The organism is Mesorhizobium sp. USDA 4132 (genome assembly GCF_056279545.1).
On record NZ_JBWCCP010000001.1, the window covers coordinates 1987774 to 2212180 of the forward strand.

General features: G+C 61.7%; 206 protein-coding genes, 2 tRNA genes, 3 pseudogenes and 1 riboswitch (2 of these 212 running past the window's edge). Of the genes and pseudogenes, 117 read left to right on the forward strand and 94 right to left on the reverse strand.

Annotated elements, in window-relative coordinates; all coding sequences use genetic code 11:
- From cysG to ACZ9IU_RS10380, 5 genes are all read left to right on the forward strand, one after another.
- A protein-coding gene (cysG, locus tag ACZ9IU_RS10360; RefSeq protein ID WP_038542674.1) for a siroheme synthase CysG crosses the window boundary here: on the forward strand, positions 1-166 show its 3' portion. It extends 1289 nt beyond the left edge of the window; only the last 166 of its 1455 coding nucleotides appear in the window; its start codon lies off the left edge, out of view; it ends in the stop codon at positions 164-166.
- Positions 163-477 (forward strand): DUF2849 domain-containing protein, encoded by a 315-nt coding sequence (locus ACZ9IU_RS10365; RefSeq protein WP_038542676.1) that lies wholly within the window; start codon positions 163-165, stop codon positions 475-477. Before cysG ends, ACZ9IU_RS10365 begins: the two co-directional genes overlap by 4 nt.
- 7 nt (positions 478-484) lie before the next feature.
- Positions 485-2158, forward strand: coding sequence for a nitrite/sulfite reductase (locus tag ACZ9IU_RS10370; protein WP_038542678.1), 1674 nt, complete (start codon positions 485-487; stop codon positions 2156-2158).
- Positions 2159-2668, forward strand: a complete 510-nt coding sequence (locus ACZ9IU_RS10375; RefSeq protein WP_038542680.1) for a DUF934 domain-containing protein — start codon at positions 2159-2161, stop codon at positions 2666-2668.
- A 147-nt stretch (positions 2669-2815) separates the two neighbouring features.
- On the forward strand, positions 2816-3643 hold the full coding sequence (locus ACZ9IU_RS10380) for a ferredoxin--NADP reductase (protein ID WP_038549132.1): 828 nt from the start codon (positions 2816-2818) through the stop codon (positions 3641-3643).
- Between the two features lie 150 nt (positions 3644-3793).
- Here ACZ9IU_RS10380 and ACZ9IU_RS10385 read toward each other — a convergent pair whose 3' ends face one another.
- Together ACZ9IU_RS10385 and ACZ9IU_RS10390 are read right to left on the reverse strand one after the other, a co-directional pair.
- Complete coding sequence (locus ACZ9IU_RS10385; protein ID WP_498957133.1) at positions 3794-4285, reverse strand: hypothetical protein; 492 nt, start codon at positions 4283-4285, stop codon at positions 3794-3796.
- Positions 4286-5242: 957 nt separating this feature from the next.
- Positions 5243-5683: a DUF3828 domain-containing protein gene (locus tag ACZ9IU_RS10390; RefSeq protein ID WP_038542684.1), complete on the reverse strand. Its 441-nt coding sequence runs from the start codon at positions 5681-5683 to the stop codon at positions 5243-5245.
- Positions 5684-5909: 226 nt separating this feature from the next.
- Here ACZ9IU_RS10390 and ACZ9IU_RS10395 point away from each other — a divergent pair, with 226 nt between their 5' ends.
- Positions 5910-6680, forward strand: a complete 771-nt coding sequence (locus ACZ9IU_RS10395; RefSeq protein ID WP_157885120.1) for a hypothetical protein — start codon at positions 5910-5912, stop codon at positions 6678-6680.
- Positions 6673-8895 (forward strand): UvrD-helicase domain-containing protein, encoded by a 2223-nt coding sequence (locus ACZ9IU_RS10400; protein ID WP_157885121.1) that lies wholly within the window; start codon positions 6673-6675, stop codon positions 8893-8895. Before ACZ9IU_RS10395 ends, ACZ9IU_RS10400 begins: the two co-directional genes overlap by 8 nt.
- 31 nt (positions 8896-8926) lie before the next feature.
- On the opposite strand, the gene uvrB is transcribed toward ACZ9IU_RS10400, so the two are convergent.
- The gene (gene uvrB / locus ACZ9IU_RS10405; protein ID WP_038542690.1) at positions 8927-11938 is read right to left on the reverse strand and encodes an excinuclease ABC subunit UvrB; all 3012 of its coding nucleotides are present in this window, start codon (positions 11936-11938) and stop codon (positions 8927-8929) included.
- Positions 11939-12030: 92 nt separating this feature from the next.
- Entirely contained in the window at positions 12031-14025 is a 1995-nt protein-coding gene (locus ACZ9IU_RS10410) for a putative bifunctional diguanylate cyclase/phosphodiesterase (RefSeq protein ID WP_051899702.1), read from the reverse strand.
- A 329-nt stretch (positions 14026-14354) separates the two neighbouring features.
- Here ACZ9IU_RS10410 and ACZ9IU_RS10415 point away from each other — a divergent pair, with 329 nt between their 5' ends.
- Together ACZ9IU_RS10415 and ACZ9IU_RS10420 are read left to right on the forward strand one after the other, a co-directional pair.
- The gene (locus ACZ9IU_RS10415) at positions 14355-15827 is read left to right on the forward strand and encodes a DUF1800 domain-containing protein (RefSeq protein WP_038542692.1); all 1473 of its coding nucleotides are present in this window, start codon (positions 14355-14357) and stop codon (positions 15825-15827) included.
- Between the two features lie 3 nt (positions 15828-15830).
- On the forward strand, positions 15831-17009 hold the full coding sequence (locus ACZ9IU_RS10420; protein WP_038542694.1) for a DUF1501 domain-containing protein: 1179 nt from the start codon (positions 15831-15833) through the stop codon (positions 17007-17009).
- Between the two features lie 15 nt (positions 17010-17024).
- Here ACZ9IU_RS10420 and ACZ9IU_RS10425 read toward each other — a convergent pair whose 3' ends face one another.
- Entirely contained in the window at positions 17025-17612 is a 588-nt protein-coding gene (locus tag ACZ9IU_RS10425) for a hypothetical protein (RefSeq protein WP_038542696.1), read from the reverse strand.
- 14 nt (positions 17613-17626) lie between these two features.
- Entirely contained in the window at positions 17627-18016 is a 390-nt protein-coding gene (locus ACZ9IU_RS10430; protein ID WP_038542698.1) for an acyl-CoA thioesterase, read from the reverse strand.
- 209 nt (positions 18017-18225) lie between these two features.
- On the opposite strand from ACZ9IU_RS10430, the gene ACZ9IU_RS10435 reads away from it, so the two are divergent.
- From ACZ9IU_RS10435 to ACZ9IU_RS10460, 6 genes are all read left to right on the forward strand, one after another.
- Entirely contained in the window at positions 18226-20064 is a 1839-nt protein-coding gene (locus ACZ9IU_RS10435; RefSeq protein WP_038542700.1) for a methyl-accepting chemotaxis protein, read from the forward strand.
- Positions 20065-20205: 141 nt separating this feature from the next.
- Positions 20206-20784: an NAD(P)H-dependent oxidoreductase gene (locus ACZ9IU_RS10440; protein WP_197569345.1), complete on the forward strand. Its 579-nt coding sequence runs from the start codon at positions 20206-20208 to the stop codon at positions 20782-20784.
- 121 nt (positions 20785-20905) lie between these two features.
- Positions 20906-22375 (forward strand): extensin-like domain-containing protein, encoded by a 1470-nt coding sequence (locus ACZ9IU_RS10445; protein WP_038542703.1) that lies wholly within the window; start codon positions 20906-20908, stop codon positions 22373-22375.
- A gap of 9 nt (positions 22376-22384) precedes the next feature.
- Positions 22385-22708 carry an MmcQ/YjbR family DNA-binding protein gene (locus tag ACZ9IU_RS10450; protein ID WP_038542704.1) on the forward strand — a complete coding sequence of 108 codons (324 nt, stop codon included), beginning with the start codon at positions 22385-22387 and terminating at the stop codon, positions 22706-22708.
- 654 nt (positions 22709-23362) lie between these two features.
- Complete coding sequence (locus tag ACZ9IU_RS10455; protein ID WP_038542706.1) at positions 23363-24289, forward strand: ABC transporter ATP-binding protein; 927 nt, start codon at positions 23363-23365, stop codon at positions 24287-24289.
- A complete protein-coding gene (locus tag ACZ9IU_RS10460; protein ID WP_038542707.1) occupies positions 24286-25047 on the forward strand; it encodes an ABC transporter permease in 762 nt (253 codons plus the stop codon). Before ACZ9IU_RS10455 ends, ACZ9IU_RS10460 begins: the two co-directional genes overlap by 4 nt.
- 24 nt (positions 25048-25071) lie before the next feature.
- On the opposite strand, the gene ACZ9IU_RS10465 is transcribed toward ACZ9IU_RS10460, so the two are convergent.
- Complete coding sequence (locus tag ACZ9IU_RS10465) at positions 25072-26295, reverse strand: MFS transporter (protein WP_038542709.1); 1224 nt, start codon at positions 26293-26295, stop codon at positions 25072-25074.
- A 100-nt stretch (positions 26296-26395) separates the two neighbouring features.
- On the opposite strand from ACZ9IU_RS10465, the gene ACZ9IU_RS10470 reads away from it, so the two are divergent.
- A complete protein-coding gene (locus ACZ9IU_RS10470; protein ID WP_051899703.1) occupies positions 26396-27373 on the forward strand; it encodes an AraC family transcriptional regulator in 978 nt (325 codons plus the stop codon).
- Between the two features lie 2 nt (positions 27374-27375).
- Here ACZ9IU_RS10470 and ACZ9IU_RS10475 read toward each other — a convergent pair whose 3' ends face one another.
- Genes ACZ9IU_RS10475 through ACZ9IU_RS10485 form a run of 3 tightly spaced genes read right to left on the reverse strand, consistent with a single transcriptional unit; the run spans position 27376 to position 29094 of the window.
- The gene (locus ACZ9IU_RS10475) at positions 27376-28080 is read right to left on the reverse strand and encodes a TIGR02281 family clan AA aspartic protease (protein WP_038542711.1); all 705 of its coding nucleotides are present in this window, start codon (positions 28078-28080) and stop codon (positions 27376-27378) included.
- Complete coding sequence (locus tag ACZ9IU_RS10480) at positions 28077-28298, reverse strand: DUF1289 domain-containing protein (protein ID WP_038542713.1); 222 nt, start codon at positions 28296-28298, stop codon at positions 28077-28079. Before ACZ9IU_RS10480 ends, ACZ9IU_RS10475 begins: the two co-directional genes overlap by 4 nt.
- 19 nt (positions 28299-28317) lie before the next feature.
- Positions 28318-29094 carry an adenosylcobinamide-GDP ribazoletransferase gene (locus ACZ9IU_RS10485; RefSeq protein ID WP_038549139.1) on the reverse strand — a complete coding sequence of 259 codons (777 nt, stop codon included), beginning with the start codon at positions 29092-29094 and terminating at the stop codon, positions 28318-28320.
- A gap of 110 nt (positions 29095-29204) precedes the next feature.
- Here ACZ9IU_RS10485 and cobT point away from each other — a divergent pair, with 110 nt between their 5' ends.
- Together cobT and ACZ9IU_RS10495 are read left to right on the forward strand one after the other, a co-directional pair.
- The gene (gene cobT / locus ACZ9IU_RS10490; RefSeq protein ID WP_038542714.1) at positions 29205-30224 is read left to right on the forward strand and encodes a nicotinate-nucleotide--dimethylbenzimidazole phosphoribosyltransferase; all 1020 of its coding nucleotides are present in this window, start codon (positions 29205-29207) and stop codon (positions 30222-30224) included.
- 7 nt (positions 30225-30231) lie between these two features.
- Entirely contained in the window at positions 30232-30624 is a 393-nt protein-coding gene (locus ACZ9IU_RS10495) for a diacylglycerol kinase (protein WP_038542717.1), read from the forward strand.
- Here ACZ9IU_RS10495 and ACZ9IU_RS10500 read toward each other — a convergent pair.
- From ACZ9IU_RS10500 to ACZ9IU_RS10510, 3 genes are read right to left on the reverse strand one after another with little or no spacing between them, the layout of a single operon-like run.
- Positions 30621-30896, reverse strand: a complete 276-nt coding sequence (locus ACZ9IU_RS10500) for a type II toxin-antitoxin system RelE/ParE family toxin (protein ID WP_038542719.1) — start codon at positions 30894-30896, stop codon at positions 30621-30623. The two genes, ACZ9IU_RS10495 and ACZ9IU_RS10500, sit on opposite strands and share 4 nt — an antisense overlap.
- Positions 30893-31123 carry a hypothetical protein gene (locus ACZ9IU_RS10505; protein WP_038542721.1) on the reverse strand — a complete coding sequence of 77 codons (231 nt, stop codon included), beginning with the start codon at positions 31121-31123 and terminating at the stop codon, positions 30893-30895. Before ACZ9IU_RS10505 ends, ACZ9IU_RS10500 begins: the two co-directional genes overlap by 4 nt.
- Before the next feature lie 48 nt (positions 31124-31171).
- Complete coding sequence (locus ACZ9IU_RS10510; protein WP_038542723.1) at positions 31172-32707, reverse strand: sensor histidine kinase; 1536 nt, start codon at positions 32705-32707, stop codon at positions 31172-31174.
- Positions 32708-32869: 162 nt separating this feature from the next.
- On the opposite strand from ACZ9IU_RS10510, the gene ACZ9IU_RS10515 reads away from it, so the two are divergent.
- From ACZ9IU_RS10515 to ACZ9IU_RS10535, 5 genes are all read left to right on the forward strand, one after another.
- Positions 32870-33394 (forward strand): thermonuclease family protein, encoded by a 525-nt coding sequence (locus ACZ9IU_RS10515; RefSeq protein WP_244447496.1) that lies wholly within the window; start codon positions 32870-32872, stop codon positions 33392-33394.
- Positions 33391-34056 (forward strand): uracil-DNA glycosylase family protein, encoded by a 666-nt coding sequence (locus ACZ9IU_RS10520; protein ID WP_080719152.1) that lies wholly within the window; start codon positions 33391-33393, stop codon positions 34054-34056. The genes ACZ9IU_RS10515 and ACZ9IU_RS10520 overlap by 4 nt, the downstream gene beginning before the upstream one ends.
- Positions 34057-34104: 48 nt before the next feature.
- Complete coding sequence (locus tag ACZ9IU_RS10525) at positions 34105-34593, forward strand: Lrp/AsnC family transcriptional regulator (protein ID WP_007771498.1); 489 nt, start codon at positions 34105-34107, stop codon at positions 34591-34593.
- Positions 34594-34695: 102 nt separating this feature from the next.
- Complete coding sequence (locus ACZ9IU_RS10530) at positions 34696-35112, forward strand: ester cyclase (protein WP_157885122.1); 417 nt, start codon at positions 34696-34698, stop codon at positions 35110-35112.
- A gap of 16 nt (positions 35113-35128) precedes the next feature.
- A complete protein-coding gene (locus tag ACZ9IU_RS10535; RefSeq protein WP_051899704.1) occupies positions 35129-35881 on the forward strand; it encodes an AraC family transcriptional regulator in 753 nt (250 codons plus the stop codon).
- Here ACZ9IU_RS10535 and ACZ9IU_RS10540 read toward each other — a convergent pair.
- The 6 genes from ACZ9IU_RS10540 to ACZ9IU_RS10565 all read right to left on the reverse strand — a co-directional run bounded on the left by ACZ9IU_RS10540 (position 35878) and on the right by ACZ9IU_RS10565 (position 40055).
- Positions 35878-36567, reverse strand: a complete 690-nt coding sequence (locus ACZ9IU_RS10540) for a DNA alkylation repair protein (RefSeq protein ID WP_038542733.1) — start codon at positions 36565-36567, stop codon at positions 35878-35880. The two genes, ACZ9IU_RS10535 and ACZ9IU_RS10540, sit on opposite strands and share 4 nt — an antisense overlap.
- Positions 36568-36574: 7 nt before the next feature.
- Positions 36575-37480, reverse strand: coding sequence for an NAD(P)-dependent oxidoreductase (locus tag ACZ9IU_RS10545; protein ID WP_498957795.1), 906 nt, complete (start codon positions 37478-37480; stop codon positions 36575-36577).
- A 72-nt stretch (positions 37481-37552) separates the two neighbouring features.
- Positions 37553-38089, reverse strand: a complete 537-nt coding sequence (locus ACZ9IU_RS10550; RefSeq protein WP_038542737.1) for a GNAT family N-acetyltransferase — start codon at positions 38087-38089, stop codon at positions 37553-37555.
- 17 nt (positions 38090-38106) lie between these two features.
- A complete protein-coding gene (locus ACZ9IU_RS10555) occupies positions 38107-38517 on the reverse strand; it encodes a CopD family protein (protein WP_038542739.1) in 411 nt (136 codons plus the stop codon).
- Positions 38518-38519: 2 nt separating this feature from the next.
- A complete protein-coding gene (locus ACZ9IU_RS10560) occupies positions 38520-39074 on the reverse strand; it encodes a DinB family protein (RefSeq protein ID WP_038542741.1) in 555 nt (184 codons plus the stop codon).
- A 159-nt stretch (positions 39075-39233) separates the two neighbouring features.
- The gene (locus ACZ9IU_RS10565; RefSeq protein WP_038542744.1) at positions 39234-40055 is read right to left on the reverse strand and encodes a class I SAM-dependent methyltransferase; all 822 of its coding nucleotides are present in this window, start codon (positions 40053-40055) and stop codon (positions 39234-39236) included.
- Between the two features lie 136 nt (positions 40056-40191).
- Between ACZ9IU_RS10565 and ACZ9IU_RS10570 the strand changes: the two genes are divergently transcribed.
- Positions 40192-40914: a DUF2270 domain-containing protein gene (locus ACZ9IU_RS10570; protein ID WP_038542746.1), complete on the forward strand. Its 723-nt coding sequence runs from the start codon at positions 40192-40194 to the stop codon at positions 40912-40914.
- Between the two features lie 18 nt (positions 40915-40932).
- Here the strand turns inward: ACZ9IU_RS10570 and ACZ9IU_RS10575 are convergent, their stop codons facing one another.
- The 4 genes from ACZ9IU_RS10575 to ACZ9IU_RS10590 all read right to left on the reverse strand — a co-directional run bounded on the left by ACZ9IU_RS10575 (position 40933) and on the right by ACZ9IU_RS10590 (position 43857).
- Positions 40933-41196 (reverse strand): usg protein, encoded by a 264-nt coding sequence (locus tag ACZ9IU_RS10575; protein ID WP_007764766.1) that lies wholly within the window; start codon positions 41194-41196, stop codon positions 40933-40935.
- Between the two features lie 151 nt (positions 41197-41347).
- Positions 41348-42178, reverse strand: a complete 831-nt coding sequence (locus ACZ9IU_RS10580) for an ABC transporter permease (protein ID WP_038542748.1) — start codon at positions 42176-42178, stop codon at positions 41348-41350.
- Positions 42175-42957, reverse strand: a complete 783-nt coding sequence (locus ACZ9IU_RS10585; RefSeq protein ID WP_038542750.1) for an ABC transporter permease — start codon at positions 42955-42957, stop codon at positions 42175-42177. The genes ACZ9IU_RS10580 and ACZ9IU_RS10585 overlap by 4 nt, the downstream gene beginning before the upstream one ends.
- A gap of 120 nt (positions 42958-43077) precedes the next feature.
- Complete coding sequence (locus ACZ9IU_RS10590) at positions 43078-43857, reverse strand: ABC transporter substrate-binding protein (RefSeq protein ID WP_038542752.1); 780 nt, start codon at positions 43855-43857, stop codon at positions 43078-43080.
- Here ACZ9IU_RS10590 and ACZ9IU_RS10595 point away from each other — a divergent pair.
- The 4 genes from ACZ9IU_RS10595 to ACZ9IU_RS10610 all read left to right on the forward strand — a co-directional run bounded on the left by ACZ9IU_RS10595 (position 43856) and on the right by ACZ9IU_RS10610 (position 47390).
- A complete protein-coding gene (locus tag ACZ9IU_RS10595) occupies positions 43856-44089 on the forward strand; it encodes a hypothetical protein (protein WP_498957146.1) in 234 nt (77 codons plus the stop codon). The two genes, ACZ9IU_RS10590 and ACZ9IU_RS10595, sit on opposite strands and share 2 nt — an antisense overlap.
- A 78-nt stretch (positions 44090-44167) precedes the next feature.
- On the forward strand, positions 44168-46603 hold the full coding sequence (locus ACZ9IU_RS10600) for an OmpA family protein (RefSeq protein WP_498957148.1): 2436 nt from the start codon (positions 44168-44170) through the stop codon (positions 46601-46603).
- Between the two features lie 108 nt (positions 46604-46711).
- Positions 46712-46942: a DUF4160 domain-containing protein gene (locus ACZ9IU_RS10605; RefSeq protein WP_038542755.1), complete on the forward strand. Its 231-nt coding sequence runs from the start codon at positions 46712-46714 to the stop codon at positions 46940-46942.
- On the forward strand, positions 46932-47390 hold the full coding sequence (locus tag ACZ9IU_RS10610; RefSeq protein WP_038542757.1) for a DUF2442 domain-containing protein: 459 nt from the start codon (positions 46932-46934) through the stop codon (positions 47388-47390). The genes ACZ9IU_RS10605 and ACZ9IU_RS10610 overlap by 11 nt, the downstream gene beginning before the upstream one ends.
- On the opposite strand, the gene mobB is transcribed toward ACZ9IU_RS10610, so the two are convergent.
- The 4 genes from mobB to ACZ9IU_RS10630 are packed head-to-tail and all read right to left on the reverse strand — an operon-like array spanning position 47387 to position 50716.
- Entirely contained in the window at positions 47387-47899 is a 513-nt protein-coding gene (gene mobB / locus ACZ9IU_RS10615) for a molybdopterin-guanine dinucleotide biosynthesis protein B (protein ID WP_038542760.1), read from the reverse strand. The two genes, ACZ9IU_RS10610 and mobB, sit on opposite strands and share 4 nt — an antisense overlap.
- Positions 47896-48534 carry a molybdenum cofactor guanylyltransferase MobA gene (gene mobA, locus ACZ9IU_RS10620; RefSeq protein ID WP_038542762.1) on the reverse strand — a complete coding sequence of 213 codons (639 nt, stop codon included), beginning with the start codon at positions 48532-48534 and terminating at the stop codon, positions 47896-47898. Before mobA ends, mobB begins: the two co-directional genes overlap by 4 nt.
- On the reverse strand, positions 48534-49760 hold the full coding sequence (locus ACZ9IU_RS10625) for a multidrug effflux MFS transporter (protein ID WP_038549145.1): 1227 nt from the start codon (positions 49758-49760) through the stop codon (positions 48534-48536). Before ACZ9IU_RS10625 ends, mobA begins: the two co-directional genes overlap by 1 nt.
- 50 nt (positions 49761-49810) lie before the next feature.
- A complete protein-coding gene (locus ACZ9IU_RS10630; RefSeq protein ID WP_038542764.1) occupies positions 49811-50716 on the reverse strand; it encodes a DMT family transporter in 906 nt (301 codons plus the stop codon).
- Positions 50717-50993: 277 nt separating this feature from the next.
- Here ACZ9IU_RS10630 and ACZ9IU_RS10635 point away from each other — a divergent pair, with 277 nt between their 5' ends.
- The gene (locus ACZ9IU_RS10635) at positions 50994-53555 is read left to right on the forward strand and encodes a methyl-accepting chemotaxis protein (protein WP_038542766.1); all 2562 of its coding nucleotides are present in this window, start codon (positions 50994-50996) and stop codon (positions 53553-53555) included.
- 11 nt (positions 53556-53566) lie between these two features.
- Here ACZ9IU_RS10635 and ACZ9IU_RS10640 read toward each other — a convergent pair whose 3' ends face one another.
- Complete coding sequence (locus tag ACZ9IU_RS10640; protein ID WP_038549147.1) at positions 53567-54445, reverse strand: LysR family transcriptional regulator; 879 nt, start codon at positions 54443-54445, stop codon at positions 53567-53569.
- A 129-nt stretch (positions 54446-54574) separates the two neighbouring features.
- On the opposite strand from ACZ9IU_RS10640, the gene ACZ9IU_RS10645 reads away from it, so the two are divergent.
- Entirely contained in the window at positions 54575-55921 is a 1347-nt protein-coding gene (locus ACZ9IU_RS10645; RefSeq protein ID WP_038542768.1) for a lactonase family protein, read from the forward strand.
- Between the two features lie 45 nt (positions 55922-55966).
- Here ACZ9IU_RS10645 and moaA read toward each other — a convergent pair whose 3' ends face one another.
- Entirely contained in the window at positions 55967-56956 is a 990-nt protein-coding gene (gene moaA, locus ACZ9IU_RS10650; protein WP_258719313.1) for a GTP 3',8-cyclase MoaA, read from the reverse strand.
- 221 nt (positions 56957-57177) lie between these two features.
- Here moaA and ACZ9IU_RS10655 point away from each other — a divergent pair, with 221 nt between their 5' ends.
- Positions 57178-57552 (forward strand): gamma-butyrobetaine hydroxylase family protein, encoded by a 375-nt coding sequence (locus ACZ9IU_RS10655; protein ID WP_038549149.1) that lies wholly within the window; start codon positions 57178-57180, stop codon positions 57550-57552.
- Here ACZ9IU_RS10655 and ACZ9IU_RS10660 read toward each other — a convergent pair whose 3' ends face one another.
- On the reverse strand, positions 57553-58032 hold the full coding sequence (locus ACZ9IU_RS10660) for a MarR family winged helix-turn-helix transcriptional regulator (protein ID WP_038542772.1): 480 nt from the start codon (positions 58030-58032) through the stop codon (positions 57553-57555).
- Positions 58033-58079: 47 nt separating this feature from the next.
- On the opposite strand from ACZ9IU_RS10660, the gene ACZ9IU_RS10665 reads away from it, so the two are divergent.
- From ACZ9IU_RS10665 to ACZ9IU_RS10680, 4 genes are all read left to right on the forward strand, one after another.
- Positions 58080-59021: an alpha/beta hydrolase gene (locus tag ACZ9IU_RS10665; RefSeq protein ID WP_038542775.1), complete on the forward strand. Its 942-nt coding sequence runs from the start codon at positions 58080-58082 to the stop codon at positions 59019-59021.
- Between the two features lie 70 nt (positions 59022-59091).
- Positions 59092-59700: a pyridoxamine 5'-phosphate oxidase family protein gene (locus ACZ9IU_RS10670; RefSeq protein WP_038542777.1), complete on the forward strand. Its 609-nt coding sequence runs from the start codon at positions 59092-59094 to the stop codon at positions 59698-59700.
- 122 nt (positions 59701-59822) lie between these two features.
- Entirely contained in the window at positions 59823-60212 is a 390-nt protein-coding gene (locus ACZ9IU_RS10675; protein ID WP_038542779.1) for a hypothetical protein, read from the forward strand.
- The gene (locus ACZ9IU_RS10680) at positions 60196-61002 is read left to right on the forward strand and encodes a M15 family metallopeptidase (protein WP_038542781.1); all 807 of its coding nucleotides are present in this window, start codon (positions 60196-60198) and stop codon (positions 61000-61002) included. Before ACZ9IU_RS10675 ends, ACZ9IU_RS10680 begins: the two co-directional genes overlap by 17 nt.
- A 7-nt stretch (positions 61003-61009) precedes the next feature.
- Here ACZ9IU_RS10680 and ACZ9IU_RS10685 read toward each other — a convergent pair whose 3' ends face one another.
- Together ACZ9IU_RS10685 and fumC are read right to left on the reverse strand one after the other, a co-directional pair.
- The gene (locus ACZ9IU_RS10685) at positions 61010-62080 is read right to left on the reverse strand and encodes a GGDEF domain-containing protein (RefSeq protein ID WP_038542783.1); all 1071 of its coding nucleotides are present in this window, start codon (positions 62078-62080) and stop codon (positions 61010-61012) included.
- Positions 62081-62373: 293 nt separating this feature from the next.
- Complete coding sequence (fumC, locus tag ACZ9IU_RS10690) at positions 62374-63765, reverse strand: class II fumarate hydratase (protein WP_038549151.1); 1392 nt, start codon at positions 63763-63765, stop codon at positions 62374-62376.
- Positions 63766-64147: 382 nt separating this feature from the next.
- On the opposite strand from fumC, the gene ACZ9IU_RS10695 reads away from it, so the two are divergent.
- On the forward strand, positions 64148-66085 hold the full coding sequence (locus ACZ9IU_RS10695; RefSeq protein WP_051899707.1) for a L,D-transpeptidase family protein: 1938 nt from the start codon (positions 64148-64150) through the stop codon (positions 66083-66085).
- Positions 66086-66141: 56 nt separating this feature from the next.
- Here ACZ9IU_RS10695 and ACZ9IU_RS10700 read toward each other — a convergent pair whose 3' ends face one another.
- The gene (locus ACZ9IU_RS10700) at positions 66142-66843 is read right to left on the reverse strand and encodes an HAD family hydrolase (protein ID WP_038542787.1); all 702 of its coding nucleotides are present in this window, start codon (positions 66841-66843) and stop codon (positions 66142-66144) included.
- Between the two features lie 188 nt (positions 66844-67031).
- Here ACZ9IU_RS10700 and rpiA point away from each other — a divergent pair, with 188 nt between their 5' ends.
- From rpiA to gor, 3 genes are all read left to right on the forward strand, one after another.
- Positions 67032-67727: a ribose-5-phosphate isomerase RpiA gene (rpiA, locus tag ACZ9IU_RS10705; RefSeq protein WP_038542788.1), complete on the forward strand. Its 696-nt coding sequence runs from the start codon at positions 67032-67034 to the stop codon at positions 67725-67727.
- 18 nt (positions 67728-67745) lie between these two features.
- On the forward strand, positions 67746-68438 hold the full coding sequence (locus tag ACZ9IU_RS10710) for a DUF2059 domain-containing protein (protein WP_038542790.1): 693 nt from the start codon (positions 67746-67748) through the stop codon (positions 68436-68438).
- A 117-nt stretch (positions 68439-68555) separates the two neighbouring features.
- Positions 68556-69944: a glutathione-disulfide reductase gene (gene gor, locus ACZ9IU_RS10715; RefSeq protein ID WP_038542792.1), complete on the forward strand. Its 1389-nt coding sequence runs from the start codon at positions 68556-68558 to the stop codon at positions 69942-69944.
- 25 nt (positions 69945-69969) lie between these two features.
- Here the strand turns inward: gor and ACZ9IU_RS10720 are convergent, their stop codons facing one another.
- Complete coding sequence (locus ACZ9IU_RS10720) at positions 69970-71307, reverse strand: TadE/TadG family type IV pilus assembly protein (protein ID WP_051899708.1); 1338 nt, start codon at positions 71305-71307, stop codon at positions 69970-69972.
- A 260-nt stretch (positions 71308-71567) separates the two neighbouring features.
- Here ACZ9IU_RS10720 and ACZ9IU_RS10725 point away from each other — a divergent pair, with 260 nt between their 5' ends.
- From ACZ9IU_RS10725 to bluB, 5 genes are all read left to right on the forward strand, one after another.
- Positions 71568-72941, forward strand: coding sequence for a class II 3-deoxy-7-phosphoheptulonate synthase (locus tag ACZ9IU_RS10725; protein ID WP_038542794.1), 1374 nt, complete (start codon positions 71568-71570; stop codon positions 72939-72941).
- A gap of 160 nt (positions 72942-73101) precedes the next feature.
- The gene (locus tag ACZ9IU_RS10730) at positions 73102-73512 is read left to right on the forward strand and encodes a GFA family protein (protein WP_038542796.1); all 411 of its coding nucleotides are present in this window, start codon (positions 73102-73104) and stop codon (positions 73510-73512) included.
- Positions 73513-73572: 60 nt separating this feature from the next.
- Positions 73573-75246: an NAD+ synthase gene (locus tag ACZ9IU_RS10735; RefSeq protein ID WP_038542798.1), complete on the forward strand. Its 1674-nt coding sequence runs from the start codon at positions 73573-73575 to the stop codon at positions 75244-75246.
- A 9-nt stretch (positions 75247-75255) separates the two neighbouring features.
- A complete protein-coding gene (locus ACZ9IU_RS10740) occupies positions 75256-76092 on the forward strand; it encodes a TolB family protein (protein WP_038542800.1) in 837 nt (278 codons plus the stop codon).
- 27 nt (positions 76093-76119) lie between these two features.
- A riboswitch (cobalamin riboswitch) is annotated at positions 76120-76311 on the forward strand.
- Between the two features lie 94 nt (positions 76312-76405).
- Positions 76406-77092, forward strand: coding sequence for a 5,6-dimethylbenzimidazole synthase (gene bluB / locus ACZ9IU_RS10745; protein WP_038542802.1), 687 nt, complete (start codon positions 76406-76408; stop codon positions 77090-77092).
- Here bluB and ACZ9IU_RS10750 read toward each other — a convergent pair whose 3' ends face one another.
- The 3 genes from ACZ9IU_RS10750 to ACZ9IU_RS10760 form a co-directional block, all read right to left on the reverse strand.
- Entirely contained in the window at positions 77093-77785 is a 693-nt protein-coding gene (locus tag ACZ9IU_RS10750) for a hypothetical protein (protein ID WP_498957157.1), read from the reverse strand.
- 143 nt (positions 77786-77928) lie between these two features.
- Positions 77929-80244: an NADP-dependent malic enzyme gene (locus ACZ9IU_RS10755; RefSeq protein ID WP_437179045.1), complete on the reverse strand. Its 2316-nt coding sequence runs from the start codon at positions 80242-80244 to the stop codon at positions 77929-77931.
- 178 nt (positions 80245-80422) lie between these two features.
- Positions 80423-81682: an ABC transporter substrate-binding protein gene (locus ACZ9IU_RS10760; RefSeq protein ID WP_051899709.1), complete on the reverse strand. Its 1260-nt coding sequence runs from the start codon at positions 81680-81682 to the stop codon at positions 80423-80425.
- A gap of 181 nt (positions 81683-81863) precedes the next feature.
- Between ACZ9IU_RS10760 and ACZ9IU_RS10765 the strand changes: the two genes are divergently transcribed.
- From ACZ9IU_RS10765 to ACZ9IU_RS10785, 5 genes are all read left to right on the forward strand, one after another.
- Positions 81864-82733, forward strand: coding sequence for a carbohydrate ABC transporter permease (locus ACZ9IU_RS10765; RefSeq protein ID WP_038542808.1), 870 nt, complete (start codon positions 81864-81866; stop codon positions 82731-82733).
- Positions 82720-83547 (forward strand): carbohydrate ABC transporter permease, encoded by an 828-nt coding sequence (locus ACZ9IU_RS10770; RefSeq protein WP_051899710.1) that lies wholly within the window; start codon positions 82720-82722, stop codon positions 83545-83547. The genes ACZ9IU_RS10765 and ACZ9IU_RS10770 overlap by 14 nt, the downstream gene beginning before the upstream one ends.
- Before the next feature lie 8 nt (positions 83548-83555).
- Complete coding sequence (locus ACZ9IU_RS10775; protein ID WP_051899711.1) at positions 83556-84323, forward strand: glycerophosphodiester phosphodiesterase family protein; 768 nt, start codon at positions 83556-83558, stop codon at positions 84321-84323.
- A gap of 91 nt (positions 84324-84414) precedes the next feature.
- Positions 84415-85218 (forward strand): UDP-2,3-diacylglucosamine diphosphatase, encoded by an 804-nt coding sequence (locus ACZ9IU_RS10780; protein ID WP_080719155.1) that lies wholly within the window; start codon positions 84415-84417, stop codon positions 85216-85218.
- 108 nt (positions 85219-85326) lie between these two features.
- Entirely contained in the window at positions 85327-86514 is a 1188-nt protein-coding gene (locus ACZ9IU_RS10785) for an MFS transporter (RefSeq protein WP_038542812.1), read from the forward strand.
- Here the strand turns inward: ACZ9IU_RS10785 and dgcA are convergent.
- Positions 86484-87467, reverse strand: a complete 984-nt coding sequence (gene dgcA, locus ACZ9IU_RS10790) for an N-acetyl-D-Glu racemase DgcA (protein ID WP_038542814.1) — start codon at positions 87465-87467, stop codon at positions 86484-86486. The genes ACZ9IU_RS10785 and dgcA overlap by 31 nt on opposite strands.
- A gap of 154 nt (positions 87468-87621) precedes the next feature.
- Between dgcA and ACZ9IU_RS10795 the strand changes: the two genes are divergently transcribed.
- Genes ACZ9IU_RS10795 through ACZ9IU_RS10810 form a run of 4 tightly spaced genes read left to right on the forward strand, consistent with a single transcriptional unit; the run spans position 87622 to position 91607 of the window.
- On the forward strand, positions 87622-88731 hold the full coding sequence (locus tag ACZ9IU_RS10795; RefSeq protein ID WP_051900101.1) for an ABC transporter permease: 1110 nt from the start codon (positions 87622-87624) through the stop codon (positions 88729-88731).
- On the forward strand, positions 88731-89576 hold the full coding sequence (locus ACZ9IU_RS10800) for an ABC transporter ATP-binding protein (protein WP_038542818.1): 846 nt from the start codon (positions 88731-88733) through the stop codon (positions 89574-89576). The genes ACZ9IU_RS10795 and ACZ9IU_RS10800 overlap by 1 nt, the downstream gene beginning before the upstream one ends.
- Positions 89577-89584: 8 nt before the next feature.
- Positions 89585-90955, forward strand: coding sequence for an MlaD family protein (locus tag ACZ9IU_RS10805; protein WP_038542820.1), 1371 nt, complete (start codon positions 89585-89587; stop codon positions 90953-90955).
- A gap of 37 nt (positions 90956-90992) precedes the next feature.
- Positions 90993-91607, forward strand: a complete 615-nt coding sequence (locus tag ACZ9IU_RS10810; protein ID WP_038542822.1) for an ABC-type transport auxiliary lipoprotein family protein — start codon at positions 90993-90995, stop codon at positions 91605-91607.
- 447 nt (positions 91608-92054) lie between these two features.
- Here the strand turns inward: ACZ9IU_RS10810 and ACZ9IU_RS10815 are convergent, their stop codons facing one another.
- The gene (locus ACZ9IU_RS10815; RefSeq protein ID WP_367396521.1) at positions 92055-98228 is read right to left on the reverse strand and encodes an apolipoprotein A-IV repeat region-like domain-containing protein; all 6174 of its coding nucleotides are present in this window, start codon (positions 98226-98228) and stop codon (positions 92055-92057) included.
- 609 nt (positions 98229-98837) lie between these two features.
- Here ACZ9IU_RS10815 and ACZ9IU_RS10820 point away from each other — a divergent pair.
- Positions 98838-99206: an Hpt domain-containing protein gene (locus tag ACZ9IU_RS10820; protein ID WP_038549175.1), complete on the forward strand. Its 369-nt coding sequence runs from the start codon at positions 98838-98840 to the stop codon at positions 99204-99206.
- 133 nt (positions 99207-99339) lie between these two features.
- A complete protein-coding gene (locus tag ACZ9IU_RS10825; protein ID WP_038542828.1) occupies positions 99340-99660 on the forward strand; it encodes a 2Fe-2S iron-sulfur cluster-binding protein in 321 nt (106 codons plus the stop codon).
- Positions 99661-100069: 409 nt separating this feature from the next.
- Here ACZ9IU_RS10825 and ACZ9IU_RS10830 read toward each other — a convergent pair whose 3' ends face one another.
- Positions 100070-100618, reverse strand: a complete 549-nt coding sequence (locus ACZ9IU_RS10830; protein ID WP_437179055.1) for a DUF922 domain-containing Zn-dependent protease — start codon at positions 100616-100618, stop codon at positions 100070-100072.
- Positions 100619-100797: 179 nt separating this feature from the next.
- Here ACZ9IU_RS10830 and folP point away from each other — a divergent pair, with 179 nt between their 5' ends.
- Genes folP through folK form a run of 3 tightly spaced genes read left to right on the forward strand, consistent with a single transcriptional unit; the run spans position 100798 to position 102549 of the window.
- Complete coding sequence (gene folP / locus ACZ9IU_RS10835) at positions 100798-101673, forward strand: dihydropteroate synthase (RefSeq protein WP_038542829.1); 876 nt, start codon at positions 100798-100800, stop codon at positions 101671-101673.
- On the forward strand, positions 101673-102038 hold the full coding sequence (gene folB, locus ACZ9IU_RS10840; protein WP_038542831.1) for a dihydroneopterin aldolase: 366 nt from the start codon (positions 101673-101675) through the stop codon (positions 102036-102038). The genes folP and folB overlap by 1 nt, the downstream gene beginning before the upstream one ends.
- On the forward strand, positions 102007-102549 hold the full coding sequence (gene folK / locus ACZ9IU_RS10845) for a 2-amino-4-hydroxy-6-hydroxymethyldihydropteridine diphosphokinase (protein WP_038549179.1): 543 nt from the start codon (positions 102007-102009) through the stop codon (positions 102547-102549). The genes folB and folK overlap by 32 nt, the downstream gene beginning before the upstream one ends.
- 17 nt (positions 102550-102566) lie before the next feature.
- Here the strand turns inward: folK and ACZ9IU_RS10850 are convergent, their stop codons facing one another.
- The 4 genes from ACZ9IU_RS10850 to ACZ9IU_RS10865 form a co-directional block, all read right to left on the reverse strand.
- On the reverse strand, positions 102567-103121 hold the full coding sequence (locus tag ACZ9IU_RS10850; RefSeq protein ID WP_038542833.1) for a hypothetical protein: 555 nt from the start codon (positions 103119-103121) through the stop codon (positions 102567-102569).
- 102 nt (positions 103122-103223) lie between these two features.
- Positions 103224-104303: a YcjF family protein gene (locus ACZ9IU_RS10855; protein ID WP_038542835.1), complete on the reverse strand. Its 1080-nt coding sequence runs from the start codon at positions 104301-104303 to the stop codon at positions 103224-103226.
- Entirely contained in the window at positions 104300-105769 is a 1470-nt protein-coding gene (locus tag ACZ9IU_RS10860; RefSeq protein ID WP_038542837.1) for a YcjX family GTP-binding protein, read from the reverse strand. The genes ACZ9IU_RS10855 and ACZ9IU_RS10860 overlap by 4 nt, the downstream gene beginning before the upstream one ends.
- A gap of 77 nt (positions 105770-105846) precedes the next feature.
- Entirely contained in the window at positions 105847-106356 is a 510-nt protein-coding gene (locus ACZ9IU_RS10865; RefSeq protein WP_038542839.1) for a SixA phosphatase family protein, read from the reverse strand.
- A gap of 270 nt (positions 106357-106626) precedes the next feature.
- Between ACZ9IU_RS10865 and dksA the strand changes: the two genes are divergently transcribed.
- On the forward strand, positions 106627-107046 hold the full coding sequence (gene dksA / locus ACZ9IU_RS10870; protein WP_007771163.1) for an RNA polymerase-binding protein DksA: 420 nt from the start codon (positions 106627-106629) through the stop codon (positions 107044-107046).
- 80 nt (positions 107047-107126) lie between these two features.
- Here dksA and ACZ9IU_RS10875 read toward each other — a convergent pair whose 3' ends face one another.
- Entirely contained in the window at positions 107127-108230 is a 1104-nt protein-coding gene (locus ACZ9IU_RS10875; RefSeq protein ID WP_038542841.1) for a flagellar biosynthetic protein FliO, read from the reverse strand.
- 251 nt (positions 108231-108481) lie between these two features.
- Between ACZ9IU_RS10875 and cckA the strand changes: the two genes are divergently transcribed.
- The 6 genes and pseudogenes from cckA (at position 108482) to ACZ9IU_RS10905 (ending at position 117888) form a co-directional block, all read left to right on the forward strand.
- The gene (gene cckA, locus ACZ9IU_RS10880; RefSeq protein WP_038542843.1) at positions 108482-111094 is read left to right on the forward strand and encodes a cell cycle histidine kinase CckA; all 2613 of its coding nucleotides are present in this window, start codon (positions 108482-108484) and stop codon (positions 111092-111094) included.
- Between the two features lie 246 nt (positions 111095-111340).
- Entirely contained in the window at positions 111341-112429 is a 1089-nt protein-coding gene (gene recA, locus ACZ9IU_RS10885; RefSeq protein ID WP_038542844.1) for a recombinase RecA, read from the forward strand.
- Between the two features lie 185 nt (positions 112430-112614).
- A pseudogene (gene alaS, locus ACZ9IU_RS10890) lies at positions 112615-115276 on the forward strand (alanine--tRNA ligase).
- 53 nt (positions 115277-115329) lie between these two features.
- The gene (ttcA, locus tag ACZ9IU_RS10895) at positions 115330-116196 is read left to right on the forward strand and encodes a tRNA 2-thiocytidine(32) synthetase TtcA (protein WP_038542848.1); all 867 of its coding nucleotides are present in this window, start codon (positions 115330-115332) and stop codon (positions 116194-116196) included.
- 51 nt (positions 116197-116247) lie between these two features.
- On the forward strand, positions 116248-117069 hold the full coding sequence (locus tag ACZ9IU_RS10900; RefSeq protein ID WP_038542850.1) for an inositol monophosphatase family protein: 822 nt from the start codon (positions 116248-116250) through the stop codon (positions 117067-117069).
- Between the two features lie 36 nt (positions 117070-117105).
- The gene (locus ACZ9IU_RS10905) at positions 117106-117888 is read left to right on the forward strand and encodes an APH(3') family aminoglycoside O-phosphotransferase (RefSeq protein WP_038542852.1); all 783 of its coding nucleotides are present in this window, start codon (positions 117106-117108) and stop codon (positions 117886-117888) included.
- 65 nt (positions 117889-117953) lie between these two features.
- Here ACZ9IU_RS10905 and ACZ9IU_RS10910 read toward each other — a convergent pair whose 3' ends face one another.
- The 11 genes from ACZ9IU_RS10910 to purC all read right to left on the reverse strand — a co-directional run bounded on the left by ACZ9IU_RS10910 (position 117954) and on the right by purC (position 126538).
- Positions 117954-119201: a multidrug effflux MFS transporter gene (locus ACZ9IU_RS10910; protein WP_038542854.1), complete on the reverse strand. Its 1248-nt coding sequence runs from the start codon at positions 119199-119201 to the stop codon at positions 117954-117956.
- Positions 119202-119292: 91 nt separating this feature from the next.
- The gene (gene grxD / locus ACZ9IU_RS10915) at positions 119293-119628 is read right to left on the reverse strand and encodes a Grx4 family monothiol glutaredoxin (protein ID WP_038542857.1); all 336 of its coding nucleotides are present in this window, start codon (positions 119626-119628) and stop codon (positions 119293-119295) included.
- Positions 119629-119785: 157 nt separating this feature from the next.
- Complete coding sequence (locus ACZ9IU_RS10920; protein WP_007770085.1) at positions 119786-120022, reverse strand: BolA family protein; 237 nt, start codon at positions 120020-120022, stop codon at positions 119786-119788.
- Between the two features lie 107 nt (positions 120023-120129).
- On the reverse strand, positions 120130-120807 hold the full coding sequence (locus ACZ9IU_RS10925) for a hypothetical protein (RefSeq protein WP_038542859.1): 678 nt from the start codon (positions 120805-120807) through the stop codon (positions 120130-120132).
- 157 nt (positions 120808-120964) lie between these two features.
- Positions 120965-123172, reverse strand: coding sequence for a phosphoribosylformylglycinamidine synthase subunit PurL (gene purL / locus ACZ9IU_RS10930; protein ID WP_038542861.1), 2208 nt, complete (start codon positions 123170-123172; stop codon positions 120965-120967).
- Positions 123173-123332: 160 nt separating this feature from the next.
- Positions 123333-123887, reverse strand: coding sequence for an acyloxyacyl hydrolase (locus ACZ9IU_RS10935; protein WP_038542863.1), 555 nt, complete (start codon positions 123885-123887; stop codon positions 123333-123335).
- A gap of 221 nt (positions 123888-124108) precedes the next feature.
- Complete coding sequence (locus ACZ9IU_RS10940; protein ID WP_038542865.1) at positions 124109-124507, reverse strand: hypothetical protein; 399 nt, start codon at positions 124505-124507, stop codon at positions 124109-124111.
- Between the two features lie 57 nt (positions 124508-124564).
- A complete protein-coding gene (purQ, locus tag ACZ9IU_RS10945) occupies positions 124565-125245 on the reverse strand; it encodes a phosphoribosylformylglycinamidine synthase subunit PurQ (protein WP_038542867.1) in 681 nt (226 codons plus the stop codon).
- Entirely contained in the window at positions 125242-125499 is a 258-nt protein-coding gene (locus ACZ9IU_RS10950) for a hypothetical protein (RefSeq protein ID WP_038542869.1), read from the reverse strand. The genes purQ and ACZ9IU_RS10950 overlap by 4 nt, the downstream gene beginning before the upstream one ends.
- Positions 125500-125516: 17 nt before the next feature.
- Positions 125517-125759: a phosphoribosylformylglycinamidine synthase subunit PurS gene (gene purS / locus ACZ9IU_RS10955; RefSeq protein WP_038542871.1), complete on the reverse strand. Its 243-nt coding sequence runs from the start codon at positions 125757-125759 to the stop codon at positions 125517-125519.
- 14 nt (positions 125760-125773) lie between these two features.
- Complete coding sequence (gene purC / locus ACZ9IU_RS10960; RefSeq protein WP_038542873.1) at positions 125774-126538, reverse strand: phosphoribosylaminoimidazolesuccinocarboxamide synthase; 765 nt, start codon at positions 126536-126538, stop codon at positions 125774-125776.
- A 242-nt stretch (positions 126539-126780) separates the two neighbouring features.
- Here purC and ACZ9IU_RS10965 point away from each other — a divergent pair, with 242 nt between their 5' ends.
- On the forward strand, positions 126781-127077 hold the full coding sequence (locus ACZ9IU_RS10965; protein ID WP_038542876.1) for a hypothetical protein: 297 nt from the start codon (positions 126781-126783) through the stop codon (positions 127075-127077).
- A gap of 181 nt (positions 127078-127258) precedes the next feature.
- On the forward strand, positions 127259-127573 hold the full coding sequence (locus ACZ9IU_RS10970) for a DUF1476 domain-containing protein (RefSeq protein WP_038542878.1): 315 nt from the start codon (positions 127259-127261) through the stop codon (positions 127571-127573).
- Between the two features lie 75 nt (positions 127574-127648).
- Here the strand turns inward: ACZ9IU_RS10970 and ACZ9IU_RS10975 are convergent, their stop codons facing one another.
- From ACZ9IU_RS10975 to ACZ9IU_RS11000, 6 genes are all read right to left on the reverse strand, one after another.
- Positions 127649-130240, reverse strand: a complete 2592-nt coding sequence (locus ACZ9IU_RS10975) for a sensor domain-containing protein (RefSeq protein WP_038542880.1) — start codon at positions 130238-130240, stop codon at positions 127649-127651.
- A 124-nt stretch (positions 130241-130364) separates the two neighbouring features.
- A complete protein-coding gene (locus tag ACZ9IU_RS10980) occupies positions 130365-130919 on the reverse strand; it encodes an RBBP9/YdeN family alpha/beta hydrolase (RefSeq protein ID WP_038542882.1) in 555 nt (184 codons plus the stop codon).
- A 31-nt stretch (positions 130920-130950) separates the two neighbouring features.
- Positions 130951-132258, reverse strand: a complete 1308-nt coding sequence (gene purB, locus ACZ9IU_RS10985) for an adenylosuccinate lyase (protein WP_038542884.1) — start codon at positions 132256-132258, stop codon at positions 130951-130953.
- An 86-nt stretch (positions 132259-132344) separates the two neighbouring features.
- On the reverse strand, positions 132345-133082 hold the full coding sequence (locus tag ACZ9IU_RS10990) for a DUF2259 domain-containing protein (RefSeq protein ID WP_051899713.1): 738 nt from the start codon (positions 133080-133082) through the stop codon (positions 132345-132347).
- The gene (gene rpe, locus ACZ9IU_RS10995) at positions 133079-133768 is read right to left on the reverse strand and encodes a ribulose-phosphate 3-epimerase (protein ID WP_038542892.1); all 690 of its coding nucleotides are present in this window, start codon (positions 133766-133768) and stop codon (positions 133079-133081) included. The genes ACZ9IU_RS10990 and rpe overlap by 4 nt, the downstream gene beginning before the upstream one ends.
- Before the next feature lie 60 nt (positions 133769-133828).
- Positions 133829-134902, reverse strand: coding sequence for a branched-chain amino acid ABC transporter substrate-binding protein (locus ACZ9IU_RS11000; RefSeq protein ID WP_038542894.1), 1074 nt, complete (start codon positions 134900-134902; stop codon positions 133829-133831).
- 174 nt (positions 134903-135076) lie between these two features.
- Between ACZ9IU_RS11000 and ACZ9IU_RS11005 the strand changes: the two genes are divergently transcribed.
- The 7 genes from ACZ9IU_RS11005 to ACZ9IU_RS11035 are packed head-to-tail and all read left to right on the forward strand — an operon-like array spanning position 135077 to position 140814.
- Positions 135077-135577: a flavin reductase gene (locus ACZ9IU_RS11005; RefSeq protein WP_038542896.1), complete on the forward strand. Its 501-nt coding sequence runs from the start codon at positions 135077-135079 to the stop codon at positions 135575-135577.
- A 24-nt stretch (positions 135578-135601) separates the two neighbouring features.
- Complete coding sequence (locus ACZ9IU_RS11010) at positions 135602-136531, forward strand: AAA family ATPase (RefSeq protein ID WP_038542898.1); 930 nt, start codon at positions 135602-135604, stop codon at positions 136529-136531.
- 32 nt (positions 136532-136563) lie between these two features.
- Entirely contained in the window at positions 136564-137826 is a 1263-nt protein-coding gene (locus ACZ9IU_RS11015) for a vWA domain-containing protein (protein ID WP_051900102.1), read from the forward strand.
- Positions 137823-138149: an XdhC family protein gene (locus ACZ9IU_RS11020; protein ID WP_038542901.1), complete on the forward strand. Its 327-nt coding sequence runs from the start codon at positions 137823-137825 to the stop codon at positions 138147-138149. Before ACZ9IU_RS11015 ends, ACZ9IU_RS11020 begins: the two co-directional genes overlap by 4 nt.
- A complete protein-coding gene (locus ACZ9IU_RS11025) occupies positions 138149-138844 on the forward strand; it encodes an XdhC family protein (protein WP_038542903.1) in 696 nt (231 codons plus the stop codon). Before ACZ9IU_RS11020 ends, ACZ9IU_RS11025 begins: the two co-directional genes overlap by 1 nt.
- A gap of 4 nt (positions 138845-138848) precedes the next feature.
- Complete coding sequence (locus ACZ9IU_RS11030) at positions 138849-140483, forward strand: NTP transferase domain-containing protein (RefSeq protein ID WP_038542906.1); 1635 nt, start codon at positions 138849-138851, stop codon at positions 140481-140483.
- 4 nt (positions 140484-140487) lie between these two features.
- The gene (locus tag ACZ9IU_RS11035; RefSeq protein ID WP_038542908.1) at positions 140488-140814 is read left to right on the forward strand and encodes a TfoX/Sxy family protein; all 327 of its coding nucleotides are present in this window, start codon (positions 140488-140490) and stop codon (positions 140812-140814) included.
- Positions 140815-140995: 181 nt separating this feature from the next.
- On the opposite strand, the gene ACZ9IU_RS11040 is transcribed toward ACZ9IU_RS11035, so the two are convergent.
- The 5 genes from ACZ9IU_RS11040 to ACZ9IU_RS11060 all read right to left on the reverse strand — a co-directional run bounded on the left by ACZ9IU_RS11040 (position 140996) and on the right by ACZ9IU_RS11060 (position 145895).
- A complete protein-coding gene (locus ACZ9IU_RS11040; protein ID WP_038542909.1) occupies positions 140996-141409 on the reverse strand; it encodes an NUDIX domain-containing protein in 414 nt (137 codons plus the stop codon).
- Between the two features lie 7 nt (positions 141410-141416).
- Entirely contained in the window at positions 141417-142970 is a 1554-nt protein-coding gene (locus ACZ9IU_RS11045; RefSeq protein WP_038542912.1) for a DEAD/DEAH box helicase, read from the reverse strand.
- Positions 142971-143178: 208 nt separating this feature from the next.
- Positions 143179-144492 (reverse strand): M23 family metallopeptidase, encoded by a 1314-nt coding sequence (locus ACZ9IU_RS11050; protein WP_038542914.1) that lies wholly within the window; start codon positions 144490-144492, stop codon positions 143179-143181.
- A gap of 92 nt (positions 144493-144584) precedes the next feature.
- Positions 144585-145412 carry a ferritin-like domain-containing protein gene (locus ACZ9IU_RS11055; RefSeq protein ID WP_038542916.1) on the reverse strand — a complete coding sequence of 276 codons (828 nt, stop codon included), beginning with the start codon at positions 145410-145412 and terminating at the stop codon, positions 144585-144587.
- 15 nt (positions 145413-145427) lie between these two features.
- Complete coding sequence (locus tag ACZ9IU_RS11060; RefSeq protein ID WP_038542918.1) at positions 145428-145895, reverse strand: peroxiredoxin; 468 nt, start codon at positions 145893-145895, stop codon at positions 145428-145430.
- A 223-nt stretch (positions 145896-146118) separates the two neighbouring features.
- Here ACZ9IU_RS11060 and ACZ9IU_RS11065 point away from each other — a divergent pair, with 223 nt between their 5' ends.
- Positions 146119-149424 (forward strand): hypothetical protein, encoded by a 3306-nt coding sequence (locus ACZ9IU_RS11065; RefSeq protein ID WP_498957176.1) that lies wholly within the window; start codon positions 146119-146121, stop codon positions 149422-149424.
- 50 nt (positions 149425-149474) lie between these two features.
- On the opposite strand, the gene tyrS is transcribed toward ACZ9IU_RS11065, so the two are convergent.
- Entirely contained in the window at positions 149475-150728 is a 1254-nt protein-coding gene (gene tyrS, locus ACZ9IU_RS11070) for a tyrosine--tRNA ligase (protein ID WP_038542922.1), read from the reverse strand.
- A 270-nt stretch (positions 150729-150998) separates the two neighbouring features.
- On the opposite strand from tyrS, the gene ACZ9IU_RS11075 reads away from it, so the two are divergent.
- Positions 150999-152186, forward strand: a complete 1188-nt coding sequence (locus ACZ9IU_RS11075; protein WP_051899714.1) for a GGDEF domain-containing protein — start codon at positions 150999-151001, stop codon at positions 152184-152186.
- A 47-nt stretch (positions 152187-152233) separates the two neighbouring features.
- Here ACZ9IU_RS11075 and ACZ9IU_RS11080 read toward each other — a convergent pair whose 3' ends face one another.
- Positions 152234-152911, reverse strand: coding sequence for an alpha/beta hydrolase (locus ACZ9IU_RS11080; RefSeq protein WP_038542924.1), 678 nt, complete (start codon positions 152909-152911; stop codon positions 152234-152236).
- Positions 152912-153152: 241 nt separating this feature from the next.
- Here ACZ9IU_RS11080 and ACZ9IU_RS11085 point away from each other — a divergent pair, with 241 nt between their 5' ends.
- The 7 genes from ACZ9IU_RS11085 to sufA all read left to right on the forward strand — a co-directional run bounded on the left by ACZ9IU_RS11085 (position 153153) and on the right by sufA (position 160170).
- Positions 153153-154319, forward strand: coding sequence for a cysteine desulfurase family protein (locus tag ACZ9IU_RS11085; protein ID WP_038542926.1), 1167 nt, complete (start codon positions 153153-153155; stop codon positions 154317-154319).
- Between the two features lie 148 nt (positions 154320-154467).
- On the forward strand, positions 154468-155937 hold the full coding sequence (gene sufB, locus ACZ9IU_RS11090) for a Fe-S cluster assembly protein SufB (protein WP_038549186.1): 1470 nt from the start codon (positions 154468-154470) through the stop codon (positions 155935-155937).
- Positions 155938-156000: 63 nt separating this feature from the next.
- Positions 156001-156756 (forward strand): Fe-S cluster assembly ATPase SufC, encoded by a 756-nt coding sequence (gene sufC, locus ACZ9IU_RS11095; protein ID WP_038542928.1) that lies wholly within the window; start codon positions 156001-156003, stop codon positions 156754-156756.
- Between the two features lie 25 nt (positions 156757-156781).
- A complete protein-coding gene (gene sufD / locus ACZ9IU_RS11100) occupies positions 156782-158056 on the forward strand; it encodes a Fe-S cluster assembly protein SufD (protein ID WP_038542931.1) in 1275 nt (424 codons plus the stop codon).
- A 13-nt stretch (positions 158057-158069) separates the two neighbouring features.
- Positions 158070-159311 carry a cysteine desulfurase gene (locus ACZ9IU_RS11105; protein WP_038542933.1) on the forward strand — a complete coding sequence of 414 codons (1242 nt, stop codon included), beginning with the start codon at positions 158070-158072 and terminating at the stop codon, positions 159309-159311.
- Between the two features lie 11 nt (positions 159312-159322).
- Complete coding sequence (locus tag ACZ9IU_RS11110) at positions 159323-159703, forward strand: SUF system Fe-S cluster assembly protein (protein ID WP_038542934.1); 381 nt, start codon at positions 159323-159325, stop codon at positions 159701-159703.
- Positions 159704-159780: 77 nt separating this feature from the next.
- Positions 159781-160170, forward strand: a complete 390-nt coding sequence (gene sufA, locus ACZ9IU_RS11115) for a Fe-S cluster assembly scaffold SufA (protein WP_038542936.1) — start codon at positions 159781-159783, stop codon at positions 160168-160170.
- 5 nt (positions 160171-160175) lie between these two features.
- Here sufA and ACZ9IU_RS11120 read toward each other — a convergent pair whose 3' ends face one another.
- The 4 genes from ACZ9IU_RS11120 to ACZ9IU_RS11135 all read right to left on the reverse strand — a co-directional run bounded on the left by ACZ9IU_RS11120 (position 160176) and on the right by ACZ9IU_RS11135 (position 164129).
- Positions 160176-160799, reverse strand: coding sequence for a GntR family transcriptional regulator (locus ACZ9IU_RS11120; protein WP_038542938.1), 624 nt, complete (start codon positions 160797-160799; stop codon positions 160176-160178).
- 120 nt (positions 160800-160919) lie between these two features.
- Positions 160920-162125, reverse strand: coding sequence for an ABC transporter permease (locus ACZ9IU_RS11125; RefSeq protein WP_038542940.1), 1206 nt, complete (start codon positions 162123-162125; stop codon positions 160920-160922).
- Entirely contained in the window at positions 162115-162831 is a 717-nt protein-coding gene (locus ACZ9IU_RS11130; RefSeq protein ID WP_038542941.1) for an ABC transporter ATP-binding protein, read from the reverse strand. Before ACZ9IU_RS11130 ends, ACZ9IU_RS11125 begins: the two co-directional genes overlap by 11 nt.
- Positions 162832-162842: 11 nt before the next feature.
- Positions 162843-164129, reverse strand: coding sequence for an efflux RND transporter periplasmic adaptor subunit (locus tag ACZ9IU_RS11135; protein WP_038542944.1), 1287 nt, complete (start codon positions 164127-164129; stop codon positions 162843-162845).
- Positions 164130-164428: 299 nt separating this feature from the next.
- Here ACZ9IU_RS11135 and ACZ9IU_RS11140 point away from each other — a divergent pair, with 299 nt between their 5' ends.
- Together ACZ9IU_RS11140 and ACZ9IU_RS11145 are read left to right on the forward strand one after the other, a co-directional pair.
- The gene (locus ACZ9IU_RS11140) at positions 164429-164722 is read left to right on the forward strand and encodes a hypothetical protein (protein WP_051899715.1); all 294 of its coding nucleotides are present in this window, start codon (positions 164429-164431) and stop codon (positions 164720-164722) included.
- Between the two features lie 102 nt (positions 164723-164824).
- The gene (locus tag ACZ9IU_RS11145; protein WP_038542946.1) at positions 164825-165085 is read left to right on the forward strand and encodes a DUF2171 domain-containing protein; all 261 of its coding nucleotides are present in this window, start codon (positions 164825-164827) and stop codon (positions 165083-165085) included.
- Positions 165086-165165: 80 nt separating this feature from the next.
- On the opposite strand, the gene ACZ9IU_RS11150 is transcribed toward ACZ9IU_RS11145, so the two are convergent.
- The 5 genes from ACZ9IU_RS11150 to ACZ9IU_RS11170 all read right to left on the reverse strand — a co-directional run bounded on the left by ACZ9IU_RS11150 (position 165166) and on the right by ACZ9IU_RS11170 (position 168941).
- Complete coding sequence (locus ACZ9IU_RS11150; RefSeq protein ID WP_038542948.1) at positions 165166-165345, reverse strand: hypothetical protein; 180 nt, start codon at positions 165343-165345, stop codon at positions 165166-165168.
- Between the two features lie 93 nt (positions 165346-165438).
- Positions 165439-166017, reverse strand: a complete 579-nt coding sequence (locus ACZ9IU_RS11155) for an NADPH-dependent FMN reductase (protein WP_038542950.1) — start codon at positions 166015-166017, stop codon at positions 165439-165441.
- 120 nt (positions 166018-166137) lie between these two features.
- The gene (locus tag ACZ9IU_RS11160) at positions 166138-166263 is read right to left on the reverse strand and encodes a hypothetical protein (RefSeq protein ID WP_258719133.1); all 126 of its coding nucleotides are present in this window, start codon (positions 166261-166263) and stop codon (positions 166138-166140) included.
- Positions 166264-166398: 135 nt separating this feature from the next.
- Entirely contained in the window at positions 166399-167940 is a 1542-nt protein-coding gene (locus ACZ9IU_RS11165; RefSeq protein ID WP_038542952.1) for a DegQ family serine endoprotease, read from the reverse strand.
- Positions 167941-168865: 925 nt separating this feature from the next.
- Positions 168866-168941: transfer RNA gene (locus tag ACZ9IU_RS11170), tRNA-Lys, on the reverse strand.
- A gap of 205 nt (positions 168942-169146) precedes the next feature.
- On the opposite strand from ACZ9IU_RS11170, the gene ACZ9IU_RS11175 reads away from it, so the two are divergent.
- Together ACZ9IU_RS11175 and ACZ9IU_RS11180 are read left to right on the forward strand one after the other, a co-directional pair.
- Entirely contained in the window at positions 169147-169905 is a 759-nt protein-coding gene (locus ACZ9IU_RS11175) for a cytochrome c biogenesis CcdA family protein (RefSeq protein ID WP_038542954.1), read from the forward strand.
- Positions 169906-169952: 47 nt separating this feature from the next.
- The gene (locus ACZ9IU_RS11180) at positions 169953-170915 is read left to right on the forward strand and encodes an AEC family transporter (protein ID WP_038542956.1); all 963 of its coding nucleotides are present in this window, start codon (positions 169953-169955) and stop codon (positions 170913-170915) included.
- Here the strand turns inward: ACZ9IU_RS11180 and ACZ9IU_RS11185 are convergent.
- Entirely contained in the window at positions 170892-172094 is a 1203-nt protein-coding gene (locus tag ACZ9IU_RS11185; protein WP_038542958.1) for a UbiH/UbiF family hydroxylase, read from the reverse strand. The genes ACZ9IU_RS11180 and ACZ9IU_RS11185 overlap by 24 nt on opposite strands.
- A gap of 186 nt (positions 172095-172280) precedes the next feature.
- Here ACZ9IU_RS11185 and pcsA point away from each other — a divergent pair, with 186 nt between their 5' ends.
- From pcsA to ACZ9IU_RS11230, 9 genes and pseudogenes are all read left to right on the forward strand, one after another.
- On the forward strand, positions 172281-173009 hold the full coding sequence (gene pcsA / locus ACZ9IU_RS11190) for a phosphatidylcholine synthase (RefSeq protein ID WP_046601006.1): 729 nt from the start codon (positions 172281-172283) through the stop codon (positions 173007-173009).
- Positions 173010-173176: 167 nt separating this feature from the next.
- Positions 173177-174751: an ABC transporter ATP-binding protein gene (locus ACZ9IU_RS11195; RefSeq protein ID WP_038542960.1), complete on the forward strand. Its 1575-nt coding sequence runs from the start codon at positions 173177-173179 to the stop codon at positions 174749-174751.
- Complete coding sequence (locus tag ACZ9IU_RS11200; protein WP_038542962.1) at positions 174741-175832, forward strand: ABC transporter permease; 1092 nt, start codon at positions 174741-174743, stop codon at positions 175830-175832. The genes ACZ9IU_RS11195 and ACZ9IU_RS11200 overlap by 11 nt, the downstream gene beginning before the upstream one ends.
- Positions 175832-176758 carry an ABC transporter permease gene (locus tag ACZ9IU_RS11205; RefSeq protein WP_038542964.1) on the forward strand — a complete coding sequence of 309 codons (927 nt, stop codon included), beginning with the start codon at positions 175832-175834 and terminating at the stop codon, positions 176756-176758. The genes ACZ9IU_RS11200 and ACZ9IU_RS11205 overlap by 1 nt, the downstream gene beginning before the upstream one ends.
- 47 nt (positions 176759-176805) lie before the next feature.
- On the forward strand, positions 176806-177879 hold the full coding sequence (locus tag ACZ9IU_RS11210) for a BMP family ABC transporter substrate-binding protein (protein WP_038542966.1): 1074 nt from the start codon (positions 176806-176808) through the stop codon (positions 177877-177879).
- 210 nt (positions 177880-178089) lie between these two features.
- Positions 178090-179452: pseudogene (glmU, locus tag ACZ9IU_RS11215) on the forward strand (bifunctional UDP-N-acetylglucosamine diphosphorylase/glucosamine-1-phosphate N-acetyltransferase GlmU).
- Between the two features lie 120 nt (positions 179453-179572).
- Entirely contained in the window at positions 179573-181399 is a 1827-nt protein-coding gene (glmS, locus tag ACZ9IU_RS11220) for a glutamine--fructose-6-phosphate transaminase (isomerizing) (protein ID WP_038542971.1), read from the forward strand.
- Between the two features lie 92 nt (positions 181400-181491).
- Entirely contained in the window at positions 181492-182175 is a 684-nt protein-coding gene (locus tag ACZ9IU_RS11225; protein ID WP_038549191.1) for a DUF502 domain-containing protein, read from the forward strand.
- Between the two features lie 135 nt (positions 182176-182310).
- Positions 182311-183795: an esterase-like activity of phytase family protein gene (locus ACZ9IU_RS11230; RefSeq protein ID WP_038542973.1), complete on the forward strand. Its 1485-nt coding sequence runs from the start codon at positions 182311-182313 to the stop codon at positions 183793-183795.
- Between the two features lie 96 nt (positions 183796-183891).
- On the opposite strand, the gene recG is transcribed toward ACZ9IU_RS11230, so the two are convergent.
- Positions 183892-185997, reverse strand: coding sequence for an ATP-dependent DNA helicase RecG (gene recG / locus ACZ9IU_RS11235; RefSeq protein WP_038542976.1), 2106 nt, complete (start codon positions 185995-185997; stop codon positions 183892-183894).
- Between the two features lie 90 nt (positions 185998-186087).
- Between recG and ACZ9IU_RS11240 the strand changes: the two genes are divergently transcribed.
- Both ACZ9IU_RS11240 and mfd read left to right on the forward strand, forming a co-directional pair.
- Positions 186088-186417: an FAD assembly factor SdhE gene (locus ACZ9IU_RS11240; RefSeq protein ID WP_038542977.1), complete on the forward strand. Its 330-nt coding sequence runs from the start codon at positions 186088-186090 to the stop codon at positions 186415-186417.
- A gap of 11 nt (positions 186418-186428) precedes the next feature.
- Positions 186429-189935: a transcription-repair coupling factor gene (mfd, locus tag ACZ9IU_RS11245; protein WP_038542980.1), complete on the forward strand. Its 3507-nt coding sequence runs from the start codon at positions 186429-186431 to the stop codon at positions 189933-189935.
- Here the strand turns inward: mfd and ACZ9IU_RS11250 are convergent, their stop codons facing one another.
- Genes ACZ9IU_RS11250 through ACZ9IU_RS11260 form a run of 3 tightly spaced genes read right to left on the reverse strand, consistent with a single transcriptional unit; the run spans position 189936 to position 193403 of the window.
- On the reverse strand, positions 189936-190874 hold the full coding sequence (locus ACZ9IU_RS11250) for a DMT family transporter (protein WP_038542981.1): 939 nt from the start codon (positions 190872-190874) through the stop codon (positions 189936-189938).
- Positions 190875-190888: 14 nt separating this feature from the next.
- Positions 190889-191560: a DsbA family oxidoreductase gene (locus ACZ9IU_RS11255; RefSeq protein WP_038542983.1), complete on the reverse strand. Its 672-nt coding sequence runs from the start codon at positions 191558-191560 to the stop codon at positions 190889-190891.
- Between the two features lie 37 nt (positions 191561-191597).
- On the reverse strand, positions 191598-193403 hold the full coding sequence (locus ACZ9IU_RS11260; protein ID WP_038549193.1) for an extracellular solute-binding protein: 1806 nt from the start codon (positions 193401-193403) through the stop codon (positions 191598-191600).
- A 285-nt stretch (positions 193404-193688) separates the two neighbouring features.
- On the opposite strand from ACZ9IU_RS11260, the gene ACZ9IU_RS11265 reads away from it, so the two are divergent.
- Complete coding sequence (locus ACZ9IU_RS11265; RefSeq protein WP_038542985.1) at positions 193689-194336, forward strand: invasion associated locus B family protein; 648 nt, start codon at positions 193689-193691, stop codon at positions 194334-194336.
- A 117-nt stretch (positions 194337-194453) separates the two neighbouring features.
- Here the strand turns inward: ACZ9IU_RS11265 and hspQ are convergent, their stop codons facing one another.
- From hspQ to ACZ9IU_RS11280, 3 genes are all read right to left on the reverse strand, one after another.
- Positions 194454-194783, reverse strand: a complete 330-nt coding sequence (hspQ, locus tag ACZ9IU_RS11270) for a heat shock protein HspQ (RefSeq protein ID WP_007753924.1) — start codon at positions 194781-194783, stop codon at positions 194454-194456.
- A gap of 272 nt (positions 194784-195055) precedes the next feature.
- On the reverse strand, positions 195056-196465 hold the full coding sequence (glnA, locus tag ACZ9IU_RS11275; RefSeq protein ID WP_037087011.1) for a type I glutamate--ammonia ligase: 1410 nt from the start codon (positions 196463-196465) through the stop codon (positions 195056-195058).
- 69 nt (positions 196466-196534) lie between these two features.
- Complete coding sequence (locus ACZ9IU_RS11280; RefSeq protein WP_038542987.1) at positions 196535-196873, reverse strand: P-II family nitrogen regulator; 339 nt, start codon at positions 196871-196873, stop codon at positions 196535-196537.
- A 343-nt stretch (positions 196874-197216) separates the two neighbouring features.
- Between ACZ9IU_RS11280 and ACZ9IU_RS11285 the strand changes: the two genes are divergently transcribed.
- On the forward strand, positions 197217-198698 hold the full coding sequence (locus tag ACZ9IU_RS11285) for an NAD(P)H-hydrate dehydratase (RefSeq protein ID WP_038542989.1): 1482 nt from the start codon (positions 197217-197219) through the stop codon (positions 198696-198698).
- Here ACZ9IU_RS11285 and ACZ9IU_RS11290 read toward each other — a convergent pair.
- Complete coding sequence (locus tag ACZ9IU_RS11290) at positions 198695-199507, reverse strand: DUF72 domain-containing protein (RefSeq protein ID WP_038542991.1); 813 nt, start codon at positions 199505-199507, stop codon at positions 198695-198697. The two genes, ACZ9IU_RS11285 and ACZ9IU_RS11290, sit on opposite strands and share 4 nt — an antisense overlap.
- A 24-nt stretch (positions 199508-199531) precedes the next feature.
- Complete coding sequence (gene uvrA, locus ACZ9IU_RS11295) at positions 199532-202453, reverse strand: excinuclease ABC subunit UvrA (RefSeq protein ID WP_038549195.1); 2922 nt, start codon at positions 202451-202453, stop codon at positions 199532-199534.
- Between the two features lie 247 nt (positions 202454-202700).
- On the opposite strand from uvrA, the gene ACZ9IU_RS11300 reads away from it, so the two are divergent.
- Positions 202701-203249, forward strand: coding sequence for a single-stranded DNA-binding protein (locus ACZ9IU_RS11300; protein WP_007763736.1), 549 nt, complete (start codon positions 202701-202703; stop codon positions 203247-203249).
- A 49-nt stretch (positions 203250-203298) separates the two neighbouring features.
- Here ACZ9IU_RS11300 and ACZ9IU_RS11305 read toward each other — a convergent pair whose 3' ends face one another.
- A complete protein-coding gene (locus ACZ9IU_RS11305; protein ID WP_038549199.1) occupies positions 203299-204447 on the reverse strand; it encodes an HPP family protein in 1149 nt (382 codons plus the stop codon).
- Positions 204448-204553: 106 nt separating this feature from the next.
- Positions 204554-205183, reverse strand: coding sequence for a MarC family protein (locus ACZ9IU_RS11310; RefSeq protein ID WP_038542993.1), 630 nt, complete (start codon positions 205181-205183; stop codon positions 204554-204556).
- Positions 205184-205410: 227 nt separating this feature from the next.
- Between ACZ9IU_RS11310 and gyrA the strand changes: the two genes are divergently transcribed.
- Positions 205411-208227 carry a DNA gyrase subunit A gene (gene gyrA / locus ACZ9IU_RS11315; RefSeq protein WP_038542995.1) on the forward strand — a complete coding sequence of 939 codons (2817 nt, stop codon included), beginning with the start codon at positions 205411-205413 and terminating at the stop codon, positions 208225-208227.
- Positions 208228-208346: 119 nt separating this feature from the next.
- Here the strand turns inward: gyrA and ACZ9IU_RS11320 are convergent, their stop codons facing one another.
- Entirely contained in the window at positions 208347-208484 is a 138-nt protein-coding gene (locus tag ACZ9IU_RS11320) for a hypothetical protein (RefSeq protein WP_162182320.1), read from the reverse strand.
- A gap of 35 nt (positions 208485-208519) precedes the next feature.
- The gene (locus tag ACZ9IU_RS11325) at positions 208520-208675 is read right to left on the reverse strand and encodes a hypothetical protein (RefSeq protein WP_155414821.1); all 156 of its coding nucleotides are present in this window, start codon (positions 208673-208675) and stop codon (positions 208520-208522) included.
- Between the two features lie 435 nt (positions 208676-209110).
- On the opposite strand from ACZ9IU_RS11325, the gene coaD reads away from it, so the two are divergent.
- The 5 genes from coaD to tgt all read left to right on the forward strand — a co-directional run bounded on the left by coaD (position 209111) and on the right by tgt (position 213069).
- On the forward strand, positions 209111-209605 hold the full coding sequence (coaD, locus tag ACZ9IU_RS11330) for a pantetheine-phosphate adenylyltransferase (RefSeq protein WP_038542997.1): 495 nt from the start codon (positions 209111-209113) through the stop codon (positions 209603-209605).
- Positions 209606-209632: 27 nt separating this feature from the next.
- Complete coding sequence (locus ACZ9IU_RS11335) at positions 209633-210205, forward strand: peptidylprolyl isomerase (RefSeq protein ID WP_038542999.1); 573 nt, start codon at positions 209633-209635, stop codon at positions 210203-210205.
- A gap of 78 nt (positions 210206-210283) precedes the next feature.
- A complete protein-coding gene (locus ACZ9IU_RS11340; protein WP_038543001.1) occupies positions 210284-210793 on the forward strand; it encodes a peptidylprolyl isomerase in 510 nt (169 codons plus the stop codon).
- A 63-nt stretch (positions 210794-210856) separates the two neighbouring features.
- Complete coding sequence (gene queA, locus ACZ9IU_RS11345; protein ID WP_038543003.1) at positions 210857-211942, forward strand: tRNA preQ1(34) S-adenosylmethionine ribosyltransferase-isomerase QueA; 1086 nt, start codon at positions 210857-210859, stop codon at positions 211940-211942.
- Entirely contained in the window at positions 211939-213069 is a 1131-nt protein-coding gene (gene tgt / locus ACZ9IU_RS11350) for a tRNA guanosine(34) transglycosylase Tgt (RefSeq protein WP_038543005.1), read from the forward strand. Before queA ends, tgt begins: the two co-directional genes overlap by 4 nt.
- Before the next feature lie 9 nt (positions 213070-213078).
- Here tgt and ACZ9IU_RS11355 read toward each other — a convergent pair whose 3' ends face one another.
- On the reverse strand, positions 213079-213504 hold the full coding sequence (locus ACZ9IU_RS11355) for a DUF4864 domain-containing protein (RefSeq protein WP_038543007.1): 426 nt from the start codon (positions 213502-213504) through the stop codon (positions 213079-213081).
- A gap of 283 nt (positions 213505-213787) precedes the next feature.
- On the opposite strand from ACZ9IU_RS11355, the gene ACZ9IU_RS11360 reads away from it, so the two are divergent.
- The 4 genes and pseudogenes from ACZ9IU_RS11360 (at position 213788) to ACZ9IU_RS11375 (ending at position 216387) form a co-directional block, all read left to right on the forward strand.
- Positions 213788-214942 carry an MFS transporter gene (locus ACZ9IU_RS11360; RefSeq protein WP_038543009.1) on the forward strand — a complete coding sequence of 385 codons (1155 nt, stop codon included), beginning with the start codon at positions 213788-213790 and terminating at the stop codon, positions 214940-214942.
- Positions 214943-215071: 129 nt separating this feature from the next.
- Positions 215072-215690 (forward strand): annotated as a pseudogene (locus ACZ9IU_RS11365) (J domain-containing protein).
- A gap of 74 nt (positions 215691-215764) precedes the next feature.
- A complete protein-coding gene (locus ACZ9IU_RS11370; RefSeq protein WP_038543013.1) occupies positions 215765-216244 on the forward strand; it encodes a GNAT family N-acetyltransferase in 480 nt (159 codons plus the stop codon).
- A 53-nt stretch (positions 216245-216297) separates the two neighbouring features.
- A tRNA-Ser gene (locus ACZ9IU_RS11375) sits at positions 216298-216387 on the forward strand.
- Between the two features lie 948 nt (positions 216388-217335).
- Here the strand turns inward: ACZ9IU_RS11375 and ACZ9IU_RS11380 are convergent.
- A complete protein-coding gene (locus ACZ9IU_RS11380; RefSeq protein ID WP_038543014.1) occupies positions 217336-218055 on the reverse strand; it encodes a Crp/Fnr family transcriptional regulator in 720 nt (239 codons plus the stop codon).
- A gap of 145 nt (positions 218056-218200) precedes the next feature.
- Between ACZ9IU_RS11380 and ACZ9IU_RS11385 the strand changes: the two genes are divergently transcribed.
- From ACZ9IU_RS11385 to metG, 6 genes are all read left to right on the forward strand, one after another.
- Positions 218201-218449, forward strand: a complete 249-nt coding sequence (locus ACZ9IU_RS11385; RefSeq protein ID WP_038543016.1) for a DUF6894 family protein — start codon at positions 218201-218203, stop codon at positions 218447-218449.
- 256 nt (positions 218450-218705) lie between these two features.
- A complete protein-coding gene (locus tag ACZ9IU_RS11390; RefSeq protein ID WP_038549201.1) occupies positions 218706-219761 on the forward strand; it encodes a septal ring lytic transglycosylase RlpA family protein in 1056 nt (351 codons plus the stop codon).
- A 67-nt stretch (positions 219762-219828) separates the two neighbouring features.
- Positions 219829-220995 (forward strand): D-alanyl-D-alanine carboxypeptidase family protein, encoded by a 1167-nt coding sequence (locus ACZ9IU_RS11395; protein ID WP_038543018.1) that lies wholly within the window; start codon positions 219829-219831, stop codon positions 220993-220995.
- 49 nt (positions 220996-221044) lie between these two features.
- Positions 221045-221743, forward strand: a complete 699-nt coding sequence (gene tmk, locus ACZ9IU_RS11400; RefSeq protein ID WP_304655747.1) for a dTMP kinase — start codon at positions 221045-221047, stop codon at positions 221741-221743.
- The gene (locus ACZ9IU_RS11405) at positions 221740-222768 is read left to right on the forward strand and encodes a DNA polymerase III subunit delta' (protein ID WP_038543020.1); all 1029 of its coding nucleotides are present in this window, start codon (positions 221740-221742) and stop codon (positions 222766-222768) included. The genes tmk and ACZ9IU_RS11405 overlap by 4 nt, the downstream gene beginning before the upstream one ends.
- A 106-nt stretch (positions 222769-222874) precedes the next feature.
- A protein-coding gene (gene metG, locus ACZ9IU_RS11410; RefSeq protein ID WP_038543022.1) for a methionine--tRNA ligase crosses the window boundary here: on the forward strand, positions 222875-224407 show its 5' portion. 21 nt of this gene lie beyond the right edge of the window; the window shows 1533 of its 1554 coding nt (coding positions 1-1533); the start codon lies at positions 222875-222877; its stop codon lies off the right edge, out of view.

Consider the following 224407-nt stretch of genomic DNA (forward strand, 5'->3'; position numbering starts at 1 on the left):
CCACGGGGTCCTGCGCGAACTGCCGGATCTGGAAGCGCGCGACGATCTTTCCGGTCCGGTCATGGTGATCATCGGCGAAGCCGTCGCCGGTGCGAATTTCGAAAAGTCCGAACCGCTTTCTCATGGTAAGATTCCGGTTCGCGAGGAAATGGAACAGACAAGATGACTGACAAGGTTCTGACCGCCAACCGCCTTTCCGACGGCATCGCCGTCTGGCTCGATGCGAGCGGCCAATGGGTGGAAAACCTGCAGGACGCGATCGTCGCGCGCCATCCCGAGGCCGTGGCCTCGCTGGAAGCGATCGGCAAGCGCGATTTTGCGCAGAACCTGGTTGTTGACGTCGCTGTCATCGACGTGCAGGAGCAGGACGGCAAGCTCTGGCCGCTGCGTCTTCGCGAACGTATTCGTGCCCAGGGCCCGACCATGGAATATGCTGCCGGCTACCGCCCCGCCGATCCGGCCTTCATCGCAGTTTGAGGAAGTCATGTACCGTTACGACGAATTCGACCACGCTTTTGTTTCGAGCCGCGTGGAGCAGTTCCGCGATCAGGTCGGCCGCCGCCTCGCCGGTGAGCTGGCCGAGGACGCGTTCAAGCCGCTGCGCCTGATGAACGGGGTCTACCTCCAGCTTCACGCCTATATGCTGCGCGTCGCGATCCCTTATGGGACGCTCAATGCCAGGCAGATGCGCATGCTCGCCCATATCGCCCGTAAATACGACCGCGGTTATGGCCATTTCACCACCCGCCAGAACATCCAGTATAACTGGCCGAAACTCTCCGACACGCCGGATATCCTGGCCGAGCTCGCAAGCGTCGAGATGCACGCTCTGCAGACGTCGGGGAACTGCATCCGCAATGTCACCGCCGACCATTTCGCCGGTGCCGCCGCTGATGAAGTCGCCGATCCCAGGCCTTACGCCGAGATCCTGCGCCAGTGGTCGTCGGTCCACCCGGAATTCTCGTATCTGCCGCGCAAATTCAAGATCGCCGTCACCGGCGCCGAACGCGATCGCGCCGCGATCCAGGTGCATGACATCGGCCTGCACCTGAAGAAGAACGAGGCCGGGGAAATCGGTTTTGCTGTATATGTCGGCGGCGGGCAGGGCCGTACCCCGATGATCGCCAAGAAGATCAAGGATTTCCTCCCCGAGGAAGACCTGCTCTCCTATACGACCGCGATCATGCGCGTGTATAATCTGCATGGCCGCCGCGACAACAAATACAAGGCGCGCATCAAGATCCTCGTCCATGAGACCGGAGCCGAGGAACTGGCCCGCCAGGTGGAGGAGGAATTCTCCCATCTGCAGGGCACCGAGCTGAAGCTGCCGGAGAAAGACATCCAGGCAATCGCCGCCTATTTCGCGCCGCCGGCCCTGGTCGATCGCGCCGAAGGCTGGCCGCAGCTCGCCGGCTGGAAAAAGACCGACGAGAATTTCGCCCGCTGGGTCGACCAGAACGTCAAACCGCACAAACATCCCGACTACGGCATGGTGACCATTTCGCTGAAGCCGATCGGCGGCATTCCGGGCGACGCTTCCGACGTGCAGATGGACGCGATCGCCGATCTGGCGGAAGAATTCGCCTTCGACGAAATCCGCATCAGCCACGAGCAGAACGTCATCCTGCCGCATGTGGCGCTGGCCGATCTCGAGCCGCTCTACCGGGCGCTGGTGGCCCACAATCTCGCGACCGCTAATGCAGGCTTGATCACCGACATCATCGCCTGTCCGGGCTTGGACTATTGCGCGCTGGCGAACGCCCGTTCGATCCCGCTGTCGCAGGAGATCTCCACCCGCTTCGGATCGCCGGAGCGCCAGGCCGAGATCGGCGAGCTGAAGATAAAAATCTCCGGCTGCATCAATGCCTGCGGCCATCACCATGTCGGCCATATCGGCCTTCTGGGTGTCGAGAAGAAGGGCGCCGAGCTTTACCAGATCACGCTTGGCGGTTCCGGCGACGAGAACACCTCGATCGGCGAGATCATCGGCCGAGGTTTCGAGCCGAACAAGGTCACCGACGCGGTGGAAACCATCGTCGACACCTATCTCGGCCTCCGTACCTCGAAGGAGGAGACCTTCCTCGAAGCCTATCGCCGTGTCGGGCCGCAGCCTTTCAAGGAAGCGCTCTATGGCGATGCCAAGGCGGAGGCTGCGTAAATGACCAGACTCTGGAGAGAAACCGGCTTCGTCGAAAACGACCCCTGGGTGATCGAGACCGAGGAGGTCAAGGCGACCGAGGACCAGAAGGTGCTGCTGCCGCTCGACGAGATGATCGCGCGGGCCGAGGAGAGCAACGATGTCGGCCTCGGCGTGCTGATCCGCCCGGCGGACGACGTGCGCAAGCTCGAACCCTATCTCTACCGCATCGAGATCGTCGCGGTGGATTTCCCGGCCTTCAACGACGGCCGCGCCTTTTCGCATGCCTCGCTGCTGCGCGACCGGCTCGGCTACAGGAACGAGTTGCGCGCGGTCGGCGACGTGCTGATCGATCAGGTGCCGCTGATGCTGCGCTGTGGCATAGACAGCTTTTCGGTGAAGAACGCCACGGCGCTGAAACGGCTCGAGGAGGGCCGGCTGCCGGGCATCGCCGAACACTACCAGCCAACGGCCCGCCACGCCGAAAAGGGCGAGGGCTACAGCTGGCGCCGCCGCACGGTGACGGCCTGAGGCCAGGGGACAATCGGCCGAAAGGTGAATTTCCCGCACACATTTTCTGAAAGGCCCGCGACAAAGGCACGCGGATGCCTTCAAATGCGGGACCAGATGGTATATTTCGCTTCTGCGAAGAACGACGAGACGAAGAGACCGATAGGCATGAACGCTCCAGCAAAGACGGAAGAATTCGCAGTGGCCCAGGTTCAGGCAAAGATCCCGGACGGCGTTTATGCCGAGACGGTGCTTGCCGTCGAGCATTATACCGACCGCCTGTTCCGCTTCCGCATGACCCGGCCGGCCGGTTTCCGCTTCCGTTCGGGCGAGTTCGCGATGATCGGGCTGATGGTCGGCGACAAGCCGGTCTACCGCGCCTATTCGATCGCCAGCCCGGCCTGGGACGAGGAGCTGGAATTCTTCTCGATCAAGGTGCCGGACGGTCCGCTGACCTCGCATCTCCAGGCGATCAAGCCGGGCGACACGGTGCTGATGCGCAAGAAGCCGACCGGCACGCTGGTGCTCGACGCGCTGACACCCGGCAAGCGGCTCTACATGTTCTCGACCGGCACCGGCATCGCGCCCTTCGCGAGCCTCATCCGCGACCCCGAGACCTACGAAAAGTTCGAGGAGGTCATCCTAACCCATACCTGCCGCGACGTCGCCGAGCTGAAATACGGTTTCGACCTGGTGCACGAGATCAACAACCACGAGTTCCTGCACGAGATCGTCGGGACCAAGCTCAAGCATTACCCGACCGTGACCCGCGAGGATTTCAAATATCGCGGCCGCATCACCGACCTGATCGAGAACGGCAAGCTGTTCGCCGACCTCGGCGTCCCCGCGCTCGACCCGCAAGTCGACCGCGGCATGATCTGCGGCTCGACCGCGATGCTGAAGGACACCAAGGACCTGCTCGAAAAGGCCGGCCTCGTCGAAGGCTCCAACAACAAGCCCGGCGAGTTCGTCATCGAACGGGCGTTTGTGGGGTGAGACGCGACGGCCTGCGGCCGGCAAAACGCTTCAGTGGAGCGTTTTGAGCGTCGAACGCCCTGAGCCGAAGCGAAGGGCCGGGAGGCGGTGCCGCATATGCGCCTCCTTGGACTCATCTCCCCGAGTCAAATCCGCCGCGATCCACTCCCTCTACTGCCCCCCATCGTCCTCCTCCGGCAGGAACTCGCCGAACCTCTCGAAGGCTCCGGCGATGCTGCGGGGAGGCGGGGAGGGTGGAGGAAGGCGGATGCGGCGCAGCCATCCCCGAACCGCGGGGCGGACCGCTTGGCTGTCGCAAAGCGCGGAGACGGCTGCGCAGGCGCCCTGCCGCAGCATGAAAGACTGCCCAGTGTCGACCACTCCCGGCAGACCCCGCCGCGCGGAGAAGCGCTCGGCACAGAGGGCGGCGATCCGTTTCTGGACGATAAACAATTCGCGATGACAATCCTGCAGGACGCCGATGCAGGCGGGTTCGCCCGCGGTGGAGACTTCGGCGGCGCAACGCCCGGTCCGTCGGCACGCGCGGCGCCGGCAGATCTGCGGCATGCCGAGAATATCGGCGAGGCGGCGGCTGATGCGGTCTTCGAGCGGTGCAGGCCGCTCACTGGATAGTGGTTGTTCGGGCAATTGTTCTCTAGCCATGGGCTCCTCGGCCTGTCTCGGCATATGGACGGGAAGGGCGGGATCCATCGGACACACTCCTCCCTTGGCGAGCTTGAGTTTCTTTTCGTCATTCCCGGGTGAGCAAAGCGAGACCCGAGGATCGGACGGGGCGCTGAAAGCTGCCTCGTAAGATAAGTAATAAGTGACACCTCTCAGCGCCCCGTTCGGCGGTTAATATCCGCGACTTCGGTCCCTCTGCGATGACGGGGGGTGTGGGAACGGTTGCGTGCCCCTCCGAAGAGGGCGTCATGCACGCTCGCAGACCAGGATGCCGCAGGCCATGACTGCCGCCCGGCATCGTCTTCCACCTGCACCGCACAATCCGGGTTTTTTGAAAAACCCTCGGACGCCGCGCGGCGCGGCCCCGATCACCCTGTGTGCCTCACAGGCACGCCCGGCGCACCATGACGGAAAACGAACGAGAAGTCGGTCCGACAGCTTCTCATCCGTCCCGCGTCGCCGGAGGGAGACCATTTTCCGCGAACCCGAACGCCAAGGTTTTGCGTCTTGCCCTTGACGTCCGCGCCGGTCCCGCCTCGCCAGCACGCCTGCCGGTGTATCCGCGACGGAACGGGGGGATTTTAGGCACGGGCCGGGAGGGCGGGGATGAGAGAGGATGTGGATGGAGTTAAAGTGCTGAAAAGGTTGGAGGAGATGTTCGGCAGCATCCCCGTATCGGACAAGGCGAAATGCCAGCTCTCCTCCTCATCCCTGTGCTTGTCACAGGGATCCAGCCGCCGTGCGTCTGCACGGCGAGAGGATATTTTTCGGGTCCGGGCGAGGGAAGTAGAGTCTTACGCGCCGCCGACGCGGCGCTGCTGGATTCCTGTGACAGGCACAGGAATGAGGAAGGAAAGGTACCGCCGAAAGGCCGCGGGGGAGAAGTCCGGGCCGGAAAAAGGAGAAGTGGTGCCCCCGCCGCGTAAAACCCGCCCCCTACTGCCCCAAAAGGTCGCGAAGGCTCCAGGGGTCGTCGCCGGACTGGTCGGCGATGTCGTCCACCTTCCAGCCGCCGTTTTCGCGCACCAGCGTATAGAAGAGCGTCGCCGAGCGCTTGCCGTTGCGGAAGGACACTTCCAGCTCGGCCCTGTTACCGAGGACGATCGGCGGGGAAAGCTGGACATTGCTGGCGACGCCATCTTGCCCGGCAAGGATCGGATCGAAATCCACCGCCTCGCCATTCGCCGTCAGGCTCTCGTTGAGCGCATCGGAAAAATAGGCGGAATAGGGCGAGGGCGCATCGTCCTCGGCCGGGTCGATCGTGTCGGCATACAGCGATTTGATCAGCGCCTGCGGCGACTTGTAGACCCGCGCCTCGGCGCCGGCCGCAGCCAGCAGGGAAAACAGCAGTCCGAAGACGATGGCCGGCATGCGCATGGATGAGTCGTTCCCCGTTTGATGTGAGGAGATGTTTAGGCGAGGGAGGGGTGGAAGGATAGTGGGTGGGTGGGTTGGTGGTTAGCGAGCGAGCACTGACTGACCTCTCCGCATTTTTCCAGAAATGAATACTCATCGGCGAGGGGAGCGTTTGCTTACGACGAACATAGTTGACACCGTTCTTTAAGTGCTCAATATGCAGTCTATAGTTGTAGGAGGGGTGATTTTGAAAGGGGACTACATCAATCTTAGGCAGGGCGATATATTGTCTAGCTTAGACGATAACTTGACGGGTTGGAGATATGCCTTTGTTTTGACCGCAGATTGCGATTTATGGAATGACAAATTCGGTAAGTTTCTAACTGTGGTTCCCATACTGTCTGTTAAAGAATACATCGAGGAAGTATATTTTCAGGAACAATGTCAAAAAGAAATCGAGAAATTGTGCCAGAGGTTTTGCGATCTGCCTAGCTACGAGATAGATGAGGAGTTCTTCCATTCCTATATTTTCGATACCCCCACAGATGTATTAGAGGGGCGTTATGAAGGGTTAGGAAGAATACCTTCCTTGAAAATTCTTCAACAATATGCGTCTGGGAAAATGAATGCCGTCCAGTCCTTCAGGAAAATTTGCGAATTAAGGAACACGAAATTTGACAGTAAAATCCGCCAGTCGTTAACAACAATGAAGCTAGAGCATTTCTTTCTAAATGATTTACCAGGTGCTCCGGGTTTAGGATTCGTGGCTATGCTTAGATTGCCTCAATCTTTCCCAGTAGATGCTGTCGCTCTCAGCCGAAATAAACTACCTGAAGACGGCCAGCATTACGTGGCCTTCAAAACTGGATCCTTGAGCGATGCTGTTCGATATGCCGTGGCGCAAGCATTCTCAAATGTGTTTTCCCGCATAGGTTTGGCGACAAATTTCGAGATTGATAGGTCTGAGATCATTTCTATGATTTGCGAAGCTTATGAAGTGGATGAAAACGATGCCTGATCTAAACATTGCCATAGAAGAAAATGCTGCTCGAATAATAGCTAGGTCACCGGTGTCTGAGAGCTTTTTCAAAAGCTTCACGCTCTGCGAACCGAATTCAGGCCTTGCGTCTGTTACGCTAGGAAATACGATATTCGTTCTTTGCAGAAATTCTAAACTGGAAGGAAGATTTATTGTCATAAATGGTGCCAGATGTGCTCTTTCGAATGCCAAGCCAAATAGCTACGACCCATTTGAACGTATAATCACCCTAGCTATAAGCAAATTTGAGAACGATGTATCGTTGCCCGTGAAATGGGGGCTGTATACCGATGGGGGTAAGCGTGGGTCATTTTTCGCTTATACGGCTGCAAAAGGTAGCGGAGCACGAATTTTTTATGAAGACCGCTTCAACGGTGGCCAACATATATATGTATACGCAATAAATAGCAAAAATATAGAATTTTCGAACGTAGTTATAGAGAAGGTTCCATACGACGAATTTAATAATAATATAGTTGACGCTTTTATTAAATATGAGTCGCTTGATTTTAAAAAGAAGGATTTTGATGGCTTGGTTGAAATAGAACCACCCAGTAATGTTATCGGGCACGGGTGGTCTTTGGAGGAGTGGGTCGATAGGAGGCTCACCAATGCCCAAAGAATATTTTTGAATAAAGATTACTCCCAATCTGTGAGGCTTCGGGGTGCGGCCGGAACAGGTAAAACGATTTCACTTATAGTAAAATTCCTTCGTGATTTTATATCGTTTGAAGCTGATCACAAAAATATTAGGATGCTTTTTCTTACGCACTCAAAAGTTACCGCAGATCTAGTCAAAGACCTTATACATCAATTAGACAAAGAGGATGCCAGGGGACGTGCGATGTTCGCGTCTGCAAAAGTAGCAACTATATTTGAAATAGCTTCTGACTTCGTGCAGAGAGAGCAGAGAGGCGTTAGTCCCATCGACATCGACGCGTATTCTGGGCGCATTATGCAGAGAGAATTGGTAGAATCCATTATCACATCTGCTCGGCTGACACTAGCCACGCAGTTTGCAGATGAATCCTCACCTGATTTCATCAATCGAATGCTGACAGATGAGCCGGCGGCGAAGGATAGGTTTCTATATGAAGTTATGAATGAAATAATGGCTGTTCTCGATGCCGAAGGAATTAGGTCAGGAAATAGTAAGGCAACTGACTACATAAACGCACCTCGCCCGGAATGGATGGTCTCACTTGAGAAGTCAGGTGAGCGAAAGATATTACTGGATATTCATCGCCGATATCGAGAGCAGCTTCGCGAAATGCGGGTTATAAGCGTTGACCAACTCGTGGCTGATTTCGTGTCATTCTTGAGTTCCAATGTTTGGGACAATTTGATGGAGAGAGAGGGATATGACGCTCTCTTCGTTGATGAACTTCACCTCTTTACTCCTCTTGAGCGCATGGCTCTAAAGCCTCTTATGAGGCAAACGGGTGTCTTTGGTGGCCGCCAACCGATGTTTATGGCGTACGATCTTAAACAGACGACACGCGACTACTTCTCCAGCTTAGTAACTGATGGCAAATCGACTTCCAGCTGGATAGGAAGGACAGCCGATGGAAGTGATCTTGTGGAACTAAACGAGGTGTTCAGATTTACTCCTCAAATTGCCCACTGCATCGCGGATATGGCTGTTTCGTTTGCTGAGGTGGAATTTCTGGACCAAATGGATCGGCACATTGGTGAGAGCTTGGTTGATGACGGAGATGTGCCCGAACTAAGAGAATTCAATACCAATCAAAAAATGTATGAGTGGGCCTTTGCGTATGCTCATGGCCGTGCATCCTCCCTCGGGAGCGGCCGGCGAGTATGTATAATTTGTATGAATGAGATTCTCTATGCTGTGTATAGGGATGCGGGTCGACACAGTGGCGAGTTTATTTCAATTGAGAGCAGAGAAGATCTCAATGGTATAAGATACGCCGGAAAACGTTTTATCTATAGCTCCCCGGAGTTTGTATCTGGCTTGCAATTTGATGACGTCATTGTGATTCATGCCGATCGTCGAACAGTGGATGAAAATGATCTCGGCCCTTTGCGGCGGAGACGAAATCTATCTCGGCTATATTTGGCTGCAAGTAGGGCGTCGAAGCGACTAACTTTCTGTGCTTCGCTTGAGCTAGGCGGTATCTCGCCTATTTTTACTACAGCTATCGCAAAGCACACGATCCATCTGGCTGGATAGCGGCGTACTCTAGTGCGAAGAGGCGTTGCACCTACCTTCCAGGCCGCCCCGTCTTCCCCTTGGTCCGGCTCTTCCGCTTCTGCTCGCCCGCATCCTCATAACTTCCCGCGCCGACCTTGCCGCGCACGAGGGGGCGGGGGTCGTCGGTGGATCCTCGGGTCGGGCCCGAGGATGACGGAGGTGAGGTTGAGGATGACGGTTTTGGTGGAAGCTTGCCGGTGACCGGTTTTTCGGTGCGGCCGACGGTCATTTCGTCGAGGTCGTTCTTGCGGAACAGTGATGGCTTGGCGGGTTCGGCGATGTCGCGGCCCATGTCGTCGAGGTTGGGTTTGGCGAAGAGGGAGGTCGAGGGTGCGGCTTCCCCCTCATCCGCCCTTCGGGCACCTTCTCCCCGCTGGGTAGAAGGGGACTCGCGGCGGGGTTTTGCTCCGCCTTTGCCGTTTCCAACCTTGCCGTTTGCCTTGCCACCGCTGCCTTCGATGGCGCGGGCTTCGTCGCGGGCGATCGGGTCGTCCATGACGGCGAGTTCGGCGGCCTTGAGGCGTTTGATCTCGTCGCGCAGGCGGGCGGCCTTTTCGAAGTCGAGGTCGGCGGCGGCGTCGCGCATCGATTTTTCGAGCGCGTTGAGATGGGCCTGCAGATTGTTGCCGACCAGGTGGCCGCCATCCGCAAAACCCTTGCCGGAGGTGCCGGAAATGTCGGCGCGGACGTGGTCGCGCTCGTAGACCGAGTCGAGGATGTCGGAAATCCTGGCCTTCACCGATTCCGGCGTGATGCCGTTGGCGGTATTGTATTCCATCTGCTTTTCGCGGCGGCGGGCGGTTTCGTCCATGGCGCGCTGCATCGAGCCGGTGATCTTGTCGGCATAAAGGATGACCTTGCCGTCGACGTTTCTGGCGGCACGTCCAATGGTCTGGATAAGGGACGTTTCCGAGCGCAAAAAACCTTCCTTGTCGGCGTCGAGGATGGCGACGAAGCCGCATTCGGGAATGTCGAGGCCTTCGCGCAGCAGGTTGATGCCGACCAGCACGTCGAAAGCACCGAGGCGAAGATCGCGGATGATCTCGATACGCTCCAGCGTGTCGATGTCCGAATGCATGTAGCGCACGCGAACACCCTGTTCATGCAGGTATTCGGTCAAATCTTCGGCCATGCGCTTGGTGAGCACCGTACACAGCGTCCGATACCCCTTGGCGGCGGTCTCGCGGATTTCGCCGAGCACGTCGTCGACCTGGGAGCGGGCGGAACGGACTTCCACCGGCGGGTCGATCAGGCCCGTGGGGCGGATCACCTGTTCGGCGAACACGCCGCCGGACTGTTCCATCTCCCAGTTGCCGGGCGTGGCCGAGACGGCGACGGTTAGCGGGCGCATCGCATCCCATTCCTCGAAGCGCAGCGGCCGGTTGTCCATGCAGGACGGCAGGCGGAAACCGTATTCGGCGAGCGTCGCTTTTCGTCTGAAGTCGCCCCGGTACATGCCGCCGATCTGGCTAACCGAGACATGGCTTTCGTCGATGAACAGCAGGGCGTTGTCGGGGATGTATTCGAACAGGGTCGGCGGCGGCTCGCCGGGATTGCGGCCGGTCAGGTAACGCGAATAGTTCTCGATGCCGGCGCAGGAGCCGGTCGCCTCCAGCATCTCGATATCGTAACGGGTACGCTGTTCCAGCCGCTGCGCCTCGAGCAGGCGGCCGCCCTTTTCGAGCTCGGCGAGCCGGTGCTTGAGCTCCTCCTTGATCGCCTTGATCGCGCCATTGAGGGTGGGGCGCGGGGTGACGTAATGCGAATTGGCGTAGATCTTGACCGATTTCAGGTCGCCGACCTTGTGGCCGGTCAGCGGATCGAACTCGGTGATCGCATCGATCTCGTCGCCGAACATCGAGATGCGCCAGGCGGCATCTTCCAAGTGGGCCGGGAAGATTTCGATCGTGTCGCCGCGCACGCGAAACGAGCCGCGCACGAAATTGATGTCCTGGCGCTTATATTGCTGGGCCACCAAGTCTGCCAACAATTGACGTTGATCCAATCGGTCGCCGACCGACATCTGGAAGGTCATGGCCGTATAGGTCTCGACCGAGCCGATACCGTAGATGCAGGAGACCGAGGCGACGATGATGCAGTCGTCGCGCTCCAGCAGCGAGCGGGTGGCGGAATGGCGCATCCGGTCGATCTGTTCGTTGATCGACGATTCCTTCTCGATGAACGTGTCGGAGCGCGGCACATAGGCTTCCGGCTGGTAATAGTCGTAATAGGAGACGAAATATTCGACCGCGTTGTCGGGGAAGAAGTTCTTGAACTCGGAATAGAGCTGGGCGGCCAGCGTCTTGTTGGGGGCGAGGATCACGGCCGGGCGCTGGGTCGCCTCGATCACCTTGGCCATGGTGAAGGTTTTGCCCGAGCCGGTGACGCCGAGCAGGACCTGGGAACGCTCGTTATCGTTGATGCCCGCCACGAGGTCGCGGATGGCGGTCGGCTGGTCGCCCGCCGGCTCGTAGTCGGAGGACATGCGGATGGTGACGCCGCCCTCGGATTTTTCCGGCCGGGCGGGGCGGTGCGGCGTCCACAGCTTGCCGTCCTTGAACAGCGGATTGCCGCTCTCGATCAGCGCCGACAGCGCCTCGACGGTGGCGGTGACCGCGCCGGAGGCAAGGTTCTCGGCCTCCTCCAGCGACGTATCCATGCCGGCGACCGGGTTGAGGCCGGCGCGGGCGCGCGTCTTCGGATCGGACGAGGCGCCGATCGATACGCCGCGGGCGGTCTTCGAGGCGGTGGTGTTCTTGGCAGTGGTCGGGGCCGACTTGGCGGCCTTGATGGCTTCCTCGCGCGCCGCGATCTCTATTCTCTTGCGATGCTTGCCGGCCTTGGAGGCAATCTCGCGCTGCGTCTCGACACCGGACGCTTCCGCTTCGGCCTCAAGCTGCCTCACCCAGTCGGAAACCGAACCGGAAAGCGGTGCGCCCTCGAACGACGATTGCGGGGCCTCCTCGAAACCGTCGTGATTTTTCAGGTTCGAGGTGGGCGATTTTTTCGGTGATCTGGCCATGCCGCGAATATGGAGAGACTCGTCGCGAAAGTGAAGAGGGGCAGGTCATAAAACGAGTACAAAAGGGAAACAGATTTTGGGGAGGCGGCGGGCTACGCCACCTGGCGCTCGGTGACGGCGCGGCGGCATTCGATCCAGCCGGGGATGCGTTCGGCCGGCATCGGGCGGCCGAAGAAATAGCCCTGGGCGAACTGGCAGCCGAGCGCTTTCAGGGCGTTGGCCTCTTCCTCGCTCTCGACCCCTTCGACCACCACTTCCATCGACAGCGCCCGTCCGAGGCCGGCCATGGCGCCGACGATTTCCTGGTTCTGGCGGCTTTGATGCACGTTGGTGATGAACCGTCGGTCGAGCTTCAGGCGGTCGACCTTGAGCGCCACGAGATAGGCGAGCGAGGAATGGCCGGCGCCGAAATCGTCGACCGCGAGCTTGTAGCCGGACCGTTCGATGCGCTTCAGCTGCTCGCCGGCAACCAGCGTGTCGAGGATTGCCTCCTCGGTGATCTCGATCTCGAACAGCGCCGGATCGATGCGGTGGGCGGCGGTGATGCGGTCGAGCACGTCGGTGACCGAATAGAGGTCGAATTCGCGCGGCGAGACGTTGATGGCGACGGTCGCCCGCGGCAGGCCGAGCGCGGGCAGGCGGGTGAGCAGCCGGCAGGCGGCTTCCGCGACCGTCGCGGTCAGCCGGTCGGCAAGATTGGCGGCCTGCGCGGCGGCGACGATTTCCGGCGGCGCGATCGGCCCGAGATAGGGGTGGTGCCAGCGCACCAGCGCCTCGAAACCGGTAATCTGCTGGGAGGAGAGGTCGACCTGCGGCTGAAACCACGCTTCGAGGTCGCCGGCATCGAGCGCATCGGCGAGTTCGTGCTCGATCTGGTTCTGGCGGTCGGCCTGGGAGCGGAAGGCGGGCTCGAATTCGCGCCACTGGCGGCGCCCGCCGTCCTTGGCCCTGTAGAGCGCCATGTCGGCGCTGATGAACAGATCCTCGGCCGTATCCGCATGCAGCGGGAAGAGCGCCAGGCCGATCGAGGTGCCGACCACGGTCGGCTGGCCCTCGAGCATGACCGGCTGCCGGCTGTGCTCGAGGATGCGCTTCGCCAGGCCCCGGGCGGTTTCGGCGGCATCCGAGCCGCCGAGGATGATCGCGAACTCGTCGCCGCCGAGCCGGGCGATGACGCCGTTGCCGTCGACCGCCGAACGCAGCCGGTCGCTGACCTCGACGAGCAGCGCGTCGCCGGCGCTGTGGCCGAGCGTGTCGTTGACCGTCTTGAAGCGGTCGAGATCGAGGATGAGAAGGGCGAGTTGTTCCTCCTCCAGCCTTGCGGCGGAAATTCCCGTATCGAGGGCGGTATTGAAGGCGGTACGATTGGCAAGCCCGGTCAGCGGATCGCAATTGGCGAGCACTTCCAGCCGGTAGTTGGCGCGCAGGATGTTCGAATTGGCGCTGGAGAGGGAATCGGCAAGCGCCGTCGCCTTCAGTTTGCCGAGCACGTTGCCGACGAAGGTCGCCTCGCTGGTACGGCTGCTGCGGATCAGCACCATCGTCAGCGCTACGACGTCGATGGTGAGGAGCCAGCCGCTGGCGCTGCCGGTGACGGCAAGCGACACCATCACGGAAATGTTGGGCGGTATGGCGAAGGCGAGCGAAACCGGGTTGTGCCCGACACCCATCAGGACCGCGCCGGTCGCCATGCCACACATGATCAAATAGAGGCCGCTGTCTCCGTCGAGCGCGTTGAAATCGGGCACGGTCAGCGGAAGGGCCGCCCAGGCGAGCCCGCTCAAGAGTGCCCCGACGGTCAGCACGTCCAGCGCCTGTTGCGGGGCATGTTCCACGGTTTCCCAACGCTTCAGGATCGACGCCATGACGACGCGCAGGGCCAGGCTTGCGATCACCGCCGTGAACCAGAGGCCGGCCGAAAGGGTCAGGCCACGATCGATCGTGGTGACGAAAAGCGCCGAGGCGGATATCGCGGCATTGGTGGCGAGCGTCGAGGTCAGGCGCTCGAGCATGGTCGAAGCCTGTGCTCGCTTCACGTCCAGTGCAAGGGCCGGGTCGATCTGACCTGTTCTGAATTCGGCTTCCATCGATCTGCTTGGGCTGGAGTTCCTATGCCGACACTATCCAACGGCAGCGATAAGAAAGTCTTGCATTCGAGGGATCTTCTTCAACCCAGCCGGGTTATCCTGAATGAAAAGGTAACCGGCCGTTCGGGGCGCCTCAATATTGGGCGGATGCCGTTCGATTGTACCGATAGCTGGTAGATCCCGCAGTCGATCCGATTTCTCCCGCACTGCTGGAACTTCCCGCGCGGTCACGAATTACAAATTGTCCATGTCACGAAATGGCCGCAATTCCTGTTGGTTTCCACCACATTTGTTCGGGACTCTAAGCGAGTCAAACGAGGAGTAATCCAATGGCTCTTCTCAACCCGACCCTGGCCGCTATCCGATACGGTTATGGCCTTCGTCCCGGCGAAGAGCCGCCCCGCGATGTCGAAGCACTGCTGGCGCAGATCGAGGAAGGGGCTTCCGAAAAGCCTCGCTTTCCGCGCGAGGGTGTGAGTGGCCGGCTGGACACTGCAACCCGTGTCGTCTCGTTGCTCGCCGCCGAGGCGAAAGCCCGTCAGGCCGGCAATCCGAACGAAGATGTCCGCAAGGCGACCCGGACCGAGGCGCGGCGCATCTATCGGCAGGATGCCATGGCGCGGCTTGCCCAGGCGATCCATTCGCCGCTCGGATTTTATGAGCGCCTCGCGAGTTTCTGGGTCGACCATTTTTCGACCAGCGTGATGAAGTCGCTGCCGATGCGGATGATCGTGCCGCTCTATGAGGCGCAGGCGATTCGCCCCAATATCGGCGGTTCCTTTACGAGATTGCTGTCCGATGCGATTCTGCATCCGGCCATGTTGATCTATCTCGACCAGAACCAGAGTGTCGGGCCCGATTCCGCCGCCGCCCGCAAGAACGGCCGGGGGCTCAACGAAAACCTCGGACGCGAACTGCTGGAGCTGCACACATTGGGCGCGGGCAGCGGCTATACGCAGGACGACGTGCGGGCCGCGGCACTGATCCTCACCGGCCTGTCGGTGGACAACCGCGCCATGCAGGTCGTCTATCAGCCGCGGCTCGCCGAGGCGGGACCGGTCAACCTGCTCGGCCGGACCTATCAGGACGACGAAGGCGATGGCCAGGACCACGTCCTGATGCTCGAGGACCTCGCCGCCAACCCCACGACCGCGCGGCATGTCTGCGGCAAGCTCGTCCGGCATTTCGTCGCCGACGAGGCGCCCGAAGACATGGTAGGCGTGATGGTCGCGGCATGGACGCAGAGCGAGGGCAATCTGACCGAGGTCTACCGCGCCATGCTCGCTCATCCGCGGGCCTGGTCGGATCCCGGCCAGAAGATCAAGCAGCCGTTCGAGTTCGTGGCGTCGGGTTTCCGCGCCCTCGATCTGCCGGAGAGGAATTTGGCCAACCTGCTGCGCGACATGGACGATGGCGACGAGGACGAGAGCCCGATGCAGAAGGCCATGGACCTGACTGGTATGGCGAAGAGGGAAGATATCAGGAAGAAGGCGGGGCGTGCCAATGCCCTGACGCTCGGCGCGCTGCAGCGCATGGGCCAGCCGATCTGGCAGCCGCCGAGCCCCGCGGGTTTCGCGGACGAAACGGACGTGTGGCTGACCCCGAGCCAGTTGAGCGAACGGATTTCCTGGTCGCGCATGGTCGGGCGCATCTTTGCACAGAGGCTGGAGCCGTCCGAATTCCTGCAGGCCGCACTTGCCGATGCCGCCCATCCGGAGACCCGCAGGGTGATCGCGCAGGCGCCCAACAAAGTGCACGGCATCACGATGGTGCTGGCATCCCCTGAATTCAACAGGAGATAAGAGATGAGCGTCCAGGACAGTTTCCCGTTGTCTCGCCGCGGTTTTCTGGCCGGCGCCTGCTGCGCGGCTGCGGCTCCCCTCCTGACGCCGGTGAGCTTTGCAGCGATGCCCGGCGACAACCGCTTCGTGACGATCATCCTGCGCGGCGCCATGGACGGGCTCGACTTCGTCCAGCCTTACGGCGATCCGGCCTATGCGGCGCTGCGCCCGAAACTGGGCTTGAGGCCGGATACCGGGCTCATCGATCTCGACGGGTTCTTCGGGCTCAATCCGGCAGCTTCCGCGCTGGTGCCGCTGTGGCAGGCGCGCGAGCTCTCCTTCGTGCATGCCGTCTCGACGCCCTATCGCGACCAGCGCAGCCATTTCGACGGCCAGGACATGCTGGAGACCGGCGGCAACGCCAAGGGCCAGCGCACCGGCTGGCTGAACCGCACGCTCGCGGTCATCCCGCGCTCGAACGGCCGCAAGGCGATCGATATCAATACGTCGATGGAACTGATCCTCAGTGGTCCGAACGAGGCGGATAGCTGGTCGTCGCAAAGCAATTTCGCGCTTGCCGAAGACGAGATCGCCTTTCTCGACCGCCTCTACGCCGGCGATCCGGCCTTTGCGAAAGCCATGGAGGAGGCGAAGAAGACCGACATGTCGGCGGACTCCCTTTACGCCGACAACCGGCGGGGCGCTGGTATTGCCGACATGGCGCGGCTTGCCGGCGGCATGCTGCGCGAGGACTACCGGATCGCCAGCTTCTCGATCAACGGCTGGGACACTCATGTGGGCCAGCAGGGGCAGTTCAGGAAAGCCGTCGGTGATCTCTCGACCGCGATAATCACGCTGAAGGATGCGCTCGGCGACGAGGCCTGGAAAAAGACCGTGGTGCTGGCAATGACCGAATTCGGCCGCACCGCCCGCGAGAACGGCACCAACGGCACCGACCACGGAACCGGCGGGCTTGCGGTGCTCGCCGGCGGGGCGATCCCGGGCGGCAGGGTCTTGGGCAAATGGCCAGGGCTTTCCGAAGACAAGCTGCTCGACCGCCGCGACCTGATGCCGACCGGCGACGTCCGCGAGGTCGCGGCCGCCATGCTTTACCGGCAGTTCGGGATCGAGCCCGACAATCTCACCACCAAGGTTTTCCCCGGCCTGAGTTTCGACAGGTCCTCGGCCTATCTGAGGGGGTGATCCGGCCGGTCGTGCCTATGTCAGGAGGTCGTAGACCCGGAATACCCAGTAGAACTGGTAGGCCAGCGCGAAGACGACGAAGGCCGCGTGATAACGCCGGTCGGTGGTGATCGCGGCGATGATGCTGAGCACGATATAGAACGCGGTGCGGGCCGGATATTCGTAGCCGAGCGACATGAAATAATCCCAACCCTTGAGAGCCGTATCGACGAGATCGGTGACGAGCATTCCCGCCAGGAAACCAAAGAACCAGGTTCGCCGCGACAGGAAATAATGTTCGTAACCGTCATAATCCTGCATCGAAGTCGGAAAGAGCAGGGCGCAGAGGAAGAAGAACAGCGCGCAGAAGGCGATCAGGAAAAGATAAGCCGCAAAACCGATCACCGGCAGGGCGTGCAGCCGGTATTCCCACCACCAGAAATGCGCCAGGAACAGAAACATGAACACCACCCAGCCGAGGTGGACGGGGTAGATGCGCGCCGCGCCGGGATGCTGAACGATGCCAGCGAGGCCGTTCAGCAACCGCGCCAGGCTGAGGCTCACCACCATGCCCATGACCACGCGGATATGCGTATAGGTTTCGGCGGCGGTGGCGACGTCCATGGCTGTTCCTCGATCTATTGCTCGGCGGGCACCGGCACGGGGCGGCCATCCTCGTCGAGCGCGACCATGATGAAAGTCCCTGCCGTGACCTTCTCGATCATCCGGTGACGCGCCCTCTGCGCCCAGGCTTCGACGGTCAGCGTGATCGACGAACGGCCGACGCGGGTGATTTCCGTATAGATGTTCAGCGTATCGCCGATCTTGACCGGCAGTTCGAAGGCCATTTCCTTGACCGCCGCCGTCACCACGCGGCCGCGGGCGCGTTCGGCGGCGCGGATGCCGCTCGCCAGGTCCATCTGCGCCATCACCCAGCCGCCGAAGATATCGCCAGCCGCGTTGGCATCCGCCGGCATGGCGAGCGTCCGGAGCGTCAGTTCGCCGGTCGGCTTGGGATTTTCGGTCATGTCGTCTCTCTTTCGAAGCGGTTTTCGGGCGACTCCTCCCGCCGCGAGACTAACCGCACATGAAGGAGAAGGAAACTCCGCCAAAAAGCGTTTCAACATCAATTATTTAGGCTGAACTAATTCGCGTTCGCCGCGATTTGTCAGGGCTTCACTACCTGGTAACCATCGACCATTAGAATTTAAGGCGAATTGCACATAAGGGGGGTCCCATGCAACGTCTCGCCATTTCCTGGCGCCTTTATAGTCTTGTGCTCCTGTCGCTCGTCATCCTCGGCGGCGCCATGGTCTTCAGCCTGTTCCAGAGTTACGCTTCGTCGGAACGGGAGCGGAAGGCGGGCCTTGCCCAGATGAACGATGTGGCGCTGACCGTGCTCAAGAAATACCAGGCCCTCGAAGCCTCCGGCGCGATGACCCGCGAGCAGGCCCAGACCGAGGCCAAGGCGGTCATCTCGGTGATGCGCTACGGCGATGGCAGCGGCTATTTCTGGCTCAACGACATGCTGCCGCGGATGATCATGCATCCGATCAAGGCGGAGCTGAACGGCAAGGACCTGTCGAACGACAAGGACCCGAATGGCAAGTTCCTGTTCGTCGAGTTCGTCAACGCCGTCAAGGCAAGCCCGACGGGCAAGGGCTTCGTCGACTACTACTGGCCGAAGCCGGGCGCCGAGCAGCCAGTCGAGAAATATTCGCATGTCGCCGGTTTCGCCCCCTGGGGCTGGATCGTCGGCACCGGCGTCTATGTCGATGACCTGCACGCCATGTTCCGGCGCGATGCGATCAACTTCGCCTCGATGTTCGGCATCGGCGCGCTGGTGCTGATCGCCGGCGCCACCTTCGTGGTCAAGACGGTGACCGGCCCGATCGGCAAGATCAGGCAGGCGCTGCAGTCGATCGCATCGGGCGAGGCGCGCGTCACCGTGCCCTGCACCGAACAGAAGAACGAGATCGGCGAGATGGCCCGCGCGCTTTCCGTGCTGCGCGATTCGGTCGACGAACGGGTCCAGCTGCAGGCCCGCGAGGCCGAACAGGCCCGCATGATCGCCAGCGAGCGCTCCGACAACGAGCGGACGATGACGGCCGCTGCCGAACGCCAGGGGCGCGCGATCAGCGAGCTTGGCCGGGCGCTCGAGGCTCTGGCCGGGGGCGACCTTTCCGTGGCACTTGTCGATATCGGCGAGGACTATGCCAAACTCCGCCACGATTTCAACGCGGCGGTCGGTTCGCTCCACCAGGCGATCGCGGCGATCTCCGAGACCAGCCTTGTGGTGCGCGACAGCGCCTCGGACATTTCCGGGGCGACGGGCCATCTGTCCAAGCGCACCGAACAGCAGGCGGCGGCGCTCGAAGAGACCGCGGCAGCACTCGACGAGATCACCGCAACCGTCCGCACCGCGTCGGAACGGGCCGTCGAGGCCCGCACCATGGTCAGCGAGACCAAGGACAGCGCCGGCCGTTCAGGCGAGATCGTCCGCAATGCGATCGACGCCATGGGCCGGATCGAGGAGAGCTCCAACCGCATCAACCAGATCATCTCGGTGATCGACGAGATCGCCTTCCAGACCAACCTCCTGGCGCTGAATGCCGGCGTCGAGGCGGCTCGGGCCGGCGAGGCGGGCCGCGGTTTTGCGGTCGTGGCGCAGGAAGTCCGCGAACTGGCGCAGCGCTCCGCCAATGCCGCCAAGGAGATCAAGACGCTGATCAGCAACTCCGCCCGCGAAGTGGAAGGCGGCGTGGCGCTGGTGCGCTCCACCGGCGATGCGCTGGTCGAGATCGCCACCCTGGTCGAGCGGGTCAACGCCCATGTGGACACGATTGCGACGGCCGCCCGCGAACAGGCGACCGGGCTTCAGGAGATCAACTCCTCCGTCAACCACATGGACCAGATGACCCAGCAGAACGCGGCGATGGTCGAGGAGACCACCGCGGCAAGCCAGACGCTCGCCGAACAGAGCCTGCACCTGCAGGGCCTCCTTTCGGCCTTCAGGCTCGGCAACGGAGGCCGCGCGGCGACCTCGGGTCAGGCATCCCGCGCTCGCGCCGCCTGATCGACCGATCTACCGCTGAAAAACACAAGGCCGCCGGCGCAAAAAGCCCGGCGGCCTTTTGCTGTCGGCCGCATTGATAAGTATCAAATACACCAAACTCAGTTGTCCTTAACGCTTCGTCATCTTCAACGGAGAATGACGATGGCGAGGATCGCGATCATCCAGGGACATCCGGACGCCTCAGAGCCGCATCTCTGCCATGCGCTGGCCGACGCCTATGCCAGGGGAGCCGAGGTTGGCGGACATTCGGTCGAGCGTATCGAGCTTGCCCGCATGGGCGTGCCGTTCCTGACCTCGCAGAAGGAACAGGAGCACGGAACGGTGAGCCCGCCGATCGTCGATGCGCAGGTGAAGATAGGGCGGTCCGATCACCTGGTGCTTATCTATCCGCTCTGGCTCGGCTCGATGCCGGCGTTGGTCAAGGCGTTCCTGGAACAGGTGGCGCGGCCGGGCTTTGCTTACGACACCGCCCGCCGACGCTTCGACAGCGGGCTTCTGAGGGGCAAGTCGGCGCGGGTGGTGATCACCATGGGCATGCCCGCCTGGTATTATCGGATCGGCTATGGCAGCCACAGCCTGAAGGCGCTGAAAGCAGGCATCCTGCATTTCGTCGGCATCCGGCCGGTGCGCGCGGCCTTGGTGGGGAGTGTTGCGGCCAGGAAATTCGGTGGCGCGAAATGGATCGCCAGAATGGAGGCAATGGGACAGCGGGCGTCCTGAAACGACCTCGAAATGCACCGAAAGGTCACGAAAGAGCCTTGATTTCTCAAAGGTTCATTTACCGACTTTGCCTAAACTCTCAGCGTGTGTCATTTCGGCACCGGAAGAGTGGCAAACTTGTATGGCGTATGCTTCCCTTTCTCGGCGGGTGATCGGCTCGCTGATGATCCCGACAATGCTGGCTGCCTGCTCCGCCGGGGATCTCGTTCCGCCGGCGTCGATCGATAACGGCCGCGTCGGGGCGATCCAGCCGATGCGCGACATACCGCGCGAGCCCGCCTCGCAGCAGGCCTATCCGACGAACCCCGCGCCGGTCTCCGGGGCCCGCGCCGTCGATTACGCAAATACGCCGAACCTTGCGGGCACCGGTTATCCGAATTCGAACTACCAGAATTCGGCCTATCCCGGCTCCGGGGCCAATGACGGCGGCCACTATCTGCGGGCGCCGGAGCCGGTGCAGTCGGCGCCGCTTGGCGCGCCGATGTCGCAGCAGGCACCCGGCGCGCGCCAGAGCCGCCTGCCGATGATCGACAGCGACGAGGCGATGCAGCAGCAGGCCTCCGCCCGACAGCGCAACACGACCCGCAATGCCGCGCCGACGACCATTCCGGAAGACGGCGTCAACATCGATGCCGAGCTCGGTTTCGGCCCCGACGAGAGCGACGTCACGGGGCTTGCCGCGGAAGAGGATTCCGATATCGCCGAAGGTGTCGGCGACCAGCCCGTCGTCGACGGCATCGGCACCGACAATCCCCGCGCGTTGCAGTCGCGCCGCCCGCCGATCTCCCAACCCATGAACGACGACCGCGTGCGGGTGCCGCCGAAGCGCCAGGGCGCTGGCCTGCAAGGCGATCTTTCGAGCGGCAACGCGGCCAATCGCGACATGGCTTGGGGTAATGAGCAGAGCATAGCACCTCCCGGCAGCAGATCGGCGGCCGGCACCCAGCAGGTGGCAATGCTGCGGCCCAACAATCCGATGATCGACAGCGGCCCGATGAGCCAGCGCGACATGCCCTGGCAGCGCGATGTGATGCCGCAGTCGGAGGTCAGCTGCCGCGCCGAACTGCGCCGCCTCGGCGTCGAATTCGACGACCGCCCGCCCATCGACGCAGGCCCGAGCTGCAGGGTGCCTTATCCGGTGAAACTCTCCGGCCTGTCCGGCAATATCGACGTCAAGCCGGCCGTCACGCTGAACTGCCAGACGACGCTCGCCTTTGCCAAATGGGTGAAGAACGAGCTCGCGCCTTCCGCCCGTTACCGCTATCTGACCGGCATCCAGAAGATCGTGCCGATGGGCGGTTACTCCTGCCGGCGGATGAACAACAGCAACCAGCTCAACAATCCGATGTCCGAGCATGCCAAGGGCAACGCCATCGACATCGGCCAGATCGTGCTGAAGGATGGCCACGAGATCGACGTGCGCAAGAAGGGCCTGTTCTCGATGCGCGAGGGCGGTCTCCTGAAGGCGGTGCGCAGCGACAGCTGCAAGTATTTCAGCACCGTGCTCGGCCCCGGCAGCAATGCGGAACACTGGAACCATTTTCACTTCGACCTGCGCTCCCGCAGGGGCGGCAAGCGCTATTGCGACTGAGGTCTGACGATGGCCGATGCCGACATGCTCCGCAACTTGGCCCTCTCGCTCGAAGGAACGTCCGAGGCGCCGCATTTCGACCGGTCGGCGTTCAAGGTCAGGCGCATCTACGCGACGCTTGCGGCCGATGGCCTGACCGCGAATTTCAGGTTCACGCCCGACGAGCAGCAGTTCAAATGCGAGATGCTGCCGAATGCTTTTTCGCCCGTTCAGAACGCCTGGGGCCGTCAAGGCTGGACGACGGCGGTTCTTTCCGAACTCGAAGAGGCGGACCTCCGCGACGCCCTGGAAACCGCATGGCGGCATGCGCTGCCCGGCAGACGCAGGACCTGAGCTTCCGCTTCGGATATGGCGATTGCGGCGAGCCTGTGGACATTAACGCTCCTTAAACCATATGCGGAAACCAAACTGGAACCATAAGCAGCGGCGACGCAAGAGTGGTGGTGCCGCAGTCCGCCCCCCAGGCTTTACCCCTACTGCGGCACGAGACCCGACGCGCAGACCATGCCCATCGCGCGTCGGGTCTCACCCGGCCTCCCGAACGGAATTGGCTTGAACCCACAAAAAAGAAAGCCGGCTCAGGGAGCCGGCGAGAGTGGAGGTCGGGCTCGCGGGGAGGAGCCGTGCTTCCGGTTACTGAAGAACTCATACTTGAAAACAGTACGCATGCGGCAAGCGGAAAACGAGAAAGACTAAAACACTATGGTCATGACGGTCGCGCGAGGGGTTACGTGCGGCGTAAAGGGCGGGACCGTTGCTTGCCTGGTGGGACAATGCTGTAGGAACGTCACGGAAAAATGACAGCGGCGGTTTCTTCGGTCGAGATATCGCGGTCGAGACCGGATCGTCATTCCGGAGCGGCTCTGCCCGTCGATTATCCTCTGAAACCGTCAGCAATATTCTTCCACAAGGGATGGTTTCGAAGGTTGGGGTGCCTATATTCGCGGCGCATCCCGCAAATAGAATCCTTGGGAAGAACCGTTCCGCATGGCCTCAGTCGTTTCCATAGATAAACTTACCAAGACCTACGAGAACGGGTTCCAGGCGCTGAAAGGCATCGACCTGGAAATCGAGGAAGGCGAGATCCTCGCGCTGCTCGGCCCGAACGGCGCCGGCAAGACGACGCTGATCTCGATCATCTGCGGCCTCGTCAATCCATCGACCGGCAAGGTGATGGTCGGCGGCCACGATGTCATCCGGGATTTCCGCCAGACGCGGTCGCTGATCGGCCTGGTGCCGCAGGAATTGACGACCGACATGTTCGAGACGGTGTGGAATACGGTCAGCTTTTCCCGCGGCGTCTATGGCAAGAAGCCTGATCCGGCGCTGGTCGAGAGGGTGCTGAAGGAATTGTCGCTCTGGAGCAAGAAGGACAACATGCTGCGCGAACTTTCGGGCGGCATGAAGCGGCGGGTGATGATCGCCAAGGCGCTCGCCCATGAACCGAAAATCCTGTTCCTCGACGAACCGACCGCCGGCGTCGACGTCAACCTGCGCCGCGAGATGTGGCAGCTGGTCGAGAAGCTGCGTGAAAGCGGCGTCACCATCATCCTCACCACCCACTATATCGAGGAGGCGGAAGAGATCGCCGACCGGGTGGGCGTCATCAACGGTGGCAAGCTGCTGCTGATCGAGGAAAAGGCGGCGCTGATGAAGAAGCTCGGCCGCAAGCAGCTCCGGCTCGAACTGTCCGAGCCGCTGAAGGTACTGCCGGAAAGCCTCGCTGCCTACAACCTGACGCTTTCCGAAGACGGCACGGCACTGATCCACGAATACCAGGGAGAGGAAGGGCAGGGCACGATTGCATCGCTGCTGTCGACGCTCGCCGCCCAGGACATTCATTTCCGCGATCTTTCCACGCGACAGAGCTCGCTTGAGGATATTTTCGTGGCACTGGTGGGAGAAGACGCATGAATTTCGAAGCGATCAAGTCGATCTATGTCTTCGAGATGGCCCGGCTGCGGCGCACGCTGCTGCAGAGCGTCATTTCGCCGGTCATCACCACCTCGCTCTATTTCATCGTCTTCGGCACCGCGATCGGTTCGCGCATTCAGACGGTCGAGGGCGTTTCCTACGGGTCGTTCATCACGCCCGGCCTGATCATGCTGACGTTGCTGACGCAATGCATCAGCAACGGCTCGATCGGCATCTATTTCCCGAAATTCACCGGCACGATCTACGAAATCCTGTCGGCGCCGGTGGCGATGACCGAGATCATCGTCGGTTATGTCGGTGCGGCGGCGACCAAGGGGCTGATCATCGGCCTGATCATCCTCGCCACCGCCTCGTTCTTCGTCGACATTCACATCGCCCATCCGTTCATGATGGTGCTTTTCCTGGTGCTGACGGCGGTCACCTTCAGCATGTTCGGTTTCATCATCGGCATCTGGGCGAAGAATTTCGAGCAGCTCAACGTCATTCCGATGCTGGTCGTGCCGCCTTTGACATTCCTCGGCGGCAGCTTCTATTCGATCAACATGCTGCCGCCCTTCTGGCAGACGGTCAGCCATTTCAATCCGGTCCTTTATCTCGTCTCCGGCTTCCGCTGGAGTTTCTACGAGATCGCCGACGTCAACCCGATGGTGAGCCTCGGGATGATCACCCTCTTCCTGGTCATCTGCCTGTCGATCCTCGGCTGGATCTTCAAGACGGGTTATCGGCTGCGCAACTGACCGCAGCCGATAGTCGTGTTCGGTTCAGCCCTGGCTGAGTTGGACCTGGCGTCCGCCGCGTGCGACCATCACCGACGCACCGAGAATGGCTGCGATGCCAAGGAAGGTCATGACGCCGAGCGGTCCCTGAGCGTCGATCAGCAGGCCGCCGAGTACGGCGCCGCTGGATATGGCGATCTGGAAGGTCGTCAGCAGCAGCGCGCCGGCGCTTTCCGCCTCGTCAGGGGCGGCCCGGGTGATGTAGCTCTGGATGCTGACCGGCAGCGCGCCGAAGGCAAAACCCCAGAGCGTGATGGCGACCGCCGCGGCCGTCGTCGAAGCCCCGAGGGAGACGAGGAGCACGGCGGAAACGGCGATCAGGCCGGAGGCGAAGACGACGCCGAGCGTCGAGCTGCGTTCGGTGATCATGCCGCCGACGATATTGCCGAAGAAGCCGCCGGCGCCATAGGCGAGCAGGAGGAGCGAGACCATCTCGACGTTAAGCCGCGGAACGTCTTCCAGATAGGGGCGGATATAGGTGAAGCCCGCAAAATGGCCGGCGACGATGAGAAGGGTGGCGATCAGGCCGATGCGGATCTTCGGCCGCTTGAGGACTTCCGCCAGCGTGCCGAGACCGGCATGTCCGGCAGGCGGCAGCGAGGGTACGGTGACGAGCTGCGCGATGAGCGCCAGCACGCCGACAGCGCCGGCGAGCACGAAGGCCGCCCGCCAGCCGAGCGTGGAGCCGATATAGGCGCCGAGCGGTGCCGCCATAACGGTCGCCACCGAGACGCCGGTGAAGATCATCGCCATGGCGCGCGGCAGGTGGTTCATGGGCACGAGTCGCATGGCAAGCGCCCCGGCCATGGCCCAGAAGCCGCCAAGCCCGACGCCGAGCAGGACGCGCGACACGAGGAGCAGGGTCAGGCCGTTGGCAAGGGCCGCCAGCGCGCAGGAGAGGATGAGCAGGGCGGTCAGCCCGAACAGCGTCCAGCGCCGGTTGAAGCTGCGGGTGCCGATGACGACGCCGGGGCCGGCAAAAGCTGCGACGACCGCCGTCACCGTCACGGTCTGGCCCGCAACGCCGGAACTGATGCCGAGATCAGCGGAGATCGGGGTGAGCAGGCTCGCCGGCAGGAACTCTGCCGTCACGAGGCCGAAGACGCCGAGGGTGAGCGCGATGACCGCGTCCCACCGGGCCTTGGCCGATGTGTTCGGGGACGACGTGTCGCGCACGACATCGTCCTCTTCAAAAATGCTGTTAGTCATAGTCATGTCCTGTCTTGGGAGGTGGCACGGAAGGCCGTGCCGGGAGGATGGATTAGACTTAGGCGTGACAGTCTGTAGTTTCCATGCTAGAAAATCCGATATGCTTGACCATTCGTCCAAAGAACCATCGATAGACCCCTCCGATCCTCTGACCGAGATGCTGCGGGGCCTGCGGCTCGACGGTGTCGAATACGGCCGCTGCCGGCTTCCCGAGCCCTGGGCGACATCGTTTCCGGCGCAGGAGGCGGCGCGGTTCCATTTCATTTCGTCCGGCTCCGCATGGCTGCAGACGCCCTCCGGCGAATGGCTGGAATTGCGGCCCGGAGATGCGGCGCTACTGCCGCGTGGCGATGGACATGTGCTGGCAAGCGCCCCCGGAATTCCGCCGCTGCCTTTCGGCCGGTTCGGCCGCAAGGAGGTCTGCCAGGGCGTGTTCGACGTGCAATGCGCCGATGCCTGCGGCGGCACCGTGGCGCTGACGGCCTCGATGCGCTTCAACATCGACAAGCTGCATCCGCTGCTGCAACTGATGCCCGAGGCGATGCTGACCAGCGATCTCGCCAGAAACGAGCCGTCGATCCCGCATCTTCTCGATGCGATGGCGCGCGAGGTGGACATGGACCGGGTCGGCGCCGGCGGCATTCTCGCAAGACTCGCCGACGTGCTGACCGCGACGCTGATCCGCACCTGGGTCGAACACGGTTGCGGCGATACGACCGGCTGGATTGCGGCCGTGCGCAATCCGGAGGTCGGCCGCGTGCTCGCCGCCATCCATCTCCAGCCCGACCGTGACTGGACCGTGGCGGCGCTGGCGAGGCTGATGGGGGCGTCGCGATCGGGTTTTGCCGAACGGTTTCTGCGCGTCGTCGGCGAAACTCCGGCCCGCTACGTCGCACGGGTGCGCATGCACCAGGCCCGTCAATGGCTGCGCGACGGCGAACGGGTGGCGACCGTCGCCGAACGGCTAGGCTACGATGCCGAAGCCTCCTTCAGCCGCGCCTTCAAGCGCATCATCGGCACGCCGCCGAGTCATTTCCGCAGCAAGGGCGATGGCGTAGCCATCCAGGATTTCGGCTGACCTCAGTCCCGCAGCCTCAGCTCGTCAGTCTGCATCTGCAGGGAGCCTAGGGTGGAGAGGAAGCTCATGCCGAGCAGGCTTTCGCCGAGCCTTCCGTCTTCCGCGACCATCGCCCGGACGTTTTTCCGCACGATCGGGCCGATGGCGATTTCGTCCAGCCGCACCCCCGCGGCCATTGCTCGGCCGTTGGCGGTCATCACCGAGACCGAATAATTGAGGCTCTGCGGATTGAGGCCGATCGCGCGGGCATCGTCATAGGAGAGAACCACGGTGCTGGCGCCGGTATCGACTAGCATCGGCAGGACCTTGCCCTGGACCCTGACATTGGTCTGGAAATGGCTGCCCTGGGTCTTGTGGATGATCACCTCGTTGCCGCCTTCGCTGGTCGTCACCACCACGGCGGTACCGGGCAGCAGGCCAGCAGTCACCCTTGCGGCGACATTGCTGGCGTCGTCACGATAGAGATAGGCGGTGACCAGCCCGAGGATGATCAGCAGCCAGATGGCGATATTGCGCAGCACCTCACCGGCATTGCCGCGCCGGCCGGCGAGAATCCCGGCGGCGAGCAGGCCGGCGATCGGCAGGAGGTAGATGATCTGGCCGAAATCGTCGTTGTCGATGCCGAAGGTCTGCCCGGCATCGTGGTTGAAGATCAGCAGCGCCAGGCCAATGCCGAGGACGATGAGAATGCCGGTGAGCGCGTTCATGCGGTGTCGCGTTCCCGGATTATGCGCTGCCGGCGGGTTTCCCGACGCGGCCGGCGCTCGACGGTTTCAAGCCGTGCGGGGAGTGTTTCCATCAGCACACGGCGCTCCGCATCGGTATAATCCGTCCAGGCGGCTATCTCTTCGCGCGTGCGTCCGCAGCCGAAACAATAGCCGGTCTTGAGGTCGATCGAACAGACGAGGGTGCAAGGCGAAATCATGCGTCAGTATATCGGGGTTTCAGGCGGCAAGAGCAAGAGTGGCGAGCATGGCGATCTCGCTCAATTGTTGAGTAGCGCCGATCGTATCGCCCGTGTGTCCGCCGAGTTTCTGGCGCACGAAACGGGTGAAACCGAAACCGGCGAGTGCCGCCAAGATCAGCGACAGCAGCACTTTCGGCAGGCCGAGAACCGGAACGAGAAGGACAAGCGCGATGGCGGCGCCGGAAAACAGCGCGATATTGCGGGCGCCGTCCTCCGGAAATCCGGCGCCTGCCGCGACACCGTTTTCCCGGGCTGATGGCAACGCGCGCCAATGGGCGACCAGGATCGCGCGGCTGACGGCTGCAACGGCAAGCACGGCGAGCGCCGCCGTGACGGCATCGTCGCGGAAAAGTGCGGAAAGCGCCGAGGCCCGCAGGCCGAAAGACAGGACCAGCGCCACGGCGCCATAGGCGCCGATGCGGCTATCCTTCATGATCAGGAGCGCGTGGTCCTTGTCCCGTCCCCCGCCGAGACCGTCCGCCGTGTCCGCAAGGCCGTCCTCGTGGAGCGCGCCGGTCACAAGCGTCAGCAACGCAAGCGCAATCAGGCTGACGAGCAGCGGATCACCGGACTGCAGGAGCAGAAGAACGAGGGCCGGCACGATCGCGATGATCAGCCCCGCGACGGGAAACGCCCGCACCGCCCGCGAAATCGTGCCGTTATGGCCGCGGAAAAAACGGTCCGGCACCGGCAGACGGCTGAGGAACCCGACCGAGCGGGCGAGGTCCGCGATGAATTCCGTTGCGTTTGGCAGTTGTTCCTCCGATCCGACCCGACTATGAGTTTGCGCACACAAGCGCGATTTACGGGAAAAGACAAGTTTTCCCGCCGCGAGACGAGACCGAGACACAAGAGAGACTTTCCATGAGCGTGAGCGGCCTGCCTTTCGACGATTTCCGTGTCCTGCTGCAGAACCTTCCCGGACCGGACCCGCGGGCGCTGGTGGCGGCGCGCGAGCGCGATGCGCAGCTGACCAAGCCGCCGGGTGCCCTGGGGCGGCTTGAGGAAATCGCCTTCTGGCTGGCCGCCTGGACGGGCCGAGCGCCGGCCGTCAACCGGCCGCTTGTGGCGATCTTTGCCGGCAATCATGGCGTTACCCGCCACGGCGTGACACCGTTCCCGTCATCCGTCACTCAGCAGATGGTCGAAAATTTCGCAGCCGGCGGTGCGGCGATCAACCAGATCTGCGTCACCCATGACCTCGGCCTGAAAATCTTCGACCTGGCGCTCGATTACCCGACCGGCGACATCACCAGCGAGGCGGCACTTTCGGAACGCGACTGCGCGGCGACCATGGCCTTCGGCATGGAGGCGATCGCCGGCGGCACCGATCTTCTCTGCATCGGCGAAATGGGCATCGGTAATACGACGATCGCGGCTGCCATCAACCTTGCGCTTTATGGTGGCGAGGCGGAGGACTGGGTCGGTCCCGGCACCGGTTCTCATGGCGAATTCATGGAGCGCAAGATCGCCGCGGTGAAGGCTGCCGTCGAATTCCACAAGGATCACCTGAGCGATCCGCTGGAAATCCTGCGCCGCCTCGGCGGCCGCGAGATCGCTGCGATCGCCGGCGCGATCCTGGCTGCGCGCGTCGAAAAAATCCCGGTCCTGCTCGACGGTTATGTGGTGACGGCCGCGGCCGCGATCCTCAAGGCCGCCAATCCGGCAGCGCTCGACCACTGCCTGATCGGCCACGTCTCCGGCGAACCGGGACATCTGCGTGCGATCGAGAAGCTCGGCAAGACGCCGCTTCTGGCCCTCGGCATGCGGCTCGGCGAGGGGACCGGTGCGGCACTTGCGGCTGGCATCGTCAAGGCGGCCGCCGCCTGCCATTCCGGCATGGCGACGTTCGAGCAGGCCGGCGTCAGCAACAAGAGCCACTGAGCCCCGGATGGAAAAGACGCCGCTCGACAGCAATATCGAAAGGGCGACCGGCATCCGCCGGGTAATTGCTGCCTTCCGTTATTCGATGCAGGGGCTGGTGCGCCTGTGGCAGGAAGAAGCCTTTCGCCACGAGGTGATCGCCTGTGCGGCGGCCGTCGTGATGTTTGCGATCGTCGGCGCTGGTGCTTTCGACTATTTCGTCTTGGCCATCCTGATGCTGGTGCTGTTTGCGGTGGAATCGCTGAACACCGCGATCGAGGAGCTGGTCGACCGCATCTCGCCGGAAATCTCCACCGTCGGCCGCCACGCCAAGGACCTCGGCTCGTTCGCGGTCTTTTGCCTGCTCTGCGCCAACTGGTTTTTCGTGCTTTATGTGGTGGTGCGGAGCGTTTGGAATTAGGCGCTTTTGCGTGCCGAGTGGAGGAAGCGGGTCACGACGACATTGTCGCCGGTAACCCGATACAGCATGACGTAAGGGTAAGGCGCTAGGGTAAGCCTTCGCGTGGACGGTTTGGTCGTCTTGCGGCCTGCACGCGGCTGGTGACCAAGCAGGTCAATGGCCTCGGAAATTCTTTGCGAGACGCTTTCTGCGCCGGATGGAGACCGCTCGCGGATATAGGATAGGGCTTTATCGATCTGTCGGGACGAAAGTGCGGTAAAGCGCACGCTCATCGAAGATATTTCGCGAGAATGGTACGGACTACTTCCTCGCCGACTACTTCCCCGCGTTCAATCTCCCGATCGGCCTCTTCCAGATCGGCTTCTTCCTCCGGCGTAAGCTGATAGACGTCTCCATCATCTTTGCCCATGAAGCTTAGAAGAATCTCGGCGATCTCGTCCTGCATTTCAGCAGGCAGTTCTTTGGCTGCTTCGATGGCGCGGTCGAGAAGTTTGGTCATGGCCACATTATGCACCGAAACAGTCCGGTGCAAAAGAGGTCGATCGCCTCAGGCGAAGCTCTTGCGACGGCGGGCGACCGTCTGGGCGTCGGCAACCGCCGGCACGCTCTGCAGCACGCGCGTCGCGGGAAGGATGGCAATCGCTTCGGTGCCCTCGCGCAGCTTGGAGCGCAGGATGAACTGGCCGTCGTGCTTGGCAAGGATCGCCTGGACGATCGGCAGACCGAGGCCGGTGCCCTGTTCGGCGCTCTTGATGGCGATCGAGCCCTGGCCGAAGGCCGACAGCACAACCGGGATTTCCTCTTCCGGAATGCCGGGTCCGTTGTCCTTGATCGCTACATACTGGCCACCACCGGCTGTCCAGCCGACCTTGACGGTCACCTCGCCGCCCTGGGGCGTGAACTTGACCGCATTCGACAACAGGTTCAGCAGGACCTGCCGCATCGATTTTTCATCGACCCAGACCTGCGGCAATTGCGGTTCGAACTGCTGGCTGATCGAGATGTTCTTGGCGCTGGCGCGCAGCTGCACCATGCCGATGCAATCCTCGGCGATCTCCAGCAGCGACAGCGATTCCTCGGCGAGGTCGTAGCGGCCGGCCTCGATGCGCGACAGGTCGAGGATTTCGTTGATCAGATTGAGGAGATGCTGGCCGGAACGGTGGATGTCGCCGGCATATTCCTTGTAGGTCGGGTTGGCGAGCGGACCGAGGACCTCGGAACTCATGACTTCGGAGAAACCGAGGATGGCGTTGAGCGGCGTGCGCAGCTCGTGCGACATCGAGGCGAGGAACCGGGATTTGGCAAGGTTGGCCTCTTCGGCGCGGCGGCGGGCTTCGTCCGACATGGATTTCGCCACTTCCAACTCGGCGATCAGGTCGTCCTTTTCCGACTGATAGGACATCAGCGTCAGGTTGGAGCGATAGAGCCGGTCGGCGATATAGTGGAAGAAGACGACCGCGATGGCGCAGATCGCGATCATGCCGATATCAAGCACATTCCGTGTCAGGATGGCCGTCGCAAGCAGCGCCAGGATCATCGGCAGGAAGCCGAACAACACGCCGAGCCGCAGCATGAAACTGCTCATAGCGGTGATCGAGATCGCGAAAAGGAGAACGGCACCCTTGTAGAAATAATAATTGTCGCCCGAACAGGCATTGCAGTTCTGCAGCGCAAAGAGCGCCCAGCCGGTGCCGACGATCAATTGTGCCGCGAGCAGCCTGCGGCGCCATTTCTGGACGTCGCCCGAGCCGATGTCCTTGCGGCTGGCGCGACGGGCGATCAGCACGTTGATTGCATGGACGCTGAACATCAGCAGCGCCCAGGCAAAAAGATTGGCGTTCGGATTGAGGTAGACTCCGATCGCCGTCACCACGACGATGAAGATCGGCATGACCGATGCGCCCTGCAGCACGGAATTGACGTGCATGGCGATCATGTCGCGGTCGAAGATCTGATTGCCCTGGGAGCTGGACTGCAGGCGTTCACGCGTGGCGCGCACGGCTTTAGAGACGGCCTTGTTACGGTGGCCGCGCGAGCGATCAACGATGTTCTTGTCGGTCGATGTGCTGACGCCGCTACTCATGGCCACTGAACTGATACCCCGGGTGTTGAGAGAGTATGTCCAAATCCTTAAGAGAGTACTGCCGGGAAAGGTTTTGTTTGCCATTTTCCTGAAGCTTCCGTTTTCCAATAAGGCTGGATTGTGGCTCGAACGTTCAGGGTTTTTCGCGATGGCGCGTTTCTCGTGGCCTTCTTCATCCTTCTGGTGCTGATTGCCGCCAAGCTGGACGAGGCAGCCGACAGCGTCCTCCGCGGCTCGTTCTACGTGATCGACGGCGATACGCTGGCGGTGGGCGGCGAGCGCCTGCGGCTGCAGGGTATGGATGCGCCGGAACTCGACCAGACCTGCGAAGACGGCCGCGGCAAACCATGGGCTTGCGGAGAAGAGGCGAGACGGCTGCTGATGCGCCTCGTTGCCGACGGTAAGACGGAATGTCTCGGCCGCGAGCGCGACAAATATCGTCGGCTTCTCGTCCGCTGCCATTCGGGCACGACGAGCATCAACGGCACGCTGGTGCGGCAGGGTCTCGCCGTCGCCTCGGGACGTTATGCGCAGGAACAGGTGGCGGCGCGGCACGAACGGCAGGGACTGTGGGCCGGCCGGTTCGAAAGCCCGCGTGACTGGCGCGCCAGCCGCGGCAGGATGGACGATGTCAGCCTGGTGGAGGCATTTTGGGATTGGATGAAACGGGTGACGGCCTGGCAATGAGCATGGATGACATCGCCGATGGCGGGGAAGATATCGGCGGGCTGGCCGGCGCGATCGCGGCCTGCCGCATCTGTCGCGACGCGCCGGCGAAAGGCGGCGGCGACCGTCTGCCGCATGAGCCGCGGCCGGTCGCCGTGCTATCGAAGACGGCGAGGGTGCTGATCGCCGGACAGGCGCCGGGGCTTCGAGTGCATGAAAGCGGGCTACCGTTCAACGATGCTTCGGGAAATCGGCTGCGCGACTGGATGGCCGTCACCCGCGACGAATTCTATGATCCGGAAAAGTTCGCGATCGTGCCGATGGGCTTCTGTTTTCCAGGCTACGATGCCAAGGGCAGCGATCTGCCGCCGCGGCTCGAATGTGCGCCGTTCTGGCGATCCCGGGTGATCGCAGCGATGCCGCAGATCGAACTGGTGATCGCCGTCGGCGGTTATGCGCAGGCCTGGCATCTGGGGAGCCGGCGACGCAAGGGCATGACGGAAACGGTAGAGAACTGGCGAGACTATGTTTTCGCCAACCAGGGGCCGAGAATCCTGCCGCTGCCGCATCCGAGTTGGCGCAACACCGGCTGGCTCAAAAAGAATCCATGGTTCGAGGCGGATCTGCTGCCGGTGCTGCGACAGCATGTGGATAGCTTGATACGGGAAACAAATTTCGGTTAACTGCCACGAATTCGGTGTATAACGAAAAATCATTTCGAAAGGACTCTGATGGACCGCCTCGACCGTAAGATACTGCGCATTCTGCAGGAAGATTCCACTCTGGCCGTCGCGGACCTTGCGAAGAAGGTCGGCCTGTCGACCACGCCGTGCTGGCGCCGTATCCAGAAGATGGAAGAGGACGGCGTCATCCGTCGCCGTGTGGCGCTGCTGGATCCGGTCAAGGTCAATACCAAGGTCACGGTATTCGTCTCCATCCGCACCGCCAGCCACTCGATCGAATGGCTGAAGCGGTTCTCGGAAGTCGTCGTCGATTTCCCGGAAGTCGTCGAATTCTACCGCATGAGCGGCGACGTCGATTACCTGCTGCGCGTCGTCGTGCCGGACATCGGCGCCTATGACGCCTTCTACAAGCGCCTGATCGCCAAGATCGAGATCCGCGACGTTTCGTCGGTGTTTGCGATGGAGCAGATCAAGTACACGACCGAACTGCCGCTCGACTACATGATGCTGGACAACCAGAAATCGGGCGAAGAATAATTCGCCGTTTGGCGGATCGGGATCATTTTCTGGCAGGACGGGCCGAGTTGAAACGGCCCGTTTGGTTTTATCTGGGTTTCATCGAAACAGATGGAGCTCGACATGCAGGACCAGGCCAAGGCCAATAAAGCGATCATCCGCGGATATATCGAAGAGATCTGGAACCGTGGTCTGATCGAGCGCTTCGAAAACTTTTTCGCAGCCGACTATCAAGAGGCCACCTATTCGCCGGCCAATTCCGAAGGACACTGCGCCATGGTGGCGGTGCAGAAGCGGATCATGCCGGATGCCGTCTGGTCGATCGAGCGGATGACTGCCGAAGACGATAGCGTCATCTGCGAGCTGACATTGCGCGGCACGCACCAGGCGGCTTTCAAGGGCGTCGAACCCTCCGGCAATCCCATCCGCGTGCGCGCCTACCGGAGCTTCGTCCTGAAGGACGGAAAGATTGTCCATCATTCCGCATTGCTCGACACCGCCGAACTGCTAAAGCAGATGCGGGGACAGCAGGCCGCATAGGGCAAATCCGGCAGCGATGGCGACAATTTCTCATGCCTATCATCGGGTGTTTGACGAGCCGTTCGAGATCGAACGGGCCTTCGATGCCGATTACCTGCTTTACGCGTCGACCGGCACCTTCGTTCTCGATATCGGCGACCGCCGCTGGATGCTGCCGCCGCAAAGGGCTGCGCTGATCGCACGGGGAACGGTGATTGCGGTGCGCAGCAATGGGGCGGCCACAGCGTCCTCGGTTCTGTTCGGCGATCGCGAATTCGAAGCGCCGCTACCGGCCTGCCGGGTCTTCGGTCTTTCCGATCTGGCGCGGCAAATGATCCTGCATGTCATGCGTTGGGATACGGGGCGCCCCTCATGCGACGAAACCGCGAATGCCTTCTTCAAGGCGCTCGCATCCGTTGCAGCGGGTCTGGCGGCGGACGAGGACGAGACATGGTTGCCGAAACCGCAGTCGCCGGGCATGGCGGTCGCCGTCGCGCGGATGCTGGAAGATCTCGACCGGGATCTTGATTTTGGCTCCCTTGCGGAGGCGTCACGTCTTTCGGAGCGGACGCTGTCACGGCGATTCGACGCAGAACTCGGCATGAGTTTTCGCGATTTCCGGCATCGGGCGCGGATGGTGAGGGCCAAGGAGATGCTGCTTGCCGGCCGGGAGCCGATCACGGAAATCGGCCTCGCCTGCGGGTTCGAAAGCACGAGTTCCTTCATCAAGGCGTTTCGGACCTTTGCGGGCGCGACGCCGCGGCAATACCGGGTGGGTAAAGCCGGCTAAGCCTTCAGTCGCGCCAGAAGCTTCTCGCCCGACAATTCCTTCACTGCATCCTTGCCGATCCAGCGGGCAGTCTTGTCCCGCGAGGCGGTAAGTTTTTCGGCAAGTGCCAAGGCCGGCGCGTGGCAGGAGCGGTTGCGTTTGCCGATATTGCGGAGCGCCCAGTTGACCGCCTTTTTGACGAAATTGCGCGGGTCGGCGGAATGCGCCTCGATCAGCGGCAGATAGCTGATGAAGGTATCGTCCGGCTCCTGTTTGCGGTGCACGGCGGCGCCGGCGATCATGGCAAACGCGGTGCGGCGGACGAATTCGCGGTCGTCCGCGGCGAAATCCGCAACCAGTTCCTGCCAGTAGGGCGTTTCGGTCAAAAGGTCGGCGGCGGTGTCGACGATTTCCCATGAGGCAAAATCCTCGGCCCATCCGCGCGCCTCGGACGGCGTCAGCGCGGCGGGATCGGCGGTATAGATCGCCAGCATGCGGGCTTCGCGGATGCCGGTGCGCCAGAGGTCCAGCGCCCGGCCGTGATCGCGTTTGACGGCCCGCGCGATCTTCTGCAGGTCGGGATTGGAAATGCCGATCGCCCGGTCGGTGACAATGCCGAAACGGGCCATGCCGGAAATGTTCTCCTCCGAGCGCAGCGTTTCGAGATGCGCGATGAACCCGGCGACGTCGGAGGAGGGGCCGATCATGGCCGGCTTATTTCTTTTCGAGCCGGGCGAGCAGCGAGGACGTATCCCAGCGCTTGCCGCCCATAGCCTGCACGTCGCCGTAGAATTGGTCGACGAGGGCCGTGACCGGCAGCTTGGCGCCGTTGCGGCGGGCTTCGGTCAGCACGATATCGAGATCCTTGCGCATCCAGTCGACCGCAAAACCGAAATCGTATTTGCCGGCATTCATGGTCTTGTAGCGGTTTTCCATCTGCCAGGAGCCGGCCGCACCCTTGGAGATCACCTCGATCACCTTCTCAATGTCGAGGCCGGCCTGCTTGCCGAAATGGATCGATTCCGCGAGCCCCTGGACGAGGCCGGCGATGCAGATCTGGTTCATCATCTTGGTGAGCTGGCCAGCGCCTGCCGGACCCATGAGGCCCACCATGCGGGCATAGGCGTCGATCACCGGCCTGGCCTTCTCGAAGGTCGCTTCGTCGCCGCCGCACATGACGGTGAGCACACCATTTTCGGCACCCGCCTGGCCACCGGAAACCGGTGCGTCGACGAAGCCGACGCCTTTTTCCCGGGCCGCGGCATCGAGCTCGCGGGCGACTTCGGCGCTGGCGGTGGTGTTGTCGATCAGGATGGCGCCCGGTTTCATGCCGGCGAGAACGCCGGTCTCGGTGGTTGTCACCGAGCGGAGATCGTCGTCGTTGCCGACGCAGACGAACACGAAATCGGCATCCCTGGCCGCTTCGGCCGGCGTAGCGGCAGCCTTGCCGCCGAATTTTTTCGCCCAATCCTCGGCCTTGGCAGCCGTGCGGTTATAGACGGTGACGTCATGGCCGCCCTTGACCTTGAGATGCCCGGCCATGGGATAACCCATCACCCCGAGACCGATGAATGCCACTTTCGCCATGCTGAACCTCCAGAATTTTGTTGGGCAGAGGATTAGAGCAAAGAGGACCTTCGGAAAAGCGCAGTTCGGTGAAAAGCGCAGATTTTGGTATCCGGCGCGGGTCGCTTATCCGTCTGCGGCGGCCAATGCGTAGCGGCACTGCCGGATGTTTTCTCCGCGCGGCCGCGAAAAGCGGTCGACGGTATCGATATAGTGAAAACCAAGTTTGACGAGGATGCGTCCGGAAGCCGGGTTGTCCTCAGCGTGCCCCGACTTCAGGATCGAAAGCCCGATCTCCTCGAAGGCGAAGCGGATTGCCGCGCGGGCCGCTTCCGACGCATAACCGAAACCCCAGGCGGACCGCTCGAACCAGTAGCCGAGTTCTCCTTCGCCATCGGCAATCTCATCGATATCGACAAGGCCCACCATGCGGTTTTCGACTTCCACGGCAAAACGGTAGGCTTCGCCGGCGAACCATTCCCGCTCGTGATCGGAAAACCACGCCTCCGTCGTCGGGAGGTCCGGCGGAAAGGCGGCCATGCGCAGCATGCGCGTGACCTCCCAGTCGGACTGGATTTCGAATGCGCGACCGGCATCGGTGCCCGTCGTCGGCCGAAGCAGAAGCCGTTCGGTCTTCAGCGGGCGACGCGGGGGGACCGGCATCGGTTTGCCGCCGCAGCTCAGAACGGCTTGATGACCGCAAGCGCGACGATAACGACGACCGAGCCGAGGATGATCGGCAGGCCTGCGCGCACGAAGGCCGGCGGGTCGAGATGCGGATCTGCTTCCATGCGGCGCATCCAGGCGCCCTGCATGCCGTGCAGAGCCGACAGCATGATGACGATCAGGAACTTGAAGCCGAACCAGCCGGACGTATAAAAACCGTAGCCGAAGGCGAGCCACAGGCCGAAAAGCCAGGCACCGCCGAGTGCGGCCGTGGTGACGGTGCGGTCGTATCTTCTGAGCGCCGAGATGACGCCGGTGCGGATCGTCGGCGGCACCATGCCGATGACGAAGGCGTTGATCAGCATGCCGCCGATCAGCAGGAAGTCGGACAGAATGTGCAGGGCCTTGATGATGAAATACAGCATGGTCAACTCCAGATCATGGCTTCGGTGAAGCCCAGTTCGGCAAAATCTTGTTGTCTCAATTGGTCTTCGCCCGTGCAGAAGAACTCGTCGAGCTGCGGCGGTTGAACGGTGGTTCCCGACAGCATGGCGTGAACCTGGCCGCGATGATGGATCTGGTGCTGGAAGAGATGCATCAGCAGCCGGTCGGCAGGCTCGACCTGCACGAAAGTGTTCCGGGGAATCCGGATCTCCTCGGCGACCGTTTTCTCATCCAAGCGTCGACAGTGATCGATGAGGCGGCGGTCGGCGGCGCGCTGTTCGCGATCGAGATCGGCAAAGAGCGGACAGGGAATCTCCGGCTCGAAGGCGGCGGGACCGAGGCAATTGCCTTCGAGCGCGCTGATATAGAGCCAGTCGACGGTCAGGATATGGTTGAGGGTATGGATGATAGACGGGAAGAAGCTGACCCGCGTCGCATCCAGCTCTTCGCGCGAAAGCTCTCCGCAGGCTTTCAGCAGCCGGTGGTTGGCCCATGCGTTGTTATAGGCCTGGGCAAGAAGATAGCGCTGCGCCGTCATCCGAATCCCTCCGTTGCGGAGGGCAAACTACCGATGAAGAGGGACGATGAGAAGATGGTTCGCGAACACTAGGATGATTTGGACGCTTGGTCGTGCTCGGCGCCTATCATCACCTGTGACGGCGCCGAGAACTGTCATTGCGTTCTCAACCTGAGGTTGTCATGACTTTACAATCAGCCGCGCGATCACCAGATGGCCCGGCGTCGGGTTGCCGTCCTGCATCCGCACATTGATGTCGGAGATTTCGAGAAGTTCGAAGCCGGTGGCCGTGAGGCGTTCGCGGATATAGGTTTCCGAATGGGCGAAACGCTGGTGGGGGCCGACGATGTAGGGCCGGCCGGCAAAAGCTTCCGGGGAGAGGGTCTCGGAAGAAAAGACGAACAAGCCGCCGCGCGCCATGTTTTCTGCCGCGCCGAAGAATAGCGGTTCCAGCGCGCCAAGATAAGGCAGCACGTCGGTGGCGGTCACCAGGTCAAAGGGCTCGTCGTCGTTGTCTTCGAGGAAATCCTCGACTTCGGCCACGTAAAGCGTCTCGTAGAGATCCTTTTCGTGCGCGATTTCAACCATGTTCTCGGAAATGTCGATGCCTGTAATATCGTCGACCATGTCGCGCAGCGTGCCGCCGGTAAGCCCGGTGCCGCAGCCGAGATCGAGCATGCGCTTGAACGGCCCGAGCTTCAGCTCCTGCAGGCGCTGGCGCACGATGACGGGCACCGCATAGCCCAGCTGCTCGACGAGAATGTCCTCGAAGCTTTCGGCATGCTGGTCGAACAGGGTTTCGACATAGGCGTCCGGCGCCTTGGGGGGCGTCTCGCCGCGGCCCATGGCCGCGATGCGGACGGCGGCACCGCCGTGGTCCTCGGGATCGAGCTCGAGCACCTGCTCGTAGGCCTTGACGGCTGCGTCGATATCGCCCGCCTTTTCCAGCGCCAGCGCGTGGTTATAGGCCTCTGCCAGGGCTTCCTCGTCGATCTTCTTCATGGCCAGCGTCCTTCTTTTCGCAGGCGGCTTTAAGCCGATAGCCGGCATTTGTCCATCAGGGGGAACGCGGCGGGTGCTCATTCGTTGAGAGGTCAAAGCAGAACGGCTTTTTGAGAAACACCTCCGGGAGAAGGTCATGCCAGCCGATGAGGGCAAAAGCGTGCTGGAGCAGAATGTCGAGCGGCGCGCGCCGTCGCTGCCGATGACCTCCGCCGAAAAGGCCAATGTGATCATCCACTATTACCGCGGCGAACTCGGGCGGATGACCAGCTGGCGCGACCGCATCGACCGCACCTCGAACTGGTCGATCACGGTAGTGGCGGCGCTGCTGTCGGTTTCGCTGTCGACGCCGACATCGCATCACGGCGTGGTTCTGTTTGCGATGCTGCTGATCTCGCTGCTTCTCCTGATCGAAGCGCGGCGCTACCGTTTCTTCGACGTCTACCGCGCCAGGGTTCGCAAGCTGGAACGCCATTATTTCGCGCAGGCGCTTTATCCGCAGGCGGACCTCAAGCCCGACTGGGCGCAGGCGATCGCCACGAGTCTGCGCAATCCCTGTTTCCTGATCAGTTATCGCGAGGCGCTGTTTCGCCGGGTGAGGCGCAACTACGTCTGGATGTACGCCATCCTGCTGATGGCGTGGCTTCTGAAGATCTCGACGCCCAAACTCCTGCCCAACGATACTGAGGCGGATGTCGTCTTTTCATGGTCGGAGGCGGTCAATAACGCCGCGCTCGGTCCGCTGCCGGGGTGGAGCGTGATTGCGCTCGTCGCGCTGCTTTATGCCGCCGTGATTGTCTCAGCCCTGCATCGCGAGCCGGACGACGGCGAATTCGCCCATGGCGAAGTGCACGTCTGAAACGCGAGGCTGCCGTTTTTAGTGCAGGATGATCTCGCCCTTGACGGCCCGCCATTCGCTGGCCGAGATCAGCTTGCGGTGGACATAGCGGACGGAATGCAGCGGTCCGTCGAGCTTTTCCTGCCAGAATTTGAGAAAGCCGTTCATCTCGGGGAAGTCCGGGGCGAGATCGTAGTTCTGCCAGACATAGCTTTGCAGCAGGGCCGGATGGTCCGGCAGGCGGTAGAAAATCTGGGCGGTCGTCAGCCCGTAGCCTTTCAGCATCATTTCCATTTCAGACATGCAAGCAGTTCCCGTTTGTTGTTTCGAGGTGACGTCGTTGCGTCACCCGATAGGAGAACATGCCATGTTTAACCGAAGCTTTACAATTCCACCTTAAGAGCACATTCGTGATAATTTACAGTATGTTAGCAGCCATTTCGCCTGAGTGCTGCTAACGCTTCAGATGGCGCGTCAGGCGCGCCTCGATGAAGGCCCAGAGATGCCGCAGCGCTTCGACGATGGCGAGGTAGAAAATCGCCGCCCAGAGATAGGTCTGATAATCGAACGTGCGTGAGAAGGCGTAGCGTGTCTCGCCCATGAGATCGAAGACGGTGACGATCGCGACGACGGCCGATCCCTTGATCAGAAGCACGATCTCGTTGCCATAAGGGCGCAATGCGACGATCAGCGCCTGGGGCAGGATGACCTTGCGGAAGGCGTTGCGTTTGGAAAGGCCGAGCGCGGCCGCACCTTCGTGCTGGCCGCGCGGTACGCTTTCGATCGCGCCGCGCAGGATTTCCGCCTGATAGGCGGCGGTGTTGAGCGTCAGCGAGAAAAGGCCGCAATACCAGGCTTCGCGAAAGAACCACCAGAGGTCGACGGATTCGAGTTGCGGCTTAAAGCTGCCGAGCCCGTAATAGATCATGAACAGCTGGGCGAGCAGCGGCGTGCTGCGAAACACGTAGACATAGGCATAGGCGAGGCCGTTCAACGCCTTGTTTCTCGACATCCGGGCGAAGGCGATCGGTGCCGACAGCACGGCACCCAGGATGACGGCGAGGCCGACCAGCGAAATGGTGGTCCAGAGGCCGTGGAGGTAGCGCGGGCCGTAGCGTAGGAATTTATCCTCGTTCCAGCCGCTGATCATCATGAAGACGAGTGCGATCGCAAGGGCTGCCCAGACAAGCAGGACCAGGATGCCGGCAATACGCGCCGGCGCCAGCTGCCTGCCGATCAGGGCCGGAGGTGCGCGTGGCGGGATCAGTTCCTTGACGTAACTCATCGACGGCCCTCCGAACGTTTCGCCCAGCGCTCGATGAAGCCGAGCCCGACGGACGAGACCATCGCGAGGATCAGATAGAGCAGACAGGCGATTCCGTAGAAGAAGAAGGCTTCCTTGCTGACACGCGCGGCAATGCCGGTCTGGCGCAGGATATCGGCGAGCCCGATGACCGAGACATAGGACGTGTCCTTCAAGAGGATCAGCCAGAGATTGGTGAGGCCGGGCAGGGCGATGCGGATGAGCTGCGGCAGGATGACGAGAAGCATGGTGCGCGAGCGGTGAAGACCGAGCGCATCGCCCGCCTCGTACTGGCCACGCGGGATCGCCCTGAAGGCCGACAGCAGGACCTCGGAGGAATAGGAGGAGAAGACGACGGCGAGCGCCGCCATGCCGGCGAAAAAGGCGTTGATTTCGACGCGCCCAGCGTACCCGAAGGAGGCGAGCACGGCCTGGATGAGGATCTGCAGGCCGTAATAGACGATGAACAGGGTCAGCAGTTCGGGCAGGCCGCGGAAGATCGTCGTGTAGATGCCGGCGGCAAGCCTCAGCAGCTTTTCCTCCGACTGTGCGGCGAGCGCGATCAGGAAGCCGATGACCAGCCCGACAGGCAACGTGGCGAGCGCGAGCGTGATCGTGACCTTGACGCCGAAGGCGATCTCGTCGCCCCAGCCGGCCTCGCCGCAGGCAACGATGCTACCGGAACCGAACAATGAAAAAAGCCCGACGGGCCCGCAAAGCGGATCCAGCGCCGAAAGGAGGGCGGAAAAGAATCCGCTCATAAGGTCGTTTTCCCCTGCGGCCTTTTTGTGTGCCGCTTTTGTCTTGTATTGACGCCATTAAAAAGAAAAACGGCGGAAGGGCAAGCCTCCCGCCGGGCGTTAACCGGGTTCTCCGGTCGATTACTTGCCGTAGGCGTCGAAATCGAAATACTTGTCGTTGATGGCCTTGTATTTGCCGTTGGCGCGGATCGCGAGGATCGCGGCCGAGAACTTGTCGGCCAGCGCGGTTTCGCCCTTGCGGACCGCAATGCCCGCACCTTCGCCATTGATGTCGACGTCGATCGGCAGCGGGCTGAGGATCTTGCAGCACTTGCCGGCGTCCGACTTGATCCACTGCGACAGCACGACGATATCGTCGATGACGGCATCGATGCGGCCGTTGGTGATGTCGAGCTTGTATTCGTCGGCAGTCGGATAAAGCTTCAGCTCCGAGTCGGGCATATGCTTTTCGGCATAGTTCGAATGGGTGGTGGAGCCCTGTGCGCCGATCGTCTTGCCCTTGAGGCCGGCGGCGGTCGCTTCCTTGATCGGCGAATCCTTCGGGACGGCGATGGCCGGTGGCGTGTTGTAATATTTCTTCGAGAAGGTGACCTGCTCCTTCCGCTCCGGTGTAATCGACATGGAAGCGATGATGGCATCGAATTTCTTCGACTGCAGCGCCGGGATGATGCCGTCCCAGTCATTGGTGACGAAGGTGCAGGTGACCTTCATTTCGTCGCAGAGCGCCTTGGCGATATCGATGTCGAAACCGGTGAGCTGGCCGTTGGCTTCCAGGTTGTTGAAAGGCGGGTAGGCGCCTTCGGTGCCGATCACGAGTTTCTCCTGGGCCATCGCCGAACCGGCGAAAAGCGACAGGGCGGCGATCGAGGCGGCAGCAAGGAATCGGGTGGAAATGTTCATGTTGATCCTCTCTGTTGGCAACCCTGCGGTGTTGGTCTTTTTCGGCCGCAGGAAGACGGGGCACGCATGCAGGCGCGCCCCGAATGGATTTTTAGATACCCGCTCGCAGAAAATTGCAACGGCATTTTACGTGCACGTCTGCCTGGGTTTTGCCGATGAACAATACATTCATGCGAGGTTCAGGCCGTCGGCAACAGGCTGCAACGGAACCATTTTGGTGCAATACAGTTGAGCCGCCGCGTAAGTCCGCCGAAAAAGGCAATAAAGGACGCGCATGAAAGGGATGACACCCCTAGAAGAGGAAATGTCCATGTCGAAAAAATTCAGACTGTTCGCCAGCGCCGCAGCACCTCTCATATCGCTGCCGCTGATGCTTCAGCCGGCCGGTGCCGCCCCCTTGAGACCCGCTTTGGAGATGAGACCCGCCATCGAGGCCGGCCGGATGCCGGGCGTCATCGAGGTGCAGCAACAGGTCATCATTCCTCCGGATGCGCAGGAAGGCGAGGGACAGCAGCGCCCACGCCGCAAGCCCCAGGAGGGGCAGCAGCAGGCTCCGGCCGAACGGCCGCAAGCGCCGCCCCAGGCTCAGCAGCAGGAACAGCCGCAGCGCCAGCGCAAGGCTGAGCCGGAAGCCGCCCCCCGTGAGGCTGCGCCTCGCGAAGCCGCTCCTCGGGAAGCCGCGCCGCGCGAAGCTGCCCCCCGCGAAGCAGCACCACGCCAGGCGCCGCAGGCCGAGCGTCCGGCAGCCGAGGCGCCCGCGCAGGAACGTCCGCGCCGCCAGCAGCAGGAGACCGGCCAGGGGCAGGGCGGAAACGATGCTCAGCCGCGCCGCCCGCGCGAGCAGCCGACCCCCCCGGCCGAGCCGCCGGCCGCAAGGGAAGCCCAGCAGCCGAAGGCAGCTCCCGCTGAAAAGCAGGCCGAAACGCCGAAGCCGGAACGGCCGGCAAGCAATCGCGCCGCGACGCCGGAAGCCGCACCCGAGGCTCCCGCTCGCCGCGATGCCCAACAGCCGAAGGAAGCGCCGGCCGGGAAGCAGGCAGAAACCCCGAAGCCGCAGCCACCTGCCACCAATCGTGCGGCGACGCCGGAAGCAACACCCGAAAAGCCGGCCAGCGGCAATGCCCAGCAGCCCAAGGCAGCTCCCGCTGAAAAGCAGGCCGAAACACCAAAGCCGACACAGCCGCCGGCTACCGATCGCGCCACGGCTCCGGGAGCAGCACCCGAAAATCCGGCTCGCGGCAACGCAACGGGCCAGGCGCCGGGTCAGGTCCCAGGACAGGCTCCGGGCACCGGAACCGCGCAGGACAGGCGCAACCAGCAGCCGCCGGCAAATGGCCAGGCCGCTCCGGGCCAGCCGCCTGCCGGCGAGACGCCGCGCCGTCAGACGACCGAAGGACAGCCGGTGGTGCCTCAGGGTCAGCAGGTGCCGGGCCAGCCGCAGGGCCAGCAGGCGACTGGCGCTCAGCCGGGCGCCCAGCCGACCGCGCCCCAGACGGCAACCACGCCTCAGCAGGTCGAGCGCGCCAAGGAGCTTGCCAAGGATCCGGCTGCGGCCAAGAGCGGTGAACAGGTCGTATTGCCCGTTCAGAATGGTGCCGCCGTGCTCGACAGCGCCAAGGAGGCGCCTTCCGCACGTCCGTCACGGGATGGAGAGCGTCCGCGCCGTCAGGCTCCGCAACAGGCCGACCAGCAGCAGCTTGCACCGCCGAAAACCGATGCAGAGGCTCAAGGCAGCACGCGTGCCACCCGCGAGCAGCTGCAGGAATTTCGTCAGCTGTCGGAAGAGCGCGGCCAGCGCCTCGACCAGCGTCCGCAGTTCGAACGGCCCCGCGGTTGGGATTTCCGCGACGCAGCCGGCCTCGGCGGCAGCCGTGACCGCAACGGCGATCGCGACCGCGATGGCGGCCGCGTGATCATCTCGATCGACAACCAGACCGTCGTTCGCCATGACGACAGCCGTCGTTTCTACAACGATCGCGATCGGGCGCCGCAATACGAGCAGCTCCGCGATGGCCGCGTGCGCGAAGTCATCGTGCGCGACGACGGGACGCGGATCGTCACCGTCCGCAACAGCTATGGCGAGATCGTCCAGCGCTCGCGAATCGTCAGGGGCGGCGAGGAATACGTGCTCTATTATTCGCCGGAGCTGATGGATAACCGCCGCGGCCGCGACTACGTCTGGCGCGATCCGGGCGACGACCTGCCGCCGATGCGGCTGAGCGTGCCGCTCGACGACTACATCATCGATACCTCGACCGAGCCGGACCGGGATTATTACGAGTTCCTGGAACAGCCGCCGGTCGAGCGGGTCGAGCGGGTCTATTCGCTGGACGAGGTGCGCTACTCCGCCCGCATCCGCGACAAGGTGCCGCGTATCGACCTGGATACGATCACCTTTGCAACCGGCAGTGCCGAAATCCCGATGAACCAGGCGAGCTCGCTGCGCAAGGTTGCCGACGCGATCAGCAAGGTTCTGAAGCGGGATCCTTCCGAAACCTTCCTGATCGAAGGTCATACGGATGCGGTCGGTACAGAGGACAGCAACCTCGTCCTCTCCGACGAGCGCGCCGAAAGCGTTGCCCGGGTGCTGACGGACGCATTCGGCATCCCGCCGGAAAACCTGGCGACCCAAGGTTACGGCGAACGTTACCTGAAGGTGCGCACCGACGGTCCCGAACAGGAAAACCGCCGCGTGACCGTGCGCCGCATCACCCCGCTGGTCAAACCGGTCGCTTCGAATCGGTAGCGATCTCGGACACCTCAAACCAAGCCGCCGGAGCGATCCGGCGGCTTTTTTGCACCTTGAAATAGTGCGCATAATGCACTATTTTTGATGGCGCCGCGGGGATGGGTGATGCCGACTATCGTAAAACTCGGAAATCTGAAGATCCAGATTTTTGCCGGCGATCACCATCCACCTCATTTTCATATCGTTACGCCGGATCACGAAGTCCTGGTCCGTCTATCCGACTTGGAAATTCTTGCGGGCTCCATCGATCGGCGAAGCCTGGAACGCGCATTGGTTTGGGTACGGGAAAACAGGAAGGTGTTGAATGAAGCCTGGGAGCGCCTCAATGAAAGGTGAAGAGATCGTCACCGTTGGTGGACCTTTGCCGAGGATAGCGGACGCCGATGCGCTCGACGGGCGTAAGGTGAGAATTGTCTGGGAAGATGGAGAGACGAAGGTCGTCGATCTGGCGCCCGCACTGGAAAACCGCCGCATCTACATTCCGCTTCGACACGACGATGATCTCTTTCGGCAGATGCAGGTCAGCGAATATCGCAACGCATTGGAATGGCCGGGGGAGGACCTTGAATTCTCGGCGGTATGGCTCGCCGCGTTACCGCCGGTCACATTCGACAACGATGATTTTCGCACCGCTATGGATAAGCTCGGCATGACATTGGACGGCATGGCGTCGGCCTTGGAGATCTCGCGCCGGCTCGTTGCCGACTACCGCAAGAACAAGCCTATTCCTCGCCATGTCGCGCTTGCGACACGCTATCTTGTAGAACACCAGGGCAAGGCTTAGGGGCTAAGCCCCGTCACCTGTGCGATGAAATCGGCAATCGCGTTCGTGTCGTCGAGATCGAAGACGGGGAGGGTGGCGTCGGTGACCGGATGGTCGGCGGCGATGGCGACGATGTGGGGATCGCTGGGCGCTAGCGGTTCGCGGTTGTTCGCCTCGAGGCGGCGGGCTTCGATCTTCGGGACAGGTTCGCGTTTGTAGCCCTCGATCAGCACCAGATCGCAGGGGGCCAGGCGGGAGAGGATTTCCTCGAAGCTCGGTTCCGGCGCGCCGCGCAACTCGTGCATGATCGCAAAACGCGTACCGGAAACGATCGCCACTTCGTGGGCGCCGGCGGCGCGGTGGCGGAAGGAATCGGCACCCACCTTGTCGATGTCGAAATCGTGGTGGGCGTGCTTGATCGTCGAGATCGCATAGCCGCGGCGGGTAAATTCCGCCACCAGCCGCACCGCCAGGCCTGTCTTGCCGGAATTTTTCCAGCCGGAAATGCCAAAGACGCGGGGAGAGGTCATGAAAGCTCCTCGGCGAAACGACGCGCCTCTTGAAGATCCTCGGGCGTGTTGATGTTGAAGAAGGGATCGAGCAGCCCCTGGCGCGTCTCGACCATCGGGAATTCGACGGTCGCCACGCGGTGACGTTCGAGGAAAGCCTTGATCCGCCGATTGTCGGGATCGGAGAGCCGGGTTTCCAGATCACTGGTGATGGAAACCGGCCAGAGCCCGAAGACCGGATGATCGCGGCGGTCCGAAGCGGCGATAACGATCGTGTTCGGATCGCCCGCCTCAGCTTCGAGCCGGGGCACGAGGTCGGCGGGTATAAAGGGACTGTCGGAAGGGACGGTGAGGAGATGCGTTGCTTCAACGCCGCGGGCCTGGATGTCGCGCAGGCCGGCGAGCACGCCGGCGAGCGGGCCGATCTGGCCGGGAACCGGGTCCGGCAGCAGGCGCAAACCGAGCGGATTGGGGAAACCCATCGGTGCGTTGAGGGTGATTTCCGAGATCTGGGGTGACAGCCGCCGCACCACATGGGCGAGGATCGTGTCGTTTCCGATGGTGAGAAAAGCCTTGGCGGTGCCCATGCGGCTCGATTTTCCGCCGGCAAGGATCAGGCCGGGAGGTTTGTCGGGGGGAGCGGCGGGTGCTGTCATCAGTCGTCGTCCTTGGTCGGGATCGCGCCTTCGCGGCGGTCGATCTGCCGGACATAGACGGTGGCGACGAGCGCAAGGATGGTCGTCACGCCCATGACGACGAGAAGCGGCATGGCGCCGCCTTCGTCCTTCAGCACCGTTGCGGCAAGGGTCGAAAGTGCGGCACCGCCACCGACGGTGATCGCGCCGCCGAGCCCGGAAGCCGAGCCCGCAAGATGCGGCCGGACGCTGACGATGCCGGCATTCGAGCTTGGAAGGGTGAGGCCGTTGCCAACGCCGGTGAGCGCCAGCGGTGCGAAAAAGGCAAGGGGCCAAGGCGCTTCTGCGGCGAGGAATACGGCGGTGATAAGGACGCCGACCAGGCTGACCACGCTGCCGGAGATCATCATCGTCATCGTGCCGAAATGGCGGGTGTAGCGACCGGAAATAAAGTTGCCAATCATGTAACCGGCGGCGATCAGGAAGAACTGCGCGCCGAGCATGGTCGGAGAGAGGTGATAGATCGCCGTGCCGACGAAGGGTGCGCCGCCGAGGAACGAGAAGAACACGCCTGACGAGAAGGTCGAGGTGAACGTATAGCCCCAGAACCGGCGCGAGCGGAAAAGGTCCGGCCAGCTGCGGAACTGGGCGATGAAGCTGGTGGCCGGCAGGTGGTTCGTTTCGCCGAGATCGGTGAAGACGAGCGTCAGGGTCAACAGGCCGAGGCCGAGCATCAAGGCGAAATTCGCTTCCCAGCCGAACATGTCGTTGAGCGCCCCGCCGATCGTCGGGCTGATCATCGGCACCAGCGACATGCCCATGGTGACGTAGGCGATCATCGAGGCGGCGCTCTCCATCGGCACCGTGTCGCGGATGATCGCCCGCGGCAGGACGAAACCTGCAACGACCGCGGTCTGCAGCAGCCTTCCGATCATGAACACGGTGACGTTTGCGGCTACCAGGCAGATTACGGTGCCGACCAGCATGATCAGGATGCTGCCGATCATCACGCGGCGGCGGCCGAAGAGGTCGGAAAGCGGACCAAGCACCAGCTGCAGCACGGCGGTGCCGGCGATATAACCGGATACGGCCAGCTGCATGACGGCATATTCGGTACCGAAATGGGTCGCCATAGCGGAAAGCGACGGCAGGAAGACGTTGAGCGAGAGGGCGGCAAGTCCGGCGCAGACGACGAGCGTCAGGATATGGGGCGGGGTTCGTCTGTCCAGAAATCGGCTTTGCTGCACGTCGTCTTGTCCTTTCACGCTGCCTTTCGGCTCTTTCATCCGGCCGGTCGTCAGGCAGGCGGGGCGGCGGCTGCCTTGCCGGTGGCGATGCCCTGCCGCTTACGTTCGCGATAGAAGGTATAGAGGCCGGAACCGATAATGACGGCCGCGCCCACCAGCATATAGGCGTTCGGACGTTCGCCGAAGGCGAAAATGCCGATGGCCAATGCCCAGAGCAGACCGGTATAGCGGAACGGCGCAATGAAGGAGATCTCGCCTGTCCGCATCGATTGGATGACGGCCTGATAGCCTGCGAACACCATCACCGAAGCAATCGCCAGATGCCCGAGCGCATAGGTGCTGACCGGCTGCCAGCCGCCCATCGGCACGACAAGGATCGCCCCGAGAATAGTGTTGGCGAGCGACGTGAAGAGCGTCACCGTCAGCGAAGGAATGTCGGCCTGGATGCGCTTGGTGGTGAGATCGCGGCATGCCGTGCAGCAGCAGGCGATGACGGCGAGCACCGCGGCCGGCGTGAAGCCTTCCGGACCCGGGCGGATGATGATCAGAACGCCGAGGAAGCCGATGCCGATCGCCGTCCAGCGCCGCCAGCCGACAGGCTCGCCGAGGAAGAGGGCAGCGCCTAACGTCACGGCAAGCGGCAGCGCCTGCATGATCGACGAAATGGCGGCGAATTCGATATGGGCAAGTGCCGAGAGGAAGGACAGGGTGGCGCCAAGCTCGAACAGGGTGCGCAGCAGCACCAGTGGATGCATGACCGCCTTGGCCGAAAGGGTCACGCCCATGTAGCGCGCCACACAGTAGATCAGCACCGTCGCCATGACGCCGCGCACGGCCATGATCTGGGGGATGCTGAGCTCCGAGGTGACCGACTTGACCAGCGCATCGTTGCAGGTGAAAGCCGCCATGGCGAGCGACATGAATAATGCGCCCCGCGAATTTTCAGACCATGCCATCTGCGAGATTCCTCCGGTATCCGGTCTCTTAAAGCAACGACTTACGCATCGCCAGCCTGATTGCCTCCCGGGCGGTACTCTTTTGGGTAGCGACGGGAAATTTCAATATCCGACACAGTGTAATAATATGATTTGTAAGGGTCCCGAATTAACCGTTGTTCAACCGAATTTGACGATTGTGAAAGCCATTCATTCCCGCATGACGCTGGGATCGTGCCGTTGCTGTTTCGCGAATGCGCTGACGCGAAGCCGCTTCTGGTTTGCAGTTGGGGGAAAAATGTCTTTCATCGATCGTCTTCTTCAGAGCCGTAGGATCGTCACCAAGGTCCTTCTTTTTGTCATCCCGCTGGTCCTTTTGATCGCCGGGGTAGGCCTTGCGGGTTATTATACGGCCAGCATGCTGAACGGTCATATGACGGTGACGCGTGCGACGATCGAGAACATCGGCGACTTCGAAAATCTCCAGGCGGTTCTCCAGGAATTCAACGGCAAGCCCGACAATGCATCGCTTGCAGCCCTGAAGGCGGCCATCGACAAACAGGAGAGCGGCGTCCGCGTGCTCGGCGGGCTGCTCGTGACAGCCGGGGACCGCGAGCGCATCGCCGTCGTGACCGGGCTTGCGCCCAGGATGCGCGCCGATACGGACATGCTCTGGAAGATAAAACAGAGGCGCGACGAAAACGCCGCAGCGCTCGACGACAGCATCGACAATGTCCGTACCGTCGCGACAGGGGTTTCCGATCAGGTCGCCAACGTCCGAAAGCAGTTCGAAGGCAAGGAAAAGTTCGCCAAGGGCATGGTGCTGGAAGCCTATGCCTACAAGGCGATCGCCGAACAGATCGGCGAGCTTCGCAATTCCGTCAAGGAGACCGGTACCGACGACGGCGCGATCAGCACCGCCGACATGTATCTCGGCATTCTGGACAAGACCTTCCAGGAAGTTCAGGCCTTCCTCACCCCGAACGGTATCAAACAGCTGAAGCCGATCAACGATGCGATCGCTGCTCTTGCTGCCACCATCAAGGGCAATCAGGACGTTGCGGAAAAGGCAAAGGCGGTGCGTGACACCGTTTCCGGCATGGAGACGTTCCAGGCCAAGATGGAAGCGGAAGTCACCAGCAAGGCCGGCAACGCGGCCAGCCGTTTCGCCAGCATCGAGGGCGAAGTCGCCAGCCTGCGCACGCTTCTCGACCGTAGTGCCGAATCGCTGCGCCTGATCGACGCCATGCAGCTCTACGTCGAGCGGCTGCGCGCCAACCAGACGGAGGACGCGCGCAAGGTCGTCCTCGACGTCATGGCAAAGCTGAAGGCCGCCAGCGCGGAAGTCTCCGAACTCGCCAGAAATCCTGCCATGCGCGAATTCTCGACCACGCTTCAGCCCCGCCTGAAGTCGATCGAGGAGGATACCGCCAAGCTTCTGTCCATTGCCGCCGAATGGAAAAAGGCCCGCGCCGCCGCCGCCGAAACTCTGACGGGCGGCATGGCCGGCCTCAAGAATTTCGTGGCCCAGGCCCAGGAAGTCGGCAAGGAGGACAGCGAGCGTTCCGCCCAGCTGTCGCTGATCGCCATGGTGGTCGGCACGCTGCTCGCCATTGCCGGCGGCCTGATGCTGGTGGAAACGCTGCGCGGCCCGCTGCGTCGCGTTACCGAAGTGATGAAGCGGCTCGCGGACGGCGATCTCGAGGTCAAGATCGAAGGCCGCGAACGTGGCGACGAGATCGGCGACATGGTTCGCTCGGTCACCGTCTTCCGCGATGCAGCCGTCGAAAATGTCCGCCTCGAGCAGGATGCCGCTGCAGCCCGCGAACTCTCGACCGCAGAGTCCGAGCGCCGCGCCTCCGAGCGTGCCCGCATTGCCGGTGAGCAGCGCCAGGCGCTGACGGCGCTCAACGACATGCTCGGCAAACTCGCCGAGGGCGACCTCGAGCGCAGCATGGATGAAAACCTGCCGGAAGACTTCATCGAGATGGCGCGCACCTACAACCAGGCCGTCGAGGCGCTCCGTGCCACGCTCGCCGACGTGCGCTCGACCGCTGAAGAAATCGACGGCGGCACCGGCAATCTGGCCGCTTCGGCGGACGATCTTGCCCGCCGCACGGAACAGCAGGCGGCAGCGCTCGAACAGAGCTCGCGTGCATTGCGCCATCTGAGCGAAATCGTCCGCTCGACGGCCGAAAGCGCCAAGCAGACATCCGTGTCGGTCAACGAGACGGAAGATTTCGCGGTTCGCTCCGGCGAGGTCGTATCCCGCGCGGTCGATGCCATGGGCGAGATCAGCCGTTCCTCCGAAAAGATCGCGACCATCATCGGGGTTATCGACGAGATCGCCTTCCAGACCAACCTTTTGGCGCTGAATGCCGGCGTCGAGGCGGCCCGTGCCGGCGAAGCAGGCCGCGGTTTTGCGGTCGTCGCCCAGGAAGTCCGCGAACTGGCACAGCGCTGCGCCGGTGCTGCCCGCGAAATCAAGGGCCTCATTTCGGCAAGCTCCACACAGGTCAGCAACGGCGTGCATCTGGTCGAGGAGACGGGTACGGCACTCACCGAGATCATCACGCACATCACCGATGTCCGCAAACTGGTGTCCCAGATTTCTGCGGCGACCGGCGAGCAGTCGACCGGCATCAACGAAGTCACCAAGGCGGTTCAGGAGGTCGAGCTGATCACCCAGCGCAACGCGGCGATGGTCGAGGAAAACAACGCCGAGATCCACGGCCTGCGCCAACGTGTGGAGACGCTGTCAGAGAAGATCGAGCGCTTCAAGACGCGCGATCCGAACATCAGCTTCCATGCCGGCGCCAACGAACGCCGCTCGGGCTTCCGCCGCAGCGACGCTGCCTGAAGTCCGGACAGTCAGGCAAGCGCCGAGACCGTTTCGAGGAAGCGCTGCCCGATTGCGGAAAGCTGCGGTTTCAACCAAGACGCCGCCATCGGCAACGATGGCGGCGTCGGTGTGACCGGCCGGAAAACGACGCCGGGACGCGGCAGGCGAGACAGGCCGCCTGTGACGAACCCCATTCCGACCCCCGCCGCCACCAGGCCTGCAAGTGTGGTCATGGGTGTAACCTCCTGCACGACGCGCGGGCTGATGCCCTGGTCCCGGAAGAGAGCGATGACCCTGTCGTAGATGCTCGGTCCGATGGAGCGGGGTGCGAGAAGAAAAGGTTCGCCCGCTAGGTCGGAGAGCCGGATCTCGGTTCGCACTGCAAGCGGGTGGCTTTCCGGCAATGCCAGGACGAGATGCTCGGCCGGCAGTTCATGGATCGCGAGTTCCGGATTGGCGAGCGGCGGATGCAGGACCGCCAGATCGATCGTTCCCGTCATCAATGCGGTTTCGAGTGATGGGGAATTGAGTTCGACAAGCTCTATCTCGACCTGCGGATAGCGCTTCCGGAATGCCTGCACCGCTTCCGGCAGAATGCCGTAGAAGGCGATGACCGTGAAACCCAGCCGCAGCCGGCCGACTTCGCCCCGAAACGCCCGTAGAGCCTGCTGCCGGGCAACGTCGGCATTTTCGATCGCCCGGCGGGCGGGTTCGAGGAACGCCTGGCCGGCCGGCGTCAGCGCGACGCTGCGGCGATCGCGCGCAAAGAGGTCCGTGCCGATCTCCAGCTCGAGGGCGCGGATGCGCTGGCTGAGCGAGGGCTGGGTGAGGTGCATCCTCTCGGCAGCCCGGCGGAAATGCAATTCTTCGGCGACCGCCACGAAGCAAGCCATGGAGCGAATATCCATCGACATTCCTGATGTATTTTGCCTATCACAGATAATGGAATTCCGATTGGAACTCTATCAGACTGGACCCTATCCTCCCTTCAGGCAATAGGCGGCAGATGACGCCGCTTCTCGGAAGGAGAATGGATCATGAAGGCTTTGGCTTTTCTCGCGGGCACGGCCCTTTCGTTGGTTACCGTGGCGTCCGGTACCGCAGCTGCGCAATCGGCCGATATCCTCGGCGCGATATCGGCCGGTCGCGTCGCCGTCATCTCCGACGGCGACTATCTGGCGCGCACCTATGCCGATTCCGTACTGGCTCCGAAGGAGGCCGGGCACAGGGACGTGCTCACCATTCTTTCGATAGCCAATGGCCGCGTGACGAGAGGTTCGCTCCCCGTCTCGAACTCGGTGACGGCGGCGCCCGAAATCCTGGAACTGACGCCGGACGGCAGCACGGCATTCGTGACCGAACGATTGGGCGAGCAGCCGGATGGCGGCCGAGCGGTCAGGGATCTGCCGCCCGGCAGGCGGCTGTTTGCCGTCGATCTCTCCGACCCATCGATGCCGAAGCTTGCCGATACGGTGGAGATCGGCATCAATCCGGAGGCGTTGGCCGTCAGCCCGGACGGGCAGCGGGTGGCGGTCATCTCCAACACCGCCGATGCGGCCCTGCTTCAGATCGTCGAATTTGCCGATGGCCAATTCGGTGAGGTCGCCCGCTTCGATCTGGCCGAACTCGGCATAACCGGATCGCTGGACGCTCCGCGGGGCGGCGTGACGGCGACCAATGTGCAATGGCATCCTTCCGGGCGGTTTCTGGCGGCCAATATCAACACGCAGAACCGTGTCGCGTTCTTCGAATTTGCCGATAGCGATCAGAAGCCTGCCTTGCAGCCCTGGGGAAATAGCGTGGAGGTGGGCAGGGATCCCTTTGTCGGCCGCTTCACGCCGGATGGCCGCCATTATCTGACATCGAACTGGGGGCGCGATTTCACTGCGACCAGCCTCGACGGTCGCATCCCGAATGCGTCCTCCACCATGACCGTCGTCCGGCTGGCGGATCCCGAGGCGTCCGAAGCCCGGCACGAGCGGTTGATGACGGTCGACACCGGCGTTTCGGCCGAGGGAATGGCGGTGAGCCCGGATGGCCGGCTTGTCGCGACGATCAACATGCGCGGCACGTCCTTCCCGCCCGGTTCTCCGCGTCATGGCCGCGAGGCGGCCGTATCGCTTCTGACGTTCGATCCGGGCGCGGGCAGGCTGCACAAGGTTGGCGACTATACGTTCGAGGGCGTATTGCCTGAAGGCGGAACCTTCGACCTGACAGGCGATCACCTTCTCGCAACCGTTTTCGAGGGACATGAAGGTGCAGGCCCCGAGGCCGGGGCAGGGCTTGAAGTCTTCAGGGTGATGAGGGGCACTACACCGTCGCTGCAGCGGATCGGGCGAGTGCCCTTGCCGCACGGAGTGCATCATGTCGATATTTCGCAATGATCCCGGCTGCGGCAGCCGCCGCGACGCTTGCCGCCGGCGCGGACATCACCCGCCGGTGACGCTCATGTGGCGGGCGACCGCGGGGCGTTTGTGGGTGCGGTCGATGATGAAATCGTGGCCCTTGGGCTTGCGGGTGATCGCCTCATCGATCGCGGCTGACAGGTAGTCGTCGTTCTCGGAAGCGCGCAGCGCGGTGCGGAGGTCAGCCGCGTCGTTCTGGCCGAGGCACATGTAGAGCGTGCCGGTGCAGGTGAGACGCACGCGGTTGCAGCTCTCGCAGAAATTATGGGTCATCGGCGTGATGAACCCTAAACGTCCGCCGGTTTCCTGGACTTCGACATAACGGGCAGGGCCGCCTGTCTTGTAGGGGATTTCGGTCAGTGTGAACTGTTCTTCGAGATCGGCGCGCAGTTTCGACAACGGCAGGTACTGGTCGGTGCGGTCCTCGTCGATCTCGCCCATCGGCATCGTCTCGATGACCGTCATGTCCATGCCGCGGCCATGCGCGAAACGCAGCATGTCGGCGATCTCGAATTCGTTGAAATCCTTTAGCGCCACGGCATTCAGCTTGATCTTCAGCCCGGCCTTCTGGGCGGCGTCGATGCCTTCCATGACCTTGTGGTAATCGCCCCAGCGGGTGATCGCCTTGAATTTTTCCGGGTTCAGCGTGTCGAGCGAAACATTGATGCGGCGCACGCCGCTGTCGTAAAGTTCGTCGGCGTATTTTGCCAGCTGCGACCCGTTCGTCGTCAGCGTCAGTTCGTCGAGAGCGCCGGCCTTGACGTGCTGGCCGAGCTCACGCACCAGGAACATGATGTTCTTGCGCACCAGCGGCTCGCCGCCAGTCAGGCGAATCTTGCGGACTCCCTTGGAAATGAAGGCGGAACAGAGCCGGTTGAGCTCTTCCAGCGTCAGCAGGTCCTTTTTCGGCAGGAAGGTCATGTTTTCCGCCATGCAATAGGTGCAGCGGAAGTCGCAGCGGTCGGTGACCGAGACACGCAGATAGGTGACCGCACGGCCGAACGGATCGATCATCGGTGCCTGGTCGGCGATGATCGGCGCTGCTCCTCCGACCGGTCCTGCGAAACTGTTCACGTGATAATCTCCCTTACCCGGAAAGTGGGGGTTTCGAGCCGTCGCGTCAAGTGTATGACATCGATCCAGATAGTACAGCGACGGACGCAAAACCGCTTGCGGCGAAACGCCGTAGCTCATAATCCTCCGCCAGGCATATGACAATCGGGAGCCTGAAAAGCATGAGCGACATCTGGCCGACGGAACTTAGGGTCTCCAAGGACCGCCACACGCTGAACGTCACCTTCAGCGACGGCGCGGCCTATCCCTTGTCGGCGGAAACGATGCGCGTACTGTCGCCTTCGGCGGAAGTGCAGGGTCATGGTCCCGGCCAGCAGGTGACCGTGCCAGGTAAGCGCAACGTCGGCATTGCGGCGATCACTCCGGCCGGCAATTACGCCGTGCGGATCCGTTTCGACGACGGCCACGACAGCGGCATCTTCACCTGGCCTTACCTGCGCGAACTCGGCGAGCGAGGCGCCGAGCTGTTTGCCGACTATGAGCGCAATCTGGCCGAAAAGGGTCTGTCGCGCGATCCGCCGCAACGGACGCGGTGATCACACTGGTTCGCGGCTGTCCTCACGGACCTCCGACTGCAGGGTGGCAATCAGCCGCTCCATCGATTCGGCCATCGCCATGCATTGATCCAGCGGCTCGGAGGAGAGCGTACGCTCGATCAGCGCCGTCTGGATGCCCATCGCTGCTTCCGTCACCGCACGGCCTTCCTGGGTCAGGTAGAGGCGCAAGACGCGCTTGTCCTTGCTATCGCCGCGTCGCTCGATCAGCCCGCGCTTTTCCATCTGCGGCAACGCCATGCTCATGTTGGAACGTCCCACCAGCAGCTTGCGGGCAAGCTCCTGCTGCGAAATCCCTTCGAAACGGTAGAGATTGATCAGGATGTCGAGATGCGGCGGCTTGATGTCGAGTTCGGCGAGCTCGCGGGTCAGCACGGTTTGCATCAACTGGCAGGCGCGGGCGACAGCAATCCAACTGCGAAAACGCGGATGATCCCAGGGGAGGGATTGATTTTTGTTCATGGTTGTACTTTATTGTTCAATATTGAACATTATCGGGTTTTCTCACTATGTCATCCTTTGCACTCAAGGTCACCCGTTTCGCATTTGCCGTCCCCGGACGGCTTTTTCCCGATACCGCGGCCAAGCTCGCCTTTCGGCTCTTCTGCCTGACACCCTCGCGCCGTCCTAGAGGCGGCAAGGCTCTGGCGATGGAGAACGAGGGACGCGAACGGCTCGCGGCCACCCAGAAAATCCCGCTCACTGTCGGAAAATCGACGGTGATGGCCTATCGCTTCAACGGCGACGGCAAGCCCGGCCGGCCCCGTTACCTGGTCGTGCACGGCTGGGGTTCCAATGCCGCCTATATCGCCGCCCTGCCTGCGGGCCTGGCCGAAAACGGCGCCGAGGTCGTGGTGCTCGATTTTCCTGGTCACGGGCTTTCCAGCGGCCGCAGCCTCAACATGCGACAGGCCGTCGAGGCGATCGTTGCGGCGGAGAACCGGTTTGGCCATTTCGACGCAGCAGTCGGTCATTCGTTCGGCGGTGCGAGCATGATGCTCGCTGCTGGCGGGGTGATGAAAGACGTCGGCATGATCTCGCCCTCGAAACTGGTGGTTATCGGCGCGCCGAGCCATATCCATTGGCTGTTCGACGACTTTTCGCGGATGGTCGGCCTGCCGCCGCGCGTCAAGGCGCTGCTGATTAGGCGGGCGGAAAAGGTAGCCGGTGCCTCGCTCGACGACTTCGATACGGTTGCGAGCGCCGCTCGGTTGGGGACGCCCCTGCTGGTGGTGCATGCCGAGGAGGACAAGGAGGTCGCCGCCGGCCACGCCCGCCGCTTCGAAGGGCTTGCCACGGCGCGGCTCGAATGGGCGAACGGGCTCGGACATCGCCGTATCGTCAGCGATCGCGGGGTGGTCGAGACCATCGCCGCCTTCCTGACGGGCGATGGCCGGCCGTTGCGCGAAACCTCCATCGTCGACAAGCCCGGCAACGACGCCGCTGCTTGATCCACAGGGGACGTCATCATAGTGTCGCCCGCGCGGGCTAAGGCCCGCCGATACCGGAAGGGGGCGAGCCATGACCATCATCACATCCGTCGAGGAACTGAAGGCGATCTATGACGGCGTCTCGGAAGCTTCGCTCGCCAAGGTGACGAAGACGCTGACCACGGAATACCGGCAGATGATCGAGGCTTCGCCCTTTGTCGCCTTCTCGACCGTGGGGCCGGAAGGGCTCGACTGCTCTCCGCGCGGCGATCTTGGCGGGGCGGTGCGTATCCAGGACGATGCAACCCTGCTTCTGCCCGACTGGCGCGGCAACAACCGCATCGATTCGCTGATCAACATCGTGCGCGACCCGCGCGTGGCGTTGATGTTTCTCGTCCCCGGTTCGAACACTGCGATGCGCGTCAACGGCCGCGCCGTGATCTCGGTGGAGCCTGCGCTGCTCGAAAGCTTCGAGATGGACGGCCGGCATCCGCGCAGCGTCACGGTCATCACCATAAACGAGGTCTATTTCCAGTGCGCCCGCGCTCTGATGCGCGCCGAGATCTGGAACCCGGAGCATTTCGTCGACCCGAAGAGCCTGCCGACGCCCGGAACGCTCCTGAAGGCGGCCAAGGCCGATTTCGACAAGGATACCTACGACCGCGAATGGCCGGAGCGTGCCGCCAAGACGATGTGGTAGATAGCGCGCCGGCGTTTTCTTCGTGAAGAAGACGTCCATCGTCGGGGGCCTCATGGACATTTTCAGCGCTCGAGGCAACAATCGAATCGACCCGCCACAGGGGACGGGGCACGGGGGACTTTATGAAGTTTGGAACCGGCTTTGCAGCGGTGATCCTGGCTGCGACGATGTTCGGCGCCCAAGCGGCGCGGGCCGACCAGTTGATCGAGGAATATACGGCCTTCATCGGCGAGGCCGACCTGTACAATTCCAACAATGTGCGCCTGCAGGAGCCGTGGCAGATCATCCGCCAGGACCGCGCAAATTTTCATCGCTTCGGCGTCTCGCAACGCGGTGACCAGAGCGACAGCTTCTTCGCCGACGCTGGCAATCGGGAACTCGTCGAGCGCATGATCAGCCGCGGCACCATCGACCGGGCCGCCCGCAACGCCGTCGTTCGCGGGAATGTCATGATCAATGTGCAGATCTTTCGAGGGCCCCGCGGCGATTACGTCAATGTCCTGGTCTACTGACAGGCAGTTCCTCCGGTCGGCGGCCGTGATGCTGTCGATCCTCGTCTGCGGCCCAGGCGAGGCGCGCGAATTGCGCCTGGAGGAGAAGATCGCGGCCCTCGTGAAGGCCTATCCCGACATGATCGAGGCCAGCCGCGACGGCAGGTTGATCATGAAGGAGGGCGCGCCGATTCCGATCGACGACGGGATCAGGCGCAGCCATGCGCAAATGCTGGCCGAGGGCGATGTCGAGGACAGCCTGTCTCAGGCATATCGGCCCGGCTCGTGCGAATACCGCCCGCCGGTCGATTCCGATCCGGGCCGCATCCGCAGCGACGACTTGATGAAGCGCCTTTATGGCGCGAGTGCCAATGCCGTGCAGTCGAGCCTTGTCCCGGTCGCATGGTTCGGAGAGACGTTGCGGGTCACCAGCCGTAACGGGGTCGACAAGGCGCTCGCCGCCGTCCGCGAAGAGCTTGCCGCCGACCCGGGCCTGAAAACCTACCTGACGCCGTCGGCCGGCGTCTTCAACTGGCGCAAGGTTGCGGGACAGACCAATCTCTCGGTCCACAGTTTTGGCGCGGCGCTCGATCTCAACACGAAACACGCCGATTACTGGCTGTGGTCGGGAGGCAAGCCCGGCAATGTCCCGAACTACAAAAACCGCTTTCCGATGAAGATCGTCGCGGCATTCGAGCGCCATGGCTTTATCTGGGGCGGTCGCTGGTATCACTACGACACCATGCATTTCGAATACCGTCCGGAGCTGCTGGCCATCGCCGGCGCCGCCGGCGTCTCGGCCTGCGACTGAGGGAAATCTACTTCCTGTAGATCAGCCAGCTCTTGCCGACATAGTCCTTCTTCATGCTGTCATCGAAGAAGACTGAGCGGTTCCGGCCGGCGTTCTTGGCATTGTAGAGCGCCGTATCGGCATTGGCGTAGAGCTCGCCGGGATCACTCGCCTGCGAACCCATTGCAAAGCCGAGCGAGATGGTGACCGGGCCGTAGTCGATGCCGGAGCGTGAATTGCGGAAGATCCGGGTTTCCAGCGCGCGGCGGACCCGCTCGCAGATGATCATCACTTCTTCCGGCGTGTTGCCTTCGACGATGATCGCGAATTCCTCGCCGCCGGAGCGGGCGACGAAGACATCCTTGCGGACATTCGAGCGGATCACGGAAGCAACCGTCGCGAGGATCTTGTCGCCGACCGGATGGCCGTAGCTGTCGTTGATCTTCTTGAAGTTGTCGATATCGGCCAGCACCAGTGCGGTGACCGGCAGCAGGGCCATATTGTCGTAAGTCGCCGCAAGGCGCTCGTCGAAGGCTCGGCGGTTGGCGATCCGGGTCAAAGAATCGGTGTTGGCGATCCGCTTGTATTCGTCGAGTTCCCGCCGGACCTGGTCCATTTCCTGCGAGCGCTGGACGACGCCGCCGACGGTCTTTTCACCATGCGCCATGGTGCTGCCCGTCGCTTCGCTCAGCAGCGCCAGCGCGCTGGTCAGCAGGTCGTTGGAAAAACTGCTCTTGGAGTTGATCCGCTGAGCGGTTTCACCAAGCAGCTTGCCGTAGCTTTCGAGCGAGCTCTGCTCCTGGCGCAACAGTTTCAGGAGGGCGTCCAGTTCGCCAAGAATCCTGGTATGGGCGTCTTCGATGACCGCCACCTGGCCCGTTCCAAGGTAGCGATGCGAAAGTGCGTCCAGCTCCTCCTGCGTGGCACGGCTTCCGAGCGCCGCCAGATCGCGGGTCAGGTCAGGATTGGAGCCGATATAGGCCTCGTAGAAAAGCTGATAGTTACGAGGGATCGGCGCGACGCCCATCGATCGCACCGCATAGATGATCTGGCCGATCAGATCGCTAGATTGCGCTCTCGGCGCTGTTGCCGTCGTCATCGACGATCCCCACTAGATCTCACCTGTATGCTATGAAACGAAGTAGTATGTGAAAAATGTTGGAAAAGAATTAAGGGGTGCGAGCTGAAGAGCTTATTCTTAAATTTATTTCGCATTTCTGAAATACCCGCTTTTACCCTCAAAACTAATGGGTTTACAGACTTCGAGCCCGAAGAAATATTCACCTTTAGAATGTTGATATATTGTCGGAATTAATCATTGTAGGCTGACCGAAAGAGAAAACCCGCCATTCGGGGGGCGGGCCTGCTCGTTATATTGTAAATCAGGTCGCCTTATTTGGGACCGATCATGTTCTCCGGGCGGACATACTGGTCGAATTCCTCGTTCGTCAGGTATCCGCCGCCGACCGCTTCTTCGCGAAGAGTCGTTCCGTTCTTGTGGGCGGTCTTGGCGATCTTGGCGCAGATGTCGTAGCCGAGCCGGGAGTTGAGAGCGGTGACCAGCATCAGCGAATTTTCCACGCCGCGTCTGATATTGTCTTCCCGGGCCTCGATGCCGACGACGCAATTGTCGGTGAAGGAGACCGCGGCGTCGCCGAGCAGCTGCACCGACTGCAGGAAATTATAGGCCATCATCGGATTGTAGACGTTGAGCTCGAAATGGCCCTGGCTGCCGGCGAAGGTGAGCGCCGCGTGGTTGCCGAAGATGTGGGCGCAGACCTGGGTCAATGCTTCCGACTGAGTCGGATTGACCTTGCCCGGCATGATCGACGACCCCGGTTCGTTTTCCGGCAGCGATAGTTCGCCAAGGCCCGCACGCGGACCGGAACCGAGGAAGCGGATGTCGTTGGCGATCTTGAAGAGAGCGGCGGCAGCGGCGTTGATCGCGCCGTGGGCGAAGACCATGGAATCATGCGACGCGAGCGCTTCGAACTTGTTCGGGGCGGTGACGAAGGGCAGGCCGGTGATCTTCGAGATCTCCTCGGCTACCTTTTCGGCAAAGCCGACCGGGGCGTTGAGGCCGGTACCGACCGCCGTGCCGCCCTGAGCGAGCTTGGAGAGCGCCGGCAGCGTCAGTTCGATATTGGCGATCGCCGAGCCGACCTGTGCCGCATAGCCGGAAAATTCCTGGCCGAGCGTCAGCGGGGTGGCGTCCTGCGTATGGGTGCGGCCGATCTTGATGATGTGGGAGAAGGCCTTGACCTTCACGTCCAGCGCTTCGTGCAGATGCTTCAGCGACGGGATCAGGTGGCGCACGATGGTTTCGACGCAGGCGATGTGCATGGCCGTCGGGTAGGTGTCGTTCGACGACTGGCTCATGTTGACGTGGTCGTTGGGATGGACGGGCTTCTTGGAGCCCATCACGCCGCCGAGCATTTCGATCGCGCGGTTGGAGATCACCTCATTGGCGTTCATGTTCGACTGGGTGCCGGAACCGGTCTGCCAGACGACCAGCGGGAAGTGGTCGTCGAGCTTGCCGTCGATGACTTCCTGCGCCGCTTCGACGATGACCTTGCCGATCGCGGCGTCGAGGCCGCCCAGTTCCATGTTGGCGCGGGCGGCGGCCTGCTTGACGATGCCGAGCGCCCGAACGACCGCGAGCGGCTGCTTTTCCCAGCCGATCTTGAAGTTGCCGAGCGAGCGCTGCGCCTGGGCGCCCCAATAACGGTCGCTTGCCACTTCGATCGGGCCAAACGTGTCGGTTTCGGTGCGGGTCGATGCCATCTTCGCTGCCTCTTTTTGCTCGTGGTCGCTGCCGGTGTCTTGAAAGATCAACAACGCGTTACCGCGTCGGAGCCGGCCGGCGGCATTACTATACGATTGCTGAACGTCCGCAAGCCGCCGAAACAGGCTTTTTGGTACGCTTTCGTCGTGCCTTTTATGACACGGACCGCGTAATTATGCAGCAGAATCCGCCCCCTGATGGGGTCCTTGTCGATGGCCGTCAGTAAAAATTTAACGAATAGTTTCTTAACCTTCCGACTGCGCACCGATGCTGTTTTTCGACGGAACTGAAACCCGCCGGACACTCGGGCGTTTCTTTCCATCCCTCGCGCGATCGGTTAGATGGCGTGATACATATTCGAGCCCGCGGATCAGGACGCGGATGCAGGTGACGGGGACGACATTGCAGCACAAACACAAAAAAACTTCGATCGCATTGGCGCTCGTGTCCGGCATCTCGATTTTTACCGGAGCCGCCGTTCCCGCACATGCCGTGACCCTTCTCGATCTCTTGCGTGGTGGTCCTGGGGCAGACCGCCCAAGGCACGCCGATAACGGCCTGCCGGGTGTCGGCGGCAATGCCAGCATGCCGAGCGAGCGCAGTCTCGCCGATCCCGAACCGCTGCCGAAGGTCTCGGGGCCGCGTTATTACACGTATAAGCCGGATGCCGAGCGGGTTGTGAAGACGAGCGCCTTCGCTGCGGCGTCCGCGACGGACGGTACGCGCCTTATCACAGAGGCCAGGGTTTCGGCCCCGCCGGAAATTGCCACCGCTCTCGAAGCCTTCTACGGCAAGGCCGCGGAGCCTCTCTGGGTCACCGCCGGCGACGTCAATGACAAGGCGAGGGGCGTTCTGTCGCTCTTCGAGCGTGCCGGCGAATACGGGTTGGAACCGGCCGACTACATCTTGCCGGCCCCGGCGCTGACCACCGCAAGCGTTGCCGCGCCCGCCGATGCGGCAACGCCCATCAATGTTTCGGCAACGACGTCGGCACCGGTTTCCGCCGCCGACAGCCACGACCGCGCCCTCATGCAGTTCGAACTGGCGCTGTCGGAAAAGGTGCTGATGTTTGCGCAGGACATGGTGCGCGGCCGTATCGATCCGAACAAGGTATCCGGCTACCACGACTTCAAGCGCAAGGACGTCAAGCTTTCCCTCGTCCTGCCTTTCGCGCAGACCGGAACCGATGTCGCAGCCTATCTCCAAGGCCTTGCGCCGCAGGGTCCCCAATTCCAGGCGCTGAAGGCAGAGCTCGCGACGCTGCGCGCCGCCGCCGCCAACGACAGTCCGCGCATTTCGCTGCCGGACGACATTCTCCTGAAGCCGGGCAAGAGCAGCCCGGATATGGCGAGCATCATCGCCGCCATCCAGCATACCGGTTCCGAAGCGCTGAAGACCAAGCATGCGGCGACGCTGACGGCCTACCAGCAGACCCCGGACTACACGCCCGAGCTCGTCGAGGTCGTCAAATCCTTCCAGGCCGAAGTCGGCCTCAAGGCGGACGGCGTCATCGGCAACGCGACGGTGCGCAAGATGGTCGGCCACACGTCGAAGGACAAGATCGAGAAGGTCGAAGTCGCCATGGAACAGGCGCGCTGGCTGCCGGACGATCTCGGCCAGCGTTACGTCTTCATCAACCAGCCGGCCTTCATGGTCTATTATCATGACCGCGGTGCTGAACAGTTTTCGATGCGCGTCGTGGTCGGCGGCAAGGCCAATCAGACCTATTTCTTCCAGGACGAGATCGAAACGGTCGAGTTCAACCCCTATTGGGGCGTTCCGCAGTCGATCATCATCAACGAGATGCTGCCGCACCTGCGCCAGGATCCGAGCTATCTCGACCGGATGGGTTACGAGGTGTCGATCGGCGGAAAGGCGGTGCCGTCGAGCAGCGTCAACTGGTTCGGCTCGACCGACAAGATTTCCGTGCGCCAGCCGCCGTCGGGCGACAACGCACTCGGCGATCTGAAGATCCTCTTCCCGAACAGCCATGCGATCTACATGCATGACACGCCGTCGAAGAGCTTCTTCCAGCGCGACATGCGGGCACTGAGCCACGGGTGCGTACGTCTTGCCGAACCGCGCAAGATGGCCGCCGCCGTGCTCGGCACGACGATCGACGACGTGAACGGCCGGATTGCCGCCGGCCAGAACGTCGCCACCAAGGTACCGGTAAAGATCCCGGTCTATGTCTCCTACTTCACCGCCTGGCCGAACAAGGACGGCAAGGTCGAATATTTCGACGACGTCTATGGTCGTGACGATGCGACGGTGAGAGCCTTTGCCGCGACAACCAAGGTTCGTGCGGCCCAGAGCTGAGCTTTCTGCCGGGATCGAGTTTGGCTTGCAGAAGAAGGCGGCCTCGTGCCGCCTTTTTACGTGGCTGCCGCCACCCGCTTCACATCGGCCGAAATCAGCGTTTCCACCATTTCCACGGTCAGCTCGTGATAACCGCCGATCACCCGGTCCGGGTTGAGCGTATCGACGGCGACGTCGGAATAACCGAAGCTCACGGCGATCGAGGCAATTCCGGCATTTTGCGCGGCGAGAATATCGTTGACGCTGTCGCCGATCATCACGCTCGTCGCGGGGTCGCCGCCGGCCCGTTCGATGGTGCCGAAAATATGCCGGGCATCCGGCTTGCGGACGGCAAAGGTGTCGCCGCAGGTCATCGCGACAAAGCGATCCAGAAGGCCGAGCTTTTCAAGAAGCGGGAAGGCGAGCCGTTCGGACTTGTTGGTGCAGACGGCGAGCCGCATGCCGGCGGCCGACAGGCGGCCGAGACATGCAACGACATCGTCGTAGGGGCGGCTTCGGCCCGGCATCTCCGCCTCATAATGCTCCATATAGCGGTTGAACAGCCTGGCCGCGGTCGGCTCGTCGAGCGGAACTCTGCGCAGTTCGAAGGCGCGGCGGATCATGACGCGTACGCCCTGGCCGACGAGATGCGTGAGGTCCTCGAACGTCACCGGCTGCAGGCCGACGTCCTCGATCGTATAATTGAGGCTGTCGATCAGATCCGGTGCGGTGTCGATCAGCGTGCCGTCGAGGTCGAAAATGACGAGTGGAGCGGTCAATGGAACCTCGTGAACGTCGTTCGGGGGATGTCCCGGATTACGCAATGCTGCCGTGAAATGCAAATATGCGAGATTCGCCCACCTTCGTAAAACCCAAGGCTTCGTAAAACCCGCCGTGAGGGGACTTTCGTTTGCCGGGAGACGCGTGTAAACAGCGGGTCGGCGAAACAGCGGGGAGCTTTTGGCGGATGGACGCCCGGGAAATGAAAGTCAAGGCGGCGCAAGCGGCACTGGCCTATGTCGAGGACGGCATGAGGCTTGGTATCGGCACCGGTTCGACGGCGGACGAATTCGTCAGGCTACTCGCCGAAAAGGTTCACGAGGGCTTCAAGGTCGAAGGCGTGCCGACGTCCGAGCGTACCGCGCGGCTCTGCGTCGAGCTCGGTGTCCCGCTGAAATCGCTCGACGAGCTTCCGGAGCTCGATCTGACGATTGACGGTGCCGACGAAGTCGATGCCAACCTGACCCTGATCAAGGGCGGCGGCGGTGCGTTGCTGCGCGAAAAGATCGTCGCCGCGGCGTCTGCCCGCATGATCGTGATCGCCGACGAAAGCAAGCTCGTCGGCATGCTCGGGGCCTATCCGCTGCCGATCGAAATCAATCCCTTCGGTCAGACGGCGACCCAGATCGCGATCGAAAAGGCCGCCTCCAGATTGGGGTTGAGCGGCGAGTTGAAGCTGCGTAAATCGGGGGCAGATGTCTTCACGACGGATGGTGGCCACTACATTTTCGACGCATCTTTTGGCCGCATTCCTGATGCAGACGCTCTGTCAGCGGAGCTGAATTTCATTCCCGGTGTCGTGGAACACGGGCTGTTCATCCATATGGCGTCCTTAGCGATCATTGCCGGTGAGGCTGGAGCGCGGACGCTCGAGGCGAAGTAAACTAGGAGCAACAAACTCATGATCAGATTCGCGGTTCTCGGCCGTGCCGCCGCTGTGGCTATCCTCTTCTCCGGCGCCTTCACGGTATCGGCTCGCGCACAGGAAGTTTCGGAAGCCCAGCTTGCCGCTGCACGCGATGCGATCGCGTCGCTCAACGTTACGGATCGCTACGACAACATCCTGCCCAACCTGGCGGAGCGTCTGAAGGCTCAGTTCATCCAGGCCTCTCCCAACTTCCAGGGGCAGATCTCCAACGTCGTCGACGAGCAGGCACTCGTGCTTGCGCCGCGCCGTGCCGATCTGGAGAAGGAAGCCGCGACCATCTACGCCAAGAGCTTCTCGGTCGACGAACTGAAGTCGATCTCCACCTTCTTCAACACGGAAACCGGCAAAAAGCTGCTGACCAACCAGCCGCTCGTCAGCCGCGAACTGACCAAGGCCGCTGAAATCTGGGCAAACGGGGTTTCCCGCGACCTGACGAACCAAAGTTCCGAAAAGCTGCGCGGCATCATCGATGCAAACCCGATCAAGCCGCCGGTCGTCGATCCGGCTCCTGCGGAAGCACAGGCCGCACCCGCGCCGGCAAAGCCTGCACCGGCCAAGCCCGCCGCTGCGCCTGCGGCCAAGCCCGCTGCTCCGGCCGCGACCGCTCCGGCCAAGCCCGCTGCTCCGGCTGCCAAGCCGGCTCCGGCTCCTGCACCCAAACCCTGATCGATCCCTCGATCCGCTGAATTTTATGGAAGCCCGGAACAATCCGGGCTTTTCCTTTTGGGGTTCCCGTCCCTATATGTGAGCCACATCCCGCCGCCTGCTCTCAAGGAGAATACCATGACCGCCTATGACTATGATCTCTTCGTGATTGGCGGCGGATCGGGCGGCGTGAGGGCCGGGCGCGTGGCCGCATCGCTCGGCAAGCGGGTGGCGATCGCCGAGGAATATCGTTTCGGCGGCACCTGCGTCATCCGCGGCTGCGTACCGAAGAAGCTCTTCGTCTATGCCTCCCAGTACCACGAGCATTTCGAGGATGCGGTTGGTTACGGCTGGGACGTCGGGGCGAGCACGTTCGACTGGAAGAAGCTGATCGCCGCCAAGGACAGGGAGATCGCCCGCCTTGAAGGCCTCTATCGCAAGGGCCTGGAAAACAACGGCGCCGAAATCCTCGAAACCCGCGCCGAACTGGTCGGCCCCCACACGATCCGGCTCGTGAAGACCGGCAAGACGGTGAGCGCCGAAAAGATCGTCATCGCGACCGGCGGGGCGCCCAACCCGCATGCGGCGCTGCCCGGCCACGAACTCTGCATCTCGTCCAACGAAGCCTTTGATCTGCCGGAACTGCCGCGCTCCATCCTGATCACCGGCGGCGGCTATATCGCTGTCGAATTCGCAAATATCTTCCACGGCCTCGGCGTCGATGTAACCCTGATCTATCGTGGCAAGGAAATCCTCTCGCGCTTCGACCACGACATGCGCCAGGGCCTGCACAAGGCGATGGTCGAGAAGGGTATCCGCATCGTTCTGACCGATGTGATCGAGGAGGTGACCAAGGCGGCAGCCGGTGGACTTGTCGCCAGGACGATGAACGGCGAGACGATCGCCGTCGACACCATCATGCTGGCGCTCGGCCGCGATCCGAACACCACGGGGCTCGGCCTCGAAGCCGCGGGCGTCGAGGTGAACGAGCGTGGCGCCATTGTCGTCGACAGATATTCCCGTACCAGCGTGCCGCATATTTATGCGCTCGGCGATGTCACTGACCGGGTACAGCTGACGCCGGTGGCGATCCACGAGGCGATGTGCTTCATCGAAACGGAGTACAAGGGCAATCCGACCGCTCCGGACCACGACCTGATTGCCACCGCCGTCTTCTCGCAGCCGGAGATCGGCACGGTCGGTCTGTCGGAAGAGGAGGCCGCCAAGCGTTATCCGGAGCTGGAAGTCTACCGCGCCGAGTTCCGGCCGATGAAGGCGACGCTTTCGGGACGGGCTGAAAAAATGATCATGAAGCTGGTCGTCGATGCGCAAAGCCGCAAGGTGGTCGGCGCCCACATCCTCGGCCACGATGCCGGCGAGATGGCGCAGCTTCTCGGCATCTCGCTGAAGGCCGGCGTCACCAAGGACGATTTCGACCGCACCATGGCGGTGCATCCGACGGCTTCGGAAGAACTCGTCACCATGTACAACCCGAGCTACCGGGTGAAGAACGGCGAGCGCGTCTGACGCGCTCCCGGGCTCTGGCGCGGCACTAGCTGGTGATGCGCGGCGTGGCGACGATCTTCAGGAAAAGCGTCTGCATGGCCTGGGTAATGCCCTGCGTCGGGCTGACCTCGAAGAAAAGGCCCGGCGTGGCGCATTCCTCCATCTTGGCGGCGATCGTGCCTTGGAAGGGTGCGACCCAAGCCTTGTAGAAGTCGTTATCGGGCAGTTCCAGATATGTCGTGTAGAGAACTGCGATGCGGATGCCGCGCAGCTTGAGCGCGTCGCAGGCGGTGATGTCGATCGGCTCGATGCAGCGGGTGCCGTTCCTGGCGCCCTTTGGACTGGTGCAGCCCTTCGGCTTGTAGCTGTCTCCAACACCATCGGCCACGAAGAAGACGATCTGTTGCCGGTCGGTATTGCTGGTCCCGTTGCCGGGCACACCTTTGATTTCAGTGTTGATACCCTTCAGCGCGTCGTCGAAACTGGTCTGCTGATCATTATTATAATTCTGGCGTGGAATGCTCATCAGGGTGATCTGGTTGGTCGCCTTGCTGACGTCGCCCAGATTGTAGTCGAGGTTTGCGACCTTGAAGAGCTTCGCATCCATGGCGGTCTTTCCGAAGGTATAGGCGGCCATGCGGAACTGGTTTGCGACCGTCTGGGTATCGGTGGCTTTCGCCATCAGCGCCTTAGTCGCGGCTGCCACCACGTCGATGCGGGTCGTGACGTTGTTGTTCTTGGCGACGTTGTAATAGCTGTTCGGGTCTTCGTCGCCGTTCTCATAGACGATGTGGCAGGCAAAGGCGCAGTCGGCGTTCTCACCTTTGCTGTCACCGAACCGCGTGGCGTATTGCATCTTGGTCACGTCTGCCGGCGTCGCCCCCACGCCCATCGACGGCGTGTTGTCGAGCAGCATGTAGAAGTCGATGAACGAGGGCGTCTGGTATTGCGCGGTCGCCTGGCCGGCAACGGTGATGTCATCCTTGCCGAGGATTGTCATGAAGGTGGTCGGCAAGGTGGCGCTGAATGATACGCGCGAGGTCAGGATACCGTTGGTCTTCACCAGGGCGATATCGACGCTGACGGGCAGGGTGGAAAGCTCACCGGACATCTGGCCGAGGAAGATGCTTCGGGCCTCGGCCGGATCGAGCGCCACGCTTCCATCGCCCTGCAACTGCATAGCCTGGGCGACCGCCTTCGATTTCTCGGCGACCGCGCCGACAGCAGCCGCATCGGCTGCCCCGACGAGCTGTTGCTTGATGGTAAGTGCGTGGCCGAAATCGAGCGCCATACCGGCGGTGCCGATCAGCGGAACCAGCAGCAGCGCGGTCATCACGCCGAAATTGCCGCGGCTATCTTTCCATAGACGTGTCATCGGATGCATCGCCTGCTCCCCAGCAAGAAACTTTCGGCGGAGCGTCGCGCAAATTCGTGAAGTTGTGGCTAAGAACGATATTAAAAACCCGCGCATGTCCCGATTTCACACTGCATGCGATCCGACCGGCTGCTCCGAATATGGCGCGGACGAGTGGCGATGAAAGCGGGCAAAACGGCTATGCAACGGTGCTGTTAAGGTTTATAAGCCGCCTCGATTTTAAAGACTTGCCCGGCGGAGGATGGCCGAGGCTGAAACAGGTGAGCGAGATGGCACAGAATTGGACCCCGAGCAGTTGGCGGCAGAAACCGATCCAGCAGGTCCCGGAATTTCCGGACAAGGCCGCGCTGGCAGCGATTGAAGCCCAGCTCGCCACCTTTCCGCCGCTCGTATTTGCCGGTGAGGCCCGCCGCCTGAAGAAGCAACTCGCCAGTGTCGCGGAAGGCAACGCCTTCCTGCTGCAGGGCGGCGACTGCGCCGAAAGCTTCGTCGAACACGGTGCCGACAATATCCGCGACTTCTTCCGTTCGTTCCTGCAGATGGCGGTCGTGCTGACCTATGGCGCCCAGCTTCCGGTCGTCAAGGTCGGCCGCATCGCCGGCCAGTTCGCCAAGCCGCGTTCGTCCAATGTCGAAATGCAAGGCGGCGTCGAACTGCCGTCCTACCGCGGCGATATCATCAACGGCATCGAGTTCTCGCCGGAGTCGCGCATTCCCGATCCGGAACGCCAGATGATGGCCTATCGCCAGTCGGCCGCGACGCTCAACCTGCTGCGCGCCTTCGCGATGGGCGGTTATGCCAATCTCGAAAACGTTCACAAATGGATGCTCGGTTTCGTCAAGGACAGCCCCCAGGGCGAACGTTACCGCAAGCTCGCCGACCGCATCAGCGAAACCATGGATTTCATGAAGGCGATCGGCATCACTGCGGAAAACCAGCCGAGCCTGCGCGAGACGGATTTCTTCACCAGCCATGAAGCGTTGCTGCTCGGCTACGAAGAGGCTTTCACCCGCGTCGACTCCACCTCGGGCGACTGGTACGCGACGTCCGGCCACATGCTGTGGATCGGCGACCGTACCCGCCAGCTCGACCATGCGCATGTCGAATATTTCCGCGGCATCAAGAACCCGATCGGCCTCAAATGCGGCCCGTCGCTGCAGGCCGACAACCTGATCGAACTGATCGACGCGCTCAACCCGACGAACGAAGCCGGTCGGCTGACGCTGATCTGCCGTTTCGGTTACGACAAGGTCGCTGACTCGCTGCCGAAGCTGATCCGTGCCGTCGAACGGGAAGGCAAAAAAGTCGTCTGGTCCTGCGATCCGATGCACGGCAACACGATCACGCTCAACAGTTACAAGACCCGGCCGTTCGACCGGATCCTGTCGGAAGTCGAAAGCTTCTTCCAGATCCACCGCGCCGAAGGCACCCATCCGGGCGGCATCCATATCGAGATGACCGGCAAGGACGTCACCGAATGCACCGGCGGCGCCCGGGCAGTAACGGCGAGCGACCTGCAGGACCGTTACCACACCCATTGCGACCCGCGCCTCAACGCTGACCAGGCACTGGAACTGGCCTTCCTGCTCGCCGAGCGGATGAAGAGTGGCCGCGACGAAAAGCGGATGGTCGTCAACGGCTGAACCGCCGCGCATGATCGTTGAAAATCGAAGAAGGCCGGCGGCGACGCCGGCCTTTCCGTATCTTGATATAGCTTCCGTTGATGATCATCATCAGCGGAATAGATTTGACCTCGCGGCCCACGCCCGCGACACTGGGCCGTCGCTTCGTCGAGGATGGTGCATGCAGCAGAAGAACAGCGGTCGTTGCCTGTGCGGTGCGATCCGGTTTGAGACGGTAGGTCCGCTGCGGACAGTCACGGCCTGCCATTGTTCGCAATGCCGCCGCCAGACCGGGCTTTATTATGCGGCGACCAGCGTTCGTGCCGAAAACATGACGCTCAAAGGCGAGGAGGCACTCAGCTGGTATCGCGCCACCGATGAAGCGCGGCGCGGCTTCTGCTCGCAATGCGGCTCTGCGCTGTTCTGGCAGGCGGAGGGCGCGGCAAGCATTTCGATCCTGGCGGGCGCTTTCGATCAGCCGAGTGGACTTGTCATGGGCGAGCATATCTACTGTGCCGACAAGGGAGATTTCTACGAACTGCCGGAGGACGGCGTGCCGCATTATCCGGGCGATCGTCCCGCATCTGCCTGAACCATAAAAAACTCTCGGAACAACGTTGCCGCGGTCTGCTGCGGACATTAAATCGGTACCATGACCCAGGATATCAGCCAGACATTTCGTATCGCCGTTGCCCAGCTCAACCCGACCGTCGGCGATATCGCCGGCAATATGGCGCTGGCCCGAGAAGCCCGAAGGGATGCCGCTCGCGAAGAGGCCGATCTCATCCTCTTCACCGAGCTCTTCCTGTCCGGTTATCCGCCGGAAGACCTCGTCCTGAAACCGGCTTTCCTCAACGCCTGCCTGAAGGCGGTGGAGGAGCTTGCCGCCGATACGGCAGACGGCGGCCCCGGCGTCATCATCGGCTTCCCACGTCAGGGAAAGGAAGGCCGGCACAATTCGATCGCCGTGCTCGACGGCGGCAAGGTGATCGCCGTGCGCGACAAGATTGACCTGCCGAATTACGGCGAATTCGACGAGAAGCGCGTCTTCATCGCCGGCGAGATGCCGGGCCCCGTCAATTTCCGCGGCGTGCGGCTCGGCATTCCGATCTGCGAGGACATCTGGGGCGATCTCGGCGTCTGCGAGACGCTCTCGGAAAGCGGGGCGGAAATCCTGCTGGTGCCGAACGGTTCGCCCTATTTTCGCGGCAAGGTGGATATTCGCCATCAGGTCGTTCTGAAGCAGGTGATCGAGACCGGCCTGCCGATGATCTACGCGGCCCAGCTCGGCGGTCAGGACGAACTGGTCTTCGACGGCGCAAGCTTCGCCTTCAACACCGACAAGTCGCTCGCCTTCCAGATGAGCCAGTTCGAGGCGGCCGTCGCCGTCACCGAATGGAGACGGATTGGCGAGACCTGGCATTGCGCCCGCGGACCGATGGCCCGCATTCCGGAAAAGGAGGAGGCGGATTACCGTGCCTGCCTTCTGGGCTTCCGCGACTACGTCAACAAGAACGGCTTCAAGTCGGTCGTTCTCGGCCTGTCCGGCGGCATCGACAGTGCCATCTGCGCGGCGATCGCTGTCGATGCGCTGGGCGAGGAGAGGGTGCGCACGGTGATGCTGCCCTATCGCTACACCTCCGAGGATTCGCTGAAGGACGCAGCCGATTGCGCCAGGGCGCTCGGCTGCCGGTACGACATCGTGCAGATCGCCGAGCCGGTGGACGGTTTTTCGTCAGCGCTGGCCGAGCTGTTCGAAGGAACCGACGAGGGGATTACCGAAGAGAACCTCCAGAGCCGCGCCCGCGGCACGATCCTGATGGCGATCTCCAACAAGTTCGGCTCGATGGTGGTGACGACCGGCAACAAGTCGGAAATGTCGGTCGGCTACGCAACGCTCTACGGCGACATGAACGGCGGCTTCAATCCGATCAAGGACCTCTACAAGATGCAGGTCTACGCGCTGGCCGCCTGGCGCAACGAACACCTGCCGCCGACGGCTCTTGGCCCAAGCGGCGAGGTGATCCCGAAGAACATCATCTCCAAGGCCCCGTCCGCGGAACTCAGACCCAACCAGACCGACCAGGATTCGCTGCCGCCCTATCCGGTGCTCGACGACATTCTCGAATGCCTCGTCGAGCTGGAAATGGGCACCGAGGAGATCGTCGCCCGCGGCCACGACATCGCGACTGTTCACCGGATCGAACACCTGCTCTATCTCGCCGAATACAAGCGGCGCCAATCGGCGCCGGGCGTCAAGATCACCAAGAAGAATTTTGGCCGCGACCGGCGCTATCCGATCACCAACCGTTTCCGCGACCGGTAGGAGAGGATCATGGCCCCGCGCAGCTCGGTCGAGATCTTCAATATCCGGACGAGGGCGATGCGAGTGGTCTGGCAGACGGAAGCCCTGTTCGAGGCGCCCAACTGGTCGCCGGACGGGCGTTACCTGATGCTCAACAGCGAGGGCCTGATCTATCGTCTGTCGCCGGACGGTGACGGCGAGCCTGAACCGGTCGATACCGGCTTTGCCCGCCAATGCAACAACGACCACGGCATTTCGCCGGACGGTTCGCTGATCGCCATTTCCGACAAGGTAGAGTTCGGCAAGTCGACGATCTATGTGCTTCCCGCCGGCGGCGGCGTGCCGCGGCTGGTGACCCGGAACCTGCCGTCCTACTGGCATGGCTGGTCGCCGGACGGAAAAAACTTCGCCTATTGCGGCATCCGCGGCGACGAGTTCGACATCTATACGATCGGCATCGAAGGTGGCGCAGAGAAGCGGCTGACATTCGGCGAGGGCCGCAATGACGGGCCGGACTATTCGCCGGATGGAAAATGGATCTATTTCAATTCCAGTCGCACCGGGCTGATGCAGATCTGGCGCGTCCCGGCCGCAGGCGGCGCCGCGGAGCGGATCACCGACGGCGGTTACGGCGACTGGTTTCCGCATCCGTCTCCGAAGGGTGACAAGATCGTTTTTGTTTCCTACGACGCCGATGTCTTCGACCACCCGCGCGATCTCGACGTCCGCGTCAGGCTGATGGACATGGACGGCGGCAATGTCGAAACGCTGTTCGAGCTTTTCGGCGGGCAAGGCACGATGAATTCGCCGAACTGGTCGCCTGATGGCGATGAGTTTGCCTATGTGCGCTATTTCCCTGTCGCATGAACGCCTTGCGCCGAAGATAGCGTGAGGGCATAAACGATCCTGTCAGGTGCCGGCGACAAGCCGGAGAATCGGGAATCCGGGGTGGAACCGGAACGTGCCCAACGCTGTGAGGTGGACGCTCGGCCGCAGGATATGAGAGCCACTGGGATTTTCTCGGGAAGGCGGCGGTGGAGGCGGACGAAGCCAAGTCAGAAGACCGGCCTGACGAGATAGACCAGCCCGCGCGGACGGCGGAACGGTTTCGGACCTCTTTTTGCCCAAAGGCTTCAAGCCGGGAAGGCGAGGGAGCGACGGCATTGTTGGGGACTTGACGATGCAGACTGATCCTTTCGCCCATGCCTTGCTGCCTGCCGGCGAGTTTTCCAAGGTCGAACGCGCCGCCGTCTACCGGGCGATCGAGACACGCCGCGACGTGCGCGACCAGTTCCTGCCCGATCCGCTGCCGGACGACCTGGTGATGCGGCTGCTTGGCGCCGCGCATTCGGCACCCTCGGTCGGCTTCATGCAGCCTTGGAATTTCATCCTCATCCGCGATCCGGCGGTACGCGAGGCGGCTCGTGCCGCCTTCTCGCGCGCCAATGACGAAGCCGTGGAGATGTTTGCCGACGAAAGCCGCGACCTCTACCGCAGTCTCAAGCTCGAAGGCATCGTCAAGGCGCCGCTGTCGATCTGCGTCACCTGCGATCCGGACCGCGCCGGTCCGGTCGTGCTCGGCCGCACTCACAATCCGCGCATGGATGCCTATTCGACCGTCTGCGCCGTGCAGAACCTCTGGCTCGCGGCAAGGGCCGAGGGCGTCGGTGTTGGCTGGGTCAGCATTTTCCGCGACGAGGACGTGCGCGGACTGCTCGGTATTCCCGACCGTGTCGAGATCGTCGCCTGGCTCTGCCTCGGTTATGTCGATCGGCTCTACGGCGAACCCGAACTGGCGCTCAAGGGCTGGCGCCAGCGTTTAGGCCTGGACGCGCTGATCTTTCAGGACCGATGGGACAGCCGCTGACTATTGCTGCGGCTGCGGTCCTGCCGATTTCGGATTGGTGAGATCAATACCCGCTTCGGGCAGGAAGGTCGGCCCGACGGTGCGCACCTTTTTGCTTGGGTCGTATGGCCGCTCCGGCGGCGGCGTGAGCACTGGCGGCGGGACTGCGGTTGCCTGCGGCTTTTGCGGTGGGTGGGTGCGCAGGTTGGTAATTCCGGAATAAGGCTCCTCTTGCCTGGGAAGCTCGATGCCCGGCACCTTTCGCTTGTCGTCGACTACAGGCGGCAGCGGCTCGAAAGAAGGGATGCAGCGCTGTTCGCGAATGGCGGCGAGAATGGCATTCCGCTCTTCCGAGGGCAGGATCATCTGCCGCGAACCGTTGCGCTCAGCTGTCAGCGTGTCGCGGCTCTGCTCCATTCTGTCCAGCGCATCCCGCATCTGGCCGCAGACCTCGGCATTGGGGCCGCCGAGAACCACGACGCTGCCGTTGCCGCAGCCGGCTCGGCGCATGTCGACCCGCAGTTCGCGGATATCGGCATTATATTCGCCGAGCTGCTGGGCATAGCTGCGCGCCGCGGACGTGTTGCCGATGATCTCCGGGCTGTTTCCAAGTTTCCGGTAGAGCGCTGCGCAAACGGCAGGGTCTCCCGCCAGCGCTGCAGCAGGCAAAAACAAGAGCGGTATGGTCAGCAGGCCGCGAAGCGGTATCGGCAATTCCGGCATCCTCTCCTTTAGTAGAAGATGCCATCATGGAACGTGCCGGTTGATAATCTCATAAGGCCGCGATCACCGCACGGTGAAATCTATCCAGGGGCCGGCTGAGCCCCGGACGGGCTCAAATCATCGCATCGAGAGAGTTATGCAACTAAGGATTGAAATTGCAGATTAGGTTGCGATGCTTCCACGACGGCGAGTGCCGCCATGTTCACCACGCCGCGCGACGTGACCGAGGACGACAGGATATGCGCCGGCTGGGCCGCCCCGAGAAGAATCGGGCCGACATGCAGGGCATCCGTGAGGTTGCGGACGAGACCGAGCGAGATGTTGGCCGCATCGAGGTTCGGGAAAACCAGCAGGTTGGCTTCGCCGGTCAGCGAACTGTCCGGCATGGCCCGCTTGCGCAGCGTTTCCGACAATGCCGAACCACCCTGCATTTCGCCGTCCACTTCCAGCTCCGGCGCCCGCTGGCGCACCAGCTTCAGAGCAGCCCGCATCTTCTGCGCACTCTCGGAATCGCGCGAGCCGAAATTCGAGTGGCAGATCAGCGCTGCCTTCGGGGTGATGCCGAACCGGCGGATTTCTTCCGCCGCCAAAATGGTGATCTCGGCAATTTCCTGTGCGGATGGGTTGTAATTGACGAACGTGTCGGTGAAGAACATCGCGCCTCGCTGGGAAATCACCAGGCTGAGGCCCGAGAAAGCGCAGACGCCCGGACGCTTGCCGATGATCTGGTTCACGTCGCTAAGGTGCTTGTCATAACGGCCCTCGACGCCGCAGATCAGCGCATCCGCATCGCCGCGCTTGACCGCCAGCGCGCCGATCACCGTATTGTTGGTGCGCACGATCGTGCGTGCCGCTTCCGGATTGATGCCTTCGCGGCCGACCAGTGCGAAATATTCGTCGACATAGTCGCGGTAGCGTGGATCGTCTTCCGGGTTGACCACGGCGAAATCGACATTCGGGCGGATGCGGATGCCGAAACGGGCAAGCCGCGCCTCGATGACGGAAGGACGGCCGATCAGGATCGGCGTCGCGGTCTTTTCCTCAAGCAGAACCTGGGCTGCGCGCAACACGCGCTCGTCCTCGCCTTCCGAAAAGATCACCCGGTTCTTTTCCGAAACCTTGGCGGCGCTGAAGATCGGCTTCATGACGAAACCGGAGCGCCAGACGAAGCGGTTCAGCTGATCCAGATACGCCTCGAAATCATGGATAGGCCGCGATGCGACGCCGGTCTCGGCGGCAGCCTTGGCAACCGCCGGCGCAATGCGCAGGATGAGGCGCGGATCGAAGGGCGAGGGGATCAGATAGTCTGCGCCAAAAATCGGCGACTCGCCGGAATAGGCGCGCGCCGCGACGTCGGAGACTTCCTCGCGGGCAAGTGCTGCGATGGCCTTGACCGCCGCCATCTTCATTTCCTCGTTAATCGTCCGGGCGCCGCAATCAAGCGCGCCGCGGAAGATATAGGGGAAGCACAGGACGTTGTTGACCTGGTTCGGGAAGTCCGACCGGCCAGTGCAGATCATCGCGTCGGGACGGGCGGCGCGGGCAAGCTCGGGCATGATTTCCGGCGTCGGATTGGCCAGCGCCATGATCAGCGGCTTGTCGGCCATCTGCTCCAGGAGTTCCGGCTTCAGCACGCCGGCGGCGGACAGGCCGAGAAACACGTCGGCGCCGCCGATGCTGTCGGCAAGCACGCGCTTGTCGGACTTCTGGGTGTAGATTTCCTTCCACTCGTCCATCAGCGTATTGCGGCCGTCATAGACGAGGCCTTCGATGTCGTGGACCCAGATATTCTCCTTCTTCGCACCGAGCGAAACGAGGAGATGCAGGCAGGCGAGTGCTGCGGCACCCGCGCCCGAGGTGACGATTTTCACGTCGGCGATGTTCTTGCCGGCGAGCTCAAGCCCGTTCAGGACCGCGGCGGCGACGATGATCGCGGTGCCGTGCTGGTCGTCGTGGAAGACCGGGATGTTCATCTTTTCGCGCAGCCGGCGTTCGACTTCGAAACACTCCGGAGACTTGATGTCTTCGAGGTTGATGCCGCCGAAGGTCGGCTCGAGCGCCGAAACGGTCGAGACCATCGCCTCGATACCGGGCGCGTCGATCTCGATGTCGAACACGTCGATCCCGGCGAATTTCTTGAAGAGGACGGCCTTGCCCTCCATGACCGGCTTTGAAGCCAGCGGGCCGATATTGCCGAGCCCAAGCACGGCGGAACCGTTCGAAACGACGGCGACGAGGTTGGCGCGGGCGGTATAGTCCGCGGCCAAATCCGGGTTGTCGCGGATCGCCAGACATGGGGCTGCAACGCCCGGAGAATAGGCAAGCGCAAGGTCGCGCTGGTTGCCGAGCGGCTTGGTCGCCTGGATCTCCAGCTTGCCGGGCCGCGGATAGCGGTGGAAGAACAGCGCCTGCTCGTCGAGATCGGCATTGGCTGGGGAAGTTACGGGCATATTCGATGTCATTGCGACCTCGGCGTCTTTCTCGGGAATGGGTCCCTCAATACAACAAATCGAACGGGGGTCCATCCCAGATATTTGCCTCGCCGAATAAAACAAAGCCCGGAGAGGCGCTTGGCCTCTCCGGGCTTTTCGTCGTCTGGGTCAAGGCTCTTATGTCACGCTCTTCGTATCAGCCGCCGCTTTTCGACAGCATGGTCCGCATTTCGGCGCCGAAGGTCTTCAGGGCCTGTGCTTCCGGCGTCTTGCCGAGCACGATCGCTTCCCAGACCGATGGTTCCTTGGCGCGGATCGCCGGCATTGCCGGCGGGCGCGAGCGGACAAAGGCCACGTCGAGCTGCTTGATGGCAACCGAATAACCGGGCTCTTCAGCGATCGCTTTCTTGGCGATGTCGACGTCGGCGGTCTTCTTCATGATCGGCAGGTAGCCGGTCTCGACGAAGGTGATCGCGTTGATTTCCGGGCGCGAGATGAATTTCAGGAACGCCCAGGCGCCCTTGCGATGGGCTTCGTCGGAGGCCGAATTGATGCCGATCGTCGCACCGCCGATCGGGGCAGCGCATTTGACGCCGCAAGGCAGCGAGGCAACGCCGAGATCGAATTTCACGGCACCGCGCAGTGCGCCGAAGCCGCCGGTCGAGTCGAAATTGATCGCAGCCTGGCCACTGGTGAAATATTGGCTGGCAAGGCTTTCGTTGATCGCCGCTGCTTCCGGCGAAACCTTGTCCTTGCGGATCAGGTCGGCCATGTAGGTATAGGCGCCAATCGAGGCATCACTATCCATCAGCACGGAATTGTCCTTGGGGCTGACCCATTCGCCGCCGGCCTGTGCAACGAAGGCCCAGCGCACGAACTGGCCGAGCCCGATGACACCCCACTGCTTGACGTCATTGCCCTGGCGAACCGTGAGCTTGGCGGACATCTGGCGCAGTTCATCCCAGGTCTTCGGCGGTGCATTCGGGTCAAGACCCGCAGCGCGGAAAGCGTCCCTGTTGTAGTACATGACCGGTGTCGAGACGTTGAACGGCAGCACATAGGATTTGCCGAGATATTTCGGGCCTTCAAGCGCGAACGACTGGTACTGGTCAAGGAATTCGGCGCCTTCCTTCTGAAGGTAGGGGTCGAGCTGCTCGAGCACGCCGGAATCGGCGAACAGGCCGTAGCGGGTGACTTCCAGCATCATGAGGTCCGGTGCCTGGCCAGCCGGGATGGCGGCCTGCAGCTTGGTGGTCGTGTCGTCGTAATTTCCGGTATATTCGGCCTTCAGCTTGTATTCGCTCTGTGAGGCGTTGAACTTGTCGACGATCTGGTTGACTGCGTCCGTGCCCTTTTTGGCGAGCGAATGCCAGAAGGTGATTTCGACGGGGGCGGCAAGAGCCGGCTGGCCCGCAAGCACCGCGACGGCGGCCGCGATAAGCAGTTTCCTCAACATCCCATTCTCTCCTTTTCGTTGAAACGCCGGTGAAATGCCGGTTCGACGGCCACAGCCGCTGTCGCGAAAGGGTAGGAAGGAGACGTTACAGGCGAATGACGCGGGGGAGTGGAAAATGTCACGAGACTTTCGCACTGGGCCGCTAAGTCAAAGCATGACCTTGGGAAAACGTTGGAACGCGATGCGGATATTGAGGCCCTATCTCTATCTTCTGCCCTGTGTCGGGCTGCTCGGCCTCTTCATCTATTGGCCAATCGTCTATTCTGCCTGGCTCAGCATCCACCAGACCAATATCCTCAACGGCCGCTCCAGATATGTGGGCTTCGACAACTATCTTGAGCTGTTCGGCTCGGACCAGTTTCATCATTCCCTCTGGGTGACCTTTCTCCTGATGCTGGTGAGCGTGCCGCCACGGCTGATCCTGGCGCTGGCGCTTGCCCATCTCCTGAGGGAAAGCCATGCCTTCGCACGGCTGCTGCGGGGTGTTTATTTCCTTCCCTATGTCACCAGTTCCGTGGCGATTTCGGTGATCTGGAGCTGGATGTTCAACACCGATATCGGCTTCATCAACCTGACGCTCGGCGCCATCGGCATCGGCAAGGTTCCTTGGCTGCAGGACGTCAACCTGGCGCTGGTCGCGGTCGGCATTGTGGCGATCTGGAAGCAGCTTGGTTACGATACGCTGCTGTTCATTGCCGGGCTCAACGCCATTCCCGACGATTATTACGAAGCGGCGCGCATCGACCGGGCAGGGCGCTGGCGCCGGTTCAGGGACATCACCTTTCCATTGGTCGCGCCAACCACGCTGTTCCTGCTCGTGGTCTCGGTGATCGACAGTTTTCAGATCTTCACGCTCGTCAACGTCATCACCCGCGGCGGGCCGGCCAACGGCACCGACGTCCTGATGAATTTCCTCTATTATTTGAGCTTTACCCTGTTCGACATCTCGACTGGATCGGCATTGGCCGTGCTCCTGTTCCTCGGGCTGGTCGCCATCACGCTCGCAAAGCTCGCCTTTGCCAGGGACAAAGTGAATTATGACCTTTCCTGATCGTCTCCTCCATTTCCTCGGCTGGGCGGGGGCGGCGCTGCTCGGCCTCGGTGTGGTCTTCCCCTTCCTGATCGGCATCGGCGCCTCGCTGCTCGCACCGTCCGACCTCCTCAATCCCAATGTCGCCGAATGGTCGCTGCATCCGGATAATTATCTGCGGGTGTTCACCGAGGCAGGGCTCGGCGCCTATTTCATGAATTCGATCATTATCGCGCTGTCGACCACCGTCGGTACAATGATCACCTCGATCCTTGCGGCCTATGCCTTTGCCCGCATGGAGTTCCGCGGCCGCAACATGCTGTTCTGGGTGGTGCTCGGCACGCTGACCATTCCGGAACTGATCTGCATCATTCCCAACTATCTGCTGATGGCCAAGATGAAGCTGGTGCCGAGCATCTGGGCGGCGGTGCTGCCCCAGCTTGCCTCCGGTTTCGTGACCTTCTTCCTGCGCCAGCATTTCATGGGCGTGCCAAAGGTCTACGAGGAGGCGGCACGCCTGGACGGCGCCAGCCATTTCAAGATCCTGATCGATGTCATCGTGCCGATCTGCTGGGCCGCGATCGCCTCGATGGCGCTGTTTGCCTTCATCGCCCAGTGGAACTCCTATCTCTGGCCGCTGATCGTGCTGCGCGGCGATACGCAGACCGTGCAGATCGCGCTCGCCAACCTGCAGGCGTCGGTGCGCGAACAGCCGTTTACCGACTGGCCCCTGATCCTTGCGGCGAGCTGCGTAGTCCTGTTGCCGAGCATCGTGTTTTTCTTATTTGCCGAACGCCAGCTGGTGCAGGGCGCGGGTCTCGGCGGCATCAAGTGAGGTTTCGAATGACCAAGATCGCATCCCATCGCGGCGGCACCCATCTGTGGCCGGAAAATTCCAGGCTCGCCTTCCGCCAGACCGCCGCGCTGCCGGTTGAACTCGTCGAATTCGACGTCCACCACACTGCCGACAAGGTTCTGGTCGTCCACCACGATGCAACGATCGACCGGATGACCGACGGCAAGGGCGAGATCGGCAGGCTCACCTACGAGCAACTGTCGAAGTACGTCATCGTCGGCGCGGCAGGTGAAACCATTCCGACCCTCGACGAGGTGATCGACATCTTCGCGCTGTCGCTGGTCGACCTGCGCCTCGAGATCAAGACACGGCCGGATGGGACCGCCTACGAGGGCATGGAGGAGGCGATTGTCGAGCGGCTGGTCGCCAGCGGCATGCTTTCCCGCTGCATGGTGACGAGTTTCTCGCTGGAGCGGCTCGACGCCTTCCGAAAGGCGCTTGAGGCGGCCGGCCACAATGTTTCGGAGCTTCTCGGCTTCGTATGGCTCTGCTCGCCGGCAGTCATCCGCCAGGTGGGCTGGGTCGGCGTTGACGCCGCCTTGGCCGCCTATGGAGTTTTCGAGATCGGCATTCGTGCCGAAATGATCTCCGCGCTCGCAATTGCCCCGTTGAGCGACCGCGGCGTGATCATCCACGGATGGGCCGCGCACGACATCGAAATGGCAACGCGGATGTTCGATCTCGGTATCGCGAGCTTCACCACCGATCGCCCGGATATCGCGATTGCGACTCGCGCCAAGCGGGAGATGAGGTAGTCATGCGGCATCCTGTCATCATCCTGAAACACGAGTCTGGTTTTGAAGCCATCAGAAGCGGCAGCGAAAGGACGACTTCGTGACCGGTGAGATGGATACAAGGCATTTCAGAACGCTCTTCATTTCGGACGTTCATCTGGGCTCCAAGGCCGCCCGAACGGACTTCCTCCTGGATTTCCTGCGCTATCATGAAGCGGATACCATTTTCCTGGTCGGCGACATCGTCGATGGCTGGCGGCTGAAGCGCAACTGGTATTGGCCGCAGGGCTGCAACGACGTGGTCCAGAAACTGCTGCGCAAGGCGCGCAAGGGCACCCGCATCGTCTACATTCCCGGCAACCACGACGAGTTCCTACGCTCCTTCCCGGGCACGCATTTCGGCGGCATCGAAGTCGCGGAGCGCGAAATCTACGAAATGGCCGACGGCAAGAAATACCTTGTCCTGCATGGCGACGAATTCGACGTCGTGGTCCGCAATGCACGCCTGCTCGCCTATCTCGGCGACTGGGCCTATGATGCCGCGATCGTCATCAACATCGGGCTTGCCGCCATTCGCCGCCGTCTCGGCATGCCCTACTGGTCCTTCTCCGCATGGGCCAAGCTGCAGGTCAAGCACGCCGTCAATTTCATCGGCGAGTTCCAGCGGGTCGTCGCCGACGAAGCCCGACGCAACAACGTCGACGGCGTCATCTGCGGCCATATCCATCACGCCGTGATGGAGGACATCGACGGCATCCACTACGTCAACACCGGCGACTGGGTGGAAAGCTGCACTGCGATCGCCGAGAATTTCGATGGCACGCTGGAAATGATTTCCTGGCAGGACATCGTCGCGACGGCCGAGATCAAGGCCTTGCCGGCGCCGCAATCCGTCGGGGACATGCGGGCCGCCTGAGTGGCCCGCGACAGACGGCGGGCCGGTCAGAGGGCCATTTCTTGCCATAGGCAGGCATGAGGGTGTGTGTTAGGTAAGCTGAAACTTCAGCAACCCACCCGTGAAATCGTGATTCCCTCAAATACGGCGCAGACAGCGCCCCGGTTCTTCCAGTTGCGCTGTGCGATCGCCTATGGGGCGCCGCTCGGGGTGAATGGCGTGATTCTACCCTATCTGCCCGTCTGGCTCGACGGGCTGGCCTTCACCGAATTCGAAATCGGCATCGCGCTTGCCTCGCAGCTTTTCCTGCGCGTGGCTGCCGCTCCGGTGGCGGGACTGCTTGCCGACCGTATGACGGAACGGACCCTGATGCTCGCCTGGTCCGGCGCCCTGTCGCTGCTGACGGCATTCGCGATGTTCTTCACCCGCGATTTCTGGCCGGTCTTGATCATCGTCGCCATTCAGGCTGCGGTCTTCGCACCCTATGCGCCAATCGTCGAATCGATTGCCGTGAGCGGTGTCCGGCGCTGGGGTTTCCAGTATGGCTCGATGCGCGTCTGGGGGTCCGTCGGGTTCGTCGCCGTGACGCTTCTTGTCGGCGAAATGCGCGGCTTCCTGGGTTTGCAGGCCATTCCATCGGCGATAGCGGTCGGCTTTCTGCTGACCGTCGCTGTGGCATTCGCGGCGCCTAGGCTTGGCCGGGCGGTTATCAGGCCGGACCCCGACAGGATGCCCCAGCCGAGTTCGCTGAAAAGGCTCGACCTGCACGTGCTGATGATCGGCGCGTCGGTGGCGCAGGCAGGGCATGGCATGTTCTATACGTTCGGCACGATTCACTGGCAGCAGGTCGGGTTTTCAAGCGGCTCGATCGGCGTGCTCTGGAGTGCTGCAGTCGTGTCGGAAATCCTGGTCTTTTTCGCCGCCGGCTGGATTGCGCGAAGGATTTCGCCATGGACGCTGATGCGAATCGGCTGTGCGGTCGCGGTGCTGCGCTGGACCCTGTTTCCGATGCCGCTCGATTTCTGGGGATATCTGGCGCTGCAGGCCACCCACGCCTTCACCTTCGCCTTCGTGCATATCGGCATCCAGCATCGGTTGGTCGAGGCGGTGCGAGAGGATCAGGAGGCCTCGATGCAGGGTGCCTATGTGTTCTACAATGGCGTCTTCCTGGGCCTGTCGACGGTGCTTTCCGGCGTGCTCTACCGCCAGTTCGGCCTGACCAGCTATGTTGCCATGTCCGTCCTGGCGCTTGTCGGCCTGTCGATCATTGCATTTGCAGCGAAACTTCAGCCCCAGAGGTCAGATTCCGGCGGATAGACGAGAGAGCCTTCATAGCGCAGCCCGCCCGGCCGGTCGCGAGCCAGCAGCAGCGGCCCGTCGAGATCCGCGTAGTCCGCATCCTGGGCAAGCAAAACGGCCGGCGCCATGGCAAGCGAGGAGCCGACCATGCACCCGATCATCACGGCAAATCCAAGCCGCTGCGCTTCCGCCTTCATCGCCAGTGCCTCGGTGAGGCCGCCGGTCTTGTCGAGCTTGATGTTGACCGCGTCGTAGCGGTCGCGAAGGTTTTCCAGGTCCTCGGTGGCATGCACGCTTTCATCGGCGCAGACGGAAACGAGGCGGCGGATACGGCCAAGTGCCGCATCCTGGCCGGCGGGCAATGGCTGTTCGATCAGCGACACATTCGTTTCGGCGGCAATCGCCATATGGCGGGCGAGGTTTTCCTCCGTCCAGCCTTCGTTGGCATCGACGATGATCCGCGCTGCCGGCGCGGCGTCGCGAACGGCCCTCAGTCGTGCTTCGTCATTATCGGTTCCGAGCTTGACCTTGAGAAGCGGCCGTTGCGCGTTCCTGCCCGCCTCGGCTGCCATAGCCTCGGGTTCGCCCAGCGACAAAGTGAAGGCCGTGACGAAGGGTTTGCGGCTGGTGGCGCCGATCATATCGGCAACGCGCCGTCCGCCGAGCTTCGCCTCGAGGTCCCAAAGGGCGCAGTCGACGGCGTTTCGCGCGGCTCCGGGCTTCATCCGCCTCTGCAATTCTTCGCGCGTCAGGCCGGCACGGATGGCATCGGCGACCGCTTCGATCTCCGCCATCACGCCGTCCAGGCTCTCGCCGTAGCGCCTGTAAGGCACACATTCGCCGCGGCCGGAAATGCCGTTCTCACTGACGACGCAGGTGATGACTTCCGCTTGGGTCTTGGAGCCGCGGGAAATCGTGAACGACCCGGAGATTGGAAACGTCTCTATTGTGGCTTCGAGGTGACGGCTCATGGTTTTACGCGTCCCGTTGTGGCAAATCCCTATGACGCAGCTATATTGCCGGTCTCGAAAGTGCGATCAACCGCATCGTGTTGAAACTCCTGACAAGCTTGAAGCGCGAAAGAAACACGTGACGTCCCAGCCAGCCGAAATCAAGGCCGAAGATATGCCCGGCGGCGACGGTGAACGGTACGTGCTGGCCGGCGAATGGCGCGGCCCGACGATTGCGCCTGTGCTCAAGGAGTTCGAGCGGTTTGAGCATGCCAAGAACCGCGGAAAGGTCGAGATCGATCTTTCGGGCATAACCGGCGTCGATACCGCCGGTGCCTGGCTCATCCGCAGGCTGATGACTGCCAAGGGCGGGCAGGACGGGGAACCGGCCCTGGTCGGCGGCGAAGGCCCCATCCGCGAACTGATCGACGTGCTGCCCGAACATACTCCCGCGCCGCCTGCAGACGGCGCAAACAAGGGAAACCTGTTCGAACGGCTGTTTGCGCCGGTCGGCGAGGTGATGGTTTCACTCGGCGGCGATTTCTACGCGGCCATGCACATCCTGGGATCGGCGGTCCGCGGCGCGCAAATGAAATTCGGCCGCGGCGCCGGCGTCTCGCCGGCCTCGGTCGTCACCCATATCGACCGCATGGGCGTGCGTGCCGTGCCGATCATCGTGCTGATGTCCTTCCTGATCGGCGCGATCATCGCCCAGCAGGGCGCCTTCCAGCTGCGTTACTTCGGCGCCGAAATCTTCGTCGTCGATCTGGTTGGTATCCTGCAGCTTCGCGAGATCGGCGTGCTTCTGACGGCGATCATGATCGCCGGCCGTTCGGGTAGTGCGATCACTGCCGAAATCGGTTCGATGAAGATGCGCGAGGAGATCGACGCCTTGACGGTGATCGGCCTCAATCCGGTCGGCGTGCTGATTTTTCCGCGCCTGGTGGCCCTGACGGTGGCCCTGCCGCTCTTGACGATCCTCGCCAATTTTTCGGCGTTGTTCGGGGCGGCCGTCGTCGCATTTGCCTATTCCGGCATTACCTTCGATACCTATCTGTCGCGCCTTCACGAGGCGATCGACCATACCTCCGTCGCTTCGGGCATGATCAAGGCGCCGTTCATGGCGCTGGCGATCGGCATCGTTGCCGCCGTCGAAGGCATGAAGGTGGGCGGCAGCGCCGAATCGCTCGGCCAGCACGTCACCACCTCGGTGGTGAAGTCGATCTTCGCCGTCATCTTCATAGATGCGATGTTCGCCCTTTTCTATTCCGCGATCGACTTCTGATGGAGAACGGTTTGGAAGAGGCGCCGCAGACCGCCATCAAGGACAAGTCGAACGGCCGGCAAGTGGTGCTGTCGGTGCGCGACCTGACGGTCGGCTTCGGCAATAAGCTGGTGCTCGACCACCTGAACCTTGACATCTACCGCGGCGAGATCCTGGGTTTCGTCGGCGCATCCGGCACCGGCAAATCGGTGCTGATGCGAACCGTGCTCAGTCTTCTGCCGCACCGTTCCGGCACGATCCACATTCTCGGTGCCGATTACGACACCGTCTCGGAAGACGAGCGCATGGCGCTCGATACGCGGCTCGGCGTGCTTTTCCAGCATGGAGCGCTGTTCTCGGCCCTGACGGTGAAGGAAAACATCCAGCTGCCGATGCGCGAATATCTCGATCTGCCGCAGTCGCTGATGGACGAACTTGCCTACCTGAAGATCGAGATGGTCGGTCTGCCGCCTGATGCGGCAGACAAATATCCATCCGAACTGTCGGGCGGCATGATCAAGCGCGCTGCGCTTGCACGTGCCCTGGCGCTCGATCCCGACCTCGTTTTCCTCGATGAGCCGACGTCCGGCCTCGATCCGATCGGCGCTGCCGATTTCGATGCGTTGATCGCCAGGCTGCGCGATACGCTGGGATTGACGGTCTACATGGTGACACACGACCTCGACAGCCTGTTCTCGGTTTGCGACAGAATTGCTGTGCTTGGCGAGAAACGGGTCTTGGTCGAGGGTACGCTTGAGGATATGTTTGCCTGTGACGATCCATGGGTACAGTCCTATTTCCGCGGCAAGCGGGCGCGATCAGTCGTGGTCCAAGAAAAGCAGCCTGCGGCAGAAGTAAAAGAGTGACGTAATCTATGGAAACCAGAGCCAACTACGCCCTTGTCGGTTTCTTCACCTTGCTGGTGATCGCTGCCGCTTTCGGCTTCGTCTATTGGATGGCGCAATCGGGCCGTGGCGGACCGACGGCCGAACTGGCGATCCGCATCCCCGGATCGGCGAACGGCTTGTCCGTCGGCTCTCCGGTCCGGTTCAACGGTATTCCGGTCGGTTCGGTTCGCAGCCTGACCATCGATCCGGACGATCCGCGTTATTCGATCGCGTTCACCGAAGTGCGGGCCGATGCTCCGGTCTATCAGTCCACCCAGGCGGCGCTCGAAGTGCAGGGCTTGACGGGTGCGGCCTATATCGAGCTTTCCGGCGGCGCCAAGGGGGAGGAGAACATCCTCCAGAAATCGATGGAGAACGGCCGGCCTGCGGTGCTGATCGCCGAACAGTCGAGCGTCACCAACCTGCTCGCCACCGCCGACAAGATCCTCGAACGCGCCGACAAAGCGATAGGCGACATCCAGGGATTTGTCGCCGACGCGCGCGGTCCATTGACCCAGACCATCCGCAACGTCGAGACTTTCACTTCGGCGCTTGCCCAGAATTCCGACAGCATCGACAAGTTCCTGAACAGCCTCTCGACGCTCTCGGCGACGATCGACCGGGTCTCTGGAACGCTCAACTCTACCCTTATCGCAGCGGAACGACTGGTGAAGGCGATCGACGCGGAAAAGATCAATGCCGTGGTCTCCAACACCGAGCGCGCCACCCGCAACATCGCCATGGCCTCGGATAAGTTCGACGACCTGGTAACCAATGTCAGGAACGCCGCCGCCAACTTCGAAAAGGCGGGTTCGGACGCCCAGACCCTTCTGAAACGTGCCGATGGCGTTCTGGGTGCCGTCAATACCGATCAGGTCGCCACCACGATCCGCAATATCACCGCCGCTTCCGAGGATGCCCGCCAGACCATCGGCTCGGCCCGCGGCGTGGTCGACAATTTCGCCCACCGGAAGGACGATATCGACCGCGCGATCGGCGATTTCACCGATCTGGCAAAGAAGCTCAACGACGCTTCGAGCCGCGTCGACGGTATCCTTGCCAAGGTGGACGGGCTTGTGTCGAGCGACGACTCGCAAGGCCTGTTTGCCGAGGCGCGCAAGACGCTCGAATCCTTCCGCACCATGGCCGACAATATCAATGGCCGAGTCGGCCCGATCGCCGACAACCTGTCGCGTTTTTCGGCGGGCGGCCTGCGGGACATCCAGACGCTGGTCAACGACGCGCGCCGCACGGTGCAGTCGCTCGACCAGACGATCAACAATTTCGACCAGAACCCGCAGCGGCTGATCTTCGGCGGTGAGACGGTGAAGCAGTATGACGGCAGAACGCGGCGGTAGGCGGGGCATTTTCAGTGTTGGAAAGAGTGGGGTTTTGATGACCGGTTCGGAGGTTCTGATGCGACGCGCGGCCCGTGCCCCGGTTCTGCTTGCGCTGCCGCTTGTCGCGGCACTGTTGGCTGGTTGCGGCAGCAAGGCCAACAACGACACGTTCGACCTGTCGATCACCCCCTCGGGCCAGGGCCCATCCGCCCGCAACCGGCAGATCCTGGTGCCCGAACCGACAGCGCTCAAGCTCTTGAATAGCGAACAGGTTGTTGTGCGCGTTTCAGCTTCCGAAATCCAGTATCTGGCCGACTCCCGCTGGGGTGACCGTCTGCCGGCGCTCGTCCAGTCGAAGCTCGTCGAAGCCTTCGAAAATTCCGGCCGTCTCGGCGGCGTCGGCAAGCCGGGGCAGGGCCTGGCGATCGATTACCAGATAGTCACCGATATCCGCGCCTTCGAGGTGACGGCTGGCAGCCCCCGTCTCGCCAACGTTGAAATCTCGGCCAAAATCCTCAACGACCGTAACGGCACGGTGCGCGCCCAGAGCGTGTTCAAGGCGACGGCCCCGGTCTCGGGTGCCGAGAACCGCAATTTCATCGAGGCGCTCGACCGCGCCTTCGCCAAGGTCGGCGCGGAGATCGTCGACTGGTCGCTGAAGTCGATGTGATGCTCGCAGGACCTATCGGTTTCGGCGGGTAAAATCGTTCGTATCCAATCAGATCGCTGCTGATGCCCATTGGGGCTTTTGCTTCGAAGCTGAACTGTCACGACCTCTCGCTTTCGACGAACATGAGAGCATCCATCGCAGTCGTGACGGTGAAACCGATCTGGAGTTTCGGTGGGTGCTGCCAACGCTTGACAACTTGAATGCGTTTGACCTGAAGCCTCGGCCTCTCCGTAGCCTTCTCAACACCAGTCCGGGAGAGATGAAGCACATCGTTCACCGCGATCGCTCGGCCGCCTGAAGCCCTTCCGGAGCGATAGCTCTTCCGGTTATTGGAGACGTTGCCCGTCTCAACCGGCCCCTCAAATTCTCGGAACCTGTATCGATTAGCCAACAAAAAAGCCGCCCCGAAAGGCGGCTTTTTAGGTATCGGTTGTTCCGATCCGGCTCTTAGTTGAACCGGCCGGCGGCGTGGGCCAGCATCGTGTAGACCTTGCCCGTATCCGAGGTGAGGTAGCTCTGGGTTACCGTCTTGTCGCGGTCGGTGCGGGCGACGTCGGCGAGCAGCTTTTCGAAATCGGCGATATAGCGGTCGACGGCGGTGCGGAATTCCGGTTCGCGGTCGTACTTGCGCTTGATCTCGTCGAAGGTCTGCTGACCCTTCAGCGTGTAGAGGCGACGGGTGAAGACGTCGCGTTCGCCGCGCTGGTAACGCCGCCACAGGTCGACCGATGCGTCATGATCGATGGCGCGGGCGATATCCACCGACAGCGAGTTCAGCGATTCCACCATATGGCGGGGATTGCGGTTGTCGCCGTTGCCGCGCGGAGCGGGGGCCGGCTCGGCCGCACGCGGTGCCGGAGGCTGTTGCTGACGCGGTGCAGCGGCAGGCGTCTCAGTGAACTCGTCACGCGATGCGCCGCGCAGCAGATCGCTGATCCAGCCGCCGTCGGTGCCGCCGCGCTGTGCCTGTTCGGGTGCGCGTGCGACGGGCGCCTGTGTCGGGCGGTCGAGCGGCAGCGTGCCGCGCAATGCGTTTCCAGCATAAGGGTCGTTGCGGGGTGCAGGCGGCGCCGGCTGCGGGATGGCTGCGGCAGCCGGCTGTGGCTGCGGACGGGCAGGAGCCGGCTGCGGAGCGGGAGCAGGCGCCTGGCGTGGTGCGGAAGCCTCGGAGATTTCGAAGTTCTGCGTCGAACGTCCGACCAGCGCCGAGATGTCCTGTAGTGCCTTGATCTGCTCGGCAACGGCACGCCGCATCGCGGCTGCACTTTCCTTGGCTTCTTCCGGAAGGTCGAAGGCGCCGCGCTTCAGTTCGGTGCGGGTCGTATCCAGCTCGCGGCGGATATCCTGCGCCGAGCGGCGGATTTCGTCGGTTGCGCCGGAGAAGCGGTTGATGGCTTCCTCGACCGATTCCCTCAGCGTATCGCGCAGCTGTTCGGCAGCGCTGCCGGAGCGGGTGGTAGCATCCGACAGCAGCTGTTCGACGTCGCCGAGCGACTGCGAGATGCTGCCGCGCATCCGCTCGGAGAGATCGCGGGTGCGCTTCTCGGCATCGGAGAGCGTCGTCTCGATGGCGTGGTTGGCGTCGCTGCCGGCGCTGATCAGCGCTTCGCGCATTGCATCAGCCGTGACTTCGGCACGATGCTGCGTTTCCCCAAGCGTCCGGCCGATATCGGCAAACGAAGCATGCAGGCTTTCGCGGAGCCGCGAGCCGACCTGCAGCGAACGTTCTTCCGCCCGCTCGAACGCGCTGTCGACGAGGCTCGTCATGCCGCGCATCGTCGTCTCGATTTCCTCGGACCGCTTGACGAGACCGGTCGACAGGTTGCGCAGCGCGTCCTGACGTTCGTCCAGTGTGCTGGCGAGGTTGGACTGTGCTGCACCGAGGAGTTCGGATGCTTCGACAAGCACGCGTGAATGGTCGTCGAAACGGCCGACAAGGCTGCTGACCTGATCGAGCGTGTTGCCGAAGACGTCCGACATACGACCGATATTGTCTTCGAGCATGCGGGTGGAGCCCGAAACGATATCGGCGGAGTTGGTCGCCGACTGCACGAAGCGGTTGGCCGTCACGCTCAGCTTGCGGTCGGCTTCCGAGAGGTGATGGGCGACGGCGTCGGCGGTACTGCCGAGTTCCTTTGCCGTCTCCTGGACCATCGCGGAAATGTTCGAATTGCTTTCCGCCAGCTTGTCGATAAGGCTGTTGACGCTGGCCGACAGGCCCTGTTCGACGTGACGCATGGTGCCGGCGGCACTTTCGGTCCGCTGCGTGATGGCGGCAAGCGTCTCGTTGGTCCGTGCGGCGATCGCATCGACCAGTGCCGAATTCTCGTTGCGGATACGCGCCGTCGACTCTTCCGTGGCGGAGGAAAGCCGCGAGGTCGTTTCTTCCGCGGCAGAGGAAAGCCGTGCCGACGTTTCCTGCGCCGCAGCCGAGAGCAGTTCTGCACCCTGCTGGGCAGCAGTCGTCATCTGTTCGATGGCGTTGCGGCCGGTCGCGGCATATTCCTCGACCATCGGCTTCGCCTTTTCGTCGAGAAGGCGCGTCAGTTCAGCCGAGCGACCGGCGAGCATGGAATTCAGGTCGCGGGCGCGGGCGTCGAGGGCCGAGTGGATGGCTTCGCCGCGGGCCGCGAGCGCCCGGTCGACGGCGTCCATGGCGCTGTCGAGGTGGCTTGCGGTATCGGCGAGCGTGGTGCGGATGCCGTCGCCGCGCGAGTCGAGAGCCTTCTGCGCATCGTCCAGCGCCTCGGAAATTGCCGTCACCTGGCGCTTCACCAGGCTGTCGGCCTCCGCGACCTTGTGGACGATCGCATTGCCGGCTTCGGAGAAAGCGAGCGCTACGGTTGCCGCCTGGCCGGCGAGCCGGTTCTGGGTTTCCGAAATCCGGCCGACGATCTGGGTCGAGCGTTCCTCGATTGCCTTGGTGAACTCGGCGTTGCGATTGCTGAGTTCCTCGGTGAATTCGGCGCCGGCACGGGCCAGCACTTCGGCGGAGCGGGTGGCTTCGCTGTCCATGCTCTGGGCTGCGGCGCCGACTGCTTCGCGCAGTGTCGAGGCGAGGCCGACAGCCTTGCTTTCGATGGTCTTGGTGACGTTGTCGAGGCCGATCGTCAGAGCGCGGTCGATCGTGCCGAGGCGTTCCTCGATACGGGCGGTGCGGCCGTCCATGGTGTCGGTGATACGATCCGAAGCCTCGGTGGCCACGCGTTCGAGGTCAGCCGTGCGGTTGGTGAGCGTGGCCGAAAGATTGGCGCCGGCCTCGTCGACGAGCTGGGCAGCCTCGAGAATTTCGCCGCGGATACGGCCTTCGAGTCCGCCGAACGTCGATTCGATGCGGCTGCCGGTTTCCTCGAGTGCGCCCTGAACCCCACCGACCGTCTGCCGGATGCGGTTGGAGAAGGCGTCGGCCGACCGGCCGATTTCGCCGGCAGCATCGGAGAGCCGGACGGCAAGCGTCCCGACATTGTCGCGCAGACGTTCTTCGAGAGACTGACCTGCCGTATCGATCGCATCGCGCAGAGCATTCTGCTGGGTTTCGAGCGACATTTCCAGCATTCCGGCACTTGCGGCAATCGAGGTGCCGAGCGACGTCGCCTGGTCCTGCATCAGGGTCCCGATCTGGCTCTGTGCATCGCCGAGCGTGGTCGCGATTGAGTTCGTGCGTTCTTCCAGAGTGTCGCGAATCTGTTCGTAGCCGGAGCCGAGTGTCGTTTCCAGCTGCTGGTGGCCAAGGCCGATGGTCGCGGCGATGCGATCCTGCGTCGAGCCGAGAACGGCTTCTACCCGTTCCAGTCCATCCGCCATGCCCGTTTCGAAACGCTGGGCGCCGCTTGTGAGCGCCGTTTCAATACGGCTGGTTGCGCCGCCGACCGTCTGTTCGAGGCGATCGCCGCCGCTTTCGAGAATGCGGGCAAGCTCCGCCGTCCGGTTATCGAGCGACTGGTCGAGATTGACCTGGCTGTCGGCATAGGCGTTGCGGATGGTCTCCGCGCGGGCCGCAAAGGACTGCTCGATGCGGACGTCGGCATCGATGAAGGTATTGGCGATGGCCGTCGACTTTTCGTCCAGCATGCCGGCGAGGCGGTCCTCGCCGAGTGCGAAGGAGGTGGCGATTTCCATCGACTTGTCGTCGAGGATTTCTGCAAGCCTGTCGCGGTTGATGCCGAGCGATTCGTTGATTTCAGAGGTACGGCGGGCGAGGTCGCCACTCATGCGCTGTTCGGTCTCCGAAAGCGCACGGGCGATCGATTCCGACTTGTCGTCCAGCATGCCGGCGAGGCGATCTTCACCGAGCGCGAAGGACGTCGCGATTTCCATCGACTTGTCTTCGAGGATTTCGGAAATCCGCTCGCGATTGGCATCGAGCGACGACTGCATCTCGGACGCACGCCGGCCGAGCTCGTCGCCGATCCGCTGTTCGCTTGTCGCGAGCGTGCGGGAGATGTGCTCCGACTTTTCGTCGAACATGCCGGCGAGCCGCTCCGGCGCACCGGACATCAGTGTTTCGATTGATGCAGACTTCTGGCTGAGCACCTCGGTCAGATGATCGTGGCTGCCGGAAAGTGCAGCGATGATGGCGCCCGAGCGGATTGCCAGGCTCTGTTCGAACTTGGCCTGGTTTTCGGAAAGCGTGCCGAGCAGGCTGCTGCTGCGCTCGGCAAGCGTTGTTTCGATATTCTGATGCGCGTTCGCAAAGCCTGCGTGAAGTTCGCTGGTGCCGGAGGCGAATACGCCCTTCAGTTCACCGGTGCGCGAGGCAAGCACATCCTGAAGCTCGCCGGTGCCCGAGGTGAGCACACTCTGGAGTTCGCTGGCGCGTGCGGTGAATGCGTTCTGAAGTTCGGTGGCGCGGCCGCCGATCACGTCGTGAAGTTCGCTGGTTCCGGAGGCGAGCACGCTCTGGAGCTCGGTTGTCCGAGTTCCAAGCACGTCCTGGAGTTCTCCGGTGCGCGAGACAAGCACGGATTGGAGTTCCCCGGTATGCGTCACGAGCGCATCCTGGATTTCGGTAGCGCGGGACGACAGCGTGTCCTGAATTTCGCTGCTGCGGGCCGACAATGCGTCGGACAGTTCGCGCGAGCGGCTTCCGAGCATGGAGTCCAGCATTTCCTGGCCGGTGCCAAGCGTCGTCTCGAGCGCAAGCGACTGATCGGTGAGCGAGGAACTGATGCGCTCGACGCTGGACGAGAGAATGTTCTCGATCGCGTCCGAACCGCTGGCCACCGTCTCGTTGATGCGGGCAAGGCTGTCCATCAGCTTGCTGTCGAGCGTGCCGGCGCGCTGGTCGAAGGCGGAGGTGAATTGCGAGATGCTGTCGTCGAAGGTCGTGCTGAGCAGGCCGACGGTCGTCTGCAGGCGCTCTTCGAAGAAGCCGGAGCGCATGTCGAGGTCGAGGACCACGTCTTCGACGGTGCTTTGCAGGCTCTGCCGGAAGGACGAGCTCTTTTCTTCGAGCGAACTGTTGAGTGCCGCAAGGATGCCGCCGAGCGAACCGGTGAGCGTCTGTTCGCTTTCGGCAAGTCCGTCGGTGATTTCCCGCGTGCGGGCAAGCAGGGTCTCGTTCAGCTGTCGAGTGCGGTCGGCAAGTGCCGCGTTGAGCTTTTCGGTATTGGCGTCGAGCGAGGAGGCGCGCGTCTGGAATTCGTTGAGAAGCGCCTGGCCGCGCTGCGAAAGCACGGTGTTGATCGCTTCCATCCGCTCGTCGAACTCGTGGGCGAGTGCGAAGCCGGAGGAATTGAGCGTCTGCAGCAGGTTTTCGGTCTTGGTGGTCAGCAGGCTGCCGAGCGCTTCGCCGGCGGCGTTGGACTTCTCCATCAGCGCCGCGCCGCGCGTCTCGATCATCGAGGCGAAGGCTTCGCCGGAGGTTGCCAGGCGAATGGAGATTTCTTCGGTCGCGAGCGACAGCTCTTCCTTGAGCTGGTCATGGGCGCCGGCAATCGACGAACGGATACGCTCGGCGTGGTTGACGATGGCGTCCCGTTCGGCGCCAAGTTCATGGACGAGGCCGCGAACGCGCAATTCGTTGTCGGTAAAGCTCCGCTCCAGCGCATTCACTTCCGAATGCACGAGTGTTTCGAGCTCGGCGGCGCGGGCGATGGTGCGCTCGATACCTTCGTTCATCGCCGATACTTCGCGGCGTACGGCCTGACCGACGCTCATGATCCGCTCGGAGGCAACGGTCTCCGGGTCCGAAAGGCGAAGCGCCACCTCGGCCATCGAGCGGGCGGCGGTCCTGAGGTCCTGAGCGCGAGCCATCATGATCGCGAAGGCGAAGAACAGCATGATCGGGACGAAGATGCAGACCGCGAGCGCGACGATGCCGGGCGCAGCCAGAACGCCCTCGACCGAGGTGATCTGCCAGAGTTGGTTGCCGTAGATCATCTGCCCGAGGGCGATACCGCCGATTGCCCAGAGGATCGAGACGATCACCGCATTGCGGATCGACGAGCGCATTGCGCCGCCTTCCAGCGTCCGCAGGATCGCCGTCGAACTGCGCTTCCCCGAATCGTTGGCAGGCTGGAATGTGGGGGATTTGGCAGCGGTTTCAGTAGCGGCCGACCTGTATGATTCGGCGGCATCATCCTGGTACTGGGTCTGACGCGGTTTGTTAGTGTCTGACACTCTTGCCTCCGAGGCATGGGGCACTGATCTTTGACGCGACTGATCATCGTTGAAGTTGATTTTTTAGGGCATCTTCCAACGCCTGGAACGCCGTCTCATCGATCGACTCGCTGCTAGGGTTCTTTGCCATGCGGTTACGCCTCGTTACATACTCGCCCGGCAAATCCCATCTGACGCGCTGCCGCCCGCAGACCGACAGATGGAACGCTGCCTGCCGGAAACTCTCCACCCACAAAGCGGATTTGCAGTTTCCTATTCATTTTCAAGTCGGATGGCCGTTCTTTCAAACGGATGATAATGAAAGCTTACCAACCTACCACCCGGGGCAAAAGGACGATATTCCTCGCCACCTTAGGCGTATTGTAGTGGCACATTCGGCCACCCTGCACAATTATGACGCCTGCCTTCGAATGATGCTGCGGAATGTTGTTAACAGAATTTAAACCATGCGAAGATGCAAAACTCCTAAAATCCCGGGAGCTTAGCAGAAATTAACCATATGGGAAGAAACCGGCCCAGATTGTGCCGGAATTTAACGGGATAGCTGCGATTGGCCCGCACAATTCGGGACATTATCAGAAGAACAACAGGGAAAACAGGTTCATGGCAATGGCAGCCGTCAGTATCGCGTTCGAAGCTCCGGAAACCCTCCGGGGCGCTTGCCCCTCGCAGTCCCGTCCGATCGACCTCGTTCATCTCGCGACCCAGACCATGGGCGACAAGACCCTTGAAGTCGAAGTGCTCCAGATGTTTGCACGCCAGGCACGCCGCGCACTGCACGATATATCAAGCGCCGATAGCGCCTACGTCGTCGCAGCCGCACACCGTCTGAAGGGTGCTGCCGGTGCGGTCGGCGCCTTCAAGGTTTCCGCCGCTGCCGAGCGCCTTGAAGACAATGCCTCCGACGCCTCCTTGCGGGCTGCGGTCGCCGCCGCAGTCATCGAGGCCGAAAACTTCATCAACAAACTCTGCCGCTGAGCGAATCGTTTGGGCGAGGCGCCGATTGAACAGCCGGCGGCGCCCCGAAATGTTGACTGCGCCGGGCTTTTATTGGAAGACAGCACGCTCAAATAGTGTGCCCTGACCCTTCAACATTCCGGATTTCCCTATCATGACGAAACTGACCATCGTTGCCTTCGACGGAACGCGCTTCGATATCGAAGCCGAGCCAGGCTCCACCGTTATGGAGAATGCGGTTCGCAATTCCGTCCCCGGCATCGAGGCCGAATGCGGCGGCGCCTGCGCCTGCGCGACCTGTCATGTCTATGTCGACGAGGCCTGGACCGAAAAGGTCGGCCCGCCGGCACCCATGGAGGAAGACATGCTCGACTTCGCCTTCGAGGTGAAGCCGAACTCGCGCCTTTCCTGTCAGATCAAGGTCAAGGCGGATCTCGACGGTCTCGTGGTCAACGTGCCCGAGCGCCAGGCCTGATCGTGGCCTGACCGTCATATCCCATCACCTTTCCGGGCAAAAAAAAGCCTCGCTCCGCAAAAGCGGCAAGCGAGGCAAGGCGGGCGCATCACCAGCAGGGGAGGGAGGAAACACCTGCGGCTTGAAGACACGCCAGGAGAACTAAAACGCTGGAAATCAAAAACTCAGGAACACCTGAAGCAACTGCGTTCGACACATCGGTCCGAAACCGGAGGGGCACGCTGATCTTGCGGCTATCTACCTCATCTGCTTCGTTTTTCGAAGCGTTGGTAGGTAAGCTATGTCTTAGGTTATATCCGAGATTCGTATTTTAGACTATCACCATAAATCACCCGTCATTGACAGGGGATGGTGCAAGCTCGGCAAAAGCCTCGCAGCGGTTGGCGGGGCTGATTCTTTAGAGAGCGGATTAATTTCCGGATCGTTTCATGCGGTACTGCAGCAACCGCATCATCCGGGCGTCGAAATTGGCCGCCTCGATCTGGTCGAATCGGAGCTGCTCCCGGTCATGCGCTTCGAGAAGCCGGCGGGTCGTTTCCGCAACTTGTTTTTCCAGCGCGTCGCAGGTTCTGTTGGCAGGTAGACCAAGCAGTTCCCGTTCGAGCTGACGCGCATGGTTGCGGGCGATTTCCGCGTGCCGCTCCTCATGGCGTTTGATGTCCTTCGAGAGCGTATCCCAGATGAAGCCCAGCTCGGCCGTGGCTCGGCCGCGATTGCCCCAGCGGGGCAGGATGATGTGGGTGCGAAGCGTCACCCGTGCACCGCCGACCGAACAGCGGCCACCGCTTTCCACATAGGTGACATCGCCCCCGAACTTGATTTCGGTGGCGCCCGGATGGCGATGGCCGGTCCCGCGAGTGAGAGGGCCGAGGTTTTCCAGTTCCTTGTCGAGATCCTCGGCCGTGCGGCCGCCGATCCGGAAATAGGAATAGGTCTTGTTGATGATCGGCTCTGCCATGGCCGTCGCCGGGATCGCGCAGAGAGGAAGAAAGACGCCGAAAAACCGGCGGACTCTGCGCATGGAGAACATTCTATGGCCTGCGACGTTGAACTTATGGGGACCTTGGGGCATAGCCAGCCTGAGCGCAACACAAAGGCATCAAATTTTGCGTTACCCTTCGACAGACGGCCGCGCCGGTGATATCGCAGCGCAACAGCACCTGGCGTGTCGGGCGCGGTCGTGCCCTTGAACTCGGCCGCCAAGGCCAGATTATGGCGATCATCAACATCACGCCTGATTCCTTTTCCGACGGCGGAAAATACGCAAACGTCGATGCCGCGGTGGCTCATGCCCTTTCCTGCGTCCGCGACGGCGCAGCTATTCTCGATATCGGCGGCGAATCGACGAGGCCCGGCGCGGCCGAGGTGTCGGCGGCCGAAGAGCAGGACCGCGCCCTGCCGGTGATCGAAAAACTCGTCGCGGAGACGGATGCGCTGATCTCGATCGATACCTATCGGGCCGAAACCGCCCATCTGGCGATGGCGGCAGGTGCCCATATCATCAACGACGTCCACGGCCTGCAGCGCGAGCGCGAGATCGCCACTGTTGCGGCTCAAACATCGGCTGGCGTCTGCATCATGCATACCGGCCGCGGGCGCGAGCAGGAAAAGCGGCCCGACAGAATCGCCGACCAGGAATTTTTCCTGCAGCAGTCGCTCGAGATCGCTCGTAGCGCCGGTATTTCCGAAGATGCGATCGTGCTGGATCCCGGCTTCGGCTTTGCCAAGGACCGTGACGACGACCTGGAATTGATGGCGCGGTTTGCCGAACTGCATAGGCTCGGCTTCCCGCTGCTCGCCGGCACCTCGCGGAAACGCTTCATCGGCGCCCTGACGGGCCGCGAGAAGGCGGGCGAACGCGACGTCGGTACCGCCGCGACGACGGCGATCCTGCGTCTTGCGGGCGCTTCGATCTTCCGTGTCCACAATGTCGCTGCCAACCGTGACGCGCTGGCAATAGCCGACGCGGTTCTCGCCGCGGCCTCCGCTCATGAAGAAAGAGAGGGCCTTTGATGGCGACCTACACGATCACGCTGAAGAACTGTGCATTCTACGCCAAGCACGGTGCCTTCGAGCAGGAGGCCACGCTGGGCCAGCGTTTCTTCATCGATGTCGTCATGGACGTAGAGGCGGACGAGGCGCTCGAAAACGATGATGTCGCAAGCACGGTGCATTACGGCATCGCCTACGAGATCGTCGAGAAGGTGGTGACCGGTCGCCGCCGCAACCTCATCGAGACGCTTGCCAAGGACATCGGCAAGGCGCTGTGCGCCTGGTCGCCGCAGATCCGCCGGGTGGAGATCACCGTGCGCAAGCCGAGCGTGCCGATCCCTGGCATCCTCGATTATGCGGAGGTGCGTGTTGAGCATTTCGCCTGAAAATACGTTCGAAGTCGCGGCTCTCGGGCTTGGCGGCAATATCGGCGATCCGCCGTCGTCCATGGCCGAGGCGCTCCGGCAGCTCGATGCGCGCGAAGACTGCCGGGTCGTGGCCGTGTCGAAACTCTATTCGACCCCGCCTTGGGGCAAGACCGACCAGGCGGATTTCTTCAACTGCTGCGTTCTGGTGGAGACTTCATTGGAGCCGGAGGACCTTCTGGACGTCTGTCTGTCGATCGAGCGCGGCATGAAGCGCGTCCGCCTGGAGCGCTGGGGACCACGCACCATCGATATCGACATCCTGACCTATGGGACGCGGGAGCAGAAGACCGAAAAACTGGAAGTGCCGCATCCGCGCATGACCGACCGCGGCTTCGTAATGATGCCGCTTGCCGACATCGCCCCGGATCTTCTGGTGAAGGGAAGGAAAGTGCGAGACTGGCTTGGTGGAACCGACATCGCCGGCATCAAGGTCGCGCGCGACAGCCAGAACTGGTGGCAGAGCGCCTGACGGCGCCCTAGCCAGCCTTATTCTTTAATCGAGCCGACGGCGATCGAATCCATGTCGCGGTCGAGGCTGAGCCCGATCACCGGTACCATCTGGTCTTCGACCTTGATCGAGATGGTGATGTTCATCTTGTTCTCGCCACGCAGGCTCGCGACCATCGCGCCGTTGAGCTGATTGCGGTTGATGCCCATGACGACCTTGTCGCCGCTGACCGAGCCGGAAATGATGTCCAGTCCCTTGCCCTCGGCGCCATCCAGGAACTTGCCGGTGTAACTGCGGCCGCTCTGGGCGATGGTGGCCGACATCGGTTGCTGAAACACGCCGACACGGCAGGTCCCATCGAGTTTGATGCCGACATCACCGTCCGGGATCGCTGCACCGGTCAAATTGCAGCTGAATTTCGTGCCCTTGTATTTGCCGGCGACGATTTCGCCGGGACCTTTCCAGACGCCGGCGACCGACTGGAAGAATGCCTTGTCGCGCGGAGCGGCTTCAGCCTGCGGCGCCATGGCGGAAGTGGTCGCGACTGTCAGAATGGCGAACCCGCCCAGAAGCGAAAAGAAGCGCGAATACATGAACTTTCCCCTGACGAGCAGCAACTTTAAGTGTCCCGTAATTTAGGTGGGAATGGTTAACGACTGGTGACCATGGCCGGATTTGGGCCATGGTCAACCCTTCTATTGTTCATCTTTTCGCCCGCCGACTGCCGCAATATCCGAGATGAAATCGCTGATTCCGGGCCTTTTCACCGCCCGGAAGGGCAGCGGCCGGCAAAGATCCATGGCGGCGATGCCGATTCGCGCGGTCAAGAGGCCGTTGATCACGCCTTCGCCCAACCGCTTCGAAAGTCTGGAAGCGAGCCCATGCCCGAGGACCTGTTGCGCAACGCCATCGCCGACGGCGATCGAGCCGGTTACGGCGAGATGGGCAATAACGTCCCGCATCAGTCGCAACAGGCCAAGCGTGCCCGGCCGGCCGCCGTAAAGGTCGGCCATGGCGCGGATCAGCCGCGTTACTTCGAAAAGCACGTAGGCGAGGTCGACAACGGCGCGTGGGCTGATGGCGGTGACGATCGAGACACGTTTGGACGATCCGAGAATGAGAGCGCGGGCCTTGCGGTCGAGCGGCGCCAGGAGCTCCCGTTCCGCAAGCTCGATAAGCTGGGGGCCATCGATGATCTCGTCCTTCGTGGCGTCGAGGTTGGCGCGACCCTTGGCGGTCTCCGCCCGGTGACTGAGAAGTTTCGCAAGCGTGGCAACGACGGCACGCGCGGCAGTCGGGCGAGGGGAAAGCGCCGCCTCTTCCGCTTGGACTTTTAGGGTCTGGACGGCGGAAAGCCGCATCATGCCGAAGATTTCGCGGCCGACGATCACGGCAACAGCGACGAGTCCGACGGCAAGCGCTGTGAGCGCTGCATATCCCAGCCAGTCGGCCCGGGTGAACAGGTCGCGGATGACGCTATCGGCCCACAGACCGAAAGCGAGCGACAGGAAGGTGCCGAAGGCCGCCGTCGCCAGATTGACGAACGAGAATTTCTTGCGCGTCCGGGGCTCGGCGACCGGGATAGCCTCCGCGGCGAGTTCGGGCGGCGTCACGAACGGATCCTGTTCGTCGGGCGTCACGACGACGCCGTCCTCGAAGCTGCGCGGGCTGCGGCGAGGGACAGGCAAGGTTTCGTTTCGGGCGGCACTTTCCTCTTCGACCGAGAAAGATGCGGGTCGGCGTTTGCCGTTCTGAGGTGATTCGGGCGGTCTCATGCGAGGCGATCTCCGAACAGGAATTGCATGGCGCGGTCGAGCCGGATATGCGGTACCGAGAGCTTCATGCCGCCATTCGCCTCTTCGAGCGCCGGTGGGCGAAAGCGCACCACGTTGATCTCCGGAAGCTCCGCATTGACCGAATCCAGCTGCTGAAAAAATGCTTCAGGATCTTCCGGCAAGTCGCCAGGAAATATCGCGGTTTTCTTGTTTCCGTCGAAGCGTTCGCCGTTGATCATCTCGCCCGCAATAGGCGTGCCTACGATGACCGGCAGGAGATGGGTGTCTTCCTTGACGGTCGCCTCGCGGGTAGCGCGCACCGATGCGATCGCCATAACCTCGATGCCGGCGCCGGCCATGCCGATCCGTTTGACGGCGCGATCGACCAGCCGACCGGTGAGCCGTTCCAGGCGATCATGGCTTTCGTGATGCAGGTGATCCGCCTTGGTGGCGGCGACCAGAACCTTGTCGATCCTGCGGCCGATCAGGGAAGAGAAGAAACTGTTGTGGCCGGGGCGAAAACAGGCGAGCACATCGGTCAGCGCCCGTTCCAGATCCTGCACCGCTTCGGGACCGCGATTGATCGCCTGCAGCGCGTCGATCAGCACGATCTGACGGTCGAGCCGGGCGAAATGCTCGCGGAAGAACGGCTTGACCACGACGTTCTTGTAGGCCTCGTAACGGCGCTCCATCATCGCCCGCAGCGAACCCTTCGGCGCTTTGGTCTCGGGCATGTTCGGTAGCGGCGCGAAGGTCAGAGCCGGCGAGCCTTCGAGATCGCCGGGCATCAGGAACCGGCCGGGCGGCAGGGTCGAAAGCGACCGTTCGTCCGCCTTGCAGGCCCTGAGATAAGCGGCAAAGGCTTCGAAGAGCCGCCTTGCGGTCATTTCGTCAGCCGGGGCGTCCGCATCTATGCCGTTTGCGAGAGCCAACCATTCCCTCGACAACTCCTCCCGGATGCCGGTCCCGGCAAGTGCTGCGGTATTATCGCTGAAGGTGCGAAAATCCTGCGCCAGCAGCGGCAGGTCGAGCAGCCACTCGCCGGGATAATCGACGATGTCGATCGACAGCCGACCGCGGGAAAACATCCGGCCCCAACCGCTGGCGCTCTGGTAATCGAGGGTGATCCGCAGCTCCGAGATGGCGCGGGTCGAATCCGGCCAGATGCGGTCGCGCACCAAGGCCTGGATATGGTCTTCGTATTGAAAGCGCGGGATGGCGTCGTCCGGCTGCGGCTCGAGCCGCACCGCCGACACCCGGCCCGACCGGAGCGCTTCGAAGAGCGGCAGCCGCCCGCCGTTCAGGAGATTGTGGACGAGCGACGAGATGAAAACGGTCTTGCCGGCTCGCGACAGGCCGGTCACGCCGAGCCTGATCGTCGGATGCACGAGGCCCGAGGCACGGTCGGCGAGATTGTCGAGCGCGATGCGCGCGTCATCCGAGAAGCTGGTAAGCGAAGGCGGCAAGGCGTCGTTCCGGGTCCAGAGTTTACGCCTATATAGGAAGCCGTTGCGAGGCCGCAAAGCCGTCGTTCGGGTCCTGGTCAGGCCGTCAGGAAGTCGGTCAGTGTCCAGGCGGCGTCCGAGCCGGCGACAAAACCGCGATAATCGAGTACCGCAAGGCCGGCAGGCGGATAGCCGCCCGGGACCGCCGCCACCATCTGGTCGGCGCCGATCAACCCTTCCAGGACCTCTTCCATGGTCGGGTTATGGCCGACGAGCATGACCGAGCTGCTGTCTCTTTGGCCTGCGAGAATGGCGAGATAGGTGCCGAGCGAGCCGTTATAAAGTTCGTCGATGAAGACAGGCTCGATTTCCTCACTGATCGCGCGGCGAATGGCTTCGGCGGTCTGGCGGCACCGCATGGCGGTGGAACTGATAAGGATATCAGGCCGATAGTTGCGATCTGCAGCCTTGTCGGCAACGATCTCGGCCTGTGCGAAGCCCTGATTGTCGAGAGGGCGATCGAAATCGTGCTGTCCCGGTTCCGCCCAGCCGGATTTGGCGTGGCGCAGGAGATAGATGCGGGAAGGAGGAGGAGTGATCATCGTCATGCCCGGCACCGCTAGTGAGAGGATGGAAGCGATGGGTACCCTTTCGGCATGAGACTCGTCAACTGCCGCAGATGTTCTGAAATAGCCCCGCCGGGCGCGTGCGCCTGTGGAGAAGAGTTTCGGACATTCAGAATAAAAGCTTAAAAAATAGCCGTTTAGCGGATTTTTATGACAGTTTTAAAAATGCCTTAATACTGAGCGCGAGGCTTGAATCCGGATGGGAGGATAGGATATAGAGCGCCGCATGAGATGTTCTTCAGGAGAATCGCGTTGAGTGAGAAGATCGATCTTAGCAATTATGTGCTCTCTGAAAACGACGAGTTCATGAATGCAAACCAGAAAGCGTATTTCCGGGCAAAACTGATCGCCTGGAAAAACGATATTCTGAGAGAAGCGCGCGAAACGCTCGGCCATCTGGCTGAAGAGAGCGCCAACCACCCCGATCTCGCCGACCGGGCTTCCTCCGAAACCGACAGAGCTATCGAGCTTCGAGCCCGTGACCGTCAGCGCAAGCTGATCTCCAAAATCGATGCCGCCTTGCAGCGCATCGAGGACGGCACCTATGGTTACTGCGAGGAAACGGGCGAACCGATCGGCCTCAAGCGTCTCGACGCTCGTCCGATCGCCACACTGTCGATCGAAGCGCAGGAACGCCACGAGCGTCGTGAAAAGGTCTATCGGGACGAATAATTCGCCTGATCAGCCATAACGAATTCAAGGCACGGTTTTTCCGTGCCTTTTTTCTTGGGCCCAAAATGGCGGGGGCCTGCTCACTTGTCGCGGGTGACCGACATCTCGCCGAAGATACGGGCGACTTCCGACTGCAGGCTCGGTTCCGGTGTCGCACCGGTGACCGGCGGCACGCCGGGGTTCCTCGGCTGTATCTGACGGCTCGGCTGGGGGATGATGGCCGACTCGCGGGCTGCGAGGTTGTTGGCCATTTCCTCTTCGAGAATACGCTCGAAATCGCTGCCGAGCTGTTTCGGCTTGTCGGCGGCCGATTGCAGGGCAGGCGGCACGATTGCCGCGCTGACCGGCACGACGCGGGGCTCGGGCGCTTCCTGGAAGACACGTTCGCGGGCGGCATCGAGCACATCGGCAGCGTCGTCGTAAGCCGGAACCTGGAGAGGAGCGGGGACAGGAGCTGGGCTAGGCGGCGGGGCTGCGGCTGCGAGGGCCGCGATCGGCCGCAACTGTTCGGACTTTACTTCCGGGGCTTGACGGGCGGGCGGTTCGATCCTGGGGGCGGCCACCGGCTCGGCAGCCGCTGCATTGTTGGCCATGACAGGCGGGGCTGGCCGCGGAGCAAGGGTGCCGCTCATCGGCATGGGCCCGGTGACGGGAGCTGCTGCCGCCGCCAAAGGCGCAGCGGCGCGCGGGGCCTCGCGCGGCGGCACGACGCTTTCCCGTGCCGGCTCGATGCGCGTTTCCGGAGCCGCGGGACGTGGGATCTGGGCAGGGCGGGGTTCGGCGACGGGAGCCGGCCGGGCTTCCATGGCGGGTGCGGCTTGAACGGGAGCCGTCATGTCCAGCGGCTGGAAGCGGTTTGCCGCGCTTGCTGGGACCGCCGGCACGGCGGGTGCCGCCGTGGAAATTCCGCTTTCGATGACGATATCGGTCGGCCCGCCGATCATGATCAGGTGCTCGACCCCGTCGCGGCGGATGAGGACCAGGCGACGGCGCGCGTCGACGGCCGCTGCATCCAGCACCTGAAGCCGCGGTTGGCGATTTTTGCCGCCGCGCACAAAGGGGGACGGGCCGGCGCGGCCGCGCATGAGCCAGAGCGCGCCGATGAGGACAAGAAGCCCAATGCCGACGCCGACGACTGCAATCACCAGGCGGCCTCCATAGGCGCCCATCAGGTCATCTAACATCTCTTGCCACTCCTCATATGAACGCTGCGGTAAAAACGACTTTTTTCCTACCGAAGCAAGCTGCTAACTGTCACTGTTGCGCGCTGAAAGACAGCGCAGAAGAGCAAAGATAGGTCACTCCGCCAAACTGTCCCGGGTTTTGTGGCGCAGCAGAGCTTTTTGCTTAACCAGCAACTTGCTAATAAGGAATCGCGGGATTCCTGATCCCTGAATGTTCATGGCCGCAGCGCCGGTCGAAATGCGAGGAATTGATGACGAAGTTGCAGCAGAGCGGCAACTACGATGCGCCCCTGGTGGAAAAAGGGACGCGTGGCGGCACCATCGTCCGGATAGTCCTTCTGGCGCTCGTTCTCTGTGGCGTGGCTGCCGGCTTCGTGATGTTCCAGCATGCGCTCGACAACGAGCTGGTGCTCGGCCTGCTCGGCATTCTCGCCATGGTCGGCATCTTCTTCCTGGTGTCGTCGATCATCGGCCTCGTCGAGGTCATGCCGCAGTCGCGTTCCGACGAATTGGCCCGTGGTTTCCTCGCCAACCATCCCGACGGCATTCTGATCACCGATGCCAAGGGCCGCATTCTCTACGCCAATGCCGCCTATGGCCGGATGACCGGCGCGACAAAGGCAAGCAACGTGCAGTCGCTCGAAGCGCTTCTGTCCAAGACCCGCGAATCGACCGAGGCGCTCTACAGGCTGACGACGGCTCTGCGCGAAGGCCGGGAAGGCCATGAGGAGTTCCGGCTTCTCCAGCCGATCGGACGGACGACCGGCAATGGTTCCGGTGCCCACTGGTACCGTCTCAAGGCACGGCTGCTGACGCCCGCCGACAGCCGCAAGGGCCAGCTCGACATCTGGCAGATCACCGACATCACCTCGGAACGCGACGATCAGGAACGGTTCTTCCGCGAACTGCAGAACGCGATCGACTATCTCGATCACGCACCCGCCGGTTTCTTCTCCGCCGGCAAGAAGGGTGAGATCTTCTATCTGAACGCCACGCTTGCCGAATGGCTCGGCATCGACCTGACCAAGTTCGTGCCGCGCTCGGTGACGATTGCCGATCTGGTGGCCGGCGAAGGCATGGCGCTGATCCAGTCAGTGCAGGCCGCACCCGGGCTGAAGCGCACCGAAACGCTCGACCTCGATCTGCGCCGTGCCAACGGCCAGAGCCTGCCCGTGCGGCTGGTGCACAATGTCAGCGCCACCCGCGACGGCGCACCGGGCGAAAGCCGCACCATCGTGCTGGCGCGACCGAAGGGCGGCGAGGGCGACCAGTCCGCCTCCGCGATGCGTTTCACGCGCTTCTTCAACAATACGCCGATGGCGATCGCCTCCGTCGATGGCGAAGGCCGGATCCTGCGCATCAATGCGCCGTTCCTCAAACTGTTTGCCGGCGTCGTTTCCCGCGACGACGTGGATGCCGGTATCGAACTCGACCGCATCGTGCACGACAATTCCCGCCAGCATCTGATGCATGCGATTGCCGCCGCCAAGGACGGCCAGGGCGATATAGCGCCGATCGATTCGCGCCATCCCGGCGACGAGAACCGCTATGTGCGCTTTTATGTGAACGCCGTGATCGACGAGAGCGACGAGGCGCCGGAAGAGGCCGCGATCGTCTATGCCGTCGAGACGACCGAGCAGAAGGCGCTCGAAACCCAGATGGCCCAGACCCAGAAGCTCAATGCCGTCGGCACGCTGGCGGGCGGCATCGCCCACGACTTCAACAACGTCCTGACCGCGATTCTTCTGTCCTCCGACCACCTCCTCCTGCAGGCGCGCCCATCCGACGCGAGCTTTGCCGACCTGATGGAGATCAAGCGCAACGCCAACCGTGCCGCCGTGCTGGTGCGCCAGCTGCTCGCCTTTTCGCGCAAGCAGACCATGCGTCCGGCGGTGCTGAACCTCACCGACGTGGTCGGCGACCTGCGCATGCTGGTCGACCGGCTGATTTCCGGTACCAATGTGAAGCTCGAAGTGGACTACGGCCGCGATCTCTGGCCGGTGCGCACCGACCTGTCGCAATTCGAGCAGGTGCTGATCAACCTCTGCGTCAATGCGCGCGACGCCATGCCCCAGGGCGGCACGATCCTGATCAAGACCCGCAATGTATCCGCCGAGGATGCGGGCGGTTTCAACCAGGCGGATCTGCCAGCCGAAGACTTCGTGATGGTCGAGGTTTCCGACACCGGCACGGGCATCTCGCCCGAAATCATGGACAAGATCTTCGAACCGTTTTTTACCACCAAGGAAGTCGGCAAGGGGACCGGCCTCGGCCTCTCGATGGTCTATGGCATCGTCAAACAGTCCGGCGGCTATATCTATCCCGAATCGGAAGTCGGACGCGGCACGAGTTTCCGCATGTTCCTCCCACGCCACATTCCCGAAACGCCCGTCGTCGTCCAGGACGCTACCGCAACCAGTACGCAGGCGCCGCCAGCCGCTCTCGCGCCTGTCGTGTCGACGCCTGCTTCCGACGATCTCGACCTCACCGGAAAGTCGGCGGTGGTCCTGCTCGTCGAGGACGAGGAGGCCGTCCGCCGAGGCGGCAAGCGCATGCTGGAAACCCGCGGCTACACCGTGCACGAAGCGGGTTCCGGCACCGAGGCGCTCGACATCATGGAAGAGCTCCAGGGCCAGGTGGATATCGTCGTCTCCGACGTCGTCATGCCTGAAATGGACGGGCCGACGCTTTTGACGGAACTGCGCAAGACCTATCCGGACATGAAGTTCATCTTCGTTTCCGGTTATGCGGAGGATGCGTTTGCCCGCAACCTGCCGGCCGACGCGAAATTCGGCTTCCTGCCAAAGCCCTTCTCGCTGAAGCAGCTTGCCGTCGCGGTCCGGGAAATGCTCGATTCGGAGTGAGAATCGGATCGTCCCTCATAAATTTCAAACGCCGCGATTCCCTCGTCAAATTGCGGCGCAGCCTTGATTTCAAACGGGAATTTTCCACACCCACAGCGGGCGTGAACATCATGAGAACGAAATCGAAATATCTATTTTGACTCAATCTCTTGAGCGACCCTTGTCAAATGAGAACAAAATAGGTACATCACCTTTATCGGCTGCTTCATTGCGTGCGCGGCGGCAATAACCTAAAGGTGGGACCAGATGGCACAGAATAGTTTGCGGCTCGTAGAGGATAAAGGCGTGGACAAGAGTAAGGCGCTGGAAGCGGCATTGTCGCAGATCGAACGATCCTTCGGTAAGGGATCGATCATGAAGCTCGGTGCAAACGAGAGCATTGTCGAGATCGAGACGGTTTCCACCGGCTCTCTCAGCCTCGATATCGCGCTTGGCATTGGCGGCCTGCCGAAGGGCCGCATCGTTGAAATCTACGGTCCGGAAAGCTCCGGCAAGACGACGCTTGCGTTGCAGACGATTGCCGAAGCCCAGAAGAAGGGCGGCATCTGCGCCTTCGTCGACGCCGAACACGCGCTCGACCCGGTCTATGCCCGCAAGCTTGGCGTCGATCTGCAGAACCTTCTGATCTCGCAGCCGGATACTGGCGAGCAGGCACTTGAAATCACCGACACGCTGGTCCGTTCCGGTGCCGTCGATGTCCTCGTTATCGACTCGGTTGCGGCTCTGACGCCACGTGCCGAAATCGAGGGCGAGATGGGCGACAGCCTGCCGGGCCTTCAGGCACGCCTGATGAGCCAGGCGCTGCGCAAGCTCACCGCTTCGATCTCCAAGTCGAATACGATGGTGATCTTCATCAACCAGATCCGCATGAAGATCGGCGTGATGTTCGGTTCCCCGGAAACCACCACCGGCGGCAATGCACTGAAATTCTACGCCTCTGTTCGTCTCGACATCCGCCGCATCGGCCAGGTCAAGGAACGCGAGGAAGTGGTCGGCAACCAGACCCGCGTCAAGGTCGTCAAGAACAAGATGGCGCCTCCCTTCAAGCAGGTCGAATTCGACATCATGTATGGCGAAGGCGTTTCCAAGACCGGCGAACTGGTGGATCTCGGCGTCAAGGCCGGCATCGTCGAGAAGTCAGGTGCCTGGTTCTCCTATAACAGCCAGCGCCTCGGCCAGGGCCGCGAGAACGCCAAGACCTTCCTGCGTGACAATCCGGAACTCGCCCGCGAGATCGAGACGTCGCTCCGCCAGAATGCCGGCCTTATTGCCGACCGCTTCCTGCAGAACGGCGGTCCCGACGCTGACGACGGCGACGCGGCCGCGGATATGTAAAGCGGTTCCGCCGCACTCGGAGATTTCTCCGGCGGATTATTTTGAACCGGCCGCGCATGGAAAGATGCGCGGCCGGTTTCTCGTTCGGTGAGGCGGCGGGGCGGCTGGACAGTTGGGGGTGTGGGCGATACAAGCCTCTGGTTTTCGAATAATAGGACCGCATCCGGCGGTAAAAAGGGCGTAGCATGAGCGGCGTGAATGAAATCCGGTCGACCTTCCTCGACTATTTCCGAAAGAACGGACACGAGGTCGTGTCCTCCAGTCCGCTGGTGCCGCGCAACGATCCGACACTGATGTTCACCAATGCCGGCATGGTTCAGTTCAAGAACGTGTTTACTGGTCTTGAGAAACGCCCCTATTCGACCGCGGCGACCGCCCAGAAATGCGTTCGTGCCGGCGGCAAGCATAACGACCTCGATAATGTCGGTTACACCGCCCGTCACCATACCTTCTTCGAAATGCTCGGCAATTTCTCCTTCGGCGACTATTTCAAGGCGAATGCCATCGAGCTTGCCTGGAACCTGATCACCAAGGAATTCGGCCTCGACGCCAAGCGGCTCCTGGTGACCGTCTACCACACCGATGATGAGGCTTTCGGCCTCTGGAAGAAGATCGCCGGTCTTTCGGACGACAAGATCATCCGCATTCCGACCAGCGACAATTTCTGGGCGATGGGCGATACCGGTCCTTGCGGCCCGTGCTCGGAAATCTTCTATGATCATGGCGACCATATCTGGGGCGGCCCTCCCGGTTCGCCGGAAGAGGATGGCGACCGGTTCATCGAGATCTGGAACCTCGTCTTCATGCAGTACGAGCAGGTGACGAAGGAAGAGCGGATCGACCTGCCGCGCCCGTCGATCGACAACCGGCATGGGCCTGGAGCGCGTTGCGGCCGTCCTGCAAGGCCGGCACGACAATTACGACATCGACCTGTTCCGGGCGCTGATCTCGGCCTCGGAAGAGGCGACCGGCGTCAAGGCGGAAGGCGAACATCGCGGCAGCCACCGCGTCATCGCCGACCATCTACGCTCCTCCGCATTTCTGATCGCGGACGGCGTGCTGCCCTCGAACGAAGGCCGCGGTTACGTGCTCCGCCGCATCATGCGCCGCGCCATGCGCCACGCGCAGCTGCTCGGTGCTCGCGATCCGCTGCTCTGGAAGCTGCTGCCGGCGCTCATCCAGCAGATGGGCCGCGCCTATCCGGAACTGGTCCGTGCCGAATCGCTGATTTCCGAAACGCTGAAGCTCGAGGAAAACCGTTTTCGCAAGACACTGGAGCGCGGCCTTTCGCTGCTGTCGGATGCGACGAACACGCTTCACAAGGGCGACATGCTCGATGGCGAGACCGCCTTCAAGCTCTACGACACCTACGGTTTTCCGCTCGACCTGACGCAGGACGCTTTGCGCGCCCGCGAAATCGGCGTCGATATTTCCGGTTTCACCGATGCCATGCAGCGCCAGAAGGCGGAAGCCCGCTCGCATTGGACCGGTTCCGGCGACAAGGCGACGGAAACGATCTGGTTCGAGCTCAAGGAAAAGCACGGCGCCACCGAATTCCTCGGATATGACACGGAAACCGCTGAAGGGGTGGTGCAGGCGATCGTCCGCGACGGCAAGGCTGTCGACAGCGCGTCCGCCGGCGACCAGATCCAGATCGTCGTCAACCAGACGCCGTTTTATGGCGAATCCGGCGGCCAGATGGGCGATACCGGCGTGATTGCGACCGACAACGCCAGGCTGAATGTCTCGGATACCCAGAAGAAGGGCGAGGGCGTATTCGTCCACATCGCCACCGTGACCGAGGGCACGTTGAAGGTTGGTGATGCCGCAGCGCTGACGGTCGATCACGATCGTCGCTCGCGCCTGCGTTCCAACCATTCGGCCACCCATCTGCTGCATGAGGCGCTTCGCGAAGTGCTTGGCACGCACGTGGCCCAGAAGGGTTCGCTTGTCGCGCCCGAGCGCCTGCGTTTCGACGTTTCGCATCCGAAGCCGATGTCGGCCGAAGAATTGCAGAAGGTCGAGGACATGGCGAATGCCATCATCCTCCAGAACGCGCCGGTCACGACCCGGTTGATGAGCGTCGATGATGCGATCGCGGAAGGCGCCATGGCGCTGTTCGGCGAAAAGTACGGCGACGAAGTTCGCGTCGTTGCGATGGGCAAGGCAATCGAAGGCCCGAAGGCCGGCAAGGCTTATTCGATCGAGCTCTGCGGCGGCACCCATGTCAATGCGACCGGCGATATCGGCCTTGTTCGCGTTCTCGGTGAAAGCGCCGTCGGCGCCGGCGTTCGCCGCGTCGAGGCGGTGACGGGCGAGGCGGCGCGTCTCTATCTTGCCGAGCAGGATGAGCGGGTGAAGACGCTGGCAGGTGCCTTGAAGGTGCAGCCGGCGGAATTGGTTTCGCGCGTCGAGGCGCTGATCGACGAGCGCCGCAAGCTGGAGAAGGAACTCGCGGATGCCAAGCGCCGGCTCGCCATGGGCGGCGGGCAGGGCGGTTCGGCCGGCGATTTCAGGGAGATCGGCGGCATCAAGTTCATGGGCAAGGCGCTCAACGGCATCGATGCCAAGGACCTGAAGGGCCTGGCGGATGAAGGCAAGGCGAGCCTCGGCTCCGGCGTCGTCACGCTGATCGGCGTTTCGGAAGATGGCAAGGCCAGCGCCGTGGTCGCGGTCACGCCGGATCTGGTCGAGCGCTTCAGCGCCGTGGATCTGGTCCGGGTCGCGTCCGTGGCGCTTGGCGGCAAGGGCGGCGGCGGCCGTCCCGACATGGCCCAGGCCGGCGGACCGGATGGCGCCAAGGCCAATGAGGCGCTCGACGCGGTGGCAGCCGCTCTCGGCGCCTGACGACAAACACCGGAAGCGGGCATAGTCCGCTTTTCGGCTTCAAAGGAAAACCAATGGGCGTGACGGCCAAGATCGACGACGAGCTGAATGAGGTCGAAAATGGCCTCGTGCCGGCGCTTTTTCGGGATGCGCCGAGCTCCGTCTCGTTCAACAAGCTGCGTAAGCGCCTGCTCCGGCAGGTGCGCCAGGCTTTCGACGATTTTGGCATGCTGAACGGCCAGAAGCGTTGGCTGATCGGACTTTCGGGTGGCAAGGATTCTTATTCGCTGCTCGCCGTGCTGCTGGATCTGCAATGGCGCGGCCTGCTGCCGGTCGAGCTGATTGCCTGCAATCTCGACCAGGGCCAACCGAACTTCCCCAAACACGTTCTGCCGGAATATCTTGCCTCGATCGGCGTAAAACACCGCATCGAATATCGCGATACCTATTCGATCGTGAAGGAAAAGGTGCCGGAAGGGGCCACCTATTGCTCGCTCTGTTCCCGGCTGCGGCGCGGCAACCTCTATCGCATCGCCCGCGAGGAGGGCTGTGATGCACTGGTGCTCGGCCATCACCGGGAAGATATCCTCGAAACCTTCTTCATGAACTTCTTCCATGGCGGCAGGCTCGCCAGCATGCCGGCAAAGCTCCTGAACGACGAAGACGACATGATGGTGCTGAGGCCGCTCGCCTATTGCGCCGAGGACGATCTGGCGAAATTCGCGGCCGCCATGCAGTTCCCGATCATTCCTTGCGATCTCTGCGGCTCGCAGGATGGCCTGCAGCGCAATGCGATGAAGGCGATGCTTGCCGATATCGAGGCCCGGATGCCGGGCCGCAAGGACACAATGTTGCGCGCGCTCGCCCATGTGAACCCGTCGCACCTGCTCGATCCGAAACTCTTCGATTTTTCCGGCCTGCAAGCCGCTCAAAATCTCTGAATTCCTCCCCAACCCAGCCTTCGCGCACCAATACTCCAAGAGACCGTTGTCATGACCCTTCCGCTCGACATCACGAAGCTTGCCGATCTTCTGCGCCTTGCCGCCAAGGCCGAAATCCTGCCGCGTTTCCGGCGGCTGCGCAGCGGCGACGTCCGCTCCAAGAGCGAGCCGTCCGACCTGGTGACCGAGGCCGACGAGGCCGCCGAGCGGATGATCCGCCGAGAACTCGAAGCTTTCGCGCCCGGCGCGCTCTTCATCGGTGAGGAATCGGTGGCGGCCGATCCGTCGCTGCTCGCCAAGCTTGCCGATGCGGAATTCGCGGTGGTCGTCGATCCGGTCGATGGCACGTTCAACTTCGCCTCGGGCATTCCGGCCTTCGGCGTCATGGCCTCCGTCGTCTGGAAGGGCGAGACGGTTGCCGGCATCATCTACGATCCGATGGGCGACGACTGGGTCATGGCGGAAAGGGGCGCCGGCGCGTTCCTGAGGCGTCCGGACGGCGAGGCGATCCGGCTTTCGGTCGCCGACGCCCGGCCGATCGATGCCATGATCGGTATGGCCTCGCCCGGATATTTCTTCGGCGGCGAGCGGGAGCGGATCCTCGGCAATCTCGCCAAAGTCCGGTTCTTCGCCAACTATCGCTGCTCGGCCCATGAATACCGCACGTTCGCCGGCGGGCATGTGCAGTTCGTGCTCTACAACAAGCTGATGCCCTGGGACCATCTGGCTGGCACGCTGATCGGCACGGAGGCGGGCGGTTATGTCGCGCGCTTCGATGGCTCTCCTTACATGCCCCACCATGTCGACGGAGGCCTGCTGCTCGCCACCGACAAGAAAAGCTGGCAGATGCTGCGCAACGAGATCATCGGCTGATCACCGACACGACCGACAACACGGGAAGGCGAGGGCATGGTGCATTCTCTTTCGCAACTCCCCGAGGCATGGCGGGAGCGGCTGGGCGGTCATGCGGTACAGGACATCATGATCGGTCGCTCGGCTGCCTCGGTCCATCGGTTGACGGCAGCGGATGGCGAGGTTTTTTTCGTCAAGACGGAGGCGGTGAGCCCCTTCGCGGATTTGCCCGGTGAAGCTGCCCGGCTGCGCTGGCTCGGCACAAGCGGTATTCCGTGTCCCATCGTCATTGATGAGATCACCGAGGAGGCGCGCCACTGGCTTCTCCTGTCGGCGGTGCCCGGCTCCAATCTGGTTGAAGCGAATCTGCCGCCGGAGGACATCGTCGAAATTGTCGCACAGGCCCTGCATAGATTGCACTCGCTCGAACCGGGATCGTGCCCGTTCGATCACCGCGTCGTCGCACGGATAGAGTTAGCGCGAACCCGCGTCGAGGCTGGGCTGGTGGACGAAGATGATTTCGATGCGGAGCGGCTGGGTACCCCGATCGCGGATCTGATACGCCGGCTCGAGAAGGGACGGCCGGCGATCGAGGATATGGTCGTCGCCCATGGTGATGCCTGCCTGCCGAACCTCATTGCCGATCGCGGCATTTTTTCCGGCTTTGTCGATTGCGGCCGGCTCGGCGTCTCGGATCGTTATCAGGATTTGGCGCTTGCCCAGCACAGTATCCGATACAACCTCGGCAGTCCGTGGGACGAGATCTTCCTGATCCGCTACGGCGGCGATATCGACCGCGACTGTCTTGCATGGTTTCGACTGCTGGACGAATTCTTCTGAAGTCGGTTTTGCGGGGAACAAATGGTGCCTTCCGGGGGAGGCATCCCCGAAAGGCTGAATGCTTCTCAGATCTTCGGATTGTGCGGCTGGAAAAGTTTTCCCTTTTCGCCGATCAGCACGAAGATCAGCCCGATGATCGAGACGGTGAAGAAACCTGCGACCAGCGGCAGCGCCGTACCGTTGAAGGACTGGCCGATCGCGACGCCGATCAGCGCGCCGCCGACTGTGCTCATGAAGCCGAGCACGGCGGACGCCGTTCCGGCGACATGGCCAAGCGGCTCCATGGCGAGCGAATTGAAGTTCGAGCCGATCCAGCCGAACTGGAACATCGAGAGCCCGAAAAACGCGATGAAGATCACGAGCGGCATGGGCTGAGGCCCGAAGATCTGCACGAGCATCCAGACGAATGTGATGCTGATGAAGCCAAGCAGCGAGCCGTGCGAAAGGCGCCGCATGCCGAAACGCCCGACAAACCTGGCGTTCAGGAAGGATGCCGCCGACATGAACACCGCCACGCAGGCGAAGACCAGCGGGAACCAGACGCCCACGTCGTAGATCCCGACATAAATCTGTTGGGCCGAGTTGATGAAGCCGAACATGGCGCCGAAAATGAATGTGCTGGCAATCGTGTAGCAGAGGGCAAGGCGGTTGGTCAGAACGATCTGGAAGGCGTGCAGGATCGACGAAATGGTGAAGGGACGCACATCGGCCGGATCAAGCGTTTCCGGAAGGCGCGAATACATCCAGAAGCCGATACAGAGCGAGGCGACCGCCATGAACACGAAAATCAGGTGCCAGTTGCCGAACAGCATGATCACCTGGCCCGTGGCCGGCGCGATGACCGGCACGACCATGAAGACCATCATGATCAGCGACATGACTTCCGCCATGGCGCGACCGCCGTATACGTCGCGCACGATCGAGATGGAAATCACTCGCGTTGCGGCCGCTCCTGCGCCCTGGATGAAGCGAAGGGCCAACAGCGCTCCGAATGATGGCGCGATGACGGCGCCGACCGCGCAGACGAAATAGAGGCCGAGGCCGAATAGCATCGGATTTCTGCGGCCGAAACGGTCGGAGACCGATCCATAGATGATCTGCGCGGCGCCGAGGCCGAAGAGATAGGCCGAAACCACATATTGGCGGTGGTTTTCGTTGACGACGCCAAGCGATGCGCCGATTTCCTGCAACCCGGGAAGCATGATGTCGATGGCAAGCGAATTAATGGCCATCAGCATCGCCATCATCGCGATGAACTCGACCCGACCCATGCCGCGCAGGCGGGCCGGGGCAGTTTGTGAAGGATTTGTCACAGCAGTTTCCTAAACAACGTGAAAGGCGCCGTTGGGAGCGGCGCCTTGAAAAATATCGTTTAAAATATCCCGGACAGCAGTCCGGAAAATCTCAGGCAGCGCCGCGAACGCCGATGCCCTGTTCCTGCAGATGAGTCTGCAATTCGCCCGATTGGAACATCTCGCGGACGATATCGCAACCGCCGACGAACTCGCCCTTGACGTAAAGCTGCGGAATGGTCGGCCAGTTGGAATAGTCCTTGATGCCCTGGCGGATCTCCGCATCGGCGAGCACGTTGACGCCCTTATAATCAAGGCCGAGATAGTCGAGGATCTGCACGACCTGGCCGGAGAAACCACATTGCGGGAACTGCGGGGTGCCCTTCATGAAGAGAACGACGTCGTTGGTCTTCACTTCGTTGGCGATAAAATCGGTAATTCCGCTCATGTCCTATCCTTTCACATGCGGTTTCAAGGGCCGCTGCGCTGCGTGATCTGCCTTAAATAGCAATCCAGCATCGGGAATTCCAGCGGAATAGTCCGTCGGAATGCGCTTATTGTTTCGCGTAGCCCCGGCTTCGAACCTTAGCCCGGACTGACATCCCTCACTCCGCCGGAGCGGAGGTCTGCAACGCCAGCGCATGCAGCACGCCGCCCATATTGCCCTTCAGTGCCTCGTAGACCATCTGGTGCTGCTGCACCCGGCTCTTTCCCCGGAAGGCTTCCGCCACCACTTCCGCGGCATAGTGGTCGCCGTCGCCGGCAAGATCCCGGATGGTGACCTTGGCACCGGGAATGCCGGCCTTGATCAGGTCTTCGATTTCACCGGGTCTCATAGCCATGATGTCATCCCTTTTCTCTCCGCGGGACTCAAAACCGCAGAACCTTTTGTCAGGATACACTGCCTCAAAGCTGCTCTGCGGTCAAAGCTGGATCGAAGGGCTCCGCCTCAATGGTGTAATAATACGTGTTTCACCTTGTGGAGGCTGGCTTTGGCTCGGGTTCTGAGCGGCGGAAGATGCTGGGCCCGGGAGAATCGAAAAAGCCAGATGGAACTCAGGGTCAGGATCATGAAGCCGTAGGACTCGAAGCTTTCCTCCATCACGACGATATCGAAATGTTCGGCCAGCTGGCTGATGCCGAGAACGGCGGCAATCAGGGCCAGCGGCCAGGAAAGGCGTGGATGAATGGCCCGGAGAATGCCTCCTCTATGGCGATATTCGAACACGATCGTCGCAATCAGCAGGATGAGAGCGGCCGCGCCGATAATAATCGGCAGCCAGGTCTTCGACACACAATAAATTGTCATACTTCCACGGCATATTGGCATCTCGCGCATGAAGAACACGATGGAAATGCAGGCCGTCGTGATTGCGACGAAGCGAGCCAATATCCGCGTACCCAAGGCCGCCATGACGGCAAAAAAGGCGGTTACGGCAAGCGAAGCGGACTGAATGTCTTCGATGGGGCCGTCTTCATCGAAGATGTCGTGGGTGGTCATTCCCATCTTCGAAAAAATCATCCAGGCCAGAACGTTCAGGCAAAGGGTGATGATTAGTGCATCGAGCCAGATGCGCTTGTAGTGCCAGGTCGGGCCCGATGACCTCAACCAGGTCAAAATCGGCATAAGCATTTTTTGCGCTTACTTTCCTAATTCAGAAAGCCGCAACGCTTACCGGGACAGCCCGAGTCCATCAATCCCCCGCGCTTCAAATTTGTTCACCTGTGCAAACAAACCGCGATCTGGAAATCGCGGCTGTGGTATCGGAACGGGCTGGACTGGATCAGGCCATGAAGGCTGGGAACCAGCTTTCGTGGGCGTCCGTGAGCTGCGGGACCGCAATGTCGATAAGGTCGTCGACGATCAAGCTGGCACCTCCGACGGTACCGAGCGGGCGGAACGGTACGCCGGCGCTCTCGGCGCTGGCCTGCACGAAATTGGCAAGATCGGCAGGCACCGCGATCACGTAACGAGCCTGGTCTTCGCCGAATAGCAGCGCATGGGCCGGGCCGCGCTGTTCCTTGATGCCGACCTTCATACCTTTGGCCGATGCCATCGCCATTTCGGCAAGCGCGATCACCAGGCCGCCCGAGGAAATGTCGTGGCAGGCCGTTACCTGGCCGTTGCGGATGAGCGAACGGACGAAATCGCCGTTGCGGCGCTCGGCCTTCAGATCGACTTCCGGCGGCGGACCGTCGTTGGTGTCGAGGATGTCGCGCAGATAGATCGATGAACCGAGATGGGTGCCGTCGGTTCCGATCATGATCAGCTTGTCGCCATCGTTGGCAGAACCGATCTTCGCCATCTTCTGCCAGTCGGGCAGCAGGCCGACGCCGGCAATCGTCGGGGTCGGCAGGATCGCGACGCCGTTGGTCTCGTTGTAGAGCGAGACGTTGCCGGAAACGATCGGGAAATCCAGCGCCCTGCAGGCCTCGCCGATGCCCTTGATGGCGCCGACGAGCTGGCCCATGATTTCAGGTTTTTCCGGATTGCCGAAATTGAGGTTGTCGGTGGCGGCGAGCGGCTCGGCGCCGGTGGCGACGATATTGCGCCAGCATTCGGCGACCGCCTGCTTGCCGCCCTCGAACGGATCGGCCTCGACATAACGCGGCGTGACGTCGGAGGAGAAGGCGAGCGCCTTGGTCGGGTGGTTCTCGACGCGCACCACGCCGGCATCGCCGCCCGGGCGCTGCAGCGAGTTGCCCTGGATCAGCGTGTCATACTGTTCCCAGACCCAGCGTCGGCTGGACTGGTTGGCCGAGCCGACGAGTTTCAGCAGCGCCTGGTTATAATCCGCAGGTGCCGCGACCTGCGAAGCGGGCAGGGGTGCACGAACATTCGACTGGACCCACGGCCGATCGTATTCCGGAGCCTGGTCGCCAAGATCCTTGATCGGCAGGTTTGCGACTTCCTCGCCCTGGTGCAGGACACGGAAGCGCAGGTCGTCGGTGGTCTTGCCGACGATCGCAAAGTCGAGGCCCCATTTGACGAAGATCGCCTTGGCCTGGTCTTCCTTTTCCGGCTGCAGCACCATGAGCATGCGCTCCTGGCTTTCCGACAGCATCATTTCGTAGGCTGTCATCCGGTCTTCGCGCACCGGCACCATATCGAGATCGAGTTCGATGCCGAGATCGCCCTTGGCGCCCATTTCGACCGCCGAGCAGGTGAGACCGGCGGCGCCCATGTCCTGGATCGCGATGACAGCACCAGTCGCCATCAGTTCAAGGCAGGCTTCCAGCAGGCATTTTTCGGTGAAGGGATCGCCGACCTGGACGGTCGGGCGTTTCTCCTCGATCGATTCGTCGAACTCGGCCGATGCCATCGTGGCTCCGCCGACACCGTCGCGGCCGGTCTTGGCGCCGAGATAAACGACCGGCAGACCGACGCCCTTGGCCTCCGACAGGAAAATGGCGTTGGATTTGGCAAGCCCGGCAGCAAACGCGTTGACCAGGATATTGCCGTTGTAGCGCGGATCGAACTCAACCTCGCCGCCGACAGTCGGCACACCGAAGGAGTTGCCGTAACCGCCGACGCCGGCAACGACGCCAGACACGAGATGTTTGGTTTTCGGATGATCCGGTGCCCCGAAGCGCAGCGCGTTCAGTGCCGCGATCGGCCGGGCGCCCATAGTGAACACGTCACGCAGGATGCCGCCGACGCCCGTCGCCGCGCCCTGGTAGGGCTCGATATAGGACGGGTGGTTGTGGCTCTCCATCTTGAAGACCACGCAATCGCCATCGTCGATATCGACCACGCCGGCGTTTTCGCCAGGACCTTGGATGACGCGCGGTCCCTTGGTCGGCAGTGTGCGCAGCCATTTCTTGGAGGATTTATAGGAGCAGTGCTCGTTCCACATGGCCGAGAAGATGCCGAGTTCCGTGAAAGTCGGTTCGCGTCCGATCAGATCGAGAATCCGCTGATATTCGTCGGGCTTCAGGCCATGCGAGGCGACGAGTTCGGGAGTGATCGCGATACTATTCGGAATGGTCATGATCTTCTCTGGATTGAAGGGCCAAGCTCTTGGCGCTCTTTAGCCTAAGTCGCAAAGCGGCGCGACAGGAAAATACGGCTGTGCAGCGTTACGGTGTCGGAGCCGGAAAACAAAAAGCGCCGGAAAACCGGCGCCTCAGTTGGAAAATACGCGATCTGGATCAGAATTTGTAGCCGACGGCGATGCCTGCATAAGAGAGGCCGGCATTATAGTCGCAGAGGTTGGCATTCGAGGAGTGCTCGACGGTTGCCAGCACACGCCAGTTATTGGTGATGTTGTAACCAAGGCCGAGCGACTCGTGGAAGAGCGCATGGCAGCCGACCTTCGGACCGTCATTCGGCTTGTCGAGATTGCCGTTATTGAAGGCGCCGCCGAAGCCGAGATCGACGAAGATGCGGTCGGTGATCGGTGCAGTCCAGGTGAAGCCAGCGAACACCTGGCTTGCTTCGCCTGCCGTCGACACGATTGCGCCGACATGGACGCGCGGACGCAGCATGTGGTCCATGAAGCTCTCGGCGTGACGCTGGTCGAAGGGGTCGAAGAAGACGGTAGCGGACGGGAAGGCACCCTTCTCGAAAGTGCTCGCGCTCTGAATCGAACCAGAGACGCCGATTCGCACTTCATCGAACAGACGTTCCTGAGCAAATGCCGAGGACGATATGCCCGAAGCCAAAATGATGGCTCCGATTGCAGATGCGAAAAATGCCTTGTTCATTACACCGCCCTCATAAGCGCCGCCATGCCGGCGACCGGTGCGATCCGCACTCGGTGCGCTCGCCCACTCTTCCAGATCGAAGTGGTACAATGGCACTTTGACGCCGTCCAGCACCGTTCACACTGTGTTATCACTTGTGGCCAAAAAATGTGACGATTTGGACAGGGCGGTGCAGGCGTGCAACAGATCACATATTAATGCGTAAATACAGATGGTTAATATCAGCAGCCCGTCGCGCCGCCGGCCCAGCGCAGGACGTCACGCTTGATCCTCTCCCCATCGGGACCGTTGATCATCGGGCCGAAAGCGTCGAGGCGGGCGGGGTTGCCTTCCGCCTGGACGACCAGCATCGGACGCGACTCAGGGCTGTTGCGCGGTACGGCCAGAATGCGCGGCCGGCCGGAGAAGGAGTTGAGTTCCGGTGCCAGGCGGTAGGGCTTGAACGCCGCATCGCCCGACTTGAACCAGCAGCTATTGGCGGCCAGCGCCACGCGTTCCATGGTCGGAAGCGCGGCGCGGTTGGCCGTCACCGCCGCCGGACGCCCCGGCTGGCAGGCGGACAGCGCCACGCCGAGGATCACGAGAGACGACATGGCGGGCAGGCGATGGGAGAACGGCATCAAAACGTCCTGACGTGGTTTCGGTCGTTCTAGGATCGATCCGGATAAGATGAAGGTTCAGGCGGTCGCGGCGATGACATCGAGCGCCGAGGCGAAAATTCCGCGCCCGTCATTGCCGCCATGGGCGACTTCGATCAGGTTTTCCGGGTGCGGCATCATGCCGAGCACATTGCCGCGGCTGTTCATGACGCCGGCGATATCGTTCAGCGAGCCGTTCGGGTTGGTGCCTTCGGCATAACGGAAGACGATTTCGCCACGATCTTCCATGCCCGATAACGTCTCCGCATCGACGAAATAATTGCCGTCGTGATGGGCGACCGGGCAACGGAGCACCTGGCCCTTTTCATAGGCCCGGGTGAAATCCGTGTCGGCATTGACCACTTCGAGCTTCACTTCCTTGCAGACGAATTTCAGCGAGGAATTGCGCATCAGCGCGCCGGGCAGCATGCCGGCTTCAACGAGAATCTGGAACCCGTTGCAGACGCCGAGTACCTTGACGCCCTTGTCCGCCTTGTCCTTGATCGCCTGCATCACCGGCATGCGGGCCGCGATCGCGCCGCAACGCAGATAATCGCCGTAGGAAAAGCCGCCCGGAATGACGATGAGATCGACATCATCCGGGATGTCGGTCTCTGTCTGCCAGACGGTAATCGGCGCCTTGCCGGAGATCTTGGTGAGGGCGGCGATCATGTCGCGATCGCGATTGAGACCGGGAAGCTGAACGACGGCGGATTTCATGGGTGCGGTTCAAACCTTGCCTGGGCCTCGGCGAGCTCGCGCAGTTCGAGGCGGTTTTCGATACGGTCGAGACGCTGGCTGTGCCTCTCCAAAGTCATGTAGATGTTATGAATATCCTGATGCATGGAGACCATGGTACCGCGCATCGCATTCATTTCGGCCTTAAGCTCGCGCTGGTCGACTTTCAGATCAGCAATATCGGCGTGCACGCGCTTCAGCAGCTCATACATCAGTTCGTTCGTGACTTCAGCCATCACACGCTCCGCAACCTTCAGTCGAGGGCGATAGTATAGTTCTCAATCACAGTGTTTGCCAGCAGCTTGTCGCACATGGCTTTCAGGTCCGCCTCGGCCTTCGCCTTGTCGGCGCCCTCGAGCTCCAGGTCGAAGACCTTGCCCTGGCGGACATGGCCGACGCCGGAAAAGCCGAGACTGCCGAGCGCGCCTTCGATGGCCTTGCCCTGCGGATCGAGAACGCCGTTCTTGAGCGTGACCGTCACGCGTGCCTTGATCACTGATCTACCCCCAATTACTTGACGAGAACCGGTCCGGTGCCGCGGACGGGTTCGTTCTCATTGATGATGCCGAGACGGCGCGCCACTTCCGAATAGGCTTCCACCAGACCGCCCAGATCCTGCCGGAAACGGTCCTTGTCCATCTTTTCCTTGGTCTCGATGTCCCAAAGACGGCAGCTGTCCGGCGAAATCTCATCGGCAAGAATGATGCGCATCATGTCGCCTTCGAACAGGCGACCGCATTCGATCTTGAAATCGACGAGCTGGATGCCGACGCCGAGGAAAAGGCCGGAAAGGAAGTCGTTGACGCGGATGGCAAGCGCCATGATGTCGTCGAGCTCGGCAGGGTTCGCCCAGCCGAAAGCGGTGATATGCTCTTCGGAAACCATCGGATCGGCGAGCGCATCGGACTTGTAGTAGAACTCGATGATCGAACGCGGCAGGACCATGCCTTCCTCGATGCCGAGGCGGGTCGAGAGCGAGCCGGCGGCGACGTTGCGCACCACGATCTCGAGCGGAATCATCTCCACTTCCTTGATCAGCTGTTCGCGCATGTTCAGCCGGCGGATGAAATGCGTCGGGATGCCGATCTTGTTCAGATGGGTGAAGAGGTATTCCGAAATGCGGTTGTTGAGGACGCCCTTGCCGTCGATGACGCCGTGCTTCTTTTTGTTGAAGGCTGTGGCATCGTCTTTGAAGAACTGGATCAGCGTGCCGGGCTCAGGGCCTTCATAAAGGATCTTGGCCTTGCCTTCGTAGATACGGCGGCGACGGTTCATGATTTTTATCTCGTTGTTGGCGCCCTGCGGGACGCAATGGATGATGTTTGAGCGGTCCCTTATCGGAAAAGAACGGGTTTCACAATGCGGGCCTCCAAAACCTTTGTAGGCGAGGGGTTGGCGAAGCGTAACCAAGAATCGTTGACCTCCAGACTACACAGGTTTTCAAAGGTTTTGCTCTAGCAATTAGGATGTCCGGATCCCACGAGCGGCAATAAACAGGGAAAACAGGGGATCATGATGTGCACCTTCGTCGTGATGGCGCCAAGGGCGTTTGGGGCAAATTTGCCTATGACCGCAGCTCGCAGTTTCGCGCGGAATCTCGTCGCCGGGGTCTTAAGGGGCCTCGGCTTGCATTGCCGACACAGGCGGCCGGGTTCGGATCAGGTTTTTCCGCCTCGACGGCAAAGCTCTACAGGAACATAGCCACCCAATTGCGTCATGATTTCGACGCCGCCGGTGTCGTCGTTTCCGGTGACGAGCTATGGACCTGGATGCACAACCTGCCGATCGGGGCGGCCAAGGAAGCGAGGGCATGATGCTGGATGCGGTAGCTGCTCTTTACGCGAAGCCGAAGCTTTCCTGTGATGTAATTGCCATTCGTCAATTTCGTATCGGGATTCTGCGTCCGCCAGTGTCGGAATCGACACGCCGCCGATTGCGCTTCGCTCGTCTTTTGATTAAGGGGGTCCCATAAAAGTTTACTTTGGGAGACCCGAGATGAGTGGCCTCAGCGATCGCGAAAAAGCCTTTGAAAACAAGTTTGCCCTGGATCTTGAATTGAAGTTCAAGGCACTTGCCCGTCGCAACAAGCTCGCAGGTCTCTGGGCGGCCGGCCTGCTCGGCAAGACGGATGCCGAAGCTTACGCAAAGGAAGTCGTCGTTGCCGACTTCGAGGAAGCGGGTGACGAGGATGTCTTCCGCAAGCTGCGTAGCGATCTCGATGCCGCCGGCGTTTCCATCTCGGACCAGGATATCCGCTCCAAGATGCTGGAGCTTCTGGCTCAGGCGGTCGATCAGATCGAGAACCAGTAAGCTGCATTTCACCAGACTGATATAGAAGCTGCGTCCGGTCGGGCGCAGCTTTCTGTTTCTGTGGATGAGACCGGCTCAGTTGTCCGTGGCGTGTCGCTTGCGGCCGTCGGGCTGTGTGCTTTCGCCCGTGCGCCAACGGCCCGAAAGTATGAAATCCGGAATGCTGCTGCGCGGCATCGGCCTTGCGAGCGCATAACCCTGCAGGACATCGCAGCCGAGATCGCGCAGGATACGAATCTGTTCCGTGGTCTCGACGCCTTCCGCGACGACCTCGATATTCAGCGACTTGCCGATCTCGATGATCGATCCGACCATCTTGCGTTGCTTTTGCGACTGCGAGACGAGACGAACGAGCTCGCGGTCGATCTTCAGCGCACGCGGATTGAGCCGGAGGAGGCTGATGATCGACGCATGGCCGGTGCCGAAGTCGTCAATCTCGATATCGATGCCGAGCTTCTTGATCCGGGCGAGGTTCTTCAGGATATCGTCGTCGCAATCGTCGAGGAATATCGATTCCAGGAGCTCAAAGGATACGGTCCCCGGCTCGATCTTCAGCTTCTTGAGCTTGCGTGGCAGCGAGGCATCGTGCAGCCGCCGGTATGAAACGTTGACCGAGAGTTTTGGGATCGAGAGGCCATTGCTGCGCCAATCGCGGAAATCGGCAAGCGCCTTGTCGAGTATGGTTCCGTCGATGACCGAGACGACGTCGAGCTCTTCGGCCATTTCGAGGAATTTGTCCGGAGACAGCATGCCCCGCTCCGGGTGCATCCACCGCGCCAGCGTTTCCACGCCGGAAATCTCCAGCGTCGCCGCATCGAACTGCAGCTGATAATACGGAATGAATTCGTCACGCTCGAGAGCAAGCAGGATCTCGTCTGAAATCCGCTTCGTGCTGATGATCTCGTTCTGGGTATCGGCCGAGAAGAATTCATGCCGGTTGCGGCCCCGGTTCTTGGCCCGGTAGAGCGCGATATCGGCGTTCAGGAGAAGCTGTCTCGCATCCACATCCGCTCCCGTATGGCAGGCGATACCGATGCTGGCACCGAAACGGCAGTCGTGGCCCTCATAGGATACCGGCTTGCGCAGTTCCTTGATGATGCGGTCGGCCAGATGCGAGAGCTTGCGTGGCGAGCCTTCGAATTTCGACAGGATGACGAACTCGTCGCCGCCGATACGGGCGACGAAATCTCCCTTGCGGATCGTGCCTTTGAGAACTTTCGCCACATGCTTCAGCATCGTGTCGCCAGCACTGTGGCCGAGCGTGTCGTTGATCTGCTTGAAGCGATCGAGGTCGATATGCAGGATTGCGATGCCGTGCCGGTCGCGGGCGCATTCCGCCGCCATGCGATCCAGCATCTCGTCGAGATAACGCCGATTGGGGAGATCGGTCAGGTAGTCGTGCATCGCATTGTGCTCGATGCTGCTGCGGGCGGCTTCGAGTTCGCGGTTGCGCGCCTCGGCAAGGGTCTTTGCCCGTTCCAGTTCGCGGTGGAGCGTCACATCGGCGGTGACATCCCAGTTGGCGCCGACCATCTTCTGGTGACCGTTACCGTCGATGAAGGACATGGTGCGGGTGCGTATCACACGTTCGGAGCCGTCCCGTAGTATCACGCGGTATTCATCGAAAAAGCGTTTGCCCTCCTCGATATTGTCGAGAACGTTTGCCTGGACCCGGGCGGCATCGCCCGGGTGCAGGAAGCTCTCCCAGAGCCCGCCGATCTTCACTTCCTCGCTCTTTGCCAGCCCATAGATACGGAACATCCGCTCATCCCACTCGACCTCGCCGGTGGAGAAATCGGATTCGTAGACGCCGATGCCGGATATTTCGAGGGCCATGTCGAGCCGTCGCGACATCTGTGCGGTTGTCTCCTCCGCGGCCTTGCGGGCGGTGATATCCGTGTCCGTGCCGACGACGCGGGTCGCCTTGCCGTTCGCGTCCCATTCGACGCACGCACCCCGGCATTCGATCCAGATCCAATGGCCTTGCTTGTGGCGTTCGCGATAGTCGAAGACGGCATAGGCCGGATCGCCGGCATTCTGCCGCTCGATGGCATGAATGACATGGTCGTGGTCGTCCGGATGCACGAGCTCCAGCCATTCCTTCGTGCTGGCGGCAAGTGGATCCTCCGGTGACATTCCGCGGATCTGCCGCCACACCGGCGAGTAATATTTCTGGCCGGTCGTATAATTGTGATCCCAGACCCCCGAGACGGAGCTGACAAGCGCGTTGTCCCAACGGCTTTCACGTTCGATAAGCTCTTCGACCTGCCGTCTCTGATCGGTGATGTCGGTCAGGTGGACCGCAGAGAGAATCTGACCTTTCAGATTTTTGCCGAGTGGTGCGAAGGTGGCTAGCACCCACCGCTGCGATCCGTTCGGATCCATGACGCGCAGTTCCAGGCGTTCCGCCGGAGAATCGAGAGTCAGGCCTTGGATCGTCCGATGGAAACTGTCCTGGTCACCCGGATGCAGGATGGCTGACAAAGCCGCCGGCTGACGGCCGTCGCCCATCCATTCGCGTCTGAATGTGCCATTCGCAAACAACAGCGTAGCGGCGTGGTCGACGATGGCAATCGGAAACGGGGCCGCCTGGAACACCGTCTCAAGAACGCCGATCTCGTCTCCTAGGCCGGAGTCCAATAGGCGCGAGAGAACATTTGACGGCATCGGCACAGCCTGGCGCTACAAAACGAGCGGGCACCTTAGCAAGTGTCAATTAAGTCCGGCTTAAAAATGCTGTTCGAATTGACACACCCTGAAATTATGGGGCGCTGCCCATTGCACCATGTTTTTATGGCTTCAGACGGCTGAGGAACTGGGCAAAAACCATTGTGCCTTCGGGCCAGGGGCCGTGGCCGGAATCCTGGTTGATATGGCCAGCTTCTCCGGCATCGACGAGCATCGAACCCCAGGCGGACGCGATGTCGTCCGCGTGTTCATAGGAGCCGAACGGATCGTTGCGGCTCGCGATCGTCAGCGACGGGAAGGGGAGCGGATCGCGCGGGTAGGGCCCGAAGGTCTGCAGGTGCCTGGGCCGGATGGACGGATTGTCCACTTCCGGCGGGGCCACGAAAAAGGCGCCGGCCACCGGTTTCGTGAACAGCGGAATGGCGTGAATGACGGTCGGGATGCCGAGCGAATGGGCTATGATGACGACAGGCCGCGTCGCGCAGTTCACCTCTTCGGCGACCCGTGCAATCCAGTCCTCGCGCACCGGCTTTGACCATTGGTCCTGCTCGACCCGGCGGGCCGTCGTCAGCTTCTGCTCCCAACGGGTCTGCCAGTGATGTGGCCCGGAATTGGTGTAGCCGGGGACGATCAATATATCTGCTTCGGATGCCTTCATGGCGCCTATCTGTGTTCGCCGAGGGTCAAGATCAAGCCTCGCCGAAAACCCGGCGGAAGATCGTGTCCACATGCTTGGTGTGATAGCCGAGGTCGAATTTCTCGCGCAGGTCCGCTTCAGACAGTGCGGCGCGGACTTCCTGGTCCGCCAGCAGCTCCTCGAGAAAATCCTTGCCTTCTTCCCAGACCCGCATCGCGTTGCGCTGTACGAGACGATAGGCGTCTTCGCGAGAGACGCCGGCTTGCGTAAGGGCAAGCAGCACCCGCTGCGAGTGAACAAGCCCGCGGAACTTGTTCATATTCTTCATCATGTTCTCAGGGTAGACGAGCAGCTTGTCGATCACGCTGGTCATGCGCGCCAGCGCGAAATCGAGCGTCACCGTCGCGTCCGGGCCGATCATGCGCTCGACCGAAGAGTGCGAAATGTCACGCTCGTGCCAGAGCGCGACGTTTTCCATGGCGGGCAGCGCGTAGGAGCGTACCATGCGGGCAAGGCCCGTCAGGTTTTCGGTCAGCACCGGATTGCGCTTGTGCGGCATCGCTGACGAGCCCTTCTGGCCCGGCGAGAAAAACTCTTCCGCTTCAAGCACTTCGGTGCGCTGCAGGTGGCGGACCTCGATCGACAGCCGCTCGATCGACGAGGCGATGACGCCTAAGATAGCAAAATACATGGCGTGACGGTCGCGCGGAATGACCTGGGTGGAGACCGGTTCCGGCTTCAGGCCCATGGCGGCGGCGACATGTTCCTCGACGCGGGGATCGATATTGGCAAAGGTGCCGACGGCGCCGGAAATCGCGCAGGTGGCGATCTCGTCGCGGGCTTCGAGCAGACGCGTCTTGTTGCGGTCGAATTCGGCATAGGCCTGGGCGAGCTTGACGCCGAACGTCGTCGGCTCCGCGTGGATGCCATGGCTGCGGCCGATCGTGACCGTGTCCTTGTGCTCGAAGGCGCGACGCTTCAGCGCTTCGAGCAGCTTGTCGATATCGGCAAGCAGCAGATCCGTGGCGCGAACCAGCTGCACGCTGAAGCAGGTGTCGAGCACGTCGGAAGACGTCATCCCCTGGTGGATGAAGCGGCTGTCCGGACCGACGAATTCGGCAAGATGGGTCAGGAAGGCGATGACGTCATGTTTGGTGACGGCCTCGATCTCGTCGATGCGCGCGACATCGAATGTGGCGCTGCCACCCTTTTCCCAGATCGTCTCCGCTGCCGATTTCGGGATCACCCCGATCGCCGCAAGCGCATCGCAGGCATGTGCCTCGATCTCGAACCAGATGCGGAACTTGGTTTCGGGCGACCAGATGGCCACCATTTCGGGCCGCGAGTAACGGGAGATCATGGGTTTGTCGTTTCCTTCACGAGTGTCGGCTGCGCTGTAGCAAGAAGCGCGGCGAAGCTCAAGTTTTTGAGGCCGATCAAACGAGATCAGGGCGTCGTTTTGACCGGAACGGCGATCCAGCGTCCGTTCTGGCCCTCGAAACCGGCGCTGAGGACCATGACCAACGCGACTTCGACCGGAGCACCTTCGAGCGATGAACCGGTGACGACGCCGGCGAGCCGGTACCCGGTGACGCAGCCGCGTGAGGCGGGAATGCGCTGGTCTTCGTGGACCATGTCGTCGACCGGTTTTCCGTTTCGCTCGGTAAAGCGCAGGCGCAGCGAGACCGTCTTTTCGACTATGCCCTCGCATTGCGGATCGAGAGGCTGAGGTACCTCCTCGAGAACAAGCGTATTGGCTTCTCCGACAGGAGGCAGGGCCGGCACGCTGCGATAGCGGAGCTGATGCGGATCGGTGCCGATCTCGGTGATCGGATTGAAGGCGACGAGTTCACCCGGATGATTGGCGAGCTCATGAGTTTCGACCATCACATCTGCGTCATTGTGGACCTGCCAGCGGGCCTTGGCGATCGTCGCCCCGTCTTCTTCCAGCCGGACCCGGAACGGCGTACCCGGCAGATAGGTATCCTTATTGAGGTCGAGCGCGAAGATATTGGCATAGGGGAAACCGGATCCGTCCTGGATGCCATATTCCTCGAAGGCGAAAACGGCGCCGTCGGAAGAAAAGCCGATCGGGCGGACGCTTGCGATATCGGCAGCCGATGTGGAACCGGCGAACATTATCGCCGCAAATGCCGGAACCGAAGATCGCAAGCCTGACATCATCTGCGTCCGTCCTCCGCCGCAGCTTTCAGCCGCGCGATATTCTCACGATAGGCCGCGATTCCATCGCCTTTGTAAACCGCAGATCCTGCAACAAAGACATTGGCGCCCGCAGCGGTTGCTGCGCCGATCGTCTCGGCGGTAATGCCGCCGTCGACTTCGAGCTCGATCGGCCGGCCGCCGATCATTGTCCTGGCATCGCGAATCTTGTCGACCATCGCGGGGATGAACTTCTGGCCCCCGAAGCCGGGATTGACGCTCATGATCAGGATCAGGTCGATGTCGTCGAGAACGTTCTCGATCGCCGAGAGCGGTGTTGCCGGGTTGAGCGTGACGCCGACCTTCTTGCCGAGCGAGCGGATCGTCTGAAGCGAGCGGTGCAGGTGTGGCCCCGCTTCGACATGTACGGTGATGCCGTCGCATCCGGCCTTGGCAAAGGCTTCGAGGTAAGGGTCGGCGGGCGAGATCATCAGGTGGCAGTCGAAGAAGGCGGTCGTATACGGCCTCAGCGACTTGATCACATCAGGTCCGAACGAGATGTTCGGCACGAAATGCCCGTCCATCACGTCGAGATGGACCCATTCGGCTCCCGCTTCGACGGCGTCGCGAACTTCCTGGCCGAGCTTCGAAAAATCGGCAGCGAGAATGGACGGGGCGATGCGGATCGGCAGGGGCGCGGCCAGGGTCATGGGTCGAAAATCTCCGGTTGTCGGCTGTCCCTCTAACATCGCGATGTCACGGGAACAACGTCACTCGGTCGCCGGACGCGACAGGGTGAACGTCGATCCACGCCATTCGAGCAGGCGGAACGGATTATCCTTCAGTTCATGGCCGCGATCGAAGGCAATCGGGCCGATCACCGTATTGAAGGAACGGCTGCCGATCGTCTGAGCCAGAGGTTGGCCTGCCGCAGTAGTCGCCGCCTGGTGAACCAGTTCGGTCGCGGCATAAGCGGGCAACATGTAGCCGGTCGCGTCGATATTTTTTGTGCGCAGGGCTGCGACGGCTGCTGCCGCGGAGGGCAGGGCGGCATAATCGGGAAGGGCAACGGCTAAAACGCCGTCGCGCAGCGGCACCGGACGGTTGGCTGCACGCAAGTTATCGCCGCCAAGCAGGGTGAGCGGAATGTTCTCGGAAGCGCCGTCGCGGGCAATGATCGCCATGTCGTTGCGGTCGCCGCCGACGAACACATGGCTTGCCCCCGCCTTGGCGAGACGGCGTACCAGCGCCACCTGCTGTTCCTGGCCCGGCCGGAAGGTGTCGGTGAAGATCGGCGTGATGCCCATCGGTTCGAGACGCTGGCGGATGGCGCTCGCAAGCTCGCGGCCGTAGATCGTGCCGTCCTCGACCAGCGCGATCGGCTCTGCCTTCCAGATGCCGAGAATGGTTTCCGACAGTTTCTCCGCCTCGTCGCCTTCGGCCGGTGCCATGCGGAAGAAAGGCCAGCCATTGCGCAGCGTGTCTTCCATCAGGATCTTCGAGCGGACAGAGATGGTAATGGCCGGGATCTGGGCCGCCTTCAGCAGCGGCAATGCGGTGGAAAGCGTTTCGACGCAGAGGAAGCCGATTGCGGCAGACACTTTCGCATCGGTGAGGTTTTTGGCAGCGGCAGCACCACCGTTCTCATCGCAACTTTCATCGATCTCGACAACGGTATCGCCGGCCGCATCCGCTGCCGCGCGCGCGCCTTGGAAGACCTGGGCGCCGAGCGGTGCGTATGGACCGGAGCGTGGCGCCACGACGCCGATCATTGCCGCCGATGCCGATCCGCATCCGAGAAACGAAGCCAGCAGTCCGGCGATGATGAAACGTCGTGCTGTCATGTTTTCCCTGGGATTCTTCTTCGAAGTGACATTTAGCCTTCTGGTCGCAGCCGTCAAAGAGAATCGGCTTTTGCAAGTAAAAAGCCGCAAGTCCGGTGGACATCAAGAGTTTTTGCCACCATATCTCGAAGAGTAATGCAGGACTGACGGCAGTCCCTGGATGCCTTTCAAGAGATGCCTTTGACGGACCAGCCTCTCCTCGATCCCGTCCACTACCGAAACGGCATGGCGCGGTACGCTGGCCATGTCCAGGTTGTGACGACGGAATTCGAAGGTATCAGGCGCGGCGTGACGGTGACGGCAGCGTGTTCGGTCTCGGACAATCCGCCGACCGTGCTCGTCTGCCTGAACGGCAGCAACGTCAGCAATGCCATCTTCGAGAAGAGTGGCATCTTTGCTTTGAATTCGCTGGCGGCGCATCATCAGGCGCTGGCGACGGCATTTGCGGGCTTGAGCGGCGTTCCGGCGGACGAGCGGTTCGCGCTCGGAGATTGGAAGACGCTGGTGACTGGCGCCCCGGTTCTTGCCGATGCCGTCGTCAGCTTCGATTGCCGGTTGACCGACATCAAGCGGGTTTCGACCCATTTTGTCATGTTCGGCGAAGTGAGGGCCATGCATTTCGGCGAGGCGAACCCCTCGCTCATCTATCTGGATCGCGGCTTTCGCACATTATAGAATGCCGTTTGAAAGGGTGTAGTCATGCCTGACGGAACAAGAGGCGCTCTGCCGACCTCCATCGACGAAACGATCGCGCTTTTAGGCGCAGAGGATTATCTTGCCGGGCGCTCGCTCGGCACGGTGATTTTCCTGGCACTGAAAATGAAACGCCCGCTTTTCCTCGAGGGCGAGGCAGGGGTCGGCAAGACCGAGATCGCCAAGACGCTCGCCAAGGCTCTGAACCGGCCGCTGATCCGGCTGCAGTGTTACGAAGGCCTGGATATCTCCTCGGCAGTCTACGAATGGAACTATCCGGCCCAGATGCTGGATATCCGGCTTTCGGAGGCATCGGGCGTCAAGGATCGCTCGCGCATCGAGGCGGACCTGTTTTCCGAACGCCACTTGATCCGCCGGCCGGTGCTGCAGGCGCTTGGCCAGCCGGGCGGTCCGGCGCCGGTCTTCCTGATCGACGAGCTCGACCGCACCGACGAAGCCTTCGAAGCCTTCCTCCTGGAAGTGCTGTCCGACTTCCAGGTGACGATCCCTGAGCTTGGCACGATCAAGGCCGAGGAGCCGCCGATCGTCATCATCACCACCAACCGCACCCGCGAAATCCACGACGCGCTGAAGCGGCGCTGCCTGTATCACTGGGTCGATTATCCGGATGCGGCACAGGAACTGGAGATCATCCGCCGCAAGGTGCCGCAATGCTCGGAAATCCTGTCGCGGCAGGTGGTCGCCTATGTGCAGAGGCTGCGGACAGTCGATCTCTTCAAGAACCCGGGCGTCGCCGAAACCATCGACTGGGCGACGGCGCTGACCGAGCTCGACCGGATTGCGCTTGATCCGGAAACGATTGCCGACACGCTCGGCACGCTCCTGAAATATCAGGACGATATCGCGCGTATCAAAGGCGGAGAGGGCGAGCGGGTGCTTTCCGAAGTGAAGGCCGAACTTCTGGCAGCGGGATAGGGATCATGGCGGCTGGTTTCAGCGAAGACGGTATGATCACGCCCCCGGTTCCGGCCGGCGCTGGAGGCTTTGGCGCGGCAAGGCCCGGCGATGGCCGGCTTGCAGACAACCTCGTCTATTTCTCCCGCGTCCTGCGCCGCGCCGGGCTGAAGACCGGGCCGGCCGCTGCCGCCGACGCGATTGCTGCGGTCGATGCGATCGGCATCGGTTCGCGCGAAGAGTTCCATGCGGCGCTGTCGGCCGTCTTCGTCAAGCGCCATGAGGATCAGCCGGTCTTCGACGAAGCGTTTCGCCTGTTCTGGCGCTCTCGCGATCTGGTCGGCAAGATGATCGCGATGATGTCGCCGAAGGCTGCCGACAATCGCGAAAGGGAAAAGCAGAAGGCCGGCGCCACCCGCGTCAGCGAGGCGCTGACCGCCGACCAGCCGGAGACCCCAAACCGCAAGAAACCGCCGGAGATCGAAGTGGACTCCCGCTTCACGACCTCTGCCGGCGAGATCCTCAAGCGCATGGATTTCGCCCAGATGAGCGCGGCCGAACTGGCGGAGGCGCGGCGTGAACTGGTCAAGCTCGCTCTGCCGCTGGACAAGGTGGCGACACGCCGCTTCCGGTCGTTCAATCATCCGCCCAGGATCGACCCGCGCGCCACCATGCGCCAGGCGATGAAGAGCGGCGGCGATCTTATTCTGCCGCGGTTTCGCGAGCGCAGGACCGCGCCGCCACCACTCGTGGTGCTTGCCGATATTTCCGGCTCGATGAGCCAGTACACCCGGATCTTCCTGCATTTTCTGCATGCGCTGACGGAAAAGCGCACCCGGGTGCATACCTTCCTGTTCGGCACTCGGCTGACCAACGTCACCCGCCAGATGCGCCGCCGTGATCCGGACGAAGCGCTGGCCGGCTGCACGGACGCGGTGCGCGACTGGTCGGGTGGCACGCGGATCGGTGCGACGCTTGCCGAATTCAATCGGCTCTGGTCGCGCCGCGTGCTGGGGCAGGGCGCTGTCGTGCTGTTGATCACCGACGGCCTCGAGCGGGAGGGTGTCGAGGAGCTGGCGCAGGAAATGGACAGGCTGCACCGGTCCTGCCGCCGTCTGATCTGGTTGAACCCGCTGTTGCGGTTCGATGGTTTCGAGGCACGGGCGCGTGGCGTGCGCGCCATGTTGCCGCATGTGGACGAGTTTCGTGCCGTCCACAATCTGCAATCGCTGGCCGATCTGGCGATTGCATTGTCGGATGACCATACAAAGACCGCGGACCCGCGGCGTTATTTGAACATGAGGAGGGTCGCATGACTGTTTCCGAAATTCTGGACCCGCTGCTGACCGCCGAGAGCTGGAAGCAGGCCGGCCGTGACGTGGCGATTGCAACGGTGATCGAGACCTGGGGCTCCGCGCCGCGGCCGACAGGCAGCCATCTCGTCATCGATGGCGAGGGCAATTTCGAAGGCTCCGTCTCCGGCGGCTGCGTCGAAGGCGCTGTCATCACAGAGGCGATCGACGTCATCGAGAGCGGCGCGCCAAGAATGCTGGAATTCGGCGTTGCCGACGAGACGGCCTGGCGGGTCGGTCTGTCCTGCGGCGGCCGGATCCGCGTTTATGTGGAAAGGCTCGGCTGATGCAGCTCGAAGCACTGATAAAGCTCAACGCCGCCCGGCGTTCCCGCAGGGCTGCCGTTGTCGTAACCGATCTCGCCAGCGATGAGGTTCGGGTCATCCTCGAAGGCGAAGCCACCTCCGCCCCGTTCGGCGAAGAGATAGCCAAGGCATTTCGCAGCGGCAAGGCAGGAACGGCGGAGATCGAAGGACAGTCGCTGTTCCTCAATGTTCACCTGCCGCCGCCGCGCATCGTGGTGATCGGCGCCGTGCATATCAGCCAGGCACTCGCGCGGCTGGCCCCGGTCGCCGGATATGACCTGACGATCATCGATCCGCGCACGGCTTTTGCGACCGAAGAACGTTTCAAGGGCGTCGATCTGATCGCCGACTGGCCTGAAGACGTGCTGAAGGATCGCCCGCTCGACGCTTATACGGCACTGGCGGCCGTTACCCATGATCCGAAGATCGACGATTTCCCGCTCTCCGAAGCGCTGCGGGTCGGGTGCTTCTATGTTGGCGCGCTCGGCAGCCGGAAAACCCATGCGAAGCGGGTCGAGCGGCTGAAGGAAATGGGCCGCAGCGACAACGAGATCGGTCGCATCGCCGCGCCGATCGGCCTCGACATCGGTGCCGCGAGCCCCGCGGAGATCGCGCTCGCCACGCTTGCCCAGATCGTCCAGGCGTTTCGCCGACGTGATCTCGTCACTGCCGGGTGACGCCATGAGATACGGGACGTTCGAACTCGACGATGCGGAAGGCGTAGTGCTTGCGCACAGTATCAGACTGCCGGCCGGCCGCATCTCGAAAGGGCACATGCTGTCGCGGGAGGACATCGCCCGGCTTTCGGTAGAAGGCATCAGATCCGTCGTCGCAGTGCGGCTTGATCCGGGCGACATGCTGGAGGACGACGCTGCCCAGGCGATTGCCGATGCGATCGCCCCGGACAATCTCCGTTTCTCGGATGCGACGACCGGCCGCGTCAACATCTATGCCAAGGTGGATGGCCTTTTTGTCGCCGACAAGAGGATAGTCGATGCGCTGAATCGCATCGATCCGGCGATCACGCTCGCCTGCCTTGCCGACCATGTACCGGTGCGTGCCGGCGACATGGTGGCGACCGTCAAGATCATCCCGCTCGCCGTTGGCAGGGCAAAGGTCGCGGAAGCCGTGGCGCTGCTGGCAGAATCGGTCGCCTTCGAGGTAAAGGCCTTCAGTCCCCGCGCGGTGACCCTCGTTGCAACCGAGCTTCCTTCGCTGAAGGTGTCGGTCATGGACCGCACCGCCATGCTGCTGGAGCAAAGGCTTGCGCCATCCGGTAGCCGGCTAATAAAAGAGATCCGCATCCCCCATTCCGCCGAACGCCTTACCGAGGTTCTTCAACAGCTGCGGCCGGAGGAAATTAATGAGCCGGCTATGATTATCGTCTTCGGCGCCTCGGCTGTGGCCGATCCTGACGATGTCATTCCCGCCGCCATCCGCCGCGCGGGCGGAGAGGTAGATCAGGTCGGCATGCCCGTCGACCCCGGCAATCTTCTCGTTCTTGGGCGGATCGGCAATGTTCCGGTGCTGGGTGCGCCGGGCTGCGCCCGCTCGCCGAAGGAAAACGGTTTCGACTGGGTGCTGAACCGGCTGATGGCCGGCGAAACGCCGACCTCCTTCGATATCACCGGCATGGGCGTCGGGGGGCTGTTGATGGAGATCCCAACCCGCCCGCGCCCGCGCGATGCCACGTCGGAAAAGGCAGCGAGCCTTTCGGTCGGCGCCCTGATGCTCGCGGCCGGCCAAGCGCGACGCATGGGCAAGGACGGGCCGCACAAGCTGCTCGCCGAATTCGAGGGCATTCCGCTCGTCCGCCGTACCGCCGGGATACTGTTGGCGTCGCAGGCTTCACCTGTCATCGCCGTAACCGGTCATCGGCGCGACGAGATCGAGACGGCGTTGTCCGGCCTCGAGATCGGTTCCCACTTCAATCCGGACTATGCCTCCGGCATGGCAAGTTCGCTGGTGGCCGGTTTCTCAAGTCCGGAACTGGCCCAGAAAGACGGCATCCTGGTCATGCTGGCCGACATGCCGGGCGTCACCACGGAGCATCTGAACATGCTGATCGCCGCCTTCCGGGAAGCCGGCGGCGGTGTCGTGGTCCGTTCAGTGTCGGACGGAAAACGTGGCAACCCGATCATTCTGCCGCGAGTAGCCTATGATGCCGTATTGCGGCTGGAAGGCGATGTCGGCGCTCGTGCGATCATCGAGAATTCAGGACTTTCGGTGGTCGATGTGGATATCGGCCCTGCCGCGCATCTGGACGTCGATACGCCCGAAGCGGTAACAGCCGCCGGCGGGATTTTGAAAAGGTAAGCGAATGGACAATCCCGACATCGAGGAAATGTTCGAGGGGCTCGGCCCGGTCTCGATCCGCCGCATGTTCGGCGGCAAGGGCATCTATCACGATGGTTTGATCATTGCGATCGACCTGCGCGGCGAGATCATGCTGAAAGCCGATGCGGTGAGCGCACCGGAATTCGAAGGCGCCGGTGCCAAGCAATGGTTTTATGAGGGAAAGAAAGGGAAAACCGTGCTGATGCCTTATTGGTCGGTGCCTGAAGAAGCCTTCGATGATCCCGACGAGATGCGCAAATGGGTGCGGCTGGCTTTCGAAGCCGCCGTGCGAGCGAACTCCAAATCCTGAACTTCGATTCCGAGTGCTAGATTTCGCACCTTGCTCGACAGGGTCCGAAGCACATACCGTCCACCTCATATTGAGGGACGTCGGCCGCCGAATCTCTCGGTAAGCTTGCATCCGGAAATTCTGTCAAAATGATTTCATCAAGTCGACCGCTTCGGTTCTCCGGAGCGGTTTTCGTTTGCACTTATTTTGGGAGATATGAAAAGGCCCTGGCAGAAAAGGCCGAAAGCGGTTGAGGCGGGTGATGAGGATCGAACCAGCCGATGTCCGACAGTTTATCTGGCTCAGTGAGCGAAGGCTCGCCCGTAAAGTCGCGGGTGATATAGATCAGCGAAACCCAGTGCTGCCGATCGGCTTCGATGATCTCTTCGGCCGTGCAAAGAAGCTCGACCCTGCCGATTTTCAGGCCGGTTTCTTCTTCCGCTTCGCGGCGGGCGGCTTGCGACGAGGGCTCCATCGGATCGACCTTGCCGCCGACAATGTTCCAGAAGCCCGCTTCCGGCGCCTTCAGGCGACGGCAAAGCAGAACCTTGCCGTCGTCGCGCAGAATCACGAGCCCAGTGCCGACGCCCGGGAAATCAATGCCGGGTCTCGGCACGGAAGTCTTAAGCCTTGCCGCCGTTTGCAACGATCAGCATGAAAGCCGGAATATCGTCGCCGAAGCCGACCGGGGTTGGGCCATCATCGTGATCGCGGTGGTAACGCTGGCGGCGCTCGCGATTGTCGTCGTTTGCGGGTGCCGGTGCAGGTGTCGGCCGCGAATTGCGGTTGCCGCCATTGTTCTGCGGCTTCCTGTCTGCCTTGCGTTCCGGTTTCACGTTTTCCACCCTAGCTTCCACAAATGCCTCTTCGACTGCTTCAATCTGATTATCCTGGCTCTTCGTGTCAGCCTTGTGACTCGAATCGCCGCGCACGGAATCAGCACGTCCCGAATCGCTTCGTCTGCCGCGGCCGCGGTCCTTATCACGATCGCGGCCCTTGCGGCCACCGCGTTCGCTCTCATGGCTTTCCATCGGCGCGGGAAGTGCCGAAATGTCGCCATTCAGCCATTCGATCTTCTCATTGATGAGATTCTCGATGGCAGCGAGATATTTGGTGTCGGAGCGGGTAACGAGGGTAAACGCGCGGCCCGAACGGCCGGCGCGTCCGGTGCGGCCGATGCGGTGGACATAGTCTTCCGCATGGATTGGCACATCGAAGTTGAAGACATGGCCGACGTCGGGCAGGTCGAGGCCGCGTGCGGCAACGTCGGAGGCGACCAGCAGCTGGATATTGCCGTCGCGGAAATTCTGCAGCATCGTCGTGCGCGAGCGCTGGTCCATGTCGCCATGCAACGCGCCGACCGAGAAGCCGTGCCGCTCGAGCGAACGGAAAAGATCGGCGACATCGACCTTGCGATTGCAGAAGATGATCGCGTTCTTGAGATCGTCCTGCGCCTTGATGAGTTCGCGCAGCACTGCGCGCTTCTCGTAATCCTTGTTGTGCGAGGCAACGAGGCGCTGCGTCACGGTCTTGGCGGTGGTGGAAGGCTTGGCGACTTCGATCCGTTCCGGGTTCTGCAGGAAGCGGTCGGCGAGCTTCTGAATTTCCGGCGGCATGGTGGCCGAGAAGAACAGCGTCTGCCGGGTGAACGGGATCATCTTGGCGATCCGCTCGATATCCGGAATGAAGCCCATGTCGAGCATGCGGTCGGCCTCGTCGATGACGAGAATTTCGACACCGGTCATCAGCAGCTTGCCGCGCTCGCAGTGGTCGAGCAGGCGGCCGGGGGTGCAGATCAGCACGTCGGCGCCCCGTTCCAGCTTACGGTCCTGGTCGTCGAAGGACACGCCGCCGATCAGCAACGCGACGTTGAGCTTGTGGTTCTTGCCGTATTTTTCAAAATTTTCGGCGACCTGGGCGGCGAGTTCGCGGGTCGGCTCGAGGATCAGCGTCCGCGGCATGCGAGCGCGAGCTCGGCCCTTTTCCAGAAGCGTCAGCATCGGGAGAACGAAGGAGGCCGTCTTGCCCGTGCCGGTCTGTGCGATGCCGCAGATATCGCGGCGCTGCAGAGCATGCGGGATTGCCCCCGCCTGGATCGGCGTGGGGATCGTATAACCCGCGTCGGTGACAGCGGAGAGGACTTTCTGGCTCAGGCCAAGATCAGCAAATGTGGTCAAAGGGAATTCTGTTTCCGTTCCGGTTCTATGCGAACACTATGGGAGTCGACGCATGCTGGCCGACAACTGGCCGCGACATAGGACCAAAATGTCCAAAAGTCAAGGAAAGCAAGGCGATTGGCCGCCGGATTGGTGAATGAAGATCGCTGTTGACCAAGCCGGCTACCGTTCTGCCGGCGAAGAATTGCCTTTTGGCGGCCAGCTTACCTCAATTGAGGTAGGTGGTGAGCTTCATGCCGGCATTGAGGAAGTGCACCGGGTCGATCGGATTGCCGTCTCGGCGGACCTCGTAGTGGACGTGCGGGCCAGTGGAACGGCCGGTCGAGCCTGCCCTGCCGATCACCTCTCCGGCGGCAACCTCGTCGCCTTCCTTCACCAGGATTTTCGACATATGGCCGTAGCGGGTGGTGATGCCCTGGCCATGGTCGATCTCGACCATGTTGCCGTAACCGCTGGCAGCGCCCGCCGAGATTACCTTGCCGGAGCCGGTACTTTTTACGTCGTCTCCGGTGGAGGCCTGGAAATCGATACCGGCATGCAGCGCCATCCGGCCGAGGAAAGGATCTATGCGGTTGCCGTAGCGGCTGGTGACCGGCCGGCCGGGGGCGGGATTGCCGAAGGGCAGGTCGCGCGCCGTCTCGCGCACGCTTTCCAGCCGGCTGAGCGCCGCATCGAGCTCGTCGAGCGAGGCATCGAAGGCGCCGATATTGGTCTGCGGTGCGACATAGGGGCCCCCAACGCCGTCCGTGGCATCTTCAGTACCGTTGTCTGCGGATGCCACCTCGACGCCGGTCCGCTTCAGGATCGCGGCGATAGCGTCTGCGGTTTCCGAAGCGCCGGTGGTCAGATCAGCGATCTTGGCAAGCTGCTCCTTCTCGATGTTCTTCAGCGACAGCGTCACCTTGGAGAAAACCCGGTCGGCGCGGTCGGCGATGTTTTCGCGCAGAGGCGCATAACCGAGCGCGGTTGGCGCCTGGAGCGGGGTGGCGGAAGTCTTGCCGGAGAGCAGCTTCTCAATTGCCTGGACGCCGCCGCTGCCGCCGGAAAGCGAAGCCTGGCGTTCCTGGGCCGGTGGCTGGAGCATGGCCGGCATCGCTGTTTCCGGTGTCGTGAGGCCGGATTCCTCGGCGCGGTTCAAAAGAGAACCCAGCTTGCCGTGGCGCGAAAACAGGGCGTTCTGCTGTTCCAGCAGCTTCTCGACCTTTTGCTCGACCACCTGCTGGTCGAGGAGCTGGCGCGAGGTGATCCGGTCGAGCTGGGCGCGCAGCGCCGCGATCCGATCTTCGTAATCGTATTGCATGCGGGCCTGGCGCGCCATGGTCGCGCCGATCAGGTCGTCACGGATCACCAGATAGGAGGTGGCGCCAAGATAGCCGATTGCGAAAACGCCGAGAAAACAGAAGGTCAACGCGGCCATCCAGGGCCGGATGGTCATGTGGCGGATCTTCTCACCGCTGGCGAAAATGAGAACGTGCTGAGGCGCCCGTTTCCCAAACACCCGGCTTTCGGTTCCCTTCGCCACGCGGATCTCCCGGAGATGCGACTCGTTCGGCCGCTGTTCCTATTGTCGGGATTACACATGGATATGGTTAACGAACGCTTTAATCGAGGCGTTCAGGCGTAGCTGGTGGAGGTTAGCGACCTGTAGAATGACGGCGTCAGGCCCGCTTCGGCCCGGGCGATATCGTTGAACGGCGCTTTCAGCGATCCGCGGAAATTGGCGCGCACCAGCTGCTGGAACGTCGCTGCCGGATCCTTGCGCTCGCGGGCGCAGAGAAAGCGGAACCATTTTGCGCCGATCGCCACGTGGCCCTTTTCATCGTTGTAGATGACGTCGAGGATGGCCGCGCTTTCGAGATCGCCGGTCTCGCGCATCTTCGCCTGCAGGGATGGTGTCACGTCGAGACCGCGCGCCTCGAGAATGAGCGGCACGACGGCAAGGCGGGCGGTAAGGTCGTTGCGCGTGGAATGGGCCGCCTGCCACAGCCCGTCATGGGCTGGCATGTCGCCATAGTCGGCACTCATCTCGTTCAGCCGGGCCCGCACCATGCGAAAGTGTTTCGCCTCTTCGAAAGCCACCTGCATCCAGCCGTCAAAAAAGGAATTCGGCACCGGCTCGGTCGCAAACCGGGCGACGATATCGAGCGCCAGATCGACGGCGTTGAGCTCGATATGGGCGATCGCATGCAGCGTTGCGATACGGCCGTTGACGGTATGCAATGAGCGTTTGCCGACCGCCTTCGGCGGCACCAGCTCGGGCTTTGCCGGCCGGCCGGGACGTTCGGGGAGGGGGGCGTCGAGTGGAGAGCGGAGCGACAGCCGCCGCTCGAACCACCGGGTGGCGGTCTCCTGCGCCAGCCGCGTTTTGATATTGAGGTCGGCCGACAGGATTGCCGCCGTTGCGCCGCCCCTCAGCGACGTGATCGAAAACTCGCCCGACATCGATTTGTCTCCTGCCTATAGCGCCTTGAGGCTTTCAAGCACCTCCTCGGCATGGCCTTTTACCTTCACCTTCGACCAGATCCGGGCGATGCGCCCGTCCGCGCCGATCAGGAAGGTCGTGCGTTCCACGCCCATATAGGTCCGGCCATACATGCTCTTCTCCTTCCAGACGGCGTAAAGATTGGCAAGGGCAGTGTCTTCGTCAGCCGCCAGGATGATCGAAAGGTCATGCTTCTTGGCGAACTTGTCATGCTTCTTGACGCTGTCGGGCGACACGCCGATGACCGACGCGCCCGCCTTTTCGAATTCCGGCAAGAGACCCGTGAACGAGATCGCCTCCTTGGTGCAAGCTTCGGTGTCGTCTTTGGGATAGAAATAGAGGACGACCGGTTTGCCCGCGAACGCCTTGAGGGAAACGGAGCCGCCGCCGTCGCGCGGAAGGTCGAAGTCCGGTGCAATGTCGCCAATGGTCAAATCGGCCATGGATTTCCTTTCTTTCGCCGGTATCGTGGATGATATTCGCCACAATCGGTATATAGTCGCCCGAGCGACGTCCAGAGCGGTCGCGCCCGGCCCGACGACGAATGCAGAAAGATGAGTCCTCAACTTGGTATCGGAAATTCGCGGAGAAAGGGTCAGTTTCAGTCGGAAAGAAATCATTCCGCTGCATGAATTACCCTCCGCACAGGTCGAGGATCCGATTATCGTGCACTGCCCGCCGCCGAGCCGGCGAGGCAAACGAGTCGGCAAGACGGTACTGTTTTTCCTCCTGCTGGTGTTTATTGCGATCGGCAGCGCCGTTTTCGCGATCGAGGGCGGCATGGTCGACAGCACGCTTTCGTCGCGTGCCCAGAGCGCCATCAACAATGCCATCGGTCCACGTTACGTCGCTTCCGTCGGCTCGACCGCCATCCGTTTCGATTCGAGGTTACGCCTTGCGCTGGAAGCGCGTGACGTCGATATCGTCGAACGGGCGACCGGCGAACATCTGAGCCGTGCCGGCGCCATGCGCATGGCCGTCGATCCGCTGGCGCTTCTCGGCGGCCGCGTGTCGATCAAGCATATGGAGGCGGAACATATCCGTCTCGACACGGCGCAATTGCCTTCCGGCGATCCATTACCGATCTCGGAAGTCCGCGTCGATGCCATGCCGGCTCTGCTGGAGGAGATTTTCCAGCGTCTCGACGAAGCCAAGGCACTCATCGAGCGAACCGGGACCGGCTCCGTCAGCATCGCCGGAATAGAGATCCTCTTGCCGGCAGCGCCCGGACGCAAGCCGATCACGCTGGTCGTCGACGATCTCGAACTGACACGCAGCGCCGAAGGCGAGGTGGTGATCAACGGCGCGATCAGCCTCAACGGCCGCAAAGCCGTCCTCATCGCAGCGTCGAAGACCATCGAAGGGGTTACGTCGTCGCTCTCGGCCAAGCTGACGGGCCTCGAGGTGACATCCTTCATGCTACAGCGAACCGAGGATGGTCAGCCGCGCGAGGGGATCGAAGGCTCCCTTGATCTTGATCTTTCGGCGGTTCGCTCACGTGAGGCGGCAAAGCCGGCCATCACCGCGACGCTTCGCCAGTCTCCTGGCCATTTTTACTTCGATGGTATCCAGCAGACTTTGAGCGGTGCCAATATCAACGTGGCCTATGATTTCGCGAAGAACTCGATCGAGCTGCTGAAATCCGAGGTCCGTTTCGGGCCGACAATCCTGCCGTTCACCGGCGCGGTGATCGATCTCAGCCGGCTCAATCCGGACGACAAGCGTCCAGGGTTCGGCCTCGATGTTCTGATCAGCGGCGCAACAGCCGTCGGCGCCTCGGCAAGCGAGCAGCCCGCCCGCTTCGATCTCAAGGCGAATGGGCGATACCTGTCGGCAGATCGCGCGCTTCAGTTCGATGAGATGGCGGTTTCCAGCCCTCTCGGCCGCATGGCCGGATCTCTCAAAGTGCGGTTCGGCAACCAGTCTCCCGAGATCAGTTTCGGGGCGCAGCTGCCGCATATGGAAGTGACCGGCGTCAAGCAGCTCTGGCCGTTCTGGATGGCCCGCAAGCCGCGCGATTGGGTGATGGACAACATGTTCGGCGGCACCATCACCAATGGCTCGATCGCCGTCTTCATTCCGGCCGGCCGGATGAAGGGGCCGGGCATTCCGATGGAGCTCGACAAGAACGAGCTGCAGATTGGTTTTGATCTCGCCAATACCCGGATCAACCTGCCGGGCGACGTGCCTCCGCTGCGCGATATCGATGGCCGTTTCGATTTGAAGGGCGAGGTGATGCAGGTCGACATCGCACGCGCATCGTCCTTCTTTCCGTCCGGTCGGTTCGTCGCCGTTGAAGGCGGCCGGTTCTCGATCCCCTCGACCTATGTAAAACCGCTGATGGCGGACCTTTCGCTCAAGATTGCGGGGCCGGCCGATGCGATGACGGAGCTTGCGAATTTCCGGCCGATCAATGCGCTGAAGGGGACCGAGTTCAAGCCGGAGGATTTTTCCGGTCACGCGCGCGTCGACCTCAAGGCCCATATGGGGCTGATCCTGGCGCACAATCCGCCGAAACCCACCTGGAGTGCCCATATCGATCTGGACGACATCGATCTCGGCCCGCAGTTTTCCGGCCGCAAGATCGGCGGCCTGGATGGCACGCTCGACATCGACAACCTGGCGGCACGGCTTGTCGCCAAGGGGACGATCGATGATGTGCCGGCCGATATCACACTGGTCGAACCAGTCGGTCCGGCGTCGTCGGTCAAGCGCGAGCGGATCGTCAAGACCGTCCTCAACAACGATCAGCGGGAAAAACTCGCGCCGGGTCTCTCCGACGTGATCGACGGGCCGGTGACGGCTCAGTTGACGCGGATCGACGAAACTCGCCAATCCGTCTCGCTCGATCTCAGCCGAGCAACGCTTTCCATCCCGTGGCTCGGCTGGACCAAGGGCGGCGGCATTCCGGCCAAGGCGCAATTCGAGTTGTCTGACACCGGAGAACGTTCCGATATCCGCAATTTCGAACTCTCCGGCGACGGGTTTGGCGCGCGCGGGAGCTTCGCGCTCAATGGCGGCAGCCTGACGTCGGCGGACTTTTCGCATATGCAGCTCTCGCCGTCCGACAATTATGCGGTGAGCGTCAAACGCACCAAGGGCAATTTCGACGTCTCGATCAGCGGCTCCGTCGTCGATATGCGGCCCGTCGTCACCAAGATCCGGGCAGGAGGAAAGAGCGGCAGCGGCGCCAAACGCGCGGGCGACGATACGAGCAACGCCACCGTGCGGGGTAAGCTCGACCGCATGATCGGGTTCAATGACCAGACGCTCTCGAATGTGTCGTTCCTGTTTTCAAGCCGTAGCGGCAATATTTCGGCGGCGGATTTTTCCGGCTCGACGGAAAGCGGACAGGCGGTCGTCAGCGAGATGAATGCGGGCGACACGATTTCCATCACCAGCGGCGATGCCGGCGCGATCATCCGCTTCATGAACCTCTACGACAACATGCGCGGCGGCCTCCTGAACCTGCGCTTGAAGGCGCAGGGCGATGCGTGGACCGGTGCCATCGATCTGCGCAATTTCGCGCTGGTCAACGAGGCCAAACTCCAGTCTCTCGTTGCGACTCCGGACCAGGAGGGCCGCAGCCTGAACACGGCCACGAAAAAGAACATCGACGTCAATTCGGCCAAATTCCAGCGCGGCTTTGCAAGCCTGCTTTATCGGAACGGCTCGTTTGCCATAGAAAACGGCGTCGTGCGCGGCGAGCAGATTGGTGCGACCTTCCAGGGCCTGGTGCGCGATGCCAAGGGCAATATGGAGATGACCGGGACGTTCATGCCGGCCTACGGCCTGAACCGCCTGTTCGGCGAGCTGCCGCTGATCGGCGCCATTCTCGGCAATGGCCGCGATCGCGGCCTGCTCGGCATCACCTTCAAGCTCGAAGGCCCGTTTGAGAAACCGAGGCTGACCGTGAACCCGCTGTCGCTGATCGCGCCTGGCATCTTCCGGCAAATCTTTGAATTTCAATAAAAAGAGCCGCTCGTCGCGGCCCGTTTCAACTTGTTATCGAGACGCGCGGCTCAGGCCGGACGCACCAGGATGTGTTTCTTCTTGCCGAGCGAAAGCTTGATCACACCGTCGCCGGTGATCTCGCCGGTGCCGATGGTCATGCGTTCGTCGCTGACGGCCTGGTCGTTGATGCGCACCGCGCCGCCCTGGACGTGACGGCGTGCTTCGCCGTTCGAACCGGCAAGGCCGGCGCGCACGATCAGCGACAGGAGGCCGATCCCGGCTTCGAGATCGGCAGTGGGAACCTCGACCGACGGCAGGTTTTCGGAAAGCCCGCCTTCCTCGAACGTCTTGCGGGCGGTCTCCGCTGCTTCTTCCGCAGCTGTGCGACCGTGCAGGATGGCCGTGATCTCGGTTGCGAGGATCTTCTTGACCTCGTTGATCTCCGAGCCGCCGAGCGCTGAGAGCTTCGCAATCTCGTCCATCGGCAGCGTCGTGTAGAGCTTCAGGAAGCGCGGAACGTCCGCATCCTCGGTATTGCGCCAGTATTGCCAGAAATCATAGGCCGACAGCATGTCCGGGTTGAGCCAGATGGCGCCCGTCGCCGATTTGCCCATCTTGGCACCGGAGGACGTGGTCAGGAGCGGCGAAGTCAGCGCAAAAAGCTGCTGCGTCCCCATACGGTGACCGAGGTCGATACCGTTGACGATATTCCCCCACTGATCCGAGCCGCCCATCTGCAGCCGGCAGCCGGTCCGCTTGGCGAGTTCCACAAAGTCATAGGCCTGGAGGATCATGTAGTTGAATTCCAGGAAGGACAGCGACTGCTCACGATCGAGGCGCGTCTTGACGCTCTCGAACGACAGCATCCGGTTGACCGAGAAGTGTCGGCCGACGTCGCGCAGGAACTCGAGGTAGTTGAGGCTGCGCAGCCAGTCGGCATTGTTGATCATCAGTGCGTCCTTCGGACCTTCGCCATAAGCGAGGTAGTTCGCGAAGACACGCTTTATCGAGGCGATGTTGCCTTCGATCGTGTCGACGGTCATCAGTTGGCGCGCTTCGTCCTTGAACGAAGGATCGCCGACCATGCCGGTGCCGCCGCCCATCAGCGAGATCGGCCGGTGGCCGGTCTGCTGCATCCAGTGCAGCATCATGATCTGGATCAGGCTGCCGGCGTGCAGGCTCGGCGCCGTCGGGTCGAAGCCGATATAGCCGGTGACGATTTCCTTCGAAAACAGTTCGTCGAGCCCGGTCTCGTCGGAAACCTGATGGATGAAACCGCGCTCGTCGAGCGTGCGGAGGAAATCGGACTTGAACCTGGACATGATCTAACTCTGGCAGGGTGGGGTTTTGGGATATGTGGCCGCGCCTCTAGCACTGTTTTTGCCGGTAATCACTTCAAAAGTGATGTTGGGTGTGATCAGCGCAACGAATGGGCGGCGGCCAACAGGGAACCTTGCAATTTCCGCGGGACGCAATAGCAGCTGCAAGAAGGACAGGTTATGCATTAACGGTTTCTTGTTCCATGGGCTTTTAACATCCGGCCCGGGACGCGATAATCGGGTGGTGTGCAGGTCTCCTGCATTGATGGGCTGATGAACGGGGCTGCCTTTTTCCTCGCGGTGAATTTTATCATCGCCATGTGTTTCGGTGCGGTTTTTGTTGTGGTTTCCACGCGCAGCCGCTCGCGGACGGCTGCGCTCTGGTTTGCCGCCGCTTTTACCATCGCCTCGCTCTCGTCAGTCTGTGAGTTGCTGGTCGCCTATGCGTATCTCACGAAATTCTGGGCAATCTGCGCTTTCGCATCGGTGCTCTGCGGCATGACCTTGCTCAGGGTCGGTATCGGCACTCTCTACGGCCGGAAGGTCGCGCCCGTCTGGGCGGGCTGTTTCCTGGTGACGGGCATCTGCCTCGACCTGCTGATCTACGACCTGCCTCGGGGAACGGCCGCACATGCCTTTTCCTACCAGACACCGTTTGCCTTGGCGCTCCTTTCGAGTGCGGCGGCCATCTTTTCATCGACCCGCCGGCTGGCGATCGACCGGGCGCTTGGTTATCTGCTGCTGGCGACCGGCCTGCATTTTTTCGCAAAGGCGAGCCTTGCCGTGATCGCGGGGGCGGGCACGACCGCCAAGGATTATATCGGCACCAATTACGCGCTGATCTCACAAAGCTCGACTGCCGTGCTGATGGTCGCGGTCGGATTGACGCTGCTGTCGGTTCTGGTCCTGGAGATCATGGCGGACGAGCGCAGCAATTCGGAGAAGGACGCGCTTTCCGGTCTCGCCAATCGCCGTGGCTTCGAGAATGGCGTCAAGGCGGCGATGGCGCTGGCGCCGAAGGCCGGGCACGCGGTGATCATCTGCGATCTCGATCATTTCAAGCGCATCAACGACACCTACGGCCATCACGGTGGTGATCTGGTGATCCAGGCCTTCAGCGATCTGTTGCAGACGAGCGCCGCCAAGAATGCTGTGGTCGGCCGCATCGGCGGCGAGGAGTTCGCGATCTTCATCCCCAGTACGACGCTCGACATGGCGACGCTGTTTGCGCAGGCGCTCCGGGGCGGAACGATGGGAATAACGGTCAGCGCGCTCCCGTCCTCCTTTGCCGTGACTGCAAGTTTCGGCGTGGCGGAACTTGCGCCGGGAGGCGATCTTGCGGGAGCCATGCGAGACGCCGATGCTGCTCTCTACGAGGCCAAGCGCTCCGGCCGCAACCGCGTCAGGCAGGCGCGGCATATCGGCTCTCCGCAGCCGAAATCCATCAAAGCCGTCAAATGAAAACGGCCGCCGAAGCAGCCGTTTTCGCCAACAATTTTTGAAAGCGATCAGCGAATGCGCTTGGCTGCCGGTTCAGGCACCAATTCGCCGTTGAGGCGGCGGTCGAGATAATCCTCGCATTCGCCCATCAGCGTGTCCACCTGGCCGTTGAAGAAGTGATTGGCGCCCTCGACTATCCGATGGGTGATCAGAATGCCCTTCTGCGTCTTCAACTTTTCCACGAGCCCGTTGACGTCCTTTTCGGGGGCCACCTTGTCGCTGTCGCCGTTGATGATCAGGCCGGACGACGGGCAGGGCGCAAGGAACGAGAAGTCGTAGATGTTCGGCTGCGGCGCGATCGACATGAAACCCTCGATCTCAGGACGGCGCATCAGGAGCTGCATACCGATCCAGGCGCCGAAGGAATAACCCGCGACCCAACAGCTCTTCGAATCGGGATGCAGGCTCTGCACCCAGTCGAGCGCCGAGGCGGCATCCGAAAGCTCTCCGGCGCCGTGGTCGAATTCGCCCTGGCTGCGACCGATGCTGCGGAAATTGAACCGGAGTGTCGTAAAACCGCGCTTCTGGAACATGTAGAAGAGCTGGTAGACGATCTGGTTGTTCATCGTGCCGCCAAACTGCGGGTGCGGGTGCAGGACGATGGCGATCGGGGCGCTCTTTTCCTTGGATGGCTGGTAACGACCTTCAAGGCGGCCGGCTGGGCCGTTGAAAATGACTTCGGGCATCGGTACTCCGGTCAATATGTTCAGGCTCCAAACGAGTATCACGTCGAGTTTGACTTGACGAAGACGCTCAGCTTTTCTAAACTCAGTTTAGAACCATTCGAAACTTTGGGCTGCATGCTGGATGCGCGCCCGATGCGATGTCTCTTACGGCAAGGCCGACGGAAATTTCAAGGAAAATGCGGGTTCCCCGTCCGCCCATATGTAATTCAACATCTATCTAGAAACGGAAGCCGATCAGGCAATGGCGCTGAACCGCACATATCTGGACTGGAACGCGACCGCGCCCTTGAGCGCGCCGGCCCGCGCCGCCATGCTGGATGCGTTGCAATTGCCGGGAAACGCCTCGTCGGTTCACGGCGAGGGCAGGGTGGCACGCGCCGCAATCGACAAGGCGCGCCGGCAGGTGGCGGCGCTGGTCGGTGCAGAGCCGGCGCATGTGACCTTCGTCAGCGGCGCGACGGAAGCTGCCAATCACGTGCTGACCCCGGATTTCCGGATGGGCCGGGCGCCTTTGGCGATGAGCCGTGTCTATGTCTCTGCGATCGAGCATCCGGCGATCCGCGAAGGCGGTCGTTTCGATCCGGCCCAGGTGACCGAAGTGCCGGTGACACCGGCGGGTATCGTCGATCTTTCCGCACTTGAGGCGCTGCTGGCCGAACACGACCGGAGCGTCGGCATGCCGATGGTCGCTGTTATGCTGGTCAATAACGAGACCGGCATTGTTCAGCCCGTGGCAGACGTTGCGGCGATCGCCCATGCCCATGGCGGCTTGATGGTCGTGGACGCCGTGCAGGCGGTCGGCCGTATCCCGGTGGACATCAATGCGCTGGATGCGGATTTCCTGATCCTGTCGTCGCACAAGATCGGCGGTCCGAAGGGCGTCGGCGCACTCGTTTCGCGCGGCGAAGTGCTGATGCCGAAACCGCTCATCCGCGGCGGCGGCCAGGAAAAGGGCCATCGGTCCGGCACGGAAAATTTCCATGCCGTCGTCGGGTTCGGTGCAGCGGCCCAGGCCGTGCGTGAAAACCTTCATGACCGCAATGCCGGGATCGAAGAGTTGCGCAACCGGCTGGAAGCGGGAATGCGCCAGGCTGCCCCGGATGCGATCATCCATGGCGAGGGAGTTCTGCGTGTGGCGAATACCTGCTTTTTCACTTTGCCGGGGCTGAAATCGGAAACCGGGCAGATCGCTTTCGATCTCGAAGGTATCGCGCTGTCCGCCGGCTCCGCCTGCTCGGCGGGAAAAGTCGGCGAAAGCCATGTTCTGACGGCGATGGGGCATGATCCGAAGCTCGGTGCTTTGCGGATTTCGCTCGGCGTCGACACGACGGAAGATGATATCGCGCGGGCGCTGGCCGCCTTCGCCAAGATTGCTGGCCGGCGAAAACCGGCGGGCGAGGCGGCGTGACCGCTTCCAAAATTGCGCATGCGCAAATTTCCGCTTGCCAAAAGGTGTGAAAACCGCCTTCTGGCGCCTACATAAGGGAGGCAATTGTCCCCCCGGATTGATGACAAGAATTGCCGGAATTTGAACCGGCAAGAATTGGAGTATGAACATGGCTGCCGTGCAGGAAACAATCGATCAGGTTCGCCTAATCGATGTGGACCAGTACAAATACGGTTTTGAAACCGTCATCGAAGTGGACAAGGCGCCAAAGGGTCTTTCGGAAGATATCATCCGTTTCATCTCGGCCAAGAAGCAGGAGCCGGAATGGATGCTGGAATGGCGTCTCGACGCCTATCGTCGCTGGCTGACCATGGAAGAGCCCACCTGGGCACGCGTCGAATATCCGAAGATCGACTTCAACGACCTCTACTATTATGCCGCGCCGAAAAGCAGCGCCGGCCCGAAGTCGCTCGAAGACGTCGACCCGGAACTGTTGAGGGTCTACGAGAAGCTCGGCATTCCGCTGCGCGAACAGGAGATTCTGGCTGGCGTTGAAACGCCGCGGGTCGCCGTCGACGCCGTCTTCGACTCGGTTTCGGTCGTGACGACCTTCAAGAAGGAACTGCAGAAGGCCGGCGTGATCTTCATGTCGATCTCCGAGGCGATTCGCGAACATCCTGAGCTGATCAAGAAATATCTGGGCTCGGTCGTTCCGACTTCGGACAATTTCTATGCGACCCTGAACGCCGCCGTGTTCACCGACGGTTCCTTCGTCTTCGTGCCGAAGGGCGTGCGGTGCCCGATGGAGCTGTCCACCTATTTCCGCATCAACGAAAAGAATACCGGCCAGTTCGAGCGCACGCTGATCATCGCCGAGGAAGGCGCTTACGTTTCCTACCTCGAAGGCTGCACGGCGCCGCAGCGCGACGAGAACCAGCTTCACGCCGCCGTGGTCGAACTCATCGCTCTCGACGATGCGGAGATCAAGTATTCGACGGTGCAGAACTGGTACCCGGGCGACGCCCAGGGCAAGGGCGGCATCTACAACTTCGTCACCAAGCGCGGCGATTGCCGCGGCGCCCGCTCGAAGATCTCGTGGACGCAGGTCGAGACCGGTTCGGCGATCACCTGGAAATATCCGAGCTGCATTCTTCGCGGCGACGATAGCCGCGGCGAGTTCTATTCGATCGCCGTTTCCAACGGTTATCAGCAGATCGACAGCGGCACCAAGATGATCCATCTCGGCAAGAACACGTCGAGCCGCATCATTTCGAAGGGTATTTCCGCCGGCAATTCGAACAACACCTATCGCGGACAGGTGTCGATCAACCGCCGGGCTTCAAATGCCCGTAACTTCACCAATTGCGACTCGCTCCTGATCGGCGACCAGTGCGGTGCCCACACCGTGCCCTATATCGACGTGAAGAACGCATCGGCACAGATCGAGCACGAAGCGACGACCTCGAAGATTTCCGAGGACCAAAAATTCTACGTCATGCAGCGCGGCATTCCCGAAGAGGAAGCCATCGCCCTGATCGTCAACGGCTTCGTCAAGGACGTCATCCAGCAGTTGCCGATGGAATTCGCCGTCGAGGCCCAGAAGCTGATCGGCATCTCGCTCGAAGGCTCCGTGGGCTGATGGCCCGCTGTCCGAATATCGCGCACTGACGCGTCACCGAATAAATCCGGAAGGATAAGAAACATGCTTGAGATCAAGAACCTGCACGCCCGTATCGCCGAAGACGGCACCGAGATCATCCGCGGCCTCAACCTCACCGTGAAGGCTGGCGAAGTTGCTGCCGTCATGGGCCCGAACGGCTCCGGCAAGTCGACGCTGTCCTATATCCTCGCAGGCCGCCAGGATTACGAAGTCACAGAGGGCGATATCCTCTATAACGGCGAGAGCATCCTGGAACTCGACCCGGCCGAGCGTGCGTCCAAGGGCATCTTCCTCGCCTTCCAGTATCCGCTCGAAATCCCGGGCGTCGCCACCATGCAGTTCCTGAAGGTTGCGATGAACGAGCAGCGCAAGGCGCGTGGCGAAGCGGAACTGACGACGCCGGACTTCATCCGCCGCGTCAAGGAAGCCGCCGAGAAGCTGAAGATCGACCAGGCCATGCTGCGCCGTCCGCTCAACGTCGGTTTCTCCGGCGGCGAAAAGAAGCGCGCCGAAATCCTGCAGATGGCGCTGCTCGAGCCAAAACTTTGCATCCTCGATGAAACCGATAGCGGCCTCGACATCGACGCGCTGAAGATCGTTGCCGATGGCGTCAACGCTCTGAAGTCGCCGGACCGCGCCACGATCGTCATCACCCATTACCAGCGCCTGCTCGACTACATCGTGCCGGACACGGTCCACGTGCTCTACAAGGGCCAGATTATCCGCTCCGGCGACAAGGCGCTTGCGCTTGAGCTGGAAGAGAACGGCTATGCCGATATCATCGGAGAAGCGGCTTAAGCGGCCCGAAGGGAAGGATGTTGTCATGAACATGCAGACGACAAGCCGCCTCACGGCTGCAGAAACCGCGTTGGTCGAAGCCTTCGGCACGCAGATCGGCGAACTGCCGGGCAATGGCGCCGTGATCGGCACGCGCGACAGGCTTCTGGACGATCTCAAGAAGTCCGGCCTGCCGACCCGCCGCATCGAGGCCTGGCATTATACCGACCTCAAGAACCTGCTGCGTAGCGTCCCCGAAATGACGCTGGTTTCCGCCATTGATCCGATCGCGCCGCTGGTCGAGGGCTCGAAGGTGCTTTCGATCCTGCAGGGTGATGCGGATGCGAAGGCCGCCGTTGACGGCGTCGAGATCACGCTTTTCAAGGACAGTCTCGCTGACGGTTCGGCCGCTGCCGGTCTGACGGCGCTCGACAAGGACGACGCGATCGGCCGCATCAACGGCAGCTTCGTGCGTGATGGTTACGCGGTCACCGTTCCGGCCAATACGGAACTGGATGCGCCGATCGAACTGCAGGCGCTGCACGGCGCCGGCCAAGTTCATACGCGCTTCCCGGTCTCCTTCGGCGCCGCTTCCAAGGCGACGATCATCGAGCGTCACCGGTCGGTGGCTGAAGGTTCAGCGCTTGTGTCCTCGATCAGTGACATCGCGCTGGAGGACGGCGCTGACATTACTTGGATCATCCTGCAGCAGCAGGCTGCAGAAGACACCCATCTCGGCCAGATCCGCGTAAAGCTCGGCACCGATGCCAAGCTGCGCCTTTTCGTCATCAATGCCGGCGGCAAGCTGGTGCGCCAGGAATTGCGGATCGACGTGGCGGGCGAAGGTGCCGAACTGACGCTGCGCGGCGTCAACCTGCTCGGCGCCGAAAGCCATACGGATGTTACCTTGGTGCTCGGCCACAACGTGCCGAACACCAACTCGACGGAAATCATCCGCAACGTCGTGTTCGACCGCGCCAACGGCGTCTTCCAGGGCATGATCCGGGTCGCTCCGGATGCCCAGAAGACCGACGCCAAGATGTCTTGCAACACGCTTCTGTTGACCGACGATGGCGGGTTCTCGGCCAAGCCCGAGCTAGAGATCTTCGCCGACGACGTGGTCTGCGGCCATGGCGCGACGGTTGCCGATATCGAGAGCAGCCATCTCTTCTACCTGATGGCGCGCGGCGTTCCGGAAAATAAGGCGCGGGCCATGCTGGTCAATGCCTTCGTTGCCGAGATCGTCGAGGAACTCGAGGAAGAAAAGCTGGTCGAGGCGCTGGAAGGCGTCATCTCGGCCTGGCTTGAAAAACACGCCTGAGAAGGGGCCTGACATGGACCAGAGTGCACCCTCGACGACCTACGATGTGGAAGCGATCCGCCGGGATTTTCCGATCCTATCGACGATGGTGCACGGCAAGCCGCTGGTCTATCTCGACAACGGCGCCTCGGCCCAGAAGCCGCAGGTGGTGATCGACGCGATCAGCCACGCCTATTCGAGCGAATATGCGAACGTCCATCGCGGCCTGCATTTCCTCTCGAATGCCGCGACCGAAGCCTATGAGGCGTCGCGCGAAAAGGTGCGCCGGTTCCTGAATGCCGGTTCGGTGGACGAGATCGTCTTCACCAAGAACTCGACCGAGGCGATCAACACGGTCGCCTACGGCTGGGGCATGCCGAATATCGGTGCCGACGACGAGATCGTCGTGACGATCATGGAGCACCATTCCAACATCGTGCCTTGGCATTTCATCCGCGAGCGGCAGGGCGCCAAGCTCGTCTGGGTGCCGGTCGACGACGAGGGTGCCTTCCATATCGAGGATTTCGAAAAGTCTCTCACCGAAAAGACCAAGCTCGTCGCCATCACCCATATGTCGAACGCGCTCGGCACCGTGGTTCCGGTCAAGGAAGTCTGCCGCATCGCCCACGAGCGCGGCATTCCGGTTCTGATCGACGGCAGCCAGGGCGCCGTGCACATGCCGGTCGATGTCTGCAACATCGATTGCGACTGGTACGTGATGACCGGCCACAAGCTTTACGGTCCGTCCGGTATCGGCGTGCTTTACGGCAAGTCGGACCGGTTGAAGGAGATGCGGCCGTTCCAGGGCGGCGGCGAGATGATCGTCGACGTCACCGAGGATATCGTCACTTACAACGATCCGCCGCATCGTTTCGAGGCGGGTACACCGCCGATCGTCCAGGCGATCGGGCTCGGTTACGCGCTGGATTATATGGACAAGATCGGCCGCGCCGCGATCGCCCGCCACGAAGCGGACCTGGCCGCCTACGCTGCCGAACGCCTGCGCGCTATCAACTCGCTGCGGATTATCGGCAATGCGCCCGGCAAGGGCGGCATCTTTTCCTTCGAGCTCGCGGGCATCCATGCCCATGACGTCTCGATGGTGATCGACCGCAAGGGCGTGGCGGTCCGCGCCGGCACCCATTGCGCCATGCCGCTCTTGAAGCGCTTCGGCGTCACCTCCACATGCAGGGCATCGTTCGGCATGTACAATACCCGTGCCGAAGTGGATGCGCTGGCCGATGCGCTCGACTACGCGCGAAATTTCTTTGCTTGAGGACTATTGCCATGGCCGCCGATGAAACGGAATTGAAGTGGGACGCCCGCGAAGGACTGATCCAATCCGCTATTCCGGCCGATGAGTTGGCGCGATTGAGCGACGACGTGATCGGAGCGCTGAAAACGGTCTATGATCCGGAAATCCCCGCCGACATCTTCGAACTCGGTCTGATCTACAAGATCGACATCGAGGACGACCGCATGGTGAAGATCTTGATGACGCTGACTGCGCCAGGCTGCCCGGTCGCCGGCGAGATGCCGGGCTGGGTGGAAAACGCCGTCGGCGCCGTCGAAGGCGTGTCCGGCGTCGAAGTCGAGATGACCTTCGATCCGCCGTGGACGCCGGAGCGCATGTCCGAAGAAGCCCAGGTGGCTGTCGGTTGGTATTGATCGATTAATCGGTCGGTACTACATTTGAATCGTGAAACACCGGACCTTGAATCCGCGTGCGGAAGGAGAATGAGCCTATGGGCTTCGCCATTATGACCATGACCGATGCCGCTGCGACGCGCGTCAAACAGCTCGTTGCCAATTCCGGAACGGAGGCCAAGGGCCTGCGTGTGGGGATCAAGAAGGGCGGCTGTGCCGGCATGGAATACACGGTCGATCTCGTCACCGAGCCGAATGCGAAGGACGACATGATCGAGCACGACGGCGCGAGCGTCTGGATCGAACCTTCCGCCGTGCTTTATCTCCTCGGCACCCAGATGGATTTCGAAGTCACGCAGATGCGCTCAGGCTTCACCTTCGTCAATCCCAACCAGACGTCTGCCTGCGGCTGCGGCGAGTCGGTCGAACTGAAGCCTGCGGATCTCGCTGCGCTCGCAAAGCAGCGCGAAGCCGAAGTCCACGCCTGATTACCTCATGAATTCGTCAGATAGGCGAGGAGTGTCTCCATCGCTCTTCGTGCCGCTTCGACGTCGCTCGCCCGGATGGCGCGGATGACGGCGACATGCTGGGTCACCGCCTGATCCAGCCGTTCGATAGAGGCCGTCGAAAACCACCGCCGCCGCGAATGGGTCTGGAGCGGCGCCAGCGCCGAGGTCAGGAACCGGTTGGGGCAGGCCTCCTCGAGGGTCTCGTCAAAACGCTTGTCGGCATCCAGGAAGCCGTGAATGTCACCGGTCGCCGCTGCGGCACCCATTGCCTTGGCGCAGTCGAGCAGGGCGCTGCGCTGCTCATCGCTGGCATGTTCCGCCACCAGGGCTGCTGCAACCGGCTCAAGCTGGCGGCGCACCTGCATGATGTTTTCGTGGTCGCCCTCGATGATCTCGGTGACCTGCAGTCCGACGCGCGGGCGCACCCGCATCAATCCCTGCCATTCGAGTTTCTGGATTGCTTCGCGCACCGGTGTGCGGCCTTGGCCCGCAAGGCCGATGAGCTGCTTTTCCGTAACCAGCGCGCCGGGCGGCAGTTGAAGGGTGACAATGAGGTTTTCGAGCCGGTGATAGGCCTGTCGGCTTAGCGATTCTGCCTCGGATGCCATGCATCTCATCCTCTCTGATATATCACAGGATGCCATGTCGCATTTGGAATGGCAACCGCACGTGATATATCAGGCCAACGTCAATGTTACCGGCGACAGACCCAAGGGGACCGCCGCCGCCTATTCGTGGCGGAGGGCTTCGATCGGATTGAGCTGCGCCGCACGCCGGGCCGGAAAATAGCCGAACACCATGCCGATCGCCGCCGAGAAGGCAAAGGCAAGCAGGATGATCGTCGGGCTCGCGACAAAAGGCACGCCGAGGAAAGTCACCACGCCATAGGCAAGCGCCAGGCCGGCAATTATGCCGCTGACGCCGCCGAAGATCGACAGCATCACCGCCTCGACGAGGAACTGGGTCAGCACCTGCCGCTCAAGGGCACCGATCGCGAGGCGAATGCCGATCTCGCGGGTGCGTTCGGTGACCGAAACCAGCATGATGTTCATGATGCCGATGCCGCCGACCAGCAGGCTCACGGCCGCGACGGCACCGAGCAGCCCGGTCAGCAGCACCGTCGTGCCGGTCATCGCCGCGGCGATCTGCGACATATCGTTGACCGAGAAGTCGTCATCGCGGCCAACCGCAATCCTGCGCCGTTCGCGCAGCAGGCTTTCGACATCCGACTGGACTTTTTCGGTTGCCACACCATCCTGCGCCGACAGGATGATACTGCTGATCGTCGTCGTCCCGCCGATCCGCCGCTGGTGCAGTTTCAACGGCATGATGACCGTGTCGTCCTGGTCCTCGCCCATGCCGGACTGGCCCTTGACGGCGAGCACGCCGACCACCGGGCAGGCGACATTGCTGACGCGGATGTTCTGCCCGACCGGGTTGGCTGCGCCAAAAAGTTCCTTGCGTACCGTCTCGCCGATGATGCAGGCGGCCTGGCTGCCACGGTCCTCGCTGGCGAGGAACGACCGGCCGAGCGACAGATCCCAGTCCTGGGCGATCAGATAATCGTTGTTGGTGCCGATCACGCTGGACGAATGGTTGGCACCGCCGGCAATCACGGTCGCGGTGCCACGGTTCACGGGCGCCACGGCGCGAAGCCCGGTCACCTGCTCCTGGATCGCCCGGACATCCTTGTCGTTGAAGCGCTTGGCCTCGCTGCTGGCACGTCCCGGCCCCCATTGGCCCGGGCGGACGAACAGCGTGTTGGTGCCGAGGCGAGAAAGCTCGGCCTGGACCTTCGCCGTCGTGCCGTTGCCGACCGTGACCATGGCGATGACAGCCGCAACGCCGATCACCACGCCGAGCACGGTCAGGAAGGAGCGCAGCATGTTGCGGCTGATCGCCCGCCAGGCCAGTTTCGTCGTCTCAAAGAACATGGTCGTGCTCCTTCGCCTGCGCCTGATCCGAGGCGAGATGCCCGTCGACGAAGCGCAGCAGCCGCTTACCATAGGCGGCGATGTCCTCCTCGTGGGTGACCATGATCACGGTAATGCCGTTGTCGCGATTGAGCCGGGTGATCAGCTCCATGATCTCGGCGCTGGTCCTGGTGTCGAGATTACCGGTCGGTTCGTCGGCCAGTAGCACGGCGGGATCGGTGACGATGGCGCGCGCGATCGCCACGCGCTGCTGCTGCCCGCCGGACAGTTCCTGGGTCGTGTGCCCTTCGCGGCCCTTGAGGCCCACCTGTTCCAGCGCAACCATCGCACGTTTGCGCCGTTCGCGGTGATCCATACCCCGATAGACGAGCGGCAGCTCGACATTTTCGACCGCGGACGTGCGGGCTAGAAGATTGAACCCCTGGAACACGAAGCCGAGCATATGCCGGCGTAAAAGTGTCAGCTGGGCGCGGTCGAAGCCGCTCGTCGGAATGCCCTGGAACAGGTATTCGCCGGATGAAGGCACGTCGAGCCCGCCGATGATGTTCATCGCGGTCGACTTGCCGGAACCGGACGGACCCATGATCGACACGAACTCGCCCGCCGTGATCGACAGGTCGATATGATCGAGGGCACGGATCGTCGCTTCGCCGTGCCCGTAGAATTTCGAAACCTGCCTGAAGGCGATGATGGGAGGGAGCCTCATCGAAACCCTCCTCAGCTCGCCCGGGCGACAGCGTCCGTGATCAGCAGATCGCCTTGCTTGATCTCACCGGATTTCAGCACCGTGAACTGGCCGTCGCTGGGGCCGGTCTCGACCTGTACTCGCGTCGGCGCGCCTGCGCGCAGAACCCAGACGGCACGACCCGCTCCCGAAGCATCGTCGCCGCCGCGATTGCCGCGCGGACGCGGCGGCGCAAAAAGCCGGGTGAGGAAATTGCCGCGGCTGCGCGCCGTCGTCGGCGGCGAGTAGCGCAGCGCCGCATTCGGCACGAGGAGCGCGTCGGTGACCGATTGCACGGTAATATCGGCCGTTGCCGTCATGCCGGGACGCAGCAGCAGATCGGCGTTGTCGACCGTCAGGATCGCCTTGTAGGTGACGACGTTGGAGACGGTTTCGGAGGCGAAGCGCACGGTCTGGATGGTGGCGGGAAAGTTGCGATCGGGATAGGCGTCGACAGAGAATTTTGCCGCCTGACCCTCCTGCACATGGCCGACATCCGCCTCGTCGACGGCGACCTGCAACTCCATGCGCTTCAAATCTCCGGCAATGGTGAAAAGCACCGGCGCATTGAGCGAAGACGCGACGGTCGCCCCCGGATCCACGGCGCGGGTCAGCACGATGCCGTCGATCGGCGAGACGATCTTGAGCTTCACGAGATTGAGTTCCGACAGCCGCAGATTGGCTTCGGCGGAAAGAACAGACGCCTCGTTGACGGCCTTGGTGGCGAGCGCCGAATCATAGGTGAATTTCGCCGCGTCCAGTTCCTGCTGGGTGGAAATGCGGTTGCTGACGAGGCCGGTCAGGCGGTCGAACGAATTTTTGGCCGAGGCCGCCTCCGCTTCGGCCTTCAGCACGTTGGCCTTTGCCGAGGCGAGCTGGGCGCGGGCGCTCTGGACATCCGCTTCCTGCTTGTTGGTGTCGAGTTCGGCGAGCACATCACCCTGTTTGACAGCACTGTTATAGCTGACATTGACCTTGCGGACGGTGCCGGACAGCTCGCTCGATATGTCCACTTGATCGGTCGGCTGGACCGAGCCTGTCGCCGTGACGATGACCGAGAGGCCGCCGCGCTTGGCCGGCTGCGTTGTGTAATCATAGCGCGGGCCGCCACTGCCCGAATAGCCATAGGCGCCCGCCGCCACCGCAACGAGAACGACAAAGACCGTCGGCCAGATCCAGCGACGCTTTTTGCGTTGGCTTCCCGAGGTGGCCAGGATCGCGGCGAGATCGGGCGTGCCGCTGGTCTTTGCTGTCGGGTCGGGGGTGTTCTGCACGTTCAACGGCCTGTCCTTTGCTGGATAGCGATACAACCAGGGCTAAATCTCTCGCTGCGCCGTCATGGGGCGCAAATCCGCCCGAAGCATGGTCGCCGGGCGAAATTCTTATGCTCTCTCAATGACATAAAACCGGAAATGGTAAAATTTAAATATCGGTAATGCACGTGTATCGAAGAATACCGGCCATTTCATCAGCCTTTAACGGTAGCGTGGTAGCAATAACCAACCCAATTAATGGGTAGAGGGGTAGTATTGTGATTAAGAAATTCTCAACATTAGCCGGCGCTTTCGCAGCTATTCTGATGTCGGCGGGTGCTTCGCATGCTGCAGACGATCTTGTGTTCACGCTGATCAACAAGACAAAGGGTACACTTGAGCGCTTTTACACCTCACCGGAAGGTGTGGACAACTGGGAAGAAGACGTTTTCGGCAACGACGTGCTGGAGCCCGGCCAGAGCATCGAGATCACCATCCGCGACGGCCGCCGTTCCTGCAAATACGACATGCGCTTCGAATTCTCCGAGGATTCCCAGCTCGAAGACATGGAGGACACGCAGGACTTCTGCAAAATGGGTACTTACACCCTGCACCAATAACCTTTGCCAGCGGCGTGTTTTCGAAAGGTCCTGCCTTTTTGAAGAGGCATGCATCGATATCTTCATTCACGCGTTGTCGGTGCGCAGAAAAGGAGATTTCCCATGATCGATGCTGCAAGAATCAAGGAACACGCCGAAGTCATCGGCGCGGATGGCGTCCATGTTGGAACGGTCGACCGCGTCGAAGGCAGCCGTATCAAGCTGACCAGGAAGGACAGCGGTGAGGGCGGCCATAAAGGCCACCATCACTTCATTCCGCTTGAACTCGTCGCCGATATCGAAGGCAACAGGGTACGCCTCTCGGCCGATGGCGATGTCGCAGTGACATTCGAAGAGGAAGAGAGCGGCAAGGGTGTTCATTGATTGGTAGACATGAAAAAGCCGGCGCCTCGAAAGAGACGCCGGCTTTTTCGCATGTCAGATCCCAACTTCAGGCGTCTACGTCATTGTGTCGAACCGGGGACGCCGAAGCGTTCGGGCATGAAGGCGGTCTCTGCCGGTGGGCCGCTAAGGCGGTCCGACTTCGCGGTCACGGTCGGTCCGGCAGGATGCATCAGGAGGGCGACGACAAGGCCACCCGCAATCGCAGATCCCAAGGCAATCAGGACATTCTGGGCGCTCATGGCAACGACTCCTCTATTGCCTGACAACACCCTGAAAACGGGAAGGTTCCGGGCAAAACCGGAACCTTCGGATCAATGTCGCGTGACAGGCTATCAAGCTTTCTCGCGGGCCGTCTTGAGCGCCGTTGCCCACCAGGAAAGATCGTCCAGCATGGTCTTTACGCCGGGCTCCAGATGGGTGAGTTCCGACAGTGCCTTGCCCTGCTGCCAGACCGCGAAGAAATCAGCGCCCTGGATGTGGACGCCGGGGCGGGTCGGAACCATCTGAAGTTCGACCGCGATCGTACGGAAATGCTCGACTGCGCGGGCACCGCCGACGCTGCCGTAACCGACGGCTGCCGCCGGCTTGCGGTTCCATTCCGGATAGGAATAGTCGAGCGCGTTCTTGAGCGCCGCGGTGATCGAGCGGTTGTATTCGGCAATCACGAAGATGTAGCCGTCGAATTCGGCCACCTTCTTCTGCCAGCGCTGTCCGACTTCGTTGTCCGTCGGAACCCAGGCGTTCGAAGCCTTTTCGTTGAAGAACGGCAGCGGGAAGTCGCGCAGATCGACGATCTCGAAGTCCATGTCGTCGCGCTTGGATGCCGTTTCATAGATCCACCGTGCCGGCTTCTCGCCGAACCGGACGTCACGCGTGCTGCCGATGATGATCGCAATCTTTGGCTTGGCCATGAAAACCTCTCGTTTTTGGGAAATGGATTGGGCGGGATCGCAGGAATATGGCGGTAAGGCCAAAGTGGTCAAGCCGACCCAAGGGCAGGCGGAAAAGATCATCCGCTTCACGCGATCGTGTCAGTTCTGAACCGAGAGTTCCGTGGGAGAGGCAAGGATATCGCCGCCACCGAGCGATTGATCCGCATATTTGAACGCCAGGATGCTGAGCACCGAAACGATCATGACGATGAATATGATGCGCATAAAGACGCTCCTTCGTCCGGGCAAACGTCTTCTGCTCGTCAAGGTTCCGGTGGAGAGGATATGGGGCGGGGCCAAACGACCGCCGCCCGGTCGCGACAACCGGGCGGCGCCGAGAAGATAAGGCGGGTTCGATGTTCAGCCGATCGAGAAGGGAACCGCGACGAAGGTCTGGTTTTCGCCACGCTGGATAAGAAGCAGGACCGACTTGCGCCCGGACTTCCCGGCTTCGGCAACCGCCGTCTTGGCATCCTTGGCCGACTTCACCGGCTGCTGATTGATCGAAATGATGATGTCTCCCGGCTGCAGGCCGGCATCGGCAGCCGGTTTGTCGGGGGCGACGCTTTCAATCACTGCGCCGTTTTCCCGACGGGGCAGGTTGAGGGCCTGGCGGATATCCGGCGTGATGTCGGCAAGACCGATGCCGATGGTCGGAACGCGCTGGGCACCCTGTATGGACTTGTCGCCATTGTCGGCGGACGCCTGCTGCTGGTCTGGCTCGTTGCCGCCGACCGTGATGCTGAGGTTGCGGTTTTGACCCTGACGCCAGACGGTGAGGCCTTCCTTGGCGCCGGGCGTCAGGTCGGCGACCATGCGCGACAGGTCCCGCGGAGATTTGACCGCCTGGCCGCCGAGCGCGGTGATGACGTCGCCGGTCTGGATACCGGCCTTGGCTGCCGGCGTGCCGTCGTTGACATTGGCAACCAGCGCGCCTTCCGGCTTGTCGAGGCCGATGGCGCTCGCCACATCCGCCGTCACCGGCTGAATCTGCACGCCGATGAAGCCATGCTCGATCGAGCCGTCCTTCATCAGCTTGGCGACGACCTTCTGGGCCTGGTCGGAGGGAATCGCGAAGCCGACACCGACGCTGCCGCCGTTCGGCGAATAGATCGCCGTGTTGATGCCGACGACCTTGCCCTCGAGATCGACCAGCGGGCCGCCGGAATTGCCGTGGTTGATCGGCGCATCGATCTGGATGAAGTCATCATAGGGGCCGCTGTGGAGATCGCGGCCGCGCGCCGAAACGATACCCGCCGTGACGGTGGTGCCGATGCCGAACGGATTGCCGATCGCCAGGATCTGGTCGCCGGCATTGAGCTTATCCGAATCGCCCCAGGCGATGGTGGCCAAGGGCTTCGGCGCGTTGATCTTGATGACGGCGAGGTCGGATTTCGGATCGGTGCCGATCAGCTTGGCGGGCACTTCCGTGCCGTCGTCAAGCGTCACCTTGATGTCGATCGCATTGTCGATCACGTGGTTGTTGGTGACGATATAGCCGTCCGCCGTCACGACGAAACCGGAGCCGAGAGCCTCGGCCCGCGGAGCCTGGCGCTGCTGCGGCATCTGGCGCGGCACGGGAATGCCCTGCTGGCCGAAGAACTGTCGGAACTGCTCGTCGAACGGGGAATTGTCGCCGAAGGGCGAGCTGTCGTCCGAGGCGACGTTCTGGGCCTTCATCGTGGTGATGATGGTGACCACCGCCGGCTTGTCGGCCGAAACGATCGGCGCGAACGAGCCGCCCGGAGCGACGATGCCGGAAACGGAGCCGGTGACGGAGGTTGCCGTGGTTGCCGCATGCGCCGCGTTGGTGCCGAGAATGACCGGCACGGAGAGCGGCACCGCAACGATGGCGGCGCCGAGAAGGGCAACGATTCGGTGTTTGCGAAGGATGTTGGACATGGAGGTCTTCCTTTCAATCTGCAGCCTTGTCGCCGGGAAGGCAGGCGCATAGGGCGAAGAAGATCGAAGCCGCGCGATGAAGCGCGCACGGCCGATCGGTGGAATTCTAAGATTTACGATGCTGAAAAGTCGGCTTCAGAGGAAAGCCGCTACTTCAGAAAGCCTGATCACCGGGAGGTAGGTGAAGCGGCGTGAACGTCGGGCGATCGAAGTCGACCCTCGGGTGGTCCGGTGAGGTGCATCACCGGGCAGGGCGCCGGTGGTGCCGGGGAATGCTGGTTTATCGGGACGAGCGAGCGCATATGAGCACCACCTTCAGCGAACGATCTGCAACTGGCTCTGCCGTCGCGGCATTTCCGGCCGTCGGCATCACTCAGTCCTGAATATGAAAATACGCCCGGAAGGGTGGAAGGTCAGCTTAATAATAAATAAGGTTCGGAATGCCTCATCCGCCGAATTTCCGGCCAAATCTTAGGCTCTGGAGATTTTCTCCATACAGAATACATAGATATTTCAAATACTTGGCGCACTGATCCAAGTTTTCATCCGTCCGCCGGTTATCGCCGCGAAGGTGAATAGCTGGTAATGATTGGTGTTCGCTCTCAACATGAGCAAATTGTAATCGATAAGGAGTGGCTTTTCGCCCTGCAATTTCGCGTGTCGGATTTGAGAATGGACGGCCGACGTGATCTCGTGGCAGCGACGTGACGTCAATCGGTCGCCCGACCCCGTTCTAAAACTAACGGCAGTCGCGTCCTGATCGGCTTGTGACAGACCGGCTGGATTTCGTCCACCCACATTTTGACAGGCCGATCACACCGATTCTATCCGCCAAGGCGGAACAGGCGGCGCCCGAAGCATCACCCACGCATCAGCCTACAGCGATCACATTGGCATCGGCTAATTGGGGCTGCTTTGATCTAAATGGTGAGAGCGTCGGGGTTCGAACCCGAGACCTACTGATTAAAAGTCAGTTGCTCTACCGGCTGAGCTACGCTCTCCCGCGGCCGCGGATGAGCGCGTCCTTGAAAGTGCGCGGAACATAGGCAGGTGACCTCTTGCGGTCAACCCGCAAAAACAGCAAAAATGCGGCTATCTGCCGCTTTTTCACGGCAATGCGAAAAGGTGATTGGCATTCGCCGCGTCGGGCCATTACCTCAAGCGCAAGACGCGGGCTCGCAAAAGGCCCGCCAGCCGGAGCCGCACGTGTCGATTGCCGAAATATCCCTGTTGAGCGCGCTTCTTGCCGGCGCCCTATCGTTTCTTTCTCCCTGCGTGCTGCCCCTCGTGCCGCCTTATCTTTGTTACATGGCGGGCATTTCGGTCGAGCAGTTCCGCGGCGGCGGTGGTGCGGCGGTCATCGAATCGCGGAGCGGCACGCGTCGCGCGGTGCTGAAGTCGGCGCTGTTCTTCACCCTCGGTTTTGCGACTGTGTTCGTGGCGCTCGGAGCCGGCGCCTCGACGATCGGCGTGCTCCTGCGCCAGCATCTCGATCTACTGTCCAAACTCGGTGGCCTGATCATCATCGTCATGGGCCTGAATTTTCTCGGTGTTTTCCGGATTGGTATTCTCGCCCGCGAGGCGCGTTTCCACGGCGGCGGGCAGCCGGCGACGCTCTCGGGCGCCTATGTCATGGGGCTTGCCTTCGCGTTCGGCTGGACGCCCTGCATCGGTCCGGTGCTTGGCGCTATCCTCGGCGTCGCTGCATCGCGCGATACGGTCGGCGAGGGGGCGGCGCTGCTCGCCATCTATTCGTTGGGCCTGGCCGTGCCATTCTGGATCGCTGCCGGCTTCTCCGGTGCGTTCATGCGGTTCCTCACCCGCTTCCGCCGCCATCTGGGCCTGGTCGAGAAGGTCATGGGAGCCTTCCTGATTCTGACCGGGCTCGCTTTCATCTTCGGTTTCGTCACTTCGGCCGCAATCTGGTTCCAGCAGACCTTTCCAATCCTGATGCAAATCGGCTAACGGAAAACAGTCTTCCAATACGGCCCGCTCATTCGGGCAGGGAACCGATGGCCGATATCATTGCATTGCTGTTGCCCTTCTTCGGCCTGATCTTCATCGGCTATCTGGCCGCGAGAGTGACGAAACAGCCGGCCGAAGCGCTCGGCTGGATGAATACGTTCATCATCTACGCGGCTCTGCCGGCGCTGTTCTTCAAGCTCGTTTCCCGCACTCCGGTCGAGCAGCTGACCCGGGCCGACTTCATCTTCGGCGAGATCGGCGCGACCTACCTGGTCTTCTTCGTTCTCTTCCTGATCGGCTTCTTTTTGCGTCGCAATTCGTTTGCCGATTGCACCATCCAGTCGTTTGCCGGCGCCTACGGCAATATCGGCTATATGGGGCCGGGCCTGGCGCTGCTGGCTTTCGGCGAGGCGGCAGCGGTGCCAGTGGCGCTGATCGTCTGCTTCGAGAACGCCGCGCATTTCATCGTCGCACCGGCGATGATGGCGGTGGCCGGCGGCGACAAACGCCCAGCCGCCCATGTGGTTGCCGATATTGTCCGGAAAGTGGTGATGCATCCCTTCATCATCTCGACGGCGCTGGGCTTCTGCTTCGCGGCATTTGCGGTGCAGCCGCCGGCAGCCTTCCAGCGGCTCGTCGATTATCTCGCGCAGGCTGCAGCACCGTGCGCGCTATTTGCCATGGGAGTGACGCTGGCGCTGAGGCCGATCAAACGTGTGCCGGTGGAGATCGGTTATATCGCGGTCTTCAAGCTGATCCTGCTGCCGATGACGACCTATACGGTCCTGTCGCTGATCGGCAATTTCGATCCGGTCTGGATCTATTCCGCGATGCTGCTTTCGGCGCTGCCGACAGCGACCAATGTCTTCGTCATCAGCCAGCAATACGGCGTCTGGCAGGAGAGGGCGTCGGCCAGCATCCTGATCATCACCGTTGCGTCAGTGGCGACTCTCCCGGCGCTGCTCTACCTCATCAATTCCGGAACGTTACCGCCGGATCTCTTTCCGTAAGGCATCGACGACAGCGCGCAGGCCCCGACCGGGCTCGATCCCCTCGCGCATCAAAAGGTTTCGGAGCGGCGGCGCATTGGTGAGGATGTGCAGGCCGGCGGCCCGCAGCATCTGCACCGGCAGGAAATCCGACAGCAGCGAACGGTTGAGAAGATCGACGCCGACGGTGCGGCTGACGATGTCCGGCCCGCGGCGCCGGTTGAAGCGATCGCCGGCATCGGCTGCGATCGGGCGATCGCTGGTTGCGACGAGCAGTTCCGAAAGTGCGATGATATCGCGCAGCGACAGGTTGAGGCCCTGCGCGCCGATCGGCGGAAAGGCATGTGCGGCCTCGCCGATCAAGGCCAGCCGACCCTTGCCGAACCGCTCCGCCATCAGGCTGGAGAGCGGCCAGGCTTGCGCCGTGCCTTCGACTGTCACCTTGCCGAGCATCGATTGCATACGGTTTTCGACCAGCCGCGACAGTTCCCCGGTCGGAAGTTCGACAAGTCGGCGAGCTTCATCCGGCTTCACCACCCAGACGAGGCTGGAACGCAGGCCCGGCAGGGGAACCTGCGTGAACGGCCCGCTTTCGGTATGGAATTCGGTCGAGATATTGCCGTGTGGCACGCTGTGGGCGAAATTCAACACCATCGCCGATTGTGGATAGGACCAGCGTCGCACGCCGATGCCGGCGGTCTCGCGGGCCTTTGAATTGCGTCCATCCGCGGCAGCCACGAAGTCGGCACCGATCGAGGCGCCGTCCGACAGCGTCAGCATGGCTCGTTCGGCCGAGAAGTCGAACGTCTCGACGTTTTGCGCGATCCTGCTGATATTCGGTTCGGCGGCAACGGCGGCATCCAGCGTTTCCGATAGCGCCCGGTTGGGAATGTTGTAGCCGAAGGCATAGAGTCCGACGTCCTGCGCCCGGAACTGCGCCGTCGGTGCGCGCAGCAGCCGTTTGGTGCCGTCGATGATCTGCATCACCGAAAGCGGGGCGGCCGAAGCCGCAATGTCTTCCCAGACGCCAAGCCGTTCGAGAAAACGGATGGACTGGTCCATCAGCGCGGTCGTGCGTTCATCGGTCTTTTCGGATGGCGGTGCGATCAGCGCCACCTTGCGGCCGGCCCGCGCGAGCGCCAGGGCGGCAACCGATCCGGAAAGTCCCCCGCCCACCACCGCAATCTCGAAATGCTGCATGTCCGTCGTCCTGCGCTGCAAATGTACGATGGATTATCTAGAGCTTTGTGGCGTGCATATCCATGGGACACGGCAGCGCAGCATAGAAAAAGCAATGCTTTATGTCTGGCGGCGGCCCCAAGCTGGTTGCAATGCGCGGTGATTGGCCGCATACCTCGCCGGATGAGGGAAAGACGGGACTGACGCGTGATCAGACGAATCTTCAATTACAAAAAAGTTCCGTATGCTGAAATCCGCGCCTTCTCGGTTCATCTGCTGACGGCGTCCGGCTCGTTCCTTGCTTTCCTCGGCGTCGTCGCGGCAGCCGAGCATCGTTTCGTCGACATGTTCTGGTGGCTCGGCCTTGCGCTTCTCGTCGATGGCATCGACGGGCCGATCGCTCGCAAGGTGCGGGTCAAGGAAGTCCTGCCCAACTGGTCGGGCGATACGCTCGACAACATCATCGACTACGTGACCTACGTGCTGCTTCCGGCGTTTGCGCTTTATCAGAGCGGCATGATCGGCGAACCTTGGTCCTTCGTTGCCGCAGGCGCGATCGTCGTCTCGAGCGCGGTTTATTATGCCGACATGGGCATGAAGACGGACGAGTACTTTTTCTCCGGTTTTCCGGTCGTCTGGAACATGGTGGTCTTCACACTGTTCGTCGTCGACGCGAGCGCAACGGCGGCTCTGGTCCTCGTCTCGGTCTCTGTCATTCTCACCTTCCTGCCGATCAACTTCCTGCACCCCGTGCGCGTCAAACGGCTCCGTCCGCTCAATCTGGCTGTCTGCCTCATCTGGTGCGCCCTCGGCGGCTATTCGCTGCTCCTGCATTTCGAGACGCCCGCCTGGGTCGTTTACGGCGTCGTCCTGAGCGGTATCTATCTCTATTGCATCGGCGGCGTGCTGCAGCTTTTCCCCAGTCTCGGAAAATAGCTGGACCTTCCTGCAACCCCCTTTCTTTAGTGTTGTGCGAAGCAACAAATACGGTATCAATATCAGTCGAATGTCCGGAGTGATCGCCGGATGTCGGGAAAATCAATACGCCGCGTCGCCCTGAAAAACCTCGAAGAAGGTCGGCCCGCGGTGAACGAGGGGGTTCAGTGACGTTATCCGAGGGTCCGACGACCGGTCCGCTTCTGTCGGTTCGAGGTTTGACCAAGCTTTTCGGCAGCTTCGCGGCCTGCAACGCGATCGATCTGGATATCGCGCCCGGCGAAATCCACGCATTGCTCGGCGAAAACGGCGCCGGCAAATCGACGCTGGTAAAAATGCTGTTTGGCGTGCTGCAGCCGAGCGCCGGCCAGATCCTCTGGCAAGGCGCGCCGGTGACGATCGCTTCGCCGGGCGGGGCCCGTCAACTCGGCATCGGCATGGTCTTCCAGCATTTCTCGCTGTTCGAGGCGCTGACGGTGGCGGAAAACATCGCGCTGTCGCTCGACCCGAAGATTTCTCTTGCCAGGATCTCGGACGAGGCGGCGTCGCTTTCCAAGGCATACGGCCTGCCGCTCGATCCCAATGCGCATGTGGCGGACCTTTCCGTCGGCGAGCGCCAGCGCATCGAGATCGTCCGGGCTCTGCTTCAGAACCCCAGGCTGATCATCCTCGACGAGCCCACATCGGTCTTGACGCCGCAGGAAGCGGACCGGCTGTTCGAGACGCTGTTCAAGCTGAAGGCCGAGGGTCGGTCGGTGCTCTATATCAGCCATAGGCTGGAGGAAGTGCGCCGCATCTGTGACCGCGCCACGGTTCTGCGCCACGGCAAGGTCACTGGCGCCTGCGATCCGAAAAAGGAAACGCCGGCCTCGCTCGCCCGCATGATGGTCGGCTCCGATGTCGCCGAAGTCCATCGAGACAACGCAGCAGCGCTCGGCGATATCCGCATCGAAGTCACCAATCTGTCTGTGCCGGCGCGCACGCCTTTTGCGGTCTCGCTGAAGAACGTCGCCATGAGGGTGCGCGCCGGTGAAGTGCTGGCGATCGCAGGTGTTGCCGGCAACGGCCAGGGTGAACTCTTCGATGCGCTTTCAGGCGAATATCCGGTCGCCGCGGACGAGGCGATCCGCATCCGCGGCAAGGCGGTCGGGCGCACCGGCATCAATGGCCGGAGACTGCTTGGCGCCGGTTTCGTGCCGGAAGAACGTCATGGTCACGCCGCAGTTTCCGCCATGGCGCTGTCGGACAATCTCCTGCTCGCCCGCAGCCAGTCGGACAAGCAGGCCTTTCTGTCCGGCGGCGCATTTTCCGTCATCCGCTTCGATGCGATCCGTTCCGCCACCCGCCGCATCTGCGAGGCGATGGATGTCCGCAAGAGCGGCGAGGATCCGCAGGCGGGCTCGCTCTCCGGCGGCAATCTCCAGAAATTCATCGTCGGGCGCGAGCTTGACCGGCAACCATCGGTGCTCGTCGTCAACCAGCCGACCTGGGGTGTCGATGCCGGCGCGGCAAGCCGTATCCGTCAGGCGCTGATCGATCTCGCCAGGTCGGGCTCGGCGGTGGTGGTGATCAGCCAGGATCTCGATGAGATCTTTGAGGTGGCGACGAATATCGCGGTGATCTCGGAAGGCCGTCTTTCCGAGCCCCATCCGGCCGGCACGCTGACGTTGGAACGTATCGGTCTGCTGATGGGCGGTATCCACGAAAGCCACTCCAATCCGGAGGCGGCGCATGCGCATTGAGCTCCAGAAGCGCGCCCGCGTCTCGACGCTGTTCTCGATCCTCTCGCCGCTGCTCGCCCTGGTGCTGACGCTGCTTTTCGGGGCCATTATGTTCTGGCTGCTCGGGAAGAACCCTATCAGCTCGCTCTACATATATTTCGTCGAGCCGTTGCTGGAGATCTGGTCTCTCCACGAGCTGGCTGTGAAGGCAGCGCCGCTGATCCTCATCGCCGTCGGGCTCGCTGTCTGTTACCGGTCCAACAACTGGAATATCGGCGCCGAAGGCCAATTCACCATAGGCGCGATCACCGGATCGATCCTGCCCGTCATGTATCCGGCCTGGCACTCGCCGATGATCCTACCGCTGATGCTGATCCTCGGCATGATCGGCGGCGCGCTTTATGCAGGCATCCCGGCGCTTTTGAAGACAAGGTTCAACACTAACGAAATCCTGACCAGCCTGATGCTGGTCTATATCGCCCAGCTTTATCTCGACTGGCTGGTGCGCGGACCATGGCGTGATCCGCAGGGCAACAATTTCCCGATCACGAAGACGTTCCAGATCGAGGCCGTCGTGCCGGAAATTCTGTCGTCGTCCGGCCGCGCCCACTGGGCCTTCGTTTTCGCGATCGTCGCCGCCGTGGCGTTGTGGTTCATGATGCGCTTCATGCTGAAGGGCTTCGAGGTCTCGGTGCTCGGCCAGTCGGAGCGGGCAGGGCGGTTTGCCGGCTTCTCCGCCCGCCGGATGGTGTGGTTCTCGATGCTGCTGTCGGGCGCGCTCGCGGGCCTTGCAGGCATTTCGGAGGTCTCCGGCTCGATCGGCCACCTGCAGCCGGTCATCTCGCCGGGCTACGGCTTCACGGCGATCATCGTCGCCTTCCTGGGACGGCTCAACCCTCTGGGAATCATCGCTTCCGGGCTCGTGCTGGCGCTCACCTATCTCGGCGGCGAGGCGGCGCAGCTGTCGATAGGCATTTCGGACAAGGTCAGCCGTGTCTTCCAAGGATTGCTGCTCTTCTTCGTGCTCTCCTGCGATACGCTGATCCACTACAAGATCCGGCTGATCTTTGCGGGCGCGAAAACGGCGGAGGTGAAGGGCTGATGTTCGAGGCGATCCTTCTCACCGTCATCACCGCATCGACCCCGCTGGTTCTGGCAGCTCTCGGCGAACTGGTGACCGAGCGCTCGGGCGTGCTGAACCTCGGCGTCGAGGGCATGATGATCATGGGCGCCGCCTGCGCCTTCGTTGCCGCGCAACTGACCGGCTCCCCTTATGTCGGCCTCCTCGCTGGCATCTTGGGCGGTGGGATCTTCTCGCTGCTCTTCGGATTCCTGACGCTGACGCTGGTGGCCAATCAGGTCGCGACCGGGCTTGCGCTCACCATCCTGGGGCTTGGGCTTTCCGGCCAGATTGGCGAGGCTTTCGTCGGCCAGCCCGGCATCAAGCTGCAGCCGATCGTCTTCCCGCTTCTCTCCGACATCCCGTTCTTCGGCCGCGTCCTGTTCGCGCAGGACCTCACCTTCTATCTCTCGGTTGTGCTCGTGATCGGCATCAACTGGTTCCTGTTCAGGAGCCGAACCGGACTGAAGCTGCGGGCGATCGGCGACAGCCATGCCTCCGCCCATGCTCTTGGCATCAATGTCATCCGCACCCGTTATCTGGCGGTTATGTTCGGTGGTGCCTGCGCGGGGCTGGCAGGCGCGCAGCTTTCGCTCGTCTACACGCCGCAATGGGTGGAGAACATGTCCGCCGGCCGCGGCTGGATCGCGCTCGCGCTCGTCGTCTTCGCCTCCTGGCGGCCGTGGCGGGTTCTGGCCGGCGGGTACCTCTTCGGCGCAGTCGGCATCGGCCAGCTGCATGCCCAGATCCTCGCCCAAAATCTCGGCATCGTCATACCGTCGCAATTCCTGTCGGCACTTCCTTATGCGGCGACTATTGTCGTGCTGATCATCATTTCGCATAATCGTCGCACGACGCTCATCAATACGCCGGCTTCGCTCGGGAAACCCTTTGTCCCCGACCGGTGACCGCGGAACCAAAAACAAAACGTCTTCAAGCCAATAGAGGTCAGGAAATGAAGAAACTGATTATCGCCCTTGCCGCATCGGCCGCCCTGATGGGCGGTTTTTCGACAGGCGCCCAAGCCCAGGAGAAGAAGAAGGTCTGTTTCATCTACGTCGGTTCGAAGACGGATGGTGGCTGGACCCAGGCGCATGAACTCGGTCGCCAGCAGCTCGACAAGGCATTAGGCGCCAAGGTTGAAACGCCCTTCCTCGAAAACGTTCCGGAAGGCCCGGATGCAGAACGCGCCATCGAGCGCATGGCTCGCTCGGGCTGCTCGCTGGTCTTCACCACCTCCTTCGGTTTCATGGACGCCACCGTCAAGGTCGCCGCGAAATTCCCGGATGTGAAGTTCGAGCATGCGACCGGCTTCAAGGCCGCTCCGAACCTCGCCACCTACAATTCGCGCTTCTATGAAGGCCGATACATCCAGGGCCAGATCGCCGCGAAGATGTCGAAGAAGGGCGTTGCCGGCTACATCGCCTCCTTCCCGATCCCTGAAGTGGTGATGGGCATCAACGCCTTCGAACTCGGCGCGAAGTCGATCAATCCGAACTTCAAGCTGAAGGTCGTCTGGGCCAATACCTGGTTCGACCCGGGCAAGGAAGCCGATGCCGCCAAGGCGCTGATCGACCAGGGCGTTGATATCCTGACCCAGCACACCGACACGACCGCTCCGATGCAGGTCGCCTCCGAGCGCGGCATCCTCGCCTTCGGCCAGGCCTCCGACATGATCGCGGCCGGCCCGAAGACGCAGCTGACCGCCATCGTCGACACCTGGGGTGCGTATTACATCAAGCGCACCAAAGCGCTGCTCGACGGCACCTGGAAGTCCGAGCAGATCTGGGACGGCCTGAAGGACGGCATCCTGACCATGGCGCCGTATACCAATATGCCGGACGACGTGAAGGCGATGGCCGAGGAAACAGAAGCCAAGATCAAGTCGGGCGAACTGCATCCGTTCACCGGCCCGATCAACAAGCAGGACGGCAGCGCATGGCTGAAGGCCGGCGAAAAGTCGGATGACGGCACCCTGCTCGGCATGAACTTCTACGTCGAAGGCGTGGACGACAAACTGCCGAAGTAACGAGGATTGGTCGGCCCGGCCGACGAAACGATCGGCGGATCGTTTCGAGCGACGAACGTCCGGAGCTAAGCGACGGGCAGTGGTCGAGTTCACAGAATGGAGGGCGCTTTTCGGGGCGCCCTTTTTGTTTCCGGCGCACATAAGGCTTTTATCGCCCGTCAATCATCTTGCTGGTATGAAGCGGCAAATCGCCTGAGAAGGAGAATCCCCATGAGCCGTTCCTGCCTTGCCGTCATCCTCGCCGCCGGCGACAGCACACGCATGAAATCGTCGATGTCGAAGGTGCTGCATCCGATTGCCGGGCGTCCGATGATCGCGCATGTGATGGCGGCGGTGGCATCGACCGGCGTGACCGAGGCGGCTCTGGTCGTCGGCCGCGACGCAGACGGAGTGGCCAGGGCCGGCGCGGTCGATGGGTGTTTCCGTCGAGGCTTTTCTGCAGGCGGAGCGCCGCGGCACCGGCCATGCGGTCCTGACGGCGAAGCAAGCGATTGTCCGCGGTTACGACGACATCCTGGTCGCCTATGGCGACGTGCCGCTGATCACTTCCGCGCCGTTCGCGGAGGCGCGGGAAAAGCTTGCCGCCGGCGCGGATGTCGTGGTGATCGGTTTTCATACGGACAAGCCGACCGGTTACGGCCGCCTGCTGGTTGAAAACGGCGAGCTGATCGCGATCCGCGAAGAGAAGGATGCGACGGACGAAGAGCGCAAGGTCACCTGGTGCAATAGCGGCCTGATGGCGATTAACGGCCAAAAGGCGCTGTCGCTTTTGGAGGGCATCACCAATCAAAACGTCAAGGGCGAATATTACCTGACGGATATCGTCGAGATCGCCCGCGCCGCCGGCGGCAAGGTCGTGGCGGTCGATGCGCCGGAAACGGAAGTCGCCGGCTGCAACAACCGCGCCGAACTGGCCATGCTCGAAAGGCTCTGGCAGGAACGCCGCCGCCACGAACTGATGATCTCGGGCGTCAGCATGATTGCGCCGGAAACCGTGTTCCTTTCATATGATACGCAGATCGGTCAGGACGTGTTGATCGAGCCCAACGTCGTGTTTGGTCCGGGCGTTCGGATCGACGGCGGGGCCGTGATCCACGCCTTTTCGCATATCGAAGGCGCTCATGTGAGCGGCGGCGCGACCGTCGGACCTTTCGCGCGGCTTCGCCCCGGAGCCGATCTTGCGGCCGGCTCCAAGGTCGGCAATTTCTGCGAGGTCAAGAATGCCAGGATCGACGAAGGCGCCAAGGTCAACCACCTGACCTATATCGGCGATGCCTTTGTCGGCGCCCATGCCAATATCGGCGCCGGCACGATCACCTGCAACTACGACGGCGTCAACAAGCACGAGACGCGGATCGGCGCCAACGCCTTTGTCGGTTCGAACTCGTCGCTCGTTGCACCCGTCTCGATTGGCGACGGCGCCTATGTCGCCTCGGGAAGCGTCATTACCGACAATGTCCCGGCCGATGCGCTGGCGCTTGGCCGTGCCCGCCAGGAAGTGAAGCCGGAGCGCGCGAAAATCCTCCGCGAGCGGGCACTCGCCCTCAAGGTCGCCAGGAAGGCGCAAAAGTAGCCCGGCCATTAACATTTGCGCGTTACTTTCCGACATCGAAAGTGACCGGCGGGCCGATTGCGCAAAACCTGCAATCGGCTAGGAGTTCGCGCGGGTTCCACGAAGCGAAGAGGGTCGTTCATGTGCGGAATTGTCGGGATCGTCGGAAATTCGCCGGTGGCGGCGCGTCTCGTCGATGCGTTGCGAAGGCTCGAATACCGCGGTTATGATTCCGCCGGCGTGGCGACCGTCCACGAGGGCCGGATGGACCGCCGCCGCGCCGAGGGAAAACTCTTCAATCTCGAAAAGAAGCTCGACGCCGAGCCGCTGCCCGGCACGATCGGCATCGCCCATACCCGCTGGGCAACCCACGGCGTCCCGAACGAAACCAACGCCCATCCGCATTTCGTCGATGGCGCCGCCGTCGTCCATAACGGTATCATCGAGAACTTTTCTGAGCTGAAGGACGAACTGCTGGCCGAAGGCGCCGTCTTCGAAAGCCAGACCGATACGGAAGTCGTCGCACATCTGCTCGCAAAATACACCCGCCAGGGCCTCGACCATCGCGCCGCGATGCTGGCGACGCTGAACCGGGTCTCCGGCGCCTATGCGCTGGTGGTGATGTTCGAGGACGACCCGGGCACGATCATGGCCGCCCGTTTCGGACCGCCGCTCGCGATCGGCCACGGCCGCGGCGAGATGTTTTTGGGGTCCGATGCCATCGCGCTGTCTCCGTTTACCAACGAGATCACCTATCTGGTCGACGGCGACTGCGCCGTCATGACCCACAAGGGCGCCGAGATCATCGATTACGACGGCAAGCCGGTGACCCGGCAGAGCCAGATTTCCCAGGCATCGGCCTTCATGGTCGACAAGGGCAATCACCGCCATTTCATGGAGAAGGAAATCTACGAGCAGCCGGAAATCATCTCCCATGCGCTCAGCCATTACATCGATTTCGCGACCCATACGGTGAAGGCGAACGATACGGCGATCGATTTCGGCAAGGTTTCCGGCCTGGCGATCGCCGCCTGCGGCACGGCCTATCTGTCCGGCCTGATCGGCAAATACTGGTTCGAGCGTTATGCGCGTCTGCCGGTCGAAATCGACGTCGCCTCCGAATTCCGCTACCGCGAACTGCCGTTGTCGCCGTCCCAAGCGGCACTGTTCATTTCCCAGTCGGGCGAGACAGCCGATACTCTGGCCTCCCTGCGTTACTGCAAGGACAACGGCCTCAAGATCGGCGCGGTCGTCAACGTCAGGGAATCGACCATCGCCCGCGAATCGGATGCGATCTTCCCGATCCTCGCCGGCCCGGAGATCGGTGTCGCCTCCACCAAGGCCTTTACCTGCCAGCTTGCGGTTCTTGCCGCGCTCGCGATCGGTGCGGGTCGCGCCCGCGGCACGGTGACGGCGGGCGATGAGAAGGCGATGGTGAAACACCTCGCCGAAATGCCGCGGATCATGAGTCGGGTACTGAACGACATCCAGCCGCAGATCGAGGCGCTGTCGCGCGAGCTGTCGCGGTTCAAGGATGTCCTTTACCTCGGCCGAGGCACCAGTTTTCCGCTTGCCATGGAAGGTGCGCTGAAGCTCAAGGAAATCTCCTATATCCACGCCGAAGGGTATGCCGCCGGTGAGTTGAAACACGGGCCGATCGCGCTGATCGACGAACATATGCCGGTGATTGTCATCGCACCGCATGACCGTTTCTTCGAAAAGACCGTTTCCAACATGCAGGAAGTGGCGGCGCGCGGCGGCAAGATCATCTTCATCACCGACGAAAAGGGGGCGGCGGCTTCCAAGCTGCCGACCATGGCGACGATAGCATTGCCGAATGTCGACGAGATCATCGCCCCGATGATTTTCTCGCTGCCGATCCAGCTGCTTGCCTATCATACGGCTGTCTTCATGGGCACCGATGTCGACCAGCCGCGCAACCTGGCAAAATCCGTCACGGTGGAGTGATATCCACCGGCTTTTCCTTGCATCGCAACATCGCATCCGGCATTGTCGCAACAGATGATTGCGGCGATGCTGAGAGTATGCAGGAAAATCGGATGAGCGACAGTCCAGAGCGAATATCGCTGGCCGGCCGTCTCAGGAACAACTTCCTAACCGGCCTGATCATCTGCGCGCCGCTTGCCATCACCATCTGGCTCACCTTCACCTTTATCGACTGGGCCGATAGCTGGGTTACGCCCTACATTCCGCGGCGCTACGATCCGCAATATTATTTCAACATCACCATTCCTGGCACCGGTCTGCTGATCGCCGTGGTGCTCATCACCATTATCGGCTTTCTCGGCAAGAACCTGATCGGCCGCTCGATCGTCAAGTTCGGCGAATCGATCCTGCACCGGATGCCGCTGATCCGCAGCATTTATAAGAGCATCAAACAGATCTTTGAGACGGTGCTGAAGGAACAGTCGACCTCCTTCAAGAAATGCGGACTGATCGAGTTTCCGAGCCCCGGCATGTGGGCGCTGGTCTTCATCTCCGGTGACGCGCAGGGGGAGATCGCGGCAAAGCTCAATGCGGACGGAGAGGAAATGGTCGGTGTCTTCCTGCCGCCGACCCCGGTTCCGACCGCCGGCTTCCTGATGTTCGTGCCGAAAAGCAAGATCATCATGCTCGACATGACGCCGGAAGAGGGTGCCAAGCTGCTGATATCGGGTGGCCTCATCGCGCCGGACTACAAGCCCATCCCCGGCCTGCCGACCGCCGTCCTGCCGGCGCCATAAGCGCCCGTGCGGGGCGTCACGTCAGTGTCACCGCAGCCGCCTAAGAAGAAGCAGGGAGCGCGCGTCGCAACATTCATTCGACGCGCAACGGCGGGAAGCCGCTGGCCCTTCTAGGCTTGAACAAGGAACCATTCCATGGGTTATGCGCGTAAGGCCGCACTGCTTGCGGCCACAATGATTGCTTCGTCTTTGATTTCGAACTCGGTCCTGCTGGCCGAGACGAGTGCTACGGGCGCCGGCATCACCATCGTTAACAAGGGCCTCGTCGCCGTCGGCCGCATTCCGGCCGGCCAGCGTGACAAGTTCGGCGAGACTTTCGGGTCCGGTTCCGGCATGGCGATCGACCCGACCGACTGGAAGAAGGATGCCGATGGTTATGCCGGTTCCCTCTGGTTGCTGCCCGATCGCGGCTACAATGTCGACGGCACGACCGATTACAATTCGCGTATCAACAAGATCGAGATCCGGCTGGCGCCAGCTGCCGCCGACCAGGCCCTGTCCTCCGACAAGCAGCAGGCTGGCGTTCAGGCAAAGCTCGCGGAGACCATGCTGCTGACCGACGACGCCGGCAAGAACATGACCGGTCTCGATCCGGAGTCGGGCGTTCGCGCCGCTGCGGCCAAAATGCCGGCCATGCCGCAGGCCTCGACCGGCAAAGTCTCCCTCGATCCCGAGGCCGTCATCCGCCTGGCGGACGGTTCGCTTTTGATCAGCGACGAATACGGCCCCTATATCTATCACTTTTCCATTGATGGTAAGCTGATCTCCGCTACTCAGCCGCCGAAGGCCCTGCTGCCGATGCGCAAGGGCCGGTTGGACTTCTCTTCCAACAATCCCGGCCCTGGCGGCAAGGTACCGGATCCGAAGGATCCGGAAAGTGGTCGCCAGAACAACCAGGGCCTCGAAGGCATGGCGATGACCCCGGATGGCAAGTTCGTGATCGCCCTGCTGCAGTCCGCGCCCATTCAGGATGGCGGCGACTCCAGCTCGACGCGCATGAATACCCGCGCCTTGGTCTATGACGCTTCCGACATCGACAACCTCAAGCTCGTGCATGAATATGTCGTGCCGCTGCCGACCTTTGATAACAAGGGCAAGGTTGCCGTTGCCGCCGCGAGCGAAATCCTGGCGCTGTCCGACAAGGCTTTCCTTGTTCTGGCGCGTGACAGCAATAGCGGCCAGGGCGTGAAGGGCGACACGTCGGTCTACCGCAAGATCAACCTAATCGATCTCACCAGTGCCACCGATATTGCCGGCACCGATTTCGACGGTCTCAAGCCGGTCGCTTCGAAGGGCAAGGTCGACGAGACCGTAAAACCTGCGGTCCTGACGTCGTTCATCGACATAAACGACGCCCAGGAACTCGCTCGCTTCGGCCTGCATAACGGCGCGCCGAACGACAGGAACAATCTTTCGGAAAAATGGGAAGCCATGTCGATCGCAAGCGCGCTCGATGCCTCCGCTCCGGACGACTTCTTCCTGTTTGTCGCCAACGACAACGACTTCTTGACCCAGGACGGTTTCCAGGTCGGCAATGCCTATAAGGCGGCCGGTGGCGCGGATGTCGACACCATGTTCCAGGTTTTTCGCGTCACGCTTCCGGGCGTTGCCAAGAAGTAAGGTCCCTAACGCAAGCCTTCTCCCCGACGGTCGGGGGGAAGGTCGAAGATCAACGTCAGATGATCTTGACCATCGTACCCCCTGCCGACGGCCGCATCACCCGGCTCTCAGGAACCGGATCGCCTCGTCGCGGCGGTGCAGATAAAGCAGCACGCGCATGTTCTGGCCGCGTTCGCTGGTGAGTTCGGGATCCCTCTCCAACAGATAGGCCGCATCCTTGCGGGCGATCTCCAGCAGGTCCGCATGCGCTTCCAGGCTGGCGATCCGGAAACCTGGCGTGCCGGACTGCCGGGTGCCTAGCAGCTCGCCTTCGCCGCGCAGCTTCAGATCCTCCTCCGCGATCAGAAAACCGTCCTCGCTGTCGCGCAGGATCGAAAGCCGCGCCCTGCCAGTTTCGCTGAGCGGCCCTTTGTAGAGCAGAATGCAGGTCGAAGCCTCGTCGCCGCGCCCGACGCGGCCGCGCAACTGGTGCAACTGGGCAAGGCCGAACCGCTCCGCATGTTCGATGACCATGATCGTCGCATCCGGCACGTCGACGCCCACTTCGACCACGGTGGTCGCGACCAATAACCGGATTTCGCCAGTCTTGAAGGCGCTCATCACCGCGTCCTTCTCGGGCCCGCTCATCCGGCCATGGATCAACCCGACATCACGACCGAGTTCCCTTGCGAGCACCGCATAACGCTCCTCCGCCGACATCAGGTCGGAAGCATCCGATTCCTCGACGAGCGGGCAGATCCAATAGGCTTTTTTTCCCTCGCCGATCGCGCTCCTGAGCCGGGCGACGATGTCGCCGATCCGTTCGGTTGGGATGGTGACGGTCTGGATCGGCTTGCGGCCGGCCGGTTTTTCGGTGAGCTTCGAGACGTCCATATCCCCGAACGCGGCGAGCACCAGCGTGCGCGGAATGGGTGTCGCGGTCATTACCAGCATATGCGGGGAAATTCCCTTGGCCGTCAGCCGAAGGCGCTGATGCACGCCGAACCGGTGCTGTTCGTCCACTACGGCGAGCATCAGATTGTGATAGTTGATCGCATCCTGGAAGAGCGCGTGGGTGCCGACGATGATCTGCGCTTCGCCTGACGCAATCCGCTCGATGATCTGGTCGCGCTCGCGTCCCTTGGTGCGGCCGGTCAGCACCTCGACCGCGACGCCTGCAGCACCTGCGAGCTTGGAGATCGTCGCAAAATGCTGGCGGGCGAGAATTTCGGTCGGCGCCATCAGCACCGCCTGGCCGCCGGCCTCGACGGCTGCGGACATGGCGAGCAGCGCCACCAGCGTCTTGCCGGCGCCGACATCGCCCTGCAGCAGCCGCAGCATGCGGTCTTCGCCGGCCATGTCCTTGATGATATCCGCGACAGCCGACTTCTGGCTGGGTGTCAGCGAGAAGGGAAGATTGGCGATGATCTTTGCGGCAAGATCGCCCTTCACGCGGATCGGCTGGCCCGGGACCTTGCGCACCCTCTGGCGCACCAGCGACAGGGACACCTGGCCGGCGAGGAACTCGTCATAAGCAAGCCGGCGGCGGGCAGGGGCCTGCGGATCGATATCCGCTGCGTCGCCCGGATCGTGCAGTCCGCGAAAGGCCTCCGCCACCGAAGGAAAACCCTGGCGCACGGCCAGCGCCGCATCCGCCCATTCTGGCAGTTCCGGCATGCGGGTGACGGCGCCGTCGATCGCCTTGCGCAGCACTTTCGGCGTCAGGCCGGCCGTCATCGGATATACCGGCTCCACCAGTGGCAGGTTTTCAGCCTCGGAAGACTTTACGATGAAATCCGGGTGCACCATCGAGGGCCGGCCGTTGAACCAGTCCACCTTGCCGCTCACCATCACCATCTCGTCGATCGGCAGCGACTTTTCCAGCCAATTTCCCTTGGCCCGGAAGAAGGTGAGCGCCAGCTCGCCCGTATCGTCGAGCAGGAAGACCCGATAGGGCATATTGGACTTGCCGGGCGGCGGCGGCTGATGGCGGTCGACCCGGCCTTCGATCGTGACGATCGCTCCTTGCGGCGAAAGCGCGATGCCCGGCCGGTTGCGCCGGTCGATCAGCGAGGAGGGAGCATGGAAGAGCAGATCCACGACGCGGCAGTCGTCCGGATCGTCACGGCCGGTGACGCGGGCGATCAGTTCGGCAAGCTTCGGCCCGACACCGGCAAGCGAGGCGACGGGCGAGAACAGCGGATCGAGTATGGCGGGACGCATGGCGCGCAAAATGCGATGGATTTTGCTCTCTTGGCAAGGTGACGAGGGCGGAAAAGCGTCCTATATGAACGGCAAAACAAGGACACGGCCATGACAGGACTATCCCGCACCAGCGCGGATCTCGACCCGCGCCGCCGGCGCATCCTCTATCGCTGCTGGCATCGCGGCATCCGCGAGATGGACCTGGTTCTGGGCAGTTTCGCGGAAGCCGAGATCGCCAATCTTGGGGATGCGGAACTCGACGAGTTCGAGGCGATCATGGGCGAGGACGACCACGACCTGCATGCCTGGATCACCGGGGCTCAAGTCCTACCCGAGCATAGGAAAACGCCGCTTTTCGCGCGTGTCGCTGCCTATAACCCGGATTTCGATCCCGTCACCAAAGCCTCCCTGGAAGCAAGGCTCGGAAACAAGATATGAATTCTGGCCCAATGATTCCCGGCTTCGACGCGAAGAAGATCGCCGCGGCGCAGACCCCGCTGACCATAGGCAACGTGCCGCCGGGCATGGAGCCGCTGATCCTTGCCGAGCTCGCTCGCGCCGGCCAGGCGGTCGCCTATGTCCTGTCAGACGGCCAGCGGATGCTCGACCTGGAACAGATGCTGTCCTTCGTGGCGCCGGAAATCCCGGTCCTGACGCTGCCCGCCTGGGACTGTCTTCCCTATGACCGCGTCTCGCCGAGCGCCGACGTTTCGGCTCGCCGGCTGGCGGCCCTGTCCGGCCTGATCTCTCATGCCAGGAAGCCGCATGCAGCGATTGTGCTCGTCACCGTCAATGCAATGCTGCAGAAAATCGCTCCTGCCGAGATCATCGAAAGCCTCGCGTTCTCAGCCAAGCCGGGCAATCAGATCCGCATGGACGACATCGCCGCACGGCTGGAACGCAACGGTTTCGAGCGCGTCGCGACGGTCCGCGAAGTCGGTGAATTTGCGGTGCGCGGCGGCATTCTCGATGTCTTCGTGCCGGGCACCGAGGAACCGGTACGTCTCGATTTCTTCGGGGATACCCTGGAATCGATCCGCTCGTTCGATCCGGCCAGCCAGCGCACGACCGGCCAGGCGCGCACCCTCGATCTGAACCCGATGAGCGAGGTGACGCTGACGCCGGACACGATCAGCCGCTTCCGGAAGAACTACCTGTCGCTGTTCGGCGCCGCGACCCGCGACGACGCTCTCTATCAGGCGGTCTCGGAAGGCCGGCGTTACCCCGGCATGGAACACTGGCTGCCGCTGTTCTACGACGGTCTCGAAACCGCCTTCGATTACCTCAAGGGTTTCCGGATCGTCACCGACCATACGGCCCGCGAAGCGGCCGGCGAGCGTTCGAAACTGGTGCTCGACTATTACGAGGCACGGCGCGACAGCGGCACTCAAGGCAAGGGTGCGGCCGCTCAAGCCGCGCCCTACAAGCCGGTTTCACCGGGTCAGCTCTACCTCGAAAGCAAGGCCTTTGCCGCAGCGCTCGACGCCGCCAACGCGGTGCGTCTGACGCCGTTCAACGAGATGGATGCTGACGGTCGCCGGGTGGTGACCCTGGATGCACATGCCGGTCCGCGCTGGGCGAAAAACCAGACGGAAGAAAAAGACCGTGACGAACGCGTCAACGTCTTCGACCTTGTCGTCAAACATATCGCCGACAAGCGGGCCGAGGGTGCCAAGGTTCTTGTCACCGGCTGGTCCGCCGGCTCGCTCGACCGGTTGCTGCAGGTGCTCGACGAGCGCGGGCTGAAGCGCATCAACCAGATCGACAAGTTTGCCGATCTCGACAAGCTTGAAAAGGGCGAGGCGGCGTCTGCCGTTCTCAGCCTCGAAGCCGGTTTCGAGACCGGCAATATCGTCGTCATCGGCGAGCAGGACATTCTTGGCGACCGCATGGTCCGCCGCGGCAAGCGCCGCAAGCGCGGCGCCAATTTCCTGACAGAAGTTGCCGGCCTCGACGAAGGTTCTCTGGTCGTCCATGCCGAGCATGGCATCGGCAAATTCGTCGGCCTGGTGACGATCGAGGCCGCCGGCGCCCCGCGCGCCTGCCTGGAACTGCATTACGCCGACCAGGCAAAACTCTTCCTGCCGGTCGAAAACATCGATCTCCTGTCGCGCTACGGTTCGGACGCCGCCGAAGCCCAGCTCGACAGGCTCGGTGGTGGCGCCTGGCAGGCCCGCAAGGCCAAGCTCAAGAAACGCCTGCTCGATATGGCGGACGCGCTGATCCGCATCGCCGCCACCCGCATCACCCGCCGCGCGCCGGTTCTGACCACGCCGGAAGGGCTCTACGACGAATTCGCCGCCCGTTTCCCCTATGACGAGACCGAGGATCAGGCGAATGCCATCGATTCCGTGCGTGACGATCTCGGCGCCGGCCGGCCGATGGACCGCCTCGTCTGCGGCGACGTCGGTTTCGGCAAGACGGAAGTGGCGTTGCGTGCTGCTTTCTTCGCCGCCATGAACGGCGCGCAGGTCGCAGTCGTTGTGCCGACCACGCTTCTCTCCCGCCAGCATTTCAAGACGTTTCGCGAGCGTTTTCGTGGATTGCCGATCAAGGTCGAGCAGGCGTCCCGGCTGGTCCCCGCCAAGGAACTCGCCCAGACCAAGAAGGACCTTGCCGACGGCAAGGTCGATATCGTCGTCGGCACCCACGCGCTGCTCGGAGCCGGTATCCAGTTCGCCAATCTCGGCCTGCTGATCATCGACGAGGAGCAGCATTTCGGCGTCAAGCACAAGGAACGGCTGAAGGAACTGAAGAGCGACGTGCATGTCCTGACGCTCTCGGCAACGCCGATCCCGCGCACGCTTCAACTTGCCATGACGGGTGTACGCGAATTGTCGCTGATCACCACGCCGCCGGTCGACCGCATGGCGGTCCGCACCTTCATCTCGCCCTTCGATCCGCTGGTCATCCGCGAAACGCTGATGCGCGAGCATTATCGTGGCGGCCAGAGTTTCTACGTCTGCCCGCGGCTCGCGGACCTGCCGGAAATCCAGGCTTTCCTCCAGTCCGACGTGCCGGAATTGAAGGTCGCGGTTGCGCATGGCCAGATGGCGGCGGGCGAACTCGAAGACATCATGAATGCCTTCTACGACGGCAAATACGATGTGCTGCTCTCGACCACGATCGTCGAATCCGGCCTCGACGTGCCGACCGCCAATACGCTGATCGTCCATCGCGCCGACATGTTCGGCCTGGCGCAACTCTATCAGCTGCGCGGCCGCGTCGGCCGTTCCAAGGTGCGCGCCTTCGCGCTGTTCACCCTGCCGGTCAACAAGACGCTGACGCAGATGGCCGAGCGCCGCCTCAAGGTGCTGCAGTCGCTCGACACGCTCGGCGCAGGCTTCCAGCTCGCCAGCCACGACCTCGACATCCGCGGCGCCGGCAATCTGCTCGGCGAAGAGCAATCAGGCCATATCAAGGAGGTCGGTTTCGAGCTCTACCAGCAGATGCTGGAGGAAGCGGTCGCAGAAGTGAAGGGCGACGACGAGATCACCGATACCGGCTGGTCGCCGCAGATCTCCGTGGGCATCACCGTAATGATCCCGGAAACCTATGTGCCCGACCTGCACCTGCGCATGGGCCTCTACCGCCGCCTCGGCGAAGTCACAGACCTGTCGGAGATCGATGGTTTTGGCGCGGAAATGGTCGACCGTTTCGGCCCGATGCCGGTCGAGGTGCAGAACCTGTTGAAGGTCGTCTACATCAAGTCGCTCTGCCGCAAGGCGAATGTCGAGAAGCTCGACGCCGGCCCCAAGGGCATCGTCGTTACCTTCCGCGACAAGCAGTTCCCGAACCCGGCCAATCTGGTCGGTTATATCGCCAAGCAGGGAACGCTCGCAAAGATCCGGCCGGACCACAGCGTGTTCCTGACCCGCGACCTGCCGTCGCCCGAAAAGCGATTGACGGCCGCCGCACAGGTGATGACCCAGTTCGCCGAACTGGCAAAAACATGATTATGTATCTGATTTATTGTCAGGCACGGTAACGACGGCGGCTTGCGCATCGGTCGCGACAGAGGCGGGCAGGGGCACGTGGCGTGCCCGCTCGCGGGCGAGCGTCAGGAGGCCGGAGCCGATGATCAACACGATACCAATCAGCATCGGCAGGTCGACCTTGTCGCCGAAGATCAGATAACCGAACAGGATGGCCCAGAGCATCTGGCTGTATTGGGTCGGGCCGATCACGGCGGCGGGCGCGTTATTGGCGGCATACATCAGCCAGACGGTGGCGAGCGCCGCCAGCAGGCCGTAGCCCGCCAGCATCGCCCATTGCGGCAGTGTCGGCCAGTGGAAGTCCGGGATCATCAGCACGCCGAGGATAATGAGAACGCCAAGGACGCCGGCGCCGTAGAGCGAGATGTGCTTCTCCGACGGTCCGATGGCACGATAGACGATGATCGAGATCGCCCCGGAAAACCCTGCAAACACCGCGCCGACATGCCCGATCGAAAGCTCGCGGAATCCCGGACGCAATATGACCAGAACGCCGATGAAGCCGATGATCACGGCGCTCCAGCGCCGGATGCCTACCATCTCCTTGAGGAAGAGCACCGACATGATCGTCACGAAGGACGGCAGCAGGAAGATCAGCGCGAAGGCTTCCGCCATCGACAGATAGGTGAAAGCCGCAACACTGCCGATCGTCCCCATCGCGGCGGAAAAGAAGCGCAGGACCCATAGCGGCCGGTTGGTGCTTCTCACCACGTCGAGCCAGCTGTCGCCTGGTTTCATGAGATAGGGAAAACCGGCCAGCATGAAGACGGCGCCGAAAAAGCCCATCTCATAGGGCGTCAGCGCGCCCTCGATCATCTTGACGCTGGCATCGCTCCAGGAATAGGCGGCAAACGAGGCGAAGGCGAGAAGAACGCCTTTCAGGGTCTGGTCGGTGCGCACGCGTTTCGCCGTTCTTAGATCATGCCCTTGCGAGCTTCCGCCTTCAGCTTGGCGATTTCCCGCAGCGCATTGGCAAATACGTCCGGCGTCTGGGCGCCGCTCACGGCATACTGCCCGTCGATGATGAAGAACGGCACGCCGGTCACGCCCATCTTCTGGGCCGCCTCGATCTCCCCAAGGACGGTATCCTTGTCGGCGTCGCTTGCCAGCAGGTTCTCGATGACCTTCCGGTCGAGGCCCGACTTTTCGGCGATGTCGGCGAGCACGGCATGGTCGCCGACATTGCGACCCTCCTCGAAATTCGCCTTGAACAGGGCTGTCGCGACCTTGTCCTGAATTTGGCGGTCTTCGACGATCGCCCAATGCAGCAGGCGATGCGCATCGAGCGTGTTGGGGCCGATCTTGATCGCCTCAAAATCATACTTGATCCCGACCTCTTCGCCGAGCTTCTTCAGCATATCGTGGGCGCGTTCGACGGCTTGCCTGCCGCCGAGCTTGGCGGCAAGGTCGGCCTGATGGTCGACGCCCTCGGGCGGATGGTCCGGGTTGAGCCGATAAGGGCGCCAGTTGATGTCGACCCCGATCTCGTCCTGCACTTCGGCGACTGCCAGTTCCATCCTTGCCTTGCCGAGGTAACACCAGGGGCAGACGATGTCCGAAACGATGTCGATGGTTACGCGCTCCATGGCGGCGTCCTTTCTTCGGTAACCGTAAGAGACTGGATTATTGCGCCCGCTTATCCCACCAGGTGTTGAGCTGGTAGCCATAGAGCGGCAGTTTCTCCGGATAACCGATATACTTGCGACGCGCCACCCATTGATCGGGGATATGATAGAGCGGAACGAGGTAGTGACCTGAAATCAGCATCCGGTCATAGGCACGCACAGTCGCCTCGAAGTCCTCCTTGCTGCGCACCGTCAGCATGGTCTCGATCAGCTTGTCGAGATCGGGATCCGCAGTTCCGGCAAAATTGAAACTGCCGTCGCGATTGCGGGAATCCGAACCCCAGCGCCCGGCCTGTTCGATGCCGGGCGACAGCGACGACGGATAGGATTTGACGATCATGTCATAGTCGAAATTGCCGGAGCGGGCCTGGTATTGTGCATCATCGACGGTGCGGATCGACATCCCGACGCCGATCATCTTCAGCGTCCGCTGATAGGCGATCGCCAGCTTTTCCTGGTCCTGGCTCTGGGTCATCACCTCGAAGGCAAGTGGTCTGCCGGAAGCGTCCGACATCCTGCCGTTCTTGATCGCATAACCGCCCTTCTTGAGAAGATCGACCGCATTACGCAGCACTTTGCGATCCGCGCCGGAGGCATCGGTCTTCGGGAGGTGGTAAGTGCCATTGAGGACTGCCGGTTCGATCCTGGTCTTGATAGTCCCGAGGATCTGCAGTTCCCGCTCGTCCGCCGGCTTGCCGAGCGAGGAGAGGGGCGAGTTCTGCCAGAAACTTTCGGTGCGGGTATAGGCGCCTTCGAAGAGGTTCTTGTTGGCCCACTCGAAATCGAAGGCGAGCGACAGGCCGGCGCGCACGTTCACGTCGGCAAAGATCGCTTTTCTCGTATTGAACACGAAACCGAGCATGCCGGTCGGCAGCTGCGGCTTGAACGCATCCTTGATCACATCGCCGTTCTGGACCGCCGGGAAATCATAGGCCCGCGCCCAGTGTGTCGGACTGCCATCGAGATAGATGTCGATCGCGCCTTTCTTGAAGGCTTCGAACAACGTGTTGTCCTGCAGGAAATATTCGACGCTGATCTGATCGTAATTGTCGAAACCCACCTTGGCGGGAATATCCTTGCCCCAGTAATCCGGAATTCGCTCATAGACGATCCGTTCTCCGGGCGAAACGGATTTGACCCGGTATGGGCCGGAGCCGACCGGCGGCTTCAGCGTCGACTGGTCGAACGTGGCTGGATCGATCACGTGTTTCGGCAGGATCGGCGTCGAGGTCGCGAGAATCAGCGGAAATTCCCGGTCAGCCTTGGCATTGAAGGTGAAGCGGACCCCATGCTCGCCGACCTTTTCAACCTTGTCGACCGGTGAGAGCCGGCCCGAAAACGGGATGCGCCCCTTGTCGCGCAGCAATTCGAAGGTGAAAATCACGTCGTCCGGCGTCACCGGCTGTCCGTCCGACCATTTGGCCTTCGGATTGAGATTGAATTGGATGAAGCTGCGGTTGTCGTCCCATTCCGCGCTTTCGGCCAGCAGACCGTAAAGCGTGAAGGCTTCATCGCTGGAGCGGGTCATCAGCGGTTCGTAGATGAGGTGCCCGAGGATCGTATCCCACAGGCCACGCGCGGTAGTGCGCATGCTTTTGAGGATGAACGGATTGAGGTTGTCGAACGTGCCGACGACGCCATAGGAAATCTTGCCGCCCTTCTTCACAGCCGGGTTTACATAGGGAAAATGCTTATAGTCGGGGCCGAGCGCCGGGCTGCCGTGCATGGCGATCCCATGGACCGGTTCGGCCAATGCCGGAGCGCCGATCAGAAACGCGGCGATGAGGGGAAGGAAGCGTCGCATGGGACCCATGGCGGTGAAATCCTCGCTGATTCGCCTGCAAAATAGCGCATGCCATCAGGCCCACCAACCACCGCTATGTGCAAAAGAGTGATCGTCGGCATTAACTCCTTGTCAAAAAATACGAAAGAGGGACTGGATATCGATGCCTGCCCGATGTAACAGGTTGGCCAGACGGGCGGGTCATTCAATTGCCTCATTTGACCGACAGGTCACAGGCAGTAGGACACCCCGAGGGAGTTGACGGCGTCTGCCGTACCCAGCTGATTTCAGGAGACGGATCTCGTTATGATGCTTAAGGCAACCCAAGTTCTGCGGACGGCAATGTCTGCTCTCGCTCTTTCGGCCGGCGCAATCGCGCTGCCGGTTGCAGCTCTTGCACAGGATGCTCCGGCCGCGGGGGCTCCTGGCGCACCGCCGCTCGGCTGGTTCAAGACCTGCACAAAGCAGGACGACAGCGACCTCTGCGTCGTGCAGAACATCATTGCTGCCCAGAACGGTCAGCTCATCACCGCCGTCGGCCTGATCACGGTCGAAGGCAAGGTCAACCGCAAGATCATGCAGGTCTCTGTACCGACCGCGCGCCTCGTGCCGCCCGGCATCGTCATGCAGATCGATGGCGGCAAGGGCCAGAAGCTCGATTATATCGTCTGCCTTCCGGACAAGTGCACTGCCGAAGTGCCGCTGACGGACGCGATGATCGCCAGCCTCAAGAAGGGCAGCGAGGTGGTCTTCACCTCGATCAACTTCCGTCGCGCGCCGAACCCGATCAAGGTTCCGCTGACCGGCTTTACCGGCATCTTTGATGGCCCGGCCATGCCGCAGGAACAGATCGCCCAGAGCCAGCGCAGCCTTGAAGAAGGCATGCAGCGCAAGGCGGAAGAAACCCGCAAGAAGCTGGAAGACGCCCAGAACGCTGCAAAGCAGGGCCAGTAAGCTTTCAGCGGGAGCCAGACAATTTCAAAGCCCGGCCACGCGCCGGGCTTTCTGATTCCGGACACAAAAAAAGCGCCGGCTGGGATGCCGACGCCTTTCCAGTTCTCGGAATGGAGTTTAGTGGGCCAGTATGATCTTGGGCTTCAACTGGCCGGATGGTCCGCGATCGAAGATCTGGTAGACCTGCGGATTGCGCAGCGGGGCATCATTTTCGTCATGCTCCAGGTTCTGCTCTGAAACATAGGCGACATATTCCGTCTCGTCATTCTCCGCGAGGAGATGATAGAAGGGCTGGTCCTTGTTCGGCCGGATTTCTGCGGGAATGGAATTCCACCATTCTTCCGTATTGGCGAATTCCGGATCCACATCGAACACGACGCCCCGAAACGGAAAAACCTTGTGGCGGACCACTTCTCCGATGGTAAATTTAGCGTTGCGTTGTTTCATGGTGCGATGTCCTTTCGCATCCTAATGTGGGAATAAAATTCTCCGACATCAAGAGATTAATGCAGGCGGGCCCACTTCGTTCCACGGATAGACTTAAGGCCTAGTGAGCCTCCACGGCCCTTTCGTCGCCAGGACTGCGCCGCCCACAACGAGCACCATGCCGGGTGCGTAACTATGCTTCGAAAAATTCGCTGAAGAGATATCGCTGCCATGGAACGACAAACGGCGGGCTTGTGACCCGCCGTTTCCAGTTTCACGAGGCGCTGACCGGATCAGGCCGAGTAATACATGTCGAACTCGACCGGATGCGGCGTCATTTCGAAGCGCATGACTTCCACCATCTTGAGCTCGATATAGGCGTCGATCTGATCGTCGTCGAAGACGCCGCCGGCGGTCAGGAACTTGCGGTCGCGGTCGAGGTTTTCGAGCGCTTCACGCAAAGAGCCGCAGACGGTCGGGATCTTCTTCAGCTCCTTCGGCGGCAGGTCGTAGAGATCCTTGTCCATGGCCTTGCCGGGATGGATCTTGTTCTTGATGCCGTCGAGGCCGGCCATCAGCATGGCGGCGAAGGCCAGATACGGGTTTGCCAGCGGGTCCGGGAAACGGACTTCGACACGCTTCGACTTTGGCCCGGTGCCGAACGGAATGCGGCACGAAGCCGAGCGGTTACGAGCGGAATAGGCAAGCAGAACCGGCGCTTCATAACCCGGGACGAGACGCTTGTAGGAGTTCGTCGTCGGATTGGTGAAGGCGTTGATCGCCTTGGCATGCTTGATGATGCCGCCGATATAGAAGAGGCAGCTTTCGGAAAGGCCGGCATATTCGTCGCCGGCGAAGGTCGGCTTGCCGTCCTTCCAGATCGACTGGTGCACGTGCATGCCAGAGCCGTTATCGCCGAAGATCGGCTTCGGCATGAAGGTCGCGGTCTTGCCATAGGCATTGGCGACCTGGTGCACGACGTACTTGTAGATCTGGATCTTGTCGGCGTTGCGCACCAGCGTGTCGAACTTGACGCCGAGCTCGTGCTGGGCAGAAGCCACTTCGTGGTGATGCTTTTCGACGACCACGCCCATTTCGGCTAGCACCGTCAGCATTTCGGAGCGCATGTCCTGGAGGCTGTCGACCGGCGGAACCGGGAAATAGCCACCCTTGACGCGCGGACGGTGACCAAGGTTGCCAGTCTCGTAATCGGTGTCGTCGTTCGACGGCAGTTCCGACGAGTCGAGCTTGAAGCCGGTGTTATAAGGATCGGCCTTGTACTTGACGTCGTCGAAGACGAAGAATTCCGGCTCGGGGCCGACAAATACCGTATCACCGATACCGGATGCCTTCAAATAGGCTTCGGCCTTCTTGGCGGTGCCGCGCGGATCGCGGTTATAGGCTTCGCCCGAAATCGGATCGAGAATGTCGCAAAAGATGACCATCGTCGACTGAGCGAAGAAGGGGTCCATGTGGACCGTCGCCGGATCCGGCATCAGCACCATGTCCGACTCGTTGATGGCCTTCCAGCCGCCGATCGAGGAACCGTCGAACATGACGCCATCGGCAAACATGTCCTCATCGACGCAGACGACGTCCATGGTCACATGCTGCAGCTTGCCCTTCGGGTCGGTAAAGCGCAGGTCCACGAACTTGACGTCGTTTTCCTTGATTTGTTTCATGATTTCGCTTGCGCTCGTCATATGACCTCCTCGATGTACGATGACGATGAAACCCCGGCCTTTGGCCTTGGGGCGGTATTTTGCGGGCGTTTAGATGGCGTCCACGCCCGTTTCACCGGTGCGGATGCGAATGACTTCCTCGATGTTGGAGACGAATATCTTGCCGTCTCCGATCCGTCCAGTCTGTGCAGCGTTGCGGATCGCCTCGATGACCGCATCCGCATTCTCGTCCGCCAGGACGACCTCGACCTTCACCTTAGGCAGAAAGTCGACGACGTATTCAGCGCCGCGATAGAGCTCCGTATGGCCCTTCTGGCGGCCAAAGCCCTTGGCTTCGGTCACTGTGATCCCCTGCAAGCCGACTTCCTGAAGGGCTTCCTTCACTTCGTCGAGCTTGAAAGGCTTGATGATCGCTTCGATCTTTTTCATGAGAAACTATATCTCCGCTTCTCTCTTGAAGCAGGCCGTTACCCGCTCGCCCATGCCAATGCAGTTATCGTGCCAAACTCACATGGCACTTTCAAAAAAACAATGCGGTTTTGTACCGATTCCCCATAAAACAGCAGGTTCAGTGGCAAAACTGCTTCCGTTTTTCTCGAAATTTGTGCGTTGCGACACAAGAATCGGAGTTTTTTGAAGTTTTTTCGGAACTTAAGTGATATCGAATATAGTCAAGGCGAAGTCACTTATTTAGGCAATTGCATAACTTTTATGCCATTCTGGTTAGAGAAGTGGCGCTTGTTTTCTGATCATCTTTCCGTTCAATAGCGCTATGGATGCTTCGCTTGTTTCACTGCTGCTGACGCCTGACGAGATGACGGCGGCGGATGCCGCCTCTGCCCGATCCGGCATTCCGTCCTTCGACCTGATGGACAGGGCAGGCCGCGCGATTTCTGCCGCCGCGCTTCGGCATTTTCCCGGCGCGTTGCGTTTTGTCGCACTCTGCGGTCCCGGAAACAATGGGGGGGACGGATATGTCGCGGCCCGCGCGCTTGCCGAAGCCGGCGCGACCGTTGACGTCCATCATCTCGGTGATCCCAGAACACTGAAAGGCGATGCAAGGCGGGCGCGCGACCTCTGCGGCCTGCCGTCGAAACCTCTCGAAGCCTATCAGCCGCGGACCGGCGACGTGGTGGTCGACGCGCTGTTCGGCGCCGGCCTGACGCGCAACGTGCCGGACATTGTCGCGGAGGTGATCCGCGAGGTCGGCGAGGCGGGGATATCAGTTCTTGCGGTGGACCTGCCGTCCGGTCTCTGCGGGAGGCGGGGCGTGCCGCTCGGCGCCGCCTTTCAGGCCGCCCATACGGTCACTTTCATGACTCGCAAGCCGGGCCACCTGCTGCTGCCGGGCAGGTCTCTCTGCGGTGACGTCGAAGTTTTCGATATCGGCATTCCAGCCCGCATCATTCGCGAGGTTGCCGGCAGGACGAAAGAGAATTGCCCTGAATTGTGGCGCGGTCTCCTGATCGAGCCGGGAAGTGAGACCCATAAATACCGACGGGGACATCTGGCCGTGTTTTCCGGCGAGGCCGGCAAAACCGGGGCCGCCCGCCTTTCGGCAACCGCGGGCCTGAGGGCCGGGGCAGGGCTGGTGACGGTCGGTTCGCCGGAGGACGCCATGCCGGTCAACGCGGCCTCGCTGACCGCGATCATGCTGCACCGGGTGGACACAGTCAAAGATCTGGAAAACTGGCTTCGCACGGCGAAGCTTGCCGCTTTCGTGCTCGGACCGGGATTTGGCATCGGCAAGAAGGCGAGGGAGTTCGCGCTGGCATTGAAGGATCGGCCGCTGGTGCTCGACGCCGACGGGATCACCTCCTTCAAGGAAAAGCCTTCGGACCTGTTCGATGCCTTTGCCGGCGGAGAGCCCCATCTGGTGCTGACGCCGCACGAGGGCGAATTCGCCCGGCTTTTCCCCGACATCGCCGCGGATGATAACCTGAGCAAGGTGGAAAAGGCGGTGGCGGCTTCCGCCCGCGCTCACGCTGCCATTGTCTACAAGGGCGCCGACACGGTGATCGCCAGCCCCGACGGACGCGCCTACATCAATACCAACGGACCGCCGTGGCTGGCGACTGCCGGTTCCGGAGATGTGCTCGCGGGCATGATCGGCGCATTACTCGCCCAAGGCATGACCGCATTCGAGGCGGCCGCTGCGGGCGTCTATCTACATGGCGAAGCCGGCAAGCGGGCGGGCAGGGGCATGACGGCCGAAGATCTCGCCGTCCATGCCGGCATCTTTCTGGATCCCTAGCTGCGGCTTTCCAGAAGTTCGCGCATCGCCATCGCGCCATAGGGAGCGTTCACCTTGCCCTCATGGATGAAGAAGGCGAAGACGTCGCGTGGCTCCTTCTTCGGCTTATGTTTGTCGTCGACCAGCGGCAGGTCGTCCGGCATGCCGCCCTCGGCCCAGGTTTCCAGCCTTTTCGCCCAGGCCTTCATATCCTCTTCGGCGTAGCAGGTCTTGATGTCGTCCGAGCCTTTTTGCAGGCGCGTGTAGACGAAATCCGCCGTGACATCCGCGATCATCGGATAGTCGAAGTGGTCGGCACAGACCGGCGCGATATTATATTTCGCCAGCAGCGCGATAAATTCCGGCACCTTGAATGTGTCGTTGCGGACCTCGACCACATGGGTCAGCTTCAGCCCGTCCAGCTTGTTCGGCAGCAATTTCAGGAAGGCTTCGAAATCGTCCGCCTCGAACTTCTTGGTCGGCGCGAACTGCCAGAGCAGCGGCCCGAGATGATCGCCGAGCTCGGTCAGACCCTGGGTCAGGAATTTTTCGATCGACTCCCCCGCCTCGGCCAAAACCTTGCGGTTGGTAGTGAAGCGGCTGGCCTTCAGCGAAAAGATGAAACCGTCTGGAACCTCGGATGCCCATTTGGCAAAGGTCTCGGGCTTCTGCGATCCGTAATAGGTGCCGTTGACCTCGATCACCTTTAGCTTGCTCGCGGCATATTCGAGCTGTTTCTTCTTGGCCAGTTTTTCAGGATAGAACGTGCCTTCCCAAGGCTCGAAGGTCCAGCCGCCGATGCCCGTGCGAATAGTGCCGGCTTTGGTCATCAATTCCCTCCCACATGCAGAGATTCACTCCGCCGCTTCCACCTTCTTGACCGGCCGACGCTCCAGCAGTTCCTTCAGGAATTGGCCGGTATAGGACCGCTTTTCCTTGACAATCTGCTCGGGCGTGCCGGCCGCGATCACTTCGCCGCCGCCTGTGCCGCCTTCAGGGCCGATATCGATGATCCAGTCGGCCGTCTTGATGACCTCGAGATTATGCTCGATGACCACCACGGAATTGCCCTGGTTCACCAGTTCCTGCAGCATTTCCAGAAGCTTGGCGACATCATGGAAATGCAGCCCGGTCGTCGGCTCGTCGAGGATATAAAGCGTGCGCCCCGTCGAACGTTTCGACAGTTCCTTCGCTAGCTTGACGCGCTGCGCCTCGCCACCCGAAAGCGTATTGGCCTGCTGGCCCACCTTGATGTACCCGAGGCCGACCTCGAAGAGCGACTGCAGCTTGTCGCGCACCGCAGGTACCGCCGAGAAGAACTCGACGCCTTCCTCGACCGTCATGTCGAGCACGTCGGCGATCGACTTGCCCTTGAAGGTGACGTCGAGCGTTTCGCGATTGTAGCGCTTGCCGTGGCAGACGTCGCAGGTGACGTAGACGTCGGGCAGGAAGTGCATCTCGATCTTGATGACGCCGTCGCCCTGGCAGGCCTCGCAGCGGCCGCCCTTGACGTTGAACGAGAAACGGCCCGGCTGGTAGCCGCGGGCCTTTGCCTCCGGCAAGCCGGCAAACCAGTCGCGGATCGGCGTGAAGGCGCCGGTATAGGTGGCGGGGTTTGAGCGCGGCGTCCGGCCGATCGGTGACTGGTCGATATCGATCACCTTGTCGATATGTTCAAAACCGTCGATCCTGTCGTGCTCTGCCGGGATTTCGCGGGCGCCCATGACGCGGCGCGCGGCGGATTTGTAAAGCGTCTCGATCAGGAAGGTCGACTTGCCGCCGCCGGACACGCCTGTCACAGCGGTGAACACGCCGAGCGGAATGGCGGCGGTGACATTCTTGAGGTTATTGCCGCGGGCGCCAAAAACCTTGATTTCCTTGCCCTTCTTGGGCTTGCGGCGCTCCGCCGGTACCGGCACGCCGAGTTCGCCCGACAGATATTTGCCGGTCAGCGATTTCGGATTGGCCATTACCTCGCTGGGCGTGCCTTCGGCCACCACCTGTCCGCCATGAATGCCGGCCGCAGGACCGATATCGACCACGTAGTCGGCACTCATGATCGCGTCTTCGTCATGCTCGACGACAATCACCGTATTGCCGATATCGCGCAGGTGTTTCAGCGTGTCGAGCAGGCGGGCATTGTCGCGCTGGTGCAGGCCGATCGACGGCTCATCGAGCACGTAGAGCACGCCGGTCAGGCCGGAGCCGATCTGCGAGGCAAGCCGGATGCGCTGGCTTTCGCCGCCGGAGAGCGTGCCGGAATTGCGCGACAGGCTGAGATAATCGAGGCCGACGTCGTTCAGGAACCGCAGGCGCTCGCGGATCTCTTTCAGAATGCGGACCGCGATCTCGTTCTGCTTGGCGTTCAACTGTTCCGGCAGCACCTCGAACCAGTCGCGCGCGATCCGGATCGACATCTCGGTGACCTGGCCGATATGCAGCTTGTTGATCTTTACGGCGAGTGCCTCCGGCTTCAGGCGATAGCCGTTGCAGGCCGGGCAGGGGGCTGCCGACATGTACCGTTCGATCTCCTCGCGCGCCCAGGCGCTGTCGGTTTCCTTCCAGCGGCGCTCGAGGTTCGGCACGATGCCTTCGAAATTCTTGACCGTCTTGTAGGAGCGGGCGCCGTCGGCATAGTGGAATTCGATCTTTTCCTCGGTGCCCTCGAGGATGGCTTTCTGCGCCTCCGCAGAAAGCTCGTTCCAGCGGCTGGACAGCTTGAAATCGAAAACCTTGCCCAGTGCTTCGAGCGTCTGATTGTAATAGGGCGACGTGGATTTCGCCCATGGCGCAATCGCGCCGTCGCGCAGCGTCCGGGCAGGTTCCGGCACGATCAGCGCTTCGTCCACCTTCTGTTGCGAGCCGAGACCATCGCAGGTCGGGCAGGCGCCAAAGGGATTGTTGAACGAAAACAGCCGCGGCTCGATTTCCGAAATGGTGAATCCGGAAACGGGGCAGGCGAACTTTTCAGAAAACAGTACCCGTTCGTGCGTCTCGTTGAGGGACTTGTTGGCGGATCCGCCGGCCGAAGTCTCTTCCGGCGGCAGGGGTTTGTCGGCGAACTCGGCAACCGCCAGCCCGTCGGCCAGCTTCAGCGAGGTTTCGAGACTATCGGCCAAACGCGCGGCAATATCGGAGCGAACCACGAGCCGGTCCACGACGATATCGATATCGTGCTTGTATTTCTTGTCGAGCGCCGGAACGTCGGCGATCTCGTAGAACTGGCCGTCGACCTTGACGCGCTGGAACCCCTTTTTCATCAGGTCGGCGAGTTCCTTTTTGTACTCGCCTTTGCGTCCGCGGATCATCGGTGCCAGAATATAAAGACGCGTGCCTTCCTCGAAGGCGAGGATGCGGTCGACCATCTGGCTGACCGTCTGGCTTTCGATCGGCAGGCCGGTCGCCGGCGAATAGGGCACGCCGACGCGCGCAAAAAGCAGGCGCATGTAGTCGTAAATTTCGGTGACAGTGCCGACCGTCGAGCGCGGATTGCGCGACGTCGTCTTCTGCTCGATCGAGATCGCCGGGGAAAGTCCGTCGATCTGGTCGACATCCGGCTTCTGCATCATTTCCAGGAACTGGCGCGCATAGGCCGAAAGGCTTTCGACATAACGCCGCTGGCCTTCCGCATAAATCGTGTCGAAGGCGAGCGAAGACTTGCCCGAGCCCGACAGGCCGGTCATGACGATCAGCGAATTGCGGGGCAAATCGAGATCGATGCCCTTCAAATTGTGCTCGCGCGCACCACGTATAGAAATGCTCTTCAGTTCGCTCATCTTCATGCTCTCGGGAGGATTGAAGGTCCTTATGTAGTGATTGATCCGCGGCTGTCGAGACGAAACTGCTGCGATGCGGCGCCGTTCCCGAGTCGGTTGACAGCACTATAGGAATAAAATAGAACAAATAAAGAACAAATTTGCCTGTGGATTAAAGATCGCAAAAGCCCAATGGCTGGCCCCAATGGGCTAGAGTGCCGCGATTGATTTTTGGTGCCGTTACCGGGCGGCAGATGAGGTGATGAATATGGCTGGTAGTGTGAACAAGGTAATCCTGGTGGGGAATGTGGGGGCTGATCCTGAAATCCGCCGGACGCAGGACGGCCGGCCGATCGCCAACCTTCGCATCGCCACGTCCGAAACCTGGCGCGATCGCAACAACGGTGAACGCCGCGAGAAGACCGAATGGCATACGGTCGTCGTCTTCAACGAAGGCCTTTGCAAGGTCGTCGAGCAATATGTGAAAAAGGGCGCCAAGCTCTATATCGAAGGCGCACTGCAGACCCGCAAGTGGCAGGACCAGACCGGCAACGACCGTTATTCGACGGAAATCGTGCTTCAGGGCTTCAACTCGACGCTGACCATGCTGGACGGTCGCGGCGAGGGCGGCGGCGACCGTGGTGGTGCTGGCGGCAATCGTGTCGGCAATGACTTCGGCGGCAACGATTTTGGCGGCGGCGACGATTACGAGCGCCGGCCTGCTGCGGGCGGTGCGAGCCGCGGCGGTCAGTCCTCCGGCGGTCAGCCGGCAGGCGGCAATTTCTCCCGTGATCTCGACGACGACATCCCGTTCTGATCTGTCGGTTACCATCGATCTCTGAAACGGCAGCTGCCTGAATTGTTGTTCAGGCGGCCGCCTTGTCGGCGAGCATCGCGACCAGGACGTCTGATTGCGATAGAATGCCCACCAGTTTGTTGTTCTCCCGGGTGACCGGCAGGTAGTGCAGCCCCTCCTCGGCGAAGATGACGATAGCGTCTGCGATCGGCGTGGTCGGGCCAACCGTCCTGACCGGCGCCGTCATGATGTCCTTGACCGTGTCGTTCGGCGCGCTGGCGCCCGACAGAACGAGGCGCACACGTTGGGCAAAACCGATTTTCGGCCGGCCTCTCGTCCAGTTCGCCTTGTCGAGAAAATCTGTCTGAGTGACGATGCCAACCACTTCCGCCCTGTCGTTGGTAACCGGCAGGGCCTTGAAATGGTGGGCGCGCATCAGGTCGTGCGCCTCCTTCAGCGTATTGTCCGGTGCGACCGCCACCACATCGCGGGACATGATGCTGGCGCAATCGAGGTGGCCGGCGCGCCGGCGATAGGAGCGTAATTCCGTCCGCCGCAGGATCGTTTCGAGGTCGTCGCGGTCGATATCCAGGAATTCGTCGTATTCTTTCAGGACATCATCGAGGTCGGCGGAGGTGAAGCCGATGCGCTGGATCGAGGCGGGATCTCTCGTGCCGTGATCGGCCGCCGCCGGCTTGGCCGCGTGCGGGTAACGACGTCCTGTCAGATTGTTGAAGGCCAGCGCGATCAGCAGCAGGATAAGCGAATTGCCGGCGACCGGCCAAATCACGAAACCGTATCCGAGTTCATGGATCGTCGGTCCGCCGAGCACTGCGGTCAGCGCGATCGCGCCGCTCGGGGGATGCAGGCAGCGAAGCGTCATCATCGCCGCGATGGCAACGGCGATCGCCACCGCCGAGGCCAGGAACGGATTGGTTATCAAAAGAGCGGCGGTCACGCCGACCAGGGCTGCGACGATATTGCCGCCGAGGATCGACCAGGGCTGTGCAAGCGGGCTGGAAGGCACTGCAAACAGCAGCACGGCCGAAGCACCCATAGGGGCGACTAGTGCCGGAAGCGTTGCATCGGCCTTCAAAGCCAGGCTTCCCAGCAGTCCGGTCACCAGAATGCCCGCGAGTGCGCCAAGCGCTGCACGCAATCTTTCCTTGGGACTGACGGGGGTGGCTTCCGGCAGGAGCCGGCGCAACATGCGGCGCATCATGGAGACCTTCGAGTGAGGTGGGGTTGAATCGCGTTTTAGCAGAAAATTCCGCTCTGTCGCCCAGGTCTTACCGAAGGGTGCGTCCTACCCGAAGAGTGCGGGCCTAAAGATTGAAGGCTGAGCGCACCCCGTCGACGACGAACTGGACGGAGAGCGCCGCAAGGATCACGCCGAGCAGACGGGTGAGGATTGCCCGTCCGGTGACCCCGAGGAAACGGTCGAGCCGTTCGGCCACCAAAAGCGTCGCATAGACGAGCAGCATGATCAGCGCGATGACGCCGATGAAAAGCGCGCGGTCTAGAACGCCGGGCAGGGTGCCGGAAAGCAGGACGGTCGCCGAGATCGCGCCCGGTCCGGCAATCAGCGGCAGTGCCAACGGAAACACCGCGATATTGTGGATGTGGTCGATGGTGATCGCCGCCTGGGATGTCTTTTCCTTTCGCTCCTGGCGTTTTTCGAACACCATTTCGAAGGAGATCCAGAAGAGCAGCAGGCCGCCGGCAATGCGGAAGGCGCCGATCGATATGCCGAGCAGCCCGAGCACGCTCGAACCGAACAGCGCAAAGACGGCGAGGATGCCGAAGGCGATAAGCGATCCTCGGAATGCGACCTGGCGGCGCTGGAGGGCAGTCATGCCGACGGTCAGGCCCAGAAAGACCGGTGCCAGACCGGGCGGGTCGAGTGTCACGAGCATCGTGGTCAGGGCATTGACCAGCATATCGGGGGTCGCCATATCCTCTCCCTGTCAGGCTGCAATCCTTGCAGTCGCATGCGAAGATTGTTAGGACAGGCCGGCAGCGAAAGAAACCCCACTCCGTCCGCGTCGCGGCATGTTTCGACCTTGTTCAAAAGCCGTGTTAAAGCCGCAAAAGCTGTTCAAAACCATTGTGGAAATTGGCGCTCGGAACCGCTTTCCGCTATAAAAAAGAAACTGATTCCGAACAGAGATCGTGATCCGATTTGACTGAGCAAAGCACACCCGGCGGCGGAAAGCTGCCTCCAGGCATCGAACCCATTTCCATCATGGAAGAGATGCAGCGGTCCTACCTCGATTACGCAATGAGCGTCATCGTCAGCCGCGCCCTTCCTGACGTCCGCGACGGATTGAAGCCGGTCCACCGGCGCATCCTCTACGGCATGTCGGAACTCGGCATCGACTGGAACAAGAAATACGTCAAATGCGCCCGTGTGACCGGGGACGTGATGGGTAAATTCCATCCCCACGGCAACTCGGCGATCTATGACGCGCTGGCGCGTATGGCGCAGGACTGGTCGCTCCGCCTGCCGCTGATCGACGGTCAGGGCAATTTCGGTTCGATCGACGGCGACCCCCCTGCGGCCGAACGTTACACCGAATGCCGCCTCGAGAAGGCAGCCCACGCGCTGCTCGACGATCTCGACAAGGAAACCGTCGATTTCCGCGACAACTACGACGGCACGCTCTCCGAGCCTGTCGTGGTGCCGGCGAAATTCCCGAACCTGCTCGTCAACGGCGCAGGCGGCATCGCCGTCGGCATGGCGACCAACATCCCGCCGCACAATCTGGTGGAAGTGATCAACGGCTGTATCGCCCTGATCGACAACCCGGCGATCGAGCTGCCGGAAATGATGGAGATCATTCCCGGTCCGGACTTTCCGACAGGGGCGCTGATCCTCGGGCGGGCTGGTATCCGTTCCGCTTATGAAACCGGCCGCGGCTCGGTGATCATGCGCGGCGTCGCGGCAATCGAGCCGATGCGCGGCGACCGCGAGCAGATCATCATCACCGAAGTTCCCTTCCAGGTGAACAAGGCGACCATGGTCGAGAAGATCGGCGAACTGGTGCGCGAAAAGCGTATCGAGGGCATTTCCGACCTGCGCGACGAATCCGACCGCCAGGGTTACCGGGTTGTCGTCGAGCTGAAGCGCGATGCCAATGCGGACGTCATCCTCAACCAGCTCTATCGCTACACGCCGCTGCAGACCTCCTTCGGCTGCAACATGGTGGCACTGAACGGCGGCAAGCCGGAACAGCTCGCGCTGCTCGACATGCTGCGCGCTTTCGTCTCCTTCCGCGAGGAAGTGGTGAGTCGGCGCACGAAATACCTGCTGCGCAAGGCTCGCGAACGCGCCCACGTCTTGGTGGGCCTTGCGATCGCAGTCGCCAATATCGACGAGATCATCCTCCTGATCCGCCGCGCTCCCGATCCGCAGACGGCGCGCGAGCAGTTGATGACCCGTCGTTGGCCGGCTCAGGACGTCGATGCGCTGATCCGCCTCATCGACGATCCGCGCCACAAGATCAATGAGGACGGCACCTACAATCTGTCCGAGGAACAGGCCCGCGCCATCCTCGAGCTCCGTCTCGCCCGCCTGACGGCGCTCGGCCGCGATGAAATCGGTGACGAACTCAACAAGATCGGCGCCGAGATCAGCGACTATCTCGACATCCTCTCGTCGCGCCTGCGCATCCAGACGATCGTCAAGGACGAACTAGCCGCCGTGCGCGACGAATTCGGCACCCCGCGCCGTACGCAGATCCTCGAAGGCGGTCTCGAAATGGACGACGAGGATCTGATTGCCCGCGAGGACATGGTCGTCACCGTTTCGCATCTCGGTTATATTAAGCGCGTCACGCTCGGCACCTATCGCGCCCAGCGTCGCGGCGGCAAGGGCCGTTCCGGCATGGCGACGCGCGACGAGGATTTCGTCACGCGCTTGTTCGTGGCCAATACCCACACGCCGGTACTGTTCTTCTCCTCGCGCGGCATCGTCTACAAGGAAAAGGTCTGGCGCCTGCCGATCGGCACGCCGCAGTCCCGCGGCAAGGCCCTGATCAACATGCTGCCGCTGGAACCCGGCGAACGCATCACCACGATCATGCCGCTGCCCGAGGACGAGGCGACCTGGGATAACCTCGACGTCATGTTCTCGACCACTCGCGGCACCGTTCGCCGCAACAAGCTGTCTGACTTCGTGCAGGTTAACCGCAACGGCAAGATCGCCATGAAGCTCGAGGAGGAGGGCGACGAAATCCTCTCCGTCGAGACCTGCACCGATCAGGACGACGTGCTGCTGACCACCGCGCTCGGCCAGTGCATTCGCTTCCCCGTTGGTGACGTGCGCGTCTTTGCCGGCCGCAATTCGATCGGCGTGCGCGGCATCACGCTGGGCGACAGCGACCGCATCATCTCCATGACCATTGTCGGCCATGTGGATGCGGAGCCCTGGGAGCGCGCGGCCTATCTCAAGCGTTCGGCGACCGAACGTCGCGCCGCTGGCGTGGACGAGGAGGACATCGCTCTCGTGGGTGAGGAAGTCACCGAAGAGGGACAGCTCTCCGATGAGCGTTACGAGGAATTGAAGGCACGGGAACAGTTCGTGCTGACGGTTTCGGAAAAGGGTTTTGGCAAGCGGTCGTCCTCTTACGACTTCCGCACCTCGGGCCGCGGCGGCAAGGGCATCCGCGCGACCGATACGTCCAAGACCGCGGAGATCGGCGAACTGGTCGCCGCCTTCCCGATTGAGGACAACGACCAGATCATGCTCGTGTCCGATGGCGGCGTGCTGATCCGCGTTCCGGTCAACGGCATCCGCATCGCCAGCCGCGCCACGAAGGGCGTCACGATCTTCTCGACGGCGAAAGACGAGAAGGTTGTTTCGGTCGAGCGTATCAGCGAGCCGGAAGGCGACGAGGAGAACGGCAATGGCCTGCCGGAGGAAATCGTCAGCGAAACCGGTGATCTCGGCGCCGCCGCCCCGGAAGCCGGCCCGACGGATGAGGGTGCGGCCGAATAGGCCGCATTCCCCCTAAAAACCGGGCACACTAAAAAGCCGGAGGATGAAAATCCTCCGGCTTTTGTTTGAACCGCTTGCGACGGGAAAGTCTGTGAAGGCGGTTCGCTACAGTGAAATCGTCAGAATGCGCTGTGACGGCGCGCGAAATCCCTGAAATCCTTCATGTCGGCACGTTCGCGCTGGAGCTCGGAAATCGTTGAGGCCACGGAAGCCACGAACATGATGCTGATCAAACCTGCAAGTACTGTCAACGTCACGAACATGGGGATCCTTTCTGGTCCGTGTATCCGCCTCAGTAGTACGAGAGATCGCTATAACGACCCGTTACCTGCGGATAATTCAGATCTGCCAATTGGGATTTATCTTGATAAAGGGTTACTGTTGCCGTCAGCATCACCGCAATCATGGCCGTCCAAACCAGATTGATCATGGTGATCTTGTCCAGCATGATCGTTTTCCTTCTCGCGATCATCGCCATCTGTCCTTCTTGTTAGCCTGAACGCGCACCGCGCAAACAGGTTCCACCGCATTTTGAGAGATACTTAACCTTGCCGCTCTGAAGCCTCCTTGAATGCTCTGTTCATCTGGCGTTCAGAATTCAAAGTCTTTCAGGCTTCTTCCGATCCGAAGGCGACAACGAAAGCCTCCAGTGCAAAAGCGAGAACCACCGCTCCCATCACCATCAAAGCCAGCATTTGTCGTCGTTTCTCCCGAGATACGGACGGGTCTTTCACCCGCCACGATCGTCATAAGACCACAGGGCCGCTGAAACGCCCTTGAACGGGCCATTCATCTTTCGTTCAGAATTGCGAGATGCTTGCGGTAGAGCGGCTTCCGTGACAAAAGGCGTCGAAATTTCGCTGAAACAGGCCCGGACCTCGGCATGACAACTGCTTTTTATCCCGGTTCTTTCGATCCGATGACACACGGCCATCTGGACGTGCTTGTCCAGGCGCTGAATGTCGCGGACACGGTGATCGTCGCGATCGGCATTCATCCGGGCAAGGTGCCGATGTTCACCTTCGAGGAGCGGGCCGAACTCATCAGGGCGTCGCTTGCAGAGGCGCTGCCGGACAGGGCGGGCCATGTTTCGGTCGTTTCATTCGACAAGCTGGTGGTTGACGCCGCCCGCGCCAACGGCGCCGGGCTTCTGATCCGAGGCCTGCGCGATGGCACCGATCTCGATTATGAAATGCAGATGGCTGGCATGAACCGGCAGATGGCGCCGGATATCCAGACTGTTTTCCTACCGGCCGGCACCGCCTCGCGGCCCATTACGGCCACATTGGTCCGGCAGATCGCGGCCATGGGCGGCGACGTCAGCGCCTTCGTGCCTGCCGCGGTCCTCAAGGCCCTGAACAACAAGCTGAAACGCTGATCGTTTCCGAACCCCGGAGTCCTTTCCATGAGACTGCTTCGTCTTGCCGTTGCCGGCGCTTTCGCCCTCGCTTCGATGGTCCTGCCGGCTCTCGCCGCGCCCGATGATTTCCTGACCATCCAGCTGAAGGATGGCCCGGTGGTGATCCAGCTGATGCCGGAAGTCGCACCGAAACATGTGGCGCAGATCAAGGCGCTCGCCGCCAAGGGCGAATACGACAACGTCGTCTTCCACCGCGTCATCAACGGCTTCATGGCCCAGACGGGCGACGTGCAGTTCGGCAAGCAGGGCGGCAAAAGCTTCAACCCGGCCCGCGCCGGCATGGGCGGTTCTGAAATGCCCAACATTCCGGCCGAATTCTCGAAGGTACCGTTCGAGCGCGGCATCGTCGGCATGGCGCGCTCGCAGGATCCGAATTCCGCGAACTCGCAATTCTTCATCATGTTCACCAAATATCCGAGCCTGGACGGCCAGTACACGGCGGTCGGCAAGGTCGTGTCGGGCATGGAATTCGTCGACAAGATCAAGCGCGGCCAGGGCGGCAACGGCGAAGTCACCGATCCCGACAAGATGATCAAGGTCACTGTCGGCAAGAAGTAAGCGCCCAAAAGGCGAAGAACTAAACGAAGGGCGCCCCGTCGCGGACGACAATCGGGCGCCGAATTAAGGAGAAAGCACATGGCCGAGATCAAGGATCCGGAAAACACCCTCATTGTGGAAACCACCAAGGGCAAGGTTGTCATTTCGTTGCTTCCGGATCTGGCGCCGGGCCACGTTGCCCGCATCAAGGAACTCGCCCGCGAAAATGCCTATGACGGCGTCGTTTTCCACCGCGTCATTCCCGATTTCATGGCCCAGACGGGTGACGTGAAGTTCGGCAAGCAGGGCTCCGAGAGCTTCAACCCGGCTCGTGCCGGCATGGGCGGCTCGGAAAAGCCGGACCTGAAGGCTGAATTCTCCGCCGTTCCGCATGTACGCGGCACGTGCTCCATGGCCCGTTCGCAGAGCCCGAACTCGGCCAATTCGCAGTTCTTCATCTGCTTCACCGATGCACCGTGGCTGAACAAGCAGTACACCGTGTGGGGCCAGGTCATCGAAGGCATGGACTTCATCGACCAGATCAAGAAGGGCGAGCCGGTCAAGGATCCGGACTCGATCGTTTCGGTCCGCGTCGCCGCCGACGTCTGATCTCGACGGAATGAATAGCCCGCTCCGTCTGTCGGCGGGGCGGGTTTCGCTTTTGGAAAATCCATGCGCGTCGATCTCTTCGACTTCGATCTCCCGGAAGAAAATATCGCACTCAGGCCCGCCAGCCCGCGCGACAGCGCCCGGCTGCTTGTCGTCCGGCCGGAGAGTGAACCGGTGCTTGCCGATCACCGCGTGTCCGATTTGCCGGGTTTTCTGAGACCGGGCGACGCGCTGGTCTTCAACGACACCAAGGTCATACCGGCGCAGCTGGAAGGCATCCGCCACCGCGAAGGAGCGGGCGGCCAGCAGGTTTCCGCGACGCTGCATATGCGCGTCGCCCCAGATCGCTGGAAGGCCTTCGCTAAGCCGGGAAAACGCATCAAGATCGGCGACCGGATCGAATTCGGACATGGCGGCAGTGCCTGCCTGATCGGTTCGCTTGCCGCAACCGTAGAAGACAAAGGCGAGGGCGGCGAAGTCACTCTGCGCTTCGATCTTTCCGGCCCTGCACTCGACGAAGCGATCATGGCGGTCGGGCACATTCCGCTGCCGCCCTATATTGCCGCCAAGCGCCCGGAAGATGCGCAGGATCAAAAGGACTACCAGACCATCTACGCCCGCGAGGAGGGTGCGGTTGCGGCACCGACTGCGGGGCTGCACTTTACGCCGGAGCTGTTCGCGGCCCTCGATGCCGCCGGCATCGAACGGCATTTCGTGACGCTGCATGTGGGGGCGGGGACTTTCCTGCCGGTCAAGGCGGACGACACAACCGAGCACAAGATGCATCAGGAGATCGGTCATGTCAGCGCCGAGATAGCCGCGCGGCTGAATGCGGTGAAACGCGCCGGCGGCCGCATCGTCTGCGTCGGTACCACATCGCTGCGTCTGATCGAGAGCGCCGCTGCCGATGACGGCGCGATAAAACCCTGGAGCGGCGCGACCGGCATCTTCATTACGCCCGGCTACCGGTTCAAGACGGCCGATATGCTGATGACCAATTTCCACCTGCCGCGATCGACGCTGTTCATGCTCGTTTCGGCCTTCTGCGGTTTGGAGACGATGCGGGCGGCCTATTCCCACGCGATCGAAACCGGCTACCGCTTTTACTCCTATGGCGATTCCAGCCTTCTTTTCCGGGACAACCGATGACCGAGACTTTCCAGTTCAATCTCAAGGCCACCGATGGCGGCGCGCGGCTTGGCGAAATCACCATGCCGCGCGGCACGATCCGCACCCCGGCCTTCATGCCGGTCGGCACGGTCGGCACCGTCAAGGCCATGTATCTCGACCAGGTGCGCGATACCGGCGCCGATATCATTCTCGGCAATACCTACCACCTGATGCTGCGCCCGGGTGCGGAGCGTGTCGCCCGGCTTGGCGGCCTGCATGAGCTGATCCGCTGGAAACATCCGATCCTCACCGATAGCGGCGGGTTCCAGGTCATGTCGCTGTCGGGCCTTCGCAAGCTCGACGAGAAGGGCGTGACGTTCAAGAGCCATGTGGACGGCAGCCTGCACCACATGTCGCCGGAACGCTCGATCGAAATCCAGGGCCTGCTCGGCTCCGACATCCAGATGCAGCTCGACGAATGCGTGGCGCTGCCTGCCGAGCCGAAGGAAATCGAGCGGGCGATGGAACTGTCGCTGCGCTGGGCCGAGCGCTGCCGTGTTGCTTTCGGCGATCAGCCGGGCAAGGCGATGTTCGGCATCGTCCAGGGCGGCGACCAGCCCGAGCTTCGCGTCCGCTCAGCAGAGGGCCTGAAACAGCTCGATCTCAAGGGTTATGCGGTCGGTGGGCTTGCCGTTGGCGAGCCGCAGGACGTCATGCTGGAGATGCTCGAAACCACGCTTCCAGTTCTGCCGTTCGAAAAGCCGCGTTACCTGATGGGCGTCGGCACGCCGGACGACATGCTGAAATCGGTGGCGCGCGGCATCGACATGTTCGATTGCGTCATGCCGACCCGTTCGGGCCGCCATGGACTTGCCTTCACTCGCCGCGGCAAGGTCAATATCCGCAACGCCCGCCATGCTGAGGACATGCGGCCGCTGGACGAGGAATCGAGCTGCCCGGCCGCCCGCGATTATTCCCGCGCCTATCTGCATCACCTCGTGCGCGCCGACGAGGCGCTCGGCGGCATGCTGCTCTCCTGGAACAATCTGAATTATTATCAGGATCTGATGAAGGGCATCCGCCAGGCGATCGCCGAAGGGCGGTTTGCGGATTTCTATGCCGAAACCCAGGAAATGTGGGCGAAGGGCGATATCGATCCGGTCTGATCGAGGCTGTCAAATTCCCTGGCTGGCGGTGTTGCGGATCATCCGTACGCCGTTGACCTTGTAGGACCCGTCGTCCATCAGCCGCATTTCGTAGATGGCCGTCCAGTCCTTGCCCTCCTTGGCGCTGATCATCACTTCCTGCAGCACCACTTCACCGCCGCCGATCATCTTCGAGCGGCCGAAGGCATAGTTGCCGGCATGATAGACCGGCTCGTAGGTTTTCCGCACCATATCCAGGAACCGGTCCTTATTGGGATAGAGACTGCGGATCCCGGGCGAGGCGAAGGAATAGGCTTTTTCCGCGTCGTCGTGCATCAGCGCAGCGATCTGGCTGGAAATCACCGCCTGGGCATTGGCGACCGGATCCTCGGCTTTGACGGCGGTAAAGGAACAGAGAGCGAAACACAGAACGATGGCAACATATCGAACCAGCATCGGGCTTTCTCCAAGGGCGAGCAAAAGAAGGCTAGCGCCTTTAGGCGCAAGGAGAAGATGGCGCCTGCAAAATTTTCGCGCAACGCCTTTCTGGAATGCAAACGAATCCGAATGATTACAGAATGATGACGTGTCGAAGCGGCCCCTGCCGTTATCCGCACGTTTTCGTGATATTCCGCCTGTGGGTGGCGCAAGGCAGCGTCCCGTTATCGCGGCTTGTCGGTATCCATCGACGCTGTCAGGAATGCAGCGGGAAATTTGATTCGCCCGGACATGCATTTCGATGAAAAATCTTTTACCGCCGGCGCTGCTTTATTTCAGCAATGCCATCCTCTTCATTTCGCTGTTCACGCGGTTGCCGGCTATCCAGGCGTCGCTGGGAATCGACAAGGCCGGCCTCGGTCTGGCCCTGCTGAGCGCACCTGTCGGCACCTTTCTCGCGTTGCCGCTGGCCGGCCGCATCAACGACCGTCTGACGCCGCGGCTGACGGCGCTCGTCACCTTGCCGATCTGCGCCCTGCTGACGCCGGCGCTGACAATCCTTCCGGTCGCCGGGTTCGTGATCTGTTTCTTTCTGTTCGGTTTTTTCCGCACCATTTTCGACGTGGCGGCCAACATGATTTCCGCCGGCATAGAGCAGCGGACGGGCCGGAAGGTACTGTCCCGCAGCCATGGTTTCTGGTCGGTCGGCCTGCTGGCCGGCTCTCTTTGTTCCGGCTTCCTCGCCGAAAAGGCGGTGACGCCCTTTGTGCAGCAGACGCTCGCCACCGGTTTCGTTATCGCCGCCTGTTTGTTCGTCTTCTGGGTTACCCCAAGAGACCCGGCACCGGAGACGCCGCCCGATCGCAAGGGATCTGCCTACGTGCTTCCCGACAGGACGATCGTGTTGATCTGCGTGATGGTTTTCGGCCTCTGCATCGTCGAGGGCGCGGTCTACGACTGGGGCATCTTTTTTCTGCGCGAACAGCTGAAGGCCGACCCGGCGATTGCCGGCGTGCTTTATGCTGCCTTTACCGTCGGTATGGGGTTGACGCGGCTTTCCGGCGACATGCTGCGGGATAGTTTTGGCTCCATGATCCTGGTGCGCACCTCGGCCGTTTCCGTCGCTCTTGGGATTTTGCTCCTCGTGGCGATGCCGAGCCTGACGCTTGCCGGCGCCGCACTTTTTCTGATCGGTTGCGGCGTGGCGCTGGCTTTTCCGCTGGCAGTCTCGACGACGATCGCGCTCGGCAAGGGCAGGCCCTCGGAAAACCTTGCGGCGCTGTCGCTGACGCTGATGTTGTCGACGATCGGCGTGCCGCCACTGCTCGGCTTCATCGCCGAGCATGTCAGCCTTGTCGCGACCTTCCTGGTATTGCTGCCCTGCGTGCTGGTCAGCTTCCTGATGGCGCCCGTCGCCGAAGGCCGCCGCCCGTCCTGGCCGCGCCGGCGGAGATAGCCCCATCGGACCCGCCTGAGGGCCCGATCGGACTAGCCTGTGGGAAAGGCGGGCAGGGGCATGACCCTGCCCATAATTGGCCATAACAGTGGGCGAGGGGTTGAGACCACTGGCCTTAGCCGTTAGACAATGAAATCGGATTTGCCGAAAACAGGTGACACTGTGATCGACCCTTATGAGATGCTTGGTGTTTCGCGGGAGGCGGATGGCGTTGCCATCAAGTCTGCCTATCGCAAACGCGCAAAAACGGTTCATCCGGACGCCGGCGGCGACGTCGATGCATTCGGAAAGCTGACGGCATCCTACGAACTTCTTTCCGATCCCGTCCGCCGCAAGGTCTACGACGACAACCGGTTACGACCCGGAACTCGCCGATACCAAGGATCTGCAGGGGCTGATGATTCTCGAAACGCTGGTCAACGAGATCATCCTCGACGAGCGCGAGCCGGGCAGTTTTGATCCTGTCGCCGCCATGCGCCGCAAGCTGACCGACAAGATCGTCAACGCCCGCTTCCATATTCTGGAGATGGAGCGCCATCGCGCCCGCATCCGCAATCATATCGATCGCATCGGCCGCAAGCCTAACGCGGACGTCCTAGGGCGCATGCTGAAATCCCGCTGCGTGGCGATCGACGACGCGATCGGCAAGGCCGAGACCGAGATTGGCAACATCGAGCAGGCCTATGGCATGCTGGATGGCTATTCCTACGAGGTCGAGGTGATCGAGATCAAGACCGCGGCGGAGTAGGCCGTACAGCCGGTCTTGACACCCAATATAGCTTCAAGACATAGCTTCAGCCCGTTCAATCCAAAGGGTTTTCGATGGCGTTGACCATACGTGAGGCCGTCCGCGAGGATGCGGCGACATTACTCGGTTTCATCCGCGAGTTGGCGATCTACGAAAAAGCCGAGCACGAGGTCGCGGCGACCGCCGAGACGATCGGGAACTCCATCTTCGGCACCGGATCGGTGACCCATGCGCTGGTCTGCGAGCAGGACGGCGTTCCCATCGGCATGGCCATCTGGTTCTTCAGCTATTCGACCTGGCAGGCGAAGAACGGGCTTTATCTTGAAGACCTGTATGTGACGCCGAAGGCGCGCGGGCTCGGCGCCGGCAAGGCGATGCTGAAGCGGCTGGCGCGGATCGCCATCGAGAACGATTGCGGCCGGTTCGAATGGAGCGTGCTCGACTGGAACGCGCCGGCGATCCGGGTCTACGAGGCGATCGGCGCAGAGCCGATGAAAGAGTGGATCCGCTATCGGCTTTCGGGCGAGACTCTGAAGAGCTTTGCCGAGGGCTGATGGGGCAGGCGAGGTTGACGCTGGACGCGTGACCGTTATAAAGCCAGCGCACTGGAAGAGTGTCCGAGTGGTTTAAGGAACCGGTCTTGAAAACCGGCGTGCGGGAAACCGTACCGTGGGTTCGAATCCCACCTCTTCCGCCATCCCTCCCTCGCATAGCCTCGCTTTGCCCCTTGTAACATCGGCCATTTGCGTGCCAGTTATGTGCATGCTTTCGCATCCATTCGCACCAATGCCCACACGTTTGCGGGCATAAATGCGGGCATCGAGGTGCGAAAATGTGGGCATGGAAACACGGGGCGATGGCGGGGCTACAGGCTGGGTGTGCGAAGAGCATGCAAATAAGCCATGGAGCGGCCACCGGGCGTGTGGCTGCGGCGCCGTCCGGCGGATGCCCTGCCCCAGATGCTGCCTTGACGCCGACTGAAACGCAGACCCCGAACGTCTCGGCTGCGTTTAAATCCGTGGCTGGGAAGATCGTGCAGTTAGGCCGGCGCCAACCTCGCCCGTTCGGACGACTATACAAACCTCAGTTCGGGATTGAAATCCGATGCGGCCAACACCCCAATCGGTCGGTCGCAATTCAAAACCCCGCCTAGTCAGCGGGGTTCTCTTTGAGCAACAATTGCGCGCGGCAATCAACGCCTCGCTCTCGCGCCATAGCGAACCAGGATACTTTCCGCGAACTGGTTTCTTACTTGTACCTCGTTTTCAACGCATTTCGAATAGAGGTCCGTCCCCTGCTTGTCGTGACAGCTACGTTCAGCTGAATTTCTGAATGATCTTTGCATCTTCCATTCCTCTGGCGTTTGGGTCTGGCAGGCAGTCAAGGCAAACGCTGAAACAGCAAGTAAAAAGTACTTCATAAAATCCCCCGGAATAACTGACGAGATTATGACGAACTTCCGCAGCGTGTCGAGGCTCAACTAGCATTGCGCGAAGTTTGATCCCGTCTATGTGTCTGAGGTGGTGGGGTGATCGCAGAAGGCCGGTTGGGTAGAGGCTTGCCATACATCAGGTTCAGCGGGTGACCGGTCTTCCGCCATTGTTGGCGTATCATGATACCGCACCGTGATTCTCCCTCACGCCTCTCACCGCGGCTCCACCGACAGGCTCAGGTAGGTGGGATCGAATTCGGCCACCTCCTGCAATCGTTGCCAGTCGAGAATGGTGATCGTCTGGTTGGACCAGGAGATCAGGCGTTCTCGCCTGAGCGTCTGGATGACGCGGTTCATGTGGACGAGCGACAACCCCAGCACATCGGCCATCTCCCCCTGCGAGAGCGGAAGGTGAAAGCTCCAGCCGTTGGTGCGGCGGACCACGTCCAGCCGGACGTAGAGTTCGCAAAGGATATGCGCGAGATGCGAGACTTTGGAGCGTCGCCCCATGGCGACGATCCAGGCACGGTGGATGGAGCCGTGGATCAGCGTATCGAGCCACAACATCCGGGTCAGGTGCGGATGCTGTTCTGTCACCTGCTTCAGGTCTGAATGGTCGCAAAGGCTGACATGGCATGGGGAAAGCGCGACGACGCCGTGGTCCATGGTTTTCAGCAGGAAGGCGTGCAGGTCGACGAAATCCCCGGCGACGTGGATTGCCGTGATCTGCCGCGTGCCTTCCGCCGTCAGTTTGTATCGGGCAGCGAATCCGTCGACGAGCAGGCTGCTGTAGCCGGGCCTCGATCCCTCCGCGACGAAATCCTCTCCCGCCAGAAAACGCCTTTCGCGGCCGACGATGCGCCTGAGAATGTTGCGCTCTTCATCGGTAAGAACGTCGTGCTGTTCGAGGTTGAGAAGTAGAGAGTCGATCACGGTTATCCTCGGCGGGGCATCAATATCGAGGTAAAGAACGGATGAGGAGGCTATATAGATCCATCGGAAAGACTGACCCCTGGCCGGGAACAAATGCCCGCAAGGGAAATTCGGGACGATAAATACTCAGGGCAGTGAGCATGGCATGGCGCGATACTTCTTCGATTTGATCAACGGTGACGGACCTGTGCGTGACAATGAGGGCCAGGAAATATCGACCCGCGAGGAGATCAGCCGGGAGGTCAGCCGGATCTTGTCGGACATCGCCCGCGAGGAGTTCCCCGAGCGGGGGAAGGGCGCGATCTCGATCGAAGTCCGTAACGAACATGGGCAGCCGGTGTTTACCGGGCGCCTGTCGTTCCAGACGCAGTGGCATGATGAACCGGAACTCTGACTATGTAACCTCGAAGTTATTCGGGTGTGTACTTGGCTTTTAAAGCAGCCGTTATTTACGTATCATTAACCATATTGAATAGAATTTTATCTATGTGTCCAATTTCACTCGCATTTTCGCCACGTTGCCAGCAAAAGTTCATTTCCATTAAGTCCGCGGCATAGGGGTATGTCTCGGATCGGTTCAATGGCTGTGAAAAGTGGCGCGGTTACGAGGACCGTTTGCGGCGTATCGCAGTGAAGGCGGCATGGGACGGATGAGTTTGGGTTTGAGTGGCGGCAAGCTTTCGCTGGGTGCGAAATGGCTCGGGATGACGATGGTCTGTGCAGGGATGGCGTCCTGCGCCACGACCGAGGCACCGAAATCGAAACCCCGCAGCAAAGAGTATTTCTCCGAAAAGGAATATGGCGTTAAGGCGAGCCCGCGCGTGGTCGGCGACGGCCGGCCCGTGCCGAAGGGTGGCGGCCGGTTCATGGTCGGCCAGCCCTATGAGGTGAAGGGCCAGACTTACGTTCCGAAGGAAGATCCGAATTACAACAGGAGCGGTCTTGCCTCCTGGTACGGCTCGGCGTTTCACGGTCGCCTGACTGCCAATGGCGAAGTCTATGACAGCGACCACCTGTCTGCCGCGCATCCGACCTTTCCGCTGCCAAGTTATGCCCGCGTGACCAATATCGACAACGGCACCTCGGTCATCGTCCGGGTCAACGACCGCGGTCCGTATCATCCGGGCCGCATCATCGACGTCTCCGACAAGACGGCCGAGTTGCTCGACATGAAGCGGATCGGCACGGCGCATGTGAACGTGCAATATGTGGGCCGCGCCCGCATGGACGGGAAGGACATGCCGTTCCTGATGGCGTCCTACATCCGCAAGGGCGACCGCCTGCCGTCGATCCGGCCGGAAGGCCAGATCGCAACCGGCGTCATGGTCGCGTCGAACCAGACGCTGGGCGACCAGCTCCAGAGCTACGGCTCGGCCATGCCGCGGCCGATGGCGCTGGCCGGCCGGACCCCGAGTGGCCCGGCGCCGGTATCCGCCGCGCCAGAGGCCTTCGAGGCCTTCGAGAATTTCTCGACATTGCCGCAGGTCGGTCCCCACCCGATCGAGCGGCCGGTTGCTGGCGGCGTCGTTGCCGCGCAGACCCGCCAGGTTGCGTCTTCCTATCCGCTCGAAACTCAGGCAAGGCCACCGCAGGGGCGGAGCGTGGAATCCGCCTACGCATCGGCGCCTCAGGCTAAAACTCCGCAGGTTATGTTCGGTAACATGGTGCTGGAAGGTCCCAAGGCCGCTCAAAAGCCCGTGCGCTGACGCAAGGGCGATTGCCGGGTGCAATCGCCGCTGCTACGCATGGGGCGGAACGGTTCGTGGGGTGATCATGCGGCGCCTGCTGATTCTTCTTTGCCTAGTATTGCTGCAAGCCGGCTTGCTTTCGCAAACCGTCGACGCGCAGGAACCACCGCCCGCCTTCGTGACCAAGGCGAAGCAGATCTATATGGTCGAGGCAAAGACCGGCACGGTGCTGCTCGCCTCCAACGAAAACCAGGGTTTTCCCCCGGCGTCGCTTGCCAAGCTGATGACCATGGAAGTGGTCTTCAGTGCGCTGAAGCGCGGCGAGATCAGCCGCGACACGACCTATCCGGTTTCTGAATTTGCCTGGCGCACCGGCGGGGCGCCCTCGGGCACCACGACCATGTTCGCGGCGCTGAAATCCCAGATACGCGTCGAAGACCTCGTCAAAGGCGTCGTCGTCCAGAATGGCAACGATGCCTGCATCGTGCTGGCGGAGGGCATTTCCCATTCCGAACGCGAATTTGCAGCCCGGATGACGGCGCGCGCCAAGGATCTGGGTCTCGGCCGGTCGGTCTTCGGCAATTCCACCGGCCTGCCGGACACGGAGAGCCGCACGACCGCGCGCGACCTCGTCGAACTCTCCCGCCACATCTTTCGCGAATATCCGGAATTCTATCCGATCTACGCGCAGCCGGATTTCACTTGGAACAAGATCTTCCAGCGTAACAAGAACCCGCTTTTTTCGCTCAATATCGGCGTTGACGGCCTGGGCGCCGGTTTTGCCGAAGGTTCGGGTTATGCCCTGGTGGCATCGGTGGCGCGCAACGGCACGCGGCTGTTCCTCGCCATGGGTGGGCTTGCAAGCGACAAGGAGCGGCTGGAGGAAGCGAAAAGGGTGCTCGAATGGGGGCTTTCCTCGTTCGAGACCAAGGTCCTGTTCAAGCAGGGCGAAGTGATCGGCCAGGCGAGCGTCTATGGCGGTACGACGGGTCACGTGGATCTCGTCGCCAAGGAACCGGTCGATATCTACCTGCCCGCCAATAATCCCGACCGCCTGTCCGGGCGAATCGTCTATCGGTGGCCATTGCGGGCTCCGGTAACCGAAGGCCAGGATGCCGGCGTGCTGAGGATTTCGGCAGGCGACCGGGTGGTGCGGGAAGTGCCGCTGGTAACCGCCAAACCGGTCGGAACGGGCAGCCTCGTCAGCCAGGCGACGGATGCGTTGCTTGAACTGATGTTCTTCTGGCTTTGACAACACGATGTTTCGCAGCGCACCCTTATGCGTTATAAGCTGACAAAAAATGAGTGCGGAAAGACGCGTGGCAGAACATTCCGGATTGTTCGTAACTTTCGAAGGCGGCGAGGGGGCTGGCAAATCCACCCAGATTCGCCGGCTGGCGGATCAGTTGCGCCGCCGTGGCCATGATGTGCTGATGACGCGGGAGCCTGGCGGCTCGCCGGGCGCGGAAGCCGTGCGCCATGTTCTCCTTTCGGGTGCGGCGGAAGAGTTCGGCGTGCGGATGGAGGCAATCCTGTTTGCCGCGGCCCGTAACGACCATGTCGAGGAGGTGATCCGCCCGGCGCTTGAAAGCGGCGCGGTCGTGCTCTGTGACCGGTTCATCGATTCCTCGCGCGTCTACCAGGGCGTTACCGGCAATCTGGAACCTGACTATATCGAGGCGCTGCAGCGGGTGGCGATCAACGGTGTGGTGCCGGATTGCACGCTGATCCTCGACCTGCCGGCCGAAGTCGGCCTGAAACGTGCCCGCAAACGCGGTGCCGACAGCGCGCCTGATCGTTTTGAGCGCGAGGAGATCGAGACCCACGAAAAGCGTCGCGAGGCCTATCTGGAGATCGCCGAGGCGGAACCGGAACGCTGCCATGTGGTCGATGCCGAGCGCTCCGAAGACGAGATCGCTGACGAGATTTTCGCGATCGTCGAGCCGCTGGTGCGCGAACTGAGCTTTACCCAGAAGAGCAGTGCGGAATCGGTCGGATGAGCGAGGAAACCGCCGGTATTCTGGAAGGCGCCGTGCCGCCGGCGCGCAATCCGCATCTTTATGGCCACCAGACCGCCGAGGATTTTCTGGCCCGCAGCTATCGTTCGGGGAAGGGTCACCATGCGATCCTGATCGAAGGACCGGAAGGTATCGGCAAGGCGACGCTCGCTTTCCGTTTTGCCAACCACGTGCTTTCGCATCCCGATCCCGCGACTGCGCCCGAGCATCTCACCGATCCCGATCTCAATTCGTCGGTCAGCCGGCAAATCGCCTCCGGCGCCTCACATAACTTCCTGCATCTCGCCCGCCCGGTGGACGAAAAGACCGGCAAGACGAAAACGGCGATCACGGTCGACGAGGTGCGTCGGGCCGGGCATTTCTTCTCGCAGACGTCAGGCACCGGCAATTGGCGCATCGTCATCATAGATCCGGCCGACGATCTGAACCGCAATGCGGCGAATGCCATTCTGAAGATCCTCGAGGAACCGCCGCGCCGGGCGCTTTTTCTGGTCCTCTCGCATGCGCCTGGAAAATTGCTGCCGACGATCCGTTCGCGATGCCAGTCGCTGAGGCTGTCGCCGCTCGGTGACAGAGATCTTGCAAAGGCGCTCGCGGGCCTGGGTACGCCGCTCGACGGCGGCAAGATGGAAGAGATGGTGCTCCGCATGTCCAAGGGCAGCGTTTCCCAGGCGCTGAAACTCCTGAACTACGGCGGCACCGAGATCATCTCCGCCTTCGAGGAGGTCGTCGCAGCCGACGGTCCGACAGCCCGCAAGGCGATGCACCGGCTCGCGGATGTGCTGTCCGGCAAGGACAGCGAAGTGATCTTCGGCTTTTTCCTGGAGCACCTGGGCGATCACCTGATCGACAAAGCGCGCAACGCAGCCCTTGCCGGCGATCTACCAACGGCCGACCGGCAGGCAAAACTGGTCAGCGACATGACTGAGAAGATCACCATCGCGCAGGCCTATAATCTGGACCGCAAGCAGACGATCCTGTCGATCCTCGAAGCGGCGCGACGCTGAACTTTAAGGGCAGGGGCGGGAACCGCATAAGGAACTTTGTGTTTCGCATCAGCGAAACATGCGCTAAGAGCGGCATGATCCAAATCCAAGTGCCCGAGTGCCCCCGATGTCCGACAAGACGCCCTATTACATCACCACTGCGATTTCCTACCCGAACGGCAAGCCGCATATCGGCCATGCCTATGAGTTGATCGCGACGGATGCCATGGCGCGCTTCCAGCGCCTGGACGGCAAGGATGTTTTTTTCCTGACCGGCACGGACGAACACGGCCAGAAGATGCAGCAGACGGCGCGCGCCGAAGGCATTTCGCCAGAAGCGCTTGCCGAGCGCAATTCGAGCGAATTCCGGGCGATGGGCAAGCTGCTCAACGCGTCCAACGACGATTTCATCCGAACCACAGAGCCGCGCCACCACGAGGCCTCCAGGAACATCTGGAACCGAATGGCCGATAATGGCGACATCTACAAGGACACCTATGCGGGCTGGTATTCGGTGCGCGACGAAGCGTTTTATGCCGAGGACGAAACGTCGGTCCGCGATGGCGTCCGCTATGGACCGCAGGGAACGCCGGTGGAATGGGTGGAGGAGTCGAGCTATTTCTTCAAGCTCTCCGAATACGGCGACAAGCTGCTGAAGCACTACGAGGAGAACCCGGATTTCATCGGCCCCAACGAGCGCCGCAACGAGGTGATCTCCTTCGTGAAATCCGGCCTGCGGGACCTGTCGGTATCGCGCACCACGTTCGATTGGGGTATCAAGGTACCCAACGATCCGGCGCACGTCATGTATGTCTGGGTCGATGCGCTGACCAATTACATCACCGCAACCGGCTACATGGAAGACCCGAACGGCCCGCGCGCCAAATACTGGCCGGCGGACGCGCATATCATCGGCAAGGACATCATCCGCTTCCACGCGGTCTATTGGCCGGCCTTCCTGATGTCGGCCAGGCTGCCGCTGCCGAAGCGCGTCTTTGCCCACGGTTTCGTGCTCAATGCCGGCGAGAAGATGTCGAAATCGACCGGCAATGTCGTCGATCCGTTCGAGCTTCTGGAGAAGTTCGGGCTCGACTACGTGCGTTATTATCTCTGCCGCGAGATTTCCTTCGGTCAGGACGGCAATTGCAACGATCAGCTGATCGCCACCCGGGTCAATGCGGATCTGGCCAACGGCATCGGCAATCTTGCAAGCCGCTCGCTGTCGATGATCGTCAAGAACTGCGACGGCCATGTTCCGGAACCGGGCGAACTCACCGACGCCGACAAGCAACTGCTTGCCGCTGCCGACGGCCTGATTGCCGTCTGCCGCGAGGAAATGGACAAGCAGCTGATCAACCGCGCTCTTGCGGCGATCATCGGTATCGTTTCCGACACCGACCGTTATTTCGCGGCGCAGGCGCCGTGGGTGCTGAAAAAGACCGATCCGGCCCGCATGGGCACGGTGCTCTACGTGACGGCGGAAGTCGTGCGCCAGATCGCCGTTCTGCTGCAGCCTTTCATGCCGGACTCGTCGGCCAAGCTGCTCGATCTTGTGGCGTCTCCGATCGATAAACGGGATTTTGCGGCGCTCGGCGAAGCCGGTCGCCTGAAGCCCGGCACGCCGCTCGAAGCGCCGACGCCTGTCTTCCCGCGTTATGTC

What these genes read in the sequence shown, in the direction of transcription:
- ACZ9IU_RS10365 (WP_038542676.1), top strand. Translation starts at nt 163, where the DNA reads ATGACTGACAAGGTTCTGACCGCCAACCGCCTTTCCGACGGCATCGCC.
- ACZ9IU_RS10370 (WP_038542678.1), top strand. Translation starts at nt 485, where the DNA reads ATGTACCGTTACGACGAATTCGACCACGCTTTTGTTTCGAGCCGCGTG.
- ACZ9IU_RS10375 (WP_038542680.1), top strand. Translation starts at nt 2,159, where the DNA reads ATGACCAGACTCTGGAGAGAAACCGGCTTCGTCGAAAACGACCCCTGG.
- ACZ9IU_RS10380 (WP_038549132.1), top strand. Translation starts at nt 2,816, where the DNA reads ATGAACGCTCCAGCAAAGACGGAAGAATTCGCAGTGGCCCAGGTTCAG.
- ACZ9IU_RS10385 (WP_498957133.1), bottom strand. Translation starts at nt 4,285, where the DNA reads ATGGCTAGAGAACAATTGCCCGAACAACCACTATCCAGTGAGCGGCCT.
- ACZ9IU_RS10390 (WP_038542684.1), bottom strand. Translation starts at nt 5,683, where the DNA reads ATGCGCATGCCGGCCATCGTCTTCGGACTGCTGTTTTCCCTGCTGGCT.
- ACZ9IU_RS10400 (WP_157885121.1), top strand. Translation starts at nt 6,673, where the DNA reads ATGCCTGATCTAAACATTGCCATAGAAGAAAATGCTGCTCGAATAATA.
- uvrB (WP_038542690.1), bottom strand. Translation starts at nt 11,938, where the DNA reads ATGGCCAGATCACCGAAAAAATCGCCCACCTCGAACCTGAAAAATCAC.
- ACZ9IU_RS10410 (WP_051899702.1), bottom strand. Translation starts at nt 14,025, where the DNA reads ATGGAAGCCGAATTCAGAACAGGTCAGATCGACCCGGCCCTTGCACTG.
- ACZ9IU_RS10415 (WP_038542692.1), top strand. Translation starts at nt 14,355, where the DNA reads ATGGCTCTTCTCAACCCGACCCTGGCCGCTATCCGATACGGTTATGGC.
- ACZ9IU_RS10420 (WP_038542694.1), top strand. Translation starts at nt 15,831, where the DNA reads ATGAGCGTCCAGGACAGTTTCCCGTTGTCTCGCCGCGGTTTTCTGGCC.
- ACZ9IU_RS10425 (WP_038542696.1), bottom strand. Translation starts at nt 17,612, where the DNA reads ATGGACGTCGCCACCGCCGCCGAAACCTATACGCATATCCGCGTGGTC.
- ACZ9IU_RS10430 (WP_038542698.1), bottom strand. Translation starts at nt 18,016, where the DNA reads ATGACCGAAAATCCCAAGCCGACCGGCGAACTGACGCTCCGGACGCTC.
- ACZ9IU_RS10435 (WP_038542700.1), top strand. Translation starts at nt 18,226, where the DNA reads ATGCAACGTCTCGCCATTTCCTGGCGCCTTTATAGTCTTGTGCTCCTG.
- ACZ9IU_RS10440 (WP_197569345.1), top strand. Translation starts at nt 20,206, where the DNA reads ATGGCGAGGATCGCGATCATCCAGGGACATCCGGACGCCTCAGAGCCG.
- ACZ9IU_RS10445 (WP_038542703.1), top strand. Translation starts at nt 20,906, where the DNA reads ATGGCGTATGCTTCCCTTTCTCGGCGGGTGATCGGCTCGCTGATGATC.
- ACZ9IU_RS10450 (WP_038542704.1), top strand. Translation starts at nt 22,385, where the DNA reads ATGGCCGATGCCGACATGCTCCGCAACTTGGCCCTCTCGCTCGAAGGA.
- ACZ9IU_RS10455 (WP_038542706.1), top strand. Translation starts at nt 23,363, where the DNA reads ATGGCCTCAGTCGTTTCCATAGATAAACTTACCAAGACCTACGAGAAC.
- ACZ9IU_RS10460 (WP_038542707.1), top strand. Translation starts at nt 24,286, where the DNA reads ATGAATTTCGAAGCGATCAAGTCGATCTATGTCTTCGAGATGGCCCGG.
- ACZ9IU_RS10465 (WP_038542709.1), bottom strand. Translation starts at nt 26,295, where the DNA reads ATGACTAACAGCATTTTTGAAGAGGACGATGTCGTGCGCGACACGTCG.
- ACZ9IU_RS10470 (WP_051899703.1), top strand. Translation starts at nt 26,396, where the DNA reads ATGCTTGACCATTCGTCCAAAGAACCATCGATAGACCCCTCCGATCCT.
- ACZ9IU_RS10475 (WP_038542711.1), bottom strand. Translation starts at nt 28,080, where the DNA reads ATGAACGCGCTCACCGGCATTCTCATCGTCCTCGGCATTGGCCTGGCG.
- ACZ9IU_RS10480 (WP_038542713.1), bottom strand. Translation starts at nt 28,298, where the DNA reads ATGATTTCGCCTTGCACCCTCGTCTGTTCGATCGACCTCAAGACCGGC.
- cobT (WP_038542714.1), top strand. Translation starts at nt 29,205, where the DNA reads ATGAGCGTGAGCGGCCTGCCTTTCGACGATTTCCGTGTCCTGCTGCAG.
- ACZ9IU_RS10495 (WP_038542717.1), top strand. Translation starts at nt 30,232, where the DNA reads ATGGAAAAGACGCCGCTCGACAGCAATATCGAAAGGGCGACCGGCATC.
- ACZ9IU_RS10500 (WP_038542719.1), bottom strand. Translation starts at nt 30,896, where the DNA reads ATGAGCGTGCGCTTTACCGCACTTTCGTCCCGACAGATCGATAAAGCC.
- ACZ9IU_RS10505 (WP_038542721.1), bottom strand. Translation starts at nt 31,123, where the DNA reads ATGACCAAACTTCTCGACCGCGCCATCGAAGCAGCCAAAGAACTGCCT.
- ACZ9IU_RS10510 (WP_038542723.1), bottom strand. Translation starts at nt 32,707, where the DNA reads ATGAGTAGCGGCGTCAGCACATCGACCGACAAGAACATCGTTGATCGC.
- ACZ9IU_RS10520 (WP_080719152.1), top strand. Translation starts at nt 33,391, where the DNA reads ATGAGCATGGATGACATCGCCGATGGCGGGGAAGATATCGGCGGGCTG.
- ACZ9IU_RS10525 (WP_007771498.1), top strand. Translation starts at nt 34,105, where the DNA reads ATGGACCGCCTCGACCGTAAGATACTGCGCATTCTGCAGGAAGATTCC.
- ACZ9IU_RS10530 (WP_157885122.1), top strand. Translation starts at nt 34,696, where the DNA reads ATGCAGGACCAGGCCAAGGCCAATAAAGCGATCATCCGCGGATATATC.
- ACZ9IU_RS10535 (WP_051899704.1), top strand. Translation starts at nt 35,129, where the DNA reads ATGGCGACAATTTCTCATGCCTATCATCGGGTGTTTGACGAGCCGTTC.
- ACZ9IU_RS10540 (WP_038542733.1), bottom strand. Translation starts at nt 36,567, where the DNA reads ATGATCGGCCCCTCCTCCGACGTCGCCGGGTTCATCGCGCATCTCGAA.
- ACZ9IU_RS10550 (WP_038542737.1), bottom strand. Translation starts at nt 38,089, where the DNA reads ATGCCGGTCCCCCCGCGTCGCCCGCTGAAGACCGAACGGCTTCTGCTT.
- ACZ9IU_RS10555 (WP_038542739.1), bottom strand. Translation starts at nt 38,517, where the DNA reads ATGCTGTATTTCATCATCAAGGCCCTGCACATTCTGTCCGACTTCCTG.
- ACZ9IU_RS10560 (WP_038542741.1), bottom strand. Translation starts at nt 39,074, where the DNA reads ATGACGGCGCAGCGCTATCTTCTTGCCCAGGCCTATAACAACGCATGG.
- ACZ9IU_RS10565 (WP_038542744.1), bottom strand. Translation starts at nt 40,055, where the DNA reads ATGAAGAAGATCGACGAGGAAGCCCTGGCAGAGGCCTATAACCACGCG.
- ACZ9IU_RS10570 (WP_038542746.1), top strand. Translation starts at nt 40,192, where the DNA reads ATGCCAGCCGATGAGGGCAAAAGCGTGCTGGAGCAGAATGTCGAGCGG.
- ACZ9IU_RS10575 (WP_007764766.1), bottom strand. Translation starts at nt 41,196, where the DNA reads ATGTCTGAAATGGAAATGATGCTGAAAGGCTACGGGCTGACGACCGCC.
- ACZ9IU_RS10580 (WP_038542748.1), bottom strand. Translation starts at nt 42,178, where the DNA reads ATGAGTTACGTCAAGGAACTGATCCCGCCACGCGCACCTCCGGCCCTG.
- ACZ9IU_RS10585 (WP_038542750.1), bottom strand. Translation starts at nt 42,957, where the DNA reads ATGAGCGGATTCTTTTCCGCCCTCCTTTCGGCGCTGGATCCGCTTTGC.
- ACZ9IU_RS10595 (WP_498957146.1), top strand. Translation starts at nt 43,856, where the DNA reads ATGTTGATCCTCTCTGTTGGCAACCCTGCGGTGTTGGTCTTTTTCGGC.
- ACZ9IU_RS10590 (WP_038542752.1), bottom strand. Translation starts at nt 43,857, where the DNA reads ATGAACATTTCCACCCGATTCCTTGCTGCCGCCTCGATCGCCGCCCTG.
- ACZ9IU_RS10600 (WP_498957148.1), top strand. Translation starts at nt 44,168, where the DNA reads ATGTCGAAAAAATTCAGACTGTTCGCCAGCGCCGCAGCACCTCTCATA.
- ACZ9IU_RS10605 (WP_038542755.1), top strand. Translation starts at nt 46,712, where the DNA reads ATGCCGACTATCGTAAAACTCGGAAATCTGAAGATCCAGATTTTTGCC.
- ACZ9IU_RS10610 (WP_038542757.1), top strand. Translation starts at nt 46,932, where the DNA reads ATGAAAGGTGAAGAGATCGTCACCGTTGGTGGACCTTTGCCGAGGATA.
- mobB (WP_038542760.1), bottom strand. Translation starts at nt 47,899, where the DNA reads ATGACCTCTCCCCGCGTCTTTGGCATTTCCGGCTGGAAAAATTCCGGC.
- mobA (WP_038542762.1), bottom strand. Translation starts at nt 48,534, where the DNA reads ATGACAGCACCCGCCGCTCCCCCCGACAAACCTCCCGGCCTGATCCTT.
- ACZ9IU_RS10630 (WP_038542764.1), bottom strand. Translation starts at nt 50,716, where the DNA reads ATGGCATGGTCTGAAAATTCGCGGGGCGCATTATTCATGTCGCTCGCC.
- ACZ9IU_RS10635 (WP_038542766.1), top strand. Translation starts at nt 50,994, where the DNA reads ATGTCTTTCATCGATCGTCTTCTTCAGAGCCGTAGGATCGTCACCAAG.
- ACZ9IU_RS10640 (WP_038549147.1), bottom strand. Translation starts at nt 54,445, where the DNA reads ATGGATATTCGCTCCATGGCTTGCTTCGTGGCGGTCGCCGAAGAATTG.
- ACZ9IU_RS10645 (WP_038542768.1), top strand. Translation starts at nt 54,575, where the DNA reads ATGAAGGCTTTGGCTTTTCTCGCGGGCACGGCCCTTTCGTTGGTTACC.
- moaA (WP_258719313.1), bottom strand. Translation starts at nt 56,956, where the DNA reads ATGATCGATCCGTTCGGCCGTGCGGTCACCTATCTGCGTGTCTCGGTC.
- ACZ9IU_RS10655 (WP_038549149.1), top strand. Translation starts at nt 57,178, where the DNA reads ATGAGCGACATCTGGCCGACGGAACTTAGGGTCTCCAAGGACCGCCAC.
- ACZ9IU_RS10660 (WP_038542772.1), bottom strand. Translation starts at nt 58,032, where the DNA reads ATGAACAAAAATCAATCCCTCCCCTGGGATCATCCGCGTTTTCGCAGT.
- ACZ9IU_RS10665 (WP_038542775.1), top strand. Translation starts at nt 58,080, where the DNA reads ATGTCATCCTTTGCACTCAAGGTCACCCGTTTCGCATTTGCCGTCCCC.
- ACZ9IU_RS10670 (WP_038542777.1), top strand. Translation starts at nt 59,092, where the DNA reads ATGACCATCATCACATCCGTCGAGGAACTGAAGGCGATCTATGACGGC.
- ACZ9IU_RS10675 (WP_038542779.1), top strand. Translation starts at nt 59,823, where the DNA reads ATGAAGTTTGGAACCGGCTTTGCAGCGGTGATCCTGGCTGCGACGATG.
- ACZ9IU_RS10680 (WP_038542781.1), top strand. Translation starts at nt 60,196, where the DNA reads ATGTCCTGGTCTACTGACAGGCAGTTCCTCCGGTCGGCGGCCGTGATG.
- ACZ9IU_RS10685 (WP_038542783.1), bottom strand. Translation starts at nt 62,080, where the DNA reads ATGACGACGGCAACAGCGCCGAGAGCGCAATCTAGCGATCTGATCGGC.
- fumC (WP_038549151.1), bottom strand. Translation starts at nt 63,765, where the DNA reads ATGGCATCGACCCGCACCGAAACCGACACGTTTGGCCCGATCGAAGTG.
- ACZ9IU_RS10695 (WP_051899707.1), top strand. Translation starts at nt 64,148, where the DNA reads ATGCAGGTGACGGGGACGACATTGCAGCACAAACACAAAAAAACTTCG.
- rpiA (WP_038542788.1), top strand. Translation starts at nt 67,032, where the DNA reads ATGGACGCCCGGGAAATGAAAGTCAAGGCGGCGCAAGCGGCACTGGCC.
- ACZ9IU_RS10710 (WP_038542790.1), top strand. Translation starts at nt 67,746, where the DNA reads ATGATCAGATTCGCGGTTCTCGGCCGTGCCGCCGCTGTGGCTATCCTC.
- gor (WP_038542792.1), top strand. Translation starts at nt 68,556, where the DNA reads ATGACCGCCTATGACTATGATCTCTTCGTGATTGGCGGCGGATCGGGC.
- ACZ9IU_RS10720 (WP_051899708.1), bottom strand. Translation starts at nt 71,307, where the DNA reads ATGCATCCGATGACACGTCTATGGAAAGATAGCCGCGGCAATTTCGGC.
- ACZ9IU_RS10725 (WP_038542794.1), top strand. Translation starts at nt 71,568, where the DNA reads ATGGCACAGAATTGGACCCCGAGCAGTTGGCGGCAGAAACCGATCCAG.
- ACZ9IU_RS10730 (WP_038542796.1), top strand. Translation starts at nt 73,102, where the DNA reads ATGCAGCAGAAGAACAGCGGTCGTTGCCTGTGCGGTGCGATCCGGTTT.
- ACZ9IU_RS10735 (WP_038542798.1), top strand. Translation starts at nt 73,573, where the DNA reads ATGACCCAGGATATCAGCCAGACATTTCGTATCGCCGTTGCCCAGCTC.
- ACZ9IU_RS10740 (WP_038542800.1), top strand. Translation starts at nt 75,256, where the DNA reads ATGGCCCCGCGCAGCTCGGTCGAGATCTTCAATATCCGGACGAGGGCG.
- bluB (WP_038542802.1), top strand. Translation starts at nt 76,406, where the DNA reads ATGCAGACTGATCCTTTCGCCCATGCCTTGCTGCCTGCCGGCGAGTTT.
- ACZ9IU_RS10755 (WP_437179045.1), bottom strand. Translation starts at nt 80,244, where the DNA reads ATGCCCGTAACTTCCCCAGCCAATGCCGATCTCGACGAGCAGGCGCTG.
- ACZ9IU_RS10760 (WP_051899709.1), bottom strand. Translation starts at nt 81,682, where the DNA reads ATGTTGAGGAAACTGCTTATCGCGGCCGCCGTCGCGGTGCTTGCGGGC.
- ACZ9IU_RS10765 (WP_038542808.1), top strand. Translation starts at nt 81,864, where the DNA reads ATGCGGATATTGAGGCCCTATCTCTATCTTCTGCCCTGTGTCGGGCTG.
- ACZ9IU_RS10770 (WP_051899710.1), top strand. Translation starts at nt 82,720, where the DNA reads ATGACCTTTCCTGATCGTCTCCTCCATTTCCTCGGCTGGGCGGGGGCG.
- ACZ9IU_RS10775 (WP_051899711.1), top strand. Translation starts at nt 83,556, where the DNA reads ATGACCAAGATCGCATCCCATCGCGGCGGCACCCATCTGTGGCCGGAA.
- ACZ9IU_RS10780 (WP_080719155.1), top strand. Translation starts at nt 84,415, where the DNA reads ATGGATACAAGGCATTTCAGAACGCTCTTCATTTCGGACGTTCATCTG.
- dgcA (WP_038542814.1), bottom strand. Translation starts at nt 87,467, where the DNA reads ATGAGCCGTCACCTCGAAGCCACAATAGAGACGTTTCCAATCTCCGGG.
- ACZ9IU_RS10795 (WP_051900101.1), top strand. Translation starts at nt 87,622, where the DNA reads ATGCCCGGCGGCGACGGTGAACGGTACGTGCTGGCCGGCGAATGGCGC.
- ACZ9IU_RS10800 (WP_038542818.1), top strand. Translation starts at nt 88,731, where the DNA reads ATGGAGAACGGTTTGGAAGAGGCGCCGCAGACCGCCATCAAGGACAAG.
- ACZ9IU_RS10805 (WP_038542820.1), top strand. Translation starts at nt 89,585, where the DNA reads ATGGAAACCAGAGCCAACTACGCCCTTGTCGGTTTCTTCACCTTGCTG.
- ACZ9IU_RS10810 (WP_038542822.1), top strand. Translation starts at nt 90,993, where the DNA reads ATGACCGGTTCGGAGGTTCTGATGCGACGCGCGGCCCGTGCCCCGGTT.
- ACZ9IU_RS10820 (WP_038549175.1), top strand. Translation starts at nt 98,838, where the DNA reads ATGGCAGCCGTCAGTATCGCGTTCGAAGCTCCGGAAACCCTCCGGGGC.
- ACZ9IU_RS10825 (WP_038542828.1), top strand. Translation starts at nt 99,340, where the DNA reads ATGACGAAACTGACCATCGTTGCCTTCGACGGAACGCGCTTCGATATC.
- ACZ9IU_RS10830 (WP_437179055.1), bottom strand. Translation starts at nt 100,618, where the DNA reads ATGGCAGAGCCGATCATCAACAAGACCTATTCCTATTTCCGGATCGGC.
- folB (WP_038542831.1), top strand. Translation starts at nt 101,673, where the DNA reads ATGGCGACCTACACGATCACGCTGAAGAACTGTGCATTCTACGCCAAG.
- folK (WP_038549179.1), top strand. Translation starts at nt 102,007, where the DNA reads ATGCGGAGGTGCGTGTTGAGCATTTCGCCTGAAAATACGTTCGAAGTC.
- ACZ9IU_RS10850 (WP_038542833.1), bottom strand. Translation starts at nt 103,121, where the DNA reads ATGTATTCGCGCTTCTTTTCGCTTCTGGGCGGGTTCGCCATTCTGACA.
- ACZ9IU_RS10855 (WP_038542835.1), bottom strand. Translation starts at nt 104,303, where the DNA reads ATGAGACCGCCCGAATCACCTCAGAACGGCAAACGCCGACCCGCATCT.
- ACZ9IU_RS10865 (WP_038542839.1), bottom strand. Translation starts at nt 106,356, where the DNA reads ATGACGATGATCACTCCTCCTCCTTCCCGCATCTATCTCCTGCGCCAC.
- ACZ9IU_RS10875 (WP_038542841.1), bottom strand. Translation starts at nt 108,230, where the DNA reads ATGTTAGATGACCTGATGGGCGCCTATGGAGGCCGCCTGGTGATTGCA.
- cckA (WP_038542843.1), top strand. Translation starts at nt 108,482, where the DNA reads ATGACGAAGTTGCAGCAGAGCGGCAACTACGATGCGCCCCTGGTGGAA.
- recA (WP_038542844.1), top strand. Translation starts at nt 111,341, where the DNA reads ATGGCACAGAATAGTTTGCGGCTCGTAGAGGATAAAGGCGTGGACAAG.
- ttcA (WP_038542848.1), top strand. Translation starts at nt 115,330, where the DNA reads ATGGGCGTGACGGCCAAGATCGACGACGAGCTGAATGAGGTCGAAAAT.
- ACZ9IU_RS10900 (WP_038542850.1), top strand. Translation starts at nt 116,248, where the DNA reads ATGACCCTTCCGCTCGACATCACGAAGCTTGCCGATCTTCTGCGCCTT.
- ACZ9IU_RS10905 (WP_038542852.1), top strand. Translation starts at nt 117,106, where the DNA reads ATGGTGCATTCTCTTTCGCAACTCCCCGAGGCATGGCGGGAGCGGCTG.
- grxD (WP_038542857.1), bottom strand. Translation starts at nt 119,628, where the DNA reads ATGAGCGGAATTACCGATTTTATCGCCAACGAAGTGAAGACCAACGAC.
- ACZ9IU_RS10920 (WP_007770085.1), bottom strand. Translation starts at nt 120,022, where the DNA reads ATGGCTATGAGACCCGGTGAAATCGAAGACCTGATCAAGGCCGGCATT.
- ACZ9IU_RS10925 (WP_038542859.1), bottom strand. Translation starts at nt 120,807, where the DNA reads ATGCCGATTTTGACCTGGTTGAGGTCATCGGGCCCGACCTGGCACTAC.
- purL (WP_038542861.1), bottom strand. Translation starts at nt 123,172, where the DNA reads ATGACCATTCCGAATAGTATCGCGATCACTCCCGAACTCGTCGCCTCG.
- ACZ9IU_RS10935 (WP_038542863.1), bottom strand. Translation starts at nt 123,887, where the DNA reads ATGAACAAGGCATTTTTCGCATCTGCAATCGGAGCCATCATTTTGGCT.
- ACZ9IU_RS10940 (WP_038542865.1), bottom strand. Translation starts at nt 124,507, where the DNA reads ATGCCGTTCTCCCATCGCCTGCCCGCCATGTCGTCTCTCGTGATCCTC.
- purQ (WP_038542867.1), bottom strand. Translation starts at nt 125,245, where the DNA reads ATGAAATCCGCCGTCGTTCAGCTTCCCGGTCTCAATCGCGATCGCGAC.
- ACZ9IU_RS10950 (WP_038542869.1), bottom strand. Translation starts at nt 125,499, where the DNA reads ATGGCTGAAGTCACGAACGAACTGATGTATGAGCTGCTGAAGCGCGTG.
- purC (WP_038542873.1), bottom strand. Translation starts at nt 126,538, where the DNA reads ATGAACCGTCGCCGCCGTATCTACGAAGGCAAGGCCAAGATCCTTTAT.
- ACZ9IU_RS10970 (WP_038542878.1), top strand. Translation starts at nt 127,259, where the DNA reads ATGAGTGGCCTCAGCGATCGCGAAAAAGCCTTTGAAAACAAGTTTGCC.
- ACZ9IU_RS10975 (WP_038542880.1), bottom strand. Translation starts at nt 130,240, where the DNA reads ATGCCGTCAAATGTTCTCTCGCGCCTATTGGACTCCGGCCTAGGAGAC.
- ACZ9IU_RS10980 (WP_038542882.1), bottom strand. Translation starts at nt 130,919, where the DNA reads ATGAAGGCATCCGAAGCAGATATATTGATCGTCCCCGGCTACACCAAT.
- purB (WP_038542884.1), bottom strand. Translation starts at nt 132,258, where the DNA reads ATGATCTCCCGTTACTCGCGGCCCGAAATGGTGGCCATCTGGTCGCCC.
- ACZ9IU_RS10990 (WP_051899713.1), bottom strand. Translation starts at nt 133,082, where the DNA reads ATGATGTCAGGCTTGCGATCTTCGGTTCCGGCATTTGCGGCGATAATG.
- rpe (WP_038542892.1), bottom strand. Translation starts at nt 133,768, where the DNA reads ATGACCCTGGCCGCGCCCCTGCCGATCCGCATCGCCCCGTCCATTCTC.
- ACZ9IU_RS11000 (WP_038542894.1), bottom strand. Translation starts at nt 134,902, where the DNA reads ATGACAGCACGACGTTTCATCATCGCCGGACTGCTGGCTTCGTTTCTC.
- ACZ9IU_RS11005 (WP_038542896.1), top strand. Translation starts at nt 135,077, where the DNA reads ATGCCTTTGACGGACCAGCCTCTCCTCGATCCCGTCCACTACCGAAAC.
- ACZ9IU_RS11010 (WP_038542898.1), top strand. Translation starts at nt 135,602, where the DNA reads ATGCCTGACGGAACAAGAGGCGCTCTGCCGACCTCCATCGACGAAACG.
- ACZ9IU_RS11015 (WP_051900102.1), top strand. Translation starts at nt 136,564, where the DNA reads ATGATCACGCCCCCGGTTCCGGCCGGCGCTGGAGGCTTTGGCGCGGCA.
- ACZ9IU_RS11020 (WP_038542901.1), top strand. Translation starts at nt 137,823, where the DNA reads ATGACTGTTTCCGAAATTCTGGACCCGCTGCTGACCGCCGAGAGCTGG.
- ACZ9IU_RS11025 (WP_038542903.1), top strand. Translation starts at nt 138,149, where the DNA reads ATGCAGCTCGAAGCACTGATAAAGCTCAACGCCGCCCGGCGTTCCCGC.
- ACZ9IU_RS11030 (WP_038542906.1), top strand. Translation starts at nt 138,849, where the DNA reads ATGAGATACGGGACGTTCGAACTCGACGATGCGGAAGGCGTAGTGCTT.
- ACZ9IU_RS11035 (WP_038542908.1), top strand. Translation starts at nt 140,488, where the DNA reads ATGGACAATCCCGACATCGAGGAAATGTTCGAGGGGCTCGGCCCGGTC.
- ACZ9IU_RS11055 (WP_038542916.1), bottom strand. Translation starts at nt 145,412, where the DNA reads ATGTCGGGCGAGTTTTCGATCACGTCGCTGAGGGGCGGCGCAACGGCG.
- ACZ9IU_RS11060 (WP_038542918.1), bottom strand. Translation starts at nt 145,895, where the DNA reads ATGGCCGATTTGACCATTGGCGACATTGCACCGGACTTCGACCTTCCG.
- tyrS (WP_038542922.1), bottom strand. Translation starts at nt 150,728, where the DNA reads ATGTCCAGGTTCAAGTCCGATTTCCTCCGCACGCTCGACGAGCGCGGT.
- ACZ9IU_RS11075 (WP_051899714.1), top strand. Translation starts at nt 150,999, where the DNA reads ATGAACGGGGCTGCCTTTTTCCTCGCGGTGAATTTTATCATCGCCATG.
- ACZ9IU_RS11080 (WP_038542924.1), bottom strand. Translation starts at nt 152,911, where the DNA reads ATGCCCGAAGTCATTTTCAACGGCCCAGCCGGCCGCCTTGAAGGTCGT.
- ACZ9IU_RS11085 (WP_038542926.1), top strand. Translation starts at nt 153,153, where the DNA reads ATGGCGCTGAACCGCACATATCTGGACTGGAACGCGACCGCGCCCTTG.
- sufB (WP_038549186.1), top strand. Translation starts at nt 154,468, where the DNA reads ATGGCTGCCGTGCAGGAAACAATCGATCAGGTTCGCCTAATCGATGTG.
- sufC (WP_038542928.1), top strand. Translation starts at nt 156,001, where the DNA reads ATGCTTGAGATCAAGAACCTGCACGCCCGTATCGCCGAAGACGGCACC.
- sufD (WP_038542931.1), top strand. Translation starts at nt 156,782, where the DNA reads ATGAACATGCAGACGACAAGCCGCCTCACGGCTGCAGAAACCGCGTTG.
- ACZ9IU_RS11105 (WP_038542933.1), top strand. Translation starts at nt 158,070, where the DNA reads ATGGACCAGAGTGCACCCTCGACGACCTACGATGTGGAAGCGATCCGC.
- ACZ9IU_RS11110 (WP_038542934.1), top strand. Translation starts at nt 159,323, where the DNA reads ATGGCCGCCGATGAAACGGAATTGAAGTGGGACGCCCGCGAAGGACTG.
- sufA (WP_038542936.1), top strand. Translation starts at nt 159,781, where the DNA reads ATGGGCTTCGCCATTATGACCATGACCGATGCCGCTGCGACGCGCGTC.
- ACZ9IU_RS11120 (WP_038542938.1), bottom strand. Translation starts at nt 160,799, where the DNA reads ATGGCATCCGAGGCAGAATCGCTAAGCCGACAGGCCTATCACCGGCTC.
- ACZ9IU_RS11125 (WP_038542940.1), bottom strand. Translation starts at nt 162,125, where the DNA reads ATGTTCTTTGAGACGACGAAACTGGCCTGGCGGGCGATCAGCCGCAAC.
- ACZ9IU_RS11130 (WP_038542941.1), bottom strand. Translation starts at nt 162,831, where the DNA reads ATGAGGCTCCCTCCCATCATCGCCTTCAGGCAGGTTTCGAAATTCTAC.
- ACZ9IU_RS11140 (WP_051899715.1), top strand. Translation starts at nt 164,429, where the DNA reads ATGTCGGCGGGTGCTTCGCATGCTGCAGACGATCTTGTGTTCACGCTG.
- ACZ9IU_RS11145 (WP_038542946.1), top strand. Translation starts at nt 164,825, where the DNA reads ATGATCGATGCTGCAAGAATCAAGGAACACGCCGAAGTCATCGGCGCG.
- ACZ9IU_RS11150 (WP_038542948.1), bottom strand. Translation starts at nt 165,345, where the DNA reads ATGAGCGCCCAGAATGTCCTGATTGCCTTGGGATCTGCGATTGCGGGT.
- ACZ9IU_RS11155 (WP_038542950.1), bottom strand. Translation starts at nt 166,017, where the DNA reads ATGGCCAAGCCAAAGATTGCGATCATCATCGGCAGCACGCGTGACGTC.
- ACZ9IU_RS11160 (WP_258719133.1), bottom strand. Translation starts at nt 166,263, where the DNA reads ATGCGCATCATATTCATCGTCATGATCGTTTCGGTGCTCAGCATCCTG.
- ACZ9IU_RS11165 (WP_038542952.1), bottom strand. Translation starts at nt 167,940, where the DNA reads ATGTCCAACATCCTTCGCAAACACCGAATCGTTGCCCTTCTCGGCGCC.
- ACZ9IU_RS11180 (WP_038542956.1), top strand. Translation starts at nt 169,953, where the DNA reads ATGGCCGATATCATTGCATTGCTGTTGCCCTTCTTCGGCCTGATCTTC.
- ACZ9IU_RS11185 (WP_038542958.1), bottom strand. Translation starts at nt 172,094, where the DNA reads ATGCAGCATTTCGAGATTGCGGTGGTGGGCGGGGGACTTTCCGGATCG.
- ACZ9IU_RS11200 (WP_038542962.1), top strand. Translation starts at nt 174,741, where the DNA reads ATGCGCATTGAGCTCCAGAAGCGCGCCCGCGTCTCGACGCTGTTCTCG.
- ACZ9IU_RS11205 (WP_038542964.1), top strand. Translation starts at nt 175,832, where the DNA reads ATGTTCGAGGCGATCCTTCTCACCGTCATCACCGCATCGACCCCGCTG.
- ACZ9IU_RS11210 (WP_038542966.1), top strand. Translation starts at nt 176,806, where the DNA reads ATGAAGAAACTGATTATCGCCCTTGCCGCATCGGCCGCCCTGATGGGC.
- glmS (WP_038542971.1), top strand. Translation starts at nt 179,573, where the DNA reads ATGTGCGGAATTGTCGGGATCGTCGGAAATTCGCCGGTGGCGGCGCGT.
- ACZ9IU_RS11225 (WP_038549191.1), top strand. Translation starts at nt 181,492, where the DNA reads ATGAGCGACAGTCCAGAGCGAATATCGCTGGCCGGCCGTCTCAGGAAC.
- ACZ9IU_RS11230 (WP_038542973.1), top strand. Translation starts at nt 182,311, where the DNA reads ATGGGTTATGCGCGTAAGGCCGCACTGCTTGCGGCCACAATGATTGCT.
- recG (WP_038542976.1), bottom strand. Translation starts at nt 185,997, where the DNA reads ATGCGTCCCGCCATACTCGATCCGCTGTTCTCGCCCGTCGCCTCGCTT.
- ACZ9IU_RS11240 (WP_038542977.1), top strand. Translation starts at nt 186,088, where the DNA reads ATGACAGGACTATCCCGCACCAGCGCGGATCTCGACCCGCGCCGCCGG.
- mfd (WP_038542980.1), top strand. Translation starts at nt 186,429, where the DNA reads ATGATTCCCGGCTTCGACGCGAAGAAGATCGCCGCGGCGCAGACCCCG.
- ACZ9IU_RS11255 (WP_038542983.1), bottom strand. Translation starts at nt 191,560, where the DNA reads ATGGAGCGCGTAACCATCGACATCGTTTCGGACATCGTCTGCCCCTGG.
- ACZ9IU_RS11260 (WP_038549193.1), bottom strand. Translation starts at nt 193,403, where the DNA reads ATGCGACGCTTCCTTCCCCTCATCGCCGCGTTTCTGATCGGCGCTCCG.
- ACZ9IU_RS11265 (WP_038542985.1), top strand. Translation starts at nt 193,689, where the DNA reads ATGATGCTTAAGGCAACCCAAGTTCTGCGGACGGCAATGTCTGCTCTC.
- hspQ (WP_007753924.1), bottom strand. Translation starts at nt 194,783, where the DNA reads ATGAAACAACGCAACGCTAAATTTACCATCGGAGAAGTGGTCCGCCAC.
- glnA (WP_037087011.1), bottom strand. Translation starts at nt 196,465, where the DNA reads ATGACGAGCGCAAGCGAAATCATGAAACAAATCAAGGAAAACGACGTC.
- ACZ9IU_RS11280 (WP_038542987.1), bottom strand. Translation starts at nt 196,873, where the DNA reads ATGAAAAAGATCGAAGCGATCATCAAGCCTTTCAAGCTCGACGAAGTG.
- ACZ9IU_RS11285 (WP_038542989.1), top strand. Translation starts at nt 197,217, where the DNA reads ATGGATGCTTCGCTTGTTTCACTGCTGCTGACGCCTGACGAGATGACG.
- ACZ9IU_RS11290 (WP_038542991.1), bottom strand. Translation starts at nt 199,507, where the DNA reads ATGACCAAAGCCGGCACTATTCGCACGGGCATCGGCGGCTGGACCTTC.
- uvrA (WP_038549195.1), bottom strand. Translation starts at nt 202,453, where the DNA reads ATGAGCGAACTGAAGAGCATTTCTATACGTGGTGCGCGCGAGCACAAT.
- ACZ9IU_RS11300 (WP_007763736.1), top strand. Translation starts at nt 202,701, where the DNA reads ATGGCTGGTAGTGTGAACAAGGTAATCCTGGTGGGGAATGTGGGGGCT.
- ACZ9IU_RS11305 (WP_038549199.1), bottom strand. Translation starts at nt 204,447, where the DNA reads ATGCGCCGCATGTTGCGCCGGCTCCTGCCGGAAGCCACCCCCGTCAGT.
- ACZ9IU_RS11310 (WP_038542993.1), bottom strand. Translation starts at nt 205,183, where the DNA reads ATGGCGACCCCCGATATGCTGGTCAATGCCCTGACCACGATGCTCGTG.
- ACZ9IU_RS11325 (WP_155414821.1), bottom strand. Translation starts at nt 208,675, where the DNA reads ATGCTGGACAAGATCACCATGATCAATCTGGTTTGGACGGCCATGATT.
- coaD (WP_038542997.1), top strand. Translation starts at nt 209,111, where the DNA reads ATGACAACTGCTTTTTATCCCGGTTCTTTCGATCCGATGACACACGGC.
- ACZ9IU_RS11335 (WP_038542999.1), top strand. Translation starts at nt 209,633, where the DNA reads ATGAGACTGCTTCGTCTTGCCGTTGCCGGCGCTTTCGCCCTCGCTTCG.
- ACZ9IU_RS11340 (WP_038543001.1), top strand. Translation starts at nt 210,284, where the DNA reads ATGGCCGAGATCAAGGATCCGGAAAACACCCTCATTGTGGAAACCACC.
- queA (WP_038543003.1), top strand. Translation starts at nt 210,857, where the DNA reads ATGCGCGTCGATCTCTTCGACTTCGATCTCCCGGAAGAAAATATCGCA.
- tgt (WP_038543005.1), top strand. Translation starts at nt 211,939, where the DNA reads ATGACCGAGACTTTCCAGTTCAATCTCAAGGCCACCGATGGCGGCGCG.
- ACZ9IU_RS11355 (WP_038543007.1), bottom strand. Translation starts at nt 213,504, where the DNA reads ATGCTGGTTCGATATGTTGCCATCGTTCTGTGTTTCGCTCTCTGTTCC.
- ACZ9IU_RS11360 (WP_038543009.1), top strand. Translation starts at nt 213,788, where the DNA reads ATGAAAAATCTTTTACCGCCGGCGCTGCTTTATTTCAGCAATGCCATC.
- ACZ9IU_RS11370 (WP_038543013.1), top strand. Translation starts at nt 215,765, where the DNA reads ATGGCGTTGACCATACGTGAGGCCGTCCGCGAGGATGCGGCGACATTA.
- ACZ9IU_RS11385 (WP_038543016.1), top strand. Translation starts at nt 218,201, where the DNA reads ATGGCGCGATACTTCTTCGATTTGATCAACGGTGACGGACCTGTGCGT.
- ACZ9IU_RS11390 (WP_038549201.1), top strand. Translation starts at nt 218,706, where the DNA reads ATGAGTTTGGGTTTGAGTGGCGGCAAGCTTTCGCTGGGTGCGAAATGG.
- ACZ9IU_RS11395 (WP_038543018.1), top strand. Translation starts at nt 219,829, where the DNA reads ATGCGGCGCCTGCTGATTCTTCTTTGCCTAGTATTGCTGCAAGCCGGC.
- tmk (WP_304655747.1), top strand. Translation starts at nt 221,045, where the DNA reads ATGAGTGCGGAAAGACGCGTGGCAGAACATTCCGGATTGTTCGTAACT.
- ACZ9IU_RS11405 (WP_038543020.1), top strand. Translation starts at nt 221,740, where the DNA reads ATGAGCGAGGAAACCGCCGGTATTCTGGAAGGCGCCGTGCCGCCGGCG.